Raw genomic sequence first — 219,327 nt, forward strand, 5'->3', positions numbered from 1 at the left:
GAAATATAATGTACAACGAACCGGTGTATCGCGGAATTTTGCCGACGCATATGTACTGGAATCCGAACAATAAAAGTGTACTGCTTCAAGGACAAAAGCAATTGGATTCCTCGCAGACTGCGCCAACAGATTCTCCTAGCAAGGAGTCATTGATCATTGAATTGAAATAGTGATTAGGATCGCCATATTTGTATATGTCAAAAACCTTATTTCGGTTGTTCAGCCGGAATAAGGTTTTTCTTTTTGCAACCGTTGTGACAATTTGTTTACATGTTGATCAAACTTTAGCGACATCTTTTTTCTATAGTAAATGAAGCAAGATCATTAGCCTATAAGGACAAGGAATGGACCATAGTGAATGGAAACCGGAATTTGCACCTGAATCAACCCATAAAACGTTATATGACCGGTCTGGATGGGCTAAGGGCCATCTCCGTGCTTGCTGTTATTGCTTATCATCTTCATTTCAGATGGGCAGAGGGTGGGCTGCTGGGAGTGGAGATTTTTTTCGTCCTGTCAGGATATCTAATTACGGATCAGATCCTTTTTGAATGGAGGACGCGCAGCGGTTTTTCTATTGTGCAATTCTGGATAAGACGAATGCGCAGACTACTGCCAGCAATGATCTTTATGATGACTGTAGTGGCATTGTGGTTTTTAATTACCGATTTCTCCAGACTGCAGGAATTAAGAGGAAATTTTGTATCCTCGCTTTTTTACGTAAACAACTGGTATCTCATTTTTCATCATGTTTCCTATTTTGAGAGCTTTGGCCCGCCTTCTCCAATCGGGCACCTCTGGTCGCTTTCCATTGAGGAACAGTTTTACGTAATCTGGCCGCTTGTTCTACTGATCGGTCTGTGCCTTGCACCGCGACGAGGCAGACTGATGTTATACATTCTGGGTTGCGCCGCCATATCCGCCATAGCAATGGCCGTTATATACGAACCCGGAACAGATCCAAGTAGGGTGTATTACGGGACGGACACGCGGGCGTTTGCCATTTTAATCGGAGCGGCTCTGGCGGTAATCTGGCCCAGCTGGAGACTGAGCGACAATGTATCTTCTTCGTCCCGGACCATGCTGGATATGACTGGCGTGCTGGGCATTGTAATGCTGTTTATCCTGATCGGTCAGACCAACCAACCAGTTTGATGATTCGCTGTATCGCGGCGGTTTTCTTTATTTATCACTCATTACTGCAGTTGTTATTGCTGTACTTGTTCATCCGGCCAATCGACTGGAACGATTGCTCGGCTGCCGGCCTCTAAGCTGGATCGGTAAGCGATCTTACAGTCTGTATATATGGCATTATCCGGTCATTATTTTATCAAGTCCCGCGGTAAGTACCGAAGATGCCAGCTATATGCGCATTGCTCTGCAGGTAATGGTCAGTTTCATAATGGCGGGTCTTTCCTACAGATACATCGAAGAGCCCATCCGCCGCGGGACCTTTGGGACCAGCCTAAAATCACTCCGCAGATCAGGCGCTGGCAGCCAACTAGGTCTTGTCGTAATTGTTATCGCCATCATTCTGGTCCTGACATCATGGAAGACGGATTCACCAGATCCTGTACCCGATGCGCCAGCAACTGTAAGCCGGGAATCCGTCCAGACAGAAAAGCTGCAATCCGGCTGTTCCGCTGAAAATCATTCCGCTGAAAATACAGGCCATTCCGCAGAAGGAGAGGGGGTCACGGCGATTGGAGATTCTGTCATTCTGGATGCCGCCCCGTTTCTGGAAAAACAGCTTCCCGGTATCATCATAGATGGCAAGGTGGGACGGCAAATGTCACAGGCCGAGGATGTGCTTGATGGCCTGCGGGCACAGGGCAAACTTGGCCATAAAATTATTATTGAACTCGGCACCAACGGCGTTTTTAACCAGAGTCAACTGAAGTCCTTGCTGGCTTCACTGCAGGATTCCCGGCACATTTATCTGATAACGACCAGAGTACCGAGAGGGTGGCAGAATACCGTAAATGACAATCTACGTGAAATTGCTGGTGAATTTCAAAATGTCCGGCTTATCGACTGGTATTCGGCCAGCGAAAACCGCAACGATCTGTTTTATGACGATGGTGTTCATCTGAAACCAGAAGGCGCTCAGTATTATGCCTCGTTTTTGATTGATGCTATCAAACAAGATAAAACCTACTAGCATGTTAAAGGGAAGGATGAACTAGGTATGAACAAAAAAAATGGATGGATGGTAAAAACATTAGGGGGTTTTATGGTTATCCTTATCGCTTTAGGAGCCATCGGCCTCCATATGCACGCAAAGCAAAATTCGGATGATAACGAATCACGCAGCAAGGATTCTTCTCTATACAATCTTGATGCGATGCAGCCCGCTGCACAAAAGCGTGCGGCTTCCAGCACCAGCGGAGAACAAGCTCAACCATCCGCTTCCTTAAACGGCGAGGGCGTCACGATGATTGGAGATTCGGTTACGGTCGGAATTGAGCCTTATTTAAAAGAGCAGCTTCCGAATATGACGGTTGACGGCAAGGTTGGCCGGCAGATGTCTCAAGCTATAAAAGTCATTAATGAATTGTCCGCCCAAGGCAAACTGGGAGACCAGGTCATTATCGAACTCGGCACCAACGGTCCGTTTAGCAAAGACCAACTGCGCGACGTACTGCAATCCCTTTCTGGAGCCAGACAGGTAATCTTGGTTACCACCCGGGTGCCGAAAGGCTGGCAAGACACGGCCAATGACACGATTGCACAGGTCGCTGGTGAATACAGTAACGTCAGCGTGGTGGACTGGTATTCGGCTAGTGTAGGCAAAGATGAATACTTTTATAGAGATGGCGTCCATTTAAAACCAGATGGTAGCCGATACTACACTTCACTTCTCGTAGCAGCCTTGCAAAAATCTTAAATACAGAAAGGGGCAGGGGCGTTCATCATCCAGAAAGGAAGAATGACATGACACAGAGGAAAAAGAGGATATTGACTGTAACATTGTTACTTGTGGTCGCTGCTGTAATCTTTGTCTTTTACTATTTCTTGTCCATTTACAAAGGATTAGAAGGACTTAACAAAACACCGGCAAACTCCTCGTTCATTAAAGTAAGCACCGATAATGCCGAAGCTCTGGAAGCTCCGGAGTGGGAGGGAACCGAGCCTGTCAACATTCTGCTGATGGGTGTGGATGCCCGTGGAAGTGACAAGGGCGAGGTACCCAGATCCGACAGCATGTTGGTCGTTTCATTGAATCCTGCCAATAAGCATATTCATGTATTTTCGATTCTTCGAGACACTTATACGGATATTCCCGGGTACGGCAAAAATCGAATTAATACCGCTGTTACGCATGGGCCAGATACGGCGATGAAAGCAGTCAGCGAATTGCTGGGGGTGCCTGTTCATTTTTATGTATATACGGATTTCCAGGGGTTTATTAAACTCGTGGATGCTGTAGGCGGACTCGATTTTTATGTCGAAAAGGATATGTACTATGAGAGCAAAGCCGATCAGCATGAGTATGATATTAATTTAAAGCAGGGACAGCAGCATTTCGACGGCAAAACGGCGCTTCAATATGTCCGTTTTCGTCATGATGCCATGTCCGATTATTCCAGAACAAAAAGACAGCGGCAATTGATTACGGCACTAGCCGAGAAAGTAAAAACAACGACTTCAATTATGAAGCTCCCTTCCATTCTTGAGGAAATCAGTCCGTATATCGATACCAATTTGTCAGTCTCCGATATGTGGAATTTGGCTTCGGTAGGGTATCAAAGTACATTGAAGGAAAATGAACAAATACCGCCAATGAAGCTGTTAAAAGAAACCTATGTTGGTAAAGCGGCTGTTCTGGACGTAACAAGCCGAACTGATTTGAAGCAATTTGTGCAAAGTATCATAAACTCTCACGCTTCTAATAAGATTATAGACAATCCTTCCGGTCAGAAGCAGAAAACAGATTTTGAATAGGATTGGACAATATATAAAATCATCATTTGCCGGACAATAGTCTGTAAATGCCTATGTGAATAAAGAAGAGCATAACATGGTCTTCCGGTTATAAATAGGGGGAAAAAGAATGGGTACGAAACCGATAGTAAGGTTCTGCTTGGCGTTAACCATATCCGCCGCAATGCTTTTGGAGATCACTGCTCCCCACATTGCTATGGCTGATGCTGCACAGCGTGCAAAAAGCACATTATTGAACGATAAACAGAGTCAACCAACAAAAACAATTTCAACGCAAGGTGAAAATACCCGGACACTGAAATTGGATAACAATGTAGCATCCATGACGAAGAAAAGAACAATTAAAGCTAGATTTAAACTTCCGAAGGGGACCAATATAAAGAAAATACGCTGGACATATGGTGGAAAGCCATTATCGGAATGGAAATCGTACAAGAATGGCGATTATAATGGCGCTCCCTTTATCACCGTTACTCAGGTCAAAGCAGAAAACGGAGAAGTCACTGCCAATATCAATTTCGGTCTTACTTACGGTACGGAGAATCTTGCCGAACCGAGTCTGCAGCGTCCGCTATACGCTTCCCTGATGGGGACCTATGAACTGGCTGCAGTAGTCAACGGAAAAACTGTTGCCCGTGCTCCCATGAAACTGGTCCCGTACGACAGCTTCCGTACGTATGACGAACTGAAGCCGGAGATTGATGCGATTACGGCACAGACAGCTCAAAAAAACAACAGATACATTAAAACGATGTCGATCGGCAAATCCGTGGAAGGCCGCGATATTTATATGACTGTGCTTGCCAAAGATAAAGCAACGATTGACAAATATCAGAATGTAACTCATCCTGACATGCTGAATCATCCTGCAAAGCTGGAGAACGATATTAAATCCGGTGCATTCGGAGATTATCAAGTGCCCATCTGGATCAACAATATTCATCCAAATGAAGCGCCGGGCTTTGATGCGATTATCAATTATTTTAAGACAATGGCCCTCGATAAAAATGTTACGTACAAGACCACCCCGTCCAATGGAAAATCGAGTACGGTAACTCTGAATTTGGATGATGCGCTTGATCATGTATTTTTCCTGTTCCTGTATACGGAGAATCCGGATGGAAGGGTTCATACCGAACGTTCTAATGCTGAATATTTTGACTTGAATCGGGATAATTCATATCAAACTCAGCCTGAAACACGCAGTATAACAGAGCAAATCGCCAGATGGTCGCCGATTTCTTTCCTAGATCTGCATGGGTTTGATAAGAATTTTCTGATTGAGCCTACCACACCGCCTCACAATCCGAATATTGAATACGATTTGCTTATGGATAACATGGTAGAACAGGCAAAAGTGATGGGTGAAGCAGGTATTGCAAACACGAAGTATGATTACTACCATATTCCTTATGAAGAACATCGTAAAACGGCCGAAAATCCTAAATATGTTTCCAAAGGAACTGCTTCGGGATGGGACGATGCGTCTCCAGCCTATACAGCTGTCTTCGCCATGCACCATGGTGCAATGGGACATACGCTGGAAACACCTGAATCGAATGAGGAGTCGACCAAAGCATTGTACTATAGTGTCGCTGCAGCAACCGATTATGTTATGGAAAAGAAAGAAAAGTTATTTTTGAACCAGCTGAAAATATATGAACGTGGAATTAATAATATGGATGATCATGCCGTAGATCGGTATCTAGTCAATGCAAAAAATCAAGTCATTGGCCGCCCGCGTCACGGTAATAAGAATTTTTTCCCTGAATATTACGTTTTGCCGACTGATAAAAGTCTTCAAAAAAATCCGCTGGAAGCCTACCGGATGATTGAATATTTTATCCGCAATGGAGTAAAGGTTGAACGCTCGACAAAAGCTGTAAGTGCTGCTGGCAAGACCTACCCTGCAGGTTCATTTATCATAAATATGCATCAGGCCACACACGGCATTGCAAACATGGTTTTATATGATGGTATTGACGTCTCAGATTATGCTTCCGTAGCTGGCGAGATTGTACAGGACTTTCCAGTCCTACGAGGATTTGAATGTGATGCGATTAGAGAAGCCGGAGTGTTTGCGGGCAAAACTTCTCCGGTGACTTCCGTATCGATTCCGGCAACACAAATGCCGAATCATTCTGCCTATGTTTTAATCCGAAACACCAATAACGATGTCATCAAAACGGTTAATGAATTGCTTAAATCCGGCAAAGCGGTTACGATGCTATCCAAAAGCGGAACAGGATATGAAGCGGGTGACTTTGCAGTGGCCTATGATGATCTGCACCCGCTGGCCTCGAAATACGATCTTGATGTAACGGCATTCGGCAATAACAGACCTGTTGGCAAAGTTCTTAAACCTTCTACGGTAGCCGCTGTCGGCGAACCAGCTTATGTGCTCAAAAATCTCGGTTTTAAAGTGACCGATGATCAGCAGCATGCCGATGTGCTGGTGAATACATTCGATTCCGACAAACTTGTCGAGAAAGGGAAGCCTTACATTGCTTATGGAAATATGGGGATGGTTAATGTGAAAAACTGGATTCCCCAATTTGCGTTTGCTGGACCGACATGGGAAAGATACGAAGGGGTCTTCCTGGCGAATATCAAACAGGATCATGTGATTACAGCTCCTTACGATAGTGAAGAATACTTCTACACCGTTACAGGTTCTTACATTACGAAACTACCTAAAGCAGCAAAAGTTCTTGCAACCATAAGTAATAAAGAAAACTTCTTCAAAGCGGGCTGGTGGCCAGGTCACGATGCCGCAAGAGGAAAGATCATGGCCTTCACCTATAAGGAAAACAAAAAGAATCTTACTGTTTTCTCCAATGATCTAACCAATGGCGCTCATTCACAGCAGCAATTCCGACTACTGGCCAATTCAATTTTTAATGCCGTCGCCGGAAAATACTGAGTGACTTTTAATGATATTGCAAACAACCTTATTCCAGTGATCAACTGCGAATAAGGTTGTTTTTGCGATAATACGGTTTCGCCTACTGTGACATTTTGTTTACAACTTGATCAAACTTTAGCGACATCTGCAGGATATATTGGATTATAGCGTGACATCAATCCTCTGCATAACCAGGTTGATAAAAATGTGAATTCAGTATTTTCAGGGAGGAATGCAAGTTGCTAAGCAGTATAAAGCTGATGAGCAGATTCGTCAGAGAGTATGAGGGAGAGGAAAATATTAAAAAACGGGCTTCTTCCGTAAACAGCCAGTTGAATGAAAATCAAGTAGATGAAAAGACGGTTGCTAATAAATTGGATGAAAAAGCAGTAGATACAGCAGGTTTATCCAATACATCCTACGACGGTACACAAAGCGATATTCCTTCTCGAAGCTCTGTAGAAGAGTCGAGGAGAAGGCGGGGCACCGGGCGTCTTGTAGCACTTGATGCAGCACGAGGACTGGCGGTGCTGGGAATGTACTTACAGCACTTCGGATCGAATCCAAACATTTCTGCGATTGTTTCCGGAAACACGACACTATTATTCGTATTGTGCGGGGGTATATCTTATTCCATTATGGCACAGCGCATGATGGAACGGGGAGCGGATACGGCCGCTTTCCGTGCGCGAATGCTGGCACGCGCCGTATTTGTTGATATTATCGGGTATTTGCTTATTATGCTGAACACTTCATATGGTGTCATTTTGCCTGCCTATGCAGCTATGTTTGTGTTGGCACTAATGTTATTTCGCCGTTCGACCCGCACCATTGTTACAACAGCAGCAGTTTTGCTCGTGACGGCCCCGCCGCTAATGATTCTTGGATCAAGCATTTTCTCGAAAGCTTATCTTCTTAGTGATATCGCGGGAGGTCCGATGTCTGCTCTCGCCTTGACTCCTGCATTTGTTGCCGGCATGGCCATTGGCCGCTTTGACCTCACCAGGATACGCACAGCTCTCATACTCGCAGGCAGCGGTATTGTTATGCTTATGATAGGCAAAACGCTGGCCACTTTTGTGCTTCCAGGTTGGAGCCTTCGTTTTGAACAATGGCTGATCAGCGCACAGGGAATTGCTCCTATGCAGCCGGATGAATACGCAATTTGGCCGCTTAACACGGAACCACCGATGTGGCATATGCTTTTGCAGTCGGCTCCGCACACCGCTTCGTCATTCCAGACGATTATAGGCCTGGGAATCTCGTTTCTGGTATTGGGACTAGCATGCTTCGTGGCGAAGAAATTTTCCGCTGTATTAATGCCTTTTGCGGCAGTCGGGCGCGTGGCGCTGACCATGTATGCCATTCAGTTTGTGGTGGTCTGGATTCTTGATCTGATAGGAATCGGGCATAATCTCGAAGGCGTTCCGTTCGGCGACCTGACTATCGGAGTGGCGGCACTACTGCTGGGCTGGCTGATTGCGCGGCTTCCTGTCGGCCCGCTTGAAGGACTGATGCGCCGTTTTGACCGAGTATTCAGTCCTACCCAACCAGTCTCACAAACAGTAAAGTAGATAGCCTTCTTGATACTCTATATTTATAGTCATAGAAAGTGCCGGGTTATAATTAAAACGGACTGATCAAACAGGATACCAGATAAAGAGAATACAGTCCGATTTTCGGTATTCATCGGCTCTGATCATGGTGCCTAAATAAACTGAGCTATAAGATAATCAATGAACAGAATTGAAAAAGAGAAACTAATCATGAAAATAATAGAAAATATTAATATTTAATTTCTCGGAAGGGGTGGATTCAATTGTGAACCCACCCCTTTTTCATTGAGTACAGTTATGGGTCTTTCTGTAAACAAAATCACTAATTTGTCCGATACATACATAAGGATGATTTACTGTTAAATATACCCTTGAAAATTATGATTTCACATATCAACTAATTGAGGCGTGCAGCCTATGTAAATGTGACGACTAGAAAGGAGATAGAGCGTGAATCGTGAAGAGGTCTTTCGACATTTTAAAAATGAGATCTATGAACCCCTAAAGCATCGAATGTTATTCGCATTGGAAGTTTATTTCCAAAATCATAAGCATGCCTTGGCTAAGGCATTTTGCAATTCACTGGAGCAGATATTTGAGAAAGTCAAGTTGATGCAGCAAGAAGGTGATAAACACGCCTTGGGATATATATCTTATTCCATGCTTCGTACCGAATTAGCAAACGGAAGGGCGACCTATTTAGTGGAGGCGATGGATAAAAGATGGTTTATGGATCTCCATACTTGTCGAGATACCTATAATGCAGATTGGGCATTTCGCTATTTGAACGAGTGGGAGATGGAATTAAGTAAGCAGGCTAAGAAATACGGTGGAAGAATCGGATTAGATGATATTCAGAGAATGAAATTGCACGTGGCAGTATATGTTCATCAATATATCATTGCCTTGGCGCGTTTTAGTATCACAGAAGAATGGTTCGATGATATTCAGTTTGCTCATGAAATACAGTTGGAAGATGTATTCGAACTGAGAGTCGGAGAATATTTAGATCGAAGTGAAGTCATTTATAAACGAGATGTGCGTGTCAAAGATTCCATTGTGATTAAAGACTGGCTAGAGGAAAAAAAGCCCTACGACTACATACATGAAGTTTTCCGCAAGATCGACGGGTCTCAAGGAAATTATGAGGGAATACGTCTACAATATGCCGATTTGAATGAAAGTTCCTTTAACAATAGTGTTTTTACGGGAGGAAATTTGATTGGTTCCCGTTGGAATGAAGCATATTTAATAGAAGCTGACTTCAGCAGTTGTTTGATACAAGAAGCTCGTTTTGAAAAAGCCAACTTAAGAGGAACGTCTTTTCGAGATGCAGTAGCTGTACCTGGAATATACCAGTCTGAACGATGGGAAAGACCTGGTTTTCAACCCGTAAGTTTTGCAGGAGCAGATCTTACAGGAGCCAAATTTCAGGGCGCTTACTTACAGAATGCAGATTTCACCGGGGCTATATTGCAGGGGGCCGACTTTATTGGTGCAGCTATTGAGGGGGCCTGTTTCAAAGGGGCGGTGCTGGATGGAACCCGATTTAGTTTAGGGATGCATCCAGTTGCCCGGGATCTAACTTCATTTGGATGAAACCATGTAGGACAGGCGCAATGGAAGGGACGTGGCATAGTGGAGTATTTTCTTTGTCAACATGATGATCGGATGTTGTATTCTGCTGTTCCCATATGGGACGAAGAGGCCAATGCAGAGATGGTAAATATTAATAATTGGACGGAATGGCCCTTTTCTTATGCTGCACAGTTTAAGGTCAAGGGTCACGATTACACGGTTTACCCTGATATTCTGATGGGTTCGAGGATGATGGTATCTGATTCTGTACATGAGTTGTTACAGGTCTATACGCCGAGCCTCTTCAGTCGTATGGCTTTGTTTCGGGATATGGAACGTTCTCAACAAAAGTTGTACTGGATGATTCAGCCCCCTTTAGTGAACTGTGTAGGTGAGCTAAGTACATTTCATCCCGGAGGAACATTGATGAAGTTGGTAGTAGATCGAGAGCGCACCGAGGGAAGGCCCTTATTGCAAGTTCAAGGTTTGCGTGAAACCTGTACATTAGTAAATTTGGCATTAGCAGAAAGTCTGTTGCGGAGGGGAACGAGTGGTATCTCCTTTCAGGAAGTCGATATGCAGTAACGAAATGGGAGGAGATATTTGTGGAACATCTGGATAAGAAAATTGTTTCTTTGCTACATACGGTAACATCAGAAAATGCCGAAAATAATCCATCCTCAACTGAGGATGAAGCTTTGAGTCACGCACACGAGAAAGAACCGTTTGGGCAGCCTTTACAAACATTCATGCAACTTGATGGAGAAAGTCTGATTTTTGCTCAGCGGTATTTAGTGGATGAACGCATCAGTATAACAATGCCAAAGAGCTTTCGGGATATGCCAATTGACGAGCAACTATTAAAATATCCTTCTCATCATCGCCCAGATTTTATTTTCACTAATGAGGCAGGCACGATTAACTTAACCTTCAAGCATACCGAAAGCCCGTTGCAAACAGAAGAGTTGGAGGACTTTACGGATGAGATGGCTCTGGTGGTAAAACAAACCCAGAAGTTGACCGAATGGTTTGGCCATGAAGTGTTGGAGATAGGAGAGAATCGAATAGGATACTGCGAATTCATGACGCCTGTCTGGAATAGCCGCATGTATAATTTATCCTTTTTCACAGTATTGGAAGGACGGGCGCTAATGTGCGCGTTTAACTGTACGGAAGAAGAAATGGTGACCTGGAAGCCCGTTGCCCGCAGTATGCTGCTAACGTTGAAAATCGAGTCTGATCGAAAGGAAAATAAACCCTTATGACATTAACTAACATTACATATGATCGGCTGCAAATTACGCCATTTGAATTGGTGAGTATTCAGGAATTGCGTATGACCAAGCGGTTGAATGAGCACACCCGGCTCTCTTTTACAGCTATTTTACCTGAGGAATTACAGGACAGTTATGTTCAATTGATCGAAGCCGATTCCCCGGTTTGTGTATCACAATTGGATGAGGCAGGAACACCAACACCGCTATTTAACGGAACGATACTTCATATGGAAGTCAAAGCTGTCCGAGATGTGTATTACTTGGAGGTCGAGGCTATATCACACACGTATAAACTGGATATTCGCAAAAAAGACAGGTCCTTTCAGGATAAAAATATGAAGGTAGAGGAATTGCTGCGGGCTGTAGGTAGGGATTATCCCGGTTTTGACATTATTGATTCGGCTACAGGGGGAGCAGCTTTAGGTCGTTTAGCGGTCCAATATCGTGAAACAGATTGGGAGTTCCTCAAGCGGATCGCTTCGCGTTATCATACTTCACTCACGCCTGCCTCGGTGTTTGATGTGCCGAAGTGTTATTTTGGTGTTGAGGAAACCCAGTCAGGACTTGATTTAACGAATTATCATTACACCGTCAGTAAACGAGTTGCGGATTATCGTTATTTTAACGGCAATGATACAGCACATGTAAACGAGCATGATTTTATTGATTATCTGGTTGAGGCGGAGCAAGTTTTGGAGTTAGGCAGCACCGTTACTTTTAAAGGTAAAAACTTGTACGTGTACAAGGTAGATACTCACATGCAAAAGGGTGTGCTACAGCACGTGTATACCTTAACTTCTTACAAGGGGTTGAGGCATAAGGAAGTTTTTAACGAACAGCTTATTGGTCTGTCTTTACCAGGTAAAGTCATTCAGGTAGAGCGAGATCGTATCAAATTACATTTGAATATAGATGCCGTTCAAGACCCTACGAAAGCCCACTGGTTCACGTATGTTTCTCCTTATACTGCGGAAGGACATAGCGGATGGTACGTGATGCCTGAGTTGGGAGATACCGTGCTACTCTATTTCCCTGCCCATCGGGAAGAAGAAGGCATGGCAAGTACATCTTTTCGCCAAAAGAATCAGAGTGTAGAGCAGCATGTGCTTGCTAATCCCGACATCAAATTATTTCGTACGGCCCACGGTAAGGAAATCAAATTAACTCCCGATGAAATTGTAATCACCAGTAAGGAGGGAGCTGTGTATATACAGTTAAATGAAAAAGATGGTATTCATATTGTAAGCGACAAACAGATTCATTTCTCAGCAGGAGGAAATATCTCCATTCATTCCGGCAGTAAAGTGAAAATCACGGCAGGGGATGAAATTCAAATGACGAGCAAAGGCAGCACCGTATCGCTGGGCGGAATGACAAATGTTCTGGGCAGTGAAGTGAAGACGAACTAAGAAAGGAATGAAAGGGGGAATAGAAGAATGGCAAATAAGTCTCATTCCGATAAGGAACCTATTCAAGCTGGACGGGGAAGTAAACAAGGATATGTTGTTGCTGGGGCGATCTTAAGCTGTAGCTTTGGTACGCAACCGACACGTCTCAAACGTCCGTTCAGTCACGGAGTATATGTAAAAGAGAAAGCGCAAATGAACGTTGGAGATTACTTGCCAGGAACCAATATCAGCAATTTCGGTCGTTGCTCCTGTCCAGCTAATCCAGCGGTCAAAAGCAGTGACATGGTTGATATCTACGGGGTGAAAAAAGCGAACTGTGTTCCGGTCATCACCGGACCCTGGATCGGCGGCAAAAGTGATGTGCTTGTGGAGGGAGAACCAGCCTTGCTGGATCAATGCTCGAATGCGTGCCTATACGGGGGAATGATTCGGATTACAGACGATGGCCAGACGCTGGAGTAAGGAGGTACAAGTTGAATCACACACAAACGATGTTAACGTATACGGAGTTGGAATGTACAGGTCCATATCCTCTTCAAACGATAAGCGAACTGCGTATTGAACGAAAATTAAATGACCATGCCCGGTTAAAGATCAGTGGATGGTTAGATGAAGAGCAGAGAGATCATTACATAGAACAGGATCAGGATAACGAACCGGTCATTATCCGTACCAAAACAGAGAATGGTCAGCCTGAACGCATTTTGTTCCATGGTTTACTGGTCCATGCAGAAACACGGATGGTGCGTGGCATCTATTATGTGGAGCTTGAAGCCGTTTCTCATACGATTCAGTTGGATATCACACCTGCAACGCGGTCTTATCAGGATACCTTAATGCCCTACGGAAATTTGATCAAGCAAATCATTCAGAAGTACAATCAGGCCGATGTTATTGATAACATAACAGATAGTACTATCTTGCATGAATTTACTTTACAATATCGAGAGACGGATTGGGCCTTTCTCAAACGGATGGCTTCCCGGTTTGGTACGGTGTTGATCCCAGAGATCTCATTGAATGGACCTAAATTCTGGTTTGGTATGCCTGAGGGGCAGTACGTTGAGATGAAGCATCCGGTTTACCGTACTCGACGTAGTTTTGATCCGAAAAGGACAGCGGAATTCAGCTACATGATGGAGAGTGAAACGCTTGCCAGGCCCGGAGACCTCACGAATTGGAATGGTAAGCAATGGATGGTGGCAGAAGTCACTTCTGAATTGCGGAAAGGGTTGCTATTACACGAATATGAACTGGTTCACGAACAGGGAATTCAGCAAACAGAGATTTTGTGCCCCCACCTCACAGGAGCTTCACTCGAAGGACGTGTAATTGAAGCTGAATCAGGCCGAATCCGTGTTCATCTTACAGTGGATGAAAAACAAGATCGGGATAAGGCGTGGTGGTTTCCATATGCCAGTAGTTATACCGCCGAAGGACATAGCGGTTGGTACGTCATGCCGGAACGAGGAGATACAGTATCTGTCCGCTTCCCTACAGAGCAGGAGGCGGATGGATATGCGGCAAGTTCCATACGACAAGGGCGAAGCTCGTCCCCCAAGCTCACTGATCCAGCCACCAAGTATTGGGGGACTCCTCATGGCAAGGACATCAAGCTGAGTACCAGTGAATTGAAGGTGACGGCTAAATCGGAACAGGTTCACATTTCAATGAATGGTTCGGGTATTCAGGTCGTTAGTGAACATGAATTGTCATTGTCGGCAGGTAAGACGCTCTCCTTGCATGCAGACGGGGAGCTGAATATTCAAGCTGCCGAGGCTATTTATTTCAAAGCGGGCAGCAGCAGCTTGGTGTTGGATGGAGAAACGGATATACGGTCCGCTAAAGTACAGTTGGAAGGCACGGTTAAAAGGCCAGTTTTTGTAGCTGATTTAGCACCGATTTGGGAACCACCACTAATGTCTATGAAAGCTTATGCGGAGGCGCAGGCGGCGAAAAGTGCAGCAAACAGCAGTACAGGAGGAAACTCCAATTCGAGTGTTACAAGTAAAGACGGGGGAGCTGTTAAGACAACCCCAAGCACTCCCAATTCGCCGAAGGCTAGTCTACTCGATGGCGTATTGGGATTAGCTCAGAAAGTATGCGATGTAGCTGCGTCTATTCCTGTATTGGGTGCCTTACCGAAAGCAGCAAGTCAAAAAATAGCTTCGATTCGTTCCGAAGTGGCTTCCTCTGGACCGTCATCCATAGTTAAATATGCGGCAGCAGGATTGTCCATGATTGCCAGCGTCCCTTCCCATGGTTGGGGAGTGGTGTTGGGGAAAACGGCCAAGGTTGCTGCTCAAACCTTACATGCGCACGCGGAGGAACAGAGGGCTCGTGAACGGCATGCGACGATGGAATTTCTTGGTAAGGTATGGACGAGTGCCAGAGGGTATGGAGAAGTACAATCCATACATGACTTCATCAACTATGTAAAGGGAGTCAATCAGGCTTCCGTCCAAGCCTATAGCGAAGTACCTTCTGATATACGGGAACGATGGTATCAAAGAAATGTGGATCAACAGTTTGAGGATGCGCTGAATGCCTATTATAATAATCAGGATCTCTCCACAGATATAGTCGCATTAATGGAACATCAACGGCAAACAGACAATCATTTTCGATATAGTGACAGAGCTTTGATGAGTTCCAAGTATCGGGATGATATGAAAGGGTACACGACAGAACAGAAGAAATATCTAATTGATTTTCTGAATTCAATTGACGATTATAGAAAAGAGTATGGGCCGTATAGGGAAAGTCCTTTTATGAAAGACCTGGATAAGACCGAGCGGATTGTGCTCAATGAAATCAAAAAATCTGCTCATGAAAATGTAGAGGCGACATGGGAGCGAATACGTAACTTTCCTAATCTAGATATTCGTCAAATGGTGGCCGATAACTTCCAAGGAAAACAAGACGTAGCAGATAAAATAGTTAAAGTCATAACGGATCCAGATGCTGCTTATGAAAAAGTAAAAAACAGCTCCAAACAAGAAAATGCCCATTTGTTAGTAGATGCAGCATTAACGTTTATTGTTGGAATGAAAGGAAAGAAGCATTCTAAAGATGACGGTGCTTCATCAGGAGGATCGCATAAGAAGGAGGATCATTCTTCTGAGGGTACGGGAAATAGTAAAACAGAATCTATACCACCAGAGAAATTATTAGGGATTGAACATGCAAATATACTAAATCCAAGAGATTCTTTATATCAAAAAATCCCAGTAAGAGGCGGTGTATCAGGAAAACCTCAAAGTCGCCATTTAACTAAGCATGAGAGAAATTTAGCTAATCAAATTCTTGATGATATTTCAGCGCAAGCTCGGGGTGACGAAAGCGCTAGAGTGCGTTTAGAGGCATTAAACGATCATGTTCTTGATAATAGGCGCAATGGGCAAAATTACGCAGGGTGGAATTCTGTATATATACGAGACGAATATGGAAACAATGGTGTAATGCGAATTATTTATAAGCAAACTCCCAAAGGGATTGAGTGGCACGTAGTACAATGGCACTAAGTTTTTCTATGGTAGAATTGTTTTTTTATTGCTAGTAATCTGATATAAAGTCGTGTGAAAAGTTAAATTAAGTAACATTAACAATAGAAGGGGAGAAAGTTTGGTGGATGAGAAAGTTAAATATATTAATGAGATGTTCAGATATCTAACACAAAATAATGATACAAAAGAATATCAAACGTTTTTTGCTCTACTCGAAAAAATAAAATATAATCCTAGCTTGCTTGAGTATTACGGAGAAGAATTTGTTGAATATATGATAGATCTACTCCCGCGTATAGAAGATAAGTATGATCAAGCTTCACTAATAGAAACGATCATTGAATGTTTAGACATTTACACATTTAGTGAAAACTACCTCAAGGAAATCTTTGATAAATATATGTTATGTATAGCTGAAAAAGCTGTTAATGTGAAAGGGATGTCAGCTTGTTTAATAGGGTTCATACAAGCGGGAATTACTGAAAAAGAAATAATTAAGAAGTTGGAGGAGAATTTAGAGAAAGAGCACTTAATAAGCGTACTCTCAAGAATGTACATCAATTATCTTGCTAATTCTGTAGAATCCAAATCTTACTTGATGAAGGAAGTACAAGAGGCCTATTATTTAAGCCAGCGTTCTGGAATTGTTGCTCAATTTTTATTATTAGTGCATCCACACGTTCGGAAATATGCGGGAATAAGTCAGATCACTTTCTTATATGATTCATACAGAGGTGTGTATGAGGATTGCTGGCCAAGAGGGTTACTTCCTAATATGAAAGACATGCTTATTAAGTCAAAGGTGTTGTCATCAAAGGAAATAAGTATTTTAGAAGAGTTGGATAGGTTAATTAATATGCAAGGAGAAGAATTAGATTCGATGGAAGTCAGAAAATTGTATGAAGACTTTTTCGAAGGTAAAGATCCACTTGAAGTAATCTTTACTTTGCCAATGTAGAAAATTATATGAAATAATTTTACCTAACCACTTGATGATATGTTCCTAGGGTTAAGCGGACTTAGCCTACCTTATTTAGAAGATGCTGGTTTTGTGGTAAATACCAATTTCGAATGAACCTGTCATTCAACCAATAACACACTTAACTCGTGTAATACCCGTATAAGATTTCTTCAATTCGTTTGTACGCACAATAATACTTGAAAAGTATAATCTAAATAAAGCAATGTCGTTACATTCAACAGGTTGATTTTGGTCAGATACCACCATGATTGACCTGTTTTTTTTGCTATCTTCGCTTTCTCGCATTTTTGTGGTGACGGATTGTAATATTTAAAATATTGTATGGATTTTGACCATTCTAATTAAGCTTGATACAATAGGTTAAACTAAGTGGAGATACTTCAATATAGAATGGTGTGGTCTAAACTTGCAACATGAAAACGAACTTTTGGATGTATGGTTGTCTTTGTCTCACATCCATTCCACTTTAAATGATAAGTTAGAACAAGCTCTGCTACAAAATTATGATTTATCCTTGAAGGAGTTTTACGTTTTGGGTTTTATATCGAATTCCGAGGAAAAAAAATTACGACTGCAGCAACTTCAAGAATTGGTGGGATTAAGTCAAAGTGCGACATCGAGACTCGTAGTGAGAATGGAAGCCAAAAACTGCGGGGCTTTACAAAGACATACATGCGAGGATGATCGGCGAGGTGTGTATACTCGGATTACGGAATTAGGTGAAAATAAATTCCAGCGTGCACTTCAAACCTTTAATCAGGTGTTACAATCAGAACTTCAGAAAGATGGAGTGAAGTCACAATTTCAAAATCTTACGCAAAAGCTGTTTTAGACTTTGATAGAAATGTTATGATTGGAAAGTGAACATTTACATGATTGTGCATGCATGTTTCAATCAGGCTTCCAACCATGTACGTATAGAAACGCCCTTCCGAAACTCCTCCTCATAAGGAGGAGTTTTATCGTCTGGAACCGCCGCCAGCCCCCTTTGCTTAAGAAACTGAGGCCGTATTGCGCTTTTCCTTGGCGTTGCCGCGGTCGCGACGACTTAGCAGAAATCCGACCAGAGATGCCGTGGATTGCTGGAAAATCATCCCGAGTACAACAGGCAGTGCTACCGGGGCCGGGAAATAGGTGATGGCAAGCACGGCTCCTGCGCTAATATTGCGCATGCCGCCGTTAAAGACAAGCGCCGTACGGTCTGCATTATTCCACCGCATCAGTCCTGATATCAGATAGCCGATTGCATATCCAGTGGAAGCAAGGACGACTATGGATATGCATACTCCGACAAGCTTGAGATTAAAATCGACCAGATAAGGCGCGATGACAGATCCGTTAATCATTACGACAAGAGCCATAGCCAGCTTGGAGAACGGTCCCAGCCGAGGTCCCCATACCTGTTTGATCTTCCCTTTAGTCCATTCGTTCAACACCATGCCGATTAGCGAAGGAACGACAATCATCCAGAATAGGCTCTGCATCATCGCCCAGGTATCGAGCTGCACATCCGCTCCGATCAGCAGGGACATGATGCCCGGAACGGCAAATGGGGCCAAAATCGTATCAATTAAAATGATCGCCAATGTCAGCGCCGTGTTGCCTTTATAGATGTTGACCCACACGAAGCTGGAAATGCCCGTAGGGATAGCCGCACCAAGAATAAGTCCAGTGATCGTATAAGGATCATTACTGAAAGCCAGATGCCCCAGCATCATGGCAAGAAGCGGCATAGCCAGGTGAAGAATAAACAGACAGGCGATCAGTGGACCAGGATGCTTTATCACATGGACAAAATCCTTAAACCCCATACTGATGCTGCCCGCGAAGGTCATGAATGCAAACAGCCAGGGAGAGAGTTCGGTATATTCTGACAACGGCGTACCGATTAGGACGCCAATTAGAATGCTGATTGGTGTAATTAGCGGCATAGCTGCATTTAGTCTACGATTCAACGTGAGGAGCATACAAAACTTCCTTTTTTAACCTTAAGTATAGACCTTGCACCCCCGATTCGTAAATGATCTGTGACCTTGCGGCAGCCCGATAGAAGCAAATTTGAACGCTCCTGATGAACATAGATCAACCCTTCAAATTATTTCGGTATTTCAAAGGAGAGCAGCCCATTATTTTTTTGAATAGCCTGGAAAAGTAGTAAGGGTCCCTAAAACCGAGTTGTATGCTAATTTCTTTAATAGAAGCATTCGTTAAATCCAAAAGCTGACTGGCCCTCTGTATCTTCATTCTTAAATAGTAATCGACAGGAGAGTAGCCGGTGGATTGTTTGAATATCAAGTTCAGATGCTGCTTGGATACCTGAACATGCCGACTAAGCTCCTCAAGTGAAACGGTGGATTCCAATTGTTCACTCATATAGCGTGTTGCTTTATCCACATGACTCTGGTACGTACTGTCTTCCTTGCGAAATGCAACGGATACAACAAAACTCAGCAGATAACGGACAGTTTGCGATACTTGGACTAAATGTATAATGGAGTATGACTTGTTCAGTAAAAGGTCGTAACACTGATGAAATAGCTCCAGTAGTTTGACTTCATCACTGGCGGCCATCGAAACATACGTTTTAAAAGGCTCAAATAATGCCATAAAGTCATCCACTTGGTCCCCTTTAAGATGAAACCAGTAAATCGTCCAAGGATCTCCATCGTCAGCCCCATAAGCATGCGGCATGTCCCTAGGAATGTACGCAAAGCTTCGCTCCGCCATGTCAATCGTTAGGCCATCCTTTGTTCGTATCCAACCTTTTCCGCTGGCACAGTAGATGAATATATGAGAGTCACAACCGTGCATTCTTTCACGAAAATGATGGCGGGCATGGCTGAAGCAGCCTATGTCCGTAATATATAGATTTCTTGTAAGCGGATTCATATTTAATTTATCCAGCATATAGGGTGGAAGGACATATAACTTTTCACCCTCAAATCCATCAGCTTTCTTATTCATAATCTATCCATCTCCCAGCCGTAAGCGGCTCTAATGATGAAATACGTATATAATCCATCATAAACAGTGGATTGTCAATTGTCTGTAATGTCGCTTACTTGTAAGCTCTGAATATAAGGGCGACTATGAGGGAGTGATGGAATTGAGCATTTTCGATGCTAAGGCACGCGTGTGGGAGGAAACCGTGCAGATCCCTACGTATGGAATTGGCAAACCCGACAAAAATCCAATGTTTCTGGAGAAACGTGTCTACCAGGGAAGCTCTGGTCGAGTGTACCCGCATCCAGTAATTGATAAAATTGAGGATGAGAAGAAACTTGAAAATTACCAAATGGTTTTTCTGGAAAATAAGTATTTGCGCATTGAGATCATGCCTGAGCTGGGAGGCCGCATTTATCGTGCGGTCGACAAGACCAACGGTTACGATTTTGTATATTATAACAGGGTCATCAAACCAGCGCTTGTGGGCTTATTGGGGCCGTGGATATCTGGAGGGATTGAGTTCAACTGGCCGCAGCATCACCGTCCCAACACTTATGGACCCGTTGAATACAAGTTGGAAGAACATGACGACGGAAGCGCAACGGTATGGGTGAGCGAAATTGATCGTATGTTCGGCACGAAAGTAACAGCTGGTTTTACACTACAACCGGATAAAGCATACCTTAAAGTTGAGGCCCAGCTATACAACCGGACTGCCGAGCCTCAAACGTTTCTATGGTGGGCCAATCCAGCCGTAGCGGTACATGAGCACACACAATCCGTTTTTCCTCCAGACGTATCAGCTGTGTTCGACCATGGAAAGCGAGATGTATCCCGTTTCCCGATCGCTACAGGCACTTATTATAAAATGGATTATTCTGAAGGTGTAGACATCTCCCGATACAAAAATATTCCTGTCCCCACTTCATATATGGCCTATAAATCGGATTACAATTTCATAGGTGGTTACGATCATATGAAACAAGCTGGGCTTTTGCATGTGGCCAACCATCACATCTCTCCTGGAAAAAAGCAATGGACATGGGGAAATGGCGAATTCGGCCAGGCATGGGACCGGAATCTAACAGACGAAGATGGTCCCTACATCGAGTTGATGACGGGGGTATATACCGATAACCAACCAGATTTCACTTGGCTTCAGCCGTATGAAGAAAAATCATTCTCGCAGTATTTTATGCCTTACAAACATATTGGTATGGTCAAAAACGCTTCAATTGACGTAGCCGTTAATCTGGAATTAAATTGCAGGGAAGGGACAGCACAGATTGGAGTCTATGTAACTTCCTCATTTCGTGAGGCTGTTGTGGAATTAAGTAGTCAGCGGAAAGTTTATATTAAAGAAACCTTAGATCTGACACCTAATAAGGCCTTTATACAGAAGACAGTTATTTTGGCTGAGGATGGGGATTATGAACTATGCTTAACCGTCAAAGACGCGACCGGAAGGGAGCTGATTAGCTACCAGCCGAAAAAAAAGGACGTTGAACAGATGCCGGCTGCCGCAGCCCCCCTGCCAGAACCGGAGGAATTAAGAACGAACGAAGAATTGTATTTAGCAGGACAACACTTGGAGCAATACCGTCATGCTACCTTTGAACCCGAGGCGTACTATCTTGAGGGCCTGAAAAGAGATAAAAATGACAGCCGCATAAATGTGGCATATGGTACGTTGCTTCTTCGTAGAGGGTTGTATTCAGAAAGTGAAGAGTGCTTTTGTAAAGCCATCTCGCGGGTAACCTGGCGTAACTCTAATCCCTATGACGGTGAGGCCTACTACCAGCTTGGTTTGTCGCTAAAACACCAAGAGCGGTTGGATGAGGCGTTCGCTGCATTTTATAAATCAGCATGGAGTGCGGCATGGCAAGACAGCGGATATTTCTCACTGGCACAGATTGCGACAGAACAAGGGAACTATGAAGAAGCATTGGAGCTCGTGGAGCGTTCAATCATCCGCAATGCTCACAATTACAAAGCACGCAACCTGAAGTCGGCTATTCTTCGTAAGCTCGGCAGCTACGAAGCGGCAATAGCCTTCTCCAAGGAAACGATGAAGCTCGATATCGCCGATTTTGGAGCTTACCGTGAGCAAGCATTATCATTAGAGGCTCTCGAGTTACGAGATGATGCTAAAACGGTCCTCGAAGAGCTGGAAAAATGGATGCGTGGAGATGTGCATAATTATCTAGCGGTAGCATCGGACTACGCGGCGGCGGGACTCTATGAGGATGCAGTATGTGTGCTGGAAGAAGCTCCAGAGCAGGCACAAACATACCCTATGCTGTATTACGTTCAGGCCTTCTGCTATGCTAAAATCGGCAAGCATGAGCAGGTGAACAATGCTCTCGCCCAGGCCGCAGATGCAGTACCCGACTACTGCTTTCCTAACAGTCTGTTTGAATTGGATGTGTTACAATTTGCAATTCGAACGAGACCGGGGGATGGAAAGGCGCATTATTACTTAGGTAATTTACTCTATGATAAGAAACGGCATCTGGATGCCATTTCCAGCTGGGAAACGTCTCGTTCCATTGACGATACTTACCCCGTTGTTCACCGTAATCTTGCTCTTGGATATTTTAACAAACAAGGCCAAGTAGAGAAGGCTCGCCATTCGTTAGAGCAGGCCTTTACGTGCAATACTTCAGACGCGCGTGTTCTTTATGAGCTTGACCAGCTGTATAAGAAGCTGAACATCAAGCCCAACGACAGATTGAACCTAATGGAGAGTTATCCGGGAATCATAAAGCTTCGCGATGATCTGTTTTTGGAATATGTAACCGTTCACAATACGCTGAAGCAGCATAAGGTAGCGTTGTCCTTGCTGACAGGGAGAATATTTCATCCATGGGAAGGCGGAGAGGGGAAGGTAACTGGACAGTATAGGCTTGCCAAGGTAGAGCTTGCCAAGTCCGACCTGAGGTCTGGACGGATTGAACAGGCTGTAAAAGGGCTGCGGGAGGCTTTAGTGTATCCAGAGAATCTTGGCGAAGGTAAGCTAGAGGGTTCCCAAGATAACGATATTTACTATTATTTGGGCTGTGCGTATGAGCTATTGAAATTAACAGATGAGGCAAGGCAGGCCTTTTCCACGGCCTCTCAAGGACTGGGGGAACCCATTAACGCCATGTATTATAACGATCAGCAGCCGGATATGATATTTTACCAAGGATTGGCCTGGCAGAAACTTGGCTATGCGAAGGAAGGCATGCGTCGATTCAACAAGCTCATTGATTACGCCGAAAGACACTTATTTGAACCCGTGAAAATGGATTATTTCGCGGTCTCGTTACCCGACTTTCTCATCTTTGAAGATGACCTGAATATTCGTAATCAGGTTCATTGTACTTATATGAAAGCACTTGGTTTGCTTGGATTAGGGCGACAGGACGAAGCTATCTTGTATTTTGAATCGGTGCTTAAGCTGGAAGCTAACCATCAAGGAGCATTGAACCATATGGACTGGGACTGGGAGGGGAAATCAAATGAATAATCTCGTGAGAAAGTTACCGCGCAAATTGACGATCACCATGTGGGACTTCTCCTGGTATACAATGACACAGGAAGGTGAGCCCTACAGCGATCTTGAAGCCCGTTTTAAAGAAGCAGTCGAAAGAGGGTACAATACGATCCGAATATGTGCTATGCCATTCATGTTGTTTACAGCGGATGGCAAACGCCCCGGCCCCTTGGAGTTTGCTAACCTTGGGGAAGTAGGCCAGCGTACGCGTTGGTATAACTGTCGTGGCGGCGCAGTGCTGGACGGGCATGCTCATTTACTTGAACTGTTTAAACAAGCTAAGGCTCATAACTGTTACATTATGTTATCCTCTTGGGAATATCAGCAGAGTCCCAGCTTTCTGGCTCATGCTGGGCTTAGAGATGAATTAGCTGCAATTCCCCCTAAGGAGAGATTCATGGCCATTGCAAAATCAATGGATCAGTTGATCCGTTTCGTCACAGCAGAAGGTTATAGGAACCAGATTATCTATACAGAGCTGCATAACGAAGTGGAATTTGGGCAGTTAAACGCCGTCGGAACGTCTGAAGGCATAGCCGAAACAAATGTACCAGCGCTTATTGAAGCCATGCAGCCCTACGTAGAAGAAGCAGTTGGATATCTCCGCCAATGTCATCCCGATATCATGATGACCGCCAGTTATACGTTAAATGAAGCCTACCCTAAAGCTTACGTCGCGCGCAATATGCAGGTTGCCCATTTTCATCTTTATATTAAAGGAGTGCTCAATGAGCTTATGGAAGCGGCAGGGCTTTATGATGAGTTGGCGCCGTTCCCCAATCCATTCGTACAATCCCTATTAAGAGAAGACGCTCCTCCATTTGCAGAGTGGACCCTGCCTCTGGAGGAGAATTGGCGGATGGAAGGCAATCCAGTCGGCATGAGGCTTATTTATTTGCACGACTGGGTAGATCCCGATCAATGGGATTTATTTTTGTACGATCGGTATGGAGACCATAAAATTGCCATGTTGCAGAAGGCCGATTCCCGATTGGAAGAGATTCATGAATGGACACGTCATTCCGGCATTCCAATTGTCATAGGAGAAGGTTATGTAGGCTACACGCCGCTGTATGCCCAATTTGAAGAAGGCCCGGTCGGTAAATTTATCGCTGAATATGTGTTGCGAAAAGGAATGGCACTTGGGTTCTGGGGAATGACCCTCTGCTCTAACTGTGCTCCCCATCATCCATTCTGGAATGATATCGCTTGGCAGCGCAAGTGGAATCAATTTATCCTGAATTCAGATTAACGAGTGAGGGGAGTGAAATTTATGAGAACCTATCGAGTTACGGTCAAAGACGATCAAAAGCATATTGTTAAAGGACATATCAAACTTGGCGGCACCAATCCAAAAGGAGAGGAAATCGGATTCACCAACTATTTTATGGAGAAGGACGGAGAGCCCTTTTTCGGTATTTGTGGTGAATTCCATTATGCCCGTTATGATGAACGCTATTGGGAAGACGAAATTATTAAAATAAAAATGGGCGGCGTAAACATCATTGCCACTTATATTTTTTGGAACCTACATGAAGAAGTTGAAGGTATTTTTAATTGGAGTGGGAACAAGAATCTTCGTCGTTTCATCGAGTTGTGCGGCAAACATCACGTATACTCCATCATTCGGATCGGCCCCTTCAATCATGGGGAAATTCGAAACGGCGGTATGCCGGATTGGTTATTTGGTCGACCATTTGAGATTCGTTCTAATGATGAGGGGTATCTGTTCTACACGAGAAGATTATATAACGAGATCGGTGCCCAGGTTAAAGGGCTGCTATATAAGGAAGGGGGGCCGATTATCGGTACCCAAATCGAAAACGAACATCATCATTCATCTGCCCAGTGGGCATTGACTTTAGGAATTAATGATATGTGGTTAAACAGCGGAAGTGACGGTAACTCGCATATGTTAAAACTTAAAGAAATAGCTCTGGAAGCGGGGATTGATACTCCGATCTATACGTGCACAGGATGGGGAGGAGCAACAACTCCTGTCCCTGATATGCTGCCATTATGGGGCGGGTATGCCTATTGGCCATGGATCTACTACGAAGAGGGGCGTTTGGAAGGGATGGACGAGCATCCTGCGACACCGGAATACATTTTCCGAGACAAGCATAATAACAAGATTCCAAAGAGCTACAATTTTGAGCCTCAATATGCCCCTGAAGACTATCCGTACGCTTGCTGTGAAATGGGTGGCGGCATGGTTCAGTTTTATAAATATCGGTTCGCCTTTCCCTACCGTAGTGTTCCAGCGATGACTGTCATGAAGGTTGCAGAAGGCTGTAACCTGATCGGATACTACATGTATCATGGGGGTTCCAATCCTCGAGGTCAGGTTAACCCATATACAAATGATCTAGCCACACCCAAAATATCCTATGATTTCAACGCCATGATCGGCGAATTCGGTCAAGTAAGAGAGTCATACCAAAGAACAAAGCTGCAGCATTACTTTTTTTTAACGTTCCAAAAGCAATTCTCTCTAACAAAGACTATTCTGCCAGGGGATACGTCCCAGATGGACCCTTATGATGTGGATACCTTACGATATGCAGTGCGATCCAGTGCCGGATCGGGGTACCTATTTCTAAATAATTTCCAAGACCATGTCGAAAATGACGACCTGTGCGATTTTAATGTGAGCATTGAGCTGCCCGAGGAAACGATTGTAATCCCTAGTCAAGGTGAACTAACGTTAGGACGTGATAGTTTTGCCATATTGCCATTTAACTTCAATTTAGATGGAATAATGCTTAAATATGCTACGGCACAGCTGATAACAAGGATAGAAGAAGATGGAGAAGTATATTATTTTTTCTTTGTACCAGAGGGCATGAAAGGAACGTATGCAATGGAGTCAAAAGGCATGATCAGTGCCACAATCGACAAAGGTTCGATAGAGCAATTCGATGGGAACACGATCATTAAGGTTGCTGAACAGGAGGATAGTTTCATTCACCTGGTATCTGAAAGCGGCAAAAAAGTTAAGATCTACACGATGACTGATGAGCGAAGTCTTACATTTTGGAAGGTGAACATGCAAGGCCGCGACAGAGTGATGCTGACAAATGCCAATCTACTTGTATCTGAGGGCGATCTAAGGCTGGAATCAACGGGCCAAGAAATGGTAACCCTGAGTGTATTCCCGGATTTTGACGCCTCATTCACATCTATTTCCGGTGGAGAGCTGCTTGAAATAACAGAAAGTGAATTATTCAAAACGTATCGTTTAAAGGCTCCTAAGAAAGAAATCCAGTTCAATTTGAAAAGGGTAAATAAAGATAAATTTACTATTGATTTCGAAACAGATGCGTTTCATGGAATCAAGGAAGCTCTGCTGCGTATCGATTATACTGGAGATATCGGTTATGCTTTTATCGATGGCGAACTGATCAATGATAATTTCTGTAACCATACGACCTGGGAAATAGGTTTGAAAGCATTGGAACATCGGCTCATCGAGCAAGGGTTGTACGTATATATTTCCCCCATTCGAAAGGGGAAGGTTCTCAACAGCAATACGACTATGGCGGGCTGGAAAGAGACGACAAAGGAACGTATCGTAGATATTGGTTCGGTTAGCCTTGTGCCTGTATATGAAATCAAAATCACCATATAACCCAGAAGGTTATATGGTGATTCTTTTCCAGAATAATCTACATAAAATAATCAGCCAGTGAATACATGAGTCTTTTTTATTTTCTTAATGTGTTTTTAGTAGATACCGGCTTTTTTCGATGTTTGTTTGATCCCGTTGCTTCCGTTAACTACAGTTTTTCCCCAATCCGTCAGATTGCCATTAGGTCCTGTTACAAGATCAAGGTAGGAAAGGTTGGAACTATTACCATACCAGGACCAGGCTAACCAGCCTATCCCTTTGGATTGTCCGTATCTCATGATTTCTGTCTCGTCGACATCTGCTCCTTGATGGTAACCGCCAAATTCACCAATAATCAGCGGAAGTCCTTGATTCAGAACGTTATCAATATTGGTTCGAACAGTTTGAGCATCTTTACCCGCGAACTCATACATATGGATGGAGAATACCGTATTTATCAAAGAATCAGCTGCAAATACAGATTTACCAAAGTCATTGATAGACTGAGGATATTGTCCCCATCCGGCACAATCGACGATAAGCGTATTTTTGATACCTGCGTTTCTCAACTTGGGAATCGCTTGCTTGTATCCATCAGCCCAACCACTTCCATTCCAAGAACCATACCATTCGTTCGCAATGTTTACGATAACCCGATCTTCCTTGCCGATCAGAGCATCTTTTATGCTAATCCAGTAGTTCACAGCTGCATCCAAAGACGCGTAGTCGTCTTTGCCCGTAGCGTCATGAACTTCAAGCACAGCAATCATTTTGTAACTCGTGACGAGAGAGATCATATTTTTCACGGAATTAATGTCATCCTTGGTGTACTGGTTTCCGTTAGAAAGGACAATTCGGACGGTATTAGCACCTGTCTGGGCAATTGCCGGGATAGCTGTATAAAGATCGTTTTTGTACCAACTGTGAGCATGATTGACGCCTCTCATAACAAACGGCTTGCCTGTAGAATCATACAATTTGGTACCGCTTACATAAAATCCTGAAGCAGCTTGTGCCTTGGAGAAGAATCCCCCTAAACCAATCATGATAAGCACACCGACGAGTCCAGACAATAATGCTTTTCTTAACAATACCTTCATTTTTTTACCTCCCTAAATATATTATTCAACTTCCTGCTATATAGAGATGAAGTAGGTATGTAAGTATGTATACAGCAGTAAGCTAAACACAATATAAAACGCTTTCATTTTTGGTGATAGTTATTTTTTGTTATTCTATCATTTGTGTTTTTGTTATGCAATTGATTTTTTTAGCTATTTTTTTGCTTTTGAAATGCAGATACATAGATTACTTATTTATGTGTGATTTTTCTATGATTTTATTGTGCTCGTTGCTTATATTAAGGTGTATTCCTTCGATACTTATTTGTAATTTAGTTTTTTTAAGATAAAAATAACCTAACTAGTTTTTCTTTAGTGTGCCTAGATTATCTAGATAAACCTAACGTTCTGCTTGGCTGATTATCTTGAACAAAGGTGAGATCTATCGGAAGCAATACCTAAGCTTCACCACGATATTAAATTATAGTATGATATTCTTATGAAAAATTTTACCAGAGTGAATAGGGGCAAGCTGATGAGAAAACCAATCATTGCAGTCGATATGGACGATACCATCTGTCATCTCGTCAAACGAGCCATATACCATAACAATAGTGAATTTCCCACTCATCCGCTTCGGTATGAAGAAATGTTAGATTGGAACACCGATCATCTACGTCATCCAAAGAGCACGCTTGATGTATTTTATGGACGACCGGGTTTGTTTGAGGAACTTGAACTATTTGACGAGTATGTTGTAGAAGAAATGGAAAAGCTTTGCAATGCTTTTGATGTCATTATTGTGACAGCGGCAGAACCCAAGACCGTCGTAGAGAAATGGAACTGGCTTCAAAGACATATGCCATTCATTCCGATTGAGAACTTTTTCCCATGTAAACGAAAAAACCTGATTACCTATGATCTCCTGATTGATGATGGTCCTCATAATTTAGTGCCTGCGCTAGAGGCGGGGAAAAAGGTGCTTTGCATTCCTCATCCATGGAATCTGAGAGCAAGAGAGCAATATGAGTTCCCCGTCATGACATCCTGGCAAGGGGCAAAAGAACGAATCGACTCCATTTTAGGGGTTCTGTATAGATAATAGAACCATTCGTAAAACAGCTGGCTCCTTTGGAACTGGCTGTTTTGCTAGAAAGAATAGCACTTATAATTGAAATAAAATGGTACAATTGATATACCTTATCCATGAGGAGGAAACGTGTATGACCATGACTATGGGTCAGATTGTGAATCATCTGACCAAGGGAATAAGCATACCCAACACCAGCGTAGATCTGCTGGAACCAGGATTTATAGATACTGAGGTACACGGAATTGTAACCGCTTTCTCAGCTTCGCAGTATGTGATAGAACAAGCTATTTCTCTAGGTGCAAATTTTATCATTACGCATGAAGGCATCTTTTATAGTCACCAGAGGATGCATGAATGTTTACTACATGATCCTGTTTTTTTGCAAAAATCTCGCCTCATTGCCGATGCAGGTATAGGCATTTATCGGTTTCATGACACCATACATCGTTATCAACCGGATGGAGTGATGGTTGGGCTACTTCAGGCGCTTGGCTGGCACAACTACATTGTGAAACAGCAGCCGACGGCCGCCATTTTGGCTATTCCGGCTATGGAAGTTAAGGAGATCGCTGAATATATCAAAGCCAAACTACATATTCGTTATGTACGGGTGGCTGGTGAGGTTTCCATGCCATGTGAACGAGTGGGAATCTCAGTAGGATACAGGGGAGGCGGTGATCTAGCCATTCCATTATTTCTAAATGAAAATGTAGATTTAGCCATTGCCGGTGAAGGCCCAGAATGGGAAACACCAGAATATGTGAAAGATGCTGTCTATCAAGGTCAAAGTAAAGCACTGATCATGCTGGGACATGCTGAAAGTGAAGCACCTGGGATGAAGTATCTCGCAGATGTACTTTCCGCCCAATTTCCAATGCTCCCCGTACACTTTATTGAAGATCGCCCGGTGTTTCAAATATTGTAATGAGAACACGTCTTTTGTGATGGTCATCCAGCACTGCTGTTATATCCGTTCATCCACTTTATGAAATGGAGGCAAGATGATGGGAAGCAGAGTGATTTTGCCGTTCAAAACAGACTGGAAATTTGTGGAAGGTAATTACGCAGGTGCTGAGAAAATGGACTACAACGATGAGCACTGGCGGCTCCTTCAAGTCCCTCATGATTGGAGCATTGAGAAGTCCTTTGATCCACATATGCTCTATGGTGGCAATCAAGCTTATTTGCCGAGATGGTCTGTCGGATGGTACAGAAAGCATTTTAATGTGAAGCCCTCCTCACCAAAACAGCGCGTATACATACAATTTGATGGCATTCACAGTAACAGTGAGGTTTGGATCAATGGACATTTTGTGGGCAAGCGGCCCTATGGATATGTTAGCTTTCAATATGATTTGACTCCATATATTCAGTGGGATGAGGAGAATGTGATTGCCGTCAAAGTGGACAATACGATTCTTTCACCTGACAGATGGTATTCGGGGGCCGGTATTTATCGTAATGTCTGGCTGATTTGTACGGATTATATTCATATAACCGAATGGGGGACTTACATTACCACACCTGAAATTTCGCCAGATGAAGCCAAGGTCACTGCCAGAATCCAGGTCATTAATCATCACGCGCATGCCGTAGAGTGTACTATTATGACTGAAATGCTGGACCCACAGGGACAGATCAAAGGAAAAGTGGAAAACCGAGTAACTCTTTCGAGCTGTGAAACGGGGGAAATAGAGCAAAAAACGCGAGTTTTAGACCCAGAACTATGGTCACCGGACAACCCAGTGCTCTACGAAGCCCAGACGACGATCTATTGTGACAATACAGAGATGGATCGTTATTGTACCCCTTTTGGCATAAGAGAAGTGAAGCTGGACACTCAAAAAGGTTTATTTCTGAATGGGCACAGCTTAAAGCTAAAGGGAGTGTGCATTCACCATGATTTAGGCTGTCTGGGGGCTGCTTACCATGATACAGCCATGAAAAGAAGGCTGCAAAAGCTGAAGGAAATCGGCTGTAACTCGATCCGTTTTGCTCATAACCCGATGGCGCCCGAATTATTAGATTTATGTGATCAGATGGGGTTCTTGGTGGTTGATGAGGCTTTTGACAAATGGAAATCTCTTTTCTATGAGCATTTATATGATGAGTGGTGGGAAAAAGATCTGGAAGCAATGTTGCTCAGGGACAGGAACCATCCCAGTGTTTTCATGTGGAGCGTTGGGAATGAAGTGGAGAATCAAGGTCAGCCATCCATGCTCAAAATGTTGGAGCAGCTCGTGGGTTTCTGCCATGAAAAAGACCCAACCCGACCAGTTACATGTGCGCTTGAGCCGCATAATACACCGATCAGCTTGCGTGAGGGTTCAATTGAGGCCAAAGTGGAGCATACCAAACAGCTGGCACAACGAGTGGATGTTCTAGGGTTAAACTATCAGGAGCAGTGGTATGAGCACTATAGGGCGGCCATGCCGGATACGCTTATCCTTGGAACAGAAACATTCCCATACTATCGGGGTAAGGATAACCGGGTTAAAGGTTATTTGCCTCTGAATCCCTGGTTTGATGTCGCTAATCATGATTATGTGATCGGTCAATTTGTTTGGAGTGGAATTGACTATTTGGGAGAAACGAGTTATCCCTCCAAAGGGTGGTCCTCGGGCCTGATTGATACTTGCGGATTCCGCAAACCAGTATCTTATCTCCAACAAAGTTTATGGTCTAATCAGCCTGTTGTGCACATAGCCGTATTTAACGAACATATGAAATCGGAATTTAATCCGACATGGACGATGCACTGGAAATCTCCGGCTATGGATGATCACTGGACATTTCCTGAATACGGTGGAAAATTGATACGGTTGGTTACCTTCACCAATTGTGAGAGCGTGGAATTGATCATGAGTGATGAATCATACGGTGAGAGGAAGTTAGTGGACTATCCTAATCATTTAATCGTATGGGAGCTTCCCTATACACCGGGCAAAATCCGGGCTGTGGGTCGTAATGGAAACAAGAAGGTTTGTGAGCATGAATTAACCACTGCCGGACTTCCTTATGCTCTAAAGTTGGAGGCTGATCGGGTAATTCTACCTGCTGATGGGTATGAGATATCTCATGTGGAAGTAACCGTCATAGACCAAAATGGGATCATTGTACCTAACCAGGATTTTGATGTAGCCTTTAAACTACAGGGTGATGGTCGTATCCTTGGAATAGACAATGGTGATCTCACCAGCGATGAATCCTTCAAGGGGAATGAGAGACGAACACACAGAGGAAGGTGTCTCGTTGTTGTACAATCGGGTTATGTGGCTGGTGAGTTGTTGCTTCAAGCGTCCGCAGATGGAGGGTTGCTGGGAGAAACCAGACTGAAAATAGAACAAGAACGCAAATGATAATTCAAGGCTGATTCAGTCTAGAGCTTGTATGGTTTAATTAAAAAGGTCTGGATAGGTGGTGGGTGCGCATGCCCTACCTGCTCAGGTCTTTTTTAATATGTTTACAACTGACGGTCAATAACGATCTATGACTATAATTCTCTTTTTGACAAATAGTTTGGATGCGAATAGAATGACTAATTATAATATAACTTATTAAAAGATTAATAAAAAGTGGTGATAAGGAGATAAGTAAATGCCAGTAGAACCATCCATGAATCCTCGGGTAATTCGTAATATTTTGTTCTTATTATTCGCTTTACCAGGTGTAGCTTTTGCTTCCTGGGTGTCTCGAACGCCTATTATACGGGATATTTTGCGTGTCTCGACTGCCGAAATGGGAATCATTATTTTTGGATTAGCTGCAGGTTCTTTAGTGGGACTACTCAGTGCAGGCAATATGATTTCTCGTGTAGGTGGACGGGCGGTCATTCTGGGAAGTGCGATTTTGATTGTAAGCGGTTTTGTCATTGTAGGGTTGGGAACTGCATTTTCGCTCACGAGCATCGTGTTTGCTGGTTTAGTCATCTTTGGAGGTGGTTATGGGACAGCAGAAGTAGCTCTGAATGTCGAAGGTTCTGCGGTAGAAAATCAATTGCAAAAAACGCTTTTGCCGGCTTTTCACGGTTCATTTAGTATGGGTACACTTGTAGGTGCGGTCATTGGCTCTGGAGCAGCGGCACTACACATACCTGTTGTGGTCCATTTTGGAGCGATGGCTGCCATGATTGCAGTGGTAACTTTCTATTTTTATCGTTTTCTGCCTCACGATACAGGTATAGAGAAAGAAGTTCCTACTCAAAAGGTTGGATCTAATCTCAAGGCGCAGCTTGCTGTATGGAAAGAAAGACGAATTTTATTGATCGGTATCATCGTGTTAGGTATGGCGTTTGCAGAAGGGTCTGCGAATGACTGGCTGCCGCTAACGATGGTAGATGGTTATGGCGTGGATTCTTTAACAGGTTCCTATATGTATGGACTATTTGTGGCAGCGATGACCATTGGACGTTTTACCGGAGGATTCATACTGGATAAATACGGCCGTGTCCCTGTATTGAAAGGAAGTGCTGTCCTGGCTGCTATCGGTATCATTCTAGTGATCTGGGGACAGCATTACCTCATAGCCGGAGTGGGCGTCGTATTATGGGGGCTTGGAGCCTCACTTGGTTTTCCTGTGGGCTTATCTGCTGCCGGAGATGACCCTCGTGGTGCAGCTATCCGGGTTGGAGCCGTAGCCACGATCGGTTACATTGCCTTTTTAGTAGGCCCCCCAGGATTAGGGTTTTTAGGTGAACATGTTGGACTTCTGCATGCCTTGATCGTAGTGCTTGTTGGCGTTATTGTTGCTGGTTGGATATCCGGTGCAGCCCAACCTATTGGGGTGAAAGAAAAGAAATCAGATTAAAATATAAAGGGGATTGTCGCATGACTATGAAAACGGAAAAACAAAAGATGATGGATGGGGAACTGTATGTAGCTGCTGATCCTCAATTAACGCAAGAAAGAGAGTATGCGAGAAGATGTGTACGTCTCTTTAATCAGACGGCAGAGACGGATCGTGAGTACCGTGAAAAGTTACTTAAGGAGCTTTTCGGATCAACTGGTGAAAATATAGGCATGGAACCCAACATACGCTGTGACTACGGATACAATATCCATGTTGGGGAAAATTTCTACGCCAACTTTGACTGTACCATTTTGGATGTTTGCGAAGTGCGCATTGGAGATAATTGTTTCCTGGCTCCAGGAGTTCATATTTACACAGCGACTCATCCCATAGATCCGTTTGAACGAATCGCTGGCCCGGAGTATGGAAAGCCTGTTAAGATTGGCAACAATGTATGGATTGGCGGTCGAGCAGTTATTAATCCCGGTGTTACGATAGGTAATAATGTCGTCGTGGCATCAGGAGCAGTAGTAACCAAGGATGTTCCAGACAATACGGTTGTAGCTGGAAATCCGGCACGAATAATTAAGCAAATTAAAATCTCCTAAACAGCATACAAGTAAATCATATAATATTTTGTACCGATGATCCTATTAAAAGGGCTCCTTATTTTAATAGGATCATTTGAATTTAAAGACTTGAACGCTTATAGTCTTCAAGATTGAACTACTATACAGAGTAATAAATAATCATATTCATCCGAACCAGTGTTTCTCCTAGATTATAGTAAATGTGTGGGCGGTCTGCTTTAAAGCGGATCGAATCTCCAGCTTTAACCGTGTACATTTCTTCGCTGATTTTTACCACCATCTCACCCTCAAATACCGTAATAAATTCTTCTGTACCTTCACGGTGCGGCGCTGAACTCAGTTCCCCGCCTGCTTCAATCTCTACGGTGTAAACCTCAAAATTTCTACTTCCTTCATAGGGGAAAAACGGATACAACCGATAGTGATTATTTTCTTCAAGCACTTGTACTTTGCTTTTAGGAACGACTACTGCATCTGAAGGTGGTTCATTAATCAGAGCAGTGAAAGAGATTTTCAAGCCGTTCGCAATTTTCCATACGGTTGTAATCGAGGGATTAGATTCTCCGCGCTCAATCTGACCGAGCATCGTTTTACTGATCCCCGTCAGATCAGCTAATTTATCTAAACTTAATTTTCTTTCATTTCTTAGATGTTTCAAATTTTTACTTAAAATCAGATTAATATTCTCCATAATTCTTCGCTCCTATTGTGCTTTATAAAGAACATATTGTACAATCATAAAGTACAAATGTACGTCTCAACGTACATTTCATTCAATTATAACATACGGGAGTTGATTGTTGCATGCCGTTTATTCCGTTCCTTTCTTATGCACTTGTTAGCAGCTTTACGCCAGGTCCCAACAATATTATGTCTTTAGACAGTGCCAGGCGGTTGGGTTTGAAAAAAGCATTCCCATTCTTGCTGGGAGTAACAGCAGGTTGTTTCGCCATTATGCTGTTAGCCTGCTATTTTAATCTTGCTTTGTATCATTTTTTGCCACGGGTTAAGATCTGGATGAATGTTCTCGGCAGTCTGTATATGCTTTATCTGGCGGTGAAAATTGCAAAGAGCAAATCCTCTACGGAGGATAATGATCACAATGAGGGATATTCCTTCAAATCAGGACTGTTGCTACAATTTATCAATTTAAAAATCATTTTGTATGGTATTACGGTCATTTCAACGTTTGTAATGCCTTATGATGTATCGTATATAGAGCTTATTACGATTTCATTACTCCTGACTTGTATTGGTTTTGTAGCTGTAGTGAGCTGGGCGATTTTTGGCGCAGTGTTTCAACGTTTCTTGAATAAGCATGAGCGTTCCTTCAATATCATAATGTCCTTATTGCTCCTTTATAGTGCACTATCGATATGGATGTAAATGAGTACCTTATTCATCATAGAAAAGAAAGGTTCCTGACTATAGGCAGGAGCCTTTTTTCGTGTGAATTGAGCTTATTCTACGAGTCATAACATACAATCGGACAGAATGGATGAGTCTCCTGATCATTTAGCTGCAAAACGGGTATTACCTTAATAGATAAAGCTGTTGACAACTTGTATATACATGACTTAATCTTGTATATACAAGATGTTGAAAGCGTTATATTATTTTTTACGCTACTTCATTTCGCAAGAAAGGAATGAGCATGAATGGAAGCAATGAACAAGACTTTAATTCCTCAAGATAAAGATTGGTGGCGTAAATCAGTAGTCTATCAGGTTTATCCCAAAAGTTTTAACGATACGACGGGCAAAGGAACCGGTGATATAAGAGGACTGACGCAAAAGCTGGATTATTTAAAAAAACTGGGTGTGGATATTGTCTGGTTGCAGCCTGTATATGTCTCACCACAACGTGATAACGGGTATGATGTAGCCGATTATTGCCAGATTAATCCCGATTATGGAACAATGCAGGATTTTGAAGAATTGAGCGAGGGAATCCGGGCGCGTGGGATGTACTTAATGATCGACATCGTGGTTAACCATTCTTCCACAGAACATGCCTGGTTCCAGGAGGCACGGCTTTCTAAGGATAGTGAGTATAGAGACTATTATATATGGCGTGATCCAGCACCCGATGGTGGACCTCCAAACAATTGGGTTTCCAAATTTGGTGGACCAGCTTGGCAATATGACGAGGCAACAGGCCAATATTTCCTGACACTATTTGATAAGACTCAGGCGGATCTAAACTGGGAAAATCCCAAAGTCCGTCAGGAAGTTGTCAATCTGCTGGAATTTTGGGCAGAGAAGGGAGTTAGTGGCTTCCGACTTGATGTCATTAATTTGATTTCCAAAGATCAGCAATTCTCGGACGACGATGGAAGCACGGCTCCTGGGGACGGGCGTAAGTATTATACGGACGGCCCAAGTGTGCATGAATACCTTCATGAATTACATGAGAAAGTATTCTCAGCGTATAACAGTGTCACTGTAGGGGAGATGTCCTCCACCTCACTGGATCACTGTATCCGTTATTCCAATCCAGAGAGAAAAGAATTGTCCATGACCTTTAATTTTCATCATTTGAAGGTGGATTACCCAAATGGACAAAAGTGGGAATTGATGCCATATGATTTTGAAATGTTGAAGAAGCTATTCTCGGATTGGCAAACGGGCATGCAACAGGGTGGCGGCTGGAGTGCATTGTTTTTTAATAATCATGATCAGCCAAGGGCGATCTCTCGCTTTTTGGATGATGGCGAATACCATGCGGAAAGCGCCAAGCTGCTGGCAACCACGTTACATGGTCTTCAAGGAACGCCCTATATATTTCAAGGTGAAGAGATTGGGATGGCCAACCCGCAGTGGGCAGATATTGAGGAGTTTCGGGATGTTGAATCTCTGAATATGTATCGTATCTTACAGGAACAAGGCAAAAGTGCAGAAGAAGCATTGAATATCATTCGAGAGCGGTCTCGTGATAATTCGAGAACACCGATGCAGTGGGATAACACTCGCAATGCGGGCTTCACTACAGGCACGCCTTGGATTAAGGTAGATGAACGATATCCACGGATTAATGTTCAGGCTCAGTTAGAGGACCCGAATTCTATTTACCACCATTACCGTAAGCTGATTCATCTGCGTAAAACGGTGCAGGTCCTTACCGATGGGAGTTATCAACGTTTGGACGAAGCTCATCCTCAGGTCTACGCCTATCAACGTAGCAATGAAGAGGAGACTTTGATTGTCATCTCTAATTTTAGCGAACAGGATACGCAATTCCGTATACCGGATTCATTTTATTCACGATTAAAAAATCAAGCGTTGGATGCGGCTGAGCTCTTAATTGGTAATACCCAGCACGCCCCAGAGCTAAAACAAGTGATCTCTTTAACCCCATATGCTTCATATATGTGGATTGTTCGTTAACCTTAGTGAATAGTATGGAAACATCTAGTAGCACCCCGGTCGTACATTTATTTTTAAGCCGGGGGTGCTACTTTAAAAATGAGCAAACGTCGAGGGAGTGGACTAGATGGCGATTGAAAGAGCACAGGTGGAAGACATTATAAAAGCCGTTGGTGGTAAAGACAACATAGAGGCCTCTACGCATTGCGTAACTCGTCTGCGATTTGCCCTTTATGATGATAAGCTGGTCGATAAAGATGCACTCGAACAAAATGATTTGGTCAAAGGTCAATTTTCTTCCCAAGGACAGTATCAGGTCGTGATTGGTCCAGGCCTGGTGGATAAGGTATATGACGAAATGATCTCCATTACAGGAGGTAGTCGGGCTTCTAAAGACGATGTCAAAAATGCGGCAAGCAAAAAACAAAATCCTATTCAACGTGCTATCAAGACGCTGGCAGATATATTTATCCCCATCTTGCCCGCAATCGTGACTGCAGGCTTATTGCTTGGAATAAATAATATTTTGACTGGCAAGGGAATTTTCTTCGAAGGTATGGCTCTGGTTCAAGTCTATCCTCAATGGACCGACTTTGCTGCTATCATTAACACCATTGCCAGCACCGCCTTTACATTTCTACCTGCCTTAATTGGATGGTCGGCTGTTGTCCGGTTTGGCGGCAGTCCTTTACTCGGGATCGTACTGGGTTTGATTCTGGTTCATCCGGATCTGCTAAGTGCATACGGTTATGCAGATGCTGTTACCAAAGGAACCGTCCCGGTTTGGAATTTGTTTGGGTGGGAAGTGAACAAGATTGGTTATCAAGGACAGGTTTTACCCGTTTTAGTATCCGCTTACGTGCTCGCGCACATTGAGAAATTCCTAAATAAGAAGATAGCAGATTCATTTAAACTGTTACTTGTAGCACCGATTACATTATTAATAACGGGATTTCTGGCTTTTACAGTGATCGGTCCGGTTACTTTTATGATTGGTAATGCTATTACGTCTGGTCTTGTATACGTTTTCGATTTGGCTCCTGCGTTGGGAGGCCTGATTTATGGAGGCTTGTACTCCTTGCTCGTGATTACGGGAATGCACCATACTTTCCTGGCGGTGGACGTGCAATTAATTGGTACGCAGGGTGGAACATTCCTTTGGCCGATGCTGGCGCTGTCCAATATCGCTCAGGGTGCCGGAGCACTGGCAATGATGCTGGTATTGAAGGAGCAAAAGGGAAAAGGATTGGCTCTTACCTCTTCAGTGTCTGCATTTCTGGGTGTAACCGAGCCTGCCATATTCGGGGTGAATATCCGATATAAATATCCGTTTGTATTCGCAATGATCGGTTCCGGTATTGCAGGTATACTGCTCACCGTAAATCATGTGATGGCTTCTTCCATTGGTGTGGGCGGGATTCCAGGCTTCTTGTCTATTTTCCCAAACAACTGGGGTGTATTCTTCATCGGGATGGCGATCGTGTTAATTGTGCCATTTGCTTTAACTTTAATGTATGGCAAGTTGTTAACTAAGCGCCGTCAGGCTGCACCAGCCAATGATTCCGTACAAAAAGACTCGCTTCCGCAAAATACCGCAATAGATGTGCTTGAAGTGAGGACTCCCGTACGAGGACGTGTTGTACCGTTGGAACAGGTCCCTGACCCGGCTTTTGCCGAACGGCAGATGGGGCAAGGTATTGCAGTGGAACCGAAGGATGGCAAGATTCTTGCCCCATTCAGGGGAAAAGTTATTCATATCATGATGAAAAGCAAGCATGCCTTGATTTTGGAGCATTCGACAGGTGTACAGATTCTGGTACATGTGGGGATCAATACGGTGTCACTGAAGGGTGAGGGATTCACCATGCATGTGGAGACCAATCAAACCGTGGAGCAAGGACAACTACTGATGGAATTTGACCGTGATCTAATTCAGAAATCCGGATATCCCGTCATTACACCAGTCATTGTCCCGGATGGTCAGAGTATGATTGAATCGGTTGAGGAACTGCCAGGTGAGGCAGACGATTTGCAGTATACCTTAATGAGAATTCATTTGAATTCTTCATCAGACCATAGGAATTAATTCAGATTCAATTCGCACAGTCTATTATAGTGAACAGGGAAGTGAAAGAATGCTACAATGAACGTGGTGATGAAAATTGACAAAGAATATATTTTTGCAAATTTATCAGGATTATTCGGGACAGATCCAGACAGGCGAATTGGCTCCAGGCACGAAAATGCCATCTGAAAATGAACTGGCCAGAGAGTATAACACTTCTCGTGAAACCGTACGTAAAGCACTTCACTTGCTTGCACAAAATGGGTATATCCATAAAATAAAAGCTAAAGGATCTTTTGTTCTGGATATTGGACGGATGGATTTTCCTATAGGAGGACTGGTCAGTTTCAAGGAAATGTCTGAACGAATTGGGCGTACATCACGAACCATTGTACATGAAAATCAGCTAATTCCAGTTCCAGATGACATAGCCAATCATCTTGAGATTGACAAAGACAAGTATTTGGTCTGGAAAGTTATTCGTGCGCGTGAGATTGAAGGTGAATGCGTCATACTGGATAAAGATTACTTTCGATCAGACATTGTACCTGTGCTTACCGAGGAAATTAGTCGTGGGTCCATCTACGAATATTTGGAGGGAGAGCTCCATCTTCAAATTAGTTATGCCAAAAAAGTGGTTTCTGTAGAAAATGCAGATGAAGAAGATCATAGGCTGATGGACCTTCAGAACTACACTCATGTGGTCGTAGTACGTAACTATGTTTATCTGGAGGACACCACGTTGTTCCAGTATACCGAGTCAAGGCATCGGCTAGACAAATTCCAATTTATCGACTTTGCCAGACGTTCCCACGGTGAAGACAAGAGAGCAGATTTTTTAAAATAACGATCAATAAAATAGTTAAGAAACCCCGTCTTTTAAGACGAGGGTTTCCAGAGTGTCGAGAAAGTCTAGAGGACTTTTCGACACTTCTATTTTTATATGGGGAGACGCATCTTTTAAAACAAAAATCGATTTAAAACGATCTGAGGACCCTAGTTTTTAGACCACTAAGACAGTTTTAAACCCCCTGCAAAAAAACAGGGGGTTTCTCGACAGCCTGGAAACCCCGTCTTTTAAGACGAGGGTTTCTTTTTTACCTTGGATGCAACTGCTAAGCAGCTTGTATACTGGCATTTGAGGGATTTGAATTTGCGTTTTATCCAAAAGCTGTTTATTGAATATTAAAAGGTTATATACTGTTTAGAATACAATTCCATGATCAATGCAATGGGAACGAGGTGTATGTTATTTATGTATAGAGTGGCTATTTGCGATGATGAGCACAAGCAGAGAGAACTTGTTAAAAATATGCTGATTACTTTGTCGATAAAGACCAGTATAGAATTTAAAGTTGAATTATTCGACTCCGGAGAACAGCTGGTATCTCATTATCAAAACCATGAGTCTCCATTCCATATCTTAATATTGGATGTTGAAATGAATGGCATGAACGGAATTCAAACCGCCCAAAAAATAAGGAGTTTAAATCACCTGGATGAACAGATTGTTTTTTTAACGAGCTACCCTGAATATATGGTGGAAAGTTTTGACGTAGTCACATTTCAGTATTTAATAAAACCGATTGCTCCTCATATCTTTGAGGAAAAAATGATAAAGCTGTGTCAATATTTTCAATCTCTCGATAAAAAATTCGTTATCATCAAGTCAGCTTATGAGGAAGTGCTTTTAAAATATGATGATATCATTAGTATTGAAGTGGTCAAAAGCTTAACCATAAAAAACAAACTGCATTTTGTAACCTCTACTCAAACCTATGATAGCAAAGGGATTCTTTCGGACTATGCTTCAGCATTAAAAGAACATAATTTTCTACAAATTCATCGTTCGATTATTATAAACTTAATTCATGTGAAAAAATTTGCTGGCGGTGATGTTTTGATGTCAAATGATGTGAAGTTACCTATTGGGCGTTCTAAAATAAAAGAAGTTAAAGATTTATATACCAAATTTATGATCATGAAGATGCATTAATATGATGGAATATAACTCCCTGCTTCTTAATCTTTGCGTTGTCCTTGTTATGTGCTTCCAAGTGAATTTTTACTTTAACTCGGTTTTTGATAAGTCCAATCGAAAGCCGAACAGATTCGTGTACTTCATTATTTTTGGGTTGCTGGATTCCTTATATTTAAGTGTTTATTTGACTCCTGCGGTATCTTCGATTTTAGCATTACTTGTCATATTTAGTTTAGCGCAATCGTATACAGTGGAAATAAAGACAAAGATCATTTTTTCTATTCTTTATGCTGTATTGATAACCATCGTTAATTTTATATCTCTTTATATTTTATATGCTGTAGGCTCCGTTAAAATTAGCAACTTTAGCCATTTGAGTGGACAAGATCACTTGATATTCTCTAAGGTTATGTTACTCAGCTGCATTATCATGTTTGCTGTCATTCAGATTATACGGCTATTTGCCAAACGCAGAACCTTCCCTTTGCAGCATCGTTACTATATTTTATTTCTAATCGTTCCCATCATAAGTTTATACCAGGTCAATGTTTTATCTGTTTATAGTGAAAAGAATATGTATTATTTTGGTTCTATTATTGGCTTTATTTCCTTAAATGTTTTTATCATATATATTTTTGATAATGTCATTGAAAAATTTCAATTAATGCATGAAAATGCTCAATTACAACATCAGATGGACTACCAAGATGCTAACTACGAAAAAACGGTTCACAGCTTCAAAAATATAAAAAGAATCATTCATGATACACACCAACAGTTTTTGTATATTGAAGAATGTATCAAGAGAAATGAATTGGCAGAGGCGAGTGAACATATTAAGGTTACCTTAAATAAAATCGAAGGAGCGTATCAAAGGGTTAATACCGGTAATCTGGTTATAGATGCCCTTGTCACGAATAGTCTTAATATTGGGCAAGCCAATGGCATAAAGATAGATACCCAACTTAACTTATATTCACAGAAAGTAAATATTGAACGTTATGATTTATGTGTAGTTCTAGGGAATATGCTGGATAATGCCATAGAAGCATCTAAAAAGGTCAAGATTGCCGATGACAGGTACATTCTTATTAAAATACATTCCAATGAGTCCGCGCTTTTCATTCACATCCTTAATCATGTGGAGAATGAAGTGGCTCATTTGCATAGTCAAAAATCAAACCCGGATGTTCATGGCATTGGCTTAACCAATATATCTAGAATATGTGACAAATATGGTGGGAATATGACCATTGAAACGAAAAATAAAGTATTCAATAATATGGTTTTATTGCCATTTTATAAAGACATTCCTTAGACATTATGTTGTTTAGGGATTGTTTTTTACGTTTAAGGGTGTTTTTTTATATAGAATCCTCGTTCATTGTATGATCAGGTCAGTAATAAAGCCTGGTGATGCTATAAGAGGAGGAAATATGGAATGAAGAAAATAATAGCTGTGTTCGTTTCTGCTATGCTTTTTGTAATGCCGATGACGAATACTTTTGCTCAAGGCACTGCTGAACCCATCAAGGAAAAGGCTCTCAGTCTGGCCTCGGAGCTGGTATCCAAATACGGTGCTAGCGGTGTGCAGTATGCCATTATGGACCATGGAAACATCGTATTATCGGATAGCGTGGGTGTAAAGAATAAGGCAACCAACGAGCCGATCACCAAAGATACGATGTTCGGTATAGGCTCTACAAGCAAAATGTATGTATCTGCTGCGACGATGATGCTGGTGGATGCCCATAAGGTAGATATTGATCAGCCGCTAACAACATACATTAAGGACTTTAAAATGGCTGATGAAAGATACAAACAAATTACACCGCGTATGCTGTTAAATCATTCGTCAGGTCTTTACGGTGCTCACTATAAAAATAGTATGTTATTTAATGACAATGATACAGAAAATCATGATGAGCTCTTGCTAAGGTTGCAATCAGAAACTTTAAAATCAAACCCTGGCGAATATTCCGTATATACCAATGATGGATTTCAATTGCTTGAAATATTGGTTGAGCGGGTGAGCGGTCTAAGTTACACCGATTTCCTGGCAAAGCATATTAATACCCCTTTGGGTTTGAAATCTACCAAAACACCTCTCGATCAATTTGATAGACAAAAGCTGTCCAAAACTTATTTTCCTGCGATTGAGGGGGCCTTACCGGTTGAAAATGCCAATGTCATCGGGACAGGTGGCTTATACTCCACCGCAGAAGAGGTGGCTATGTTTTCAGAAGTATTAACGGGGAACAAACCCGATATTCTATCTGCACAATCGGCGAAGTCCATGCAAAGTCATGAATATCGAAAAGGAATATGGGTACCTGAAGAGACAAACAGCTTTAATTATGGACTTGGTTGGGATGCGGTTCAGTTGGCACCGTTTAGTGATTACGGAATAACTGCGTTATCCAAGGGTGGGGATACTGTTTTGTATCACTCTACTTTGATCACCATACCAGAGCATCATATCTCTATGGCTGTGCTTTCATCTGGAGGGTCTTCCATCTTAGATAGTATTTTTGCTTCTAACATTTTATTGGAAGTTTTAAAAGATAAGGGCATCATTAAAGACATCATACCGAATAAAACATTTGAGCCTCCTGTAAAAGTGGAAATGCCATCTGATTTACTTTCTTATTCGGGATTATACGGTTCTGTGGGTACAACCATCAATGTAGAGATTAAAAACGGTGAGTTTGATTTACCTGCTTTTTTGGATGGATTCGTCCCGGCGCAAAAATATGTGTATACAGGCAATGGACAATTCAAAAGCAGTGATGGCAGTGTAGCCATAAGCTTTGACAAACAAAAAAACGGGAAAACATATATTAAGGCTAACCTATATTTAAACTTTCCGGGATTAGGTCAAATGGTTATGGTGACTTATGAATATCAAAAGCTAGATGCCAATCCTGTAAATCCCATAGTTAAAAAGGCATGGGGAAACAGAAGCGGGAAAAATTATTATGCTTTGGATGAAAAGATATCTTCCATATTTTATCTGGCCCCCTCATTTATAACGAAAAAAATATCTGTTGATCATGATGGATACGCAAGTGGTACTAAAATTGTGGATGAGAATAAAGCAGTAAATGCCGTTGAGATTCCTGTTATGAGTGGAAGAGATGCATTTGATCTGAATTTTTATACCAAGGATGGTTCAGAGTATTTAACCATAGATGGACAATCCTATATCAGTGAAGATGCTGTTAAACCTATCTTGGGAGGGAAATCAGTGTACACCATACCATCTAATGGCCAAGCCACATGGTATAAAATAGATAAAAACTCAGCCAATAAAACGATGACCGTTGATTTTCCAAAAAGCGGAGGGTTCGCTGTCTATGATGAAAACGGAGCGGTTGTACAATTTTCAACTGCTAGCAATAACAATTCGTTTGTACTGCCCAAAGGTGGCTTGATCGTTTTAGGTGGCAATGCAGGGGATGTATTTAAAATCAATTTGAATTAAGCGTGTAGCCGCTTCTGGAAATTCAGGAGCGACCGTTGCAGCGTTGGAAGGTTAAGAAGACAACCGCGAATCTTAAGTCGAATTGGCTTTTATAAGGTCAATTCGACTTTTTCATTCAGCAGATGAGCCTAAATCCGTAATAGATAATTTTATATCGAAGGTCACGGGTATTTTGCTGAATTTGTAATCCCAATCCTCCTTTACCTTTTTCCACACCTGAGGCTCCTCAATATGCAAATGATCACCAAAACCGGCAACATCGACTTTATATTCGGATTGTAATTTGTGCATAAGAGACTTAATCCTGCGAGTCACTTGTTCTTCAAACTCTTTCTCAGCCTCTTTCATGTTTCGTGTCTCAGTCGGGTCCGCTTTATCATCCCAGTTTTCAATTAAACGTCCTTTGGATTCAATTTTCACGTGAAACGAGATATCGTTGCCCTCGGTCACCTTCGTTGTTATTTTGCTTTTTACTGATTTGATTTCGTAAGTTATGGCTTCATTTCGCTTGTCGTATGTTTTGACAGCTCCGCCCTTAACATCACCTGTAATCCATCCAATACTCTCCACGTCTTGTTGCCCCAAAGTACCCATCCAGTGCCCGGTATCTCCTTTAATAATGCCAGCCCCTGAAAACTCTAATTCTCCATCGGATTCAGTAATGTTTTGCAATATATAGCTTTTTTTGGAATGCATCAATCCATCCAATTCAGACAAATTGACCCCCCTCATTATCTTGCTGGTTCTGAAATGGTTACGAACCATATACAGTATATGAATAGATGGGACTTCCTCCTTATATTTGGTAACTAAAGTATTAGCTGCTCGTCCCTTGCTTAAGAAGACCAAACAACTCGGACGAATATCATTGTCACGAAGCACAAAATCCATTAATTGCTGCATCGTCTGTTGTTTTGCCAGCTCGGTGGAAACCACCATGACCTTTAGATGGTGACCAATAACCGGACGATCCAAACGGAGAGAGAGCTGCCGGAAGATTTCAAGCAAGGAATCCCCGGTGCTAGCTACATTGACATAGTTTGGTCCTTGTCCACCGGCGCCTTGTTGATTGGGGCTTCCGGAAGACTTTCTGGGGACGATTTGTACGTTGGCGGTAATTTTATTTTTCTTGAAGTAACGGTTACCTTTCTTCTCCAGATCCTGTTCCAATGGACTGAGCTCCCCCTGATCCAGAGAAAGTCCTGTATATATGCTAAGTTCCTCTACTTCTTTGCTGCTCCAGCAGCCGACTTGAGTCACCAGAAGAATGAAGGCAAGCAGCAAAGATAGGATAGGTCGTCTACACATTTTGCTTCATTCCCTTCTTCCTGATTATGAACACGATGGAGAGAAGTACCGGAACCAGAAAAAATATAACGATTCCCATGTATCCGATCGCATCGCCCAGGCTAAACACTTCCATCATACGAACAGGGGTCATTGTGGAGATAAAGACAAGAGGGATTAAGCCAAAAATCGCATAACGATATTTAAGGCCAAACACCTGGGAAACACCTAAGGATGCATTGAAGAAAAAACTGCAGAAATTACAAAACATTTGCATCATCCAGATCACTAGCAGTGGAAACTCTAGACGTTCAAAAAGAAAACCGGGGATTTCAAAACTGCGCATCAAATTAATGGTAGGCCAAGTACTTGTCACAGTGGAATCTACCGATAGCCCGCCGATCACCATAACTACGGTCAAAAAGTACAAAACCAAAGGGATACTGATCCCCACTACCATGGCCTTAAATGCTCTTTCGGGGTGCTGCATAAAAGCGACTAATGTCATGACCACTTCACATCCACTGAAAACAAGGATAGTTGATTTCAGCCCCTTAATGACTGGTAAAACCCCTTCACTCAATACGGGACGAAGATGATCAATTTCAAAAATCCTTAAGCTAAAGAGAAAACAGAGAAGCAGAAAGAAGAGACTGATCGGAAGTACAATCTGGTACAGTCGCGCGATGGGATTAATGCCGCCAAAAACCAAATAACTTCCTACCCAGATGAATGGAATCACAATCGCCCAGATCGGAGTGCCTTCCAGCAGAAAAAACATGGTCACTTCAGCTAAAACCCGAATCTCGAAGCCGGCGATGATTAAAAAATATATAATTAATAACACACTTAAAAATCCTCCCGGGATGATGCCCACGATTTTTCTGGAGTATTGATACACGGTGTTTCCCGGGAACTGTTGACTTAATTTCACCATGATCCAGACGACTAATATGACGATACATCCACCGATTAGGACAGAAAGCCATGCATCAGGAGTCTCAACCTGTTCAGTTACACCTCTCGGCAGTGTCAAAATCCCTGCGCCCAATACAGTATTGGTCAGGAATACAGCCGCCTGCTTCGTTGTGATCTTATCATCAGAGCGTCTAAACACAATGGCTCCTCCTTCGTCTTGGCATCATGATCTGCGCTTTTTTTGCTGAGTTTTCATCATAATGGGTCTTCGTTTCATCAGAGATATAGGAGCACGAATGTACATATCCTTCCAATCGCTTAGGCGCATAGGGGAAAATGGAGTCACATACGGTACGCCAAAGCTTTTCAACTTCGTCAGATGGATACAAATTAACAGAAAGAACAATATGGTTCCTAACATGCCCAGGATGGCTGCAAAGAGCATGCCAACGAAACGTAAAAGACGCAAGGTAATGCCCGCACTGTATGTTGGTATCGAAAATGAAGAAATGGCAGTAACCGCAACCACAATCACCAGGAAGGGGCTAACGATACCGGCATTTACAGCAGCGTCGCCGATGACCAAGCCTCCCACAATGCCCATCGCAGGACCAATCGGTTTGGGCAAGCGAATGCCTGCTTCCCGTAGAATTTCGATAGAGATTTCCAAAATCATGACCTCTATGACAGATGGAAAAGGGACACCTTGGCGGGTTTCAATGATGCTAATGACCAGCTTGGTTGGAATCAAACCGGGATGAAACGATATAAAAGAGATATACAAAGCAGGCCCCATAAGCGCTATAAACGCTCCGCAAAATCGCAACAGACGTAGAAGTGTTCCTGGAATCCAGCGCTCATAATAGTCCTCGGGTGATTGAAGCAGCATACTGAAGGTCACCGGAACAATGAGTGCAAAGGGAGTTCCATCTAGCAAAATGGCTATTCTTCCTTCCAACAAAGCATTAATGACACGGTCGGGGCGCTCTGTGTTGTGAGCCTGCTGAAACGGACTTAAATAATTGTCTTCAATAAGTTGTTCCACATAACCGGATTCAGCCAAAAAATCCATGTCTATCTTTGAAATTCTGCGGTTTACTTCTTCAAGGAGGTCCGGATTCACAATATCCTTTATATACGCGACAACCAGATCTTTTTTGATTCGGCTTCCTACTTGGAATTTCTTCATTTCCAGACTTTTGTTTAACCCTTGGCGTCGAAGCATTGAAGTATTCTCACTTAATACCTCCGTAAAACCGATTCTGGGACCCCGAAGTAATGCTTCAGACGTTGGTTCATTGACGGAGCGAATGGCGCCATTAGGCGAACCCACTAGCAGTGCTTCCTTCATTCCTTCAATTAATAAGGCGGTATGGCCTAAAAGGATGAACTCATGCAGTTTCTCCATATCAGCAACTTCACTAATTTGCGTAAGCGGCATCAAGCTATCTTTTATATAAGAGTTACTTATACTTTCCGGCTGTTCCTGTTGATCCTGCTGGCCCTCAAACATCAAGACCTGCAATACCTGCTTGTTCATAAGCTCTTCATCCTGCATACCTTCTATGAAGACTAACACGGACCGTACATGAAATTTCTTTACTACAAACTCACGAAAATGCACATCACTATTTCCGCCTATAGACTCTCGAATCGACTTTAAATCGGAATCGTAATTCCCTGTAATTTTAGAGCGTGGTTCATGCTGCTGATCCGCGTGGCCTTCGTTATGTTCGTCGGAAAGCGGACGATCAGAAGAATGTTTGGATTTTGCCCCCTTACTGCCAACAAACGAATAAATCGATGTGTTTATATAATAAATCCCTAAAGGAATAATCAATGCGAGGCCTGCTTGAAAGAGTGTACTCCAGCTCGGAATATAAGAAATTATTTTAGACCACAAGATGACCACCTCCAAACGATTCAATTCTAAGATACAAGTCGTCCCTAAAGTATTCCTTATAAAGGTTGTATTTACACATGAAATGGAAAGTTGATTTCTGGCCTTACCTTTATCCCTTGAAACGGAATAGGGAAATCCCTAAATATTCTTAATTTGAACTACATTGTGATTCTAGTCACATATAGCTCTGTCTGCTGTACTAGAATAGAAGCATAAGCAATATTCATAGGAACGTAGGAGATGTCGTCGGATAGGGAGTATCGTCGAATGAATGGAGGAACCGGTATATGATAAACAGTAAACAGAAACTTGTGGTTATAGGGAACGGGATGGCTGGTATCAATACGGTCGAACAAATTTTAAAATTAACAGATAAGTATGAAATTACGGTCCTGGGAAATGAGCCGCATCCGAACTATAACAGGATCATGCTCTCTTATGTGTTGGAAGGCAGTAAAACGATTGATGATATCATACTGAACGATTTGCAATGGTATGCGGATCAAGGGATTACTTTGTATACAGGAAAAATGGTGAAAAGCATCGACGGTGAGAACAAGAAGATTCACACCGAAGACGGACTGGAAATTGATTACGATGTAGCTTTGGTAGCTACTGGCTCACAATCATTTATTCTGCCTATTCCGGGTAAGGAATTACCGGGTGTCATCGGTTTCCGAGATATCGCCGATTGCTCGGCAATGCTTGAGGCAGCGAAGACCTTTAAAAAGGCAGCTGTCATTGGTGGAGGTCTGTTAGGGCTGGAAGCAGCTAAAGGCTTGGTCAACCTGGGAATGGATGTTACGGTCGTTCATTTAATGGAGGATTTGATGGAACGCCAGCTGGACCGGGAAGCCTCTGCGATGCTGAAAGCAGAACTAGAACGCCAGGGAATCAAGTTTGCTATGCAAATGCAAACTGCGGAAGTGTATGGTCAAGATCGGGTACAAGGGCTGCGGTTTTCAGACGGAAGCGAGCTAGAAGCGGATTTGGTCGTTATGGCCGTCGGGATCAAGCCTAATATTCAGGTGGCTGTGCAAAGTGGTATGGAAACGAACCGTGGTATCATAGTCGATGATTTGATGAGAACCTCCGTACCGGATGTATACGCCGTAGGGGAATGTGTTGAACACCGCGGAATCTGTTATGGTCTGGTAGCTCCGCTGTTTGAGCAGGGAAGTGTCATTGCCAAACATTTGGCAGGCGCGGAAACTGAAGGTTATATGGGATCGGTGGTTTCTACCAAGCTCAAAATTTCAGGGGTGGATGTTTTCTCAGCTGGCGAATTCATAACTCAGCCTGAACATACGGTGATTGTTGCAAAAGATGAGTGGAAGCGCACATACAAAAAAGTGCTGCTTCGTGAAAATAAGATTGTTGGAACTGTACTGTTTGGCGATGTGAGCGAATCTGCTAGTCTTCAAAAATATGTACGTCAGCAAACATTGATGACAGATGAGATATATGGACAGATCATGGGTACTGGATGTAGCAATCACGGGGCGAAAACATTATCCGCTGAAACGATGGAGGATGATGAAATTGTCTGCGGCTGTAACGGTGTGACTAAAAAGGCGATTGTGGATGCAATTAATGATAATGGACTGACAACAGTCGATGAAATTAAGGCATGCACCGGAGCAACGCGTTCCTGTGGAGGATGTAAGCCTGTCGTTGAGCAAATTTTACAATATGTTCTTGGAGACAGCTTCAAGACGTCAGCCAAGCAAGGAATATGTGGTTGCACATCATTGAGTCGGGACGAGATTGTGGAAGCGATCAAAACCAAAGGGCTGACAACAACGCGTGAAGTTATGAATGTACTGGGTTGGCATAATGATGAAGGATGCTCCAAATGCCGCCCGGCGCTGAATTACTATTTGGGAATGATTAACCCGGATACCTATGAAAATGAGGGAGATTCCCGTTTTGTAAATGAGCGATTGCACGCAAACATTCAAAAGGATGGAACGTTTACAGTTGTTCCTAGAATGTACGGCGGTGTAACGACCCCAGAAGATTTGAAGAAGATAGCAGATGTTTCTCTTAAATACAACGTTAAGGTCGTTAAAGTAACAGGAGGACAGCGGCTGGATTTGATCGGTGTCCGTAAAGAGGATCTGCCTAAAGTATGGGAAGAACTCGATATGCCGTCGGGATATGCCTACGCGAAGTCACTTCGTACGGTTAAAACCTGTGTTGGATCGCAATTTTGCCGGTTTGGCACACAGGACTCGATGGGAATGGGAGAAGTGTTGGAACGAAAATTCGAACGACTGGATTTCCCAGCAAAATTCAAATTAGCAGTTAATGGATGTCCACGCAACTGTGCGGAATCATGTACCAAAGATATCGGAATCGTAGGTAATGATGGGGGCTGGGAGATCTTTATCGGTGGTAATGGCGGTATTAAAGCACGGTTGGCTGATTCACTCTGTAAAGTGAAAACCGATGCCGAGTTGATTGATATTGTAGGTAGCGTAATGCAACTCTACCGGGAAACAGGACAATACCTGGAGCGCACGTCGGAGTGGGTGGAACGGATCGGTCTGGAAGAGATTCAGAAGGCTGTCGTTCAGGATACAGATAATCGACAAGCTTTAGTAGAACGCATCGAATTTGCACTACAACAGGTGGAAGACCCGTGGAAAAAGATCATCAATGATGAGGATACACGCAAAAATCTATTTGAGGTTGTCACTCCGTCTATTGTGTAATTGTATCTAAAATGCCTGAGGAAGGGAGCGATCAAGCAAATGATCAAAAATGCCGAATGGCTTGTCGTCGGTCACAGTAAGGATTTTCCGATCAGAATAGGGCGTACCATCCACATAAAAGGTGCTGAAATTGCTGTTTTCCGCACTTCGGAGAATGAGCTTTATGCCGTTGAAAATGTCAGTCCTCATCCCAAAAGAGGCCCTCTTACAGAGGCGATAGTATCTGGTCATTATATTTATGATCCTTTATATGACTGGAAAATTGATCTGCAGACAGGCATCGTTCAAGAGCCTGATCACGGACAAGTTAAAACATTCGCCGTTTGTGAAGAGGGAGAAGAAGTAAAAGTATCACTCGAAACGGTTTAGTTCGTCTGATGGAATACAAATAAAAAAGGGCTTGACAGGAACAATCCTGTTGGGCCCTTTTTTCGTCTCGGATCAGGTAATGGTAACGCCTGCACTTGCATAACCTACGATAGTGTTTACGAGGGAAAGTCCCGTAGCTGTTGCAGAGAAGACAAGGAGCAGACGAGTCTGTGCGGTTACCGGTATAGCCAACCCGGTAGTAATACCGCTAGAGATCGTCCCCAAAGCAATAATGCCAGCCAGTGAAGGGGCCAATGTAACGATAGCTCCGGGAACTGCTGTGAAGGTATTATTAGGTGTTGGGGAACTAAACAACTGGGCAGTAATCGTCGCAGTTGAACCCACGAGAGTTAACGCAGCTGTTGTACTGAAGTAACCAGCAATAGATGTAATTACGCCATCCCGTGGTACGGAAAAAGCAAAATTAATCAGAGGTCCTACAAGTGTACCTGTGAGGTCAATGGTATCGCCTACGAGGCTAATCCCTGTTGCTGAGCTTCCAAAGCCGATTAAACTGGCAGTTCCTACCACTCCGCCAAGAACGGTTGTCAGGATAGCAGGTCCACCCGAAGCAAATGGAATGATGGCTCCCGAACCGGTCGCTCCAGTAACACCAGCCGTGCCCGTGGCTCCGGTAGCACCAGCCGCACCCGGCAGCCCATCAGCTCCGGTCGGTCCTGTAGATCCAGCAGGCCCGATCAATCCATCCGCGCCCGTAGCGCCCGTGGCGCCTGTCACACCCCCGGCAGGTCCCGCAGCACCCGTAGCGCCGACAGGTCCGGCAGGGCCTTCCGGTCCAGCGGCCCCGATAGGCCCGGCGGCGCCAATAGGTCCAGCCGCTCCAACTGGTCCGGCAGGCCCCGCAGGCCCGGCAGGGCCGACTGGTCCAGCCGCTCCGATAGGTCCAGCGGCGCCGATAGGTCCGGGAGGCCCTTGTGGACCTGGTCCACCTGCTGGTCCAGGCGCACCGCCGGGTCCCGCAGGTCCAGGAGGTCCTTGTGCACCTGGCTCCCCTGACAAGTATGTTTCACCTAATACGTTGCTAACCGTCGTTCCAGCGATTCTGATCGCGCTGATTAAGCTGTCTTTAAGAGCAGGATCGAGGGATTCTTGTAAAACGATGGACAATAGGGCATCCAGCAATTGTTGCAGTGCAGTACCTACACCGATCGGGGAGAAAGGTGTAGCTTCTAACGCAACAATAGCAAGCTCCAGCGCTGCCAGTAAGTCTGCCTTAACCCCGCCTCTAAGTCTTAAGCTTTTCGCCAGAGACAACAAACGTCTTAAAATCTGTTGCAAGGAAGATACATTAGCCGCAGAGGGGTTTGCGAATACGATGGGGATGATCGCGGTCAATTCATTAATCAGTCTGAGAAGATCTTCGATACTTCTATTTACTCTTGTTGGTTTACAGTCTTCGTCTTTTTTTGAAGCACCACTGAACCTGAACGGTTTTTTATGTTTCATGCTCAAATCTCCTCCTCATCATTCTTACTACTGTAGAGGTGACAGGTGGTTTATCGCCCCGCTTCGCAGATATTCATAATATATTTATTGAAGCGAAAAGGGTGAATATACAAGCAAAAATGATTGTTAAAGGCTTGTACATAAAATATACATAAAAAAATACGGCCCCCAAAAAGCATGGAGGCCGCGTTGTATGTGCGTATACTCATCTGATCTATGAAGCTTAAAAAGTCTTATTTAAGAATACGTACCAGCAGTTCAGCCATCTCACCTCTGCTGATAGCCGCTTTTGGCTTGAGTGTTCCATCTGGATAACCGCTGATCCAACCGGAGGATACTGCATTCTGGAATGCTGCGGAGGCCCATGCTGCAATCTGCTGCTCATCCTTGTAGGATTGCAGTGCAGCAGTGCTGGGAATGGATGTCTGATTCTGCATCGCGTGTGACAGGATCACCATCGCCTGTTCACGGGTAAGACTCTCATCAGGTCCGAAAGTTTGAGCGGTTAGCCCTTGAATCCATCCCTGGCGGTGAGCAAAATCCACGGCTGATCCAGCCCAGTGTCCCTGCATATCTGTAAATGAGGTAGAAGGGCTCTCATCTCCAGCAGTTCCCAATGCTCTGGTCAGTATGGCTACAAATTCTGCACGGCTTACAGCGCGATCAGGGCGTATGTTTCCGTCTTTATAGCCTTGTATCCAGCCTTTGTCTGCAAGAGATTGCAGGGACTTCGCTGCCCAATGGCCTTGTACATCCGGCCATACCTGAGCTAGCACTTGTGGATCTGACGAATTGCTTGGGTCATTTTGCACACTGGCATTATTGGTTTGAGTCTTTGCGTCTGTGGCGACGGCAAAGGTACCTAACCCGGTCGTATTCAGACTCACACCCGACAACATCCCTTTTGAATCCATTACAGCAGTCCCTTTTAAAATCTCACGCTCACCATTCTCGTGAATAACAAGAATGGAGAACTGGGGCTCTGTATTGTGTAACTCACTTAAGGATTCGTTATCCAGCGGTAGAATGATCGACGAGGTTCCAGTCACATTGGCTTTGATGTCTGTAACCGGACCCATCAGCGTCAGGCTGGATTGTTGCTCGGCCCAGTCACGGATCTGCTGTGCACGTTGTACATCTGCCTGCTGGAATGACAATGTAACGTCCTGCTGGCCTGAGGCCATGCTGGTTAAGGTGTCACTGGATATCAACAGTGTTCCATATCGGGATATTACCGATGCACCAATCTTATCCCATTTATTCAGTAAAGAATGAGAAAGGATAACACGACTCAGTTGCTTCTCCTGCTCCAAACGAATGTCTGCGTACGCTTTGCCTTCGCGAAGTGCTTGCTGTATCTGCTCATCCAGGAATGCCGGCGAAGGAACAAAGAGGGAAAACTCTTTCCCTTGTTCGGAAAATCCGATCTGTGGTACGAAAGCAGATAGATCCTCATTCTTATCTTTGTTAGATTTGCCTGTGTTCGCAATTACCTTGGCAGGGACGGTGACTTCTATGGCTTGCGTCAAAGCATGAGAACCATCGCTTACCCTCATAACATCCAGCATGATAGTTACAACGGAAGGAGTATCTGCTTGAATAATAGTTCCGTCTGTACGCACGATGTCTGGCTGGCTACTGCTGCTGATGGTCACACGGAAACCATCAGGTACAACAGGCAACCTAAGCAGTGTATCACTTGTTGTAGGAGCTGCTATGCTTGTGATGGATTCCGCAACGCGCTGCGCGGTTAACCCTTGCGGATACACTAGCCCTGACGGAGCGCTCTTCATGCCATTTACGTTCTGCAGCACATAGTAGCTGGCTCCTTCAGGAACAGGTGTAAATGTATATCTTCCCTCTCCCGAAGCAATTCCTTCCGCTATAAGCTCCTGCTGGGCATTGTACAGCTCAAGCCTTGCGTTCGGCAACGCGCCTGTAACGATCACTGAGGCTATATCCTCATTGCCTGCTGAAGCTGTAACAGCACGAGGCAGCACGTTTATACGGCGTTCTGCCGGTTCTGCCGTCCAGCCCCCATTGTCGCTATAAGCATAGTTCAATACGTATACGCCAGGTACATTTGTATCGACATTCCCGCTACCTGAAAGCTCAGGGATCAGGATATTGCCGTATACGCTGTCCAGTACGTTGGCTCCTGGATCAGTGAAGCTATCGCCGGTTTCCAGAACAATCGGATTGCTGCCGTTCAATCGTACGTAAGGTGTATTCGGTAATGCCTTCAGCACGGTGATCGTGAATGTTCTTTGTACAGAAGCTGCACCTTTAGAAATAATGGCAATTAATTGTACATTCACATCACCGTCTGTATATTTAGGCCGATTCACTTGACCGCTGTCACTGAGGATGTCCGGTTGATCCGAGGCCCAATAAATCTGGGTGTCGAATGCTCCTACACGAGGCAAGGCAATGGAATCCTTAATCCCTTGCGGGTAATCCAGATCCAGTGTATTTGCTGCCAAATTTACGGCTTCATCAGCGCTTACAGGCAGTGCGGGCACGAGCAGGCTAAAGGTTTTTCGAAGCTCAATCCCGCCTCTTGACACCACTGCTTCGAGCGTGACGGTCTGATCGCCCTGTACATAGGTTGGGAAGGTTACATGCCCAGTATGATCCAAGAACTGGGGTTGATTCGATGACCATGACACCTGAACACCATTCAGAGCATCTTTTGGCAAATATACGTCTCCCGTTACTGTCGTTATCGGCAGTTCAAGTGCTTTGTATGCTGCGTCTACGGCTTCAGTGTCGCTCATCGGCAGACGGAGTACGTGTGCAGTAAAATCCTTTGTTTTCGTTAAGCCTGCAAGTTGCAGGGTAGCCGTTAGGGTAACATCCGTATCTCCACTGTTATAGGAGGGTCTGGTGAGTGTTCCATCTGCTGCAATGACAAGAGGTTTGGACGAGGACCATTCGATCTGCGCTCCACCATAACCGGATAAAGGAAGAGAAATATTTTCTGTTAGCGCAGATAAATCGCCAAGCGAGAGGGTGTCTGCTGCTTGATTCAATGTATCTTGAGCAGTGATCTTCGCTACGGTAACCTCAAAAGTTTGGGTATCTGAGGCGCTTCCCTTCGCAATCGTTGCTGTCAGTTTTACTTTTCGGTCACCCAGATCATACTGCGGGCGTGTGACAGCCCCCTCGTTCGTAATGATGTCAGGAGTATCCGAACTCCAGCTCACCGTCGTATCATTCAACCCAGCGAGTGGCAGCGTTAGCTTTTGAGATACCGAATCAGCTGTATCTCCAGATGCGAAGCCTAATGCAAGAGCGGCTTTTGCCTGTGCAACTCTCTCTGCATCGGTAAGTATAATCACTCTAACCTCTGAAGGAGTGCTCTCCCCTTTAGCATTCACAGCCTGAACCGTATAAATTGCTTCACCTGGCGGCAATGCTGAAGTGTCTATGAATTGGGTTAGGCTACCTGTATAGAGCGTTACACTATCTCGAATGACTTTATATGAGGTTGCATAAGGAACGGCATCCCAGCTTAATTCCACAGTACTTCCATTTTTAGTACCTGTAAAATGACCCGGGGCCTGTGGAATGGGCAATCGTTCCCCATAAGCTGCGAATTCCATGATGGAAGCCCATTGATTGTTTCTTGCATTTCCTTGATCAATAGTTAATCGCAAGTATCGTGTAGTTACAGGAGCAATGCTCTTTTCAACATTAGAGCTTCCATTATTCTGAACGGTATCAACAGTCACCCAATTACTTCCATTGTTGCTCGTCTGCAATCGGAAACTGTATGGATCACGTTGATCGTTCCACCCATAATGGACACCCATACCTGTAACAACGTATCGATCTACGATATACCAGTCTCTCAGATCTACCTGGATCCATTTTTCACCATTGCTGGCTTGATACCAGCGGCTTGTCGGTTCGATTGACCCATCCACAGTCTTGGAGGGATCATAGGGCTGGGTGTAACCGCTTGAGCTTGCTGGCTTGTGCAACACCACATTTTCCCAACCGGCAGCATGGGCTTCATTCGTCCCTATGAGCAGGAACGCACCGCCGATCAATGGCATGAGTGGAACCAACACACGGTAGGGTTTTAATTTATTGCGTGTGAAGTTATTGCCTTCGAGCACGCTATCACCTCTTCTTTATTAAATAGCACACTATTGAGCGTATTCATATTATGGGCGGGACGGGTATGACCCCTCGGTAGCGATGTAGTAGTTTACATTTGGCAACGGGGAAGCTCCACGTAAGTCAGGCAATGCAAATGTGTTCATTCCATCACCGCCAAAATTAGTGCCCAGCAGGCTGAACAATGCAGCATTCTGATTAATGCTCAAGAGTTGACCCTCGCATTTTAGCCAGCCCTGGGGAGCGAACATGTAAGGATACATCGTAATTTCCCCAAGATAAGGTTCGGGCGATGCTTGAGCCTGCTGGGGACTGATCGCCGTTCCCCCTAACAAAATGACCGCTAACAAACTCAACACAGCGGCTTTCTTCCAAAAATGCTTCTTCATACCTACAACTCCTTTTTTAGATTCGAATAATGGCCCACGAATTCAACAAATTTGTGACATTAGTCATAGAATGAATAGATATTATCATGGAATTCCACTTTTGGCACTACAGTTCATCTATCAAATTCACCTTTTTATTCCTTTTGTGAGTAAAGAAATTTATTCCATTGCCCATGCATCTTTTTTCTAATCCAGGTAAATCTATATACAAATCATCTGGAAGTGAAGGAGGAAAGAGTGTGTGGCAGGTCATCGGAACTCATATGCCCAAATGGAACGTGTGGATGGAAGCCTTCTTTTTATCCATCATCCCTTTGATTATTTTTCTGACGGTACGACAAATCAGAGCGATGGATGGTCGAGAGAGCAGACGTATGGAACGATTAAAGCTTTTAGAAGAAGAAGACCGTTCGCAGCATGCAGATCATAATCCGTCTGTAAGTGAGGCTGAGAAGGAAGAGGGAACCTTTACCGAAGATTACGAAGCCAATGTAGCAAAAATCAGACAAGCCGTCACGGATATGTCGGACGTGAACGAACGATCCATTTTTCTGGAAAAATTGAACGCTGTAGGTACACTTTTTTTTGTGGATGGATTAACAGACAAGGTTGGCATGGATCAGAACATACTAAAGCCGCTGATGGATTGGGGCAGCTCCGGACAAGGCGGGGAGGATCTTCCGAGAGGAAAAGAGCTTCGGGATATGTTTATTCGTCAGGTCATGCTGGTATCGGAGACTCAGTATACGTTAGAGGTGCAGTTCTCCTTGCAAAAGGTGCTGTTCGGTTCAGTCATACTCATGATTCAGGGCATACCGGGTGCTTTTGTGCTGGGGACACCCAAAGGGAGCACACGAGGGGTGGAAGACCCCATATCGGAATCGGTGCTGCGGGGACCGCGAGTTGGTTTTACCGAGACCCTTAGCGACAATACGGCAATGCTGCGCAGGCATGGAGAAAGTACAGAACTGGCCATGTCGTCCTTCAAAGTGGGCAAAAGAGTGGAAAAGCAGCTGATGGTGGTGTATTTCAGAGACATTGCCGACCCCGAGCTTGTAGATGAGGTGAAACGGCGGGTCAAAACCATTGATATGGATGAGGTGCTGGAGTCGGGCTATGTGGAGCAGCTTATTGAGGATAATTTTCTTAGTCCCTTTCTGCAAATTCAAAATACGGAGAGACCGGATCGGGTCATGGCTGCATTGCTGGAGGGACGTGTGGCGATTCTGCTGGACGGTACACCTTTTGCCCTCCTTATGCCTGTGACGTACGGGATGATGCTCCAGTCTCCCGAAGATTACTATGAACGATGGATACCGGGGTCGCTTATTCGATTTCTTCGTTTTATGGCAACTACGATATCTCTGTTCGCCCCAGCGCTCTATATCTCCTTTATCTCGTTTCATCCCGGACTGATTCCAACCAAGCTGGTGATTTCCATTATCAGTGCGAGACAGGGGGTTCCGTTTTCGACGCTGATCGAGGCCCTGATTATGGAAATTTCCATCGAAATTTTACGCGAGGCAGGACTACGGCTGCCCAAACCCATCGGTCCAGCGATGGGCATCGTCGGCGGTCTGATCATTGGACAGGCCGCTGTTGACGCCGGGATTGTAAGTCCGATTCTCGTTATTGTAGTAGCAGTCACGGCGATTTCTTCCTTTGCCTCCCCTGTATACAGCGCAGGAATATCTATGCGTATTCTTCGTTTTGGGGCCATGTTCACGGCGTCTATCTTCGGTTTGTATGGAGTGATCATGTTTTTCCTGATGCTGAGCATTCATATGGCTAAATTACACAGCTTCGGCGTGCCATATCTTAGTTTAACGGCTCCCCGTTCATTGAAGGACTGGAAAGATTACTTTTTGCGAGCACCGTTACAATTTATGAAAAACAGACCCATTCTATTGAAGCATAAAGACCCTAAGCGACAAGGATGAGTTCAACAACACAGGAGGGAGCAAGATGGCCCGTGGGAAAAAAACGGATAAAATTACAACGTTACAGACGACGACAATTGTGCTTTGCTTTATGCTGGCTGCCGGGTTGCTTACCCTTCCCAGAGTAGCCGTTGAAACTGCAAAAACACCGGATGTATGGATGTCTGTCATTTTAGCAGGGGCTGCCACTTTCCTGTTCGGATGGATTATAGTCAAACTAAGTTCGCGCTTCCCAGAAAGCACCTTTTACCAGTATGTTCAGCGGATAACAGGCAAAGCCATCGGCAAAGTGATTGGCATGTTGTTTGTGATCTATTTTATTTGTATAGCCGCATTCGAAATCCGATCTGTGGAGGAAGTAACGTCGTTCTTTTTGCTTGAAGGAACTCCGGCGTGGGCGATTTCAGCACCTTTTATGTGGCTCTCTCTGTATCTGTGCTTGGGAGGGGTAGGTACGTTGGGTAAAATATGCCAAGTTATATTCCCGATTACGGCATCTATCTTTTTGTTAATATGCTTGCTGAGTTTGAATATTTTCGAATTGAATAATTTGCGTCCTGTTTTGTCCGAGGGTGTGATGCCAGTGATTAAAACGCTCAAGACTACAACCCTGACCTTAACGGGGACAGAGTGCCTGCTGTTTATTCTTTGTCGAATGGAAAAACCGGAGAAAGCAACCAAGGCAATCGGATTGGCAATTGGGATCTCGGTCGTTTTTTATACAGCTACGCTAATCTTATGCATTGGCGCCTTTTCGGTGGAAGGGGTTATGAGCAGAACCTGGCCCTTTTTAGATTTGGCCCGCAGCTTTGAAGTGGAGTATCTGTTATTGGAACGATTTGAATCCTTATTGTTGACCATTTGGATCATGCAAATTTTTGCTACATTCAGTATTGCTTTTTATTGCGCTTCGCTCGGAGTTTCTCAAATTTTGAATAGCTCTTATTCCAAGGTGCTGTTCATTCTGCTCCCATTCATCTATGTCCTGTCCCAAATTCCCAAAAATCTGAATGAGTTATTTTCTTTTGGAACGATCATCGGGAATGGAGCTTTCGTTTTAATTGCTCTGCTTCCACTGCCACTGCTGCTTATTTCTCGCTGGAGGAGGGTGCGGTCATGATGAGGGCCCGGTCAGGATTACTCGGAATGGCTGCTCTCTTGATATGTAGTACACTTTCAGGTTGCTGGAGCAGTTCTCCGGTGGAGGATCTAAATCTGGAGACAGGCATTGCTATGGATATAGCGGAAGAATCTTCACAAGAAGAGCAAATTAATCGGAAAGGAGGAGATTATCCCAAAAAGGAGTTAATTACAGGAACCTTTCAATTTATCATCCCAGAGGAAAGCGGCGGCTCCAATAGCTCCTCCCCACAAGCTAAAAAGTTTTTCAATATTACGGAAACGGGAGATTCCGTTTTTGAAATGATGAGAGAAATTTCATTGCGGACCAACCGACCGCCCATTGGACAACATTTGAAAACGATTATTATCAGCTCCAGTCTGCTTCGCAAGATTCCGTTGTATGAGCTGCTGGACTTTTTCTTGGGGGATAATGACATCCGGCCCAGCGTACAGCTACTGATTAGTATAGACAAGGCGGGCAATGCGCTTCAGGAGAAAATTCCTGGTCAAATTCCTGCCTATATCTTAAAGGATATTTTCGGAAATCGTAAACGGAACGCGCGATTGATAAAGCCTGTGGCTTTGGTTAAAGTGGTCGGGCCCATGAAGGGTAAAAGAAGCTTTATATTGCCCAATGTCATTACGGCGGAGAATGAAATCAAGCTCGCAGGTGCGGGAATCATCAAGGGAAAGACGCAAACATACGCTGGTTTTCTGAATGAATCAGAGGTCGAGGGTCTTATGTGGATCAAAGGCGAGCTGGATGGAGGCGTGTTGAAAAGTAGCGATCCCCAGACCGGTAAAAATATAGCCTATGAGATCAAAGCAGTGAAAAGCAGGATCAAGGCCATCGTTCAGGGGGACGACATTTCCTTCCAAGTAAAAATGACCTCAGAGGGACGCGTTTCCGAGGTTTTTAACAAGAAAGAAAATTTGCGCAGCAATGATGTGCTCGGACAAGAAGAGAGTATCTTTCAGGAGAGAGTGAATTCATTAGCTGAACAAACTGTAGCCAAAATGCAAAAGCTGCAGGCTGATGTCGGAGGTTTCGGAGAAGCCTTGAGGATTCAGCATCCTAAAGTTTGGCGTAAGGTCAAAGAGGATTGGGATACCATTTTTAGTACCATTCCCGTACGTTTTAGCACAGATATCCATATTGAAGATTACGGCTCTTCGATTACGACGGCAGACTAGTTTGTATGTATTTTAGAAAAACCTTCAATACCACGAATCTACGTGGCGTTGAAGGTTTTTTAGGCTATTCAAACAGGGATAGTGTATCTTCCAGCCACGCAATATAGCTTTCTTCCCGATTAATGGCACGGCTCAGCACCAGATAATGCCCGAATTGATTAGAACCGGGGGCTTGCAGGTTCTCGTTCAGCTGTTGGAGGGATTTTTTACTTTCGTACAGATACTCCAGCTTCTCTTTACGTTTGGTTATCTGGTCCTCGAACAATCGCTTGTTCTCTTTCTTGGGGATGGCCGCTGAGAAATATAGCATGAGCATAAACTCGTCCTTTTCCGTTTCCGGTAACTCTTTGGGGCTCAACAGCCATTCGGTCAGCTCTTGGGTTCCTTTGGGGGTAATGCAGTACAGCTTCTTTTCCAGTTTGGCTCCTGTAATGGAGGTGCGATATTCAATAAGCTCCTCTTCGGTCAGCCTTTTTAACTCAGGATAAATCTGACTGTGTTTGGCGCTCCAAAATTGTCCGATTTCCTTCTTGAATTGACTCGTAATATCGTAGCCGCTCATTTCCTCTTTATGAACCAGGCCCAAAATGGCGTATTTTAATGTGCGTTTCAACGTAGCTCTCCTTGTCAAACGTTATTTGACACTAGTATACCATAGTGCTACAATTTATATGTATTTAAAAACATGTTTAATATTACATGTTTTGAATTGAATGTTTTTGTCTTTGGTCTCCTATTCAATTCATAAAAACTTATAATTTAGGAAAGAAGGATGCAAGATGGACAAGTTTATCGGCAGCCACATGATCTACACTTATGAGAATGGTTGGGAGTACGAAATATATATTAAAAATGAAGATACGATCGATTATCGCATTCATAGTGGTATGGTAGGCGGCCGCTGGGTACGTGATCAGAAGGTCAATCTGGTGAAGCTGGTGGAAAATGTGTATAAAGTATCGTGGACCGAACCGACAGGCACTGACGTGTCTCTGAATTTTATGCCTGAGGAAAAACGTATGCATGGCATTATTTTCTTCCCTAAATGGGTTCATGAGCATCCGGAAATCACTGTGCGCTATCAAAACGATTTTATTCCGCTGATGGAGGAATCGCGTGAAAAGTATGAAACGTATCCGAAGTATGTGGTTCCTGAATTTGCAGATATTACATTCATCGAAAATGCGGGTGTGAACAACGAACAATTAATTTCCCAAGCACCTTATGCAGGAATGACAGACGATATTCGTGCAGGTAAATTGCAAGTGTAATCAGCTCTGTGCTGAAAGTGTAAAAGCCTGGCCTGTGATAAACAGTCTCAGGCTTTTTTACGTGAACGGGAAAGTGGATTGACAATGGAGTGGTGGATGATATTTAGAATGAATAGTAGACTAGGCCATACTCGATGAGATAAGAACGACTAATACGAGGGGGGAGGATGGTCGCTTTTGGGGAGAGAATGTGCAGGTTCGTATGGGCAGTCAGATCGGATAAGGCAGATAGAGCCAGCTCTGTTTTATCAGGTCCCCAGTGATCAGCGTGGTGCTGAATATATTGCTCAGCCTCGGTTAAGAACAGACCCTTGAGCGAGGTAAACACGGAAGCCCAGCGGACGAGGTCAAAAGTACCTTTAATTTCAGGCAGCTCATATTCCGCCAGACCTTGAGCGCCGTTACACGACATAGTAAGCAAGCCACAGCAATGGTGTTGATAAGGTTTTGAGTCAGGAAATTGACGATAGTCGTATTGAATCATTTCCATGGAACCAATGCGTAATTGGGTCGCTTGGGACGTTGTGGGCTGGGCAAGCGTCATGCTCATGCTAGAACGGCCTCCTTTTTGGATTCACTGTAAATAGGGATGGAAGAATCATACGTCACAGAGGATGTAATGTAAATCACGGATACAAGTGTAAAATGGGGATATGCAGCGAAAAACGAGCTTTAATGTCAATGGAAACGGATACTTACATCCATTTCTTTTGTTATCTTGGGGAACGTCTTTATATCATAAAAAAACAACCCCAGATCTCCCCAGGGTCGTCTCTACTAAAAATATAGTTCAGCATTTCGCAAAATGCTTGTTTTGCTGATCACACGGGTGTGACGTCCTGAATAGCTTCTTCTTCTTTCCAGATCACGTTCTCGCGATAGTTTGATCCCCAATCGTACATTGCTCTCAGTACCGGAATCAGGCTTTCGCCATGCTCTGTTAGTGAATATTCCACATGCGGAGGGACGACGGGATAGACTTTACGAAGAATGAGCTTATCTTCTTCCAGCTCGCGCAATTGGTTGGTCAGCATTTTTTGCGTAATGTGGGGAATTAGCTTCTTCAATTCACCAAACCGCTTGGTGCCTTCCATACCGAGATGCCACAAAATAATCAGCTTCCATTTTCCACCGATGACCGCGAGAGTCAATTCCTTATCACAATTAATCAGTTTCAAATCAATCCGGTCTTTTACAGTAGTGATATTCATCGACCTCCTGTCCGTAGTTATTCCAAGTATACTATTTATAGCTACTATACGCAAAAGGATATACATCCATTTTGGAAACTATACATATGGCTTGGGCACTTATAGACCGGACAGGGACACCTGACGATGTGTCCAAGACTGGAAGAGTCCAGAAATCTGCGGTGTTAAGAAGGAGCCACAATAGTGTTAAAGGATTCCGGCTCCAGCTCCAAGCGGTGTGTTGTTTTGCCGAGAGACAGATTCAGCACACGCGATTCCTTGAACGGATTGGCGATGACTACCACCCTTTGCCCGTCTGTATTTTGAAAAGCAACTGCATTTCCAGTCCATGAGCCACGAAGTCCGATGCGTCGGGCACCCGGTAATACAAAATGAGAAAAGTGCTTCATGACATAATACTCTGGATTCAGGATAGGTTTTCGATCCGCTGGATCAACGGTGATCATCGAATTTTGCTCCCAGCCCCATGTACTCTTGCCTTTCGGTTCCAAAACCATATTCCAGTAAATATAAGCATTCACGCCATTGGTGAAGTAGTGCTGGTACAGATTATATACATATTTGGCGTAGTCCCATGAGTTTTCTCCGTTCCCGCATTCATTTTCTGTTTGCATGTAACGAAGCTCAGGATAACTGGCAACGGTGCGTTGAATGGCATTTTTGCCTGCCCACTGGTAGCCTACGCCTTTAATATATTTGTAGGCCTGGGGGTCACTCAACACGGTATGGGCATACTCATCGAATCCGGTCGAAGTCTTCTTCATTAATTCCTCCCACGGATCGGGAGCGTTAATGGTCCCCAACCAAATTTCCGTATCCAGTCCGTGTTCCTCAAAAGCAGGACCCAAATAGTCCCGAATAAATTCACGCAGCTGCTCCCCGGTCCATACACAGGAAGGGAACTTCTGATCGGCAATGACTTCATTTTGAACATGAATCTGGTGGATCGTAATACCTGCCTCGCGGTAAGCCTGAACAAATTTGACAAAGTATAATGCATACGCTTTCAAAATATCCTTTTCCCAGCGCAGCGTGCCGTAATTGTAGGCCTTTGGTGATTTCATCCATGTCGGCGGGCTCCAGGGTGAAGCGAACAACTTCAGGTTCGGATTGAGTTGTAACGCTTCCCGAATAAAAGGAATGAGATATTGCTGATCACGCTCAATGGAAAAGTGCTTCATCTCCACGTCGCCGTCTGTTTCATTGTGGCTGTACCACTCCAGCGCGTAGTCACTCGCTCCAATAGGAAGTCGGCAAATCGCAAATTTGTGCTCGCCCTCTGGATGAAAGAGAGAATGAAGCACCCGATCTCGTTCGTCCTTTTCCAAATGATTCAGGGCCACATAACCTAATTCATTAAAACAGCCACCAAAGCCTTCGACAAGCTGATGCGTTTCTCCCGTAAGGGTTAGGTTGGCACTCTCTTGGGTATCGGTCAAATGATGAGCTTGGGAATGCCAAGCTTTAGCTTTGGAAGTGGAAAACCACTGAATGGTTTGATTACTCATGTATTACCCTCCTGTTCAGGCTTTTGTATCTCTTCTTATTATAGGGTAGGATCATAGGAGATGAGATGGTCTGAGCCACGACAAATTTGCCCTAATCCAAGGTTGAATTTGCGGATGAGAACTTCTGCTGATAAGAAGTGTCAAGAACACATAAAGTACACATATCTTTGATATGCTGGTGTCCTAGAATGACCGAAAGAGGGAAGTCGATTGAAGAAAAGAGTTCTTCTCGTGGAGGATGAAATACGTATTCGTGAAGTGATTGCGGATTATTTTAAACAGAATAATTGGGAAGTCTATGAAGCAGGCAATGGAAAAGATGCACTGATCTGGTTTGATTCGGTGCAGCCGGACCTGATTATACTCGATATTATGATGCCGGAGCTGGATGGTTGGGAGGTGTGCCGCCAGGTGCGCAGCCGCTCAGGTGTGCCAATCATTTTGTTGACAGCCAAATCCGGTGATGATGATAAAATATTAGGCTTTGAACTGGGAGCCGATGATTACGTTACCAAACCTTTCAGCCCCAAGGTGCTGATCGCCCGCGCCAACGCGCTGATGAAACGGGTGGAGGGACATGTACAGCCGGAGTCGCATATTTTGCGGTTCGGTAGTGCCATTCTCAACACGATGGCTCATCGGCTTGAGGTGGATCAGGCGGGAGTCGAGCTGACGCCCAAAGAGTATGAGCTGCTGCGGCTGCTTATACATAATAAAGGCATAGTTATTTCACGGGATGCGATACTGAACCGAGTGTGGGGCATCGACTTTGAAGGAGATACACGAGTTGTCGATACGCATATCAAAAAGCTGAGAAATAAGCTGGGGCGTGAATCACGCCATATTCGCACGGTTTTTGGTACAGGCTACAGGTTCGAGGAGGAAGAATGAACAAACGGGGAGTTACCTTTAAGTTGTTCATTATGACAGTTGTGTTTTTTCTGTGTTTTTACGGTATGGTGATTTTAAGTCAATTTCTGTTTTTTGAAAATTTTTATCAGAAACAGAAGATTGGTCGTGTAGAAAGCCGCTTGCAAAGCTTCGGTCAAAGTTATGTCCAGGAGGCTTGGGGATCGGGCAGGGTTTCGCGTGAGGCAGCACGCTTTATGCTTCAGAATAAAAACCAGTTGGCGATTGTAACGCTGGACGGCAAAGTAAAGCTGGATGATGCGTTTCATATCAATCTTAGAGAAACGGATGGTAAAATCGTTAAAATATCGCTGTCTCTATTTATGAACGAGTATGGAGACGAGCTGAGAGCTGCCCGGATTCAGCCTGGTGATCAGGTCACTGTTGAGGGTGAGGTGTTGGGAACAGACGGCATCTCTTCCGCCAATTTAATTTATCCAACCGGTATACAGAAGCTTGGTTTCAAAAATATAGGATCGACTTCGGAAGAGGCAAGCACAGATGGCCGTGTAAGGTTTTCCGGTACGGTGACAGAGATTGTACTGCCGGATCTGAAAACATGGAGTCAGCGACAAGGCTTACTGTTTAGTGCGCTGGAGGAATGGTTTCCTTTATCCCAGGATCATCTGGAGAAACTTAAGAATTTCGAAGTGTTGGAGGAAGAGTGGACGGAACCTTGGACAGGGGTACGTAATGCAGTCATAGTCCATCCTGTTCGTCAGAGCACAGGCGAGATCGACCTTCTGTTTACAGTGACATCATTGCAGGAAATCAGTGAGACGAATGAAGCTCTGCGCTGGTTTTATCTGTACCTAGGGATCGGGGGATTTGCACTCATTCTGATTTTGTCCCTGTTCTATTCCCGGATGGTGACCCGTCCGCTCATTGCTTTGAATAATACCGCCAAGCGGATGGCTAAGCTCGATTTTACAGCCCATACACCAATCCGGCAGAATGATGAACTGGGCAGCCTGTCCTACAGCATGTATACCCTGTCCCAGAACCTGGACACAGCTTTGCGCGAGCTTCAGGAGGCCAATCAGCAATTGGTGGAGGACATGGAACAGAAGCAGAGGATGGAGGCTGTGCAACAAGACTTTTTTGCGAACGCTTCTCATGAACTGAAAACCCCGCTGAGTATCATTAAAGGCTTCGCAGAAGGATTACAAGATGGGGTTAGCGCCGGGAAGCAGGATCATTATATGAAAGTCATTGTAGAGGAAGCGGACAAAATGGAGCGATTGGTCAAAGATATGCTGGACCTCGCCAAATTGGAATCGGGTACCCTCAAGCTTCGCAAGACGACCTTTATCTTGAGTGAGCTGGTGGAGGAGGTCGTGGACAAGTTATTCCATTTGTTGAAGGAGAAAAAGCTGGAAGTGGTCATTATTCCCGCCAATGAGATGCCGATCCATGCCGATGTAGGATGGCTGGAACAGGTGATTATCAACTTTGTTGTCAATGCCATACGACATGCTGAGGAAGGAAGCTCGATCACGATTCGTATCGAAGGTGCTGGGGAAATCAGTTTTTTTTCCATTGAAAATAAAGGTGAGACCATTCCTGACGATCAACTGGAGCAGATATGGGATCGCTTTTACCGGGCCGAGCTGTCCCGAAGCCGCCAGACAGGTGGGACAGGGCTCGGGTTGTCGATCGTCAAACGAATTTTAGATTTGCACGAATTCCGCTATAAGGTGGAGAATACCAAGGACGGCGTCCGTTTTGTTGTTATATTCGGAGGCTAAGCTACGGCAAAGGAGTTAAGAGTATGAAATGGAATTGGTTGCCCTCACTATGCACGATTGCAAACCTGGGGGCAGGGGTCTTATCCCTGTATTTCACGATTCATGAGCAATACATGACCGCTTTTATTCTCGTGGTAGTGGCTGCTTTATGGGATGTATTAGACGGTTTGCTGGCAAGGCTGCTGCATTGCTCCAGTGATTTTGGCAAACAGCTCGATTCGCTGGCGGATGTTGTCTCATTTGGGGTTGCCCCTGCTTTTTTGATCTTGTTATACAAGCTGGGAGATACCCATTGGATAGGACCACTTGTGGCTGTTTTGTTTGTCATATGCGGTGCGGTAAGATTGGCAAGATTTAACCTAATGGCTTTTAGCAAAGGCTTTGTAGGTATGCCGATTACGGCGGCGGGTGTGATTTTGTCCTTTATGTTTTTATGGAGTGAGCATTTGAAGCCGGGGTTGTTGCTTGCGTTAATGGTAGTGCTGTCGTTCCTGATGGTTAGCCGTATCCCCTTTCCGTCCTTCAAAAAATAATCGGTCAGGAGGTGGCTCCCCTATGGAATGGGTCATCAGCATGATTACACAATACGGATATATCGCTATTTTTGCTCTTCTTGCTCTTGGGATTATCGGCCTACCGGTTCCAGATGAAATTATTATGGTGTTTGTCGGCTATTTATCTTCTATTATGGTACTGAATTATTCGGTGTCTATATTAGTTAGCTTCATCGGTGCAATGACAGGGATGATGATCAGCTACACGCTAGGCAAAAAGCTGGGTCAGCCCTTGGTGGATAAGCACGGCAAGTGGGTTGGATTGACACCGAAGCGATTTGCAAGAGTTAAGGGGTGGTTTGCACGCTTTGGGTTGTGGACCATTTTGTTCGGTTATTTTATCCCAGGAGTCAGACATGCGACAAGCTATTTGTCCGGCATTAGTGCGATGCCTGTCCGAAAATATATGCTGGTGGCAAGCGCAGGTTCTCTGATATGGACGCTTATCTTTATCTCCATTGGTTATATTGCAGGAGCGAATATAAACTTTCATTAAGGTGACCCCAAAAGTAATGTAGCATTTTTCACGTATACCACCGATAATATAAATAAAGATACTGTACAACCAGTGAGGGGATCTGTATTGAATGTACTAATGAAGTATATTGAGAAGTTACCGAGTTTTCTGCAAATGATCTTGAATATCTCGCTGTTTCTGGTCGGGCTGATTTTAAGCTTCTTACTGCTAAAAGAAACATGGTCCATTTTTTCTTATGTTTTTTTGTACGCAGAGGGCGACAAAAATTACTATGAATTCACGGAAGAGTTGCTTGTGTTTTTCTTGTACTTTGAATTCATAGCATTAATAGTTAAGTACTTTAAAACCAATTTTCATTTTCCATTACGTTATTTTATCTATATTGGGATCACGGCTGTCATCAGGCTCATTATTGTAGATCATGATGATGCTAAAAATACATTCTGGTGGTCTATTGCTATCCTAGTCATGGTAGGTTCTCTATTGATCGCTAACAGTAAATTGTTAAAAAGAGAAAGTTGATGCTCAGGAAGATTGCAAAGTTGACAGTCAAGTGGGAGAGAGGGAATAAAGACGAATGGTAAGAAACTGGATGAATCATGCGGGCGTCAGGCGGGTAGCCGTCCTTGCGATAATCGTTTTGCTGTTGTTTATGTTAAGAAGCATGATGAATATTATGTTGTTAACACTGCTGCTTACGATCTTGATTGGCAGTATATATAACGGAGTGAATAAGCTGGTCAAGCGGTTCGTCAATGTGCCGTCAATGATCGTGTTACTACTGGTGTATGGGTTGCTAATTCTGATTATGGTGTGGGGCGTTTACCGAATGGTGCCGCTAATCGTTGTACAGGTCAAGCAGGTGTATCTCATGATTCAGCAAGCGTATATGTATCCTGATCGTAATCAATGGAACGAAACGATTATCGAATTTATGGACACGCTGAATGTTCAGCGGCTATTTGAGCCTGGCCTGAGTGCAGTGATGAAGGTCAGTCAATTGGGAACACAGCTTCTGGTGTCGATTATTTTGAGCTTGTTCTTCCTGATGGAAAAATCCTATATTACACGTTTTACAGCTACGTTTGTAGATAGCAAGCTGGGTTGGTTTTTCAAGGAAGTGGGTCATTTTGGCCGTATGTTCCTGGATACGTTCGGGAAGGTATTGGAGGCTCAACTGCTGATTTCACTTATTAACTGTATATTGACCACGATTGCGCTCTGGATTATGGGCTTCCCTAATCTGCTCGGTCTTGCACTCATCATTTTCGTACTGGGATTGGTCCCAGTGGCAGGTGTGTTTATCTCACTGGCACCGCTCGGCCTGATCGCTTTCAGTGTCGGTGGCATTCAATATGTAATCTATCTGGTTATATTGATCGTGGTGATTCATGCGATTGAGGCCTATTTCTTAAATCCGAAGCTGATGTCATCCAAAACGAATTTACCGATCTTTTTTACCTTTGTCGTACTTATTTTCTCTGAGCATCTGATTGGTATTTGGGGCTTGATTGTAGGTATTCCGTTGTTTGTTTTCTTCCTGGATCTGATTGGGATAAAACGCAAGCAAGAGAAGGATACTTGATTCAGCACTACAGATTCCACCCTAGTACAGTGACTATTGATTCATCACGAATGCCTGCGAAGCCGCAGGCATTTTTTTATTGCCCTTTTGTTCATAGGAAGAATCGCTGACGCTCATCCACTTTTTAATTCTCTTGTTAGCTATAGTACACTAAATATGCAAGATTAGATCAAGATAAAAGAAATGAGATGATCGGATGGAACAGAAAATTAAGGTATTGGCTATATCGGGTAGCCTTCGTCAAAAATCCTCCAATACAGCGCTTATGAAGGCTACTATGGGGCTGGCTTCTGAAAATATGATGTTCACAGTCTATGATGGATTGGGGGAGCTTCCGCATTTTAACCCTGACTTGGATGTAGAGGAGGGGTCAGCTTCCGTAAGAGAGCTACGGGAACAATTGAAACAAGTGGATGGAGTGCTGATCTGTACACCGGAATATGGGAATGGGGTGCCGGGTGCTTTGAAAAATGCCTTGGATTGGCTCGTATCTTCAGGTGAATTTGTAAATAAACCTACAGCGGTCATCAGCGCGTCACCGTCTCCTATGGGCGGCCATCTGGCGCATGCCTCGCTGCTGCTCACATTGCAAATGATCAATGCAGAGATTGTGGAGAATGGAAAGGTCATTATTCCGCATATCACCTTGAAGCTAAACCAGGAAGGTGAAATTACAAACGCTGAAACTAGGCAGGAGCTAGAAGCATTACTTCAAGGGCTTGAGCAAGCTTGCTTAAGCACAGGAACTCTTTAGATTTTTGAAGTTTAATAAAGGAAAAGCAGCGGCAGTCTAAGATTTCATTATCACCTTCGAAGCTGCCGCTTCCTCTTTTAATTGATTTTAAAGTTTGAATGTTAGACGGTGTCCAATAAGTACTCGTATACCTTTAATCGGGCATATACCGTTTCGAGTATGGGGTAAACAGTATTACTGGTTGAAGCCAATGCAAGCAGTGAACCATGTAGATGACTGGCTTCAATCGGAAGCTTTTTATGCATATCGCGTTGCATGGATGACATCATCTCAGGTCGTAAGGATTCCATCGTTTTCAGTGTATGAGCTTCCATCTCTGAATCAATCGGCATCCCCGCGTTGCGAGCAAGTGTGACAATCTCATGGAGCAGCTTTTCGTAAATAGCACGTGACTCTGCCGTGGCAAGTATAGTCCCAACCGAGGCATCCATCAGTGTTGTAATTGCACTCAAGCTGGCAACAAATATATATTTCTGCCAAACTTCACGCTGAATATCGTGACTTCGTGCCACTGTGAAGCCTGCATGATCAAGATGATTCAGCAGCAGTTGTGTACGCTCTGATTGCACTCCGTTCCATTCACCGAAGACGATACGGTGGAACGGACTTGTCTGAACAATAGAACCATCATGATCCAACGTAGTTTCAATATAACAAAGTCCGCCCAGCACTTTTTCAGATCCGAATTGTTTGCGCAAAAAGTCAAAATGTTCGTAACCATTAAGTAACGGAAGAATCATGGTATGATCACCGACATAAGGCTCAAGATCAAATTGCAATTGGGGAAGATGATACGCTTTAACTGAAATGATAATACAGTCGAACGGATCGGCGTCTTCACCATTTGTAATAGCACGGATTGGCGTCTGGAAATCTCCATGAACACTTCTAATAATCAGACCGTCTTTTGCCAACTGAGATTTTTTTAAAGGGCGTACGAAGAAGGTCACGTCTTCTCCTTTTTGAACAAGAAGTCCCCCGAAATAGCCTCCAATCGCCCCTGCACCTACAATCAGAAATCGCATTATAGGGTCCCTGCCTTTACTTTTGCATTCCCGTATAGTCCTTCTACTACGTTCTCATCTGCCTTAAAAACATGCTCCTCGCCTGGAAAAGAACGATTCTTCACGTCTTCGACATATTGCCCGATGCTGTTGCGAATCAAAGCACCTATATCCGAATAGGTTTTTACGAACTTCTTCTCCCGGTAAGGAGCTGAGTATTGTAGCATGTCATGATACACCAAAACCTGGCCATCACAGTATCTCCCCGCACCGATGCCAATGAGCGGAATAGATATCTCCTGGGTGATGTTCTTCGCCACTTCCTCTGTCACCAGCTCCAGCACGATGGCAAAAGCTCCCGCTTGCTCCAGGGCCCGGGCATCATTTAGAAGGCGCTCAGCGGCCTGTGAGTTTTTACCTTGAATGAAGTATCCGCCGATTTGATGCACAGACTGGGGTGTAAGTCCGATATGTCCCAGCAGGGGAACGCCGGATTGAACAATTCGCTTCACGGTGTCGCAAATTTCCATGCCCCCTTCTAGTTTCACGGCATGGGCATGTCCCTCTTGCATGAGCCTGCGCACATTAGTAAGGGCTTCTTGACTACTCCCGTGGTACGTCATAAATGGCATATCCGCGACAATAAAAGTATGTTCCGCACCGCGCACGACAGACCGTGTATGATAGACCATATCATCCATAGTGACGGGCAGTGTGGAGTTATAATTAGATAACACATTACCTACGGAATCACCGACAAGGATGATATCGATCCCGGCTTCCTCAGCCAAACGAGCAGATGGATAGTCATACGCCGTAATCATACTTATAGGTGAACCTTCTTGTTTCATTTTCTTCAATTGTAAAATATTAAGTGCTTTCGAGTTTACCATGGTTGCATTCAAATCCTTTCCTACCTTTATTTTAGATCACAAAAAAAACCTTTCAGCACATGGCTGAAAAGGTCCGAAAGGCAAAAAAAGAGTCAATTTGCGACCGTTCTTTTGTCTCGGTCCTTGCGGATCAGAGCAAAATCCAACGAGTTCACCTCCATAGGCTCACACATCTACATATTGAATTACACTAACTAGAGTACCGTTCGAATGTATCGATACAGCCTCTCACGGAAGTATACCAAAATATAGGGCTGTTGCATAACATTCTCTACTATATGAACAAAACAAGCCCCTCTAACTTCCTATTCGGAAGTGAAGGGCTGTCAGCTTGCAGATACAGTATGTAAAATATCGCTAAATCTTTAGGACGTGTATGAAGTCATGGACGGTCGATAAATTCATATAGAAAGGATTGACCCTTCCGGCAGAAACGCCTTTTTGCTTGCGCCGTATAAGGCCAAGCCAAACAATGTGTGTGTGATGGTATCCATAATGACTCTCCTTTTAGCACAGTTCCCTAATTGTAGCACGGACCCGGTGTATTCGGAGTGCACGGAGGTGATATAATAGGGCGCAAATAGGTTCATAGTTCGACAACTTGGAGCAGAGGAGAGAAGGCTGGTGTTTGAGCAAATTGTAGCATATGGTCTGAGCCAAAAAGAGGCCGTTAAGGATTATCCATTTGGTGCTGATCCCCTGGTACTAAAAGTAGGGGGCAAGATGTTTGCACTTCTAACTGAAAAGGATGACATTTGCCACGTATCCTTGAAATGTGATCCAGTCATTGCGGTAAATCTGCGTGAACAAAACAAGGCGATTAAGCCAGGCTATCATTTGAATAAAAAGCATTGGAATACGATTGAGGTTGATGCTACCTTCCCACTGGAGGATTTGTACAGCATGATCGACCATTCGTATGAGCTGGTCTTCAAGAGCTTAACCAAAGCGCAACGCGAAGCGATTACGATGAGAATACGGGCAACGGATCTGTAAAGGGCTGGTATAAGCCCTTAGGTTGTATCCAAAAATACTTACTAACATTATTATAGTTTTACTTGACAGAAATCACGAATGGATATATTCTTAATTTAAAGATAATTCATTTGAAAATAATATCAAGGAGTGGAACTTAACATGAGCGAACTGGTGAATATTATTCAAGAGAGAAGATCAGCTTCTAAATTTATTCCTGATGTTACTATAGATGCAAAAGAACTAGAAGAAATATTTCAGCTGGTGAAGTTTGCTCCATCGGCCTTTAATTTACAGCATGCGCGTTATATCGTAGTGCAGGATGCTGATACCAAACAAAGACTGCATGATGAGGCAAGTAAGCAGTATAAAATATTAACGGCTTCGGCGACCATTGTAGTGCTGGGGGATACAGAGGCTTATACCAAGGTAGCCGACCTCAACGAAGGATTCCTGAATTTGGGCGTTCTGAGCAAGCAGGAATATGATAGCACAGTAGAGTCGGTAACTCAGTTTTATCGCGAGCGGGGACCTGTCTTCCAGAGAGAAGAAGCGATCCGTAATGCCAGCCTGTCGGCTATGCAATTGATGTTGATTGCCAAGGACAAAGGCTGGGATACGTGCCCGATGATCGGTTTTGATCCGGCGAAGGTGCAGGAAGTACTAAATATTCCAGAGCAATTTGTACCGGTAATGATGATTACCTTGGGTAAAGAGGACGAATCGGGTCAGCGGGCACGGGGATATCGCAAGCCGGTTGGACAATTTGTCAGCTACAATGGATTTTGAAATTTGTAAATCATTTGTGTAAATAAATCAACATGTTAATGAAGGAGTGATAAAGATGTCATTGAAAACCGCTGGAATTCACCATATCACGTCCTTTGCAGGCGACCCGCAGGGCAACGTTGATTTTTACGCAGGCGTACTTGGTTTGCGATTGATTAAAAAGACGATCAACTTTGATGCTCCAGAAGTATACCATTTGTACTTTGGTAATGAAGAGGGCAGCCCGGGCACGATCATTACTTTTTTTCCAGCTCCGGGTACACGCAAGGGTAAGATTGGAGGCGGACAGGTCGGGATTACGACGTATGTCGTGCCGTCCGGTGCTTTGGAATACTGGGAAAACCGTCTGCACAGCTTGAAAGTATCTTTCACGAAGGCCACTCGTTTTGGCGAGTCATTCATCCAGTTCCGAGACAACGAGGGCTTACATCTGGAGTTGGTGGAACGGGAAGATGGCCCGTTGAACACGTGGACAGCCGGGGGTGTGCCTACGGATAAAGCTATCAAGGGCTTTGGCGGGGTGGTACTGTACAGTGCGGATTCCAAGCATACGCAAGGGGTGTTGGAGAACGTCCTGGGGATGACTCTCATCGGAGAAGACGCAAATGCAGGCTACATCCGCTATCAGACGACAGGTGATTTGGGCAACCTGATCGACATTCCGGTCAAAGATGTCCCGTGGGGGAATGGCGGCGCCGGTACGGTTCACCATATTGCCTGGCGCGCGCAGGATGATACGGAGCATCAGGCGTGGAACGAATGGGTTCATCAGCATGGTTTTGGGACCAGTGGTATTGTAGATCGCCAATACTTCAATGCCGTATACTTCCGCGAGCGGGGCGGTATTTTATTCGAGATCGCAACCGATCCACCCGGATTTACCGTGGATGAGGAATTGAATGAGTTGGGGCATAAGCTGATGCTGCCTGAATGGTATGAGCCTCAGCGTACCCAGATTGAGTCTAACCTGGTTCCCATTGAACCTAGAGTATTAAAACAGGATTAATCTGCTCGATTCAAACAATCATATTAGAACGAAAAAGGTCCAATGCGGGAAAATTTCTACCGTCAATTGGACCTTTTTTGCATGTGGAATTGTCATACTAACGTGAAAATAAGCGTGGAGAGTTGGCTAGATCATGAGCAGTTCACGAATCTCCAGCTCGGTCAGTGCCGAAAGGGTTTCTTGCCCCGGCTGAATGACCTGGTCGATCATGTTTTTCTTTTTTTGTTGCAGCTCATACATTTTGTCCTCTACCGTACCTTGGGCGACGAGACGAATAACCTGCACGACTTTTTTCTGGCCCATTCGGTGTGCTCGGTTGGTAGCCTGCTCCTCTACAGCGGGATTCCACCACAGGTCATACAAAATGACCGTATCTGCACCAGTGAGATTCAGGCCAGTACCTCCTGCTTTTAGGGAAATCAGGAACAGCTCGCGTTCTCCTTCGTTGAAGCGACTGCACAGCTCGACTCGTTCCAGAGCGGGAGTCTGCCCATCCAGGTAAAAGTAGGACACCCCTTCTCGAGCAAGCTCGCGTCCGATCATTTGAAGCATTGTGGTGAACTGTGAAAAAATGAGCATCCGTTTCCCGGAGCTGAGACATTCCGTAATGATCTCCAACAGCTGTTCAAATTTGGCAGAGCTACCCGTATATCCTTCGATGAACAAGCCAGGATGACAGCAGAGCTGACGAAGTCGAGTCAGACCGGCGAGAATTTTGATCCGATTTTTCTGAAATCCTTCCTCGTTGAGATGCTTCAACGTTTCATGCTGAAGCTTGGCCAGATAGGCGGTGTACAGCTTTTTTTGATCTGGCAGAAGCCGGGATACCTGCACGGATTCGATTTTCTCCGGCAGTTCCTTGAGGACATCACTCTTAAGACGGCGCAGCAGAAACGGACGAACCCGCTTGGCAATCACATTTCGAGGCAGGTTGTGAAACGCTCTTTTCCCGCCGGGAAATAGCGCGGGAAATACAACGTCAAAGATGGACCACAGCTCTTCCAACGTATTTTCTACTGGCGTTCCTGTCAGGGCAAAACGATAACGAGCTTTTACATCCTTAACAGCCTGTGCCGTCTGGGTGGCATGGTTCTTGAAAGCCTGCGCTTCGTCCAGAATGAGCGTATGAAACGATGGCTTGCTGTACACATCTGCATCGCGCCGTAGCAGCGGATAGGACGTAATGACGACGTCATAACTGGCGGCATCCCGTATGATTCGGCCGCGTTCTTCCGGGCTGCCATCTGCGATAGTGACGCGGACGTGTGGAGCAAATTTCTCCAGCTCATTCCGCCAGTTGTACACCAGTGATGCAGGGGACACGATCATGGCTGGAAGCTGCTGGCTGCGAATCTCCGGCAATACTGAGACGAGAAAGGCGATACTTTGCAGCGTTTTACCCAGCCCCATATCATCTGCCAAAATGCCCCCAAAACGGTAATGCGCCAATGTCTTAAGCCATTGAAAGCCGTAAACCTGATAATCTCTCAAGATTGGGGCAAGCATGTCTGGAACTGGAAAGTCGAGATGGTCTGGGTTGCGTATATTTTCCAGTAGCTGGCGAAAGGTTTTACCCAAAGTCAGATTTTTCCCATGATCGTGAGGATCAATTAAGTACAGTCCTTGCGTGACGGGAACACGAATTTGTGCTGCATCCAGATCACTTTTGCGGATACCTGTTTCATTCATGAACCGAATCAATTCCTTGTACTCTTCTGTTTCGAGCGGCAGCAAGGCACCATTCGGCAGACGGTGATATTTCTGTTTTTCCTCTAACGATTTGAGCAGTTTGCGAATTTCCGGTTCCGGTATGCCCTCCATATCAAATTTAAATTCAAGCCAATCTGTACGTTCATCCCACTCCGCCCGTATCCTTGGGGTAGGCAGAGTATTGTTTATTTTCGCTTTGACTGCACCTGTAGCATAGACATCGAGCAGCTTTTCCAGTTGCGGAACAGTATGGTACAAAAAATCATACTCTGCATCTTCATTTTCCATAAAATATCCGCTGTCTGTTCTGGCGAAGGAGCTATGCTCCATCAGCTCCAAAATCCGCTGCTCCTGTTCCCCATCACGTATCAGAATACGGTCGTTACCAGGAGTTCGTGGATCTGTTTCCAGCGGGTTGATGATGATATCCCCATATTGGAACTCCAGCCCTGCCAGCAGCTTGTCTCTTACCCGGTCCAGATATAGCTTTGCCTTCAATGGCTGCTGTGTGACCCGATCTGAGACGGACCGAGTCATATGAACACGTCCGAGCTTCATTAACCCGGGTACAACCTTGTCCATAAAAGATTCCATCTGCTCTGGCGCAATCTGAACTTTTCGCCTGTGGTGTACTTCTACCATCCGTTTTAGCTCGGACAAACGCCGTAAGGGATCGGCTTTCTGTTTGACAAGCTTGCCATCGGCAATGACGACACCATAGTCTTCCATGATGGTCAAGTCATCTAATCCTTGTATGCTTAGCTGGTAGCCTTCGATTTCGGCCTCATCAAATTCAAATTGCAGCGGAAGCATCAGGTCGGACTGGGGAATACCCTCGCTCATGTTTCCGTGAATTTCAAAGTAGATGCCCTGTGCTGCTGTCAGCAAGGGGAGCAGCTTTTCCCAAGCCGCAGGCGGGATGAGGAGCATTCGCTCGCCGCTCATATGACTACCGGAAGATGAATACGTACCTGAGGTTTCCCGAATCATACGCTCATGGTGGCACACCTGGGATAATTGCTGGAGAATAGCGTCATGTTCAGGTCGGAAGCGGTATACCTCAGGCTCGTATGAGAAGCTTTTCGTGAACATGTAGCTATCCCCACGGTCAATACTATCCAGAAACGGACGAATTTTCTGGACGATATATAATCGTTTGGGGCCAGCCTTCATTTCTACACCAAACATATATTTTTGGTAACCGTAGGCAAAAGGCCGGATGACGAACTGAAAATCCAAGACCGCGCGAGTATCCAGCAGGGTAGGCGTGCTGCGAAGCGGTCGCTTGCGGGCAAATAGTTTTAACATACTGTCGGTCAGCTGGAGATCCCCTTGTGTGATGTCAGAGGATCGTGCCGTTCTAGCAGTGTGATCATATGGAGTATCTGTAGATGTGTACATCCCGTCTGAATCTAGGCTTCCTGCTGTATCTGGGGCAGTACCGGGATGAAGTCTGGAGGCGTAGGAGCGCACAGACAGACTTTTTCCACGGCGTATATCATGGGCGTTAAGGAGAACAGCAGCGATATGCTTACAATATCGTCCGGTGTTCTGAAATGTGCTACAGGTGCATTCTGCTCGGATACTTCCATTAGATCGGATCATCGCCGCAACAGCATAAAAGCTGCTTCCTTTGACCGTAGCTTCGTATACCCCTTCATCATGATCTATTTGTGTAAAGGCCACTCTTTTGGCCCGGTAATAGGCATCCCCTTCGTCATAAGCGGCTTGACTGCATAGTTGTCTGATGGCTCGCCGGGTAAGTTCAAAACTCATGATTCGTAATCCTTTCCTGAGTTATTCCGTTTTCTTACATGATAACAGAACAGACAGGAGGATGGACACTTGGGTGCTTATCTGTGGGTTAGAGAAGTTTTTACAAGCTGTACATAGCAGGATACAATGGAAGTGTTAGCGAAAGAAAGGAGAAAGATACTTTGCAAAAAGAAGACAAAAAGACCGATTCCAAATCCGGCTCATCCAAATGGTACCTTGGTAGTGCAGCAGCATTGCTTCTTTTAAAAGGCAAGTCGTTGCTCGCCCTTTTAAAATTCAGTAAATTTGGCGGTGCGCTGATATCTATGGCGATAACGATTAGCACATATGCGATCATTTACCCGTGGGGATTTGCGGTTGGATTCGTGTTGCTGTTGTTTGTGCATGAGCTGGGACATGTATTGGCTGCCAAGCGCAAGGGGCTTCCCGTGTCAGCACCGTTATTTATTCCTTTTCTCGGTGCGCTGATCACAATGAAGCGGCAACCTTTGGATGCGCAGACAGAGGCTTATGTAGCCATGGGCGGCCCGTTACTGGGGACGGTTGGGGCTATGGCGGTATACGCAGGAGCCTATGCAACAGACAGTCCCCTGCTGTATGCACTCTCGTATGTCGGCTTTTTCCTGAACCTAATCAACTTGTTGCCAATTCATCCGCTCGACGGAGGACGGATTTCCACGGCAGTGACGCGTTGGCTGTGGCTGGTGGGCCTATTGGGTGGAATTGTAGTCGTAGTATATTTAAAATCCTTTTTATTTTTCTTCATATGGGCGTTCTTTGCCTACGATTTGTACAAAAAATATGTTAAACGCAATAAAGGAGAGGTCAAGATCCAATCCTTTTTGCAAAAGCCGCTGGTGAACGTACAGCATCTGTATGAGCAAGGATATCCACTGCCCGGACCGGAGCACACACGCAGATTATCCTTTAATACCTACTCGGATTTGGAGGGGCAGCAATATGTGACGGTGTATATGGAAAGTTTGGATGTGGAGCAGACACTTAAGCTGCCGCAGCAGTGTCTTGTCCAGCATGTATGGCTGAACGGTGTGGAACATATACCGACGCCGGATGCGTACCAGCTCAGATTGCTGTGTGGGATTGATTACATTCCGTTTGAAAATGATAAATATTACGAAGTGCCCGCATCATCGCGCTGGAAATTTGGCATCAGTTACTTAGCTTTGGCCGTATTCCTAATGGGGATGATGTATGTGGTGCATCAGCATATAGGGGATATTAGGCTGTGATCTGAATAATGAGTGCTTGGTCAAGATTTTAGATCATTAAGGCAACGGTACCGCTTATGAAAATAGAGACAAAAGAGCGCAACAACCGCGATATTCGGTGTCACGCTCTTTTTTTTGTTGAATAACACGGTGGAGCTTTTGCTATCCGTCCTTATATCTTAATCTTTTGTTCATCAGTAATCGGTTTTAACGTCTGGCGGTATTTAAGTGGGCTGGTGCCTGTCCAGCGCTTGAACTGTCTGCTGAAATGAGCCAGACTGGAGTATCCGAGCAGGGAAGCTACCTTGTTGAGTGGCAGATTGGGCTGCTGGATCAGCACCTTAGCCTCATGCAGCTTGGTCTCCGATAGATAGTGACGTGGAGAATAACCGTATACCTTGCGGAACACTTCCTGGGCATAGCCGGGACTGATCCCGAGGGAAGCCGCCACATCTTCAAGACGGAACGCTTGCTCGCCAGATTCATCTTCCCGATAAGGCTTAAACCTTGATTGAATGGCTTCCATGATGGCCTTGGCATATTGAACGGATGAAGGCGCAATTCTGGGCTCCAAACCGGTAGATATCATTTGCGAGAATATCCCGAATAGCTCAAATAAGGCAATTTGCATACGAAAACGGTCTGCTGTCGTATATTCTCCGCTTTCTTGCACCATGCCAATCCAGCTATGGACGACCTTTTGCAGCTTGGTATTCGTTTCAGTACCCGCTGGAAAAAAGAGCTGGTTGCTCTTAATCATTTCCTGACGGAACAATGGATCATCGACATTAAAATGAGAGCTAAAATAGTACATGCCGTTTGGGGAAACACATTGACTCACATGCTTGAAACCCGGCGGAATAATTAAAATATCACCTTCCCCAACCGAATATACGTTATTTTCCATAATCGTTTCCTGACGACCTTCTAAAATGAGTGCAATTTCAAAACCGATATGAGATTCCTCCGGCATGCACCAATCCGCTTGGACCCGGTGAATATGGGCGCCAAAAAATTTCACATTCCAGTCAATAATGGGCAGCCATTGGCAATCATGAAATAGAGCTGGATCAACATCAGGATTTAATATCATCAGATCACCTTCGATTAGGGCAAATTTTACACCGCTTAGACAATCTCATTGTATCTAACATTTAACTATAATAAAAGAGCGTTTACAAATGCTATAGTATAAGCTTTTATATATAAAAGAAAGCGCTTGCTCTACTATTTATACGGATTATGTTGGCATATCTGTTTCTATTATCGGTACTTTATTTCGTACTAGCCCGTATATGGGATGCACTTAGCGCTCCGATCTTCAGCGTGATCATTGACCGGGCCAATCTAAAGAGCGGCTTGGTTCTCTATATCTTGCACTTCGAAGCGACTGGAATCGAATTTTGCAAAATCCTAACGAACCTAATTGGAGGACGACTTGATGAAAAAGCTACTGTACGGTGTTGCTTATTATGATGAATATATGCCATATGACCGTTTGGACCAGGATATCCAAATGATGAAGGATGCGGGCATCAACGTGGTGCGGATTGCCGAATCCACTTGGAGTACGCATGAACCGCAAAACGGCGTGTTTGATTTTACTTCTGTGGATCGGGTGCTGGACGCCATGCATAAGGCGGGCATTGAAGTCATTGTGGGGACGCCCACCTATGCCGTACCCACATGGTTGGTGAAGGAGCATCCCCATGTATTGGCGACAACGCCTCAAGGTCCGGGCAAATATGGGGCTCGCCAGATTATGGACATTACGAACCCGGTGTACCTGTTCCATGCTGAGCGAATCATACGCAAGCTGATTGGACGGGTGAGTCAGCATCCGGCGGTCATTGGCTTTCAGACGGATAACGAGACCAAGCATTACAACACGAGTGGGCCCAATGTGCAATTGCAATTTGTAAAGTATCTGCGGGAGCGGTTCGAATCGCTGGAGGAGCTAAACCGCAAATTTGGTCTGGACTACTGGAGTAATCGCATCAATAGCTGGGAGGACTTTCCTTCGGTGGTCGGAACGATTAATGGAAGTTTGGGCGCAGCCTTTTCCCAATTCCAGCGCAAGCTGGTGACGGACTTTCTGGCATGGCAGGTCGCGCTGGTGAAGGAATATAAGCGGGAGGACCAATTTGTTACGCAAAACTTTGATTTTGAATGGAGAGGTCATTCCTTTGGTGTTCAGCCAGACGTGGATCACTTTGCGGCATCGCAAGCCTTTGATGTGACTGGGGTGGATATTTACCATCCATCACAGGATGACCTGACTGGCATTGAAATTTCCTTTGGTGGCGATGTGGCGCGTTCGACGAAAAATAACAACTATCTAGTGCTGGAAACGGAAGCGCAGGCCTTTACCCACTGGGTTCCCTATCCGGGGCAATTGCGTCTGCAAGCGTTCAGCCATCTGGCTTCCGGGGCCAATATGGTGGCATACTGGCACTGGCATTCCATCCATAATTCTTTCGAAACCTACTGGAAGGGTCTGCTCAGCCATGATTTTGAGCCGAATCCTGTGTATGAGGAAGCACAGACCATAGGGAAGGATTTTGCAAGATTGTCTCCGCATCTGGTCAACCTGAAAAAGAAAAATAAAACGGCGATTCTGGTCAGCAACGAAGCATTGACGTCGATTGACTGGTTTAAATTTAATATGAGTAGCCCGTTAAATTACAATGACATCGTACGTCGTTTGTATGACGAGTTGTATAAACTGAATATCGGGATGGATATCGTTCATCCAGGTACAGAATCGTTTGACGACTATGATCTCTTGATCGTCCCGGTCCTCTATTCTGCCCCAGACGCACTACTGGAGAAGCTGAACCGATATGTGGAGAAAGGTGGTCATGTGGTATACACATTCCGAAGCGGATTTACCGACGAGCATGTGCAGGTAAGAACGTCTCGGCAGCCGGGCGTGATTAGCGAAGCCTGCGGCATTCATTACAGCTTGTTCGTGGAGCCAAAGAAGGTGACGCTTAAGAATAATCCTTTTGAGGTGGCACCAGAGGACAATCAGGTAGATACGTGGATGGAGCTGATTACCCCGACGACCGCCGAAGTATTGGCCTATTACGATCACCCGCATTGGGGAAAATATGCCGCGATTACGCAAAACCGCTATGGTCAGGGAACAGCGACCTACATCGGCTGTGTCGTCAGTCCGGCGGTCATCCGTGAACTATTCAGCTCTGTAGCCAAAAAGGCAGGAGTATGGGGACTGGATCAGCAAGCGTCTTATCCGATCATTGTTAAATCCGGCACGAATGAGCTGGGACGGAAAATCCGGTACTATTTTAACTATTCCGAACAAGCAGGCTCGGTGGTATATCCACATGGAGACGGCAAGGAGTTAATCGGGGGGCGTACAGTTATCCAAGGACAAACGCTTCCATTAGAGCCTTGGGGTGTTATAATTATCGAAGAAGCGTAAATGATGAATAATGAGCTGAAACCAACTTACGAATAATATCATATAGGTATTCTCCGGGAGTATCCGGTACATGAAGCGCCCCTGCGAATTGCGGGGCGTTTTCGCATATGGCTGAGTAGAGGAGTGCATCGCTATGCCAACCCGAGCAGTCCGCTGGTTCCGGGCGCTGACGGCCCCGTATCGACGCAGCATTCAGCTTAAGCTGATCTTGACGATGATTGTTCTATCTGTGCTGCCGGTCATTGCTGTCACGGTGCTGGCTGCGGAAAAAAGTAGAGCTTCCATGGAAGCTGAAGTAGTAGAGACGAACATGTCCAATATGAAATGGACGGGGATCTATATCAGCGACCAGCTAGATCGTCTGAATCATCTGATTTACAGCATTCAGATCAGCCCTGATCTGAGCGATTATTTGAATGAGCGCGAGCCTGACAATCTTTCAAGCCAATTTAATGCCCAGCGAAAAATGCTGAATACGATGGCGAATGTGTATTATTCGGCCGGAAGTCATGTGATCGGCATCCAGCTTTATTTGAAGCAATCGCAAACCTTGTTTACCTTCAATAGTATGCAAAATGAAATTACGACAGTGAGCGGTATTCCCCCACAGTATGCCGAGATGTGGCAAGCGAATAAGGATTATTCGATTCGTCCAAGCTCTGCTGACCCAGAACGCTTTATTTTGACGCGCAGTATTCGGCGTTTTGAAGACCAGAAGCAGACGGGGGTTATTTCTTTGGATGTATTGTGGTCGCAATTCGATCAGACGCTGGGCCTGCTGGGACGAGGGGATCAGCATCAGGTGCTTATTACAGATGCAGATGGCGGGGTTATGTATCCAGCACAGGCTCGGCAGTCGCCTCCTCCTGCAAGTGTGCTGTCAGCTCTTCGTGACGTTAAGCCGGGCCTCGGGATGATTCAAACTGCTGAACATTATGTGTTCTATAATGATCTGGATGTAGTTGGACTGAAGCTGGTCAAAATCGTACCCACTTCCTCCATTAACCACAGCGCTTTTTCAACGATGCTGTATGGTATTATCGTCGGCGTGATTTCAATCCTGGTTTCCATCTGCATTGCCGTTTTCGTCGCATGGCGGACTGCACGTCCGATTGTTCATTTGGCGCGTTCCGTACAGGAGCTGGATATGATCAAAGGACCGATTGGACAGCCAAGTACACGCCCGGATGAGATAGGGCTGCTGGAAAGAAGTCTGCATGGGATGGCAGGCCGAATTCGCGAGCATATTCAGGCGGAATACAGTATAAATTTGCAAAAAAAGACGGCTGAATTGAAAGCGCTCCAAGCGCAGATTCATCCACATTTTCTGCAAAATACGCTGCAAATGATCGGAAGTATGGTGTTTTCGCAAAAGCCGGAGGACACCTATGAAGTCATTCGGTCGCTGAGTGAGATGTTCCGTTACGTGGTACGGGAACCTCAGGATTTGGCCTCTTTACGCGCAGAGCTCGACCATGTGGGACACTATATGCGCATCCAGCAACGGCGATTTCCACAAAGATTGGTGTTTCAGGTGGAGACGGAAGAACAGGCGATGGATATTCGACTGCCTAAGCTATCGCTTCAGCCATTGTTGGAAAACGCGTTTCAGCACGGTCTTGATCGAAAGGCGGGGGCATGGAGAATGGGGATTCGGGTGGAGATTATGAAAGAAGACGTGTGTATTACGGTTTGCGATAATGGAAACGGCATGGCCCCGGACAAGCTGGAAAAAGTACGGGCAAAGCTGGAAAACGCGTCGGAGGAACCGATCTGGGCGCAGGGTAGTCATATCGGATTGAGCAATGTGTCTTCACGCATACGGATGAATTTTGGAGTGCGCTACGGAGTGAGGATAGATAGTGAGCAGGGAGTCGGTACACGTGTCACTATCCGCATTCCATTTACCTCAGCAGAGGAGGGAAAAGTATGATCAGAGTATTAATTGTGGACGATGAGCCGTGGAACCGCGATATTCTAAAGACATTTGGCACATGGGAAAAACTTGGAATGTTGGTAGTGGGTGAGGCTGAAGACGGAGACGAGGCGTTCAGGCTGGTCGGGGAGTTAGCTCCCCATATTGTGATTACTGATATGCACATGCCGGGTGCGGACGGAGTGGAGCTGCTGCAAGCGCTAAATAACCATTGTCCTGATGTAAAAATCATTGTCGTGAGCGGATATGATGACTTTGCGTATGCCAAACATGCCATCCGTTACAAGGCCGTCGATTATTTGTTAAAGCCAGTCAATCCTACAGAGCTGAATACAGTGTTGCTCAAATGCAAAAACGATCTGGAGGTCAAGGCTGCTGAACAGCAGCAAGAAGCGACGGAGCTGGATTATGGTTTTTTTCACAAGCTGACCCGGTATAAGCAACTGCTGCGTCTTTATTTTAATGAGTTGAACCGTGACGGGGTGAACATAACTTGTAGGCAGGTTATGCAGGAGCTGGAGAGTTATGGAGCACCAAGTCCACATATGCTGGGCAGGCTGGTGCAGGAGCTTCTTTCCCTGCTAAAAGAGCTCACAGCGGATAACGGGCTAGATACTTCTACGGCAAAGGCAGGATTCCCACTGTCGCAGGATGCCGTATCCTCTGTAGAACATGCGCTGGAATTCGTATCGTCGTGCTATGTTCAGGAACTGGATCAGCTCATTCGGCAGCGGAAATACAAAAACAAACTGAATTTAGAAGAAGTACGACGATATATCGACAGTCACTTTGCTGGGCCGATTACACTGGAGCAGTTGGCAAAAAACTTTTTTGTGAGCAAAGAGTATATGAGTAAGGTATTTAAGCAGGAGTATGGTCAAAATGTAACGGACTACATCGTAGAGCGAAGAATGGAAAACGCGCGGGAATGGCTGGTCAATAAACAGATTTCAATCAAAGCAGTCGCGGAGATGGCAGGATATGAGGATGTGTCTTATTTCTATCGGGTATTTAAAAAGCATTTTGGCATGGCACCCGGTGAAATGAGGAAGGAAGTTTAAAAAAGTCCAATCCAATAAGCTAAGGGCGTCCAATGGCAGAAGTGATCTCTCATTCTATAATGAAAGCGTATACAAAACGAGCAGTACAAAGGAATTTGGCCTTTATGAAGTTCGCACAGAGCTGAATAGAGGTTGAAGACCGGCGGCATAGCTGCTTTGAATAACAACTGATTTGCCGATGGGTAACGGTTATTTTCAAAATAGGGGAGGTCATTTTTCATGAAAATGTGGAAATGTGTATTGAGCACGATGCTGGTTGGCACGTTATTGGCCGGGTGTGGAGCGAATTCTTCAGGCAGTGACAGCAGCGGTTCCGTTGGAGACGGCAAAACGGTGAATCTCAAAATGTTTATTGCTCAGCCCCGTTTGAAGGAGCACTACGATAAATACATTAATGCTTTCGTAGCGAAAGAGAAGAAAGATAAAAATATCGACGTTACGGTGCAACTGGAGATGCCGCCTGCTGACAACGCCGCACAAATTTTGAAGACAAGACTCGCATCCAACGATGCGCCGGACGTATTTGCATTGCACGCGGTGAATGAAATTCCTCCGTTTTATAAAGCGGGCTATTTGGAGGATTTGTCCGGTCAGCCTTTTGTTAACAAATTGATGGATAGTGTGAAGCCTTCGGTGACAACCAAAGACGGAAAGGTCGTAGCGGTTCCTTTAGAAACGATCTCATGGGGCTACTTGTACAATAAAAAGATATTTAAGGATTTGGATTTGCAGCCGCCGGGAACGTTGACCGAAATGAAGGCTGTGGTGGAGAAGCTGAAAGCGAATAATGTAAAACCGTTCCTGTTGTCCTACAAGGAATCCTGGATTCCACAGCTGTTTGTGCCTTTGACAGCAGGTGCGATGATGAACACACAGAACAAAGATTTTATCGAACGGATGAATCAGGACCAAGGCTCCTTTTCCGAAATGAAGAGCATGTTCGATATTATTGATCTGGTGAATAGCAACGGTACTGACAAGGCGCTGGAAATCGGCGGGGATGATGGATCGGCTGCGTTTGCCTCGGGTAAAGCGGCGATGTGGATTCAGGGACCGTGGTTTGCGGAAACGATTTTAAAATCGGATCCGAAGATGGATTTTGGGGTAGCAGGGCTGCCGATCAATGACGATCCCAATGCGACATTGATCAATTTGTCCACTTCGACTTCGCTGGCTGTATCCTCCACAAGCAAGAACAAGGAGGTTGCGCTCGATTTTGTTAACTATGTGCTGGATGACAAGGATTCTAGCGCGTTCTATGAAGCATTGAAATTTAACCCGATCTCCAAAGTGCATACGTTTAAAAGCTATCCTTGGATTAATGACGCTACCGAATGCGTAAAAGCAGGCAAGTCGTACCAAGATCCATCTATCCCGCAAGCGGTTAAGGACGAGGCAGGCAAATCGCTACAATCCTATTATGCTGGTCAGCTCACGCAGGATGATGTCATTAAGGCGCTGGATAAGGCATGGAAATCGTATAACAAAGTGAACAAGTAACGGTAACCTATAGATTACACCAGGAGGGAGAGACTCCATGCCTTTTAAAATCTATAAAAAATACGTCATGCTACTGGCGTTTACAGCCCCGGCGCTGATCTTTTACGCTATCTTCCTGCTCATTCCAACGATCAGCGGCATGTACTACAGCTTTACAGACTGGAACGGCTTGAATCCCAATTACAGCTTTATCGGCTTGGGGAACTTTGTGGAATCGTTGAAGGAAGACCCCGATTTTCTCAATTCCCTTTGGTTTACTCTTAAATACGTATTAGTGATGATTGTGCTGCAAAATGTACTGGCACTGGCATTGGCAGTGTTGATTGAGTCGCGTACACGTACCAAAGGATTTTTCCGGACAATATTTTTCATGCCCAATATGATCAGTACCATTATTAGCGCATTTATGTGGACCTTCGTTTTTTCTTCCGTGCTGCCACAGATCGCCGAAAAGACGGCTATCGCTTTTTTGGGCCAATCGTGGCTGGGCGATCCGAAAGTATCTTTCTTCTCTATCATTATTGTGTCGCTCTGGAATGGTGTCGGTTATATGATGATCATCTATCTGGCTGCGCTTCAAGGTGTACCACAAAGCTTGAAGGAGGCTGCTATTATTGACGGGGCGAACGCATTTCAGACATTGCGAAGTGTGACGATGCCGATGATTACTCATGCGATTACGATCTGTTTCTTCCTGACGCTGAATGGTGCCTTCAAGGTGTATGAGGTCGTATACGGACTGACTGGCGGGGGGCCAGGGCGCAGTACACAGGTGATTACGATGAACATTTATGAGGAGGCGTTCTCCAACAACTTCCGTTATGGTTATGCGAGCGCCAAATCCGTTATTTTGTTCGCAATCGTTCTCATTTTCACCCTGATTCAGCTGCGTGTCATGAAGAAGAGGGAGGTGGAGGCATGAGGCTGAAGAAAGCCAATTCCTTGCTGATTACGCTGATTTTGTGCGTGGGCGCTGTCGTGTCCTTCTTCCCAATCTACATGGCGGTAATTAACTCGCTTAAAACACAGGGTGAGATGTTTGCATCCTTTACGGCGTTGCCGACGAAGCTTCACTTTGAAAATTACAGTCAGGCTTTTCATCAGACTCATTTGCTGAACAGCGCTCTTAATTCCACGATTATTTCTTTTATCGGCATTGGTGGCATTGTGATCTGTTCGGCACTGGCAGGCTACAAGCTGTCTCGTACACAGGGGAAACTGAGCAGTGCGATTTTCTTCCTGTTTGTCGCATCGATGCTGGTGCCGTTTCACTCTATTATGATACCGCTTACACGAATGGCAAAAGATTTGTCCGTTCAAGGCAGTACGTACGGCTTGGCCTTGATCTATATCGGCTTGGGTGTGAATATGGCGATCTTTTTGTATCATGGATTCGTCAAATCCATCCCGCGTGAGCTGGAAGAATCCGCACAAATGGACGGCTGTAATGAGTTCCAAACGTTCTTTCGCATTATATTTCCTTTGCTGCTGCCGATCACAGTTACCATCGCGATTTTGGATTTTCTGTGGATTTGGAACGACTTTTTGCTTCCATTGTTGATGCTGACGGATGTGAACCATTACACTCTGATTCTCTCGACCAATATGCTGTTTGGAGAGTACAACAAGGATTGGTCGCTTATTCTGGCCGCACTCGTGCTGACATCCATCCCGGTTATCCTGATCTATGCATTCTTTCAGAAATTCATTATGGAGGGCATCGCAGAGGGAGCGGTTAAGGGATAAGATGGAAAGCCTTCCTATCAACAAGGAAGGCTTTTTCTCTGATTCAGCTTTTTTCGCGCCAACGTTTCAATAAAAAGATAGGAAGGGTTACAAACAAAATTGCAAAGGCTACAATGATCCACCACTGAGGGTCAATGATATACAACACGACTCCGATCAGCAGAACTGTTGTTATTATGAAAATTCTCACTTTCAACATTGTTCTCTTACTCACCCTAGCTTCTAATTTTGGCAACGTTATGAGGGAGATTGCAGTTAACGCAGCAAAAAATATGGAGGTAAATGAATTATAGATAATATCAGCTCCTTGATCTAATTACCCACCCAGGATTGTTCGGAATTAATGTGATAAAATAGAAACCCCCCGCTGAGGAAGGCTTTTGTTTTGGAACGACGCACATCCAACGTTACTTCGAGAAAATACTTATAATAAAAAATAAAAGCGAAATGATGATCAAAGTTAGATATATACTAGAAACCCGTTTTCCGATCGTAGCTCCAAACTCTTTAGGATTTTTATATCCAATGATTAAACTGGGAATAAAAAAAATACTGGATAGATAAATGGTGTAGTGAAACCTAGTATTATCAACACTGTTAGACCAGGCGGGCAATCCTAAAAAGGAAAGCAGCTGGTCTCCCAATATGTAATTGCCAAACTCGAAAGAAACAACCATGCCAAGAAGAGATAAAAGCAGTGAAAGTGATCCCCAACCTATTTTTTTTCTGTTTTTTCTCAACATTTCAAAGATAATTAGTAAAATTACAATTGCTTGTATGCTGTATGTCAACATGATTGAAAACATAAAGTACCTCCTTGAACATTAAAATCCAATGATAAGATGTCAATTTCGAAAATGAGTATACCATTTTTTGGAATGCTTTCATATGCTTTTCAATACAGCGATCGTAAGATCAAATGGAACGTGAAGCGTCTCTAGCCATACAATATTTCATCTGAATGTAAAAGGAGATGATTATGTTGGCTACCTTCTCGGCCGCGCTTCAAGTGAAAAAGCGGATGGCCAAGCGAGTCTTAAAAATGCCCGGTGTCCACGGCATTGGCGTAGGATACAGGGACCCTGCCCATCCCAAAAAGGGAGCCGCTGTCATTGTGTATACGGACCGTCTAGCGTCGGCCTCTACTGGACTCCTGTCGGCCACCGCCTTAGGAAAGAAAACGAACGTTCCAGTCCGAATTGTAAAAACTGGAATGATCAGAGCCAATGCCACGGACTACAAAGTGCGCATACGCCCGGTCATCGCCGGCTACAGTGTCGGGACGATTGAAGGCTCCGGTTCAACCGGACTCATCGTTGCCCCAACTGGAGCGCCGGCGACGCGTTATCTTTTTAGCAATAACCATGTCCTCAATCCCTCCAATACAGACAATCGGGAGGCTACAATACAGCCAGGCGGAGCCGATGAGGGGACGGTTACTCAGGATCGTATAGGAAGGCTGTATCGTTACGTACGCTTGAATCCCACCGGTACAAATCTGATTGATGCGGCGCTTTCGCTTCCAACCCGTAACAACCTGCTCAATCCGCGTTACGCTACGGTAGGAGCGATTCCAGGTCATGTTACCGCATATCGCATAGGAGAAAGATTGAAGAAGGTTGGGCGTACGACCGGACGGGTCAATGGCACGGTAGAGTCCGTCTATACGGACCTGCAAATCAATTATGGCGGAGAGTTGGGTTTACTGACCTTCGAAGATCAGACGGTTATTAGAGGTACGACTCCTGTATCACTACCTGGGGATTCCGGCTCTGTATGGCTCAGACAGTCAGATAATTATGCAGCTGCGGTCAACTATGCAGGCACGGCAGATGGTCGCTTATCTATAGCCTTTCCGGTGCAGTGGGCCATGCAGGTATTCAACACACGGGTAGCCCGCCCCAACGGGGCAGGCAGGGTACTGAGGGTAGATACAGGAGCTTCCCCTCGCTCCTATACTAGGCAACTCACCAGTGAGGAACTGGTTCGCTTAAGACCAAGAACGACACGCATTAGACGAAGCTAAACGTCCTACAGATGGAAAAGCTGCCGCTGATCGTCCCGATAAAGCGGTCGCTTTAAAAGCTTTCCGAAGGACTGCTTGCTTCGGAAGTATCATCTCCCCGGATTTCTCCCCTGATTATAGACTTAACTTAAGTAATCCGGGGGTGGAGCTAATATAGGAAGAATCATTCACGATACCAATTATTTATGACGATAATGATTCACGACGCAAATCATTCACGGTACAAATCATTCATAATCTAAAACGTTAACGGCATGAATGAATATATTCTAATCTGCTCCTTCAGCATATGAATGGGCTCCCACATCATGGGCTGTAATGGTGCTGCTTGCCGAGGCCAAGCCCCGAATTTCCTGAGCGGTTAGGGCTCTGTTGTAAATAATCAGTTCATCCACTGCACCGTTCAGGTAGGGATCATCAAACTGGGATTTCCCAATGTAGTTCCGGTCTGTCAGTCCAAGGCTGGAAGGCTTGAGCGTCATGTTCGTGTTACGCGTCGCCTCTACACCGTCCAGATACATCATTCCAGTATTGCCTGACAAAGTCACGGCGACATGCTTCCAAACCCCTGTTGCCAGCTCTGGTGCATTCAACTGTTGTTCCTCTCCGTTCCCCGAGACGGTGATAGCAAAACGCATACCGGTTCCCTCGGCCTTGGGTGTCAAAAACATATACCGATCCGTGCCTGCTCCAAAATCAAACAGGCGTGCCCAGCCGTTATGCGTGTTCACCCGTACCCACGCGGCAATCGTAAAGTCATTTATGCTGCTAACGATACCACCGGGCAGGCTAGCATAGGCGTCTGTACCGTTAAAGTGCAGGGCATTGCCTTTCCGTCCGGCTCCCCACGCGCCTCCACTTACACTGGCCTGCTGTCCATAACCTGACGAATCGGCTGCGGTAGATCCGGCCGTTTCGTCAAATTCATAACGGGCTACAATGTCTCCGACGGGAGACGGGTTGTCTGTACTCGACTGGATACGGATATCATAGTTGGCTGCCGTACCGATATTCAGTCTGACCGTGGTCGCAGAGCTGTTAGCAGCCGTGACTGATCCGGTTTTTGTGCCGTCTACGAGCACGTCATACGTACCTGCCGCGAGTCCGGTCAAGCTCATAACGGTAGTATGAGTCGTGCCTGGGGTCATATTTTTCAGTGTCAGGCGGATATTGTTCTTGGACTTGGACACGATGGCCGAGCTATATTGATCCCGGTTCAACTCCACACTCAGCTTCTGGGTGATCAGATGCAGACGTTGGAATACGCCGTCTTTTGGAGTAACCGTATAGCTGTTATTGCTTTCTGTAACGTCACAGCCATAACCGAACAAACCGAATATGGGATCGACAGCAACATCCGAGCTTAGAATTTTAATGGCTCCAAACAGCCCTAGATCGGCTTCCCCGGACATGCCACGCCATCCGTTAAAGAGAGGGCCGCCGTCCAGACCCAGGGCGCCGTAATTGCCCTTGCCTGCCTGATATGTCCACGATACCGCCCCGATATTGGCAGGATCAGAGCTGATCTGTCCCGAGTTAATCGCCCCGATGTTCGCCAGCTTGGCGGCATAGGATAGACGCTGATCCACTTCAGGCTTGGACGAATAACGACGTGTCCAGTCATCCATCGCATAGCCTGCCAGCGAGGCCGTGTACTGGAAGTTCCACCAATTTTCTCCGGTGATTGTGACCGGATCGGCGTAATAGTACCAGACAGGCATATGACCACGTGCAGCACGCGTTTTGGCGTTGATTTTGTTCATCATCGTCGTGTTGTTGTTCATTTTGGCGAGTGTATATACGGCTTCTTCGCCTGTATTGTCATAGTTATACTCAGAGCCATAAGGATAGGTGGTGTTTTTGAAATTGTTGTACTTGGTAGCCATTTTGGCAATCAGGTCGTTAGCCTCGGTGGTCAAGCCTTCTTCCTGAAGCGCTTTAATGATATCAGGTGTAGTTAGCTCACCCATGAGTCCCGTGTTCCAATTATAAGCAACAGGGCCTTCATACAACGCTTTAAAAATACGATAAGCACGTAGCAAATATGTGTTTTTGCTATTGCGATAGCTGATCAGGTTGGGATACAGCTTGGCAAGTTTATACATGCTAAAAAATGTATTATAAATGTGCGGATAGGCATAGCCCCGGTACGTTGGTGTCGTATTAGGCTGGGGCATCAGGAAATCAGGAACCAGATAATCGGTATGATGGCCTTCCATCAAATTCGTCCAGATGGCCACCTCCAAATAATCATCGACTGCCTTGATTTCAGATACTACGGGCTTCTGAACGTTTTTCTCCGCCAGAAACTGGCCGTGAGTTAGTCCCCAATCATCACCCCAGCCCCAGTAGCCAGCAAAGCTGTTTCGTTTGGCCTTGTATTGCATCATCCAGTCATCAAAGACCTTGTCCCTCAGGTCGCCCGGCACGTTCCATTGGGTGCTGTTGACCATGAAGGTAGAGTGACGCTGAAGTGCAGCTTCGACTGGCTCGATGGCATAGAACTGGAGAACGGTTTTTTCGCCGTTACCATAGTTTACAGTAATATTGTTATGTCCCAGTCGTCCCAGTGTAAGTTCATATATTTTATGGTTTGTAGGGGCTGTTTCCAGATAGCTGATGGTCGTTTCGGACGGATATTGCGCTGTGACAGAGGTAATGGATTTGCTGGTATGCAGATCGAATTTGGCCTTGAGATTGGTCGGGAAAATCATACCCGGAACCACGGTCACATCCACATGTCCCTCACTGTACAGCCTGTCCTTTACAGCCTGCTCGTCCGCTACTTTATAAAATTTAAAGGCATACGTTTTGCTTTCACCAGGAGCCAGCGACAGACTGGTGCTTCCGAGATAACCACGGTTGGTGCTCTTGATGACATAGGAGTGGATATAGAACACATTCAGTCCTTCGGACCAGCCGCCTTGCTCCATAGCCCAAGTGCTGCCGGGATGCTCCTCAGTTCTCCAATGGTCCTGATATTCGAGACCAGCACCCGTTGAGGCATCAGGGATTAGCAGTACATACGGTCCGATGCCGCTAGGTCGTCCAGCGGTAATAAAGGAGCTATTATGGCCTACAAAGGAGTGTGAGAGTACTCTGGTTTCATAAATTTGTTCATTATTGCCACCGGACCAGTACTCGTTAAACGGAAGCGGCAGTCCCCAATCTCCGATCTCCAGCGTTTGATTAGAGGTGTTTGTTACTTTCATTTGCCAATGCAAATAATCGTTAACCAACGAATAAGTTTCATGTAAAATGAAATTACGTATTCCTTGATTGTTTGATGAATTCTGATAGGCTACCTGGACACTGTTTCCAGAAGAGGTGATCTGGCGCGCATCAGTAGAATTACTTGTCCATGCCCGAGTCCACGCTCCGTTGCCGAGACGATAGGTGAACATGAGTTCACCCAGCCACTGATGATCTGACGTATTCTGTTTAGGTGCGTTGGAGCTATTCATGAAATAGTTGGTATTAAAAGTGTCCCCTACCAGCTGTAAGGAAGAGAGATCGCCGTAATCTCCGACAGAGATGGAGAACACTTGATTAGATAGTTGTACTGCCATGCTATCAACCTCCTAACAAAGGTTCGTGAGCGTGCTCACTACGTTAATATATGTGTGAGAAATACTTTTGCTACCCTATGTATGAGAATTGATAGAAAATAGATTCATATAAATGTCCTAGAGGGCGCTCAATGGTGGAGGTAGAGGTATTATGAAAATTAAAATGGAGTTGCCGAAGATTCCTGTCGACTTGCCCGTATTAAATGAAGAAATGTATTCCTTACGATCCAAAGGCGAATATCGTATGGGGTCTGTAGAGGATATGATTTTGGATAATGTGGAAGCGGTTAAGGTTTCATTAGAGAAGATGACTTTTAAAAATGTAACGATCATGGAATCGTCATTGCCGGAAAGTGAATGGACAGACGTCATTTTTGATAAATGCGATCTGTCTAATGTTCATTTTTCCGGTTCCTTTATCCATCGGGTAGAGTTCAGGAACTGCAAATTGCTTGGAACAGACTTTTCCAGAAGCAGGCTCCAAAACGTTCGTTTTTCGGATTGCTTAGGGGATTATTCGATGTTCCGTTTTGCTAATTTTAAGCAAGTTGGTTTTGAAGATTGTTCTTTAATAAGTGCCGATCTGTATCATTTAACACTACAAAAAACCTTTTTTAACCGTTGCAATCTGGATCAAGCGGTGCTATCCGGGTCCAAGCTCAAAGGGATTGATCTGAGCGATTGCGAATTTGATGGGTTACAGGTGGATATAGAAGATTTGAATGGCTGCATCATTTCACCGCATCAGGCTTCATCATTTGTGGGCCTTTTGGGGCTAGTGATTAAATAAGGGATTCCTCACTGATTTTTATTACGCTCCCATGCCTGGCGCAGATGTTTAATATGATGTTTGCTTATCCGTAAGGGGGCTATGTTCCGCCCATAACAAAAAAAGATCCGCCTAAGCGGATCTCCAGGCTGTCGAGAAACCCCCTGTTTTTTTGCAGGGGGTTTAAAACTGTCTTAGTGGTCTAAAAACTAGGGTCCTCAGATCGTTTTAAATCGATTTTTGTTTTAAAAGATGCGTCTCCCCATATAAAAATAGAAGTGTCGAAAAGTCCTCTGGACTTTCTCGACACTCTGAAGATCCGCCTAAGCGGATCTCTTGCATTTATTGATAGCTTATTTTTTTTTAATAACCGGCCGTACAGACTTCGTTGTCAAGACATTAAGCGCGTCACGCACTTCAGTGGCGAAAACAAGCGGCTTTTCTACTTTTTCGAAGTGGATGTACCAGAGATTGGGGTTATCGAATAGCCAGTGATTGTGCAGTGCCGTTACTTTGACACCATGTTTACGAAGTCGAGAAATAAATGGATTAATTTCTGCGGTCAAAATCACGGTTTCACCAAGACATAATCCTTTTCCGTTACGGCCAATACTCTCGAAAGAAAAAGCTTGGGGTATTGCAAGAAAGGATCTAGTCTTTTTCCCTAAAATGATCGGCTTGATGTTATTTCTGACTGCAGATGCAGTACAAACTCCGTTAATGATTTGAGGTGTTGCTTTTAATATAGCTGCAAACTGTCTACAAAGCGGACTAATTGCCATTTCTCTCACTCCAATTCTTTTGAATTACTAGCATCATATGAAAAAGTAAGGGAATGGGAAGGGTAAGTCTTCTTTATCATTAGTCTAATTTGCTATATACAAAGTACGAATGGAGCACCCTTTTAAAGCCTCAGCTTTGCTCCGTGATACTCATGTTTGATACTGTCCCATGCCTGGCGCAGACGATTAAACCCTTCAATAATTTGTTGCTCCGTTAAATGGGCAAAGATAAAGCAGGCTGATGGAGGTCCCGGTGTCAGTTGGTAATCGGCGGCATCACGCCATGTGACTCCGTAAAATTGTGCTGTCTGCATCAAATGATGATACTGGGCAGACTCATGCTTCCAGATGGAATAGGCATGTAGTCCGCAATCGTTCTGATGCCAGTGAAACAGTTCACTTAACTGCTGTATTTCACGCTGAAACACGTCGTAGCGTGATCTGTATATTCGAGTCATCCGACGCACATGGCGTACATAGTCGCCGCGCATCATAAAACGTGCTAGTGCGCGCTGTTCCAAGCGGGCAGGCGGCAGGGGATCATATAGTCGTTTGGCAGCTGTCAGCGCTTGGGCCAATTCAACGGGCAGAATCGCAAATCCGAGTCGAAGGCTGCTGAACATGCTTTTGGAAAAGGAACCGACATAGATCACACATTCCGCGCGATCCAGTGCTTTTAACGGCTCAATGGGTCGTCCTGCCCAGCGGAATTCACTGTCATAATCGTCCTCAATGATCCACGCTCCTTTGGATGCTGCCCATTGCAAAATGTGTTGACGGCGTGCTAATGGCAACACAGCACCCGTTGGAAACTGACGTCCCGGCGTAACAAACAGCAATTTGGAATCCCAATCCTGTGGGACAATTCCATGTTGATCCATTTCAGCAGCATGTATCTGTCCGCCTGAGGCAGTAACTGCACGATAGATGCCGGAATAACAGGGATTCTCCAATACAATTCGATCTTGTTCATGAATAAGCAACTGACTTAATAACGTGATCACTTCCATGGAACCACTGCATAATACGACTTGATCCGGGGTAGCCGTTATTCCGCGTGTTCTGCCAACATGATGGCAAATCGCTTCGCGCAGCCATTCATCACCGTTCACGGGTGCAGTCGTCGTATCAGCCGAGGGCCTTTGCAGATCTTTTCCAGCGGCAGTCATTGCGCTTTTCCATGCGATCTGTGAATTGCCCTCCAATACAACTTCTCCTGCCTGGAAAGAAATCAAAGGCGGTTGCGCACTGTCTCTATCTGTAGCAGAAGCAGGAGACGACTGTAAGTTTCGTTCCCTTTCGATCTGCATGATTCGTTGTCCCCATGCTGATAGAGCAGGGGCTTTTTGTTTTGCGAGAGGTGAATTTTGGTTCTGCTGGCTGATTAGAGATTTGTCGGGCAGCGTCGCTGTCTGTTGCATAACAAAGGTTCCTCTGCCTACTGCCGAGTCTACATATCCTTCTGCCAACAGCATATCGTATGCCTCTTTAACGCTCCCTCGCGAAATTCCATACATCACAGCCAGATCACGAGTGGAAGGCAGACGCATACCACTGGCAAGGGAACCATTGAGGATTCCCTCACGAAGAGCATGATACAATGCCAAATATTTTAAATGATACTTTTGAAGCGCACGCTGATAAGCAATTGTAATATCCATACTCTTCTCCTTCGATTGGACCACTCATTTTCATTCATATTGGATCTTTTTATGAATCCATTTTCAACATAATCTGAAATGTATCATTGGTCAATAGATGGAAGGAGAGTTCCCTGTGAGAAGAAAAGAATTTACGGTGGCAGAACAAGAGGAAATAGAGCAGTTTCTGAGCGAGGTCAGTTTCGGATTTTTAGGCATGAACAGCGAGGATGGTTTTCCGCGTGTGGTTCCCTTGAATTTCGCTTATGGAAACGGCGTTTTTTATATTCATGGCAGCCGTGCTGGAGAAAAGATGGAACGGATGAAAGAAGATAATCGGGTTACTTTTTCAGCCGCCAAAGAATATGCGCTCATTCCGTCTTATTTTACGGATGAACATATGGCATGTCCTGCGACATCATTTTTTAAAAGTATTACTGTGCGTGGTCATGCGGAGCATGTAGTGGATTTGGAAGAAAAAGCATCGGCCTTTTCCATTTTTATGAGTAAGCTGCAACCGGAAGGCGGGTATGACACGATTGATGCCAGCGATTCTCGGTATGCTTCACGCTTGAAAGGGGTCGCTCTGATCAAAATTGTACCAGAGGAATGGACTTCCAAGTTTAAATTTGGTCAAAATGTAAAAGATCAGGAACGTCAGCAGATTATCGACGGCTTGCAACAACGGGGGCTAGATGATGATCTGACAACGATTGAGATGATGCGCAAATATTGTCCTCATCACTGAGCGTAATAAATTCCTGCTCGCTCACCGTCAGATTGGTTAATTATACCTTGTAGGGAGATGCCCTTGATTTTCCAAAACTTTCAGTCCTTCTGTATTAGGACTTTTGAAGGACAGGTATATTTCATCCTCAAGCCCGTTGTTCTTACTGCAAAGGAACTTTATAATACGATAGATTTGTGGCGTAAGGGGGCAAGACCGTGATGAGAGCAGGAGTCAGAAGTCGGGAAAGTCGAAGGTTGTTACTGGAAGCGGGGGCTGAAGAGTTCGCTCAGACGGGGTTTTATCAGACTAAGGTAAGTTCGATCGCGGCACGTGCAGGATTGACGCAGCCGGATTTTTATATTCATTTTGAAAGCAAGGAACAAATGTATGAGGAGCTTGTGGAGAGCTTTCGTACTTTGGTGAATGATACGGTACAAAGCATGAAGATAGGCCCAGACCTAAGCGAGGCTGAAATTTTGAGACGGGGACAGGTGTTTCTGGAAGCTATTTTTCGTGTGTTGTCTAATAATCCGGCGATCACTCGTGTCGGTTTTTACCAGGCGGCAGACTCGGTGCGCATTAAGGCGGAAATGGCCGAGCATATCAAAAAGCATCTGCTGGCGGCGCAACGATGGGGCTCCTGCTGTGAGGAACTGGACCCTGAACTAACAGCAGAATGCGTGATCGGCTTGATTGAACGGCTGACGTTAACTAAATTGCTGCCTGGACGTGAAAGTCCGTCTGTGCTTGCCAAGCAGGCACGAAACCTCCTGTATCACGGCATGCTCGGGTCCGAAGAATAACAGGACAGTACAACCCCAACCTAGATTTGGGCGGTTGGTGCGGCATTTGTCCCTATCATGAATGATGGCATAAGCATAAGATGCTCTTGTAAACCATGAAGGGAGGAATCACCATGTCTGGAGTAGGCGCTGGTTATGGAGCTTTTACATCTACAGGAGCGATTCTGGTACTTTTCATTCTGCTCGTTATTATTTCCAAAGCATTCGTCATCTAATTCGTAGCTCATGAATCTGATTTCGGGCGATTTGTTGTAATCGACAGAGGGAGGAGGAACTTAAGATGGGTGAAGTAGAAAGAGGTTGCGGTGGTGGTGGCTACAACATGTTTACTTCCACTGGTGTCATTCTGGTACTCTTCATTTTGTTGGTTATCATCACACGTACCATTTTCATCTAAAGCGATATTCATGGGCTTGAGCACCGATGCTCGGGTCTATGACCGTGCAAGCCAAACTAGGAACCGTCTCTAATAGAGGCGGTTCCTTTTTTATATCAAAGTTTACGTTGACGTTAACGTTATAGAGGCGTAGTATTTATATATAATCTTTTTCATAAGGTGGGTGTCATGGTTACGTATAAAATTGATGAGGTCGCCAAGCAAAGTGGTCTGACGAAGCGAACCATTCGTTATTATGAGGAAATCGGCTTATTGCCCTCTCCGCAGCGCAGTGAAGGGAATATGCGCCTGTATTCGCAGGAGGATGTGGATTTACTAAAAAAAATAGTGAGTGCCAAGGAAGTACTTGGATTCTCCTTGCAAGAGCTTCAGCGTTACATGTCCGCAGCGGAAATGCTTAAGGGTCAGCGGGAGGAATATCGCGAGCGAACAGAGCATTTGCAACCGAACGAGCGACGGGCCATGTTGGAGGATATGGAAAGTACATTGAACGAACAGTTGGAATTAATGGAGGGAAAAATCAACAGCATCCGTATGCTCCAGACTGAGCTGGAGGAGTTGCGGGTTAGGGTGCGTGAACGCAAGGTTCTTCTGGATGAGGAACTTAATCACGACCCGTCATAACAAGAACATTTACATTCAGATGTGGAGGTAACATCATAATATGAGTTCACAACATGCATTACCTGAAGAGTTAAAAGAACGCTCAGGCTTGCTGTCTCAACCGAAAGCGGTATGGGCAGTCGCCTTTGCTTGTGTTATTTCATTTATGGGTCTGGGATTGGTCGATCCGATTCTTCCGGCCATTGCTGATCAGCTTCATGCTACGAAAAGCCAAGTGTCATTGCTGTTCACCAGCTATAATCTGGTAACAGGCGTTGCGATGCTGATTACGGGCGTTGTATCTAGTCGATTGGGTGTCAAATGGACACTACTAACCGGGATTTTGTTTATTATTGTGTTTGCCGGACTGGGCGGCACAGCCAATACAGTTGGCGGAATTGTGGGCTACCGGGCAGGCTGGGGTTTGGGGAACGCTTTGTTTATCGCAACAGCGTTGTCTGCGATTGTAGGTCTGTCCACTTCTGGAACAGCTAAAGCAATTATTTTGTATGAAGCGGCATTGGGCCTTGGGATTTCAGTGGGGCCGTTGTTGGGCGGTGAGTTAGGTTCCATTTCCTGGCGCGGTCCGTTTTTCGGTGTAGCCGGACTGATGGTAGTGGGATTTTTGTTCATTACGTTTATGCTGCCTTCGATTCCAAAGCCCAAAAAACGCGGTTCCATTGCCGATCCGTTCAAAGCGCTCAGTTATCCGGCTTTGCTCACGCTCGGTATTGTAGCGTTGTTATATAACTTTGGATTTTTTACGTTGATGGCGTATTCTCCATATGTAATGAATCTGGACGAGCATGGTTTAGGTTATGTGTTTTTTGGCTGGGGAATTATGTTGGCCTTTACCTCGGTGTTTGTAGCACCGAAGATTCAAGCACGCTTGAGCGTGGTATCTTCCATTAGTATCATGCTGACGCTGTTTGCCATTGATTTAGGTGTTATGGCGATTGGAACGATAGCTGGTTCGCCAACGACTGTCATTGTCGCCGTCATTGTAGCTGGTGTTTTTCTGGGAATTAACAATACATTGATTACAACTGCTGTTATGCAGGCTGCTCCAGTGGAGCGCTCGACAGCATCTGCGGCCTACAGCTTCATGCGGTTTTTGGGCGGGGCAATTTCGCCGTGGCTTGCAGGGAAGCTGTCAGAGTGGTACTCAGCAGAAACCCCGTTTTATTTTGGAGCATTGATGGTACTGATTGGTGTAGCTGTGCTGATCGTACGTCGTCGACATATGCAGGATATTCAAGTGGATGCACACTAAAATTGGACTTCTGAGGAGGAAAAGAGTATGAGCGAGTACAAACATATTCTAGTCGCGATTGACGGTTCGGAACACGCGATGAAGGCGTTGGAGACAGCCAAAACGTTGTCTAAGCAGCTTCAGGGGAATCCGCATCTGACTGTATTGCATGTAAACCCGGCTTTATCCATGAATGAGCCGCCGGTTGGGGTTGATGTGGATGAGCGGATCGAAGAGGAAGGTCGTCATATCTTAGAACCTGCATCCGACTATTTGAAGGACGAGGGTATTTCTTACCGTATGCTGGCGGGTCACGGTGATCCGGCCAGTGTCATTTGCGAAAGTGCAAAGCAGGAAAAGACGGATTTGATCATTATGGGGACGCGGGGCAAAGGACTTGTTTCCGAAATGATACTGGGTAGTGTGAGCCATCAGGTGATTCAGCATGCACCTTGTCCGGTGTTGACGGTAAAATAGATGGTAAAAGGAACGTTGATATCAAGAGAAGGAGGGAAAAGCATGCAGCAGCATTTATTTATTGGTGGAGAATGGAAAGCTGCTTCATCGTACACGACGTTGAAATCACCGTATTCCGGGGAAATCATTGCTGAGGTGGCAGAGGCCACGTCAGAGGATGCCAAGGCTGCTATTCAAGCGGCCTCTGATGCACGCTCAGAGATGCGGGCCATGCCAGCGCACCAGCGGTCAGCCATTTTGGAGAAGTTGGCTAACCTGCTGGAAGAGCGGCGTGAGGATGCAGCGCGCATCATTGCACGTGAAGCGTCCAAACCATGGAAGGCTGCGCTGGCGGAGGTTGATCGGACGGTGCAAACCTACAAGTTCGCAGCTGAAGAAGCCAAACGGATTCACGGGGAAACCATTCGGCTGGATGCCGCACCGGGCGGCGAGGGTCGTATGGCCTACACGCTCAAAGAACCAGTAGGGGTAGTCGGAGCTATTACACCATTTAACTTCCCGATGAATCTGGTCGCTCATAAAGTGGGTCCCGCGCTGGCAGCAGGCAATACGGTCGTATTAAAGCCTGCGGAGCAGACGCCGTTGTCGGCTTACTTGATTGCGGAGCTGCTGGAGCAGGCTGGATTGCCTGCGGGTGCTCTTAACGTGATCAGCGGCGATGGTAAAACCATTGGCGACGTACTTGTCACTGATCCACGCGTCAGCTATATCACCTTTACCGGTAGCCCGGCGGTCGGTACAGAAATTCGCTCCAAGGCCGGCTTGAAGCGGGTCACGCTGGAGCTGGGTTCCAACGCGGCTGTTATTATCGACCGTGATACGGATGTGGACGCGGTCATCGACCGCTGTGTGAGCGGAGCTTTTGCCAATCAGGGACAGGTGTGTATATCGGTTCAGCGTATTTACGTTGTTAATGAACTGTATGATACCTTTGTATCCCGATTTATAGAAGCGACTCAACGTTTAAAAATTGGAGATCCGCTAGAGCCGGACACGGATGTATCCGCGCTTATTTCAGCCAAGGATGTCGAACGTGTCCGTGAGTGGCTGGAAGAAGCGGTTCAAGCAGGTGCGAGGATCGCTCTGGGTGGCCAAGCCAAGGAGGGTATTTTGAAGCCGACGGTTTTGCTTAATGTGGACCCGACTTCCAAGGTGTCCTGTCGTGAAGTGTTTGCCCCGCTTGTGCTGATTCATTCTGTTAGCTCTATAGATGAAGCCGTACACCATGTGAATGATTCGATCTATGGCCTGCAGGCGGGAATTTACACGCGTGATATCACGACTGCGCTGGATGCAGCGGACAAGCTTGAGGTGGGCGGCGTGATGATCAATGACATTCCAAGCTTCCGTGTTGACCATATGCCGTATGGTGGTGTGAAGCAAAGCGGCACTGGACGAGAAGGCGTAAAGTATGCCATGGAAGAAATGCTGGAAACAAAGCTGGTCGTTATTAAACGGTAGTAGTTATATAAAAGCCTATCTGATGGACATAGATAATACGTTTTGCGTATGTCTGCTCATTAGATGGGCATTTTTTTCACCTTTTGCGCGATTGTCAGATGAAAATAAAGTTTTAGACCGTTGGAACTGTTCCACCGTCAATATTATATTCACTTCCTGTAATTGAAGCGGCCCGGTCGGATACCAGAAAAGCAACAAGCTCAGCGACTTCTTCTGGTAGTCCTGGACGACCAATTGGAATTCCTCCCAACGAGTCCATCAGTTGCTTTAATGCACTTTCTCGGTCACCTGTCGTTTCAGCAATCCGATCAATCAAACTTTGTGCTGCCTTCGTTTCGATAAAGCCTGGCGCAACTGTATTAATACGAATGCCTTGAGGCGAAAACTGCTTGGATAACCCTTTGCTGTAAGTAGTTAAAGCTGCTTTGGCTGCAGCATAAGCCAATGTTGCATCATATAGCGGCAAGCGACGTTGAATAGATGAAATATGAATAATAACACCGGAACCCTTTTCCACCATAGCCGGCAGCAGTCCACGGTCTAAACGGACGGCAGCAAACAGATTGGCGTTAAAAGTTTGCTGCCAATGCTCGTCTGTCAAGATAAGAGCTCCCCCGGATGGGGCTGACGAGCCTCCAACATTGTTGACAAGAATATCTACACCGCCTAGGCGCTCAAGAACACTGTGTACTACTTTATCTACACCTTCAGGCGTACTAATATCGGCTGGAATAAACAGGTCTGGATTTTCTGAATTAACTGGAGTAGTTCGAGCCGTAGTTATTACGGTAGCACCTGCAGCTGTAAGTCTCTTAGCAATAGCCTCTCCCATTCCTTTGGTACCGCCTGTGACCAAGGCCCTTTTGCCTTTAAACTCACTTAAAATGCTTTCTAATTGAAAACTCATGCGAATAATTCCTCCTAAATTTTACAATGTGGTTGAGAAATACCTCTAGGTATCTCCACTCCGAGTTCACTTGTCTTGCGAACCTTACAAACTATCGACAATGACACCCCGGTACCGCCCTCCGCGCAGTCGATGCTTTAGGGCTTTTTGATAGGCTGGACTAAAGTACCAAGCTTGTGCTTCCTCAAAAGTGGGGAATTCCAAGATGGCCAGCCCTTCAATAGCGGGTCCTTCGAGGACTTGGTATGCGCCATACATTGCTAGGGGGTTGACGGAATGTCCCGCCAAACCTGCCGGTGCCAACTCAGAATAGAGTTGGAGTTCAGTTTGATCGGTACTCTGTTCACGTATAAAAACAACATAAGCGGGCATATTCGTTGTCCCTTTCTTATTTTTTTAATTCCTTTATGGAAGTGTAATAATCAGTTCTTTAATTTTATTGTTGTTTACTAGAAATTGATGTTTAAGTAGGAGTGGATCGGGGAGATTTGATTTATCAAAGTCTCCGTCTACTTTCGCAATTACGACGATGGTATTATTACTGTCATCCATATCCACGATCTCAAAGGTGACATTCGGCCCCAATATTTCTGCTTCACACCATGATTTTATGGCTTCCATACCTTTGATTTCCCGATAATTATCCAAGATCAACGCATCTTTATCGAAAGCGGAAGTAAGTACTTCAAGCTGGGATTTGTTCGCTGATGTAAAGTAAGTTTCTACTGCCGGTGGCAGGGTTCTATGTGGATTCATTGATCCTTCAACCTCCTATGGTGAGTATGTTGTGAGCGATAACTTCAAACTCATCATAGCAGTAATAATATGACTACATGGTGTCATATTATAGAGGATCATTTAAATTTCTTTTCATCGTTTCTAAATGAGACAATATTCTTGTACGTACTTGTTCGGGGCTAACCTCTATAAGGAGGGGACCAAAGGACAGCAGATAACTGTCCAGCCAATTGCCTACAGGAAATTGTGCTGTGACGGTATAAGAGCCGTCTTCCTTCTGAGTAATTGTTTTCTCGGCAAATTCATCGTATACGCGGTAAGCTCCTTGAGCAGAAATGTGAAGAGTTACTTCAATGGTATGAAGCAAGTCGTTCATCTTTGTATCTGTAGATGCTACGACTGTTCTTGGCTCATAACTAGTTTCGGTAACTGCAATCTCTTTCATTCGGCTAATCTTAAATACACGATGACTTTCGGTATTTAAACAGTAACCTTCCACATACCAGGATTTATCTTTAAACAAGAGCTTGGCAGGTTCGACGCTACGATAACTCTGTTCCCCGGCGACGTTATAATAGCGGAACTTTATAACACGGTTTGTGATTATTGCGTTGCGTATAAGAGTGAATAGCTGTCTCTGGCTGTTTTGGCTTCCCCATGGCGAAAAATCTACTTCGATCCAGTTTCCCATGTCTTTTTTAAAAAGCCTACTCAACTTGTTTAGCACTACTTCTACCTGTGGGATGGTAGCTGTAGCCACACTCTGAAGGGCCATTAAGATATCATCTTGTTCCTGCTCGGACAGTAAAGAGGTGTTAAAGACATAACCCTCCATCAATGATATTCCGCCCCCCTTGCCTCTACTGCTGTAGATGGGAATCCCAGCTGCGCTTAAGGTATCTATGTCCCGATAAATCGTTCGTGTGGAAACCTCAAAATGCTCTGCCAATTCATCAGCAGTCACTTTTTTCTTATGGAGTAACATATAAACGATTTCAAAATGTCTGCTTAACGGCATACGCTTCACCTCTCTCGGTAGCATACACCTTATAACATGACATTATAAAGTCATATTAAGTGATTATTGACATCACACCTTAATGGACATCAACTGGGGGACTTTATTTTCTTTGAACAGCGATAATAACACTGCCTTGGGATCAGATCTTTTTACAATCTTTTATATAAAGTTGAACAAAAAGCACTTGCAAAGTAAAAAGGAATAAACTATACTGAGGCCAATCATTAGTAATTGATCAATCACTAACTGAATTAACAAGCACGGAGGTGATATTCATGAGCAGAATACCGCTCAAGTTTACTGAACGTATCTTTATCGGAACTATGGATTGAGCATATTCAGTTAATTGAAGGAGTACGAAGTTAAGTAATTGATCAATCACTTATTTTGAAGTAAATGGAGGAGAGAACATGAAGCATCTTATTATTTACGCACATCCATCCGAGGGAAGCTTTAATCATGCAATTTTGACCACAGCAGTCGAGGGGCTGAAGCAAAAAGGACATGATGTGGTTGTTCGTGATCTATATGCAATCAACTTTCAACCTGTGATTAGCAGCAGCGAGGTCATTGAAGGAATCGGAGAAGATGTTGTACGGGAACAGGAATTTTTGCAATGGGCAGAGGTAATCACCCTTATTTATCCGATTTGGTGGACTGGGATGCCAGCCATTATGAAAGGGTATATAGACCGCGTATTCTCTTACGGATTTGCTTATAAATATGTAAATGGAGTGCAGATGGGATTACTCAAGGGTAAGAAAGCCATTATCCTCAATACACAAGGAAAATCACATGCGGAATATGCCAGCAATGGTATGGATCAAGCCCTTCGCTTGACGTCTGACAAAGGCATATTTGAATATTGTGGACTTGATATCATGTATCATCTATTTTTCGAGTCGGTACCCCAATCTGATGAAAATACGCGTAAGAAGTGGCTTCGCCAGATTGCAGACATGGCCAGCAAAGCCTAATATTTATGTTCAGAGCCAGAGGATTAAGCATTAGGGGAATCGAAGTTGCCAGTGGCTAACCAAAAGGCATCGCGTGCATCTACAGGCGATGCCTTTTGGGTTGGTCCAATATTGAATGTGTTCCAATCGACACTCGCTCATGGCAAGCGGCAATTGCTACAATAAGGGGTGGATATTAGTTTTTCCGATTTTTCCGATTGGCGCTACGAGATCCACCAGAAGGCCACTGTGCCCCACCACCTTGATTATGAGGAGGCCACCACTGTGAGCCACTACCCTGATGACCACCGCCTTGATTATGAGGAGGCCAATGCGATCCGCCGCCCTGACCATGTTGAGGCCACCACTGCGACCCACCGCCCTGACTGCCACCTTGACCATGTTGAGGCCACCACTGCGACCCACCGCCTTGACCGCCGCCCTGACCATGAGGAGGCCACTGCGATCCACCGCCTTGGCTCCCGCCCTGACCACCGCTTTGTCCTGGAATAGAAGGCATACTTGGATAAGGGCCTTGTGCCTGACTGATTTGAGTAACATCAATATAAGACTGTGTCCCATTAGGATATAGCACTAACATTGATTTATTAGTGGGATCTACGCTTTTTACGAAAGCAACGATCTGTTGACCATTCACAGTAAATATTCCCCATAGATTAACAAAATTACTCACTTCAGTAGTGGTTGCAAAATGTGGTTGTAACGACCCCATCGAACGATGAGAAGAATGTTTAGACAAGGTGTGTATCTCTCCTTTAGATTGAATTTTGTGACATCATATGTGCAAACGTACTTGTTGGAATGGGCAATGTTGCTACAAGATATTTTTTTGGAAAAATTCATTGTCCCAAAAAAGTACAAAAAGGAGCATTTTTGCAACGGTCCCTATTGTTAGCCCGTTAATTAAAAAAGGCAGTCCATCCCTTTTGGACGGCTGCCTTTATTAGAAGTGTGCGGTGGTTTACTATAGAAAAATGAATAAATAAATGAAATGACCTTCTCTAATTAAAGAAGGTCATTTTTTAATTCAGGAACCATTATTAAATGTAGCACAGCCTTCTGCTTATAGGCGTTCTCGCTTGCAAGTCATGCAGTGGTTCTTTATACCTAGTGTGGAATTTTCGCATGGACGTTCATGCGTTTTGTCGGTTAGCTATGATGCTGCGTATCACGGTTCAAAAGTAGCTACACATGATGAAATCTCTGGTGTATATCTATGTAGGGTATCAAGCTGTAGTTAGAGCATTTTTTTGAGCTGGGATATACGGGCTTGGGAAACCTCAAGTATTTTGGCATATTCGTGCTGTGCTGCATTGGGGTGTTTTTGCATTAATTCTTTTAGACTTTCGATCATCTGTTGTGTCGATCGCCGCAGACGTTTGGGCTCTTTAATAGATCGTTGTGAGTTGGATAAAGCTGACTTGGCTGGTCTTAGGATAGGGCTAAAATGTATTCCCTTTTTTAAACTTTCAATACATTCCCCGCAAATAAAGCTGTCTCTAAAATAAGTTAATTGTTCTGTTGAACCACACATTTTACACGTCACCCCAGTATATTTTCGAAAGGCGAGAATACCAGTTTCCTCATCTGCAAAAATCTCAACAGGATCACCCACATTATAATCCATGGAAATTCGCATTTCTTTGGGGATAACGATACGACCTAACGCATCTAGGGGACGTGTCATACCTGTACTTTTCAAATGATAACCTCCTTTTTTATATCCTTATAATACTAAATAGTTATGATAAAAAAGAATAGGCTTAGAGAAGCAATCGCATATATTTAGTAAACTGTTGAAAAGTATACAAGTAATTTCCAAAATATGTTTTGTTATTGGGGGAAACGTGTTGAGGAGATTATAAAGAATTTCCGATATATATTCATAAAGAATATTCTAGTTGGCAATGAAATTGTTAGTAACACGGGATAAGGAGCTGTGAATTACATATGAGAATATTTCAGTTTTGGAAGAAGAATAAGAAAGCTGTAGTGGCAATCGATTTGGATACTGCTATTCGGTGTGTACGATTGGACGCAGTATAAGGCGGTGCGGATACTAACTCGATTAGCCCGTGAAGGTCTTCAGACCGACCAGATTGTGGACGATATTATCAGCCATGTCGACGATTTTCGTTATGAAGCACAAATGCCCACGTTCTATTTTCTGTCTGGACTGACGGGCAATAAGAAGGTTGCTTCGCTGCTGCAAAGGCATTTCCTTGAGAATCTGGAATACGATCCGATCGATGCCTTTGATATTTTCGAGAATTTGTTCCGTTGTTCGCCGGATGTTGCCATGAAGCATGCCGATTTTCTCAAAGCAATTGCCCGCGGTGAAGGCCTAGAAGGCCGTTCTCCCTTGCTGGATGGAGCTATAGGGACTACCGATGAGAATGGCAAGCAAGAGTACCACTGGCCCGACGATGAACCTGTTGAAGAGCATCACCAATTACGAGCGGCCATATTTTATTATCGGCTGAATCCTCAGGATGAGGAGGTTAATCGGCTGTTGGATCATTGGGAAGTGAACCATCCGGAGGAGAATGTTAGGAGTTATATTGGGAAATTGAGAGAAGAAGGACAGGGAGAGGGCTAGCTTTTCTGCTAGACGAATATAGGAATCTTAATTTTGCACTCTTTACTATGAAAACTTATACTTATCGTTAAAGCTGACTTGAAGAGATAATAAAAGAACGAGGAGGGGAATAACTATGTACTCCATTAAAGAAGTTCAAATGAAGAGCGGATTGCCCGCATCTACTCTTCGTTACTATGAAAAAGAAGGCATATTACCTGATGTGGGTCGGGATGAAGGTGGAAGAAGGGTATATACCGAAAAACAAATCGATTGGATTAGGTTCCTTATGGCTATGAAAGATACAGGGATGACTATTGAAGAAATTAAGGCATACCTTGAGCTAAATGTAAAAGGAGAAGCTACAATCCAAGAGAGAAGAGATTTTCTTGTAGCCCACAAAAAGAAAGTGGAAGCACATGTGGCACAAACGCAGCACAATTTGGAGAAAATTATTCAAAAGATAGCTTTTTATGATCATGTGGTTATGGGGAAAAGCCTCTCTTAACTAAGCAATTGCTGCAAAGGTAAAAAAGCCAAAGCCGCCTGCTTACATAGTAAACGGCTTTGGAGGTAGCGGGCTACTATATATTTCTAGTAACCTCATAGGCGTCCCAGACAGCATACATAATATTTTGTACTTGCTTGGCATCGCCGATTAAGTAGGACTCGGAAACCTCATTTTGGATGTCCTCATAAAGCGATTGCTGAGGAGTATATCCTACAGCCAGAATCGCTGAATCTGCGTTTAGAATCGTTTCTTCACCATCTTTATTTTGAAGAACGAATTCTTGATCGTTGGCATCGACAATTTTGGCGTTGGTCAGGAGATGGATATCCTTGTATGCAACAAGGTCACGCAGCATATCTTCATTTGCATGGCATAGGGGGCCGCCGACGGTTAAAATATCTTCTTGCATTTCCACCAGCGTTACTTTTTTACCTTGATCAGCAAGCCAAAGTGCAGTTTCGCATCCCACAAGCCCACCTCCGACAATTATGGTGGAAGCACCGGGATCTTTTTTCCCAAGCAAAACTTCTTCTGCGGAATACACCTTAGTAGATGTACCAATGGAGAAGGTTTTGGGAGAGGAGCCGGTAGCAAAAATAACAACATCTGCTGCATATTCATTTACGGTAGTCCGGTTAACCTCGGTATTCAATTGAACGTCAACTTTTAAATCCTTTAGCTCCCCTTCATACCAGGTCGCAAGTAAATGATCGTCTTCTTTGAAGTCTGGAATTCCACCCGGGATCAGATTACCTCCCAATCGGTTATTTTTATCGAATAAGGTAACGTGGTGTCCGCGAATAGCAGCTACACGGGCAGCTTCACATCCTGCGGGTCCTCCACCGATCACCAAGACTTTTTTAGACTGATCTGCTTTTCCGAGTGCATAGTCTTTTTCTCTGCCGCAAGCCGGATTAACGGCACATGAAATCGTTGCAAAAGATGCCAATCGACCCATGCAGCCCTCCTGGCAGGAGAGGCAAGGACGAATCTTTTCTATTTTCCCGGCCTTGATTTTGTTGGGGATGTCAGCATCAGCCAACAATGGCCGCCCCAGTGCAATCATATCGGTTTTTCCTTCACGTATAGCCTTGCTGGCCAAGTCTTGATTATCCAATCTGCCAGCAGTAATGACAGGTACCTTTAGAATGGTTTTTAAAATTTTGTTATAAGGAAGATAGAGTCCTTTTTCCTGATACATTGGTGGATGTGCCCAATACCATGAATCGTACGAACCAACATCACCATTAAAAGCATCATATCCAGCTTCCTCTAATATTTTGGCCGCTTCAATTCCTTCTTCAATATCCCGTCCCTGTTCTTGAAACTCTTCGCCTGGCAATCCGCCCTGACGCCAATCTTTAATAAAGCTTTTGATGCTGTATCGAAGGGATACCGGGAAATCCTGTCCACATTCGGCTTTGATGGCTTGGACGATCTCTATGGCAAATCTTAAGCGGTTTCTCAGATTTCCGCCGTATTGGTCTTTCCGATGGTTAAAGAAAGAAATCGCAAATTGATCCAGTAAATAGCCTTCATGAACCGCATGGATTTCAATACCGTCAAAGCCTGCCTTTTTGACAATAGCCGCAGATTCTGCAAATTTTCTGACGTAGGTGTGAATTTCATCGATAGTTAGCTCACGACAGATTACATCGGGAAGCCAGCGATGAGGGATAGGAGAGGGAGCGACAGCCGTTTTACCTACAATTGAAGGGATGCTTACCCGTCCAAAGCCTGCGGATAATTGTAGAAATATTTTTGTGCCGTATGCATGAATCCGCTGCAGCTCGTGGGGTCATGTACAACTGGTGTCTTCATGATGGCGACTCGAATTTAATTGTAAATATGCGTGAATATATGAGTCGTCTGATCACGATCTTTAAACAAAAGAATTGATTGTATCCTTGTCACAGGGACGGTTCATCACACGCTTAACGGGTAAAAGTGTAGTACCAAGGTGGGCAAGTGGGGGTGTTGACTCTCACGCCACGTGAGACACTAGACTGTCAAGCAAGGGAGGTGAAGCGGAATGGCCTATACGGTAAAGGAAGTATCTAATCTGTCGGGAATCAGCGTACGAACTTTGCATTATTATGATGAAATCGGATTGCTGAAACCGCATCATATTGGAAATAATGGATATCGCTATTACGAACATGAACAACTTTTGAGGCTTCAGCAAATCATGGTGTACAGGGAACTGGATTTGCCTTTATCTGAAATTGGAAAGGTGCTGGAGCAAACCAAGGAACAAAAAGCTGAGGTTTTGCAGGAGCATCGAGCCAAGGTTGAGGCCAAAGTCTTCCGCTTGCATACTCTCCTACAGACCATCGACGAAACGGTGGCTCATTTGAAAGGGGAGCAAGCAATGAAACCAGAGCACATGTACCAAGGATTTAATCCGGAAAAGCAGGAAATGTATGAACGTGATTTGACAGAACGTTATGGTCAAGAGGCTCAGGAAACAATTCAGGAGAGCAAGACGGCGACGAAGAACTGGAGCAAAGAGGATTATTTGGATTCGCAGGCAGAGGCTGATCAGATTCATCGACGGCTGGCAGAAGCCATGAATAAAGGATTGAGGCATAACAGTGAAGAAGTACAGGCGCTAATTCGCCGTCATCTTCAATGGGTAAGCCGATTCTATACCCCTACAGCAGAAATTTATAGCGGGCTGGGAGACTTGTATGTGGAGCATGAGGATTTCAATAAAATGTATGAAGGCTATCGCCCCGGACTGGCTGAGTATTTGCGAGACGGGATGAAGGTTCTAGCCGAACGGGAATTAAATTAACAAAGGGGTGAACAACAAGCCGATTCCGATGGCTTGCTGTTCACCCTTTTTGTGTGTAAAGCAGCTTACATGCTGCTTTGTGCTGTTCTCATGCCTTGCTGACTGTTGTTTCCGTAATGTTGCATGCCACTGCTTGCGAAATGCTGTCCAGTCGTTCCCATATGTTGCGGAAAGCTGTGATTCATGTGGCTTCCTGTATTAAAGGAGGTTGGTTGCATACTGCGGGAAGCATAATTATCGCCAAATCCAGGCTGAGTCATTTGGCTGCTCGAGCGGATGGTGTTTTCCAACTGACTACACAGTTGAATCACTTGTTGGTATTGTTGCATAGCTTTTTGGTGGTCCTGGATTGCGGTTTGGATCATTTGAGCTGCATTACGTTCACGTTGCACCAGGTTTTCAAGGCTGGATGCATTTTGTTGCTCTTGTTGCAGCAACTGCTGATACATGGCGGTTCCTTGCTGTGTTTGTTGTGCCAATTGCTGAATAATTTGTTCACATTGATGAAGTTGTTGTTGTGGAGCCATGTTGTTGAACATTGATCATCAATCTCCTTCGCCGGATAGTTTTGGGTTTCAGACCCTCCTATATTGTGGCGAAGGAAGACGATATATATGCGCTATTTTTGGTTATAGGCTGGCTACCAGAATAGCCGTAAATTCCTCTAGGAATACGCGATCTTCGTGATCAAAGCGGCCTTTTAGTGGGCTGTCAATGTCCAGCACTCCAATCAGCTCCCCATTCTTGACAAGGGGAATAACGATTTCACTATTGGAAGCAGCGTCACAGGCAATATGTCCTGGAAACGCATGAACATCATCTATAACAAGCGTTCGTTGTTCTGCTGCTGCGGTACCGCATACGCCACGTCCCAATGGAATCCGTATACATGCAGGTAAGCCCTGGAAAGGACCAAGTACAAGCTCTGTGCCATCATAAAGATAGAAGCCGCTCCAATTAATATCTGGAAGGAAATGACCAAGTAATGCTGAAGCATTTGCCAAATTGGCAATGGTATTGGATTCATCATGAATAAGTGCCCGGAGTTGTCCGAGAACCGATTCGAATTGTTCATGACGTGTGCCTTCGTAAGGTATAGCTTGAAACATGTAGAGTTCACGCTCCTAACATTAAATTTTCACATTAAGGGTTGTATATATCGCCAAAAATAGGTAATTATGCAATTGGCTTTTACCATTGGTTAATTAATTTAAGATATAACGATTGTATATATTCAGTCAAGTGGAAAATCACTCTGTAACCTTTCGGTATTCTCCGTACTCTAACCTCTGTACAGAATCATTCTAGGAAGGAGAAGGCTATACGTTTTAACGGGGCAAACAATATAGAAAGTAATTCAGCAAGGGTTGTCCTCATCTGTTTCCAGCTTATCCTCTATGGGTAAAAACAGTGTAACATGGTTGGCCTAGGCCAGGGAGGAGTTACAATTATGCATGCAGATGTTCAGAACTTGTTTATCCGTATACAGATGCTTTCTTATGCACATCAGAACGATCTCACGATAAGAGATATTCAACCTGTGTTGGAAGAGCGCGGTTACCGTGTAGGAGAACGTGAGGTCAAGCAGGAGCTTGAAAACCTGACGCAGGAAAACTTTCTGACACCGCATGATGATATGTTCAGCATTACCGGCGCAGGGATCGATGAATTACAGGAAATTCAGTCGATGCTGGGCGTACTGTACAAGGATGTTGTGAAGAAACCGACGCGCACCACAGTTTAATCTCTTATAATATAGAAGATGCCCTTCTAATTCCTAAACCTAGGAACAGGAGGGCTATTTTTATATATAAGCTTCTCAGCTTTAAATAAGGTTGTGTTTGTTGAAGGTGTATGCTTAAATGTAGCGTATATTTATTGTCATTTTAATGCTGGAAGGATGATTGAACATGTGTGCATATGCATGTAAGGGGCATATACCACCGCTGGAAAGTTCGCGTCTTCGGCTGCGAAGGATGGAAAGCGGGGATGCGGCTACGATGTTTGCTTGCTGGTCTGACCCGGAGGTTCACCGTTATATGAACCTTTCTGGTATGTCAGGGCGTGAGGACGCAGAGGATATGATTGAGCTGTTGAATGAGCTGGCGAAGACGGAGGATGCGCTGCGCTGGGGAATAGAGCTGAAGGAGAACGGGAAGTTGATTGGAAGCTGTGGTTTTAATTATTGGCAGACAGAGGGAGCTTATAAAGCTGAGATTGGTTATGAGATAGCCAAGCCTTATTGGCGACAGGGTTACATGACCGAGGCGCTACGCTTGGTGCTGTCATTCGGGTATAACACGATTCGGTTGAATCGGATCGAAGCGCTGGTGGACCCGCGCAATACAGGCTCGCAAGCTCTGCTGTCCTCGATGGCCTGGACACAGGAAGGACTGTTGCGGCAGGTACAGCATACATCTACAGGCTTTAAGGATATGCTGATGTATTCTTTACTGCATGAAGAATGGCTCAGACTGGAGGCACAACGAAATGCTGTTTCAGTATAACGGCGGTTTGTCGCCGCTGCACAGGCTAGGGCCGTTAAGTAAGTTAATATGGGTGGGATGTTTTAGCCTCCTGTCGATGGCTTGGGATTCGACGCTGCGGGAAGCAGCACTCTTGGCTGTACTGATTGCTGTGGCTGGCTTGGGCGCACGTTTGCCCTTAGCACGCCAACTTCGGGCTATGTCGTTCCTAATTGGTTTAGGTATTCCGTATTTTATATTGTCTATCCTAGCGATTCGAGAAGGACATCTCGTGGCTGCATGGGGCCCCATTGTGATTACGGCAGAGGGACTGGACATCGCGGGGGCGTTAACGCTGCGGATTTTTGTGTTGTTTTTGGCATCTTATATCTATCTCTCGACGACCGATCCCCGAGATTTTGTGCAGGCATTGAATTTGCGCTTGCGTGTTCCTTATCGGTTTGCGTTCGGTATTTCAGTGGCACTGACGTTTCTCCCCTTATTGGAGGAAGAAGGGCGAACAATTATGGCAGCACGGCGTGTTCGTGGACAGGAACCACCACGAGGGTGGAGCCATCGGTTATCATGGTGGAGCGGGTATGCGGCTGCCGTGTTGGTGAATGCTGTAAGACGGGTTCAGCAGACGGCGTTGGCTATGGAGGGCAAAGGTTTCGGCGCTTATGCAGAACGGACATATCTTCGTACACTGAACAATGGGCGTTTAGGCAACTTATGGGCTATGACTGCTGTAGTAGCTACGGCTGTTTTATGGTGGAGCTTATAAAGTGAAGCCTCTTATTTTCGGCCTTATTGTCAACCTGTAAAATATAATTAGGTTGACAATAAGGCCGCAGATGAATACATTTATACAGTAGCAGCTTGTACAAGGATCAGAGCTGTAATCTTATAGATTAGATAGGGAGAGGAGTCAAGAAATACATATGAAGGAATCTCGTATGTTTGCAAAGTTTACAACGCTGGATATCGTGCTCATGGCGATGCTGGCCACGTTGAACGGCGTCATGACCGTGTATTTGTCGCTCATTAACAAAACATTAAACAGTCTGGGAGGGCCTATCGCTACTTCCTCTATTGTCGGGCTGTACATGATATACGGCTTGTTGGCTTATTATATTATTCGTAAGCCGGGTACGGCGGTTATTGCTTATGCATTTGGCGCGGTGGTGCAATCCTTTATGGGCTCTGCCTATGGAATTGCTTCTATTATCGCGGCGGCTGTCTGCTATATGATTGCGGCTGAGTTGGTATTTGCCTTGTTGCGGTATCGACGCTGGAACGTAGTTTCGCTGATGCTAGTGGGTGGGGCTATGGTTCCGCTGTGGTTTATTGTCGCAGCCAATATGTTTGGCTATATGCATTGGGGGTGGAAGGTGCTGACGATTGCACTGGTCGTTCGTATCCTGAGCGGCATTGTCCTGTGCGGTCTGCTGACGAAAGTGCTGGGCGATGCCTTAAATCGTACGGGACTGTTAAAACGTTTTGAACTGGGACGCGCTTCACGTGCATAGCCGTGGCTATACATGTGGTTATATTTTCAACAATGGGGATCGAGGATATTTCAATTATGAATGAACATAGCGATGATAACTCTAGCAGTAAAATAGCTGTGTCCTTGAAGAATTTTGGCTATCGGTATGATGATCAGGTGGAGCCAGCTTTATATGGTCTGACACTGGACATTGCGGTGGGCGAGCATGTAGCCATTGTTGGAGCTAGTGGAAGTGGAAAGTCTACGCTATGTCAGCTACTTCATGGCGGGTTGTCCCGCTCCGGTGAAGGCGAACGGACGGGGGAGCTGACCGTGTACGGGATGGATCCCGATACCGCTGATTTGGCTACTGTCGCCACCACTGTCGGCGTCGTGCTTCAGGACCCGGATGCCCAGCTGGTGCAGGGAATCGTCGAAGACGAGATTGCTTTTGGGCCGGAGAACCTGCGCGTGCCTCCGGCAGAAATAGCGCAGCGCATTGCCGCTGCGCTGGAGGCCGTCGGCCTAGCTCCCGAGCGCGGCTCCTTCGTGCGGCGCCTCTCGGGAGGCCAGCGCCAACGCACCGCGATTGCTGCGGTACTGGCGTTGGAAGCGCCGCTGGTCGTGTTCGACGACGCAGCTGCGCAGTTGGACCCGCCGGCTGTACGCGACTTCGCCCTGCTATGTCGGCGGCTCCATGCCGAAGGACGGACGGTGGTTACCGCGTCCGGCCGCATAGACGATGGCGCGCGGGTAGCGCAGCGCGTCATCGTCTTGAAGGGCGGGACTGTGCAGCTGCAGGGTCCGCCCGAAACGTTGCTGCGCGAACATGGTGCGCAGCTGGCCGCCTTGGGGCTGCTCCCCTCTCCGGCAGGGAGGGGAGACATGCCGCGTGAGCCGGGGGTGAATCCCGGCTCAGCAGCGGACCGCGCTGGGCAGCCGTTGTTGGAGGTGAAGGGATTGACCTTCACCTATCCTGGCAGCCAGCGGGCAGCGCTAAAGGGTGTGAGCCTAGCTCTTGCGCCCGGTGAACGAGCCGTGCTGCTGGGTGAGAACGGCTCGGGTAAAACCACGCTCGGCAAGCTGCTTATGGGTCTACTCCCAGCACCGAAGGGGTGCATGCGGTGGGAGGGGCAGGATATGGCGAAGCTGCCAATTCACCAGCTGGCTGCCGGAATCGGCTATGTGTTCCAGCAGCCAGAGCATCAGTTTGCAGCTGCAACGGTGTGGGAGGAATGCTTGTACAGCGTGCGCGCCAAGCTTGGTTTACGGACCGGGGAGCCGGTTCCCGCCGCATATGTGGAACGGGCGCAGCGCTTACTGGCTTCCGCCAGGCTGGAGCACAGACTGGATGCCTCCCCGTACCTGCTAAGTGGAGGCGAAAAAAGGCTCTTGAGCGTTGCGGCACAGTTCATCTTGCCCAAAAAGCTATACATTTTGGATGAGCCTACCGCAGGAACGGATTACGAAGGAGCGAATATTCTGCTCCGTATGTGCACAGAGCAGTCTGCCGAAGGTGCGGCTTTTCTGGTCATCACCCACGATATGCAGGTAGCTGAAAGCTTTGCCAGCGATGTTCTGTGCATGGAAGAGGGCCATCTCTATAAAATGGAAAATAGTGAGATTTATCATACGATTATAGTTGACAAAAATTAACGATATGTAGACAATAATATATATACATCGTACAAACAGGCGGCCTATATAGGCCGCCTGTTTACGATTATGCGGGGCGGGTAATAATCCATTCTGGAAAGGCAAACCGCACAGATACAACACAGTTTTTATAAGGGAAGGATTTGTGATTTGCTTGGGAAACGATAAACCCATGAAGCGCGGACTCGTGCTGACAGGTGTTCTATTGGCCACTTTTCTGGCCGCAATTGAAGGAACGGTTATCGGTCCAGCGGGACCGACGATTGTTAGCGAACTGGGTAGCATGAAATTGCTCAGTTGGATTTTCACGGCATATTTGCTGACGATGGCTGTGACCACGCCCATTTTCGGCAAGCTTAGCGATTTGTTTGGCCGAAAACCCATTTTTTTAATCGGCTGTTCGTTGTTTGTACTTGGCTCGTTGCTTTGTATGATGGCTGGTAGTATGGAGCAGCTTATTATCTACCGGGCTATACAAGGGATTGGTGCAGGTGGTGTCATTCCCGTTACCTTTACCATCATCGGTGATATATACAAAATGGAGGAACGCGGCAAAGTCCAAGGCATGATCAGCTCCGTATGGGGAATTTCTTCCTTGATCGGGCCTCTCTTGGGCGGTTATGTGGTTACCTATTTTGGCTGGGAGTGGATTTTCGGCTTTAACGTCCCCTTTGGATTGCTGGCTATGTTCTTCATCGCCCGTTACTTGCGGGAACAGGTAAGCAAGCGTACCGCACGTATTGACGTGCCGGGAGCGGTTACCTTTACCATCGGGATGACGGCCCTCTTGCTCGTATTGGCACTGGGTGGGCAGTATATCGGCTGGGCTTCTCCTGAATTGCTGGCCTTGGCTGCCGTAGCCATTTTGTTCCTGATTCTGTTTTTGGTTATTGAAAAACGCGCTCAGGAGCCGATGGTGCCACTAAAGCTATTTTGGATACGGGATATTGCTTTTTCCTGTGCCGCAGCACTGTTAGTCAGCACTCTATTGATCGGACTGACTAGCTATCTTCCACTATGGATTCAAGGTGTACACGGTGGAGATGCCGCTTCATCTGGTCTCGCGCTGGCTCCAATGTCCGTAGGCTGGCTATTTGGCTCCATGATCGGAGGACGCATTTTGCTGACCCTGGGCTCGCGTCGAACCTCTTTGATTGGGCTGACCCTGATTGTATTGGGGGCTTTCGTCATGACCTTGATGGGCCAAACGGCTCCGATCTGGCTGCTGTTCCTGTCTACATTGTTGTATGGACTGGGATTCGGCTTCTCGATAACTGTGTTTACGATTATTGCCCAGTCCTCGGTCGGGTTCCAGCTGCGTGGCGCCTCTACAGCTTTGAATACATTCCTGCGCACGTTGGGGCAAACGATTGGGGTTGCAGCCTTCGGCTCATGGCTGAACTATCGCATCGCTGCCCAGACAGCCGATGGACAGCTAACTCAGCAAGGGGTTACGCAGGAGGATATTAATGGTCTGCTGGCCCCGCATGCTTCACAAAGTCTAAGTGACAAGGTTGCCGGATTACTTCGTTCTGTACTGGAAAACAGTCTGCATTCCCTGTTCGTTATCATGGTCGTTATTGCAGTTATTAGCTGGTTTGTCGTCCTCGGACTGCGGAACCGTCCGCCGGGTACGGAAGAAGAGGCAGATCAGCGCGTAAAGACACCACAAAGAGAACACGCATAAAAAATAATATAAATCTTTCATGATAAAGAGACAGTCCGGTACACCAAATAAGGGTCCGGGCTGTCTCTTTATGCAATGGTCTCTCCTCCTACTGATTCAGCAAAATAGCCACCTCGTATAGGACCGATAAATTCCCCAGTATACAAAAAGGAAATAAAACCCCCCTAGAGTTGCTATATATTCATAGGGTATAGGTAACAAAATGGTAAAAAAGTCTTAAGAAATTGTAACAAAAAATATGTTTCTGCATTGAGCTGTAGGGTACTAAGGAACCATTTTTTTGAACCCGCTTACAAATCGGGCTTTGTATGATTTATTTTAGAACGATTTTGCATGTAAATGAAGCAACCAACCTAGCAAAATGGGACACGGAAAAAAATCAAGTAGCAAATATTTCTGAATGTAATAGGAATGAAAAAAAAGGAATTTTCAGAAAATTACTAGGAAAATATGAGGATGAAATTCATAGAGGAACCTGTTTTCTTACCTCACATAATAGGGCTTTTCAGTCTATATCAATCGTTTGACATACCATATAAAATGGCCCTAACAACCAAAAAGTTGGGTTTCAAATCTAGAAGCATAATTAGATTAAGGGAGATGGAGTACTTGAAGTTTAACAAATGGTTTAGTAAAGCAGCCACTGCAACAGTAGCAACTACCTTGCTATTAGGAGGTGGCGTTCAGGCTTTTGCCGAGGAAAATGATGCATCTGATCTCAAAACAGACAATGCATTTACGCAAATTACGCGTAATGACATGCTGAATATTTTCAAACAGCAAGGCAAAGAGAAATATGAGGTTCCGTCCTTCGATGCGTCTACAATTAAGAATATTCCTTCTGCTATGGGTCGCGACAGCTCAGGCAAGCTGATTGATTTCGATGTCTGGGACTCTTGGCCGTTACAAAATGCCGATGGCACAGTAGCCAATTACAAGGGGTACAATATCGTTTTTGGACTGGCAGGCGATCCTAAAAGAGGCGAGGATACATTCATATACCTGTTCTATCAAAAAGCGGGCAATACTTCACTGAGCGGCTGGAAAAACGCTGGCAGAGTATTTAAAGACAATGATAAACTGCTTGCCAACGATCCGATTCTAAAAAATCAGTCAGAAGAATGGTCAGGTTCAGCTACCTTAACCTCTGATGGACAAGTACGTTTATTCTATACCAGCAGACAGCCGTATGATCCAAATAACAAATTATACGGCAAGCAAACCTTGAGCACGGCTCAAATTAATGTCTCTCAGCCTGATGATAAGACACTGAAAATAGATGGAGTCGAGGATTTGAAATCGATCTATGACGGTGGAGATGGGAAAATCTATCAAAATGTACAGCAAAGCGTCGGAGTGGAAATGGATAATCATACCTTTAGAGACCCTCACTATGTCGAGGATCAAGGCCACAAATATATTATATTTGAAGCCAACACAGGGACAGAAACAGGCTATCAGGGCGAAGATTCGATTCAAAACCCAGCTTATTATGGCGGCAATAAGAAATTTTTCACGGAAGAGCAACAAAACCTGCTGCAAAGTCCTAAGAAAAAGGGAGCTGAGCTGGCGAACGGCGCACTGGGTATCGTTGAATTGAATGATGATTATACGTTGAAAAATGTAATGCCTCCTTTGATTGCATCCAATCTGGTAACAGATGAAATTGAACGGGCGAATGTGTTTAAAATGAACGGTTTGTGGTATTTATTTACGAGTACAAGAGGTTCCAAGGTGACTGTAGATGCGATCGGTGACGATGATATTTACATGCTGGGTTATGTTTCTACTTCCTTGACAGGGCCTTATAAACCGCTGAATGGAACCGGTCTCGTTCTTCACCAGGATCTGGATCGTGATGATGTTACCTGGACGTATGCCCATTTTGCTATCCCGCAAGGCAAAGGCAATAACGTAGTCGTGTCGAGTTATATGACCAATCGTGGGCTTTTCCCGGATCACAAATCTACTTTCGCGCCAAGCTTCCTGCTGAATATTAAAGGCTCGAAAACGTCTGTTGTGAAAAACGGTATTTTGGAGCAAGGGCAAATCACGATTGATCCAGAAAAGGACAAAAAAGAACCCCAAAATGAGTATGGCAAGAAATAAGTAGGTATAAGCAGTATGTCCGAAGGCGGCGGCTTGGTAGCAACCCGATCTGTCGTCCATCGGGCGGTACATAACGGTGCAATGAGAGGTAAGGAGGATCGTCATAATGAGAAAAAAAGCTCCCAAGAGCATTTGGATACGATCCGTTGTAATCATCACAGGCTTAACTATATTTATAGCTATGGGTTGGAGTATGTACCAACAGGATGCAGGCAAACCCCAAAAATCTGCTGCAACTCCCAAAAATCAAGCGAATCAAAGTAAGCAAACAACACCGACCTACCGGTCAGCCTATCATTTTACCGTTCCGGATAAGTGGAAGAATGATCCTCAACGGCCTATTTATATGGATGGAAAATATCATTATTACTATTTATATAATCGTGATTATCCCAAAAAGAACGGTACAGAATGGCGACATGCCACATCAACCGATCTGGTTCATTGGAAAGATGAAGGGGTGGCGATTCCAAAATATACGAACCCGAATGGAGATCCTTGGTCCGGTTCGGTCGTGATCGATGATAATAATACCGCAGGTTTTGGAAAAGGCACGCTGGTAGCCATTGTGACACAGCCCTCCGCAGATGGCGGAAAGCAGGAACAATTTTTGTGGTACAGTAAGGACAAAGGCAAGACGTTTACTTCTTACCGCAACAAGCCTGTGATGTCCAACCCCGGTACAAAGGACTTCAGAGATCCCAAAATCATCCGAGATACTCAACGTAATCAATGGGTGATGGTCATGGCAGAGGGAACGAAGATTGGTTTTTATGAGTCTGATAATTTAAAGAATTGGCGGTATACGAGCGGCTTTCAAACGGAAAATATTGGGCTTGTGGAATGTCCTGACCTTTACCGGATGCGTGCGGATGATGGAACCTATCAATGGATTCTAGGTGTGAGCGCCAATAGCAAATCAACAGGCGGACCCAACACGTATGCCTATTGGACGGGAGATTTTAATGGAGAAGCATTTCTCCCTAATCACAGTGAACCTGAGTGGCTGGATTATGGGTTTGACTGGTATGGTGCAGTTACGTTCGAGGAAGGAAAAGACAAAGATAAATATAGTCACCGTTATGCTCTGGCCTGGATGAATAATTGGGATTATGCCAATAACACGCCTACCCTAAAGGAAGGCTTTAATGGAATGGATTCGATTGTTCGCCAAATTCGACTGAAACATACGGCAGATGCTGGATATCGTTTGGTTTCACAGCCGGTACCCAATTTGGAGCGATTCCAAACATCCAAAAAATCATTAGGAACGATTAAAGTAGAGGGTGCTCACCGGCTTCCGGTAGCAGGCGATGCCTATCAGCTAGAGGCGGATGTATCTTGGTCCACGATTAAAAATGTAGGATTGAGGCTTCGAGAGTCGACGGATGGCAAGCGTCATGTCGATGTGGGTGTCTCAGTAGACGGTCAATACTCCTACGTAAATAGAGCCAACACCGGGCAGCCGGATCAGAGTGGAAAATATGTGGAGAGCAAGGCGCCTTTTGATACTAATAAGAAAAAGGTTCACCTGAACATTCTCGTCGATAAAACCAGTATTGAAGTGTTTGTCGATGGTGGAGAAGTAGCTTATTCCTCTTTAATATTTCCACGGTTAGAGGATCAGAGAATCACTCTGTTTTCCGATGGCGGTCCAGCAATTTTTAATAATGTAGTAGTCAAACATTTTAGTCGATAGCAGGTACTTATGCTGCTCGTAAGCTTGGGCATATTTCGCTCTATCCAGGTATATAAAAAGTCCACCCATGAATATAAGGGTGGACTTTTCTCTGTAAATCTAAATTTTCGTTTTAGCACAGCTATAAGATTGTTCGTTTATTCACAAACGATTAGTTGCTAAAATTACTATTCATTCTATTTGTGATAAGGTGACAAGTTATCAGCGCTACGGCCCAATTTTTTGAGCAAGCCGATGAGTTGATCTCTTTCGGTTTCACTGATTCCGCTAAAGGCACGTTCAATCTGACGTGTATAATCAGGATAAATTTCGTCCATGACACGTTGTCCTTCGTCCGTCAATTCTGCATATATAATCCGACGATCTTGGTCGCACGGGTGACGGTGCAAATAACCGCGGCTTTCCAGCTTGTCAATAACATAAGTGACATTTCCGCTTTGCAGAAGCAGCTTTGCTCCAATTTGTTGGATTGGCTGCGCGCCCTTGTGATATAAAACTTCCATCACGGCGAAGGCCGTTGGGTTGAAGCCCACCGTTTTGATGCCAGCAACCGCATGTTCGTTTACACTTTTGAATGACTTGGCAAACACGCTATACAAATGCATGGATTGCTGTGTCACCAATGTTCGGTAATCTATCATCTTCATTCCGCCTTTATGTATGGATTTGGGCATCCTTTGACCGCTCGGCTCGGATGACCGGGCAACCATACCCTTGTTACTAGCATAAAGGGATTTACGTAGCGAAAACATGCGATTTGTCACAGTAGCTGCTTTTTTAACTATTTAATTTCAAAGCTTTAAAGTAAATTTTTGAAAAATAAAGGTTTTGAATGTAAAAATACTGTTCCGCTTGGTTATATTAAAAATAACATACCTAGCTTGATGAACCCCAATTAACCAAATAGCTACTTCAGAGGAGATGAAACACATGGATACAGGTTCTTTCCGTTTTCAATTTCGTGATCCGCAGCAAGCTGCCCAAGCCTGTGAAACATTAAAGGAAATTGGATACTCCGCCAGCACAAATGGTGACACAGGTCTCAGTGTTCATATTGAGAACCAGGATGTGCTGTCTGCATTGGAAATTTGCCAAGCCTATGAAGGAAGCATGATTGAGGTAGGGACTCTTTTCTCTAAACCGGATGAATATCCCGGTTTGCAAGGAAACATAGGTGTACAACATCCAGGTTATAGCCCGGAAGATTGGATTATCCCGGCACACACGATCAACGAAGACTGGAGCGAAGCTTATAAAAATGGCTCCTCTCAAACGTATACTAATACGATGGAGGAGCACAACGTCAGCTCTGATCAACAACCTGAAGACGAAGTGGATGGATTTTCTGGAAGCATCCATATCTGATTTTGTCCTAAAAGTCATGATTAGAATTTGAGTCTTCACTGCTCAGCTCCTATTAGGATAAAGCTCCTATAAGACCATTAATTATTGTGGCTTTGAAGGAGCTTTTTTTGTGTGAGAAAAACTCAGTTAGAGCTTTCACCAGAATTGAAATTCTGTAGGATATGCATAAATAGCAACGACAGCAGGGAATAACAATTTCAGAAAGGAGGTCTTGACCTTGCAAAAATTAGGAGTTCACGAAAAATTGGAATTACATGAGCTACTTACGTTTAAAACAACTTGCCTGACAAAAGCCCAAACCATGATTCCTTTAGTATCAGACACAAATTTAAAAAACATTTTGCAGCAGGATGTTAACGGTGGCACACAAGATATTCAACAGCTTAGAAATCTGCTCGTGTAATTTAAAGGAGGATTAACGTGAATTCTATTGTTCAGAACATGACTGGAATGGGTGGAATGACGGATCAGGTGATCGCTTCTGACCTGTTGATTTCGGCTAAAAGTGGAATTAAAAGCTATGCAATTGCCCTGACAGAGTCAACCAGTTCGGAAGTTCGCAATGTTCTTTGTGACCAATTGAGCAAAGCTGTTAATCTTCATGAACAAATTTTTAATTATATGAAGAACAATGGCTACTATAATGCTTATGATCCAGAGCAGCAAATTCAAATGGATATTCAAAATGCGGACAAGGCACTTTCTATGTCTAAATTTTGATAATTAATCATTAACGCAACAAAAGATTCTATTTAGTCCCAAATGAAGTCTCTGGTTTTATGTAGAAAAAGCATCAGCAAACCTTAAACGAGTTTGCTGGTGCTTTTTTATTATATAAATAGTCACACTTCTAATCCAGAAATCACAAATAACGAAATGAATTGCTGTCCACATGAAATATGGTGAAGAAGGCAATCATAATATCGGAGAACTAGGTCTCAATATCAGGAATAGGGTGATTTTCATTATGGGCAAGTCTTCAGCTGTTAAGCAAAAAGATCAAAAACTAAAATGGTGGCAACTTAGCTTATTAGGAGTTGCAGGTACCATTGGTACAGGATATTTCCTCGGGTCTGGCTTAGCGATCTCCATAGGTGGTCCAGCCGTGCTGATTGCATACTTTTTTGCAGCAGTGGGAACATATGTGGTGTTTGATGCCCTTTCGCGCATGACGGCAGATCATCCTGAACAGGGTTCTTTCCGTTCCTATGCCCAAAAAGCATTTGGAAGTTGGGCAGGATTCGGCAGTGGATGGGTGTATTGGTTCTCAGAATTGCTTATCAATGGGAGTCAACTAACCGCGCTATCTATATTCTCACGCTTTTGGTTTCCTCAGGTACCGATGTGGATATTTGCAGCAGGCTTCGGGATTTTAGGGCTTGTGATTGTTTTTTTTGGCAATAAGGGTTTTGATCGAGTTGAAAATGTACTAGCCATCATTAAGATGGCAGCTATTGTTATGTTTCTGGTCTTGGCCGTTGCTCTTTTGGCAGGCTGGATCGGAGGAGGAAAATATAATCCAAAGTTCCCCATCAGTTACAAAGAATTTTTTCCGACTGGGGGCATAGGATTGTGGTCATCTTTTATTTTTGCCTTTTATGCATACGGAGGTATTGAAGTGCTCGGAATTATGTCTAATCGGCTTCAAAAACCGGAGGATGCACCTAAAGCAGGCAAGGTAATGCTGATTACGCTGGTTGCCGTGTATGTGCTTTCGATTGGTCTGGCTGTGTCTATGGTGCCATTAAGTGCCTTTAACCCGAAAGAAAGTCCTTTTGTGCTTGCGCTTAGCAGCGATCATCTGGTTTTTGTGCCTCATTTATTTAATGGAGTGCTTATTATTGCAGGGTTCTCAACGATGACAGCATCTCTATATGCAGAGACATCTATGATGCTTACGCTTGCACAGGAAGGAGATGCGCCCACATTATTTTCACGGAAGTGGAAGGGCAAATATCCTCTTTATGCACTTAGTTTGATCTCCGTTGGATTAATCTCAGCCATCGTAATGTCGTTGCTACTACCGGGAAAAGTATATGAATATATCACTACTGCAGCGGGGTTAATGCTGTTGTATAACTGGTGTTTTATTTTGTTGTCTTCAGGTAAGCTACTGGAATCGAGCAAATCAAACAATATTAAACGTTGGATTGGATTGTTGTTGATAGCTATGGCCGTGGTCGGATCATTTTTTCATAAACTTAGCCGCCCGGGAGTGTATATCAGCTTACTGCTTGTCTTGTTAATTGCAATATGTGACCTCATTGTACAATGGGTTCGCCGAAAGCACGCCAAGGAATCTCGTTAACGTTGTCAGTGAGTTAAGCGTTAGCGTAAAAAAAGTAATTGAAATGCTTGTACGCCAAAATAAAAGCCAAAACCGATAAGTGATAATCCGGACATCCAAGAGATGGTTTTAAGCAATCCGGTTTTTAGGAACCTCCGGAAAATACTTGAAGCGGCTGCCATGGTCACATCCCAGAGTAACACGCCTAATACAATCGCTCCGCTATAGATCATTAGTTGTTGTACTGGATATGTATTAGCGACGTTTGCGAGTATGGATCCGTAAATGCCAAGCCAAAAAAGGATGGAGAGGGGATTAAATAATGACATTAGAAAACCGGACATAAATGAGTTACTTAATGTAGTACCATTTCCCCTTATTTCGGATTCTGAAATCACACCTGCATTTTTGATGCTATCAATACCTGTATACACAAGTACGAAAAAACCAAACAGCCATAAAAAAGCTTTGACAAACGGAGCATTAAGAAGGTGAATCATTCCCAAATAAACAAGTAGCATATAGATAATGTCTGCGGTTATTGCACCAAGCCCAATAAACCAGGCGTGCCAAAAACCATTCTTGATACCTCGATCCAGCTGTGCGGCATTAATCGGTCCAATGGGAGCGGAAAGTGACAGACCTAGAAAAATATAACTGATAAATGTATTAATGTCCTTTTTCCTCCTTGAGTATTATTGGATGTTATGTATTTGTCTATTTAAGTTTATTCGGACAAACCCATTTGTAAGACCATATTTTTTGTGCGTATATTGTAGGAGTAGCCTCGTTATTGCCAACCACCTATCAATGAATTAAATCTAAAAAAAGGAGCTCTAATTCCGTTGACACAAGGATTAGAGCTTTTATAATGCAGATCATAAGTTCATCAAATAAATGGGCTTGACACTTTTATTGAAAGCGCTTATATTTATCTCGTAAACAATACGTTATATAACGTTATATAAAAAGGAGAGGTAAAAATGAATGTACAACAGACGGTTCAAACCATTTATGAACAAGCGAGTGGGAAGATTTCCGAGGTGTATTTAGTAGCCTGCGGGGGCTCATTAGTCGATATGTATCCCTCAAAATATTTTCTGGATAGTGAAGCAAAGAAGCTGGTAGCAGGGATGTATGCGGCGAATGAGTTTGTGCACGCGCTGCCAAAACGATTAGGTAAAAACGCAGTAGTCATCGTTTGTTCCCATGGAGGAAACACGCCGGAGTCGGTTGCGGCTGCTAAATCAGCCAAAGAGAAAGGCGCTTACACCATCGGCTTAACCCACAATAGTGAAGCGACACTGCTCAATTATTCTGATTATTCATTCCTCTACGAGTGGGGAGATGAGAGCGATGTCAAAAATAACCCGATGGCTATTATTTTGGAGCTTACTGTTGAGCTGCTTCAAATCGCTGAAGGCTATGTGCATTATCAAGCTTTCCAGAACGGCTTGGGAGCAATCAATGGAATTATTAATCGGGCAAAAATACAAGTTGAACCGCGTGCCAGTGTATTCGCTGACAAATATAGCAATGAAGACCTCTTCTATATCCTGACCAGCGGAGCTTCTTATGGACATGCGTACGGATTTGCTATCTGTTCTCTGATGGAAATGCAATGGCTTCATGCGGCATCAATCCATTCGGGTGAATTTTTCCACGGACCGTTTGAAGTAACGGATAAAGAAACTCCATTTATTCTGATGATCAACGAAGGACGCACACGGGCATTGGATGAGCGGGCACAGACTTTCCTGAATCAATATGCCGAGAAAGTGGAAGTGATCGATGCGAAGGAGCTTGGAATCGGAACTATTGCCGACGAGGTCGTTGAGTTTTTTAACCCGGTTTTATTTTACAGCATTGTATGTGTTTATCGTGAAGCACTCGCAAATGTACGCAATCACCCACTGGAAACTCGTCGTTATATGGGCAAAGTAGCTTACTAAGCGCACTTACCAACAGGAGGAAACCATCATGAAAGTTTTAGGCATTGGCGATAATGTGGTAGATAAATATGTTCATCTGCGCATGATGTATCCTGGCGGCAATGCGCTTAATTTCAGTGTGTTTGCCAAAAAAGCGGGAGTAGATGCAGCCTTTATCGGAGTATTCGGAGACGATAACGAAGCACAGCATGTAGAACACATTCTCCGTGAGCTGGAAATCGACATTTCACGGTGCAGATATCATAGCGGTGAGAACGGCTGTGCACGTGTAACCCTGGAAGACGGAGACAGAATATTTCTGGGCAGCAATGAGGGAGGAGTTACACGTCTCCATCCGCTGAAGCTGAGTGAAGATGACAAGGCCTATGTTGGCGAGTTCGACCTTATTCACACCGGCTTGTACAGTCATACAGGACACTTGCTGCCTGAATTGAAGATGCTGGGAATCCCTCTTTCTTTTGACTTTTCGGATGATTTCATAGATGCACAGGTGGAGAAATATATTGCGTACGCCGATTTCGCTTTCTTCTCTTGCAGCCATATGACGGATGAAGAGACGCAGAACTATATCCGCTTCAATCGAAAAAAAGAGGGGCAAATTCTGGTAGCCACACGCGGCGGAGATAGATCTATTGCCTATGATGGTACTAAGTTCTATTTTCAAATGCCTGATTCCGTGGACGCTGTGGATACGATGGGGGCAGGAGACTCTTATATAACCGCCTTTTTACTGAGCTTTTTGAAAAATGGCAACATTCAGGACGCTATGGTAGAAGGCTCGAGGGTTGCTGCTCAGAGCTGTCTGGTAGAAGGTTCTTTCGGATACGGCGTCCGCTACTAAAAAATTATGTTCAAATATCTTCACTTGTAAGAATATGTAACATTTGATACTCTAAGTGGGAGTAATATAACGTTATATGACAAGTGAGGGCACATTATGTTGAATTCGGACCAAGCAGAGCCATTATATATACAATTACAAAAAGCGGTCAAAACGGCTATTCATAATGGAACATTTACGCAGGGAAGCCGTATACCGACCGAAACTGAGCTAAGCGAGACCTACAATGTAAGTCGAATTACCGTAAGAAAAGCCATTGCCGAATTGGTTCATGAAGGTTATCTGACCAAACGTCAAGGAAAAGGTACCTTTGTCAATGTACCCAAAATTGGGCGGAAGATTGAACATGTCATCAGCTTTACGGCTGCCTGCAAATCCAACGGCCTATCTTCACACAGTGTGGTCACAGAACGTGAAATCATAGAAGCAGATGAGGAAATTGCACATCAGTTGCAGCTGCAACAAGGAGAAAAGGTGTTATATATTCAGCGCAAAAGATACGCCGGTGATCGACCGCTAATGCTGGAGAATAATTTGTATCCTTATGACCGATTTTCTTTTCTAATGGAAGAACAGTTGGAGGGCTCGGTATACGAACTGTTGCGTCATAAATACAGCATTGATCCTAACCAACCAGGAGAGACGATATTACAAATTGCTTTGGCGGATGAATACCAGGCAAAGCTGCTGGAGACGGCCATCGGACAGGCGTTGTTCTACATGCACACGATTATTTATGATCAGCATGGAGGCCCCGTTCATGTAGGTAAACAGTACATCATTGGAGATCGTTATCAATTCTCAATATAAATCCGTTGCCTGTTATGTAAATGTATTCAGGTACGGCGCAGCTTCTGCTTCCACTCTATAAGAGAAGCAGAAGCTATATTATAACGTTATATTACGTTATATAGTGAGGCGGATGAATAATGAGGGGGTGAAATTGTGCAAGGGAAGAATGATACATTAGCGGACAAAGTTTTACTGTCAAATGCTATTTTTAATGGCTTAGAAAATGAAGCCTCGCCGGGGTTTATTGCACTGCGAGGAGAATGTATTGCAGCAGTGGGGCGTCCCGAGGAGGCACAAGCTTGGATAGGAGCGGGAACGGTTGTCTGTGATTTGGGTGATGCTTTTATCATGCCAGGAGTTCATGACAACCATGTATTTTTTACCGGATATATGTCGATGCATCGGGGCGTGGATTTGACTCATGTAGCCTCGATTGAAGAAGCAATGGAATCCATGCTACAAGCGGCAAACAATCTTCCGCCAGGGAAAGATGTAACCGCTTACGGATGGAGCGAGGAAGGTTGGGGCAAGCTGCCTGAGCAAAGCTTGTTGGACGAGCTGTTCCCTGATCGGGCGGTAATTGCCATTAACCTAAATAAAAGCTACTGCTGGATGAACCGACTGGCTCAGGAGAAATATCAATTTTTGCCGGATCAATGCAGTGCTGAGGCACGCGCTTTGCTGCTCCAAGCTATGATGAAGGATCACAGCCTTGTCAAACAAGAGTTTATGGAGTTTTGCCGCATACTAGCTGCACGAGGAGTTACCTCCATAAAAGATATTGGCTTTGACCGGCATAGCGAGCTGCTGCCGATTCTAGAAGAATTGAAAGAAACAGGGGAACTGCCACTCCGATTTCATTTCTCGCTTGAACCCGTTGTTGAATCGCTTGATATTGCCACCGGTATGAAGTATAAAGCACTTTATAATGGAGACCTTATTCGTTTCCAAGGATACAAGCTGATGCTTGACGGTGTCGTAGCAGATCATACGGGGGACATGCTGGAACCTTACGCAGATATGCCCGGAGTAACGACTTTGAGGACGGTTGACTACAAAAAGATTGAAGCCTCTGTGCTGGAAGCAGACAGCCAAGGTATCAAATGCTGCCTAACTGCAGAAGGTGATGCTGCGATTCGCCAAGCGGTATCCATGATTGAAAAATGCCGCGAACAACAAGGTAATAACCTTATCAGACATTCTATCAGTGATCTAGAGTATCCTCATCCAGATGATTTGATCAGAATGGGCAAAAACGAAATTTTTGCCGAAGTCTACGCCCAAATCCTGCTACTGAATCCAACCTATGAAGAGGCCTATATGCCTGTTGTGGTAGGCAAAGGTAATGAAAACCGATTTAATAATTATAAATCCATGCTAGAGGCTAACGTGCCAATAACCATTGGGACTGATCTGCCTTTATTTATCACGAGTGTTCCCGATTCGCTATATGCAGCCTCTCACCGATTATTCCCGGATGGCTCGCCTGCAGGAGGCTGGTATCCTGACCAAGGGATGCCGCCATCCGAAGTTTTAAAGGCATGGACCATTAATGGAGCCAAACATTGTTATATGGAAGAGGTTACAGGTACGCTGGAGGCTGGAAAATATGCTGACATCGCCGTTTTTGATCGCGACCTCCTTAACGCATCCGCTGGTGACATCAGGGACGCCCAAGTGATATTGACCATTATGGGAGGGAAGGTTACGTATAACCATTCTTGGAATGAGGGATAAACATGAACATCAAGAATATGAAATGGAAATTATCCTTGCCCCATAGCTATACTTTAATATTTTTGATTATTATTACAGTCGCCGCATTGACATGGATTGTGCCCAGCGGACAATTTGAGCGTCATGAAGTGACAGTAAACGGTGTGACCAAAACGGCAATCGTTTCGGGAACCTATCACACTGTACCCAAAACTGGTGAGAACGGTGATTTAAGACAAGGCCTCCCCCAAATCCTAAGCGCTCCTATTGAGGGGATTATCAATGCCGCCGATGTGGTCTCTTTTGTCCTTATTGTGGGCGGCTCCTTCGGGATTATACTGCAGACGGGGGCCATTGACCGTTCCCTGACAGCTCTTGCCAGACGGCTGAAGAATAAGGGGATTCTGCTTATTCCAATTGCCATGGTTATATTCAGTCTCGGAGGTTCTACCTTTGGGATGAGCGAAGAAATTATTCCGCTTTATGCGATTTTTATTCCGTTAATGTTTGCCCTAGGCTTCGATTCTATGACTGCTATTCTTATTCTATTTCTGGGAACGCAAATTGGCTATGTCGGTTCGACTGTTAATCCATTTTCAGTATTGATTGCCCAAGGGATCGCAGGGGTGGAGGGGAATCCTCAGCTTTGGCTGAGATTTATTGAATGGCTTGTATTTACTATGATTTCTATTGCCTTTACGATGTGGTATGCGCACCGGGTTAAGCGAAATCCCGAGAAATCCATTGTTTTTCAAAGTGATATTATAAATCGCGAGCAATTTATAAAAGAAAATACAGGTGAGGACGTCGTCTTCACGTATCGGGACAAATTAATTATAGGTGGATTTATTATAACGCTTGGAGCAATTGTCTGGGGAATTTTGGCCAAAGGCTGGTATATGACTGAAATCGGCGCCCTTTTCTTCGCACTCGGTCTTTTTGTCGGGATAGTTACCAGGATGAGCCAGAAGGAAATAGCTGAGAATTTTGTAAAAGGGTGTGGAGAATTCATCTACGCTGCAGTGATCATAGGTCTCGCCCGCGGAATTCTGATCATCGCCGAGCAGGGTATGATCATTGATACCGTATTGAATGCACTCGCAAGCATTCTGGAAGGATTGCCAGGTTACTTGTTCACTACCATTATGTTGGTTGCACATAATATTATTACTTTCCTGGTTCCATCTTCTTCGGGGGAAGCTGCACTAACCATGCCTGTACTTGCACCGCTTGGCGATCTTGTAGGTATCAATCGTGAAGCAGTAGTCACAGCGTACCAATTCGGTAACGGGTTAACCAATCTCATTTCACCGACAGGTGGAGTACTGTTGGCTGGATTGGCCATTGCCCGGATCAGCTTTGGACAGTGGCTGAAGGTAATCTTCAAGCTATTCCCCATTCTGTGGTTAGTTGCTGCTATTTTTGCTGCGATTTCGGCTGCAGTGGGTATCTAATAAATCAAGTGAGAGCCCCTGTCTTTTAGAGACAAGGGTTTCTTTTTGTGCATAAGTTTACGTGAAAAATGAATAATATGGATAGCATTTTCCTAAGGAGGAAATAAAATTGATGCATGCTGATAATAGATTACTCGTTGCTGCTCTAGGCGGTGTTAATGAAATCGGGAAAAACATGTATTTCATCCAATACGATCAGGATATTGTCGTTATCGATTGTGGCTCCAAGTTTCCTGATGAGAACTTGCCTGGTATTGACCTTATTGTGCCCGATGTCACCTATCTGCTGGAAAATCAGGATAAAGTCAGAGCGCTCATTGTGACTCATGGGCATGAGGATCACATCGGAGGTATCCCCTATCTGCTGAAACAGATTAATATGCCCGTTTTTGGCACAAAGCTCACCATCGAATTAATTAAGATTAAGTTAAGGGAGCACAATCTTTTACGTGATGCTGAGCTTCATCTTATAGATGCAGATTCAACCGTTCAAGCGGGAACGATTCAGGCCTCTTTTTTCACCACGGTCCACAGTATCCCGGATTGCCTGGGTGTCTTTTTTCAGACACCGGAAGGAAATGTGGTCCATACCGGGGATTTCAAATTCGATATGTCTCCCGTAAGCGGACCTTTTCCCGATCTTCATCGAATGGCTGAAATAGGAAAGAAGGGGGTAAAAGTGCTGCTCTCCGAAAGTACAAATGCGGAAAGACCGGGATTTACCCCTTCAGAACGTTTGGTTGGCGGGCATATTCTAGATGCATTTGCCAGAGCCAAGCAGCAGGTATTTATCTCCACGTTCGCTTCTAATGTGAACCGTGTTCAACAAGTCATTGACGCGGCTGTGGAAACAGGTCGCAAACTGGTTTTACTCGGACGCAGTATGGTAAATGTGGTTTCGGTGGCGAAGGAGCTGGGCTTCTTGCATATGCCTGAGGATTTGTTGATTGAGCCGGGGGAAACAGAGCGGTTCCCCGCAGAAGAAATTGCAGTTTTATGTACCGGTAGCCAGGGAGAGCCGATGGCCGCATTGTCACGTTTAGCCAATTCCCTGCATCCCAAAATCGAAATTTTGCCTGGTGATACGGTCATCATTGCTGCGGGAGCCATACCGGGGAATGAACGAAACCTTTCCCAGGTTATTGATAACTTGTATGTGTTGGGTGCCCAGGTTATTTATGGATCAGGCAGCTCCACGGGGATGCACGTATCCGGTCATGGCAGTCAGGAAGAATTAAAATTAATGATGACCCTGATGAAACCGGAGTATTTGATTCCCATACACGGTGAATTCAGGATGTTGTATCAGCATCGTCAGCTAGCGGAGTCTGTGGGGATTCCGATGGAGAATGTATTTATCGTCCATAACGGTGACACTGTTCAAATCGAAGAGGGAAGAGCATCCCTGGGGCCCAAAGTATCAGCCGGCAATAGCTTGGTAGACGGGTTGGTAACAGGGGACGTAGGTAATATTGTACTACGAGACCGTAAAAAGCTTTCTTCAGACGGAATGCTGATTATTGTGATGACGTTGAGCAAAAACGAGAAGCAAATGCTCGCAACGCCAGAGGTCATTTCAAGAGGCTTTGTATATGTTAAGGATTCGGAAGAGCTCATGAGTCAGATCCACGACACGATTATGTCCACAGTGAACGAGTTAACAGAAATCGAAATGAGTCAGTGGGGACTGATTAAGCAGATGTTAAAAGATGATGTTGGCCGGTTTATTTACAGCCAGACGAAGAGAAGACCCATGATTTTACCTATCATTATTGAGGTATAGAATAGCGGCAAATGTCAAAACAAGATAGAGCTTGTTCAATACGCGATTACTCAAAAAAAGACTTAAATCAGCAATACAACTGATTTAAGTCTTTTTGATTTCCTTCCTACTTTTCCTATAAGAATGCGGATGTAATGGCGGTTTGCAGCGTAGCGGAGGATTTGAATCTGGAGAAGCGAAGCGTTCGCCTTTGCCACGGGATTCTTACCCTTAAATGTTTTATATAATCAAGAGAATCCCGTGGCAACAGCGATCGTAAGATCAAATCCTACGCGCAGCGTCTTAATCGCTTACGGCCGCTTGGGTTCCTGCTGTATGCCCTGTCGTAAACGCCGCTGTAATATTATAACCACCTGTGTAACCGTGAATATCGAGAATCTCACCGCAGAAGAACAACCCAGGCATCAGCTTGGACTCCATCGTTTTCGGATTAATTTCCTTCAAATTCACACCGCCTCCGGTAACAAACGCTTCCTTCAGAGAGAGCGTACCGTTCACACGGATTGGAAACGCCTTAATGCGATGAGCAAGTTCTTGCCACTGCTGCTTGGGAATATGATCATAGGTCAAGTCCTCACGCAGTTCGGCTTGCTGGAGCAACAATGGAATCAAGCGTTCCGGTAAATAAGGCTTAAGCACATTTTTGATCGCTTTTTTAGCATCGACCGATGCCAATTCCAGCGTCTCACGGTAGACTTCATCGGCATGTTTGTGAGGCTGTAAATCGAGAGTCAACAACACCGTGTTTACCTTATCCTTTTTCATTCCCTTGACGACAAACTGACTGCACCGCAAAGCAGTTGGGCCAGATAGACCGAAATGTGTAAAAATCATATCTCCTTCATGGACGACAACTTTCTTTTGCTTCGCATTCCATACGGTCAGACTGATATCGCGTAAGGATAGTCCCTGAAGCTCTTTCGTCTGGATGAACGTCTCGCCTGAGGTCAACGGCACCTCTGTTGGATACAGTTCCGTAATCATATGCCCTGCTTGTTCTGCCCATGCATAGCCGTCACCTTCCGAGCCTGTATGCGGGACGGATTTGCCGCCAACGGCTACAATGACATTACGGCTATGTAGGATTTCACCGGAACGCAGCCGCACCCCAGCCGTATGACCTTCATTGTAAATAACCTCTTGAACAGGACAGCTTGTCCGAATCTCGACTCCTTGAGAGCGTACCTTGTTGATCAAAGCATCGACAACTGTTTTGGCTTTGTCCGTCACTGGAAACATACGCCCATTGTCTTCTTCCTTTAAGGCTATACCCAGCTGTTCAAAAAAGGCGATGATATCCCGATTGCCGAAAGCCGCCAGTGCACTGTGCAGAAAACGGCCATTGCCGGGAATGTGCCGAATGAGTTCGTCCAGCTCTTTGGCATTCGTGACATTGCAACGGCCTCCACCAGAGATCCCCAGCTTTCGCCCGAGCTTATTTCCTTTTTCAAGCAAAAGCACCTTGGCGCCCTCACCGCTGGCAGCGGCAGCAGCCATTAATCCGGCTGAGCCGCCTCCGATTACAATAACGTCGTAAGTCATAAACCTCTTCCTTTTCGTCGACAAATTTTCAAAAAATTCAGAATGGTGTAACCGATTTTTCATCATATCGTAATACCGTCGCTCTAGATAGCCTTAGAGCACAGTAAACACGTATATATTTCAATTTTCAAGAATTTAAAACACGTAAAAGCGTTCCTCTTATATACATCTGGTATTTAGCAGATTTTGTCGTTCTACACCGGGATTTTAACACATATATTGTAATATATTGTAGCCTGTGCTTTAATTCAACTAACGGCGTCAAGGAAAGATGATGAGGGGGAGAAGTCCTTGTTAATTGCGTTGAAGGAAAGTGTGCTCCAAGTTCTCCTTGCCGTTATATCGGCGGGTTTTTTCTCTATATTAACGGATTATGGGGATAAGAAAAAGGTTTGGGGCGGCAATCTGCTTCCTGGACCTAATCAAGGAATACTGTATCTGTGTTGCTTGCCAGCCATATTGCTATGTACACTCTTTCAATATCAGTCTCCGTATGGTCTACCTTCCAATCTCGGTATTATTCCCCTTGCTGTTGGCATCATGTACGGTAGACGTCGCACTGCCTTCGTGCTCGCCGCTTCCGCACTGATGGGTGTCCTGATTATAGCCCAGTCGACAGAAATGTCCCCGATGTATGTGGGCACGGGTTTTATTCTTTTTCCTTTTATGCTGCTGCATGGCAAGTTTTTTCAAAGAGGAACCTTGTTGGACAAAAAACTCCTAATCTCCGCATATGTTGTGGCTGATATGCTGTTTAAAGCAATATTTCCGCTACTGTGGGGCAAACAGGATATTTCGGTATACATTCCTGACTTACTTACAACGTTCTGGAATATTGGTGCAGGTGTGCTGGCAAGTTTTACGGTCGTGAGTCTAATGCATAATGCCTTTGAGAAGCTGGCGCTGCGGCGTGATGTGACTGAATTTACGAGCAAATACTTAATTGAAGTGGATAAGCTGCGTCAAGTTATGGATTTGATGCCGTTATCTCTTGTTACTCTGGACAGCGAAGAACGAGTTATACATATGAACAAAACGATGCTGGAACTCTACCAGGACTTCGATCCCTACATTACACTGCCTGAGGTAGTAGGCCGTCCATTGACCTCGTTATATGGTTTTAGCTCTTTGCCTGTGGTTAATGAACGAGTTGCAAAAGCGTTGGAAGGAGAGGCGGGTGCTGATTTTATAAATGTTACTCCCAAAGTATTCTTCTCAAGTTTCCTTCCTATTCGTGATAAACATGTAAACCAAACGACAGGCGTCATTATCGCCTTGCAAGATATTACAGAGCTAGAGACGCTGCGCAGTGAGCTAGGCAATTTCGAGAGGCTCAGTCTGGTCGGACAGATGGCAGCGGGCATTACTCATGAAATACGTAATCCGATGGCGGTTGTGCGTGGTTTTTTACAGCTTATGCGTGAGAAAAGTCCAGAATCTCTAAACCATTACTACCGCATTGTGATGGAGGAACTCGATCGGGCGAACGGAATTATTAACGATTTCCTTTCACTGGCCCAGAATCGGATTGTCGAGAAGGAGCAATGTCATCTGCATGATATTATTCGCGAACTGACGCCTTTATTGTGGGCAGATGCGAATCTGAGGGGGCAGACGATTGAGCTAAAGCTGGAGGAACATGTGACGATGCTGCATTTGAATCCTAAGGAAATGAAGCAGTTGCTGCTTAATTTATCACGTAATGCGATGGAAGCTATGGGGGGAAAGGGGGTGCTGACCATTTCGACTCATGAGGAAGGGGATTTCGTGGAACTCGAAGTAAAGGACACAGGTCCGGGAATTCCGCAAAAACAGCTTGAAAAGCTGTTCCAACCTTTTTACACCACCAAAACGAAAGGTACAGGTTTGGGGCTGGCCTTATGTCAAAGTATAGTGGAGCGTCATCACGGTACGATTGCCGTAGACTCGGTGGAGGGAATGGGCACGCAGTTTAAAGTCCGATTGCGCAGAACCGTCCCGACTTACCGGGATCATGCTGAACCTCCTGTCATAAATTCGATACAGAAATAATCGTGCAAATATATAGCCGGATTTTTGCAAATTACGTGAAAAAGATTGTATAATGAAGTTTAGATGTCCATGCCTTTACACGGCAAAGGATGAAATTAGAAACGTAGTATACATGATTTTTGGAAAAGGAGTGAAAGAATATGTCTATGTCTTTCGATCAATATATGAGAGATTCAGTTCAGCCAATGCGCGATGAACTGACGAATCTTGGGATTCAGGAACTGCGTACTTCTGAAGATGTGGAGGCCAAGCTGCCTAATGCTAAAGGGACAGTGTTGGTTGTTGTGAACTCGGTATGTGGTTGTGCCGCAGGCCAATGCCGCCCGGGTGTGGCTGAAGCGTTGAAGCATGATCTTACGCCAGATCATCTGTATTCGGTTTTTGCCGGACAGGACAAGGAAGCAACGGCAAAGGCTCGCGAATTTTTCGCACCTTACCCACCGTCATCCCCTTCTATCGCGCTGTTGAAAGACGGCGAACTGGTTCACTTCATCGAGCGTCATCAGGTGGAGGATCGTTCGGCAGATCAGATCGCTGCTGATTTGACCAGTGCATTTGATCGTTTTTGCCGGTAAGACTGCTCAAGCTATGCCCCGCATTTTTCGCCTGCGAAACTTGCCGGGGCTTTTGCATGTTGGCTTGTGAAGGAAATTCCTAAAAAAGAGGTGCTTATCTGATGAGTTTGCAGGAACAGATTATTGCTGAATTGGGAGTACAGCCTACGATTAATGTAGAGGCGGAGGTCCGTAAGCGTGTGGATTTCCTCAAGTCGTATGTAACGAAAACGGGAAGCAAAGGGCTGTTAATCGCCATCAGTGGCGGGATTGATAGTGCCGTAGCAGCCGCTTTGTGCAAGCGGGCTACAGATGAATTGACGCAGGAACAAGGGGACGAATACAAAACACTGGGTGTATTCCAGCCATACGGCCAACAGGAAGATATCGAGCATAGCTACGCGGTAGCCAAAGCGTTCGACCTGAAATATGCTGGGGAAACGAACATTAAGGAAGCCGTGGACAAGGTTGCCGTGGAAGTAGAGCATACGTTAAAGGATATCGGTCTGGAGCGTTCCATTACTCCGCAAGTGAGAGGGAATGTAAAGGCAAGAACACGTATGGTGGTTCAGTACGCACTCGCGAATGAGCTGAATCTGCTCGTCGTTGGCACAGATCACGCTTCAGAAGCCATCACAGGCTTTTATACCAAATGGGGCGATGGTGCAGTCGATATTACGCCACTCAGCACGCTTAACAAACGTCAGGTGCGCTTGCTGGCCAGCTATCTCGGAGTTCCGCAGGCCATTTTGGACAAAGCGCCTACAGCAGGATTGTGGGAAGGTCAGACGGATGAAAAAGAACTGGGGATCTCCTACGAAGCAAACAGCGACTACCTGGAAGGCAAGGAAATTGACCCGGCGGCACGCGAAAAGCTGGAAAGCTTCTTTACACGTACAGCGCATAAGCGGACAAGCATCCCAGGAGTGTAAGCATTAATCATTATGGAATTGTAAAATCCTGAAGTAAATAAATGCGGCGATCCGCCCGGCGGATCGCCGTTTGTATTGAAGGGGCAATAATTTAATTGGTGATCCACTCAATGAAGCGGCGGGTTTCGGTAATCGCTTGATCCAGTGGAAGGCTACCTCCCTGGAATGGATGAACGGTATTAAAGGTATGATTGCCGCCTTGAATTTGTACCCATTCGATGTCGGGACGAACGGATGTGAGCAGGGCAGAGCCTTCCCGTAGACGTTTGGAATCTTCGGTTCCCTGGATCAGTACAGCTGGGAGCTGGCTGTTGGCAAGTCTGTCTACAATGGCAAAACGCTGGCGATTTTGTTCCAGGTCTTCCAGAATGACAGCATCCAGCGGAAGCTGTTGTCCTGTTCTGGCGTTCTCCACATAGCTGCGCCCCTTGGCGCGCATTTCTTCTTTTTGCGGTAAAGTAAACAAATCAAGATCTGTCACGCCATTCCATGAAATGACGCCAGCAATCTCGCCGGGATGATCTAAAGCATATACAAAGCAGCTTCCCGCGCCTCGGCTATGTCCTAACAGAAACAACGGCAATTCTCTGAACTCATGACGTGCTCTCAGATTGGACAGCAATAGTTCCAAATCCTCTTGTTCGCGGCTATAGGTGTTGCGTGCGAACTTTTCTAGCTCGGTAAAATTCTCTAGATCCTCACCTATGCCATTATGTGAAAAGTTGAAGGTCACAACATGGTTATCCATACTCAATGCTTCTGCTATATAGGGGAACATGCCCCAATCCTTGAATCCTTTGTAGCCGTGAGCGATGATGAGCAGGCTTTTGGCTGTATTTTTAGCGGGAAACCAGGAAGCCCGGATCACCGCATCTGTTCCTGCTTCGGTACCTGCTTCAACAATAATGGTTTCTGACATCCTATCCTTCCTTTCTACGGGAATTTTTTTAAATGGGCATATCAGCTGAATTCAAAACATTCACCTATAGCCTTTCTTATTTTAACATATTTTGGTGCCGCTTTTACGCCTTTGTGACTCGCCAGGGTGTGTACGCACTGTTACAATAGATCCAGTAAAGTAAAAAGGACGGGGAATACCCAAATGATCTACGGAATTGGACATGATGTGCTGGAAATAAGCCGTATGGCTCATATTTTAGCAGGTAAATATGCAGATGCGTTTTTGAATCGGGTGCTGACCCCGGCAGAACGTGAGCTTGCTGTGGAACGCAAGGGTAGACTAACGGAGTTCGTAGCTGGGCGCTTTGCCGCCAAGGAAGCGATAACGAAAGCCTTCGGTTGCGGAATTGGGCAAATCATCGGGTTCGGCGATATGGATATTTTACCGGAACCTGGGGGGAAGCCAGCCGTTTATTTGTCTTCATCCGCATGGGATAGACTGAGATTGCCGTCTACAGGTGACTCGAATTACAGCATTCACTTGAGTATTACACATCAGCCTAACATTGCCTCTGCTTTTGTGATTGTCGAATATAAGGAGATGTGATGTGATGACTACAAATACATTGGAACAAAAGCGTTATTTCAGCTTTGAACTGTTGAATTGGTATACACGTAACAAACGTGATTTGCCGTGGCGCCGCCATCGGAATCCTTTTTATATCTGGATCTCGGAAATTATGCTTCAGCAGACGCGTGTCGATACGGTCATTCCGTATTTTAATCGCTTTATTGCACGTTTTCCTACAATTGAAGCGTTGGCGGAAGCACCCGAGGAGGATGTGCTTAAGCTGTGGGAAGGGCTGGGTTATTATTCGCGGGCCCGGAATTTGCAAACTGCGGCAAAACAAGTAGTTGAGCTTCACGGCGGGCAGGTGCCGGATGATACACAGGCTGTCGCTGCACTGAAAGGAGTAGGCCCGTATACGACGGGGGCGATTATGAGTATCGCCTTCAATCGACTAGAGCCTGCTGTGGACGGAAATGTGATGCGTGTGCTGTCGCGTTATTTTCTTATTGAAGAGGATATTATGAAGGGCAGCACGCGGGCGCATATGGAAAGTCTGGTACGGGAGCTGATTCCCGAAGGAAGGGCCTCTGATTTTAATCAGGCTCTGATGGAGCTGGGGGCGCTGGTCTGCACGCCGAAGTCGCCTCATTGTCTGACCTGCCCGGTCATGGAGCATTGCTCGGGCAGGTTGGCAGGTCGCGAGGAGACGCTGCCAGTCAAGACCAAGGCGAAGCCGCCTCGGCTGGAGCCACGTTCCGTAGCCCTCATCGAGGGCAGCGGAACGAATGCCGGCCGCCTGCTCGTACGGCAGCGCCCGGCCAAGGGCCTGTTGGCCCGCATGTGGGAGCTGCCGCATGAACTTGCCGGGCCGGAGGGCTACAACGGCCCGGTGCCGGATGAGCCCGCCATGGACCATTTGGCGGCTCATTTGCTAGCAGAGGGCGTGCTTGCGCGCCCGGTGCGGTTTGTACGTGAGGCGGAGCACACGTTCAGCCACATTCACTGGAACCTACGTGTGTTCCAGTGTGAAGAGGTCGCCGTCCCTGCCGGGGAGGCGGGAGGACATCCGCTGGCTGCCGAACAGCGGGCCAGCTACAGCACCGAAGCGAAGCCAGGTGCATTGATTGCGCTGGCTGAGCAGGCGGAGCACGCGCATAATGCGCTGCCAGCGGGGTACCGCTGGATCAGCGAAGCGGATATGGCCACCTTGGCGTTTCCCAAGGTGTTCCTCGATCTGATCACCGAGTATTATGCGAAGCAAAAAGAGAACTGATGTTAGTTGAATAGCTGTCAGCAAAAATTAGACTGAGCCTAGAAAATGGAAACAGCGACAACCAAGGACGAGAAAATAAAGTCCAAGACTGTCGCTGTTTCCTTTGAACTAACGTTTCCCGTTAGCGGAATGCTCGCTAACCGTAACAACGTTAGACGTACCTTTTTCGCGTATTGTTCTCTCCACCCCTAGAGTCTTCACTTTTGTCCCCGATGGGGTTAGATTTGATTTCACATAACAAGCTACCTACCCCTACCTGAATAAATAATATTCCTTAACTGGATGACCTGACTTTTAAGCTCTTTCTCTCTCTCCAAAAAGTAGAGCGAAGCTTGCAGCAACGGTAAGTTCGGTTCCGCTTTACGAGTTTCGTTCTGGATAAAATGGTAAACCTCTTTCAACTCCGAACGATGTTTTGCGCCGGATGGAAGAACATTAAGGGCCGAATCCATCTCCCGGAACAGCTCGGTAAGGAACTGCTCTCTCTCCCCTTGGCGGTCCTCGAGCCCCCAGCTTAAATACCTCTCGAACGAAGCCTGTTTCAGCAGAGGCTTCAGGTTAGAGGCCATCATATGCTTAACGAGCACATTGAGCTTATCCAAAATGAACCTTGCCGTTTCCTCAAGCGATAGAGACTTTTCTTCATAAACGATCCAAAATAAGTACTCCTTCAGAATCGCACGATAGATGGAAACCAAATCCCACAGGAACGGATAAATTTCTTCGCCATAAACCTGTATCAAGCACTCTTTATGCCATCGGATGAGCCGCCCCCTAACCTTGTGTCTAAGCGGCTGGAACTTGGGATCCTGTTGGATGGGGAGCTCCGTGAATTCGACCAGAATATGCTTGTATTCCATAAAATAACGGAATCGCAGAATGATCTGCTGCAGAAACTGCTCTTCTGGCGAGAGTTCGGGAAAGCGTTTCAGTTCATCAACTTGATCAAAATAGGCGTTATGGCATTGATCAAACACCTCGCTGAAGAGGTCTTCCTTGGAAGGGAAATATTTATAGACTGATCCTTTGGCAATACCGCAATCCTCGGCAATATCCTGTATCGTCGTCGAAAGAAACCCATGTTCCTTAAAAAGCTTCATCGCCGATTTTAAAACCTCTTCCCTTGTCACACTCATAAGAAAAATCTCCCCCTTGACTATTCATGAATGATAGTACAAAATACGAAACATGAAGTCAAATGACTATATGTTCACATAATTAAACATACGGTCAAATCGAAGAGATGAGGAGAACATACAGAATGGAACGATTATGGGAGCCACAAAAAACAGCGTTGGTTGTTATTGACTTGCAAAAGTGGATAGGAAATAAATACGCCCCTTATTCTGCTGAGCAGGTAGTGTCTAACGCCGCAGCCTTGGCAGATACTTTCCGTGAGCAAGGCTCAATGGTTGCACTGGTCCGGGTATCTAGTAAAGATTTGAAGGATATCCCGCGTCCTAAGTTGGATTCGCCTGCACCACCCCTGAATCTGCCTGAAGGATGGGATCAAATCGTCCCGGAAATGCGGGTCACCGAGACAGACCATATCATCACGAAGAAGCAATGGGGGGCTTTTTACGGAACGGAGCTCGACCTTCAGTTGCGCCGCCGGGGAATTGATACCATCGTCTTATGCGGCATCGCTACTGAGTTGGGCGTTGATACGACCGCGCGGGAAGCGTTTATGCATGGGTATCAGCTGATTTTGGCGATTGATGCGATGACTGGATTTTCCGAAACAGGGCATGATTACGTAAAAAATTTCATCTTTCCACGCATCGGGCGTACCCGGACAACACAGGAAATCCTCTCTGCCCTTTCAGGCAACTGTTTATAGTTGAAAAAATGACTTTCCCATTCCCCGTGTATTATTTGACCGAATACACGAAGAACGCCACAGCTTGAAACTCGCTTTGCGTTTGCTGGGAATCTCATCTGGCCATACTTAAAGGACGATTATGTGTTCTCAGGGTGCACATATGGGCTGACGGCATGGGATACGACCTGCTGCACCAAATATACAAAGTAACCGCTGAATGATATAGAGCGAACGGCTCGTCGCAATTGGCACGCGCTTCTTGTATAGCAACCAGCATGAGTTCCGCAGTGCCCAATGGGACGAGTACGCCTAGTGGCGCAGCGCTAATGCTAATAAATTTGCATAATTGCCAGTGGAATTGGCGGTGCTCTTTTAAACGGTCTTTTCCAATCATAAGCTGCGCTTTTATAGTCTTTCGTAAGGCCATACGATTTATCGAAAGCTTTAAACTATCCTGCCCGTTAGTTAAACAAAGGCAGCCGATCACTATGATCGGCTGCCTTCTTGTCTTTTATGAGCTATCGTTTTCCGTTAGCATAATGACTTACTGTGATACGGTTCACCGTGCTGTCTGTAACGGCAAGTTTTAAGGCCATCCTTTTAGGATGACCCTTCCATCATGACCAATTTGTGGTAGGATTTTCTTTCCACAAGCAAAAGGTCGCCTTCCTTATTCCATTTCATTTGGAGACGTTAACGGATTTTTGAGGGCAGGGAGTAGGACAACGTCGATTAGCGAAGTGTAGAAATGCTTGTCGAATGTTTTGCGCTGTACGAGTCCGCGATAAGAAGCCATTGAAGTAATAACCTGGCAAGCCATCTCAATGTCCGCGTGGGTGGAGATTTCACCGCGGCCGACGGCCCGGTGCATGAGCTCACGATTCACTACAGCCCACGGTTCGAAAATCCCTCCGTTAACCGATTCCGGATTCTGCGAAAAAAAGGAGCCCAGGCCTGCGAGTACTCGAAGTTTGCGTTCACCTTCTTCGATCGATTGCGGCTTCAATAGCGCGAGCAGATCATTGCGCAAGGTTCCCGTATCGGGCAAGAGGTCAAGCTCAAGATGATTTCGATTCATCCAGGTCAAGGCATCTCGGACTAACTCTGCCTTGGAGGACCAGCGGCGATACATTGTCGCCTTCCCGGCCTTCGCTCTAGCTGCGACCATGTCCATTGTCATTCCATCAAAACCGGCTTCGGCGAGGATGTCGATTGTCGCTTCCAGGATTTTAGCATCCCGCGTGTGATCTCGTTTACGGCCTAATGTTTTCGCTGGTTTTTCCGCTACTTTGTCAGCTAATTTGGATCCGACTGACTCTTCATTTTTAATCTTATTCATAAAATTTAACCCCTTTTTTTCGATGCTTTATAGTTCCGGAACTATACAGTTCCGTATTTGGGTGCTTTAATTTAAGTATCCCACACAGAACTGGGAATTTAAAGGAGGAGTATACCATGGACAAAAAAGTCTGGTTCATCACGGGAGCCTCTCGCGGTTTAGGACGCATATGGGCAGAGGCCGCGCTCACGCGTGGAGATGAGGTTGCGGCTACCGCCCGCAAATTGGAAGACGTTTCCGATTTGAAGGAACGTTTCGGAGATCTCGTTCTTCCCATGGCGCTCGACGTAACGGATGCTGAGCAGGTTCGCCAGGTCGTTCAGCAGGCTCATTCCCATTTCGGCAAGCTGGACGTTGTCCTCAATAATGCCGGTTACACCTTGGTCGGAATGGTCGAGGAGGCAAGCGAAGCCAATGTTCGCGCTCTGTTTGACGCGAACTACTTTGGTTATCTTGGAGTCATCCAAACCGCCTTGCCATTGCTGAGGAAGCAGGGCAGCGGGCATTTGCTCAGCGTTTCAAGCTCCCTTGGTATCGAGGCAAGGCGCTCATCGGCTTCTATTGCTCCTCCAAATGGGCGGTCGAAGGACTCCACGAAAGCCTGGTGCAAGAGGTCAAGGACTTTGGGATTAAGGTGACGCTGCTCGAACCCGGTGCCTATGCGACCGAGTTTGGCGCTTCAGGTAAGCGAGTACCGGAAATGGACGTCTATGCCGATGTACGGAAGCAGGTGTTCACGCGTCTATCAAACGAAAAACGCGGCAACCCTCAAGCGACTGCAGAAGCCGTTCTCAAGATCGTGGACGCAGCGGAACCCCCACTACGATTTGCGCTCGGCTCGGAAGTCTTGCCTATGGCACGCGGCATCTATGCTGACCGTCTAGCTACCTGGGAAGCCTGGGAGACTGTCTCGCATGCAGCGCAAGGCAACCCTATGCAATAAGCCGTTGCAATTGGACTGGAGCGGACGTCAACATCACTTAGCAGAATATATATCAGATAACCAACCGGCTTTCTATTTTAGCAAGGAACCTCTCCGACTTTTTCGAAGAGGTTCCTTGTTATAACCATAAATTTTGCCCTACTTGTGATACGGTTCACCGCGCTGTCTCTAACCGGCAAGTTTAATGGTCATCTACACGGATGGCCTTCTTAGCGTTATAAGTTACAAACTTTACAACGATTACTCAGATAACGGACGACAGCATCAATAAGAGCAAGTCGGGAGAAACGAACGCGTTCACGAAATGGTTTGTAAAATACGAATGATTTCTTTTTCGATAACGGAATCGTCAACAGTATCCAGATACTCAGGACTAATCACTTGATACTGTTTCATCTTATAAAATTCCATAACGGCCTGTTTCAAGGTGAGATCATACCATTGAATACTAAAGGTCGGTTCCATAATGCGCCGAAGCGTAGCATCGTCTTGAACTAAGGACAGCGCAACGTGCATTCTGTTAAAAATCTTCTTATCCATACCGGATTGAAAAAAAGATTGTAAATTTTTAATTCTATTTTGTTGAGCAACGGAAATATTTTCAAAAAGTCGTGGATAAAACTCCTTGAGGTCTTGCAGAAACAAATCGGATAAATAAATAATACCTATTAACGATTCCAGAAACGTTTTTTGAAATCGATCAATATATGAAACGGAATCATCATATACAACGGTGTCAGCCTGCTGCAAGTACTGAATTCCATACTCTACAACCTGTTCGATGATTTCATCTTTGGATGAAAAATGCTTGTAAAGCGTCACTTTACTAATATCCATATGTTTTGCGATATCGTCAATTTTCAGTTGGCTGAATCTGGTTCTTCTAATTACAGGTTTGATTTTATTAAGATATTGATCTGCACTCATGGGTTTTCTCACGATTGAAGCCTCCTCTACCGCTCGTCAAATCATATTATATCAAAATAGAGGTATCAATAAACAATGTTTAAAAAGATTATTAAATTAACTAATTTTATTAAATTGGTTTACTTAGTTTATTTATCCGATGTATAATCTCTCTTGTAATGAATATCGAATCAAGGAAGGGATAACGGTCTCAATAAGCGATATCCATTTCTCGAAATCACATTAAAAAAGGAGATTACACAATGAAAATCACAGTTCTTGGCTCACTCGGCAATATTAACCGCAACTACCTCCCATCCCTAATCGCAGACGGCCACGATGTTACCGTCATCACAAGCTCCAAAGATCGTATCGCCGACATCAAAGCGCTCAGTGCCAAACCAGCGGTCGGCTCAAACCTCGACGTCGAATTCCTCGCGCAGGCTTTTGCAGGTAGCGACGTCGTCTACCTCATGATTTCAGGTATCAATTATGCCTCTGGCACCGACATGTGGCAGACCGCCATTGATCTTTCTGAAAATTATAAGGCCGCTGTGCTAAAATCAGGCGTAAAAAACGTCGTCAACCTCAGCTCAGTCGGCGCCGACAACCCAAACGCCGGCATTCTCTACAGCTATCATTTTGCAGAAGAAGCGCTAAACTCGCTTGAAGACGTGAACGTTGTCCACATCCGCCCTGTCGGCTTTTACAGCAATCTTTTTGCCGACATGCAAAGCCTAAAAACCCAGCAGACCATCTTCAGCCCAATTTCAGTTGACATCCCACAAGGCTGGGTCAGCCCCGTTGATATCGCGGACGTCGCTTACGCCCTGATTTCTCACACCCCATCGGGTAAAAGTGCGAAGTTCATAGTTAGTGACTGGGCCACAGGTAACGACTGGCTCAATGCCCTTGCTGAGAATGGTATCGAGGCCAAATACCAACAAATCCCCGTTGAAGCTCTTGCTGAGAATATGAAAAAAATCGGCTTCCACGAAAACACTGTCAACGCCTTTGCCCAAATGAACCGCGCCTGCGAGAACGCCGACGAGTTCTACGCCAGCCTCCGTGCCACCGACTACCACCTCGGTAAAGTCAAGGTCGAAGACTTTGCAAAAGTTTTTGCAGATGTGTATATTAAATCTGTTTAAACAGCGAGAATACTGTTTAACCTGCGGATGAGAACGCGCCTAAGTGCGCTATTTCTTTCGATAACTTGATCTGGAGAATCTTGAGATGGCAGCCTGTTCATCCTCCTCTAATTTCAGACCTCGAATAGGGTTTACTATGACTTGTTTTGACATATAAAGAACAAAGCTCGCTGAAGTGACAGCGAGCTTTGTTCTTTATTGATGAATGCGCACAAAAAAATAACCTTCTGTGATAAGGTTCATATCGATTGACTTTAAACTAATCTGCTCGTTAGCTTAATGAAATAGCGTCAGTCTAATGTAGTGTAGTGCTTAGGAGAAAGAAAATAAGCCCATCACTTTGATTTGGAGGTTAAATCATTTCCAATTAATAAAGGGATAGGCTCTCTTTGGCATTAAATAAGGCGTGATAAAAGCCAATTTATCGAGCTATCGTTTCCCGTTAGTTCAATATCCTTTACTGCTAGGAGATCAGCAATTACTTCATTTTTTCAAAAGGAAACCGAAGTAGAAATTTATTGAAATAATATGCAGAAGATATCCTAATGTTGATAGCTTCATCGGCCGAGCTGAGATAATTGCGGAACGAAAAACCGGATGCTCGTTGTTAAAAACATTTGGCACGAGAACGACATAAAGCTAACAAAGAAATTGCGAACAGCTTTGAATAATTGTTTTTAAAATTTCGAATTATTTAATCACTGCCAGTTGATTTCGACAGAGTCTATGACCAGATATTTTCAGTCTTCTGGTACGCTTGACAGTTCCAGCATGTGGAATACGTTGCTATGCAACCCGTCTCATACGGGATGCTAAGAGCAACAAGTTTAAGATTACAATGGTTTATGTCGGTTTAGGCGAGCCAGGTACTTGACATATGTAATCCGTAGCCCTAAAATGAGCTAAGTCAGTCGATTATGGACTCGATGAGTCGATAATTGGAGCGCAAATGAATTATTCTTAACTCGACTATGCACTTCGTGTCCATGCGATCAAAGGAGCTGGTTCTTTGTATGAATGCAAGCTGAATCACGCACCTTTTTTTCGCTCCATTATAGACATAGTGGGTCTATAATATCTTATTATTAATTTAAGTATAGGAGGCAGTGACAGATCGTATCACTTTACTTTTAAGAACTTAGATTAGGGAGATGACGAACGATGAAAATATTTATGACAGGCGTTACCGGATATATTGGAAGTTCTGTGGCTAAAGTATTGCTCGATGCAGGGCATTCTATCTATGGTCTGACCCGGAGCACCAGCCAAATAAACGAGCTGAAAGAGCTTGGAGTGGAGCCTGTCGTGGGCACACTTGGAGATACGGAAATACTGGCTGATTACGCAAAACGGAGCGATGGAGTGATTCATACAGCTGACGTTGCTCACCGCAAGGCTATTGAGACGTTTATTAGCGCTTTGCGCGGTACAGGAAAGCCGTTGATTCACACATCCGGTTCAGGCAACGTTGGGGATGATGCCAAGGGCGAATTCCAGAGCGAGCAAATCTATAACGAAGAAACACCTGTAACAAGGGACTTGGAATCGATTCGAGTCAATGAGCTGGTGCGTAAAGCAGGGGTCGATCAAGGAGTGCGAGGCATTGTCATCGTACCTTCCATGGTATATGGAACGTCTCTCGGACTTCCAAGAGACAGCATTCAGCTTCCAATGATTGTACAGAAATCGAAAGAAATGAAGGCCGGAGTCTATATTAGCAAAGGTCTGAACAGATGGTCGAACGTCCATATTCGTGACTTGGCCCAATTGTATCTTCTTGCGCTAGACAAAGCGCCATCCTCCTCTTACTTTTTCGCAGAAAATGGCGAGGAATCGTTCCGTGATCTAAGCCGTTACGTGAGTGAGGCGCTTGGATATGAGGGACGCACGATGAGCTGGTCTCTGGAAGAAGCGGTTGCTGAATTTGGCCTTCTTGCTCAATATACACTTGCGACGAATTGCCGAATTCGCTCTGTGCATGCTCGAAACTTGCTTGGCTGGAAGCCTGAAGCCGAATCCGTGCAAACTTGGCTTGCCAATAGCTTTTGAAGATTGCGATGTTGATCAGGGAGGTAGAAGGAAGATGACCGGAGACTGAGGCCGAAATATATGATGTTGCGATTGTTGGCGGTGGCCCTGCTGGACTGAACGCCGCCTTGGTGCTGGCTCGTTCACGCAGACGGGTACTGGTAATCGATAAGGAGATGCCAAGAAATCATGTGACAAAAGAATCTCATGGCTTCTTGACACGTGATGGGATTACGCCATCTGAATTCCGGCGGATTGCAAGGGAACAGATATTGAAGTACCCTTCGGTCCTATTCCAATCTGGGGTGGTGTCATCTGTTACTGGGGGTGACGGTGATTTTCGCCTTCAGTTGGAGAGCTCGGAAGCGACGGTTCGCAGTCGCAAGCTCTTGTTTGCCACAGGCATGAAAGATGTATTGCCTGACATTGAGGGGATTTCCGAAGTGTATGGCACCAGCGCTTTTGTCTGTCCGTTCTGTGATGGATGGGAGTTGAGGGACCGGCAGATCAGCGTGATTGCTCCGAATGATTCAAATTTGCATTATGTGAAGATGATATCAGGCTGGACAAAGCGCTTGACCGTGCTCACCAATGCTTCCTTGCTAACGGACGAGCAACGTGCGGAAATAAACATTCACGGTATTGCCTTAGTTGAAGAGAGCATCCAACGAATTGAATCCCATCAATGATATGTGAGTCGAATTACGTTTAACAATGACCGATCTATTGAATGTGAAGGGATTTTCTTTGCTCCAACCCTGGTGCAAAGTACAAATATTCCAGAAATAATGGGGTGTGGGATGTCTGATAATGGCCCCGTTATGAAGGTGGATACGGATGCAATGGGAAGGACGAATGTCGCCGGAGTATATTCGGCAGGCGATGCATCAGGCAGTCCATTCCAATTGATATCAGCCGCATCGAGTGGTGCAACAGCAGCTGCTGCTATTCAATTGGATTTATTGGACGAAGAGTGGAATGCGGCTGGATCGATTTGAGAGTTTCAAAATGAATACGATTCTTTCTAACGCGGGTTATTTCGATATGGAATTAAACAAATTGGAGTTAGAAGCGATATCGGCTTCGAAAAGAACCATGCGCCGCAACATCAAAGAGTATTAATTGGTGGACGGCCGCAAATTATACATGTTGGCGGAAGGCCGCCTCGTTAGCAGCAGGCGACGACATCCGACGGAAATTATGGATATGACTTTTGTACTTCAGGCTATGTCGCTGAAATATCATTCTTGTTTATGTGTTTTTTTGGATGTCAGTCTAAAACCTATTTCACGAAAGCTAACTTTATTGTAATTCTAATACTGTGTAGAATAGCAGCTCGGACTAAAACTTTATTTTTGCGTACAACTGACGTTGCTTCATTAAGCTAACCTGCCCGTTAGCTTAATGAAGCAACGTCAGTCTAATACTTTATTTTTCAGTCTAGAACTTTATTTTCTTTTGACAATAGCGGCAGTATGGACATGAGGTTGATCCATGCTGCCGCTATTTTTCTGTTTTTGGAATGAATATGCCTAATTTAGTTGCGAACGAAGTGTGTTATTTTTGGGGATTTTTTCGGTATTCGGATGGAGTCACCTTGTTGACCGTTTTGAACATTTTGGAGAATAGGAGTACATCTTTATACCCTACAGACCGAGCAATATCCCCGATTTTAAGGGAAGTATTTCTTAATAGGGAGCACGATTTTTCAATCCTCAAATGCAATAAAAATTCCTGTGGTGACTTATTTAGTTGCTGTTTAAATAAACGATGCAAATACGAACGGTCAATTGAAATGTACTTGGCAATGTCGCTTACGGTAATGAAGTGTGAATAGTTTTGTTGAATGAAGAGAAGCGCTTCTTTAATATACCGCTGCTGTCTTACCTCAGGGTTGACTTCCTGATTAGGGTAATGTTCAAACATCAGATACAGAAATTCGTACAGCTTGGATGCAAGCAGTAGGTCTTTGTTGGATTTCAGTGTAGAAGAAACGACGATACTCTCCATACAGCGGGCAAGGCTGCCCTCTGCTTCAAACCGGAAAATGGGATTGTCCCTATTGATACAGGTCCGGCTTAGATATTCTTTTGCTTGCACCCCATTAAAACCAATCCAGGCATATTCCCATGGGTCGACTTCATCCGCTTCGTAGTAAATTAAAACCTTCGGCTCAATAAAGAAAGCATCGTTTTTCTCCAAATGATAGATTTTATCGTTGACTTTAAAGATCCCTTTTCCTTTTAAAATATAATGAACCATATACCCGCTTCGAATGGCTGGACCATAAGAGTGCTTGCTGGTACAGCTTTCTTTGCCACATGTGTATAAATTGAGATCCAGGTTGTTATAGGAATGATTGGAAAAGTGTGAACTCATTTGTTTTCACCCCTTAATTCATCTCTGCATATTATCACACCGTTTCATATAGAGTCTACATTATTCCATATAATTATTGAAACTATTCAATTATTATTAGGATGTAAACAATAAGTAAACAACATAATTTATACTTTTTGGAAATCGTACTATTGGCGCTATAAGGGGGTTGCTATGGCTATACACATCGATAAAGAGAAGCTTTTATTCCATTTACAAGGCAGCAATACGAGTTATGTCATGCAGGTTATACGAGATGGTTATTTAGCCCATCTGTATTGGGGAAAGAAAATTCAGAACTATCGGGGAAGCAATAAAATCATCTTTATGGATAGAGGATTTTCACCCAATCCCGATGGCTCGGATCGAGCCTTTTCACTGGATACTATCCCGCAAGAATATCCGTCATTTGGAAATAGTGATTTCAGGATTCCTGCGTATCAGCTTCAATTGGAGAATGGTTCTACAGTGACAGATTTTCGGTATAAAGAACATCGGGTTTACCAAGGCAAACCAAAATTGAAAGGGCTTCCTTCTACTTATGCAGAAGATGATGGCGAAGTAGAAACCCTGGAGGTCGTCCTTGAAGACCCATTAATTAATGTAAAGGTTGTACTATCCTATAGCTTATATCAAAAGTGGGATGTCATTACCCGTTCAGTCCGTTTCGATAATGAAGGTCGGCAGCAGCTAAAACTGCTTAGAGCATTAAGTGCTAGTGTGGATTTTCGTGATGATGAATACGAACTCATTACCTTGTACGGTGCGCATAATAATGAAAAAAATATAGCAAGGCGAAAGATTTTACCCGGAATTCAAATGGTAGACAGCTGCCGTGGAGCCAGCAGCCCTCAACAGGCACCCTTTATGGCACTTGTAAGAGAAGGGACAGATGAAGAACAGGGTGAAGTGTACGCCTTTAATCTGGTGTACAGCGGAAACTTTACAGCCCAGACTCAGGTAGATTCCTATCGGAACACAAGAGTGACGATGGGGATTAATCCTTTTGATTTTACATGGTTGCTGGAACCGGGGGAATCGTTCCAAACGCCAGAAGTGGTCATGATATACACCGAAAATGGCTTGGGCGGTATGTCGAGAATTTATCATGATTTATACAGGAACAGATTATGTCGTGGGTCTTTTCGTGATAAGGAGCGCCCGGTCCTAATTAATAACTGGGAAGCCACCTACTTTAACTTTGATGCCGACAAGATTGAGCAGTTGGCGAAGGAAGCTCAAAGTGTGGGAGTGGAGCTGTTTGTATTGGATGATGGATGGTTTGGAAAACGGGATGATGACAATACTTCATTAGGCGATTGGGTGGTGGATCGTCGCAAACTTCCAGATGGATTGCCGGATCTTGCAAACCGCATTCGAAATCTGGGTATGGAGTTTGGTTTGTGGTTTGAACCTGAAATGATATCTATGGACAGCGATTTATACAGAAAGCATCCTGATTGGTGTATCCATGTCCCTGATCGTCCGTATACGTTGGGAAGAAATCAACTGATGTTGGATTTATCGAGGAAGGAAGTGTGTGAGTACGTTATTAAGTCGGTTTCCGATATTTTATCGGACGTTCCAATTACTTATGTAAAATGGGACATGAATCGTCACATGACGGATGTGGGTTCGGCAGCCTTGCCGCCTGAGAGACAAAGGGAGACTGCGCATCGTTATATCCTGGGACTCTATAATATTATGGAAGAGCTTACATCAAAGTTTCCCCATGTCTTATTCGAGAGCTGTTCTAGTGGAGGAGGTCGTTTTGATGCCGGTATGCTCTATTACATGCCTCAGACCTGGACGAGTGACAATACGGATGCCATTTGCCGACTAAAAATTCAATGGGGGACAAGTCTTATCTACCCTCCAATTACCATGGGGGCACACGTCTCCACAGTACCCAACCATCAAGTGGGCAGAATAACTCCCTTGGAGACAAGAGGTTATGTCGCCATGGCCGGGAATTTTGGATATGAGCTAGATTTGACGACATTAACCGTTGAGGAAAAAGAAATAGTAAAAAAACAGATAGCTCTATATAAAGAAATGAGATCGCTTATTCAATTTGGAAAGTTTTACAGAATAATTAATCCGTTTGATGAAAATGAAGCCGCATGGAGCTTTGTATCAGAGGATCAAACGGAAATGGCGGCCAGCTATTTCAAGATTTTATCCCAACCTGCTGCCGCGATTAAAACATTAAAATTCAAAGGTCTGAATCCAGACTACGTTTATAGAAATGTAGAAACCGGTGAGTTGTTCGGCGGTGATGAATTAATGCATGTCGGCATAACGCTTGCCAGGGTGAAGCAGGACTTTTTAGGCATGTTCTGGAGATTTGTTAAAGAAGACATCTGACTCAGCTAGAGGAGGTTTTACTAGATGGAAGCAAAAGAAAAGCAGTATAAGAAAATTTCTCAAGAAATTTTAAAATATATCGGTGGTGAAGAGAACATTATCGGTGTGGCCCATTGTGCCACAAGATTAAGAATTGTACTTGAGGACAATGAAAAAGCGGAATTAAAGAAGATTGAAGATATTGATCTGGTTAAAGGCGTTTTCATAGCGGGGGACCAACTGCAGATCATTTTTGGAGCAGGGTTGGTCAATAATATCTATGCCGTGTTTTCCAAACTGACAGGAACGGAAGATATGTCATTAAGTGATGTCAAAACGAAGTCCGCACAAAAGCAAAATCCTTTTCAAAAAGCCATTAAATCGCTGTCAGATGTCTTCATTGAGATCATGCCGGGAATTCTTGCTGCCGCATTGTTAATGGGGATAACCGGGCTGTTAGGTCAGAAGGGGTTATTCGGTCCTAAGTCAATTGTGGAGATGTATCCAATTTTTCAAGGGATCAATCGCTTCGTTCAAATCGTTTCCACGGGTATTTTTACAATCCTGCCGCTGCTTGTTGTTTATTCCGCAACCAAGAGATACGGCGGTCGTCCTATTCTGGGGCTTGTGCTGGGTGCGATTATGCTTCATCCGGCACTGGCAGATGCTTTTGAGGTAGCTAAAGGGAGTCAAAATCCGGAATCGATCAGTCTTTTCGGCCTTCCCGTACAGTTGGTTGGATTTCAGGGCGGTATTATTATTGCTCTAATGATGGGATATGTGGTAGCCAAGTTGGATCAGTTTTTTAACAAAAAGGTTCCGGACATGATTAAACTATTTTTGGCTCCGTTGCTGACGGTCTTTGTTTCTTCCCTGCTATTGTTTACCATTATCGGCCCTCTTGGGCGAGAGTTGGCTAGTCTGGTGACTGTTTCGCTGCTTTGGATGACGCAAAACCTTGGGATATTCGGTTTTATGTTTTTTGCAGGCATTCAGCAGATCATTGTTATTACAGGCTTACATCATGTTATGGGTGCGGTAGAAGCGCAGCTGTTAACCGATACAGGCAGAAATTTTATCAACCCATTGGCATCAGTAGCTTTGATGGCTCAAGGGGGCGCCGTTTTGGGGTATATTCTTTTGAATCGCAAAGACACCAAGGTTAAAGAAATGGGTTACTCTGCATTCGGGTCTGTACTTTTTGGAATCTCCGAACCAGCGATCTTCGGGGTCACTTTAAAGTATAAGTTCCCCCTGATTGCTGGATGCCTTGGAGGAATGATTGCGGGAGCATATGTATATTTAAGCAAGCTGACAGCCATAGGATTCGGAACCACGGCTCTTCCTGGCTTTGCAATTGCAGCGTCAGAGAACCATGGTCATATGAATTATCTTATCGCTCATCTTATTGCCCTGTTATGTGGAGCATTATTTACATTGGCTTACGGTGCTATCAAGAGCAAGAGGTCAACACTCTGAACCAAGAGAGTATTAATAAGTTGAATAACTTAATCAGTTACAATCAGGCTTTATGAAAACGGTTAAAAGAAGAGAATATTCGTGGAATAGACCAGAGAGTATAGATGAAAAAGTAAAAGAGCTGTCCTCAGTCGTTAAAAACGACCGGGGACGGCTCTGAGTCACATGAATATATTTGTATGTTCGTTAAAGCTAATCGATTCCACTATCGCTTTCAATCAGCCCTTTGCCGATTACATTGGCCGAAACCGGAGGCTTGCCTAGCTCCCGAGACCATATGGACAACTGCCCAATATGGTGGATTTGGTGGGCAATGACATGCCGCATCACCTCGCCCCACGCATCAATTACAATCCTGCCGTCCGGGAGGTGATCTTCGAACCTTTTCCGTTCCAGACCATCATGCCAGGCGAGCACGAACGGCTCGACATCGAATCGAAACTTTGCATCCAGCTCACGGACTTTGTCGAGCGTATCATAGAGAGAGAAGTCCTCTTGAAAGTCGGGTTTGCCCTGAATCGTTTGAATCCAGCTCCACTCCACATCAACGATATGAAAGAGTGTCTTTAGAATGCCGCCGACTCCGCCGACGCGTTGTTTCAGTAATTCCTCCTGCGACACCTCTTCACACCAGCGGTACCATTGTTCCCGAATCATCCAGTTGTAACGAAAAAAAGTCTGCATCCATCAACCTCCAGAGCTGTATTTGAGAATCATCTCCACCAGTTTACCATGGAATGCCAAAAGGGCTGTCTCATTCGTAGAAAATCTACTTTTGAGACAGCCCTTTATTATAGGATAGAGATGTTGTTACTGGCTTATTTCTTTGCAGCCGCGTAACGTTTGTTTACTTCATCCCAGTTGATTACATTGTAGAATGCTGCAATGTAGTCTGGGCGTTTGTTTTGATATTTCAGGTAGTAAGCATGCTCCCAAACGTCCAGTCCAAGTACCGGAGTCAGACCTTCAGACAGCGGGCTATCCTGATTTGGAGTGCTAGTGATCGCCAGTTTGCCGTCTTTGCCGACAACCAACCAAGCCCAACCGCTACCAAAACGTGTTGTAGCTGCTTTAGTGAAGTCTTCTTTAAATTTGTCGTAGCCGCCCAGCTCGTTGCTGATTGCTTCAGCAATAGCACCTGTCGGTTGTCCGCCGCCGTTAGGACCGATAACTTCCCAGAACAGGCTGTGGTTGTGGTGTCCACCACCGTTGTTGCGAACCGCAGTGCGGATGCTTTCAGGAACGCTGTCCAGATTGGAGATCAGATCCTCCAGGCTTTTGCTTTGCAGTTCAGGAGCGCTCTCCAGAGCTGCGTTTAAGTTCGTTACATATGTGTTATGGTGACGATCATGGTGAATTTCTACTGTCAGTGCATCAATGTGCGGTTCCAGTGCGTCTTTTGCGTAAGGAAGTTCTGGTAATTGAAATGCCATAGTAAAATCCCTCCTGGTTATATGGTTGGGTAAGTGTTCCTATGTAATAATACCCTCGATAGTTATATTAAACCGCATTCAGCCTATTTTATCAACATTTTTGTTTGTAAAATAGCAAACTGGGCAATACGGCCTGGTAGCTAGCATGTCCAAAAACCCGATTGGAATACACAATACATAGGTAATAAGAGGTAAATTGTGAACTTTAAAATGTAAACGCTTTATATACAGCGCTTACATGAGAAAAAGGGATGTATTCCGTCAAAAAGTATGGTTTAATGGTCAAGGAAGCAGAAATTTCGGCTTTTTTGTCGTCTGCTATAATCTGTCATGTCTATGACATGACGAACTTGAGGGCATACACCCTTTTCCTGTTCTTCATTTCATATATAGCAGATCGTATGCATTTTTATCATAATGCCTTGTGATTAACACCATGATAAGAAATTTAAGGATTTATGTAAAAATGACGGTGCTGTCTCAATTTTTTTATTATGCTTACGAAAAGGGAGATATTACTTATGCACGTTCGTTCCTTTCAATTAAGTGATGTGAACTCAGTAACGGAACTCATGCAAATTGCCTTGTCAGAGGAGTGCTACAAAGAGACGGTGAGTGCGTTTGCCCGTCAGCTTTCGTGGGATTCCGGTTTGATCATCGTTGCAGAAGAAGAGGGAGAGATCGTTGGTGCTTTGATCGGCACGATGGATCAGAATGATGGTTGTTACTATCGTATCGCTATTCACCCGGATCGTCGTCGGATGGGAATCGGCAAATCGCTTGTGGAGTCCATGGAGCAGCGTTTTCAGCAACGTAAGGTTAGCCGTATTTGGGTAGCAGGGGACAAGCATAACAGTGCGGCCATGCCTTTGTACGAAGCGATGGGCTATGGAGCAAGTCAGATTTTACAGGCTTTTCAGAAGCTGAGTATTTTGGCGCCTCATTAATCGGGAATCGAAATAAAGAGAATTGAATAACATTAAGTATAATATTTACATTTAGAGCATATCTGAGTAACCGTTGCAATCGGGTACGGGATATGCTTTTCTATTTATAACAGGGTTGAGGAGGTTTAATTATGGACGCTTTGGCTCCTTCGTCAGGCCCGCTTCCCTCGCCGGAAACGTCCAAACAAGCAGGCCGCTCTGGTTACATACGCGATTGGTTAGTCACTCTGCTGATCGCCATGGTCGTCTTGCTGCTTCTGAACCTGTTCGTATTTAACTTGTCCACGGTCAGAGGACATTCGATGCAGCCGACGCTAATGGAAAGCCAGCATTTGTTCGTTAACAAACTGGTTTATAATTTTCATGATCCGGGCAGGGGGGACATTGTGATTTTAAAAGATCCCGATTCCAAGCTGTCGAGCCCAAGATTTTTAGTGAAGAGAGTCATAGGTATTCCCGGAGATGTCATCCGAGTTGAACATAATCAATTGTATGTGAACGGTGAGCTGCTAAATGAACCTTATACCAACTCTGACGTGGAGGATGGTGATTATGGTCCTTTTACGGTGGAGCCGGAACACTTTTTTGTCATGGGAGATAATCGCCATACTGCAGCAAGCAAGGATAGCCGCTATTTTGGCAGCATTAAATCTCAAGATTTACTGGGACGTGCAGAATTTATATTTTGGCCGATATCTGAGTGGAAATGGCTATAGAGCAACTATAGTCTGAAATCAAGGAAAGGAAGAGGATGATGAAAGAAGTGATGGTATATACCGACGGTGCTTGTTCGGGAAATCCGGGTCCTGGGGGCTGGGGGATTGTTTTGCTGTATGGGGAGCATCGTAAGGAGCTGTCAGGTGCCGAGAAAATGACGACAAACAACCGTATGGAGATCAAGTCTGTGATTGAAGCGCTAAAGCTACTCAAGGAGCCTTGCCATGTGAAAGTACACAGTGACTCTGCCTATGTCGTCAATTGCTTTAAACAGGGCTGGATTAAGAATTGGCTTCGTAATGGCTGGCGCAACAGTAAAAATCAGCCAGTGGAGAACAAGGAACTATGGGAAGAACTGTGGGAACTGATGGGTAAGCATGAGGTTGAATATGTGAAGGTTAAAGGGCACAGTGACAACGAACTGAATAATCGCTGTGATTTTCTGGCGACCAGTGCTGTTAAAAATTTACGGTAGCATCTGCTGCTATTTTCTGTTGAAATTTGAGATATGGGTATTTTGCAAATCCTCATATCTGTAATGATAAAAAGTGGAAGAGAGGTGAGTATCGGATGCAACGCGGATTGACTCAGGCGGCTGCCGGAACCGCTTTGACTTGGGCTGCGCTCAAGCAGGAAATTATTGAGGCAGCTCCAGGGCTGGGTATCGACTCCATCGGGTTCGCATCCGCCGACCCCTTTCTGTCTCTGAAAGCTATATTGGAAGAGCATCGTGCGAAAGGCTATGAATCCGGCTTTGAGGAGCCAGATATTGATAAGCGGATCTACCCGGAGCTGTATGGCTCACAGCCTGCATCTCTGATTGCTATTGCGGTGGCGTATCCTTCTAAAATGAAGGACCCGCCGAAGTCGGACAAGGGGAAGTACCGTGGTATTTTGGCGCGTTCAGCCTGGGGGAAAGATTATCATCTGGTACTACGCGAAGCGATGGAAAAGCTTGAGGCTTTTATAAGTGAGCGGGTGCCTGATGCCATATTGAAAAACATGGTGGATACCGGAGAACTATCGGATCGAGCCGTTGCGGAACGCGCAGGGATTGGTTTTAGCGGCAAAAATACGATGATGATTTCACCGACGCTGGGATCATGGATTTATCTAGGTGAGCTGTTGACGAACATTCCTTTCCAGCCAGATGAACCGGTAACGGATGGTTGCGGCGAGTGTACCAAATGTTTGGATGCCTGTCCTACGGGCGCGCTTGTGGGTCCTGGACAGCTGAATGCCCAGCGGTGTGTGTCCTTTTTGACGCAAACGAAGGGCTTTCTGGATGAGGAGTTTATGCGGAAGATAGGGAATCGGCTGTACGGATGTGATACCTGCCAAATGGTATGCCCCAAAAATCGGGGTCTCAACTGGGATCACCATCCCGAGCTTACACCCGATCCTGAAATTGTGAAGCCGTTGCTGCTGCCGTTATTGGATTTGAGCAACCGTGAATTTAAAGACCGATTCGGTCAAAGTGCGGCGGCTTGGCGGGGGAAGAAGCCCATTCAACGCAATGCGGTCATTGGACTGGGCAATTTCAAGGATATCAGTGCGGTGCCCAAATTAACGGAGGTTTTATTGGATGATCCGCGTCCCGAGCTGCGAGGCACGGCGGCGTGGGCTTTGAGTCGAATAGGAGGGGAAAACGCTATGACAGCGATCAAGCAAGCATCAGAGAAGGAACAACATGAGCAAGTACGCGAAATGATCGCGCAAGCGCATTCCAAACTGGAGGAACAAGAGCAGGCAGAACAGCATAAGGCGTCTGAATCATCAAAATCAGAAGTAACAGCTGGGGATTCACAGGGCCCAACCACCATTTATTATGATGAGATGGAGACACCTGTGGGCACTTTGACGCTGTGCGCTACAGATCGGGGGCTGTGCCGAATAGACTATGGCGTTTTCCATGCGAGGGAAGCACTGCTTCAGCAATGGGCCCGGACATGGATTGGGGAATATGTCTATGTGCAGGAACCTAACAAACTGCGCGAAGCCGCAGATCAACTGCGTGAATATTTTGCGGGAGAACGACGGGAATTTAGTATAGCCTATGATTTGAGAGGCACTCCTTTTCAAGAACAGGTATGGCGTGCACTGCAAAATATTCCGTACGGGCAAAGTGTGTCCTACAAAGATATTGCGGAATCGATCGGCCGAGCCAAGGCGGTACGTGCTGTTGGGGAAGCAAATAATAAAAATCCGTTACCCATCCTGTTTCCATGTCATCGGGTATCGGGTGAAAACGGAAGTTTGGTCGGTTATGCTGGAGGCTTGCCAGTCAAGATGAAGCTGCTGGATTTGGAGAAACAATAAGGACATATGTTTGCAAAAAGTGATTTGCTAGCTGTCCCATGTTTTGCTATGATAGGTTCGTGCAATTCAAGATGTTTCATATAAATATACAGAGGTGACGACTTCGTGGTGTGGAATATTGTCATTCCGATTATTACCCTGATTGCTGGTTTGGTTGGGGGATTTTTCATCGGTGCTTATTATCTTCGTAAACAGCTTGAAAAGATGCAAAACGACCCTGAAACGCTGCAAAAAATGGCCAAACAGATGGGTTACAACCTGAATGGGAAACAAATGCAAAAAGCCCAGCAGATGATGAAGAACCAACAGTTCTCCAAAAATCAGCCTGGTCCGCGTAAAAATCAGGGCCGTCGGAAATAATGAGCAACGTGAGCACGGATGCCGCATGAGGTTGCTGCATAGAGGAGGATTACTGTGGCTGGCGTAAAAGATTATATTAACCGCAAAGCTGCGGATAACCGGGATAAAATCGAGTACCATGTGGAGCAGATTTTACAACTGATCGGTGAGGACCCCAAGCGTGAAGGGTTATTGGAAACACCGGCACGCGTTGCGCGCATGTATGAGGAAATATTTGCGGGTTATGAGGTTGATCCCCGGGATGCGCTGGGTGTGACATTTGACGAGAATCACGAGGAGCTTGTGATCGTGAAGGACATCGTTTATTACAGCCAGTGTGAGCACCATATGGCTCCTTTCTTCGGAAAAGTGCATATCGGCTATGTACCCAGCGGCAAAATTGTAGGACTGAGCAAGCTTGCACGTCTGGTAGAGGCAGTGACCCGCCGATTGCAGGTACAGGAGCGTATTACATCACAGATCGCTGATATTTTAAATGAAGCAGTCTCCGCTCACGGGGTTATGGTGGTCGTGGAAGGCGAGCACCTGTGCATGTGTGCAAGAGGTGTCAAAAAGCCTGGTAGCAAAACGGTAACGTCTGCGGTACGTGGTACGTTTCGTGATGATGCAGCGCAGCGCGCAGAATTTCTGTCGCTGCTCAAGGATTGATCGAACATCGCAAGACGTTTATGTGATGAACAAAAAAAAGGGTGGTTTACGCATAGGCGTAGCCACCTTTTTTTGTTAACATCAGAAATAGAGACGACGGGATAGCCGCCTTAAAATACAATTAGCCTATGGATAACAGCTATTTTTACAGATAGGGGATAACGTATGGAGAATGTACATAGATCAACAGAAAAAACAACAGCTTTGCCTGAGTTGCAGTGGTTTGAAGCGCCACTCGCGGCCACTCAGGAGGACGTTTTGTCTCCGCTGGCTTGGGAGGAGCTGGCCTGTCGGCAAGTAGGGAAAGGAGCTGCACCCATTTTGCATCTATGGCGGCATCCGTCAGCGCTTGTGATCGGTCACCGGGACCGCAGGCTTCCCTACGCCCCACAGGCGATGGAGCGAGTGCGCAGCGCGGGAACCTCGGTATGCGTACGCCCCTCGGGTGGAGCAGCCGTCATGCTGGACAGGGGGGTGCTGAACCTGTCCTTGATCCTGCCGAATCCACAGCGGGCCATCAGCCTGCATGAGGATTTTCGGCTCATGGCAGCGCTAATTGCCGATGCGCTGGTTCCGTGGTCTGGCGAGGCGCAGACCGGAGAAATCCCCGGGTCCTTCTGTCCCGGGGATTACGATGTCAGCGTCCGAGGCCGCAAGTTTTGCGGCATTGCACAGCGGCGCCAAGCCAAGGCGTATATCATCACAGCCTTCGTGATGATTGAGGGCAGCGGTGCAGAGCGTGCACAGGCGGTGCAGCAGTTTTATACAGAGGCAGCCGGAGACACGCCGGCGGGCGTGCAGCAGCAGGATTACCCCCGGGTGAATCCAGCTACGATGGGTAGCCTGGCAGAGCTGGCTGGAGTGCCATCTGTTGAGGCGTACGTGGCATCTCTGCGCCGTGTCGTTGAGAGCCGGACAGCCGTTTTACCTGCCGATGGCTGGCTGGTACAACCGGAAGGATTGACCGAACAAATGGCAGCGCTCAGAGAGCGATACGATTTGCAGGTATAGTTTGTCTTTAGCTTAGAAGCTTAGAAGGGTTGCCATCTCAGCTTGGAGGCTTGATCGTAGCGTGCTTCCACTTCAGGCCAGTTAACGACATGCCACCAATCTTCAATGTATTTGTTGCGTTCGGCCTGATGCTTTAAGTAATATGCATGTTCCCATACATCTAACGCCAGCAGCGGAATGGACTCCCATTGAGTCAGATTCTGGTGCTTTTCGGCCTGCAAGATTTCAAGTCGTCCCGCGCGTGGACTCCATACCAGGATAGCCCAGCCGCCACCCTCGACCTTTTCGGCTGCTGAACTGAATTGCTTTTTGAATGCATCGTAGCTGCCAAAATCCTTTTTAATCTGTTCAGCCAGTGGTCCGCTTGGGGTTCCACCGCCTTGTGGACTCATGATCGTCCAAAAAAGAGTATGCAGATAATGGCCTGCGCCGTTGAATGCCAGTTCCCGTTCCCAATGCTTTACGAGGTCAAAATCACCCGTTTTTCGAGCTTCTTCCAGCTTCTTTTCCGCTTTATTCAGGTCATTCACATAGCTCAAATGATGCTTGTCATGGTGAATACGCATCGTTTTCTCATCAATATACGGCTCAAGCGCATTATAGGGGTAAGGGAGCGGCGGTAGCCGATGTCCCCCAATGGGAACCGACCGGCCAATTGTGGTTTTTTCCGTTGCCGAAGGCTGCGCCTGGCTGGACTTGACGCCTTTAGTGGTCCATGCGCCTTCTCCCCTTATGCCTGCCTGCCGTTCTCGAAACGCTTCCTCTGGGTAATTCTCACCCTCTGTAGCTACATGATACAACCTAGCAGCCCTTGCGATGGAGCCAGGTTCCTGAAAGGGGGTTGTCGAGATCAGGAAATATTGGCTTTCATGTGCCGCGTGTAATACAACTCCGGCGGATTTTGGTTGCTGACGCAATGCATGACTGTGCTCGCTTAGCAGCCCGAGCTGCCGTACATACTCCTGTGACTGACGGTTTGCGGTTTGCAGCAAATCGTCCAGTCGACGATTTAATTCTTGTGAGTCAAGCTGAGAGTTCGAGGCTGACTCTGACAATGGCATCTTTACAGATGATGATGCGTCTAATCCCCTTGACTGTTTTGAATGTTCAGTGTATTCGTGTGTATGTGCTTGTGGAGCAGCTGACATCTGTTTCCATTCCTGATGCCACGCCTGATCTGCCGGATCGAGTGCGCTCCGTTGCTCTTCAAGCAGCTCTATGGCGGTGCGCTCCGTCTGTTCGAATACAGTCCGCCAATCATCCAGCAGCCGTACATAAGTAGGCTCCAGTCCCTCGGTAGCGGATTTAATCACTTCCACATGCCAACTTTCCTGCTGCTTCCAATGCCGAATTTCCTCCAGCACACGTAAGGGCAGGAAAGACCCATAAGTACTCAGCATCGTTTTTTACCTCCCGTATCCCACTATGGCTATCCGGCCGATCTGGCAGATCTGCCCTGGATGCATACGTCCCCAGTATATTCGCTGTCTCATCAGGAATATGTCTATGAACTCCCTTAATCGGGTCACATCTGTTAGGTAAAACAATGAATACCCATGGAAAACGAAAAAGAAGCCCAGCTACGGCACGGGTTAAGTGTACATAGGCAGGCTTCTTCAAGGCGAAGAATAGAATACAGTTCTTCGAAAAATAATTTTTTACTTCGTAGTCGTTTGTTTGTGGGCATCAGCGACGATTTTCTTATCCTCCAGCTCCTGTACACTGCTTAGAAACGTCGATACCCGTCGCAAATATTCACGAGGGTGCTCTCTGAAAATAAGCTCATGTATCCCGTTTTTGACAATCCATACACTGGAAAGCGGGTTAGTCTGATTGGCAGCGAGCTTTTCCGCAATGGGATAAGGAGCCTTTTCATCCTGTGTACCATGCACAAACATGATCGGGAACGGATAGTTTTCCTTTTTAACCTCCTGATATGGAATCTGATGCAAGCTGGTACCGTTCAAAACTGGAAACAGCAACTCTAGAATTTCCAAAGACGGATGCCTTGGCAGATTAATTTGATTGTGAATGTTATGGTACAGCGTATCCGGTTCCAGCAGGAAGGTGCTGTCCAAAATCATTGCGTCCACATCCTTGGTTTGCAAGCCCGCCTGAAGAGCGGTTCCTGCCCCCATGGAGAAGCCCCATACGATAATCTCCGACGAGCCGCGTTGCTTCGCAAGCTGAATTGCTCCGAGGAGCTGTTGGGATTCTGCTTTGCCTCCGGTTGCGACTGCTTTGCTGTTTTGTGACGCAAATCCATAATCGAACATGACCACATTAAAGTTTAAACTGTGGGCATAATGCGCCAGATCATACATGGGAATCCAGCTTTCTTCGCGGTTAGCTCCATAACCATGACTGAAAATAATCGTTTTCCGCGATTGATCCGCCGGGATATACCAGCCTTGTACCATGCGGCTACCATCCTTGGCAGGGAAGCTGACTTCCTCATAAGGCATGCTTTTGGCCTGCATCGGATTAGAGTACAGTGGTGCAACGGTGGGATTCGTAAGTACCCATGCGATGTAAGCATGCAAGGCAATAAAACAAAACAACAGAAAAAAGACGACCGACAGCAGCAGAGCAATCACAACGTGCTTGAACCGCAGCAGACGGGGATTAAAGAGTGGGGTGGACGGCTCCTGAACAGCGGTCTGTAGCTGAGCGTTGCGCTGGGATGTCGAAATCATGTAAGAGCCTCCTTATATAAAATTGATCTTCGTTTCATAGAATTTAGGTATAATTCCACTTGAAAATAGTAGTGTAGATACGTATAGATACCTATTATCGTATGATGGGGATTATCCAAAGTCAACGCCTGAACCGGAAAAGTAAAAATGATGCAAAGAATTGTCGATGTTTGTTCTCGTTCTGTAATATGGTTGTCACAAAAACATCGGTTTACAGTAGCCGCGACTATTCTATATAATTTATGTAACCATGTTTCATAGTGTGAAACGAATATGGATACAAGAGGAGCGGTTCACGATGGAAGACCGTAAATTAACCGTTCGCGCTGTAGAGCGTGCACTTGATATACTGCTGTGTTTTACCGCAGATTCGGATCTTGGCCTGACGGAGATTGCCTCCAAAATTGGTCTACATAAAAGCACGGTTCATCGGCTGCTGACTACGTTGGAGGATCGGGGCTTTGTCGTTCGGAATGCCGAAACGGAAAAATATCGACTTGGCTTCCGCATTTGGGAGCTATCCACGCATTTGTCCCAAAGCGACGAGCCGGCGGTGTTGTTACAGCCTGCAATGGAAGGACTACGTGATCGTCTGGGCGAGACGGTCAGCTTGTACTTACGGGACGGCAGCATGCGTATTCGCATACAAGCCGTGCAGAGCAATCAGGCGATCCGCAGGGTTGCGCCTGTAGGTGCGCGTATGCCGCTGGCTGTAGGGGCCTCCAGCAAAGTGCTGGCAGCCTTTATGCCGCCGCAGGAGCTGGAAGCCCTGCTAAGCGGGGATGAATGGCCGCCCTCAGTAGACCCGGAGGTCTATAAAGCCCAGCTGCAGGACATTCGCGAGAAGGGCTATGCGACCAGCTATGAAGAGCGGGAGCCAGGGGCTGCTGCTGTGGCAGCGCCAATTGTGAACCGGAAGGGACAGGTCACTGCGGCTTTATCTGTATCTGGCCCGGTCAGTCGACTTGCACCCGAGACGCTACATGACTTTGCTCCGATTTTGATCGAAGCGGCGAAGGAAATGGGGCTTATGCTCCCGTAACAAGAATGGACACAGTTGAAGCAAGCAGAGTGATTTGATGGAGAACGTCTCCTTGGTAAAGGGAACCTAAAAGGGTTGCCAAAGCCATAAATTTGAAGTAGTCTGGTAAGGAAGGCGGGATGTCTGTTATATCCGCCTCATGTGAATAAAGTATCACAGTTACTGGGGGAGCCTGTAATGCCGGGCTGAGATGGAATCGTGCAAGATTCCGGACCCTTTGCACCTGATCTGGATCATACCAGCGTAGGGAAGTAATCGGCCTTGAAATGTATACGCGGCTGCTGTCTTCAGTGGCGCATTGGAATGGATTATTCCATATGCGCATTGTTTGGATAGCTGCCTCGTTAGATTAGCCGGTTCCCTAGGGAACCGGCTTTTTTGCATAGATCAACGCCACCCTGGGAATGGTTCCGGATCGGAGTGTCATTTCATCGAAACGGGAGGAATGGACAATGAAGCCGACAGAAGCAGAAGGAACAAAAAAAGTTGAGGTAGAGAAGACAAACGGGGAGCAAGCCAGTGGGGTAACGCCCTTTCCAGGAAGCCGTAAGGTATATATTCAAGGCTCGCGGCCGGACATTGCCGTGCCAGAGCGCGAAATTGCTCTTCATCCTACACATACGCCGCAGGGCACGGAGCATCATGAGCCATTGCGTGTATATGATACAAGCGGTCCCATGACCGACGAAGCCTATCAGGTCGATATCCGTCAGGGCCTGCCTCCATTACGGCGAGCTTGGGCCCTGGAACGGGGCGATGTGGAGGCTTACGAGGGACGCGCCGTCCAGCCGGAGGATAATGGACTGAAACCTGGCTCCAAACGGGAGACAGTGGAATTTCCCGGCGTGACCAATCGTCCGCTTCGTGCTTCGCAAGGGCGTACAGTGACGCAAATGCATTATGCGCGGCAAGGGATCATTACGCCCGAAATGGAATTTGCGGCGATCCGCGAAGGGGTGGAGCCTGAGTTTGTACGGCAGGAATTGGCGGCTGGACGAGCCATTTTGCCTTCGAATATCAATCACCCGGAAAGTGAGCCAATGGTCATTGGGCGTCATTTTCACGTAAAGATCAATGCGAACATTGGTAATTCTGCGGTTACCTCCTCCATCGAGGAGGAAGTGGAGAAAATGACTTGGGCTGTGCGTTGGGGCTCGGATACGGTTATGGACCTGTCCACAGGCCGTAATATCCATACAACACGTGAATGGATCATTCGGAATTCTCCTGTACCGATTGGGACTGTGCCGCTGTATCAGGCACTTGAAAAGGTGAACGGTGAAGCAGAGGCGCTGACGTGGGAGTTGTATCGCGATACGCTGATTGAGCAGGCGGAGCAGGGAGTGGACTATTTTACAATTCATGCGGGTGTATTGCTGCGGTATATTCCGATGACGGCGAATAGAATGACGGGAATTGTGTCCCGGGGCGGATCAATCATGGCAGCCTGGTGCCTTGCGCACCATCAGGAGAATTTTTTGTATACACATTTTGAAGAAATCTGCGAAATTATGAAAGCTTATGATGTGGCCTTCTCTCTCGGGGATGGTCTACGTCCGGGTAGTATCTATGATGCGAATGATGAAGCACAGTTTGCAGAGCTGGAAACGTTGGGCGAGCTAACGCAAATCGCATGGAAGCATGATGTTCAGGTCATGATTGAAGGGCCGGGACATGTCCCTATGCATAAAATCAAAGAGAATGTGGATTTACAAATGGAGATTTGTAAGGAAGCTCCTTTTTATACCTTGGGACCGCTCACGACGGATATTGCCCCCGGATATGATCATATTACCTCAGCAATTGGGGCAGCGATGATCGGTTGGTTCGGGACGTCCATGCTGTGCTATGTTACGCCTAAGGAGCATTTGGGTCTGCCCAATAAGGATGATGTCCGCGAGGGTGTCATTACCTACAAAATTGCGGCACATGCTGCCGATCTGGCGAAGGGGCATCCACGGGCGCAGCAGCGGGATGATGCTTTGTCCAAGGCACGCTTCGAGTTCCGCTGGCGGGATCAGTTCAATCTGTCGCTTGATCCCGAGCGGGCCTTGTCCTACCATGATGAAACGCTACCGGCAGAGGGCGCCAAGGAAGCACATTTTTGCTCGATGTGCGGCCCTAAATTTTGTAGTATGCGTATCACTCAGGACATTCGCGCCTATGCAGCGGATAAGGGGCTGAACACTCAAGAAGCAGTAGCTGCCGGGATGCGTGAGAAGGCAGAGCAGTATCGGGATGGAGGTCAGTAAAACGAACGTGGGAGTTTAGGGACAAATGAATTAAAAAAGCCGTGGTTCTCTACAGTCGATGTAGGAAACTACGGCTTTTTAGCTTATGTAAAGCGGATCATGCAACCGGATAAACGGCGCCTTATTTTTTACCCATTTTTTCATTTAAAATGTCCTGAAAGCTGAGCTTCTTCTCCGAGCTATCTTCTTTCTTCTGCATACTCACCGCGTTGGCACGTTGGTATTGGTGGTGAAAGGGCATCAGGGTGTGGACGGTTAAGTTCATTGTATTCATGTAGGTCATTCCTCCAATTCCATATTGTCAAATCCAGATTGAGTTGCTTAGGACGTCTGTATAGGACTATTTGTATGTACTTGATGTCGTGATGCTATGTAGGTTGCTTGGTAATGTTTCAATCATTATAACCACATTTTTTCAAAGTAAAACGCTTTTGACATAAAACAGGAAGATGGTCATGTGTGTCCAAAATTTGGTTTAGGAGGATGGTCATTTTAGGGGAAAATGTGCCTAGGTATAAAACAAGGGCTAGAGGCCCGTTTTCTTAGTTTAGTAGTCGGGATTGTGTTTTTTTGTCGAATAACCTTGTAAAAGGAGGATTTTGCGGAATCCTCAAGTCAGGATTGAGGCAGTCTGGTGGCGAATTAAAGTGTCAAAGTTGTATTGACTTTATGTTTGGTAGTAGATACCATGAACTGGTTGTCAGCGTATTTTGACAACAAGAGTCAGCCAATCCATCTGGCGATTCATCCTTTGAAATGTTATAGAAAGGATTAGAGCATATATGAAAAAAAGTATTGCAGATATCGCATTTATTATTCTGGGTGCGTTTTTTTTCGCGCTAGCTGTTAATCTGTTTGTGATCCCGAATGAGTTTGGCGAGGGGGGCGTTACAGGGGTCACGATCATCCTGTACTACCTGTTTCAGTGGTCTCCCTCGATCGTTAATCTGGTGATTAATGGCTTGCTGTTGATTGTCGGATATAAATTTTTGGACAAGAGAACGACCCTGTACACTATAATTGCTGTCGCTTTTAACTCGCTGTTTTTACATTTAACGGTCAACTGGCGGATTGATTCGCATGAACCGACGATTAATGCTGTATTTGCCGGAGTTTTGGTGGGGGTCGGCATTGGCTTAATCGTACGGGTAGGTGGCACTACGGCGGGAACGGTCATTTTAGCCCGGATTGCCAACAAGTATCTGGATTGGAATATCAGCTATGGCTTGCTGTTTTTTGATTTGATTGTCGCATTCTCTTCCTATTTTATTATTGGCCCGGAAAAATTGATGCTAACTATCGTTATTTTGTACGTTGGTACGAAGGTGATGGACTTCATGATCGAAGGACTGAACCCGAAAAAAGCAGTCATGATCATTTCGGAGCACCAAGATAAAATTGCCGAGAGGGTCATTACGAAAATGGATCGTGGAGTTACCGTCCTGTCAGGCCACGGCTATTACACTAAAAATCCAAAAGAAGTGCTGTATATCGTCATTAGTAAACAAGAGGTATCGGCGCTTAAAAAGATAGTGAAAGCCATCGACACAGCAGCATTTATCACCATTCATGACGTGCGGGACGTGTTCGGAGAGGGTTTTCTGGATATTTCGAAGTAACTCGTATGCGCTAAGGTAAGGTTATAGGAGAGTAGGGTAGGAAGTCGGTCCTGAGGGATCGGCTTTTTTTGTTTTTGTAATGTTTATTTTAATAATCGAAATAGAGTAGATAGATAATAACTTTTTTTCGAAACAGAAGAAAAGCTATTTTTTGTAAAAAATATTGTGAATGTGACTTTGATCTCTTATTTTTTTGAAAAATATGCATTATGATCTGACAATAATATATATTTTATTCAAAATATATCAATTTTTATATTAAAGTGTTATAAATCCAAGTAAGGAATTTTATAGCATCTACTTCTAAAATCAACTGAAAATCAGTTCGAAGTGAGGTTGTTTTGAGTGGAGAATAACTATGATTTAAAAAAAGAATTTAAAAAGCCGTGGCTTCAGATTTCTATTTTATTTATTATATTGCATTTCATAAATTCATTTATTTTATTGCCTTCAATGAACCCTCTAAAGCTCCCTTTAGCTTTTTTTATTGTGTCATCAGGAGCGATGATTATCTCTTTTCTTATTGTTGTCTTGTACCCAAAATTCTCGAAACATAGAGAACAATTTTCTGAAAATAATTTGGTTCCATATCGTAAAATATGTTCCAGTGTGTTTGTTGTTCTAAATTTTATTTTTCTTTTTTTAATGTTACTGTATTCAAATGCTATTTACTTCAGACCCTTAAATATAGTTTTACTGGTTTCGGCAATATCGCACTTAACAGTAGGTGTCACATTCACTAAATTAACACCTAACCGTTTAATTGGTTTGAAGTTCCCATGGCTGCTTTCGAATGAAAGCGCTTGGAAGAAAACGCATCGCATTTCTGCTTCTATTTGGATAGCCTTTGGCTTAATCGGGATCGCTATAGGATTAGGACAAGAAGTTAATGTGTATATGGTGCTCGCATCTTGTTTACCGACGATGATTAGTTTTATTACTTCTCTCTTTCTAAGTCATAGGTATAAAAATATAGACTGCTGATATCTGTATAATGCAGATCGATTTAGCATATTAGGGGGATTTCCATGAGAAGTAAATTAAATTTTTCTAATGTATTGTCTTTTCTTATATCTGTTTTGCCTTTCGTCATCTACTTTTTCATGTATCCGAGAATGCCTAGGAATGTAGCAATCCACTACAATTTCAATGATGTGGCTGACCGTTTTGTTGACAAATCCTCCCCTGAGGTATGGTTGTTGTGTGGAATTAGCTTCATATCTTTTATGATTATGCTTATGCTCCAACCCTATTTCAGTCGTCAGTTCAAGAGCGAAGAAGGCTCTGCAATCATGGAAAGCTTGCCTGGTCTCTTCACACTCCTTATAACCCTAGTGTTCTCAATTATTGGCATATGTTTTCTTTTGAAGGCTTAAAGCATGTAAAAAATCCCCTCTCAATTCGCAGTTTTCGCTGCATTTGGAGGGGATTTCGTTATTTATACGCTCTCTACTCTTGAATCATCTGACGCAATACGGTTTGCAGAATACCGCCGTTGTGGTAGTAGTCGATATCGACGGTGCTGTCTAGACGGGCAATTACCGGGAATTCGAACTTTGTGCCATCCTCGCGTTTAGCCACCACTGTAAGCTCTTGACCAGGCTTCACGTCATTGTCGATGCCAAGAATGTCAAACGTTTCACGACCGTTCAGACCCAGGCTGGACCAGCCATAGCCTTCCTGGAATTGCAGAGGTAGCACGCCCATGCCCACCAGGTTACTGCGGTGAATCCGCTCGAAGCTTTCCGCAATGACAGCCTTAACGCCCAGCAAAAGCGTACCTTTGGCCGCCCAGTCACGGGAGCTACCTGTGCCGTATTCCTTACCAGCAATGACGATCAGGCTCTGATCGGCTGCCTGATATTTCATGGATGCATCATAGATGGACATTTCCTCATCCGTTGGCAAGTATTTGGTCACGCCGCCCTCGGTGCCTGGAGCCACATTGTTGCGGATACGGATGTTGGCGAATGTACCGCGCATCATGACCTCGTGGTTACCGCGACGGGAGCCGTAGGAGTTGAAGTCCTTGCGTTCCACGCCATGCTCCTTCAAATACAGCCCTGCCGGGCTGGAAGGGGCAATGTTGCCTGCTGGTGAGATATGGTCCGTCGTGACCGAATCATTCAACAGGGCAAGCACACGGGCATTACGGATTTCCTTGATATCTTGTACGCCATCCTGAAGTTTTTCAAAGAATGGTGGATTTTGAATATAAGTTGATTTTTCATCCCATTCATACAGTTCGCCTTCAGGAACCGGAATGGAATTCCATTTTTCGTTGGCAGTAAATACATTTTCATATTTGCGACGGAACATATCCGGGCTGAGAGACAGGCTGATCGCTTCCTTGATTTCCTCAGAAGTAGGCCAGATGTCTTTGAGGTAGACCGGCTGATTGTCCTGATCGTAACCGAGAGGATCGTTCACCAAATCAATGTTCACTGTGCCTGCCAGCGCATAAGCGACAACCAGTGGCGGTGAGCCGAGATAGTTGGCTTTGACCTGCGCATGCACACGGCCTTCAAAGTTCCGGTTGCCGGAAATAACTGCGCCAACCGTCAAATCATTGTCTGTGATGGCTTGACTCACTTCGTCAGGAAGTGGCCCGGAGTTACCGATACAGGTCGCACAGCCGTAGCCTGCTACATGGAAGCCGAGGGCTTCGAGCGGTCCGATTAATCCGGCTTTTTGCAGGTATTCCGTCACGACGAGGGAGCCTGGAGTCAAGCTTGTTTTAACATAGCCCGGCTTTTTGAGCCCGCGCTGCACTGCTTTTTTGGCCAGCAAGCCCGCACCGAGCATAACGCTTGGATTGGAGGTATTCGTGCAGCTTGTGATCGCCGCAATAACGACTGCTCCTGTACCCAACTCGCTGGTGGAGCCGTCTGGATGGGTCAGCGGAATTTTCTGTGCGATTTTTTCATCGCTCAGTCCATAGCCGCCCTTGTCCACCGGGGTACGAATAATGCCTTCAAACGTTTCTTTCATGCGGCTAAGCTCAACACGGTCCTGTGGACGTTTGGGTCCGGCGAGACTCGGTACAACTGAAGCCAGATCCAGCTCAATGGTATCGCTGAACACAGGGTCCGGTGTATCGGATGTGCGGAACATGCCTTGGGCTTTGTAATATTCCTCTACGAGGCTTACTTGCTCATCGGAACGTCCAGTGCTGCGCAGGTAGGCCAGCGTTTCCGCATCGACTGGGAAGAAGCCAATCGTTGCGCCGTATTCCGGTGCCATGTTGGCAACTGTCGCACGGTCAGCCAAGCTGATGTTAGCCAGACCAGGCCCGTAAAATTCCACGAATTTGCCGACTACGCCTTTTTTACGCAGCATTTGCGTTACAGTGAGCGCCAGATCGGTGGCCGTAGAGCCTTCTGACAGGCTGCCTGTCAGTTTGAAGCCAATCACATCGGGAGTGACAAAATACAGCGGCTGCCCCAGCATACCCGCCTCTGCTTCAATCCCGCCGACACCCCAGCCTACAACACCCAGCCCGTTAATCATCGTGGTATGGGAGTCTGTTCCTACGAGGGAATCTGGAAAGACGACCGTTTCACCGTCAATGGTTTTGGTAGCGGCAACGGAGGCGAGATACTCCAGATTGACCTGATGGACGATACCGGTGGATGGCGGAACGGCCCGGAAGTTGTTGAACGCCGTTTGCGCCCAACGCAGAAAACGGTACCGCTCCTCGTTGCGTTCAAACTCTACATTAATATTGTAATCCAGCGCATCACGGGTACCAAAAGCATCGACCATGACCGAGTGATCGATAACGAGATCGACGGGAACGAGCGGATTGATTTGCTTCGGGTCCCCGCCTGCTTTTTTCACCGTATCACGCATAGCAGCTAAATCGACAACCACCGGGACACCGGTAAAATCCTGTAGCACGATGCGTGCAGGAATGAACGGAATCTCCTTGTTGGTATCCCGATCCTCAGCCCAGCCTGTCAGCTGTTGCACATGTTCTTCTGTAATGGCGCGTCCGTCAAATTGGCGAACCGCAGCTTCCAGCAACACTTTAATGGAGAAAGGCAGCTTGGCAATACCGCTCTTTCCTTGTTCCTCCAGTGCCTTAAGACTATAGTAGCGATAAGGCTTACCGTTAACTTCGAGACTACGGGCAATGGAGAATTGATCTTTTCCTGACATAAGTATTACCTCCTTGAAGTGGATGCTTGGGGGAAAATAGGGATGTCGTTTTTTCGACGTCTTGCACAGTTGGTTTAAATTGGTTGCGTTCTCAATTACATCTTCAGTGGTTCATTACGTGTTAGAGGTTGTGATCAATGTAATTTGTTTCATTAGATGAAACATGATTTCAAAATGATTGCTTTTGGATTAAGTATACCGTTTTCAGGCAGTTCCGTAAAGTTTTTTTGGCCTAAAAGATGCGTTGCAGATTGGAAAATAAAACGTTCCGCTCCCTCGCGTTTCGATGTTCATACCAAGCTTTAGAGATTCATACTTATAGATAGAGAGCATTTCAGACCAGAGAGGCAAGAAAGGAAGTTATACATCATTCCGGTTATCCCCGGAAAAGGATAGCGGGACGAATATGGAGGGATTGGGATGGGGGAGCGGGAATGGAAACAGGCCCTTTTTTCTTACGTGAATCAATACAATCGCAGTGAAGTGAATGGTGTACCGCAGCCGGATGAGTATCTGGAGGTGGGTCAGCGGATGGAACGAGCAGCACGTGCGGCCAGATTGGAGCAGTGGTACAACGAACGGGATGCTGTTCCCCTACGCAGCGAGACACGCGCCAAACCGCTACGAATGGTGCAGGATACCCCGGATGAGGCTGTGGTAGATGTACAACTGCATGTCCGACTCTTTTATGAGAAGGGTGGGATGACTCACCGGGAGGATCGAATTGAACGGGAGCGTCTGACGTTCATACGCGAGGGTGAAGCCTGGCAGGTAGCGAGAATTGAGCGCGATCCGGCAGAAAGGAAACCTGCGGGGGGAGAGGTTCCTTTTGAACAGGCTTCGTTTAATCAAGGAGGAAATCTGCCGCTACTGAATCGCGGTGTGCTGGGCTTCGGCTCATCAGCACGTCCCAGCCGATATCGCCGCGAAGAAGCAGCGGCCTATGCAGATCAGTGGTGGGATAGCTTCAATCCGGAGTTTGAAGGTTTTGATGTGGATTGCACTAATTATATCTCGCAATGTCTCTTTGCAGGGGGAGCACCGATCCACTATACTGGTAAAAGAGAATCGGGCTGGTGGTATAAAGGACGGGTCGCCGGAAATGAGCTGTGGAGCTACAGTTGGGCAGTTTCCAACAGTCTGGAGCGGTATTTGGGCTCCAGCTCATGGGGGTTGACCGCTGAGCAGGTGAGTCGCCCAGAGCAACTCATGCTGGGGGACGTCATTTTCTACGATTGGGATGGTGACGGAACCTTCCAGCACAGCACGGTGGTCACGGCCTTTGATGCGGGCGGCATGCCGCTAGTCAATGCACATACGGTAAGCTCCAGACATCGTTATTGGGACTATAAAAATTCGTATGCGTGGACCGACAACACGGTATATCGCTTTTATCACATCGCCGACTATTTTTAACTGAGATGATGGATAACAGGTACAGTGATACAAATCAGTCACAATGACGAAAGCAGGAAAGCGGAGGATAGGCATGGCAAATCAAAAATTGACCGTAGGGCTGGTGTACGGTGGCAAATCGGGCGAACATGAGGTTTCGCTGCAAACGGCGTATGCGGTAATGAACGCTTTTAACTATGAGAAATACGAGATTATTCCTTTTTATATTACGAAGGCTGGCGATTGGCGTAGAGGGGCGCTATTAAGCGCTCCTCTGGCTTCTGTAGAGCAATTGAAGCTGGAACGCGCAGAGGGCGGCACCAAGGCGGCATTAGATACATTGTTCGGCAAGCTGTACGGAGAGCAGACGCTGGATGTGCTGTTTCCGTTGCTACACGGTACCTTTGGCGAGGACGGAACGATTCAGGGTCTGTTCGAAATGGCGGATATGCCCTATGTCGGTGCAGGAGTGCTGGCTTCGGCAGCAGGTATGGATAAAGGCGTCATGAAGAAGCTGTTTGAGCATGCAGGATTGCCGCAAGTGAAATACTGTTATTTTAATAGTACACAGTGGGCCCAAACCAGTCATGATCTGGTACGTAACATGGAAACCGAGCTAGGTTATCCTTGCTTTGTCAAACCAGCCAATCTGGGATCAAGTGTCGGTATTTCCAAAGCCAGCAACCGAGAAGAGCTGGAAAAGGCTGTAGATCTGGCTTTGCAATTTGACCTAAAGGTGATTGTCGAGGAGTACGTCGATGCCCGTGAGATTGAGGTCAGCGTACTTGGCAATGATGAGCCGATTGCCTCGGTACCGGGTGAAATTGTATCGTCGAGTGATTATTACGATTACGCTGCCAAATATACGGATGGCCAATCGGAAATGCTTATTCCGGCACCGTTGGATGAGGAAGTGGCAGATCGTATTCGTGAAGCCGCATTGCAAGCATTCCGCGCTCTGGAAGGCTGCGGGATTTCCCGTGCCGATTTCTTCGTCAGACGCTCGGACGGACATATCCTTATTAATGAAGTGAATACAATGCCTGGTTTTACACCGTTCAGTATGTATCCATTACTGTGGAGAGAAACCGGCGTATCCTATGCAAGTCTGCTAGACCGCATGATTGCCCTTGCACTGGAGCGTTATGAGCGCAGGTCGGCACTGCACTACGAGAACTCATAAACGAAACAAAGGGGAGCTGATCACTCTCCTTTTTGTTCATATATATGGCATATCTTTGAGCACTACACTAAACCCTTAATGATGAAAGGTGGCGGCTACACATGGGATTTCAAACTGAATTTAACTCCGTGTGCAAATTCAAGAGCGAGCAAGAACTTTACGAACTCCTGGAATACGGACGTGGCAAAATGGTTAAATCCGGGCTGCGCGTGTTTCCGACAGGCCAGAAGGTCATCGCTTACGGCGTGGACAACGTGGCAGTAGCCATTGTGCAGATTGTGGGCTGTATCGCCGAAATTAATTTCCAGGGCGATGAAGTGACCGAAGTTGAGATGATCCTCATTCGTAAGCTGAATGAAGAGGAATCAAGAATTCAGACCGCATTGGCGGATGAAATGTTTTTTGGAGCACAGCAGCAATCCTAGCTGTTTTCTTCTTGCAATTTGTGCGATAACACCGAATCAGCAGGTGCTTTTCCGGGTATGATCAGTAGAAAAGGGTTTTAGGTCACAGAACGAAAGCGGCCTTACCATCTACTGCGACTGCTGAAAGGAAGACACCCTATGATCGTAAGGTTCGGTTATGTAGCCATGTCGGTTACCATTCAAAATGCATCCCCCTCTAAAACCATGACATTGAGCAGCTTTAACAAGATTGGAGACCGAGAAGCTGCAATCCGCAAGCTAGAACGGATAGCAGCCGAAAATCTCCATAATACTTTGAGGCTGCTGCGCCATAATCGCGCGAGTGATATCCAGGTCTATCGTTTCTCATCCAAGCTGATTCCGCTAGCGACCCATCAGGATCTGCGGGATTGGGACCCTTTTCAGGCGCTTGCTGCTGACTTTGCAGAGGTTGGGAACTATGTCAAGGCGAATAGGATGAGGGTATCGTTTCACCCCGATCATTTTACAGTGTTAAGCACCCCCCGTCCTGAGGTGTTGCAGAGCTCCATTAATGATCTGAAGTACCACAAAGCGATGCTGGAGGCCATGGGACTCGGTGCCGAAGCCAAGAACAACATTCATATTGGTGGTGCTTACGGAGATAAGGTGACCTCAGGCCAGCGTTTTGTAGAGCAGGTTAGTGCGCTGGATCTTTCGTTAAGAAAACGGTTAACGCTGGAAAATGATGATAAAACGTTCAATGCGGTGGAAACGCTGGAGGCTTGCAAATTGACGGGGTTACCGATGGTTCTCGATATTCATCATCAATGGGTGAATAATGAGGGGGAAAAGCCGTGGGAGCTATGGCCGGATATTTTGGATACCTGGAAAGGGGAACTGGCCCAAGCCGGATCTTCTGTGGATCATCCATTGCCGCCCAAAATCCATGCGTCCAGCCCCAAAAGTGAAAAAGATCCTCGGGGCCATGCGGACGGTGTTCTAGTGGAGCCGTTGCTTACCTTTTTGCGCAATATTGCCGGATATACGGATCGGATTGATGTCATGCTTGAAGCCAAACTTAAGGATGAAGCGTTATTCGGATTGATGAATGAACTGCGCCTTCAGGAAGATAATGGGGTTAAGGTGCTGGATGGGGCTTCCATAGAAATTATGCCTTAGAAAGTAGCATTTCGCGGATAAAGCTCCCATTTAGAGAAACTTTATGCAGTTTATTGTGTATACTAGAATGTGTAAACTAGCAAACTTGTACTGAAACAGAGATGGTTAAGAGACTGTGTTGTAGAGCAGCTTCGTAAACCACGTAACAATGATATAGAAAGTAGAGTGGACACGTTGAACGAACATGAAAACGAAAAGGTTCCCTATATCGTATCAGGAAAAAGCTATACTGCCGTGGCTATTAATGCGGCATCCAAAGCCGGGGAATGGATTAAGAGCAGACTGGGAACTGTTGAACATTTGAATACCAAACAGTCTCCTACGGATCTAGTGACCGAGGTAGATAAAGGTGCAGAGCAGATGATTCGCAGACTAATTCTGACCCATTTTCCCGATCATGCTGTTTTGGGTGAAGAGGGTGTGGAGCCGGGAGCCGAAGCTTCGGCCCGCGCATTAGAGGCTGCCCGTGAAGAGGAATATCTATGGATTATTGATCCGGTAGATGGGACTACCAACTTTGTGCACAGTCTGCCGTATTACAGTGTGTCTATTGCCTTGGCCCATCGTGGCGAGGTGATTGTCGGGGTCATTTATGACCCGTCCCGTGATGAAATGTTTGTAGCGGAAAAAGGAAAAGGCGCATATGTACATGGCAATCGCATGCAAGCATCGAGAGAAGAAACACTGGGAGATAGTCTGGTGTGCATCGGCTTCCCGCCAGACCGTACGTATGCACAACCGCTAAATATGAAAATTACGCAGGTTCTTACACCTCAGGTACGCGGCATTCGGGCGCTGGGCTCGGCAGCATTGCATCTGGCTTATGTAGCGTCGGGACGGCTATCTGCTTATTGCGAAATTGGTTTGAATGCGTGGGATGTAGCAGCGGGCGCTTTGCTGGTGCAGGAATCAGGCGGCACCATTACCGATACATTGGGCAGACCTTATGACCTGAGTGTACGGCATATTGCAGCTACGAATACAGCTATTCATTCTCAACTTATTCAAGTGCTGAAAGAAGCAGACGCAACCGGGTTATAATTCTACGTAGAGACCACCACCCTGAAGGAGGAAGTCGCGATGAGCCAATCCGAAGAATTGGAACGCCAGCTCAGTGAATTGCTGACGGAAGGCGAGATTCGTGAGAATGAGGCCCAAAAGCGGGAACGGCTCAGCCCTAAATATGAGGTGCGGGTTCAGACTCATATCGATCCCATTGTTGAGGAGACGCGTAAATACCGGAGTATGGCACGTGAACTTGATGACCGATACGACGAATATATGAGCAAGGCGGACAAATCGAAACCATCCGATCAACGCTAAGCAAATACAAATACCTCTTGCCGAATGACCAAGGCATGGGGTATTTTGTATGTTATAAAGGAGGCGACATTCACTGATTACCTACTTTAAAAGCGCTTACAAAAATGCTGGAATCCATCATAAAATGGTACTACTGATTACGGTACTTATGCTGGTTAATTTTGCAGTAGTTGCAGTCATACTTAAGTACGTATTTCATATTTATGATAATCAAATGTACAAAAAAACATCCGAAGTACTCAATATTTCTTCAATCGGCATAGAAAATGAGCTGAAGGATGTGGAAAAAGTTACTTTCAAGGTAACAACGGACGAGCAGCTTCAACGTTATTTGCTGCAATTGGAAAAGGAAACGTCACCTTATGCCAAAATGGTGCTGCGTAAAAAAATAACGAATAGGCTCGTCGCCTTTGCTGGCTCTGAAACCTATGTCTATTCTATGATGGTCATCGACAAAGAGGGACAGGTCATGAGTGCGGGCAACCGCGAAGGTATTCCCCAAGAACTTCGATCCACCCTGTCGGAGCTGGCAGACGAACATGACGGTTCCAATGCATGGTATGCGGCAGGCCATTCCTCCTTGCTGGCAGCTCGGCAGTTCAAATCCTTTACCGATTCCAATTTTACACTGAATGGGCTCGGAACGCTTGCGATTCGTGTGCGAATTGACCGGATTGTAGCGGATCGTGTGCAGACCTCCGGCCGTGACGGACAACTGATGATTACAGATGGAAGGCGGATGATTTATCCCGAAACACCACTTTTGAGTGAGAGTGATATTCAGGCCGAGCTTGGCCGAAAGCAGCCTTATGGGATTGCGACCTACTCAGGAGGAACCTTTTTCGCTGCTCAAATCAAATCCTCTTATACGGGTTGGACGTATTTGCATATGACCCCCTTCGATGATATGTTTCGCAGCATTACGATCATTAAAGAAGTTGTAAGCGCTATTTTTGTCATTATGCTTCTTATCGCATTGGCACTGGGGGCTAGGTTGTCAGGGAGCATTACCAAACCGATCGTTCAATTAATCCAGAACATGCGTAAAATAGAAAAAGGCGATCTCGACCGTTTGGAGGAAGAAGCACTTGGCGCGGTCCCCCTTTCTACACAGGATGAGGTAGGCTTGCTACATCGGACATATAAGAAAATGATTCGCCGCATTCGTGAGCTCATTAATGAGAATGTTGCCAAGCAGCTATTGCTGCGAGAAACAGAGCTAAAGGCACTACAGGCACAGATTAATCCACATTTTTTATACAATACATTAGAGTCTGTGAACTGGCTTGCCAAGGCCAATAAGCAGGATCGGATTTCAGAGATGGTGGAAGCACTTGCTTTTCTATTGCGTAGTGCGGTCAGTTTTGAAGAGCAGCTGATTCCGCTTCAAAAAGAACTAGATATTGTAAGGAGCTACGTAACGATCCAAAAAACACGTTTTGATGAACGTCTCGTTTTCCATCTGGATGTCCCGGAAGAACTGATGGATGCACAAATTCCGAAGCTAACGCTTCAGCCCTTGGTGGAGAATGCCATTCATTATGCGCTGGAGCCGCGAATTGAACCCTGTCGGATTGCTATTATTGCGAGAGAAAGCGAGGGGGCTCTATTTCTGCGAGTTGAAGATGACGGACTGGGAATGACGCCGGATTTCTTGGAAAAGCTGCGGAGCGGGCAGGTCACGACCCGTGGGCAGGGCATTGGACTTACGAATATTCAAGAACGGATTAACCTGACATTTGGTACACCTTGGGGGATAGAGCTGCATAGCGAGTCAGGAACAGGAACGTCGATTCATGTCTGTATTCCATATGTGAAAGGGGATCAGGGTCGTGTACAAGGTGCTACTGGTTGATGATGAGCGTATGATTTTGGAAGGCATATCGCAGGTGGTTGATTGGGGTAAAGCGGGAACGAGATTGGTGGGTACGGCACGTAACGGGATTGAGGCTTATGATCAGATTCAGGCCAGCCCGCCTGACTTTGTGATTAGCGACATCTCTATGCCTGGTCTAGACGGTATCGGACTGGTTGCCAAAACGACGGAGCACTTTCCAGACGTTCGTTTCATTCTGTTGTCTGGTTACAAAGATTTCGACTATGCCTGTCGGGCCATGCAATACGGGGTGAAGCACTACTTGTTGAAGCCATGCAATGAGCGGCAAATTCATGAGGCTCTGACCGAGTTGGGGCAGGAGCGGGAGGAGCAGGAAGAACGCAAGCAGTTTGTAAACCGGATGAAGCTAGATTTTCAGCGTATGCTGCCTCATGTGAAGGAACACTTTTTGAAGGAGTTTATTTCCTATAAAACTTACGGTAGCCGCGATATCGCATTTTATGAGCGGTTATTCGGACTTGAATTGCAAGATAAGCAGGTTCGAATGCTACTGCTGCGGGTGGAGGAATCCCATGAGCCGGAGCATTTGTTTGCATTGCAAAATATAGCGGCAGATTTGATGGATGATGTCTTGCTCAGTACGACCATGCAGGGGCAATTGCTCATCGTGCTGGAAAGTGAGGATGACACGTCACGGTTTATGAAACAGATTGAAGCGGTACGTGCGACATTTCATCGCTTTTACAAGCTGGAGGTAACGGTCGCAGTTAGTGAGTCGGATAGTATGCAGCATTCACGGGGGATGTATCGGGAGACACTGCATTGTATGAATCACCGGTTTTACACCGGGGAAGGCAGTCTGATTACGAAGGAGGATTTAGCGGCTGAGGATACCCGGGAGATGGCAGATTTGGAGCTGGACGAGGAGAAGTTCGGTCTGCTGATCAAGGCTGGAAATACGGTGGAGGTTGCACAGGAAGTGGATCGGTTGTTCGGTATTCTGTCCCGTATGAAGCTGGAAATTTCCGTGACCCGCTCCTATGTGCTTCAGCTCTATGCCGCTATGATCCGTATATGCCCCGAAGAAGAGCGTGCGGCGTTTACGAGCCGAATGGTGGTGCTGGCAGAGCAAAAAACGCTGGCATGTCTCAAATCTTTTGTACAGGAAGCTGCCGAACGAATGACCGCAATCTATTATAAAAGTAATGTGTATCGCCAATCTTCCACCGTTGATAAAATGATCACTATTATTGAGCAAAACTACAGAAAATCGGATCTGTCGCTGAACGGAGTGGCAGGTCAAATGCTGTATATGAATTCCGACTACTTAGGGAAGATATTCAAAAAGGTGACGGGCGAAAACTTCTCACACTACGTCAATCGTTATCGGATCGAACGTGCGGCTGAGCATATTCGGGAGACAGGAGACGTGAAGGTGTTTGAGCTGGCGGAATGGTTCGGCTTCGGTGGGAACGCACAATATTTTAGCCAGGTGTTCAAAAAATGGGCAGGTATGACGCCTTCCGAGTACATTAAATCACATGAACGGGGATGAGCGTATGGAGTCCCACTGTTTTTTAAACCCAGGAAACCTGATTTGTGTATTCCAATGTTTCTCGGCTTTTGGGAAAATAACAACAGGAGCTAATGTAAACGCTATCAAAATTGCGAAAGTGCGTTGTCACTCGTAATTTGGCTCCTTTCTAGAACAGCGAAAAGGGGAGAGATAGGTGGGCAAAAAGGGATGGTTTCTGATCATAGCTATGCTGCTCGTTTTGACGACGGCATGTAGCGGAGCGGACGGCGGCGGCAATTCGGGCACAAGTGCAGACGGGAAAGTAAAGTTACGTATCGCTTGGTGGGGATCGGATACGCGTCATGAATACACGCAAAAGGTCGTTGATTTGTATAAGCAGAAAAATCCGAATGTAACGATTGATGTGGAATATGCCTCTTTCGATGACTATTGGAAAAAACTCGCTCCTCAGGCTGCGGCTAATCAGTTGCCGGATATCGTGCAAATGGACATTTCGTACATTAGCCAATATGCAAAAAATGGCCAGCTGGAGGATCTCGCTCCTTACTTGAATCAAAAAATTCAGGTTGCTGATGTGACCGAAAATGTACTCAAAACTGGCGTAATTGCTGGAAAGCAATATGGTATCCCAACCGGTGTTAATGTTCTGGGTTTCCAGTATGATCCGGCGTTGCTCAAAAAAGCGGGTATAGACAAAATTCCTGACAACTGGACATGGGATCAATACAAAGAAATGGCTTTAAAGGCTGGTTCCAATAAAGTATACTTTGACAGCTCGATGGCTGCCGATATTTTCTTCCACTACTATTTGCGTACTCAAGGAAAAACTCTCTACAATGCGGAAGGAACAGGATTGGGGTATGACGATGATAAGCTGTTTGTTGACTTCTTCAGCGGATTGGCTGATCTGATTAAGAAGGGAGCGACCCCGCCTCCTGAAATCATGAACCAGACCAAGGGGATTCTTGAGGAATCCGATATCGTAAAAGGAACAGGCATCGGTATTTGGCAGTGGTCCAATCAGTATGTGGGCTTACAGCAGGTCGTTAACCGCCCAATGGCACTGGCTCCGATGTTTGGGCCGAATATGGAAAAAGGCGTATATATGCAGCCTACGATGTACTGGACGGTTGCTTCCCGTTCACAGGTGAAGGATGAAGCCGCTAAGTTTATTGATTTCTGGATGAACGATGTAGAAGCGAATAAATTGATTAAAGGCGAACGGGGCGTACCGATTTCCGCCAAAATCAAGGAAGCTGTTGCACCAGAGTTGAGCGAGCCTACGAAGCAGGTGTTTGAATTTGTAGCTTCCATGGAGCCGAAGGCTTCTCCAATGAGCCCGCCGCCGCCAGTCGGATCGCCGGAAGTGATTGCGACTCTGACCGATTATATTGAGCAGGTCAATTTCGGACAGATGACGGCTGAAGACGCAGCGGCTAAATTCCGGGCTGATGCGAATACCATCCTTGCGAATAACAAGCAATAATAAGCGCAATAAGGACTTTTGATATCTGACAACGTTTTAGCATAAGAATCGATAGAAACGAAGGAACATCTCGTTAAGTTAACCGTGCGTACTCCAAAGCATGATTGCGCACGGTTGATTCGACGAACCAACTGCATAAGCACCCTTTGCAGACATCACAATATTATTCGCATAACAACAAATTGTTGACATCATAAAGTTTTACTAATTCTTTAAATGCAACAGAAGGGAGGCTTGATGAGCTTGCGAAATCATCAGAGCTTGAAAGCCAATATGACCGGATATGCGTTTATCAGCCCTTTTATTGTGGGCTTTCTGGCGTTTACGTTAATTCCAATGTTTATTTCGCTGTATCTGTCCTTTACCACCTACAACCTGTTCACCCCGCCCAAATGGATTGGTCTGGGTAACTTCGAAAAGATGTTCACAGGCGACCCGAAATACTGGAATTCGATCAGGGTCACGTTTACGTATGTATTGGTCGGTGTACCGTTGCGACTGATTTTCGCGCTGTTTGTGGCTATGATTTTGAATACCAAATCGCGCATGGTCGGCACCTATCGGACGATGTACTATCTGCCATCCATTATCGGAGGTAGCGTTGCGGTATCGATTATGTGGCGGAACATTTTCAGTAATAACGGCATAGTGAACAGCCTGCTTTCGACTCTAGGGGCGACTCCGGTGAAATGGTTTGGTGATCCGGATGCTTCGCTTACGATGCTGATCACCCTGTCCGTATGGCAATTTGGCTCCTCCATGCTGATTTTTCTGGCAGGTTTGAAGAACATTCCTGTTGAATTGTACGAGGCGTCCAGTGTAGATGGCGCTAAGCCAGTACGAAAATTTTTCAGTATTACGCTGCCGTTGCTTAGCCCCATTATTCTATTTAATCTGATTATGCAGACGATCAGCGCCTTTATGACCTTCGTCCCGGCTTATGTTATTTCTAAGGGCGAAGGAGGCCCGATGGATGGAACGATGCTGCATTCACTGTATCTGTTCCGGCAGGCGTTTATGTTCAGCAACATGGGATATGCGGCAGCCATGGCTTGGGTCATGCTCATTATGATTGGGATACTGACAGCGATTTTATTTTTAACCTCCAGATACTGGGTATTTTATGAAACGGAAAAGGGGCGCTGATACCGATGGCATGGAAAACGTTCAAATGGCCAATTTATCACATACTGGTTGCTGCACTGGCGCTCCTGATGCTGTATCCCGTTTTTTGGATGCTGTTCAGCTCGTTTAAAGAAAGTCGGACGATATTCGTCACGGCATCCTCGCTTTTTCCTACAGAATGGATCTGGCAAAACTATGTAACAGGCTGGAAAGGGACGACTGGCTACAACTTTGGCACGTACATTCTGAACTCGCTCACGATCGTGGTGATTTCAACGATTGGAGCTGTGCTTTCCTCCTCATTGATCGCATTTGGCTTCGCACGCTTGAAATTCAAAGGGCGTAACTTGTGGTTTGCTTTGATGATGGTGACGCTTATGCTACCAGGGGATGTGGTACTGGTACCGCAATATATTATTTTCACCAAGCTCGGTTGGATCAATACGATCTTACCGTTAGTGGTACCCTCCTTCTTCGGGATGCCGTTCTTCATCTTTCTGATGGTGCAGTTTATACGGACGATTCCAGCAGAGCTGGATGAGGCGGCGACGATTGACGGATGCGGCAAGTTCCGGCTGTATTTCAGAATTATTTTACCCTTACTTAAATCGTCGTTGGCTACAGCGGCAATCTTCTCTTTTTACTGGAAGTGGGAGGATTTGCTTGGTCCGGTACTGTATCTGAATTCGCCAGAGAAATATACCGTATCTATTGCACTCAAGATGTTCCTCGACAGCGAGTCGGCTTCCAACTGGGGAGGAATGTTCGCGATGTCTATCCTAAGCCTGCTTCCAGTTATCGCTGTATTCTTCGCATTCCAGAAGCAAATTGTAGAAGGAATGAGTACGAGTGGTTTGAAGGGGTAAGATCCAAAATCCATAGTGTGAGGATATGAAGCTTACGAGTGGAAATGGAAGGCATCCGGGTTTGTACGATTGAATGGACAGGATTTGAGGGCGATGGCTGAGAGGTGAGTAAATTGTGGAAGTTTGATTTTGGTCCGGGGGAGCCTGCGGATGGCTACAAGGGAGTGTCTCCGGATTGCTTATATACAACTGAACAGGGCTATGGCTTCGAGGCTACGGAGCATGTGTACGGTCGGAAAAGGCAGAGTGCAGCCAAGGATGCACGCACGCGGCTGCGAAGCAGCTTTTGTATTCCACTAAACGCTGCATTTGTTGTAGATGTGCCAGACGGGCTGTATCTTGTCACTATACTGGTCGGCGATTCGCAGGCGGAAACGCTCACGCGACTCAAGGCTGGTGAAGGCAAGCACATGCTTCCCCCAGTGCACACGCTACCAGGCCAGTTCACCGAAGCACTGTTTGCGGTGCCTGTCCGAGGTGGCAAACTGCGCCTCACCGTATCAGGCACCGCGCCACGGCTCAATGCGCTGGAGATTGCACCAGCGCCACAGACCCTCCGGCTATTCCTAGCCGGAGATTCCACGGTTACGGATCAGGACGCATCCGGCTATCCGTATACAGGCTGGGGTCAGGCTTTGCCCGCCTTGTTCAAGCATGATGTCTGCGTGGATAATCATGCCGTATCGGGGCGAAGCTCCAAAAGCTTCATGGACGAAGGACGGCTGGGTGTCATTTTGGGCGAAATAAAGGCAGGAGATTTCCTGTTCATCCAGTTCGGTCATAATGATCAGAAGCCTGATCCGGAGCGGGCTACAGAGCCTTTTACAACCTACAAGGAGCATCTTCGCCTCTACATCGACGGCGCAAGAAGCCATGGGGCAACCCCGGTACTGGTCACGCCCGTACATCGTCGCTATTTTAACGAGGATGGTACGCTATCTGACACACATGGTGACTATGTAACAGCGGTTCGTGAGCTGGCGGAAGAAGCGAATGTACCGCTGATTGATTTGTCTGCCCGCACGCAGGAGTTATATGAGCAGATGGGTCCCGAAGAGAGTAAAGAGCTTTTTATGTGGTTGCTGCCTGGTGAATACATGAACTTTTCCGGCGGCTTAGAGGATAACACGCATTTTCATGAGAATGGCGCGGTTCGTATTGCAGACATGGTGGTGGATGCTGTGAAGGAACTGGATTTGCAACCGCTGCGCATGTATTTACGTTGAAGGACGACCTTTTCATGTACGGGCGTCAAGGAGGTAACTCACGTGAAACTTACCAAAGGGGGAGACGTGGAAATGCCTGCATTGATTTTTGATGAAGAACAAGTTAAGCAGGTGATCGACCGGGTAGTAGAACGCACCTTTCAAATGCACTACAGCTGGGATTGGCCGGGCGGAGTCGCCTTTTACGGAGTATGCGAAGCGTATGAAGCGACAGGGAACGAAAAGTATCTGACCAAGCTGAAAGAATGGGTTGACGAAAATATCGAGGATGGGCTTCCATCTCTCTCGGTGAACGGCGTTTCTGTCGGGCACTGTTTGTTGACGCTTTATCAGGCCACAAGTGAGCAAAAATACCTTGATATTGCCATCGAGATGGCAGAATTTTTGGCCCAAAAAGCGGAGCGGTTTGCCGACGGCATTTTCCAGCATACGGTGAACTCTCTTCATGATGTATTTCCGCAGCAAGCATGGGTGGATACGATGTTTATGGCCGGTTATTATTTGCTGCGCATCGGTCATCTGTTAGGCAACAAGGAGTATTGGGAGGATGGGGTTCGTCAATATCACGGGCATGAAGAATTTTTGCAGGACCCGGATACGAATCTGTATTATCACGGATGGGATCATGCGAATCAAAGCCGGATGTCAGGAATATATTGGGCGCGCGGCAATTCATGGGCAGCCCTCACGATGGCAAAAGCGCTGAAATTTGTGGAGGTGCAGCATCCATCTTATATGATCATCGACGGCTCGCTGCGTGACCAGCTCAATGCGCTGGTGCGGCTACAATCCCCGGAAGGGCTGTGGCATACGGTGCTGAACGATGATACCTCTTATCTGGAAACCTCGGGCTCGGCAGGAATTGCGACCGCCTTGCTTATGCAAGGAAGATTGTTTAACAAATACACCCAAAAGGCGATCGAAGGTATTCTTTCCCGCATTAAGGACGACGGCACAGTAACGGGTGTATCCGCGGGAACTGCTGTGATGAACGATATTGACGGCTATCGAAACGTTCCATACAAACGCATTCAGGGATGGGGTCAGGGATTGGCGCTTGCTTTTCTGGCTCAACTGTTGCGCACCAAGGAGAATCCGTACGGCTAGAAGAAGGGGCATAAGCGCCAAAAAGTATGATGGATAAAGGAGGCCAATAGTATGGGAAATGCTGAACTTTCTCATAAAAAGGTGGCTAATCAGCCGCGAGGCAGCCTATTCTGGGTCATCCCCGATGGGTATATTCCACCGGAAAGCCGGGGAGAGCTGCTCAGTCATGAGAGCATATGCGTGCTGAATTGTGGGAGCCGTGTGGCAAATCTGAGTATAGACATCTATTTTGAAGACCGCGAGCCATTGGAGGGATTGATCGAGGTGGTGGAAGGAAGACGAACCCGTCATATCCGAACAGCCTCGTTGGAGAAATCCGACGAACGGATTCCGGTAGGTATTCCTTACGCAATTACGGTCACTAGCGATGTGCCTATAATCGTACAATATAGCAGATTGGACACGACACAGCCGGAATTGGCGTTAATGAGTGTCATGGCGTACCCTATCTAATGCGACGAAGACTAAGAAATGAAAAAAGAAATCTCTCGGCTGGAATTGCGCAGCCTGGAGATTTCTTTTTTTGCAGGCAAATGAGTGTCTATTTTTAGCCCGTTTTTTGTGATTTTGCCGAAGTTGTTTTGATTGGCGTGAAGTTTTTTCGTCCTCCGAAATTGGTACCCAACACGCCGATAATGATCATCACAGCCCCAATAATGTGATAGTAGGCGAGCTGCTCCTTCAAAATGTAAGTACCGGCAATCATGGAAATGAGGGTGGATAAATTGCCGATCACACTCATTTTGGAGGCTTCGATCCACTTCAAGGCAAAGCTCGATAACAGCGAGGTGACGAGGGTAGACAGAATGCCCAGATAAATCAGTGCCATCCAATAACCAGGCTTCACCAGTGGAGCGGTATAGGCGCTCATGGAGCCGTCTATGGCATGATATCCCAGTGCCACCACGTTAAAAACGATACATCCCAAAATAGAGGTAACGTAGGTCAATTCCATTGGGTTGTACTTTTGTGTTAATGGTCGTGCCAGCACATTATAGCCAGATAGGCATATCGCAGAAAGCACGAGTAGAAGAATACCGCCATAGCTATTGGATGCTAGCGGTGCTCCGCTTTTCATCACAAATATAAAAACCACGCCAAAGACAGAGAGCAGTAAGGAAATCTTCTGGACTACCGTTGTACGCTCTTTAATAAAATAGGAAGCTAACAGCAGCGTAAAGATGGGAACGGTTGCTTGGATAATTCCACCTTCCGATGAAGAAGTGCTCATCAGCCCGAAGGCTTGCAGTGGAAAATACACTAATGGCGAGAGCAGCGCCAGTGGTAAAATGCGCAGAATGTCACGCATCTTGATGTTGATCTTGATCCAACCGAGCAACACGGGAATGGTCAAAGCGATAAATGACAGCGCAAAGCGGTGGGCAATCACATCCAGCGGGCTTGCCTCTGTGACTGTCAATTTTACAAATAAAAATGAAAATCCAAGTATAGCTGCATAGCTGAGAGCTGCCAGATAGGCGGCTCCATTTCTGGAACGACTGTTCATAATAAACCTCCGTAATCATGACCTTAACCTGTGGTTCTCTCAATATACCCGGAGGGCATAACCTGATACAATCCATAATACCTGCAACTGTACGGGTACAGTTGTGAAATGAAAAAAAGCCGGAACGAAGCCCCAGAGGTCGGATACCCATCCCTAAGACTACTTCCAGCTCTTATCCTATTCATATTCTATCACTTACTGCTTAGTTTACTTACCTTGTGACATCGCCCGGAACGAATCGTCCGCCGCTTCCAGCGTAGTATCCACGTCTTCATCCGTATGCGCTGTTGTGAGAAACCAGGCTTCGTACTTGGATGGTGCCAGATGAATACCGCGATCCAGCATGTGACGGAAGAAGGATGCGAATGCTTCGCTATCCGTATCCTGCGCCTGTGCGTAATTCGTGATCGGATGATCACAGAAATGCGTCGAGAACGCTCCACGAATACGGTTGATCGTCAATGGTACGCCGTAGCGTTCAGCAGAGGACTGAATACCGTCCGTCAGTCTCACGGCCAGACGTTCCATCTCTTCGTACACGCCTTCCCCTTGAAGGACTTCAAGGCAGGCGATGCCTGACGAGATGGACGCTGGGTTGCCGGCCATCGTACCCGCCTGATAAGCCGGGCCGAGTGGGGCAACCTGCTCCATGATCTGCTTGCTGCCGCCGTAGGCACCGATCGGCAGACCACCGCCCATGATTTTGCCCAGCGCGGTCAAATCCGGCTGAATTGCATCATGGTTGTCCAAACCTGCATACGTTTGGGTGGAACCAAAGTGGAATCGGAATGCGGTGATAACCTCGTCATAAATGACAAGTGAGCCGTTCGCACGCGCCATGGAGCACAGCCCTTCCAAATAACCGGGCTGCGGCATGACCATGCCGAAATTACCGACAATGGGCTCGACCATGACTGCCGCCACATCGTCGCTCCAGCGCTCCAAAGCTTGGCTCAACGCGTCGAGATCATTGAATGGTACGGTAATAACCTCGCTCGCAATGTTGGTCGTAATACCTGCACTGTCTGGTATGCCCAGTGTGGAAGGACCGGAGCCTGCGGCTACAAGTACCAGATCCGAGTGACCATGGTAGCAGCCGGCAAATTTGATGATCTTGTTCCGCCCAGTATAGGCCCGTGCAACACGAATCGTCGTCATAACCGCTTCTGTACCAGAATTCACAAACCGGACCTTGTCCATGGAAGGAATTGCTTCCTTCAGCATCTTGGCCAGTTTAATTTCCAAGGCTGTTGAGGTTCCGTACAATACGCCGTTCGCAGCCGCTTCGCTGATGGCCTTGGTAATATGGGGATGGGCGTGTCCGGTAATAATAGGGCCATATGCCGCCAAATAGTCGATATACCGATTATCATCCTCATCCCAGAAATGAGCACCTTTAGCGCGTTTCATGAATACTGGAGCGCCGCCGCCCACAGCTTTAAAGGAGCGTGAAGGGCTGTTAACGCCCCCGACAATATGCTCCAGGGCTTCTTTATATAGTGCTTCGGAGTTTTCCCGTTTCATCATCAAAAACTTCCTTTCCGTTCATTAAAATAGGGTATACACATGCCAAAGGGCAGCGTTCACGGCTGCCCCTGCATACATCATTATAGCTCTTTTTGACCTGTCTTTGTTGTTGATTGTGTGGAGGCATCCTCATTACTGGTTTTACTGCCCCCTGTAAAAGAAGCTTTATCCGTCTTGGTAGACGATGCATTGTCTGGCTGTTTCGTTTCGTTCTGATCCTTATTTTGTTCCTGTGTTTGTGTGGGTGGATTATTAAATATATCCTGCACATACGTTTTCAGTTCTTCCGGATCGCGGACAGTAAGAACTGCCGCGCCGCCCACATTCTCTTCTCCGAGCATCTTCATCGGTGGAACCTGCTCGCTGCCTGCAAAGTTGCTTTGGTACCCCACATTTGCCAGCTTCCACATATCGTTAACACTGAGATTCGTGTCAATGAACGGGTTAACCTGCTCTAAAATATTCGGCAAGTTAGCGATGGAAGTCGTGGTCTGCATTTTCTGGGCTATTGCCTCCAAAAATGCGCGTTGCCGTCCTGATCGGGAGAAGTCGGACATTGCATCGTGGCGGAACCTCACATATTGAAGCGCCGTGTTGCCATCTAGATGCTGCATGCCCTTTTTCAAATCAATATCGTACTGATGTTTATCCGCATTACTTGTATAATGCATATCCTTTTCCACTTCAAAATCAATCCCGCCTACGGCATCCACCAGTTTGATAAAGCCCTGGAAATCCGTGTACACATAATATTGCACCGGGATGCCTAGCAGATCGCCAGCCGTCTTCATGGCCGTGTTGGGTCCGTGAGTAATGGCGGTATTAATTCGATTTTTTCCGTAGCCGGGAATATCCACGTACGTATCACGCAAAATAGAGAACAGGTGGATTTTTTTCTTAACGGGGTCCAGTGATACAACCATCATGCTGTCTGATCGGGGGACTTCCCCTTTCTGGATACCGCGTCCATCGACACCCATCAGCAAAATGTTGACCATATCGGTACCTTCCCACTTGGGCGGTTCTGGCGTACGAACCTGATCGACCTGCTTTACATTTTTGAAGGGGGAGTTAGCACCCTCTTTATGCAGATTATCCAGCTGATTATAAATGGATGTAAAATAGTACACGGCAAAGCCGACAATCGCGACGATTACCACGGCTAGAACCGACCATATCGTCCTTTTGGTTCTGCTTGTCATGGATGCTCTCCCTTTCGCTTTTCAGTTCATTACATTATAATTTCTTTTTGGAGCACAATCAATTTAACTATGGATTTTACAAATCCTGATTGAGAGGTATAACATGCTGGCAATTGATGTGCAGGATCTGCGCAAAACATTTAAGGTTCAAAAAAATCGCGAGGGCTTAAAAGGCGCCTTCCTTGATTTATTCGCCCGCGAATACAACGAGGTAGCCGCGGTCAAAGATATCTCCTTCCGTATTCCGCAAGGAGAAATATGCGGTTATATCGGTGAGAATGGCGCCGGAAAGTCCACCACGATTAAGATGCTGACAGGCATTCTCGTGCCGACATCGGGACAACTCAAGGTGGGCGGTTATGTCCCCTATGAGGAACGTGAGAAATTTGTAGGCAACATTGGTGTTGTTTTCGGTCAGCGCAGCCAACTTTGGTGGGACATCGGTGTGATCGAGTCTTTTCAACTACTGCGGAAAGTATATCAGGTTCCGGCTACGGACTTCAAACGCAGGCTGGATGAGCTGGTGGAGAGACTGCAATTGCAGGATCTGCTAAGCCGTCCGGTACGCAAGCTTAGTCTCGGGCAAAGGATGCGCTGTGAGTTGGTAGCAGCCTTGCTGCACAATCCGTCCATTGTTTTTCTGGACGAGCCTACCATTGGGCTCGATATTATGGTGAAGTCCGAAATTCGCGAGTTTCTGAAGGACATGAACCGGGATTACGGTACGACTATTTTGCTGACGACCCATGATTTGCAGGATATTGAAGCGCTGTGCTCGCGCGTCATTATGCTGGATGATGGGAATATCATTTATGATGGTGGTCTTGAGGATCTGAAGGCGCGTTGGGGTACAGGTCGAGAAGTACGGTTCCAGTTCGGCACATCGACCCAATTGGAGCAATTACAGGCATGGACTGCTGATATGCCATTGGCTTGGACGGTGGATAATGATTTGGCTGCCAAGGTATGGATTCCTCTTCATATTAATGTATCGGATGTGCTCGCTTGCGTAGTCGGTCGCACGGACATTACGGATATCAAAATCATTGAAACCAACACGGATGATATCGTCCGCAGTATCTATCAGTCTGGCTCGGCTGAACGCCAGGGCAATCCGGTAGTGGAGGCCAAAGTTCATGCTTAGCGTATACACCGATTTTATTCGTATCCGATTTCTCACGATGCTGGCTTATCGTGTGAACTATTATTCAGGAATCCTTATTTATTGCATGAATATTGGCGTGTATTATTTCACATACAAAGCGATATATGGCGATGCGGGTAGCATTGGAGGCTTTACCGCTGCTCAGATGACGACGTATGTAGCAGTATCGTGGATGGCGAGAGCCTTTTATTTTAACAATTTGGATCGTGAGATCTCGACGGATATACGTGATGGAAGCATTGCAATTCAGATGATCCGACCTTATAACTATGTACTTGTAAAATTTATGCAAGGACTCGGCGAGGGAATGTTCCGTTTTCTGTTGTTTATGATTCCAGGCATGGCGATTGCGATGCTGCTATTTCCGGTGAAGCTTCCCACGGATCCGGTAGCCTGGGTTGGTTTTCTGGTCATGCTGTTTTTTAGCTTTATGATCAACACTCAGATTAATATTATTACGGGATTAACGGCCTTTTTTATCGAAAATAATGAGGGCATGATGCGTATGAAGCGCGTAGTTGTAGATCTGTTTTCTGGGTTGATTTTGCCAATCAGTTTGTTTCCAGGCTGGCTGGCGACGATCGCCCAATGGATGCCGTTTCAGGCGATTACCTATTTGCCGGGTTCTGTATTTACGGGACGTGTAAAAGGCGTTGGCATCTGGAATGTACTGGGTATCCAAATCATTTGGCTGGTCGTTCTGCTCGTGCCGATGATCATCATTTGGCGACTGGCGCGCAGACGTCTGTTCGTACAGGGAGGGTAAGCCGATGATGTACTATTTGGGTCTCATTAGCGAATATTTAAAAAATTACATGAAGTCACGGCTCACCTATCGGGCCGACTTTTGGGTAGAAGTGATTTCAGATCTGCTGTTTCAGGCCACGAATCTTATTTTTATCCTGGTTATTTTTATGCACACAGATAGTTTGGGTGGCTGGAGTGAAAATGAAGTCGTGTTCGTTTATGGATTTTTTATGGTTCCTTACGGACTATTCAGCTGTTTCGTCAACCTTTGGAACTTTAGCGAGCGTTATATTGTAAAAGGTGAACTCGACCGGGTAATGACCCGTCCTGCGTATAATCTGTTCCAGATTTTCCTTGAAAATGTGGACCCGCCCGCACTGGTCGGCTCAGTGATCGGTCTGATTATTATGGGGATCAGCGGGGCACAGATGGACTTGGCTATGGAGTGGTGGTTCATACCGGCGCTGATCATTTTGAGCCTAAGTGCCGTGGCGATCTATACGGGGATATACACCATATTGACTTCCCTTTCGTTTTTTTCGGATGCGCCGACAGGAATTATTCCGCTCATGTACAATATTCAGGGTTACGGACGTTATCCAGTAACGATCTATAACCGTGCTATTCAGGTTGTGCTGACTTGGATACTACCGTTTGCTTTTGTTGGCGTATATCCAGCCTCCCTGTTCCTTCACCGAGAGGACATGCGCCACATGGCGCTCTTAACTCCAGTGATGGGGATTGTCTTTCTGACCTTGGGCTTACTGGCATGGAACTGGGGAATTCGCCGCTACAGAGGGGCAGGCTCATAGGTTAGGTTATATAAGAATCCCCACAAGATAGGAGATGATGAGATGTCCGCGGCATTTACCGTTATTGGGCAAGCGGCACCGGATTTTGAATTGCCTGGCAGTGAGGGAAAGCATGTTAAGCTGTCAGATTATCGAGGCAGTAGGGTGTTGATATATTTCTATCCCAAGGATTTGACCTCTAGCTGCTCGACACAGGCTTGTGATTTTCGGGATAAACATACGGAGTTTGAAGGTTTGAATACGGTGATTCTGGGGATAAGCCCTGATCCACTAAAGCAGCATGACAAGTTTATTGCCAAGTACGGACTCCCTTTTCAGTTGTTATCTGATGAAGAGCATCAGGTCGCTGAGACGTATGGTGTATGGCAGCAAAAACAGATGTACGGCAAGCAGTACATGGGCATTGTTCGGTCTACGTTCCTTATTGATGAAAATGGTATCTTAGTTCACGAATGGCGTGGTTTAAGAGTAAAAGGGCACATTGATGCTGCGCTGGCATACATTATGGATATGGCGTAAGTGAAGAAAAAAACCTTTTGGAATCGGATTATGCTTTCTTTAAGCATCGGTTTCAAAAGGTTTTTCTAATTTTTAGATACATTCTGTCGATGCTTCCACTTTTGCTTGCAGAGATAAACACCCCATAAAACAAGCGGAATGATCAAGCCGTTTGTATAATGCCAGGTAGACATGGGATAAACAAGAGTTCTTACATAATAAAACACATTTGGGGTTATCAAAATGGTCATACCAAACACAAGCGCTCCTGCGGGGATGACAAAGGGACGGATGTTAGAAATTCGGAATAGCTGGGTTGTTCCGAAAGTAAACGCGTAAAAGAAAAGAACACCTTTGAAATAGGCAGCAAGTGCCCAGGTTAAAGTTACTAACGATTCAACTCGTGTAATATAATTGAGCTCGTTAATCTTTGTTGTGAGCGCAGAAGAAATGTATGGACTGTAATTGGTCACAAAGGGACCAACGACAAGGAGAGAGAGAAGCAGAAACACGCTAATCAGGAATCCGCCTATAAAAGAGGCGAGCAACATGTCCTTTTTAAAATGAGCTTTTTTGTTTACATAAGGAAAAACCATGAGCATAATAGACATTTCGGCAAAAGGCATAGCCACGCCTGGAACCATTCCTTTAGCAACAGGAGCTAACCCGTTTTCCAAAACAGGCCGTAAATTAGAAAGCTGAATTTGTGGCAGGAGTGCAAGGATCAGACCAGAGAAGATTAATATATATGCTGGTAATAGCATTTCGCTAACACGACCGAAAGCTTCAATTCCCATTAGCGCAGTAAGTACCATTAGGGATATTCCCATAGCGAGCAGGACACGCAGAGGGGTTTGTACAAATAACTGAGTAGTCAGGTAATCGCCTACCTCTCTAGCAATAAGAGCGGTGTTCATTAAAAAATAAAACAAATACCAGCAGGAGACAATGGTTCCGAATATAGGCCCGAAAATTTTACGGATCGCTTCAATAAGTGTAAGGCCCGGGTAGAGATCATGAACACGAATGAGCACATAAATAACAATTAAACCTAACGGTATGGACAGTATAGAGCTGATCCAGGCATCCTGATGAGCAATATGTGTAATCATAGTCGGATAAATTAAGAGCATATCCCCGATTAAACACATAAACATAAGGACAGTCACTTGCCGAACACTGATCCGTTCTTTTTTTGACATTTGTGGCTGCCTCCCTTCTAAAAGCCAAATACATGTGAAATAAAAGCGTTAACAGGGTTATAGATGGTCTCTATCAGAATCAGCGGACTTGGCGTAACCTCTAATTTGGCAGCAAGAATACTAAGCCATGTGCCTAATCCGAGCATAATGATGTACACGAACATGTCCTTAAAGCGATGCTTTCGGTACAAGCCTGGAAAATCTTTGGCAGCAATGGCGAGAGCGATACAGATAATGATAGTGGTAATCAGCATGTCGATGCTCCTTCCTTTGAGGGTGAGGCTCAACCAGATCCCAGGCTATGATTGCCTTTCGATCTTAACTTGTATACGACAAGCAGCAGTAAAGGCAGGATAACGGAATCCGTCAAATCCCAATAAATCCAAGCGTGGACGATCGTGTCCAGATAATAAGTAATGTTGGGTGCCGAGACGATAATCAGACCAAATAGGATCATAAAGCTAGGGCCCAGAAAGGTCCGTACATTGTCTAATCGCAGTAGCTGAGTCATTCCTAAGGTAAAGGCATAGAAGTGTAAAATGGTTTTAACAAAGGTAGTGATAATCCAGGCTATGCTCATCATGGATTCAACTCTCTGCAAGAAATTTCCTATGTTGATTTTTTTAGATAGCGTATAAGAGGTATACACACTATGTTCGGTTACAAAAGGGCCCAGAACCATGAGAGAAACCAAGAGTAGTACGCTTAACAGAACGCTGGCAGCAAGTCCGGATAGTAAAACGGATTTTCTTAGACCCGGTTTTTTGCTCACATAGGGAAAAATCATGAGTAAAAAAGCTAATTCTCCGAATGGATAGGATAGTGCAAATAGGCTTCCTTCCATAATCTTGGGAATACCTTGCTCGATCATAGGCTTAAGCTGCTGACTTTCACATTGGGGAAGCAAGCACAGGATTAAAAAAAAAGTGAAAGCCAAGCATAATGGAAATAAGATTTGAGCCGTACGCGCAATAGGCTCCAATCCCATATACATCCCCCACATAAGCGCAAGAATTAAGAGTAAATTGATAACAGGCAGAGGCGTCATCACATAAGTCTGGCTGTTCATAAAATCCCCGACCTCTCTTAAATAAATCGCGGAATTCATTAATAAATGGAACAAATACCATAACGAGATGAGGGAGCCTAGCCATGGCCCCAAAATTCGCTGGCAGAGTTGAATAAAGGTGAGATCAGGATATAGCTGATGTACCCGCAGAAGTAGCAGTAATACAGCCAATCCTGCTGGGATACTTAGGAATGAGCTGATCCAGGCATCCTGCTTGGATATGCTTGTAATGAGGGAGGGATACACCAATACGCAGTCTCCGATAATACTCAAAAATACGAGTACGGCTATATTTCTGATGCCGATACGCCCTTTCTCCTCCACCCAGCTCACTCCTTCATTTGTTTTTGGAATGATTCAAACAAGGAACCAATTTTTTTAATCTTCGTTTGTGCCTTATATTCAATCTGTAAGTCCATAAATGGATTTTCTTTTTGTTCTTTTAGTCTTTTCCAAAGCTCAGGTTTGGACTGGTGGATCAGCTGACCAAAGCCGAAAATGTCTGTCTTAAACTCATGCCGAACAGTCTCTACGGAATGCTTCATAATTTCTACAATTTTTTCATTGCTTGCGGCTTCAATTTCTTTAATATCAGCCATACTGTCTAGCTTCATATGCTGGCAGTTGACTTCTCGTACTGTGCTGTTGTTGGTAACTGATACTGTGATAACAGGTTCTCCATCACGAATGATTACTTTTTTTTGAGTGTCGCTACTCAAGGTTAATAGGGCAATGTTACCCCCACCCTGACAATCGGTGTGTCCCGTTGTAGACTCCACTTTATCTCTGATGTAACTGAGCCCTTTACTGTCTTGGTCATTGATCCATCCCAGCAATCGGTCTTTTTTGAATACACCATTACCCGAAAACCGCAATATGGTTCCAGGCGATATGCTTTTGGTGGCATCCATACCTTTTTCATTGGACGACTCTATATCTCCCACAGCTTCTAAAGCGGGTAGAGTGGACTGGATGTCGGGATTAACCAGATTGCTAAGAAGTTGATCCATGGTTACTTTGGTGGCAGGAGCCCAGGTTTTGGTTAAGGTATCTAACGAAGCAAATAATTTATTTGCCGGCAACTTTTCCAATGGAGTGGGGATCTTTAACATCGTAGAAGCCTTGTTATTCTTGGCTATCGCAATATAAAAGTCACTTCTTGTAAAAGGCTCTCGCATCATGGCTTCAATCGCATCAGCAATTCCTTTTCTCGCATACTCCTCACCTAAAATCAGCATACGAATATGAGATAAATAAATGGAGCGCGGACTTGTATTCGTCATTTTTTGAATGGCCTCTTGAATCGTGGGCGCAGTGGCCTGATAAGTAACGACTGGAGAGCCTGCACTTGGTGAAGATTTGGAAGCTACAGCAGAAGGAATGACCACCTGAGCGGTTACCTGATACTGGTCTCCTTCCATATCCACCCCGATCCCAATAGCTATGCCCAGCTCATTTAATTCTTGGCGATCCCAGCAACCACCTAACAGTAATGCAATCAGGCCCCAGACAAAGAACAAATGTATGGTCTGCTTCATGGTTGATCCCTTCTGGTTTTTGATTTATTGCCGATCCGTCTTTTTTTCGTTTTTTGGCGGATCGTATTTTGGATAGAGATGGATTGAGGACGTTTCTTCATATGAGGCCAGGGTAAGCGAAACAGCGTATCTTTCATATCGCTTTCCACATAGGGGCCAAACGGACTCATGTAAGATACTCCAAACGATCTCAGACTGGTCAAGTGCAGCAAAACCACGATTAACCCCATCAATATTCCAAGAAGCCCAAAGGCTGCGGCTAGCATCATTAAGGCGAAGCGTATAATACGAACCGCTATCGACAGGCCGTTTTCTGGAATAACATAGCTGGAGATGGCTGTAATGGACACGATAATGACCATAGCCGCCGAGACAACCCCCGCATCCACGGCTGCTTGCCCAATGACCAGTGTGCCAACAATAGATACAGCCTGTCCGACTGTCCTCGGAATTCGGACTCCTGCTTCACGCAAAATTTCATAAGTAATTTCCATGAGCATCGCCTCGACAAAGGCTGGAAACGGTACGCCTTCCCTTTGTGCAGCGAGACTGACCAATAAGTTTGTAGGAATCATCTCTTGATGAAAGGTAGTTACCGCGATATAAACTGCCGGTGCAAGCAAAGCGATAAAAAAGGAAAAGAAACGCAGCAAACGCAGCAACGTGCTGATATCAGCACGTTGGTAATAATCCTCTGCCGACTGGAAAAATTGCACGAATAGCGCAGGAATCAACAGAACAAAGGGTGTCCCGTCCACCAAGATAGCAATCCGCCCCTCCAACAGGCTGGCAGCGACCGAATCCGGGCGCTCGCTGTTATAAATGGTGGGAAACGGAGTGAAGGATTCATCCTGAATTTCCTCTTCGATGTAACCCCCTTCCAAAATTCCGTCAATATCAATTCGGTCCAAACGTTCTCTCAGTTCCTGAATAACCCCTTCGTCAGCGATTCCTTTGATATACATCACGGACACATTGGTATGGGTGACTTGTCCGATCTGTCTTGTTTCCATCCACAGGCGCGGATCGCGGATTCGCCTACGAATTAGAGCGGTATTGGTACGTAAATTTTCGGTAAAAGCCTCCATTGGACCCCGTACGACACTTTGGGATTGGGGTTCGCTGACACTGCGATCCTCCCAACCGACCGCATCAATCCATATGCCCTTTGCGTATCCGTCCAGCAAAATGATAATACCGCCAGATAGCATCTGGTTGAATAAGGCGTCCATTTCGTCCACACTACCTGAGTTACCTGCAATTAAAACTTGATCCTTCAAATAGTTGAATGGTTCTACGCCCTCCGGTACATGATGTTCATTTACTCGCATCAATGAACGGAGAACGGAATCATGGAGCAATTGAGTGTTAATCAGACCATCGATATAAAACAAAGCTGCTGGCCATTTTTGCATCCATAATAGCTCTTTAATGATTACATCTCCGCTGTTTCCAAAGGAGCCTTCGATATGATTCACATTATCCTTCAAGTTAGAGGACACATGAGTAAGTGGACAACTTTTATTCTGATTTGGCATACGTAAAATCCTCCGATATTGGAGTTTGTTGGCTTAGTATGCTCTGAATATATGAATTTATGCCTTGACGATTATAGAGCGATTTTTATAAATTAGATATATAACTAATTAGATTTATATATAATGAATGAACCCTAAGTATCGGAGTTGATTAAAATGGTAGATAGGCAATACAGGAAGTTATTTGCCGCAGGTATCATTAACGGAATGGGAGACCGATTCTGTCAGATCGCTTTGTTGGCTTTAATTTATCGGCTTACCGGTTCGGGATTCAGTGTGGGTATCATGCTGGGATTGCGGGTGATTCCTTTTTTAGTCCTGTCACCTGTGGCGGGCGTGCTTATTACCCGCATATCCCGGCGTATGCTTATGATGACCACGGATCTTTTCAGAGGCTTAGCAGCCCTTGCCTTATTAAGTGTTCATAGTCCTGAGGACATTTGGATCATTTATGGAGTCAGTACCCTGCTAGCCTGCGGAGAAGCTTTGTATGCTCCTGCTCGTAAATCATCCATTCCGCTGCTTGTTCATCCCTCCGAATTATTGAAGGTGAACAGTCTTGAGCAGGTGATGAGCGGGCTGGTGCTGGTCGTTGGTGCTGCTGCCGGAGGCATCATATCTGCTCTCTTTGGACCACAAGCTGCATTTATATTGAACGCAGCAAGTTTTTTTGCCGCAGGTTTGATCGTTCGCAATATTGCATTTCCACCTGTCATGAAGGAGAAAATAAGCAGGGAGGATTCCTATCCAAACCGGAGCAGATCGCGAATGTTGGACTGTATTCGTGCATCCGTTCCTCTCCAAGTTGTTGTTGCATTTGAGTTGCTGGTTCCCATGCTCAATGGCATTGATAATGTTCTGATTAGTGTATATGCAGTGCAGGAATTCAGGCTGGGCGATGCCGGAATCGGATTGTTTTACGCCGCTTTGGGCGCGGGTCTGGTTGCCAGCTATGCAATAGGACATTTATTCAGTGGTTCTTTGTTGAAGGGAGGACTGGTATGCCTTTTGTTGGAGGGGATTTTACTTATGGGTTTAAGCGGTATTTATCACGCATGGGCGGCGGTTGCTATTTACTTCTTAATTTCGTTGGCTGGCGGGGTAGGGGCCATTTGTCTGGATACATTATTAATGCGGGAGACCCCATTGTATTTACAGGGTCCATTGTTGGGCATGCTGACGGCGTGGAGCCAAGGTACCATCGGACTGTCTATGTTTGGAGCAGGGGTGGCGATTGAAATGATGGAGCCGCGTATGTTGGGTTTGGTTGGAGGTGCGGGATTTGTGGTGATATCTATCGTGATTTCGATGTATTATGCAAGGATTCGTAGCCGTAAGGCAGCAGGAGTTTGACTACTTCAAGTCATCCTTGTTGCTGGTTTTCACCGATTTTTCAGATTTGCGTAGCGAGCTAAACAGGAAGCTTCTCCACCGGTAAATCATATACAGCAGGATTATGAACCCGACGACTCCCGCAATTCGCAGCGCATACAGCTCTACCAAATGGAAAATGGCATCCCATTGGGGACCAAATAGCTTGCCGATGCTTAGAAAGAGGATGACCCAGAATAAAGCGCCGCTGTAAGCATACAAGACAAATTTACGGAAAGAAAGAGCAATAATCCCGGCAAAATAACCGGTAAAATGCCTGACACCGGGGATAAAATATCCAAGGAAGATAAGCCAGTATCCATATCGTTGGAACCATTTTTGTGTTTTCTGAAGCTTGTCCGGCGATAACAAAACCCATTTACCGTATTTCTGAATAAAGGGGAGTCCAGCCCATCTTCCAATAAAGTAGGTAATAGTCATACCGAGGGTTGTGCCCAGAAAAGCTAGTAGCACCAGTTTACCGAAATCCAAGGTACCGGCATAGGAGAGATATCCCGCATAAGCCATTGTGGTTTCCCCGGGAAATGGTAAAGCAATAAACTCAAGCAGCAAGCCAAAAAAAAGGACGCCGTAGCCGTATTCTTCGAACAATTGCGCGATCCACTTCAGCACATCCATCGTTTACACTCCTACGAACAGATTGAGTATTTTAGAATCAATTCATTTTAACAATCTTTTCATGCCCACTCAACTCCGGTTGATTTCTTGACGTCTTGTTTTATCGTTGCGTATAATGAAACGAACAATTGAGGGAGGCACGGTAATGAATAAGCCTAATGAAATCGTTGTAGTTCTTGATTTTGGAGGACAATACAACCAGTTAATCGCAAGAAGAATTCGGGATCTCGGCGTATATAGCGAGCTCCTTCCATACAATACGCCTGCGGAGAAGCTGAGAGAGCTGGCGCCAAAAGGGATTGTTTTCTCAGGCGGACCTTCCAGCGTATATACAGACAATGCTCCTCAGGTGGATCGGGCAATTTATGATCTTGGTATCCCTATCTTTGGTATTTGTTATGGCATGCAACTGATGGCTCACCAACTGGATGGTAAGGTAGAACGTGCGGGCAAACGTGAGTATGGCAAAGCAGACGTGCAATTCAATCAGGATGCCCGCTTGGCTAAAGGATTGGATTCTCGTCAAACCGTATGGATGAGCCATGGGGATCATGTTACAGATCTGCCAACCGGCTTTACACTGGATGCAGGAACAGAGAGTGCGCCGATTGCCGCGATGAGTAACCTGGAGCGGAATCTGTATGCGGTGCAATTCCATCCAGAGGTACGTCATTCCGTTCAAGGTAACGAGATGATCAGCAACTTCCTTTATGAAGTGTGCGGTTGTGAAGGCAACTGGACCATGGAGTCGTTCATTGAAGATCAGATTCGTGAGATTCGTCAACAGGTAGGCGACAAGAAAGTATTGTGTGCCTTAAGCGGTGGCGTGGATTCTTCCGTTGTAGCGATGCTCATTCACAAAGCGATCGGTGACCAACTGACGTGTATGTTCATTGACCATGGATTGCTGCGCAAAGGTGAAGCCGAAAGTGTAATGGAAACGTTCGTTGGTAAATTTGATATGAAAGTTGTCAAAATTGACGCACGTGAGCGCTTCTTGTCCAAACTGGCAGGAGTCGATGATCCAGAACAAAAACGTAAAATCATCGGTAACGAGTTTATCTATGTGTTCGAGGAAGAATCTTCTCAATTTGACGATTTTACTTTCCTGGCACAAGGTACGCTGTATACGGATATTGTAGAGAGCGGAACAGCAACGGCACAGACCATTAAATCCCATCATAATGTGGGTGGTTTGCCAGAGAACATGAAGTTCAAGCTGATCGAGCCGTTGAATGCCCTGTTCAAGGACGAAGTGCGTAAAGTCGGCGAAGAATGTGGACTGCCAGCTGAGATTGTATGGCGTCAACCATTCCCAGGTCCGGGTCTTGCCATTCGTGTGCTGGGTGAAGTGACAGAGGACAAGCTAACGATTGTTCGTGAGTCGGATTACATTTTGCGCGAGGAGATTGCTAAAGCCGGTCTGGACCGGGAAATTTGGCAATACTTCACCGCTTTGCCGAATATGAAGAGTGTTGGGGTTATGGGCGATGCTCGTACGTATTCTTACACTGTAGGTATTCGTGCAGTAACCTCCATCGACGGTATGACCGCCGACTGGGCACGTATCCCTTGGGATGTGCTGGAGAAAATTTCGGTACGTATCGTAAACGAAGTGGATAACGTGAATCGCATCGTGTACGATATCACCTCCAAACCACCAGCAACGATTGAGTGGGAATAAACGCGGGAACTCCCGCCCTGTAATCACAAACCTTTTGAGATTCACCAATACAACATCAGGACTCCTCCGCATCGGCCGAAATATAGCTGTGCGGCAGGAGTCTTTTTTACGGTTCAAGGTCGAACATCTGCTCCCACTCCAAAATGAGAGCGGGGAAGAGAGTATTTTTATGGGTCAAAATCAAGGAACCCCAGTTATTTTCAACGGATATGAGGTTGAAAAAGAGGAGATATTATTCAATAATAATGTCTTCTTTTTTATATGACTTTATCAGCTTCAAGCTTTTTTTATGTTATCCTCCAATGGTGTCATGTTTTGATACTAATATATTTTATAATATACCTAGAATAAAGTGTTACATATCCCGTTTCATTAAACGCTGTTCTAAGGAGAATAAAGAGATGAAAAAATTATTTTTGTCGTCCTCATTTAAGGATGTTGCACCATGGTTAGTCCATTTCGCCGGTGAAAACTTGGAAGGAAAAAAAGTCACCTTCATCCCAACCGCAAGTATTCCAGAGAAAGTTAAGTTTTATGTGGAATCAGGAAAAAAAGCATTAGAGAGTTTAGGATTAGTCGTGGATGAAATCGAAATAAGCACAGCAACCTGGGATGAAATAGCGAGTAAAATTAGAGGGAATGACTATATTTATATTACCGGAGGCAACACATTTTATTTACTTCAAGAGTTAAAAAGAACCGGGGCTGACAAAATCATTGCTGAAGAAGTTAATGCAGGGAAATTGTATATAGGCGAATCTGCCGGTTCGTTGATTTTATCACCGAATATCGAATATGTTCAACTTATGGACGATGTTCAGGAGGCCCCTGCATTAGATTCCTTTGCTGCACTAGGGGTCATTGAATTCTATCCAGTCCCCCATCATACGAACATTCCGTTTAAAAAAGCGGTGGAGAACATTATTGAGGAATATGGCAGCCAATTAAATTTATATCCAATCAGCAACGCGGAAGTTATTTTGGTTGAAGGTGACAGGATAAAAGTGGAGAACACATGACTTCATTAAAAAGGTAGCACAATATAAAGAACCTTTAACTCCACATCTATCGTGGTGTTGAAGGTTCTTTTTTTATAATCCTACCTTACCATACGATTCTTTTTCCCAGTTGCAGCCGATTCCTCAATGCGGTCCAGTAGCTGGTGCAGCTTTAAGGCATGGTTGAAATCGGGAGCGAGACGGGTGTGTGTCAAAATATCCTCGGCAAAAACATAATGAGCCTTGGCTACATTCAGGGTTACCCCTTGTTTTGGGAAATCCAGGCTTGTATTAGGCTCTCTAGTTATACTTATTTGTTCAAAAGAGCCATTAGGGCCATGACTCTGCGTACTGCTTGGATCGTACACAAGTTTTTCGAGCGTTAGATTCCCAAATTGAACATGCCCAAGCGAAAGATTCTGTGTCAAACGCAAAATGCCCTTTTTCCCCTGAATCTCTATCTCAAACTTAGAATTTACTCCACCTTGAATGTGAACGGATACCGGTACTCCTTTTTCCAACAGCCCGTGAATCAAAATCTGATCGGCTGTATCCTTGGAAATGACTTCACCCGTTTCCTGAATAGTGGCTTCGTTATAGCGGGTTGATGTGATGGCCGATAGCTCGCGGAATTCGCCAACGATGTATTGCAGCGCGTCTAGGGAATGCCCGCCATTAATCGTGAGCAGATTAGCCCCATTGGCTCTATTCAGCAAATAAGCAGTGTCCTGATTTACTTGTCCTCCTTTGCCGGGAGTAGCTACTTGCATATGACAGGATATAATTTCACCAATCTCTCCGCCCTCTACGAGTTTTTTCATTGTTTGCACTTCAAGATCCTGTCGTGCCTGCAAGCCGACGGTATGATGAATGCCTGCCAATCCCGCCGCCTTGGCCATTTTAGCAGCTTCCGCAGTGTTTGCCCCCAAGGGCCATTCACAAAAAATATGCTTTCTCTCTTGAACTGCCGCCATCACCGCCTCGTAATGATGGGGAACTTTTATGCTCACCACGACCATATCCACATCCTCGGAAGCTGCGAGCTTTTTGGAATCATCAAAAGCCAGAGCCGCGCCTACTTCTTCTGCGCTTTGTCGCGCACTCTCCATACGAGAGGTACCGACGGCAGTGATATCCAGGTTTAAGTGCTTGAGCAAAGCCGGAATATGCGTTTGACTGGCCCATTTATTATTCATCGAACCTCCTACGATACCTACACGAATCTTCTTTTTGATCATGTTGCCATACCTCCTGATTTTTAAAATGAGGGTGGAAAATAGCATCCAAGGCCAATATAATACATTTAACTCATAAATAATAATGCTTGTTTATGATATAGATATCATTTTATTTGATGGGAGGTGAAGAGATGGATATTGAAAATATGCAGGCATTTGTTTCGGTGGCAGAGCTGAGAAGCCTGACAGAAGCAGCTCAAAAGTTGAATCACCTGCAATCGAATATGACGGCCAAAATAAAGAAGCTGGAGGCTCATTACGGCACAGCGTTATTTTACCGAAAGCCCCGTGGTATGGAGCTGACACCTTCAGGAGAAATCCTATATGCTCAGTTCAAGCAAATGCTGTCGCTATGGCAAGACACGGAGATGAAAATGAGACCGCAGGAGGAAAAGCTGCGCATTGGTACGATGCAGTCCATTGTTGCGGGGGAAACAACAAGGGCGCTTACGAAGGTATACGAGCTGTACCCGCAGGCCTCGGTTACATTAAAAACCGGAACCACCACGGAAATGGAGCGATTGATCCTAGACGGCGAGCTCGATATTGCTTTTGTCACAGGGTATCCCACCAACCCGTATATTCATTATCAAAAAATATGCCGTGAAGAGTTAGTGCTGGTGGGAAAAGGCATACATGAAGGTTCAGACCTCAAACAGGTGCTGCAAGGAGCCTCTATTATCATATTGTCGGATGGCTGCCTGTACCTAACGCATTTAAAGAAGATGTATCAGGACATGCAATTGACCCATGGCGAGGTTGTGGAGGTCGGTGTGTTTGATACCATGGTGGAATTTTCCTTGATGGGAATGGGAATCACCCTTATGTCTAAAAGGCTTGCGCGGCAATTCAAAGTAACATCCTATTTGCCCACTCCCCCAACTTTCGGCTACATGGATACATATTTAATATCTCGTCCAAATCACGAAATGACAGCGATTGAACATAAATTTATCGAAATCAACAATACGATCTAATAGAGTAGGGGGAATTGATTTACAGAATCACGGCATATCCGGCAGCAGTGTAGCCAGTAGCGGTTTTGAACCGATGTGCGAGCGCCCATCGACAGAAACGCGTACGTTTTATGGTGCGCTCAAGCATATTGCCGAAGGATTAATTAACCGTTACCCGGACAAGCTGATCGTCTTTTTGCCCCCCCCCTCACGGATCAAGTGATACGGTTCCTGAGCATCTGCCTAATGCCATCACAGGTCAAGTCTATAGCGCGTATGCACAGGCTGCTCAGGCTATTCGTTTAGCTTGAGCATTTTTTTGTGATTGTAGGATTTGTATATACTTGTCTCAGACTTGTTTATTTTTAGTGAGGGTGTATAATACTTGATATATCAATTGATGGGTCAAGCATTAGAAGGAGGGTTTGTCATCGAACATTGCTCTGAAAGAAGCCAGTTGTTTTATCGCATGCATCTTTTGTGTAAAGAAATGAATAACGCTTTTGAAGCACAATTAAAAACCAGTTTTACCAAGGTCGAAATTTTGTATCATATTGATCATCGTCAGGAACTAAGTCAGCTGGAGCTCCAACATCTGCTCGTTCTGGATGGTGCAGCAGTGACCCGACATCTGAGAAGGCTGGAAGAGGAAGGTCTGATTTTACGTAGTAAAAAAGAGCAGGATAAGCGTGTGACCTATATACGTTTGACCGAATTAGGGGTTCAAGAGCTGCAAGTTTTGTCAGAGCAAAGACAAGCCTTTCAGGAAAAGCTGCTATGTAAGTTTACAGATGAGGAAATTGTGGTTTTGACAGATGTGCTACAACGTATGTCTAGCAATGTAAAAAATATGTAAATGTGCGAGGAGGAAATGAATATGAAAGCCATCGTTATAGATCAGTATGGAAGCAAGGATGAATTGAAAGAAAGAGAAGTGCCTACTCCTACACCACAGGCTCACCAGGTTGTAGTCAAAGTGGCGGCTACCTCCATCAATCCAATTGACTGGAAGCTACGTGAAGGTTACTTAAAACAAATGATGGATTGGGAGTTCCCGATTATTTTAGGTCCGGTACTATTTCGGAAGTAGGCAGCGAGGTCACCGATTGGAAAGTGGGAGATGAAGTGTTTGCACGTCCGGACACCACCCGATTCGGTACTTATGCCGAGTATACCTTGGTGGATGATCATCTGCTGGCACGTAAACCCGCCTCAATTTCTTGGGAGGAAGCCGCTTCTGTACCTTTGGCGGGGTTGACTGCTTGGCAGGCGCTCTTTACACATGGTCAACTGACCAAAGGGGAAAAAGTATTAATCCACGCAGGTGCAGGTGGCGTAGGTATGTTTGCTATCCAGTTTGCCAAACAAGCCGGAGCCTATGTCATTACTACAGCCAGTGAGCGTAATCATGAATTGCTTGCTTCATTGGGAGCCGACCAAATCATTGACTATCGTACAACTCGTTTTGAGGAAGTTTTATCTGATGTGGACGTGGTGTTCGATACGATGGGCGGGGATGTTCAGAAGAACAGCTTTAAGGTAGTGAAAAAGTATACCGGACGGATCATATCCATTGTCAGCAATTTTGACGAAGAGTTGGTGAAGGAGTACAACGTAACAGCCCAAAATATATGGCTGGAGCCCAATGGACAGCAACTACAGGAAATTGCCGATCTGTTGGAGCAAAAGAAAGTAAGATCGGTAGTAGGAGCTACGTTTCCTTTTTCACAAAAAGGTTTGTATGACGCACACGCTTTAAGCGAAACCCACCACGCTGTTGGTAAAATTGCAATAACCTTCCCATAAGGACGCATACACATATACAGCACGAAAGGAATTGCACGATGAAGATTTTAGAAGATTATTTTCACTACTATGATCTATCGTTTATCTGGAAAATATACCGGACTCAGCGAATGCCTTTGATAAGTACAAAATATCTGATTCCTCTAAATGATAACCCGTCAGCTGCATAATAGCTTGCGGGTTTTCTGTTTTCCGAACAATACATATGTGTTCAATTTGTAACATTCGCTTTTTCTGTTGACAAGCAGTAGGTGAGAGCCTAAAATAACGAATGTAATAATATAGCGCATATGAATGCGAATATTACTTCAAACGAACGACAACAATACGAGTATGCTTTGCGTAGGAGGAATTACGACTCATGGAGCGTTTCTTTAAATTAAAGGAACATGGCACGAACGTCCGCACAGAGATTATTGCGGGGATTACTACTTTTATGACCATGGCTTATATTCTGGTGGTCAACAATACCTTTTTAGGTCCGACTGGAGCAGGTATGCCCAGTGAAGCTGTCTTTTTTGCGACGGCGGTAGGTGCAGGTTTGGTTACCATACTGATGGGGCTATTCGTTAATGTGCCGATCGGCATGGCGCCGGGTATGGGCTTAAATGCTTATTTTATGACTGTAGTCCTGAGTTCCAATGGCATGATTACTTGGCAAGCGGCACTTGGCGCTGTATTTATATCCGGTATCGTCTTTCTGATTTTAACCGTGACACGAGTAAGACAGATGCTGCTTGTTGCAGTTCCGGAAAATTTAAAGACAGCCATTACAGTGGGTATCGGTTTGTTTATTACGATTGTCGGCTTCAAGCTTTGTAATCTGGTTATGGTGAGCATCGTTCCAGGGACAGATGTTGGTCAACCGGTTCCGGGTCATGCTTTTAATTTGATTCTGGGAAGTCTGGTACATCAAAAGGATGCACTGCTGGCGCTAATCGGATTGCTTATTATCGCAGCACTGATGGTCGTTCGGGTCAAAGGTGCATTGCTGATTGGGATCGTAGCTACTACATTAATCGGTATTCCGATGGGAGTAACAAATCTGAGTAGCTTGACAACAGGCAACTGGATTCCTGATTTCAGTAATTTGGCTGTAGGTCAGTTAGACTTGAAAGCAGCTTTGCATATCGGTCTGTTTGATATCATTTTCATTTTCACATTTGTAGAGTTGTTTGATACGTTCGGTACCTTGGTAGGTACGGCTACACGCGCGGGTATAATGAAAGATAAGAAAAAAGGCGAGAAAATTATCGGTAAAGCAATGCTGGTGGATGCAGTTGGGGTAAGTACTGGTGCAGTATTGGGTACAAGTACGATTACAGCATTCGTAGAAAGCTCCGCAGGGGTAGAAGAAGGCGGACGTACCGGACTGACTGCTGTAACGACAGGTGTTCTGTTCTTGTTGGCCCTGTTTATTGCACCGTTGGCTCTGGTTGTGCCTTCTGCCGCTACTGCTCCAGCTCTGATTATCGTTGGGGTCCTAATGATGAGTCAGGTTCGCAATATCGACTGGGATAACTTCCTGTTGGCGTTTCCTGCATTTTTGACCATCGTGCTGATGCCTTTCACAGGTGGAATCGCGAATGGTATCTCTGCTGGTATTCTGTCTTACGTTGTGCTGGCTGTGTTTAGTAACCTATTTACCAGCAATAAAGTTAAAATTCACTGGCTCATGTGGGTGCTTGCTATTATTGTAGTGATCCGCTTTGCCTTTATGGGCTCCGAATAATCAGTACGATATAGAACACAGAACCTCTTTCCTGTTGCTTAAGGGAAGAGGTTCTTTTTTTGTAGTTAGATGCAGATAGATACAAAGGAGCTATTATATAGAAGGAAAACGAATAATAATAAAGCATTGTGACATCTTATCTAATAAATGCTTGCAAAAGGGATATGTATATGGTATATTCTAATTCCGGCCAAGAAATACAATATTGTGAGCGAGTGTTACAAAAAAAGATTTCAAAAAATGCTTGCAAAGTTGGTTCGGATATGATATGATATAAGAGTTGATGAGGCGACGAGCTGAATCAATAAGATAAGAATATTTGATCTTTGAAAACTGAACAACGAGTGAGTAAAACGATTTTGTTCGCAAAATCAAACAAGAGATATTATTATCTCGTCAGTTTCAACATGAGCTTATCGCTCTTTCTATAAACCAGCTTCGGTTGGTCTTTAATGGAGAGTTTGATCCTGGCTCAGGACGAACGCTGGCGGCGTGCCTAATACATGCAAGTCG

General features: G+C 45.4%; 190 protein-coding genes, 1 rRNA gene, 2 pseudogenes and 1 riboswitch (1 of these 194 running past the window's edge). Of the genes and pseudogenes, 137 read left to right on the forward strand and 56 right to left on the reverse strand.

The features are described from left to right. From G9G54_RS16615 to G9G54_RS16680, 15 genes are all read left to right on the forward strand, one after another. Positions 1-170 carry the end of a hypothetical protein gene (locus G9G54_RS16615; protein ID WP_165178900.1) on the forward strand. Its footprint begins 976 nt before the window's first position, so 170 of the gene's 1,146 nt are visible here — the last part of the coding sequence; its start codon lies beyond the left edge, outside the window; its stop codon occupies positions 168-170. A 184-nt stretch (positions 171-354) separates the two neighbouring features. After that, the gene (locus G9G54_RS26245; protein ID WP_446723021.1) at positions 355-1,155 is read left to right on the forward strand and encodes an acyltransferase family protein; all 801 of its coding nucleotides are present in this window, start codon (positions 355-357) and stop codon (positions 1,153-1,155) included. Between the two features lie 211 nt (positions 1,156-1,366). Continuing rightward, a complete protein-coding gene (locus G9G54_RS26250) occupies positions 1,367-2,161 on the forward strand; it encodes an SGNH/GDSL hydrolase family protein (protein WP_446723022.1) in 795 nt (264 codons plus the stop codon). A 27-nt stretch (positions 2,162-2,188) separates the two neighbouring features. Beyond that, entirely contained in the window at positions 2,189-2,887 is a 699-nt protein-coding gene (locus G9G54_RS16625; RefSeq protein ID WP_028541104.1) for an SGNH/GDSL hydrolase family protein, read from the forward strand. 47 nt (positions 2,888-2,934) lie between these two features. Continuing rightward, entirely contained in the window at positions 2,935-3,945 is a 1,011-nt protein-coding gene (locus G9G54_RS16630) for an LCP family protein (protein ID WP_165178901.1), read from the forward strand. A gap of 109 nt (positions 3,946-4,054) precedes the next feature. Next, a complete protein-coding gene (locus G9G54_RS16635; protein ID WP_165178902.1) occupies positions 4,055-6,868 on the forward strand; it encodes a M14 family metallopeptidase in 2,814 nt (937 codons plus the stop codon). A 221-nt stretch (positions 6,869-7,089) separates the two neighbouring features. After that, a complete protein-coding gene (locus tag G9G54_RS16640) occupies positions 7,090-8,424 on the forward strand; it encodes a DUF418 domain-containing protein (RefSeq protein WP_238808155.1) in 1,335 nt (444 codons plus the stop codon). A gap of 432 nt (positions 8,425-8,856) precedes the next feature. Beyond that, a complete protein-coding gene (locus G9G54_RS16645; protein WP_165178903.1) occupies positions 8,857-10,005 on the forward strand; it encodes a pentapeptide repeat-containing protein in 1,149 nt (382 codons plus the stop codon). A 72-nt stretch (positions 10,006-10,077) separates the two neighbouring features. Then, entirely contained in the window at positions 10,078-10,569 is a 492-nt protein-coding gene (locus G9G54_RS16650) for a hypothetical protein (protein WP_238808157.1), read from the forward strand. A gap of 20 nt (positions 10,570-10,589) precedes the next feature. Continuing rightward, complete coding sequence (locus tag G9G54_RS16655) at positions 10,590-11,249, forward strand: hypothetical protein (protein ID WP_165178904.1); 660 nt, start codon at positions 10,590-10,592, stop codon at positions 11,247-11,249. Next, positions 11,246-12,670, forward strand: a complete 1,425-nt coding sequence (locus G9G54_RS16660; protein WP_165178905.1) for a phage baseplate assembly protein V — start codon at positions 11,246-11,248, stop codon at positions 12,668-12,670. The genes G9G54_RS16655 and G9G54_RS16660 overlap by 4 nt, the downstream gene beginning before the upstream one ends. A 27-nt stretch (positions 12,671-12,697) precedes the next feature. Then, entirely contained in the window at positions 12,698-13,132 is a 435-nt protein-coding gene (locus G9G54_RS16665; protein ID WP_039270432.1) for a DUF4280 domain-containing protein, read from the forward strand. Positions 13,133-13,143: 11 nt separating this feature from the next. Continuing rightward, positions 13,144-16,194, forward strand: coding sequence for a phage baseplate assembly protein V (locus tag G9G54_RS16670; RefSeq protein WP_165178906.1), 3,051 nt, complete (start codon positions 13,144-13,146; stop codon positions 16,192-16,194). Positions 16,195-16,297: 103 nt separating this feature from the next. Then, entirely contained in the window at positions 16,298-17,134 is an 837-nt protein-coding gene (locus G9G54_RS16675) for a hypothetical protein (RefSeq protein WP_029514302.1), read from the forward strand. 430 nt (positions 17,135-17,564) lie between these two features. Then, positions 17,565-17,990, forward strand: a complete 426-nt coding sequence (locus G9G54_RS16680) for a MarR family winged helix-turn-helix transcriptional regulator (protein WP_025719952.1) — start codon at positions 17,565-17,567, stop codon at positions 17,988-17,990. 160 nt (positions 17,991-18,150) lie between these two features. Here the strand turns inward: G9G54_RS16680 and G9G54_RS16685 are convergent, their stop codons facing one another. Next, on the reverse strand, positions 18,151-19,125 hold the full coding sequence (locus G9G54_RS16685; protein WP_165178907.1) for a bile acid:sodium symporter family protein: 975 nt from the start codon (positions 19,123-19,125) through the stop codon (positions 18,151-18,153). Between the two features lie 115 nt (positions 19,126-19,240). Then, positions 19,241-20,122 carry an AraC family transcriptional regulator gene (locus G9G54_RS16690; protein WP_165178908.1) on the reverse strand — a complete coding sequence of 294 codons (882 nt, stop codon included), beginning with the start codon at positions 20,120-20,122 and terminating at the stop codon, positions 19,241-19,243. 136 nt (positions 20,123-20,258) lie between these two features. Between G9G54_RS16690 and G9G54_RS16695 the strand changes: the two genes are divergently transcribed. The 3 genes from G9G54_RS16695 to G9G54_RS16705 are packed head-to-tail and all read left to right on the forward strand — an operon-like array spanning position 20,259 to position 27,273. Next, the gene (locus G9G54_RS16695) at positions 20,259-23,615 is read left to right on the forward strand and encodes a DUF5107 domain-containing protein (protein WP_165178909.1); all 3,357 of its coding nucleotides are present in this window, start codon (positions 20,259-20,261) and stop codon (positions 23,613-23,615) included. After that, complete coding sequence (locus G9G54_RS16700) at positions 23,608-24,894, forward strand: cellulase-like family protein (protein WP_165178910.1); 1,287 nt, start codon at positions 23,608-23,610, stop codon at positions 24,892-24,894. Before G9G54_RS16695 ends, G9G54_RS16700 begins: the two co-directional genes overlap by 8 nt. Before the next feature lie 21 nt (positions 24,895-24,915). Beyond that, a complete protein-coding gene (locus tag G9G54_RS16705) occupies positions 24,916-27,273 on the forward strand; it encodes a beta-galactosidase (RefSeq protein ID WP_165178911.1) in 2,358 nt (785 codons plus the stop codon). 95 nt (positions 27,274-27,368) lie between these two features. On the opposite strand, the gene G9G54_RS16710 is transcribed toward G9G54_RS16705, so the two are convergent. Beyond that, the gene (locus G9G54_RS16710) at positions 27,369-28,352 is read right to left on the reverse strand and encodes a glycoside hydrolase family 5 protein (RefSeq protein WP_165178912.1); all 984 of its coding nucleotides are present in this window, start codon (positions 28,350-28,352) and stop codon (positions 27,369-27,371) included. 496 nt (positions 28,353-28,848) lie between these two features. Here G9G54_RS16710 and G9G54_RS16715 point away from each other — a divergent pair, with 496 nt between their 5' ends. The 5 genes from G9G54_RS16715 to G9G54_RS16735 all read left to right on the forward strand — a co-directional run bounded on the left by G9G54_RS16715 (position 28,849) and on the right by G9G54_RS16735 (position 34,802). Beyond that, positions 28,849-29,415, forward strand: coding sequence for a 5' nucleotidase, NT5C type (locus G9G54_RS16715; RefSeq protein WP_165178913.1), 567 nt, complete (start codon positions 28,849-28,851; stop codon positions 29,413-29,415). A 121-nt stretch (positions 29,416-29,536) separates the two neighbouring features. After that, on the forward strand, positions 29,537-30,331 hold the full coding sequence (locus G9G54_RS16720; RefSeq protein ID WP_165178914.1) for a Nif3-like dinuclear metal center hexameric protein: 795 nt from the start codon (positions 29,537-29,539) through the stop codon (positions 30,329-30,331). Positions 30,332-30,410: 79 nt separating this feature from the next. Further along, positions 30,411-32,765 (forward strand): glycoside hydrolase family 2 TIM barrel-domain containing protein, encoded by a 2,355-nt coding sequence (locus tag G9G54_RS16725; RefSeq protein ID WP_165179032.1) that lies wholly within the window; start codon positions 30,411-30,413, stop codon positions 32,763-32,765. 238 nt (positions 32,766-33,003) lie between these two features. Continuing rightward, complete coding sequence (locus G9G54_RS16730) at positions 33,004-34,212, forward strand: MFS transporter (RefSeq protein WP_238808159.1); 1,209 nt, start codon at positions 33,004-33,006, stop codon at positions 34,210-34,212. A 20-nt stretch (positions 34,213-34,232) separates the two neighbouring features. After that, positions 34,233-34,802, forward strand: coding sequence for a sugar O-acetyltransferase (locus G9G54_RS16735; RefSeq protein ID WP_165178915.1), 570 nt, complete (start codon positions 34,233-34,235; stop codon positions 34,800-34,802). Between the two features lie 121 nt (positions 34,803-34,923). Here G9G54_RS16735 and G9G54_RS16740 read toward each other — a convergent pair whose 3' ends face one another. After that, positions 34,924-35,478 carry a helix-turn-helix domain-containing protein gene (locus G9G54_RS16740; RefSeq protein ID WP_165179034.1) on the reverse strand — a complete coding sequence of 185 codons (555 nt, stop codon included), beginning with the start codon at positions 35,476-35,478 and terminating at the stop codon, positions 34,924-34,926. A 110-nt stretch (positions 35,479-35,588) separates the two neighbouring features. On the opposite strand from G9G54_RS16740, the gene G9G54_RS16745 reads away from it, so the two are divergent. The 7 genes from G9G54_RS16745 (at position 35,589) to G9G54_RS16775 (ending at position 45,679) form a co-directional block, all read left to right on the forward strand. Next, on the forward strand, positions 35,589-36,170 hold the full coding sequence (locus G9G54_RS16745; protein ID WP_023986882.1) for a LysE family transporter: 582 nt from the start codon (positions 35,589-35,591) through the stop codon (positions 36,168-36,170). A 272-nt stretch (positions 36,171-36,442) separates the two neighbouring features. Continuing rightward, positions 36,443-38,170, forward strand: coding sequence for an alpha,alpha-phosphotrehalase (gene treC, locus G9G54_RS16750; RefSeq protein WP_165178916.1), 1,728 nt, complete (start codon positions 36,443-36,445; stop codon positions 38,168-38,170). Between the two features lie 106 nt (positions 38,171-38,276). Further along, complete coding sequence (gene treP, locus G9G54_RS16755; protein WP_165178917.1) at positions 38,277-40,235, forward strand: PTS system trehalose-specific EIIBC component; 1,959 nt, start codon at positions 38,277-38,279, stop codon at positions 40,233-40,235. Between the two features lie 76 nt (positions 40,236-40,311). Next, a complete protein-coding gene (treR, locus tag G9G54_RS16760; protein ID WP_165178918.1) occupies positions 40,312-41,061 on the forward strand; it encodes a trehalose operon repressor in 750 nt (249 codons plus the stop codon). Positions 41,062-41,469: 408 nt separating this feature from the next. Further along, positions 41,470-42,210 (forward strand): LytR/AlgR family response regulator transcription factor, encoded by a 741-nt coding sequence (locus tag G9G54_RS16765; protein ID WP_069291031.1) that lies wholly within the window; start codon positions 41,470-41,472, stop codon positions 42,208-42,210. A gap of 1 nt (position 42,211) precedes the next feature. After that, positions 42,212-43,513, forward strand: coding sequence for an ATP-binding protein (locus tag G9G54_RS16770; RefSeq protein ID WP_165178919.1), 1,302 nt, complete (start codon positions 42,212-42,214; stop codon positions 43,511-43,513). A 123-nt stretch (positions 43,514-43,636) separates the two neighbouring features. Continuing rightward, the gene (locus G9G54_RS16775) at positions 43,637-45,679 is read left to right on the forward strand and encodes a serine hydrolase domain-containing protein (protein ID WP_165178920.1); all 2,043 of its coding nucleotides are present in this window, start codon (positions 43,637-43,639) and stop codon (positions 45,677-45,679) included. A gap of 111 nt (positions 45,680-45,790) precedes the next feature. On the opposite strand, the gene G9G54_RS16780 is transcribed toward G9G54_RS16775, so the two are convergent. The 3 genes from G9G54_RS16780 to G9G54_RS16790 are packed head-to-tail and all read right to left on the reverse strand — an operon-like array spanning position 45,791 to position 49,787. Beyond that, positions 45,791-46,987, reverse strand: a complete 1,197-nt coding sequence (locus G9G54_RS16780; RefSeq protein WP_165178921.1) for a Ger(x)C family spore germination protein — start codon at positions 46,985-46,987, stop codon at positions 45,791-45,793. Continuing rightward, complete coding sequence (locus tag G9G54_RS16785) at positions 46,980-48,083, reverse strand: GerAB/ArcD/ProY family transporter (RefSeq protein ID WP_165178922.1); 1,104 nt, start codon at positions 48,081-48,083, stop codon at positions 46,980-46,982. Before G9G54_RS16785 ends, G9G54_RS16780 begins: the two co-directional genes overlap by 8 nt. Positions 48,084-48,107: 24 nt before the next feature. Further along, positions 48,108-49,787 carry a spore germination protein gene (locus tag G9G54_RS16790; RefSeq protein ID WP_165178923.1) on the reverse strand — a complete coding sequence of 560 codons (1,680 nt, stop codon included), beginning with the start codon at positions 49,785-49,787 and terminating at the stop codon, positions 48,108-48,110. Positions 49,788-50,074: 287 nt separating this feature from the next. Here G9G54_RS16790 and nirB point away from each other — a divergent pair, with 287 nt between their 5' ends. Then, positions 50,075-52,504 carry a nitrite reductase large subunit NirB gene (gene nirB, locus G9G54_RS16795; protein WP_165178924.1) on the forward strand — a complete coding sequence of 810 codons (2,430 nt, stop codon included), beginning with the start codon at positions 50,075-50,077 and terminating at the stop codon, positions 52,502-52,504. 39 nt (positions 52,505-52,543) lie between these two features. Then, positions 52,544-52,873 (forward strand): nitrite reductase small subunit NirD, encoded by a 330-nt coding sequence (gene nirD / locus G9G54_RS16800; protein WP_061831122.1) that lies wholly within the window; start codon positions 52,544-52,546, stop codon positions 52,871-52,873. A gap of 72 nt (positions 52,874-52,945) precedes the next feature. On the opposite strand, the gene G9G54_RS16805 is transcribed toward nirD, so the two are convergent. From G9G54_RS16805 to G9G54_RS16815, 3 genes are all read right to left on the reverse strand, one after another. Then, complete coding sequence (locus tag G9G54_RS16805) at positions 52,946-54,340, reverse strand: exosporium glycoprotein BclB-related protein (RefSeq protein ID WP_165178925.1); 1,395 nt, start codon at positions 54,338-54,340, stop codon at positions 52,946-52,948. Between the two features lie 233 nt (positions 54,341-54,573). Beyond that, entirely contained in the window at positions 54,574-58,464 is a 3,891-nt protein-coding gene (locus G9G54_RS16810; protein ID WP_165178926.1) for an immunoglobulin-like domain-containing protein, read from the reverse strand. Between the two features lie 48 nt (positions 58,465-58,512). Then, on the reverse strand, positions 58,513-58,854 hold the full coding sequence (locus tag G9G54_RS16815) for a phage tail protein (protein WP_165178927.1): 342 nt from the start codon (positions 58,852-58,854) through the stop codon (positions 58,513-58,515). Between the two features lie 239 nt (positions 58,855-59,093). Here G9G54_RS16815 and G9G54_RS16820 point away from each other — a divergent pair, with 239 nt between their 5' ends. The 3 genes from G9G54_RS16820 to G9G54_RS16830 are packed head-to-tail and all read left to right on the forward strand — an operon-like array spanning position 59,094 to position 63,110. After that, positions 59,094-60,794, forward strand: a complete 1,701-nt coding sequence (locus G9G54_RS16820; protein WP_165178928.1) for a spore germination protein — start codon at positions 59,094-59,096, stop codon at positions 60,792-60,794. Positions 60,795-60,819: 25 nt separating this feature from the next. Beyond that, a complete protein-coding gene (locus G9G54_RS16825; RefSeq protein ID WP_165178929.1) occupies positions 60,820-61,914 on the forward strand; it encodes a GerAB/ArcD/ProY family transporter in 1,095 nt (364 codons plus the stop codon). Next, positions 61,911-63,110 carry a Ger(x)C family spore germination protein gene (locus tag G9G54_RS16830; RefSeq protein ID WP_165178930.1) on the forward strand — a complete coding sequence of 400 codons (1,200 nt, stop codon included), beginning with the start codon at positions 61,911-61,913 and terminating at the stop codon, positions 63,108-63,110. The genes G9G54_RS16825 and G9G54_RS16830 overlap by 4 nt, the downstream gene beginning before the upstream one ends. Positions 63,111-63,174: 64 nt before the next feature. On the opposite strand, the gene G9G54_RS16835 is transcribed toward G9G54_RS16830, so the two are convergent. Continuing rightward, positions 63,175-63,723, reverse strand: a complete 549-nt coding sequence (locus tag G9G54_RS16835) for a PadR family transcriptional regulator (RefSeq protein WP_165178931.1) — start codon at positions 63,721-63,723, stop codon at positions 63,175-63,177. A gap of 166 nt (positions 63,724-63,889) precedes the next feature. Here G9G54_RS16835 and G9G54_RS16840 point away from each other — a divergent pair, with 166 nt between their 5' ends. Next, positions 63,890-64,381 carry a phenolic acid decarboxylase gene (locus G9G54_RS16840; protein WP_013308656.1) on the forward strand — a complete coding sequence of 164 codons (492 nt, stop codon included), beginning with the start codon at positions 63,890-63,892 and terminating at the stop codon, positions 64,379-64,381. A 103-nt stretch (positions 64,382-64,484) separates the two neighbouring features. On the opposite strand, the gene G9G54_RS16845 is transcribed toward G9G54_RS16840, so the two are convergent. The 3 genes from G9G54_RS16845 to G9G54_RS16855 all read right to left on the reverse strand — a co-directional run bounded on the left by G9G54_RS16845 (position 64,485) and on the right by G9G54_RS16855 (position 67,100). Then, positions 64,485-64,931 (reverse strand): hypothetical protein, encoded by a 447-nt coding sequence (locus G9G54_RS16845; RefSeq protein ID WP_165178932.1) that lies wholly within the window; start codon positions 64,929-64,931, stop codon positions 64,485-64,487. 271 nt (positions 64,932-65,202) lie between these two features. Beyond that, the gene (locus tag G9G54_RS16850) at positions 65,203-65,592 is read right to left on the reverse strand and encodes a winged helix-turn-helix transcriptional regulator (protein WP_023986908.1); all 390 of its coding nucleotides are present in this window, start codon (positions 65,590-65,592) and stop codon (positions 65,203-65,205) included. Positions 65,593-65,756: 164 nt separating this feature from the next. Beyond that, on the reverse strand, positions 65,757-67,100 hold the full coding sequence (locus tag G9G54_RS16855) for a glycoside hydrolase family 30 protein (protein WP_165178933.1): 1,344 nt from the start codon (positions 67,098-67,100) through the stop codon (positions 65,757-65,759). Positions 67,101-67,310: 210 nt separating this feature from the next. Between G9G54_RS16855 and G9G54_RS16860 the strand changes: the two genes are divergently transcribed. The 7 genes from G9G54_RS16860 (at position 67,311) to G9G54_RS16890 (ending at position 73,128) form a co-directional block, all read left to right on the forward strand. After that, positions 67,311-67,991 (forward strand): response regulator transcription factor, encoded by a 681-nt coding sequence (locus tag G9G54_RS16860; protein WP_165178934.1) that lies wholly within the window; start codon positions 67,311-67,313, stop codon positions 67,989-67,991. Further along, entirely contained in the window at positions 67,988-69,757 is a 1,770-nt protein-coding gene (locus G9G54_RS16865; RefSeq protein WP_165178935.1) for a sensor histidine kinase, read from the forward strand. Before G9G54_RS16860 ends, G9G54_RS16865 begins: the two co-directional genes overlap by 4 nt. 23 nt (positions 69,758-69,780) lie before the next feature. Further along, positions 69,781-70,290: a CDP-diacylglycerol--serine O-phosphatidyltransferase gene (pssA, locus tag G9G54_RS16870; RefSeq protein WP_025677988.1), complete on the forward strand. Its 510-nt coding sequence runs from the start codon at positions 69,781-69,783 to the stop codon at positions 70,288-70,290. 22 nt (positions 70,291-70,312) lie between these two features. Further along, positions 70,313-70,807 carry a DedA family protein gene (locus G9G54_RS16875; RefSeq protein WP_013308662.1) on the forward strand — a complete coding sequence of 165 codons (495 nt, stop codon included), beginning with the start codon at positions 70,313-70,315 and terminating at the stop codon, positions 70,805-70,807. An 87-nt stretch (positions 70,808-70,894) separates the two neighbouring features. Then, positions 70,895-71,311 carry a phosphate-starvation-inducible protein PsiE gene (psiE, locus tag G9G54_RS16880; protein WP_165178936.1) on the forward strand — a complete coding sequence of 139 codons (417 nt, stop codon included), beginning with the start codon at positions 70,895-70,897 and terminating at the stop codon, positions 71,309-71,311. Between the two features lie 55 nt (positions 71,312-71,366). Further along, positions 71,367-72,374 carry an AI-2E family transporter gene (locus G9G54_RS16885; RefSeq protein ID WP_023986914.1) on the forward strand — a complete coding sequence of 336 codons (1,008 nt, stop codon included), beginning with the start codon at positions 71,367-71,369 and terminating at the stop codon, positions 72,372-72,374. 196 nt (positions 72,375-72,570) lie between these two features. Beyond that, positions 72,571-73,128 carry an NADPH-dependent FMN reductase gene (locus G9G54_RS16890; protein ID WP_165178937.1) on the forward strand — a complete coding sequence of 186 codons (558 nt, stop codon included), beginning with the start codon at positions 72,571-72,573 and terminating at the stop codon, positions 73,126-73,128. 101 nt (positions 73,129-73,229) lie between these two features. On the opposite strand, the gene G9G54_RS16895 is transcribed toward G9G54_RS16890, so the two are convergent. After that, positions 73,230-74,153, reverse strand: coding sequence for a ketopantoate reductase family protein (locus G9G54_RS16895; protein WP_165178938.1), 924 nt, complete (start codon positions 74,151-74,153; stop codon positions 73,230-73,232). Further along, positions 74,153-75,025: a 3-methyl-2-oxobutanoate hydroxymethyltransferase gene (gene panB, locus G9G54_RS16900; protein WP_165179035.1), complete on the reverse strand. Its 873-nt coding sequence runs from the start codon at positions 75,023-75,025 to the stop codon at positions 74,153-74,155. Before panB ends, G9G54_RS16895 begins: the two co-directional genes overlap by 1 nt. Before the next feature lie 624 nt (positions 75,026-75,649). Here panB and G9G54_RS16905 point away from each other — a divergent pair. The 3 genes from G9G54_RS16905 to G9G54_RS16915 all read left to right on the forward strand — a co-directional run bounded on the left by G9G54_RS16905 (position 75,650) and on the right by G9G54_RS16915 (position 77,795). Next, on the forward strand, positions 75,650-76,021 hold the full coding sequence (locus tag G9G54_RS16905; protein WP_165178939.1) for an MmcQ/YjbR family DNA-binding protein: 372 nt from the start codon (positions 75,650-75,652) through the stop codon (positions 76,019-76,021). A 141-nt stretch (positions 76,022-76,162) separates the two neighbouring features. After that, on the forward strand, positions 76,163-76,789 hold the full coding sequence (locus tag G9G54_RS16910; protein ID WP_039270528.1) for a nitroreductase family protein: 627 nt from the start codon (positions 76,163-76,165) through the stop codon (positions 76,787-76,789). A 55-nt stretch (positions 76,790-76,844) separates the two neighbouring features. Further along, positions 76,845-77,795, forward strand: coding sequence for a ring-cleaving dioxygenase (locus G9G54_RS16915; protein WP_165178940.1), 951 nt, complete (start codon positions 76,845-76,847; stop codon positions 77,793-77,795). Positions 77,796-77,921: 126 nt separating this feature from the next. Here the strand turns inward: G9G54_RS16915 and G9G54_RS16920 are convergent, their stop codons facing one another. Further along, the gene (locus G9G54_RS16920) at positions 77,922-81,281 is read right to left on the reverse strand and encodes a DEAD/DEAH box helicase (protein WP_165178941.1); all 3,360 of its coding nucleotides are present in this window, start codon (positions 81,279-81,281) and stop codon (positions 77,922-77,924) included. Between the two features lie 161 nt (positions 81,282-81,442). On the opposite strand from G9G54_RS16920, the gene G9G54_RS16925 reads away from it, so the two are divergent. Then, the gene (locus G9G54_RS16925) at positions 81,443-82,531 is read left to right on the forward strand and encodes a site-2 protease family protein (RefSeq protein ID WP_165178942.1); all 1,089 of its coding nucleotides are present in this window, start codon (positions 81,443-81,445) and stop codon (positions 82,529-82,531) included. Positions 82,532-82,682: 151 nt separating this feature from the next. On the opposite strand, the gene G9G54_RS16930 is transcribed toward G9G54_RS16925, so the two are convergent. Beyond that, a complete protein-coding gene (locus G9G54_RS16930; protein ID WP_165178943.1) occupies positions 82,683-83,603 on the reverse strand; it encodes an AraC family transcriptional regulator in 921 nt (306 codons plus the stop codon). A 348-nt stretch (positions 83,604-83,951) separates the two neighbouring features. Between G9G54_RS16930 and G9G54_RS16935 the strand changes: the two genes are divergently transcribed. From G9G54_RS16935 to G9G54_RS16960, 6 genes are all read left to right on the forward strand, one after another. Beyond that, a complete protein-coding gene (locus G9G54_RS16935; protein WP_165178944.1) occupies positions 83,952-85,958 on the forward strand; it encodes a beta-galactosidase in 2,007 nt (668 codons plus the stop codon). 133 nt (positions 85,959-86,091) lie between these two features. Continuing rightward, complete coding sequence (locus G9G54_RS16940; protein ID WP_165178945.1) at positions 86,092-87,891, forward strand: sensor histidine kinase; 1,800 nt, start codon at positions 86,092-86,094, stop codon at positions 87,889-87,891. Next, a complete protein-coding gene (locus G9G54_RS16945; RefSeq protein ID WP_165178946.1) occupies positions 87,888-88,955 on the forward strand; it encodes a response regulator transcription factor in 1,068 nt (355 codons plus the stop codon). Before G9G54_RS16940 ends, G9G54_RS16945 begins: the two co-directional genes overlap by 4 nt. A 219-nt stretch (positions 88,956-89,174) precedes the next feature. After that, entirely contained in the window at positions 89,175-90,455 is a 1,281-nt protein-coding gene (locus G9G54_RS16950) for an ABC transporter substrate-binding protein (protein WP_165178947.1), read from the forward strand. 37 nt (positions 90,456-90,492) lie between these two features. After that, a complete protein-coding gene (locus G9G54_RS16955; RefSeq protein ID WP_023986930.1) occupies positions 90,493-91,377 on the forward strand; it encodes a carbohydrate ABC transporter permease in 885 nt (294 codons plus the stop codon). Continuing rightward, positions 91,374-92,201 carry a carbohydrate ABC transporter permease gene (locus G9G54_RS16960; protein WP_165178948.1) on the forward strand — a complete coding sequence of 276 codons (828 nt, stop codon included), beginning with the start codon at positions 91,374-91,376 and terminating at the stop codon, positions 92,199-92,201. The genes G9G54_RS16955 and G9G54_RS16960 overlap by 4 nt, the downstream gene beginning before the upstream one ends. A 407-nt stretch (positions 92,202-92,608) precedes the next feature. Here the strand turns inward: G9G54_RS16960 and G9G54_RS16965 are convergent, their stop codons facing one another. Then, a complete protein-coding gene (locus G9G54_RS16965; protein ID WP_165178949.1) occupies positions 92,609-93,007 on the reverse strand; it encodes a hypothetical protein in 399 nt (132 codons plus the stop codon). A gap of 173 nt (positions 93,008-93,180) precedes the next feature. Here G9G54_RS16965 and G9G54_RS16970 point away from each other — a divergent pair, with 173 nt between their 5' ends. Continuing rightward, on the forward strand, positions 93,181-94,227 hold the full coding sequence (locus tag G9G54_RS16970; RefSeq protein ID WP_165178950.1) for a hypothetical protein: 1,047 nt from the start codon (positions 93,181-93,183) through the stop codon (positions 94,225-94,227). Between the two features lie 269 nt (positions 94,228-94,496). Here the strand turns inward: G9G54_RS16970 and G9G54_RS16975 are convergent, their stop codons facing one another. After that, positions 94,497-97,796 carry a DUF5695 domain-containing protein gene (locus G9G54_RS16975; protein WP_165178951.1) on the reverse strand — a complete coding sequence of 1,100 codons (3,300 nt, stop codon included), beginning with the start codon at positions 97,794-97,796 and terminating at the stop codon, positions 94,497-94,499. A 151-nt stretch (positions 97,797-97,947) separates the two neighbouring features. Between G9G54_RS16975 and G9G54_RS16980 the strand changes: the two genes are divergently transcribed. Beyond that, positions 97,948-98,586, forward strand: coding sequence for a pentapeptide repeat-containing protein (locus G9G54_RS16980; RefSeq protein WP_103046944.1), 639 nt, complete (start codon positions 97,948-97,950; stop codon positions 98,584-98,586). Between the two features lie 332 nt (positions 98,587-98,918). On the opposite strand, the gene G9G54_RS16985 is transcribed toward G9G54_RS16980, so the two are convergent. Together G9G54_RS16985 and pdxR are read right to left on the reverse strand one after the other, a co-directional pair. Continuing rightward, complete coding sequence (locus G9G54_RS16985; RefSeq protein WP_165178952.1) at positions 98,919-99,347, reverse strand: DUF1259 domain-containing protein; 429 nt, start codon at positions 99,345-99,347, stop codon at positions 98,919-98,921. Between the two features lie 122 nt (positions 99,348-99,469). Continuing rightward, a complete protein-coding gene (gene pdxR / locus G9G54_RS16990) occupies positions 99,470-101,008 on the reverse strand; it encodes a MocR-like pyridoxine biosynthesis transcription factor PdxR (RefSeq protein ID WP_165178953.1) in 1,539 nt (512 codons plus the stop codon). 115 nt (positions 101,009-101,123) lie between these two features. Between pdxR and G9G54_RS16995 the strand changes: the two genes are divergently transcribed. The 7 genes from G9G54_RS16995 (at position 101,124) to G9G54_RS17020 (ending at position 106,710) form a co-directional block, all read left to right on the forward strand. Further along, positions 101,124-101,735: a pyridoxamine 5'-phosphate oxidase family protein gene (locus G9G54_RS16995; protein WP_165178954.1), complete on the forward strand. Its 612-nt coding sequence runs from the start codon at positions 101,124-101,126 to the stop codon at positions 101,733-101,735. A 200-nt stretch (positions 101,736-101,935) separates the two neighbouring features. Then, positions 101,936-102,520: a TetR/AcrR family transcriptional regulator gene (locus G9G54_RS17000; protein WP_165179036.1), complete on the forward strand. Its 585-nt coding sequence runs from the start codon at positions 101,936-101,938 to the stop codon at positions 102,518-102,520. A 113-nt stretch (positions 102,521-102,633) separates the two neighbouring features. Further along, positions 102,634-102,735, forward strand: a complete 102-nt coding sequence (locus G9G54_RS25750; RefSeq protein ID WP_014599460.1) for a hypothetical protein — start codon at positions 102,634-102,636, stop codon at positions 102,733-102,735. A gap of 350 nt (positions 102,736-103,085) precedes the next feature. Continuing rightward, positions 103,086-103,541, forward strand: a complete 456-nt coding sequence (locus G9G54_RS17005; protein ID WP_165178955.1) for a MerR family transcriptional regulator — start codon at positions 103,086-103,088, stop codon at positions 103,539-103,541. A 40-nt stretch (positions 103,542-103,581) separates the two neighbouring features. Then, on the forward strand, positions 103,582-104,793 hold the full coding sequence (locus tag G9G54_RS17010) for an MFS transporter (protein ID WP_165178956.1): 1,212 nt from the start codon (positions 103,582-103,584) through the stop codon (positions 104,791-104,793). A gap of 27 nt (positions 104,794-104,820) precedes the next feature. Next, positions 104,821-105,249 carry a universal stress protein gene (locus G9G54_RS17015; RefSeq protein WP_061831288.1) on the forward strand — a complete coding sequence of 143 codons (429 nt, stop codon included), beginning with the start codon at positions 104,821-104,823 and terminating at the stop codon, positions 105,247-105,249. A 42-nt stretch (positions 105,250-105,291) separates the two neighbouring features. After that, on the forward strand, positions 105,292-106,710 hold the full coding sequence (locus tag G9G54_RS17020; RefSeq protein WP_165178957.1) for an aldehyde dehydrogenase family protein: 1,419 nt from the start codon (positions 105,292-105,294) through the stop codon (positions 106,708-106,710). Between the two features lie 112 nt (positions 106,711-106,822). Here the strand turns inward: G9G54_RS17020 and G9G54_RS17025 are convergent, their stop codons facing one another. The 4 genes from G9G54_RS17025 to G9G54_RS17040 all read right to left on the reverse strand — a co-directional run bounded on the left by G9G54_RS17025 (position 106,823) and on the right by G9G54_RS17040 (position 109,373). Continuing rightward, complete coding sequence (locus tag G9G54_RS17025) at positions 106,823-107,617, reverse strand: SDR family oxidoreductase (protein ID WP_165178958.1); 795 nt, start codon at positions 107,615-107,617, stop codon at positions 106,823-106,825. An 84-nt stretch (positions 107,618-107,701) separates the two neighbouring features. After that, positions 107,702-107,989, reverse strand: a complete 288-nt coding sequence (locus G9G54_RS17030; protein WP_165178959.1) for a DUF1330 domain-containing protein — start codon at positions 107,987-107,989, stop codon at positions 107,702-107,704. Positions 107,990-108,022: 33 nt separating this feature from the next. Continuing rightward, entirely contained in the window at positions 108,023-108,373 is a 351-nt protein-coding gene (locus G9G54_RS17035; protein WP_165178960.1) for a nuclear transport factor 2 family protein, read from the reverse strand. A gap of 88 nt (positions 108,374-108,461) precedes the next feature. Beyond that, positions 108,462-109,373, reverse strand: a complete 912-nt coding sequence (locus G9G54_RS17040) for a helix-turn-helix transcriptional regulator (protein WP_165178961.1) — start codon at positions 109,371-109,373, stop codon at positions 108,462-108,464. Positions 109,374-109,786: 413 nt separating this feature from the next. On the opposite strand from G9G54_RS17040, the gene G9G54_RS17045 reads away from it, so the two are divergent. After that, entirely contained in the window at positions 109,787-110,353 is a 567-nt protein-coding gene (locus tag G9G54_RS17045) for an NAD(P)H-dependent oxidoreductase (protein WP_165178962.1), read from the forward strand. 175 nt (positions 110,354-110,528) lie between these two features. Here G9G54_RS17045 and G9G54_RS17050 read toward each other — a convergent pair whose 3' ends face one another. Both G9G54_RS17050 and G9G54_RS17055 read right to left on the reverse strand, forming a co-directional pair. Further along, the gene (locus tag G9G54_RS17050; protein WP_165178963.1) at positions 110,529-111,092 is read right to left on the reverse strand and encodes a hypothetical protein; all 564 of its coding nucleotides are present in this window, start codon (positions 111,090-111,092) and stop codon (positions 110,529-110,531) included. 498 nt (positions 111,093-111,590) lie between these two features. Beyond that, the gene (locus G9G54_RS17055) at positions 111,591-112,055 is read right to left on the reverse strand and encodes an AbrB/MazE/SpoVT family DNA-binding domain-containing protein (protein WP_013308700.1); all 465 of its coding nucleotides are present in this window, start codon (positions 112,053-112,055) and stop codon (positions 111,591-111,593) included. 321 nt (positions 112,056-112,376) lie between these two features. Here G9G54_RS17055 and G9G54_RS17060 point away from each other — a divergent pair, with 321 nt between their 5' ends. Further along, complete coding sequence (locus G9G54_RS17060) at positions 112,377-112,952, forward strand: hypothetical protein (RefSeq protein WP_238808166.1); 576 nt, start codon at positions 112,377-112,379, stop codon at positions 112,950-112,952. Between the two features lie 115 nt (positions 112,953-113,067). Next, positions 113,068-113,439 carry a MerR family transcriptional regulator gene (locus G9G54_RS17065; RefSeq protein WP_165178964.1) on the forward strand — a complete coding sequence of 124 codons (372 nt, stop codon included), beginning with the start codon at positions 113,068-113,070 and terminating at the stop codon, positions 113,437-113,439. Positions 113,440-113,515: 76 nt separating this feature from the next. Here the strand turns inward: G9G54_RS17065 and G9G54_RS17070 are convergent, their stop codons facing one another. Further along, on the reverse strand, positions 113,516-115,231 hold the full coding sequence (locus G9G54_RS17070; protein ID WP_165179037.1) for an oxidoreductase: 1,716 nt from the start codon (positions 115,229-115,231) through the stop codon (positions 113,516-113,518). A 243-nt stretch (positions 115,232-115,474) separates the two neighbouring features. Here G9G54_RS17070 and G9G54_RS17075 point away from each other — a divergent pair, with 243 nt between their 5' ends. Next, positions 115,475-116,239, forward strand: coding sequence for a MerR family transcriptional regulator (locus G9G54_RS17075; protein ID WP_165178965.1), 765 nt, complete (start codon positions 115,475-115,477; stop codon positions 116,237-116,239). A gap of 65 nt (positions 116,240-116,304) precedes the next feature. Here G9G54_RS17075 and G9G54_RS17080 read toward each other — a convergent pair whose 3' ends face one another. Together G9G54_RS17080 and G9G54_RS17085 are read right to left on the reverse strand one after the other, a co-directional pair. Next, a complete protein-coding gene (locus G9G54_RS17080) occupies positions 116,305-116,778 on the reverse strand; it encodes a hypothetical protein (RefSeq protein ID WP_165178966.1) in 474 nt (157 codons plus the stop codon). A gap of 90 nt (positions 116,779-116,868) precedes the next feature. Beyond that, positions 116,869-117,348, reverse strand: a complete 480-nt coding sequence (locus G9G54_RS17085; RefSeq protein WP_025719270.1) for a GAF domain-containing protein — start codon at positions 117,346-117,348, stop codon at positions 116,869-116,871. A 341-nt stretch (positions 117,349-117,689) separates the two neighbouring features. On the opposite strand from G9G54_RS17085, the gene G9G54_RS17090 reads away from it, so the two are divergent. The 8 genes from G9G54_RS17090 to G9G54_RS17125 all read left to right on the forward strand — a co-directional run bounded on the left by G9G54_RS17090 (position 117,690) and on the right by G9G54_RS17125 (position 127,344). Then, complete coding sequence (locus G9G54_RS17090; protein ID WP_165178967.1) at positions 117,690-117,983, forward strand: hypothetical protein; 294 nt, start codon at positions 117,690-117,692, stop codon at positions 117,981-117,983. Between the two features lie 166 nt (positions 117,984-118,149). After that, positions 118,150-118,746: a GNAT family N-acetyltransferase gene (locus tag G9G54_RS17095; RefSeq protein ID WP_165178968.1), complete on the forward strand. Its 597-nt coding sequence runs from the start codon at positions 118,150-118,152 to the stop codon at positions 118,744-118,746. Then, on the forward strand, positions 118,730-119,488 hold the full coding sequence (locus G9G54_RS17100) for an energy-coupling factor transporter transmembrane component T family protein (RefSeq protein WP_165178969.1): 759 nt from the start codon (positions 118,730-118,732) through the stop codon (positions 119,486-119,488). The genes G9G54_RS17095 and G9G54_RS17100 overlap by 17 nt, the downstream gene beginning before the upstream one ends. A 157-nt stretch (positions 119,489-119,645) precedes the next feature. Continuing rightward, complete coding sequence (locus tag G9G54_RS17105; RefSeq protein ID WP_165178970.1) at positions 119,646-120,233, forward strand: ECF transporter S component; 588 nt, start codon at positions 119,646-119,648, stop codon at positions 120,231-120,233. A 56-nt stretch (positions 120,234-120,289) separates the two neighbouring features. Next, complete coding sequence (locus G9G54_RS17110) at positions 120,290-121,849, forward strand: ABC transporter ATP-binding protein (RefSeq protein ID WP_165178971.1); 1,560 nt, start codon at positions 120,290-120,292, stop codon at positions 121,847-121,849. Positions 121,850-122,021: 172 nt separating this feature from the next. Then, on the forward strand, positions 122,022-123,536 hold the full coding sequence (locus tag G9G54_RS17115) for an MDR family MFS transporter (RefSeq protein ID WP_165179038.1): 1,515 nt from the start codon (positions 122,022-122,024) through the stop codon (positions 123,534-123,536). A 609-nt stretch (positions 123,537-124,145) separates the two neighbouring features. Further along, positions 124,146-125,645, forward strand: coding sequence for a glycoside hydrolase family 68 protein (locus tag G9G54_RS17120; RefSeq protein ID WP_165178972.1), 1,500 nt, complete (start codon positions 124,146-124,148; stop codon positions 125,643-125,645). Positions 125,646-125,751: 106 nt separating this feature from the next. Next, on the forward strand, positions 125,752-127,344 hold the full coding sequence (locus tag G9G54_RS17125; protein ID WP_165178973.1) for a glycoside hydrolase family 32 protein: 1,593 nt from the start codon (positions 125,752-125,754) through the stop codon (positions 127,342-127,344). A gap of 176 nt (positions 127,345-127,520) precedes the next feature. Here G9G54_RS17125 and G9G54_RS17130 read toward each other — a convergent pair whose 3' ends face one another. Next, positions 127,521-127,985 (reverse strand): MarR family winged helix-turn-helix transcriptional regulator, encoded by a 465-nt coding sequence (locus tag G9G54_RS17130; RefSeq protein ID WP_013369372.1) that lies wholly within the window; start codon positions 127,983-127,985, stop codon positions 127,521-127,523. Between the two features lie 289 nt (positions 127,986-128,274). Here G9G54_RS17130 and G9G54_RS17135 point away from each other — a divergent pair, with 289 nt between their 5' ends. The 4 genes from G9G54_RS17135 to G9G54_RS17150 all read left to right on the forward strand — a co-directional run bounded on the left by G9G54_RS17135 (position 128,275) and on the right by G9G54_RS17150 (position 131,017). Further along, on the forward strand, positions 128,275-128,709 hold the full coding sequence (locus G9G54_RS17135) for a hypothetical protein (protein ID WP_103046978.1): 435 nt from the start codon (positions 128,275-128,277) through the stop codon (positions 128,707-128,709). A gap of 217 nt (positions 128,710-128,926) precedes the next feature. Continuing rightward, entirely contained in the window at positions 128,927-129,112 is a 186-nt protein-coding gene (locus G9G54_RS17140; RefSeq protein WP_029515813.1) for a hypothetical protein, read from the forward strand. 17 nt (positions 129,113-129,129) lie between these two features. Continuing rightward, positions 129,130-129,429 carry a spore coat protein gene (locus tag G9G54_RS17145; protein ID WP_061831981.1) on the forward strand — a complete coding sequence of 100 codons (300 nt, stop codon included), beginning with the start codon at positions 129,130-129,132 and terminating at the stop codon, positions 129,427-129,429. Positions 129,430-129,676: 247 nt separating this feature from the next. Further along, positions 129,677-131,017, forward strand: coding sequence for an amino acid permease (locus G9G54_RS17150; protein WP_165178974.1), 1,341 nt, complete (start codon positions 129,677-129,679; stop codon positions 131,015-131,017). Positions 131,018-131,037: 20 nt separating this feature from the next. On the opposite strand, the gene G9G54_RS17155 is transcribed toward G9G54_RS17150, so the two are convergent. Beyond that, a complete protein-coding gene (locus G9G54_RS17155; RefSeq protein WP_165179039.1) occupies positions 131,038-131,670 on the reverse strand; it encodes a LysE family transporter in 633 nt (210 codons plus the stop codon). 309 nt (positions 131,671-131,979) lie between these two features. Here G9G54_RS17155 and G9G54_RS17160 point away from each other — a divergent pair, with 309 nt between their 5' ends. The 6 genes from G9G54_RS17160 to G9G54_RS17185 all read left to right on the forward strand — a co-directional run bounded on the left by G9G54_RS17160 (position 131,980) and on the right by G9G54_RS17185 (position 139,534). Then, the gene (locus tag G9G54_RS17160) at positions 131,980-132,948 is read left to right on the forward strand and encodes an SIS domain-containing protein (RefSeq protein ID WP_165178975.1); all 969 of its coding nucleotides are present in this window, start codon (positions 131,980-131,982) and stop codon (positions 132,946-132,948) included. 28 nt (positions 132,949-132,976) lie between these two features. Further along, on the forward strand, positions 132,977-133,789 hold the full coding sequence (locus G9G54_RS17165) for a PfkB family carbohydrate kinase (protein WP_165178976.1): 813 nt from the start codon (positions 132,977-132,979) through the stop codon (positions 133,787-133,789). A gap of 96 nt (positions 133,790-133,885) precedes the next feature. Further along, complete coding sequence (locus G9G54_RS17170; protein WP_165178977.1) at positions 133,886-134,599, forward strand: GntR family transcriptional regulator; 714 nt, start codon at positions 133,886-133,888, stop codon at positions 134,597-134,599. Positions 134,600-134,734: 135 nt separating this feature from the next. Beyond that, entirely contained in the window at positions 134,735-136,318 is a 1,584-nt protein-coding gene (locus G9G54_RS17175) for an amidohydrolase (RefSeq protein WP_165178978.1), read from the forward strand. A gap of 2 nt (positions 136,319-136,320) precedes the next feature. Continuing rightward, complete coding sequence (locus G9G54_RS17180) at positions 136,321-137,751, forward strand: YfcC family protein (protein WP_165178979.1); 1,431 nt, start codon at positions 136,321-136,323, stop codon at positions 137,749-137,751. Positions 137,752-137,863: 112 nt separating this feature from the next. Next, positions 137,864-139,534, forward strand: a complete 1,671-nt coding sequence (locus tag G9G54_RS17185; protein ID WP_069291088.1) for a ribonuclease J — start codon at positions 137,864-137,866, stop codon at positions 139,532-139,534. Positions 139,535-139,816: 282 nt separating this feature from the next. Here G9G54_RS17185 and G9G54_RS17190 read toward each other — a convergent pair whose 3' ends face one another. After that, a complete protein-coding gene (locus G9G54_RS17190) occupies positions 139,817-141,076 on the reverse strand; it encodes an NAD(P)/FAD-dependent oxidoreductase (RefSeq protein WP_185156308.1) in 1,260 nt (419 codons plus the stop codon). A 291-nt stretch (positions 141,077-141,367) separates the two neighbouring features. Here G9G54_RS17190 and G9G54_RS17195 point away from each other — a divergent pair, with 291 nt between their 5' ends. From G9G54_RS17195 to nadE, 3 genes are all read left to right on the forward strand, one after another. Further along, the gene (locus G9G54_RS17195; RefSeq protein WP_165178981.1) at positions 141,368-143,107 is read left to right on the forward strand and encodes a two-component system sensor histidine kinase NtrB; all 1,740 of its coding nucleotides are present in this window, start codon (positions 141,368-141,370) and stop codon (positions 143,105-143,107) included. 140 nt (positions 143,108-143,247) lie between these two features. After that, positions 143,248-143,682 carry a BrxA/BrxB family bacilliredoxin gene (locus G9G54_RS17200; RefSeq protein ID WP_023986978.1) on the forward strand — a complete coding sequence of 145 codons (435 nt, stop codon included), beginning with the start codon at positions 143,248-143,250 and terminating at the stop codon, positions 143,680-143,682. A 101-nt stretch (positions 143,683-143,783) separates the two neighbouring features. Next, positions 143,784-144,593, forward strand: coding sequence for an ammonia-dependent NAD(+) synthetase (gene nadE / locus G9G54_RS17205; protein ID WP_025722646.1), 810 nt, complete (start codon positions 143,784-143,786; stop codon positions 144,591-144,593). A 91-nt stretch (positions 144,594-144,684) separates the two neighbouring features. Here the strand turns inward: nadE and G9G54_RS17210 are convergent, their stop codons facing one another. Continuing rightward, positions 144,685-145,512 (reverse strand): alpha/beta hydrolase family protein, encoded by an 828-nt coding sequence (locus G9G54_RS17210; protein ID WP_134902226.1) that lies wholly within the window; start codon positions 145,510-145,512, stop codon positions 144,685-144,687. Between the two features lie 183 nt (positions 145,513-145,695). Here G9G54_RS17210 and acpS point away from each other — a divergent pair, with 183 nt between their 5' ends. Together acpS and mutY are read left to right on the forward strand one after the other, a co-directional pair. Beyond that, a complete protein-coding gene (gene acpS, locus G9G54_RS17215; RefSeq protein ID WP_069291092.1) occupies positions 145,696-146,100 on the forward strand; it encodes a holo-ACP synthase in 405 nt (134 codons plus the stop codon). A gap of 4 nt (positions 146,101-146,104) precedes the next feature. Beyond that, positions 146,105-147,337, forward strand: a complete 1,233-nt coding sequence (mutY, locus tag G9G54_RS17220; RefSeq protein ID WP_165178982.1) for an A/G-specific adenine glycosylase — start codon at positions 146,105-146,107, stop codon at positions 147,335-147,337. Between the two features lie 242 nt (positions 147,338-147,579). Here mutY and G9G54_RS17225 read toward each other — a convergent pair whose 3' ends face one another. Continuing rightward, entirely contained in the window at positions 147,580-148,473 is an 894-nt protein-coding gene (locus tag G9G54_RS17225; RefSeq protein ID WP_165178983.1) for a TetR/AcrR family transcriptional regulator, read from the reverse strand. Positions 148,474-148,598: 125 nt separating this feature from the next. Between G9G54_RS17225 and G9G54_RS17230 the strand changes: the two genes are divergently transcribed. Next, positions 148,599-149,177: a hydrolase gene (locus G9G54_RS17230; RefSeq protein ID WP_165178984.1), complete on the forward strand. Its 579-nt coding sequence runs from the start codon at positions 148,599-148,601 to the stop codon at positions 149,175-149,177. A gap of 94 nt (positions 149,178-149,271) precedes the next feature. Here G9G54_RS17230 and G9G54_RS25755 read toward each other — a convergent pair whose 3' ends face one another. Next, entirely contained in the window at positions 149,272-149,553 is a 282-nt protein-coding gene (locus G9G54_RS25755) for a hypothetical protein (RefSeq protein ID WP_238808168.1), read from the reverse strand. Positions 149,554-149,829: 276 nt separating this feature from the next. Further along, a complete protein-coding gene (locus G9G54_RS17235) occupies positions 149,830-150,498 on the reverse strand; it encodes a TetR/AcrR family transcriptional regulator (protein ID WP_165178985.1) in 669 nt (222 codons plus the stop codon). Between the two features lie 116 nt (positions 150,499-150,614). Here G9G54_RS17235 and G9G54_RS25760 point away from each other — a divergent pair, with 116 nt between their 5' ends. Both G9G54_RS25760 and G9G54_RS25765 read left to right on the forward strand, forming a co-directional pair. After that, positions 150,615-151,136 carry an SDR family NAD(P)-dependent oxidoreductase gene (locus tag G9G54_RS25760; protein ID WP_274597347.1) on the forward strand — a complete coding sequence of 174 codons (522 nt, stop codon included), beginning with the start codon at positions 150,615-150,617 and terminating at the stop codon, positions 151,134-151,136. Beyond that, entirely contained in the window at positions 151,103-151,441 is a 339-nt protein-coding gene (locus G9G54_RS25765; RefSeq protein ID WP_274597348.1) for a hypothetical protein, read from the forward strand. The genes G9G54_RS25760 and G9G54_RS25765 overlap by 34 nt, the downstream gene beginning before the upstream one ends. Positions 151,442-151,738: 297 nt before the next feature. Here the strand turns inward: G9G54_RS25765 and G9G54_RS17245 are convergent, their stop codons facing one another. After that, a complete protein-coding gene (locus G9G54_RS17245; protein WP_165178986.1) occupies positions 151,739-152,380 on the reverse strand; it encodes a TetR/AcrR family transcriptional regulator in 642 nt (213 codons plus the stop codon). 230 nt (positions 152,381-152,610) lie between these two features. On the opposite strand from G9G54_RS17245, the gene G9G54_RS17250 reads away from it, so the two are divergent. From G9G54_RS17250 to G9G54_RS25770, 5 genes and pseudogenes are all read left to right on the forward strand, one after another. Beyond that, positions 152,611-153,498 (forward strand): NAD(P)H-binding protein, encoded by an 888-nt coding sequence (locus G9G54_RS17250; protein WP_165178987.1) that lies wholly within the window; start codon positions 152,611-152,613, stop codon positions 153,496-153,498. 1,161 nt (positions 153,499-154,659) lie between these two features. After that, positions 154,660-155,547: an NAD-dependent epimerase/dehydratase family protein gene (locus G9G54_RS17260; RefSeq protein ID WP_165178988.1), complete on the forward strand. Its 888-nt coding sequence runs from the start codon at positions 154,660-154,662 to the stop codon at positions 155,545-155,547. A gap of 71 nt (positions 155,548-155,618) precedes the next feature. Then, the gene (locus tag G9G54_RS26145; protein ID WP_342355989.1) at positions 155,619-156,215 is read left to right on the forward strand and encodes an NAD(P)/FAD-dependent oxidoreductase; all 597 of its coding nucleotides are present in this window, start codon (positions 155,619-155,621) and stop codon (positions 156,213-156,215) included. 3 nt (positions 156,216-156,218) lie between these two features. Next, the gene (locus G9G54_RS26150; RefSeq protein ID WP_342355988.1) at positions 156,219-156,524 is read left to right on the forward strand and encodes a hypothetical protein; all 306 of its coding nucleotides are present in this window, start codon (positions 156,219-156,221) and stop codon (positions 156,522-156,524) included. Between the two features lie 13 nt (positions 156,525-156,537). After that, a pseudogene (locus tag G9G54_RS25770) lies at positions 156,538-156,768 on the forward strand (adenosylhomocysteinase); the annotation flags it as partial. Positions 156,769-157,083: 315 nt separating this feature from the next. Here the strand turns inward: G9G54_RS25770 and G9G54_RS17275 are convergent. Continuing rightward, positions 157,084-157,905, reverse strand: a complete 822-nt coding sequence (locus G9G54_RS17275; protein ID WP_165178989.1) for an AraC family transcriptional regulator — start codon at positions 157,903-157,905, stop codon at positions 157,084-157,086. A gap of 174 nt (positions 157,906-158,079) precedes the next feature. Between G9G54_RS17275 and G9G54_RS17280 the strand changes: the two genes are divergently transcribed. Together G9G54_RS17280 and G9G54_RS17285 are read left to right on the forward strand one after the other, a co-directional pair. Next, positions 158,080-160,272 carry an alpha-galactosidase gene (locus tag G9G54_RS17280; RefSeq protein WP_165178990.1) on the forward strand — a complete coding sequence of 731 codons (2,193 nt, stop codon included), beginning with the start codon at positions 158,080-158,082 and terminating at the stop codon, positions 160,270-160,272. A 24-nt stretch (positions 160,273-160,296) separates the two neighbouring features. Next, on the forward strand, positions 160,297-161,730 hold the full coding sequence (locus tag G9G54_RS17285) for a PTS transporter subunit EIIC (protein ID WP_165178991.1): 1,434 nt from the start codon (positions 160,297-160,299) through the stop codon (positions 161,728-161,730). Positions 161,731-161,922: 192 nt separating this feature from the next. Here the strand turns inward: G9G54_RS17285 and G9G54_RS17290 are convergent, their stop codons facing one another. Together G9G54_RS17290 and G9G54_RS17295 are read right to left on the reverse strand one after the other, a co-directional pair. Next, positions 161,923-162,414, reverse strand: coding sequence for a DinB family protein (locus tag G9G54_RS17290; RefSeq protein ID WP_165178992.1), 492 nt, complete (start codon positions 162,412-162,414; stop codon positions 161,923-161,925). 134 nt (positions 162,415-162,548) lie between these two features. Further along, positions 162,549-163,163: a superoxide dismutase gene (locus G9G54_RS17295; protein WP_023986992.1), complete on the reverse strand. Its 615-nt coding sequence runs from the start codon at positions 163,161-163,163 to the stop codon at positions 162,549-162,551. A 521-nt stretch (positions 163,164-163,684) separates the two neighbouring features. Between G9G54_RS17295 and G9G54_RS17300 the strand changes: the two genes are divergently transcribed. The 7 genes from G9G54_RS17300 to G9G54_RS17330 all read left to right on the forward strand — a co-directional run bounded on the left by G9G54_RS17300 (position 163,685) and on the right by G9G54_RS17330 (position 169,165). After that, a complete protein-coding gene (locus G9G54_RS17300; RefSeq protein ID WP_069291098.1) occupies positions 163,685-164,110 on the forward strand; it encodes a GNAT family N-acetyltransferase in 426 nt (141 codons plus the stop codon). 131 nt (positions 164,111-164,241) lie between these two features. Then, positions 164,242-164,826: a signal peptidase I gene (gene lepB / locus G9G54_RS17305; RefSeq protein ID WP_165178993.1), complete on the forward strand. Its 585-nt coding sequence runs from the start codon at positions 164,242-164,244 to the stop codon at positions 164,824-164,826. Positions 164,827-164,864: 38 nt separating this feature from the next. Beyond that, positions 164,865-165,302 carry a ribonuclease HI gene (gene rnhA / locus G9G54_RS17310; protein ID WP_023986996.1) on the forward strand — a complete coding sequence of 146 codons (438 nt, stop codon included), beginning with the start codon at positions 164,865-164,867 and terminating at the stop codon, positions 165,300-165,302. A gap of 95 nt (positions 165,303-165,397) precedes the next feature. Then, entirely contained in the window at positions 165,398-167,146 is a 1,749-nt protein-coding gene (gene queG / locus G9G54_RS17315) for a tRNA epoxyqueuosine(34) reductase QueG (RefSeq protein WP_165178994.1), read from the forward strand. A 105-nt stretch (positions 167,147-167,251) separates the two neighbouring features. Next, complete coding sequence (locus G9G54_RS17320) at positions 167,252-167,506, forward strand: YneF family protein (RefSeq protein ID WP_013308742.1); 255 nt, start codon at positions 167,252-167,254, stop codon at positions 167,504-167,506. Between the two features lie 54 nt (positions 167,507-167,560). Continuing rightward, complete coding sequence (gene folE, locus G9G54_RS17325) at positions 167,561-168,154, forward strand: GTP cyclohydrolase I FolE (protein WP_013308743.1); 594 nt, start codon at positions 167,561-167,563, stop codon at positions 168,152-168,154. Between the two features lie 165 nt (positions 168,155-168,319). Beyond that, positions 168,320-169,165: a lipoate--protein ligase family protein gene (locus tag G9G54_RS17330; RefSeq protein ID WP_165178995.1), complete on the forward strand. Its 846-nt coding sequence runs from the start codon at positions 168,320-168,322 to the stop codon at positions 169,163-169,165. A 20-nt stretch (positions 169,166-169,185) separates the two neighbouring features. On the opposite strand, the gene G9G54_RS17335 is transcribed toward G9G54_RS17330, so the two are convergent. Together G9G54_RS17335 and G9G54_RS17340 are read right to left on the reverse strand one after the other, a co-directional pair. After that, a complete protein-coding gene (locus G9G54_RS17335) occupies positions 169,186-170,565 on the reverse strand; it encodes a Fe-Mn family superoxide dismutase (RefSeq protein ID WP_165178996.1) in 1,380 nt (459 codons plus the stop codon). A gap of 258 nt (positions 170,566-170,823) precedes the next feature. Continuing rightward, a complete protein-coding gene (locus G9G54_RS17340) occupies positions 170,824-171,861 on the reverse strand; it encodes an alpha/beta hydrolase (protein ID WP_165178997.1) in 1,038 nt (345 codons plus the stop codon). 298 nt (positions 171,862-172,159) lie between these two features. Between G9G54_RS17340 and G9G54_RS17345 the strand changes: the two genes are divergently transcribed. Both G9G54_RS17345 and thiC read left to right on the forward strand, forming a co-directional pair. Further along, the gene (locus tag G9G54_RS17345) at positions 172,160-172,903 is read left to right on the forward strand and encodes an IclR family transcriptional regulator (RefSeq protein WP_071639527.1); all 744 of its coding nucleotides are present in this window, start codon (positions 172,160-172,162) and stop codon (positions 172,901-172,903) included. 154 nt (positions 172,904-173,057) lie between these two features. Next, a riboswitch (TPP riboswitch) is annotated at positions 173,058-173,170 on the forward strand. 185 nt (positions 173,171-173,355) lie between these two features. Further along, positions 173,356-175,155 carry a phosphomethylpyrimidine synthase ThiC gene (gene thiC / locus G9G54_RS17350; RefSeq protein ID WP_165178998.1) on the forward strand — a complete coding sequence of 600 codons (1,800 nt, stop codon included), beginning with the start codon at positions 173,356-173,358 and terminating at the stop codon, positions 175,153-175,155. Between the two features lie 121 nt (positions 175,156-175,276). Here thiC and G9G54_RS17355 read toward each other — a convergent pair whose 3' ends face one another. Continuing rightward, complete coding sequence (locus G9G54_RS17355) at positions 175,277-175,429, reverse strand: hypothetical protein (RefSeq protein WP_010348453.1); 153 nt, start codon at positions 175,427-175,429, stop codon at positions 175,277-175,279. Between the two features lie 508 nt (positions 175,430-175,937). Here G9G54_RS17355 and G9G54_RS17360 point away from each other — a divergent pair. The 3 genes from G9G54_RS17360 to G9G54_RS17370 all read left to right on the forward strand — a co-directional run bounded on the left by G9G54_RS17360 (position 175,938) and on the right by G9G54_RS17370 (position 178,150). Further along, positions 175,938-176,774: a YitT family protein gene (locus G9G54_RS17360; protein ID WP_165178999.1), complete on the forward strand. Its 837-nt coding sequence runs from the start codon at positions 175,938-175,940 to the stop codon at positions 176,772-176,774. Between the two features lie 345 nt (positions 176,775-177,119). Next, positions 177,120-177,758 carry an SdpI family protein gene (locus G9G54_RS17365; RefSeq protein ID WP_165179000.1) on the forward strand — a complete coding sequence of 213 codons (639 nt, stop codon included), beginning with the start codon at positions 177,120-177,122 and terminating at the stop codon, positions 177,756-177,758. 44 nt (positions 177,759-177,802) lie between these two features. Next, on the forward strand, positions 177,803-178,150 hold the full coding sequence (locus G9G54_RS17370) for a DUF1648 domain-containing protein (RefSeq protein WP_165179001.1): 348 nt from the start codon (positions 177,803-177,805) through the stop codon (positions 178,148-178,150). A gap of 73 nt (positions 178,151-178,223) precedes the next feature. Here G9G54_RS17370 and acnA read toward each other — a convergent pair whose 3' ends face one another. Further along, positions 178,224-180,935 (reverse strand): aconitate hydratase AcnA, encoded by a 2,712-nt coding sequence (acnA, locus tag G9G54_RS17375; RefSeq protein WP_165179002.1) that lies wholly within the window; start codon positions 180,933-180,935, stop codon positions 178,224-178,226. A gap of 420 nt (positions 180,936-181,355) precedes the next feature. Here acnA and G9G54_RS17380 point away from each other — a divergent pair, with 420 nt between their 5' ends. The 14 genes from G9G54_RS17380 to G9G54_RS17445 all read left to right on the forward strand — a co-directional run bounded on the left by G9G54_RS17380 (position 181,356) and on the right by G9G54_RS17445 (position 196,038). Further along, positions 181,356-182,351, forward strand: a complete 996-nt coding sequence (locus tag G9G54_RS17380) for an amidase domain-containing protein (protein ID WP_165179003.1) — start codon at positions 181,356-181,358, stop codon at positions 182,349-182,351. A gap of 73 nt (positions 182,352-182,424) precedes the next feature. Further along, positions 182,425-183,513: a D-alanine--D-alanine ligase gene (locus tag G9G54_RS17385; RefSeq protein WP_039270664.1), complete on the forward strand. Its 1,089-nt coding sequence runs from the start codon at positions 182,425-182,427 to the stop codon at positions 183,511-183,513. A gap of 101 nt (positions 183,514-183,614) precedes the next feature. Further along, complete coding sequence (locus G9G54_RS17390) at positions 183,615-183,938, forward strand: hypothetical protein (protein ID WP_165179004.1); 324 nt, start codon at positions 183,615-183,617, stop codon at positions 183,936-183,938. A 138-nt stretch (positions 183,939-184,076) separates the two neighbouring features. Next, entirely contained in the window at positions 184,077-185,078 is a 1,002-nt protein-coding gene (gene uvsE / locus G9G54_RS17395; protein ID WP_165179005.1) for a UV DNA damage repair endonuclease UvsE, read from the forward strand. Positions 185,079-185,252: 174 nt separating this feature from the next. Beyond that, positions 185,253-186,119, forward strand: a complete 867-nt coding sequence (locus tag G9G54_RS17400; RefSeq protein ID WP_025722147.1) for an inositol monophosphatase family protein — start codon at positions 185,253-185,255, stop codon at positions 186,117-186,119. A 39-nt stretch (positions 186,120-186,158) separates the two neighbouring features. Next, the gene (locus tag G9G54_RS17405) at positions 186,159-186,401 is read left to right on the forward strand and encodes a hypothetical protein (protein ID WP_165179006.1); all 243 of its coding nucleotides are present in this window, start codon (positions 186,159-186,161) and stop codon (positions 186,399-186,401) included. Between the two features lie 124 nt (positions 186,402-186,525). Continuing rightward, positions 186,526-188,256 carry a sensor histidine kinase gene (locus G9G54_RS17410; RefSeq protein ID WP_238808172.1) on the forward strand — a complete coding sequence of 577 codons (1,731 nt, stop codon included), beginning with the start codon at positions 186,526-186,528 and terminating at the stop codon, positions 188,254-188,256. Further along, positions 188,234-189,793 (forward strand): response regulator transcription factor, encoded by a 1,560-nt coding sequence (locus G9G54_RS17415; protein ID WP_023987013.1) that lies wholly within the window; start codon positions 188,234-188,236, stop codon positions 189,791-189,793. Before G9G54_RS17410 ends, G9G54_RS17415 begins: the two co-directional genes overlap by 23 nt. Positions 189,794-189,968: 175 nt before the next feature. Then, positions 189,969-191,261 (forward strand): ABC transporter substrate-binding protein, encoded by a 1,293-nt coding sequence (locus G9G54_RS17420; RefSeq protein ID WP_025722144.1) that lies wholly within the window; start codon positions 189,969-189,971, stop codon positions 191,259-191,261. Positions 191,262-191,498: 237 nt separating this feature from the next. After that, positions 191,499-192,407, forward strand: coding sequence for a carbohydrate ABC transporter permease (locus tag G9G54_RS17425; protein WP_165179007.1), 909 nt, complete (start codon positions 191,499-191,501; stop codon positions 192,405-192,407). A 5-nt stretch (positions 192,408-192,412) separates the two neighbouring features. Continuing rightward, complete coding sequence (locus G9G54_RS17430; protein WP_013369435.1) at positions 192,413-193,252, forward strand: carbohydrate ABC transporter permease; 840 nt, start codon at positions 192,413-192,415, stop codon at positions 193,250-193,252. 113 nt (positions 193,253-193,365) lie between these two features. Next, positions 193,366-194,478: a rhamnogalacturonan acetylesterase gene (locus G9G54_RS17435; RefSeq protein ID WP_165179041.1), complete on the forward strand. Its 1,113-nt coding sequence runs from the start codon at positions 193,366-193,368 to the stop codon at positions 194,476-194,478. A 72-nt stretch (positions 194,479-194,550) separates the two neighbouring features. Next, positions 194,551-195,585, forward strand: coding sequence for a glycoside hydrolase family 88/105 protein (locus G9G54_RS17440; protein ID WP_165179042.1), 1,035 nt, complete (start codon positions 194,551-194,553; stop codon positions 195,583-195,585). A 51-nt stretch (positions 195,586-195,636) separates the two neighbouring features. Next, positions 195,637-196,038, forward strand: coding sequence for a sensory rhodopsin transducer (locus G9G54_RS17445; RefSeq protein ID WP_165179008.1), 402 nt, complete (start codon positions 195,637-195,639; stop codon positions 196,036-196,038). A gap of 94 nt (positions 196,039-196,132) precedes the next feature. Here the strand turns inward: G9G54_RS17445 and G9G54_RS17450 are convergent, their stop codons facing one another. From G9G54_RS17450 to G9G54_RS17460, 3 genes are all read right to left on the reverse strand, one after another. After that, a complete protein-coding gene (locus G9G54_RS17450; protein ID WP_165179009.1) occupies positions 196,133-197,092 on the reverse strand; it encodes a DMT family transporter in 960 nt (319 codons plus the stop codon). A gap of 207 nt (positions 197,093-197,299) precedes the next feature. Continuing rightward, complete coding sequence (locus G9G54_RS17455; RefSeq protein WP_274597349.1) at positions 197,300-198,616, reverse strand: glutamate-1-semialdehyde 2,1-aminomutase; 1,317 nt, start codon at positions 198,614-198,616, stop codon at positions 197,300-197,302. An 83-nt stretch (positions 198,617-198,699) separates the two neighbouring features. Then, positions 198,700-199,821: an LCP family protein gene (locus G9G54_RS17460; protein ID WP_165179011.1), complete on the reverse strand. Its 1,122-nt coding sequence runs from the start codon at positions 199,819-199,821 to the stop codon at positions 198,700-198,702. Between the two features lie 103 nt (positions 199,822-199,924). Here G9G54_RS17460 and G9G54_RS17465 point away from each other — a divergent pair, with 103 nt between their 5' ends. From G9G54_RS17465 to bcp, 4 genes are read left to right on the forward strand one after another with little or no spacing between them, the layout of a single operon-like run. Then, positions 199,925-200,965, forward strand: a complete 1,041-nt coding sequence (locus G9G54_RS17465) for an ABC transporter ATP-binding protein (RefSeq protein ID WP_165179012.1) — start codon at positions 199,925-199,927, stop codon at positions 200,963-200,965. Further along, the gene (locus tag G9G54_RS17470) at positions 200,958-201,752 is read left to right on the forward strand and encodes an ABC transporter permease (RefSeq protein WP_053324641.1); all 795 of its coding nucleotides are present in this window, start codon (positions 200,958-200,960) and stop codon (positions 201,750-201,752) included. Before G9G54_RS17465 ends, G9G54_RS17470 begins: the two co-directional genes overlap by 8 nt. A gap of 4 nt (positions 201,753-201,756) precedes the next feature. Beyond that, the gene (locus G9G54_RS17475) at positions 201,757-202,545 is read left to right on the forward strand and encodes an ABC transporter permease (protein ID WP_025718032.1); all 789 of its coding nucleotides are present in this window, start codon (positions 201,757-201,759) and stop codon (positions 202,543-202,545) included. Positions 202,546-202,587: 42 nt separating this feature from the next. Continuing rightward, positions 202,588-203,064 carry a thioredoxin-dependent thiol peroxidase gene (gene bcp / locus G9G54_RS17480; protein ID WP_165179013.1) on the forward strand — a complete coding sequence of 159 codons (477 nt, stop codon included), beginning with the start codon at positions 202,588-202,590 and terminating at the stop codon, positions 203,062-203,064. 65 nt (positions 203,065-203,129) lie between these two features. On the opposite strand, the gene G9G54_RS17485 is transcribed toward bcp, so the two are convergent. Genes G9G54_RS17485 through G9G54_RS17505 form a run of 5 tightly spaced genes read right to left on the reverse strand, consistent with a single transcriptional unit; the run spans position 203,130 to position 208,390 of the window. Further along, positions 203,130-204,245, reverse strand: coding sequence for a GerAB/ArcD/ProY family transporter (locus tag G9G54_RS17485; RefSeq protein WP_165179014.1), 1,116 nt, complete (start codon positions 204,243-204,245; stop codon positions 203,130-203,132). 17 nt (positions 204,246-204,262) lie between these two features. After that, positions 204,263-204,499, reverse strand: a complete 237-nt coding sequence (locus G9G54_RS17490; RefSeq protein ID WP_165179015.1) for a hypothetical protein — start codon at positions 204,497-204,499, stop codon at positions 204,263-204,265. A 29-nt stretch (positions 204,500-204,528) separates the two neighbouring features. Next, entirely contained in the window at positions 204,529-205,638 is a 1,110-nt protein-coding gene (locus G9G54_RS17495) for a GerAB/ArcD/ProY family transporter (RefSeq protein ID WP_165179016.1), read from the reverse strand. 5 nt (positions 205,639-205,643) lie between these two features. Continuing rightward, complete coding sequence (locus tag G9G54_RS17500) at positions 205,644-206,852, reverse strand: Ger(x)C family spore germination protein (protein ID WP_165179017.1); 1,209 nt, start codon at positions 206,850-206,852, stop codon at positions 205,644-205,646. Beyond that, positions 206,849-208,390: a spore germination protein gene (locus G9G54_RS17505; RefSeq protein ID WP_165179018.1), complete on the reverse strand. Its 1,542-nt coding sequence runs from the start codon at positions 208,388-208,390 to the stop codon at positions 206,849-206,851. The genes G9G54_RS17500 and G9G54_RS17505 overlap by 4 nt, the downstream gene beginning before the upstream one ends. Positions 208,391-208,546: 156 nt before the next feature. Here G9G54_RS17505 and G9G54_RS17510 point away from each other — a divergent pair, with 156 nt between their 5' ends. Further along, the gene (locus G9G54_RS17510) at positions 208,547-209,743 is read left to right on the forward strand and encodes an MFS transporter (protein ID WP_165179019.1); all 1,197 of its coding nucleotides are present in this window, start codon (positions 208,547-208,549) and stop codon (positions 209,741-209,743) included. Here the strand turns inward: G9G54_RS17510 and G9G54_RS17515 are convergent, their stop codons facing one another. Beyond that, on the reverse strand, positions 209,744-210,400 hold the full coding sequence (locus G9G54_RS17515; RefSeq protein ID WP_165179020.1) for a DedA family protein: 657 nt from the start codon (positions 210,398-210,400) through the stop codon (positions 209,744-209,746). A gap of 145 nt (positions 210,401-210,545) precedes the next feature. On the opposite strand from G9G54_RS17515, the gene guaA reads away from it, so the two are divergent. After that, positions 210,546-212,084 (forward strand): glutamine-hydrolyzing GMP synthase, encoded by a 1,539-nt coding sequence (gene guaA, locus G9G54_RS17520; protein ID WP_013308777.1) that lies wholly within the window; start codon positions 210,546-210,548, stop codon positions 212,082-212,084. Positions 212,085-212,485: 401 nt separating this feature from the next. Next, positions 212,486-213,103 carry a peptidase E gene (locus G9G54_RS17525; protein ID WP_061831557.1) on the forward strand — a complete coding sequence of 206 codons (618 nt, stop codon included), beginning with the start codon at positions 212,486-212,488 and terminating at the stop codon, positions 213,101-213,103. Between the two features lie 80 nt (positions 213,104-213,183). On the opposite strand, the gene G9G54_RS17530 is transcribed toward G9G54_RS17525, so the two are convergent. Beyond that, positions 213,184-214,320, reverse strand: a complete 1,137-nt coding sequence (locus tag G9G54_RS17530; RefSeq protein WP_165179021.1) for a Gfo/Idh/MocA family protein — start codon at positions 214,318-214,320, stop codon at positions 213,184-213,186. A 131-nt stretch (positions 214,321-214,451) separates the two neighbouring features. Here G9G54_RS17530 and G9G54_RS17535 point away from each other — a divergent pair, with 131 nt between their 5' ends. From G9G54_RS17535 to G9G54_RS17555, 5 genes and pseudogenes are all read left to right on the forward strand, one after another. Beyond that, complete coding sequence (locus tag G9G54_RS17535; protein WP_165179022.1) at positions 214,452-215,297, forward strand: LysR family transcriptional regulator; 846 nt, start codon at positions 214,452-214,454, stop codon at positions 215,295-215,297. Between the two features lie 364 nt (positions 215,298-215,661). Further along, positions 215,662-216,132: a MarR family winged helix-turn-helix transcriptional regulator gene (locus G9G54_RS17540; protein WP_160788983.1), complete on the forward strand. Its 471-nt coding sequence runs from the start codon at positions 215,662-215,664 to the stop codon at positions 216,130-216,132. Between the two features lie 21 nt (positions 216,133-216,153). Then, positions 216,154-217,082: pseudogene (locus G9G54_RS17545) on the forward strand (NADP-dependent oxidoreductase). 361 nt (positions 217,083-217,443) lie between these two features. After that, positions 217,444-218,814 (forward strand): NCS2 family permease, encoded by a 1,371-nt coding sequence (locus G9G54_RS17550; RefSeq protein WP_023987039.1) that lies wholly within the window; start codon positions 217,444-217,446, stop codon positions 218,812-218,814. Between the two features lie 449 nt (positions 218,815-219,263). After that, positions 219,264-219,327: ribosomal RNA gene (locus G9G54_RS17555) — 16S ribosomal RNA — on the forward strand; the annotation flags it as partial.

The organism is Paenibacillus sp. EKM212P (genome assembly GCF_011066115.1).
GTDB classification, from domain to species: Bacteria; Bacillota; Bacilli; order Paenibacillales; family Paenibacillaceae; genus Paenibacillus; species Paenibacillus polymyxa_B.

What these genes read in the sequence shown, in the direction of transcription:
- G9G54_RS16910 (WP_039270528.1), top strand. Translation starts at nt 76,163, where the DNA reads ATGAGCGAACTGGTGAATATTATTCAAGAGAGAAGATCAGCTTCTAAA.
- G9G54_RS16915 (WP_165178940.1), top strand. Translation starts at nt 76,845, where the DNA reads ATGTCATTGAAAACCGCTGGAATTCACCATATCACGTCCTTTGCAGGC.
- queG (WP_165178994.1), top strand. Translation starts at nt 165,398, where the DNA reads ATGCAACGCGGATTGACTCAGGCGGCTGCCGGAACCGCTTTGACTTGG.
- G9G54_RS17040 (WP_165178961.1), bottom strand. Translation starts at nt 109,373, where the DNA reads ATGCCGTTAAGCAGACATTTTGAAATCGTTTATATGTTACTCCATAAG.
- G9G54_RS17465 (WP_165179012.1), top strand. Translation starts at nt 199,925, where the DNA reads ATGCTGGCAATTGATGTGCAGGATCTGCGCAAAACATTTAAGGTTCAA.
- G9G54_RS17550 (WP_023987039.1), top strand. Translation starts at nt 217,444, where the DNA reads ATGGAGCGTTTCTTTAAATTAAAGGAACATGGCACGAACGTCCGCACA.
- G9G54_RS17095 (WP_165178968.1), top strand. Translation starts at nt 118,150, where the DNA reads ATGTGTGCATATGCATGTAAGGGGCATATACCACCGCTGGAAAGTTCG.
- G9G54_RS25750 (WP_014599460.1), top strand. Translation starts at nt 102,634, where the DNA reads ATGTCTGGAGTAGGCGCTGGTTATGGAGCTTTTACATCTACAGGAGCG.
- G9G54_RS17380 (WP_165179003.1), top strand. Translation starts at nt 181,356, where the DNA reads ATGGGGGAGCGGGAATGGAAACAGGCCCTTTTTTCTTACGTGAATCAA.
- G9G54_RS17440 (WP_165179042.1), top strand. Translation starts at nt 194,551, where the DNA reads ATGCCTGCATTGATTTTTGATGAAGAACAAGTTAAGCAGGTGATCGAC.
- G9G54_RS16965 (WP_165178949.1), bottom strand. Translation starts at nt 93,007, where the DNA reads ATGTTTTCAATCATGTTGACATACAGCATACAAGCAATTGTAATTTTA.
- G9G54_RS17370 (WP_165179001.1), top strand. Translation starts at nt 177,803, where the DNA reads ATGAGAAGTAAATTAAATTTTTCTAATGTATTGTCTTTTCTTATATCT.
- G9G54_RS17105 (WP_165178970.1), top strand. Translation starts at nt 119,646, where the DNA reads ATGAAGGAATCTCGTATGTTTGCAAAGTTTACAACGCTGGATATCGTG.
- acpS (WP_069291092.1), top strand. Translation starts at nt 145,696, where the DNA reads ATGATCTACGGAATTGGACATGATGTGCTGGAAATAAGCCGTATGGCT.
- G9G54_RS16715 (WP_165178913.1), top strand. Translation starts at nt 28,849, where the DNA reads ATGAGAAAACCAATCATTGCAGTCGATATGGACGATACCATCTGTCAT.
- G9G54_RS16635 (WP_165178902.1), top strand. Translation starts at nt 4,055, where the DNA reads ATGGGTACGAAACCGATAGTAAGGTTCTGCTTGGCGTTAACCATATCC.
- G9G54_RS16745 (WP_023986882.1), top strand. Translation starts at nt 35,589, where the DNA reads ATGCCGTTTATTCCGTTCCTTTCTTATGCACTTGTTAGCAGCTTTACG.
- G9G54_RS16710 (WP_165178912.1), bottom strand. Translation starts at nt 28,352, where the DNA reads ATGAAGGTATTGTTAAGAAAAGCATTATTGTCTGGACTCGTCGGTGTG.
- G9G54_RS17065 (WP_165178964.1), top strand. Translation starts at nt 113,068, where the DNA reads ATGTACTCCATTAAAGAAGTTCAAATGAAGAGCGGATTGCCCGCATCT.
- G9G54_RS16970 (WP_165178950.1), top strand. Translation starts at nt 93,181, where the DNA reads ATGTTGGCTACCTTCTCGGCCGCGCTTCAAGTGAAAAAGCGGATGGCC.
- G9G54_RS16840 (WP_013308656.1), top strand. Translation starts at nt 63,890, where the DNA reads ATGGACAAGTTTATCGGCAGCCACATGATCTACACTTATGAGAATGGT.
- G9G54_RS25760 (WP_274597347.1), top strand. Translation starts at nt 150,615, where the DNA reads ATGGACAAAAAAGTCTGGTTCATCACGGGAGCCTCTCGCGGTTTAGGA.
- G9G54_RS16855 (WP_165178933.1), bottom strand. Translation starts at nt 67,100, where the DNA reads ATGAGTAATCAAACCATTCAGTGGTTTTCCACTTCCAAAGCTAAAGCT.
- G9G54_RS17150 (WP_165178974.1), top strand. Translation starts at nt 129,677, where the DNA reads ATGGGCAAGTCTTCAGCTGTTAAGCAAAAAGATCAAAAACTAAAATGG.
- G9G54_RS17470 (WP_053324641.1), top strand. Translation starts at nt 200,958, where the DNA reads ATGCTTAGCGTATACACCGATTTTATTCGTATCCGATTTCTCACGATG.
- G9G54_RS17430 (WP_013369435.1), top strand. Translation starts at nt 192,413, where the DNA reads ATGGCATGGAAAACGTTCAAATGGCCAATTTATCACATACTGGTTGCT.
- G9G54_RS17075 (WP_165178965.1), top strand. Translation starts at nt 115,475, where the DNA reads ATGGCCTATACGGTAAAGGAAGTATCTAATCTGTCGGGAATCAGCGTA.
- G9G54_RS17530 (WP_165179021.1), bottom strand. Translation starts at nt 214,320, where the DNA reads ATGATCAAAAAGAAGATTCGTGTAGGTATCGTAGGAGGTTCGATGAAT.
- G9G54_RS16805 (WP_165178925.1), bottom strand. Translation starts at nt 54,340, where the DNA reads ATGAAACATAAAAAACCGTTCAGGTTCAGTGGTGCTTCAAAAAAAGAC.
- G9G54_RS17200 (WP_023986978.1), top strand. Translation starts at nt 143,248, where the DNA reads ATGTCTATGTCTTTCGATCAATATATGAGAGATTCAGTTCAGCCAATG.
- G9G54_RS17300 (WP_069291098.1), top strand. Translation starts at nt 163,685, where the DNA reads ATGCACGTTCGTTCCTTTCAATTAAGTGATGTGAACTCAGTAACGGAA.
- G9G54_RS17235 (WP_165178985.1), bottom strand. Translation starts at nt 150,498, where the DNA reads ATGAATAAGATTAAAAATGAAGAGTCAGTCGGATCCAAATTAGCTGAC.
- G9G54_RS17020 (WP_165178957.1), top strand. Translation starts at nt 105,292, where the DNA reads ATGCAGCAGCATTTATTTATTGGTGGAGAATGGAAAGCTGCTTCATCG.
- G9G54_RS16985 (WP_165178952.1), bottom strand. Translation starts at nt 99,347, where the DNA reads ATGGCAATTAGTCCGCTTTGTAGACAGTTTGCAGCTATATTAAAAGCA.
- G9G54_RS16700 (WP_165178910.1), top strand. Translation starts at nt 23,608, where the DNA reads ATGAATAATCTCGTGAGAAAGTTACCGCGCAAATTGACGATCACCATG.
- G9G54_RS16895 (WP_165178938.1), bottom strand. Translation starts at nt 74,153, where the DNA reads ATGCGATTTCTGATTGTAGGTGCAGGGGCGATTGGAGGCTATTTCGGG.
- G9G54_RS16705 (WP_165178911.1), top strand. Translation starts at nt 24,916, where the DNA reads ATGAGAACCTATCGAGTTACGGTCAAAGACGATCAAAAGCATATTGTT.
- G9G54_RS17405 (WP_165179006.1), top strand. Translation starts at nt 186,159, where the DNA reads ATGAGCCAATCCGAAGAATTGGAACGCCAGCTCAGTGAATTGCTGACG.
- G9G54_RS17535 (WP_165179022.1), top strand. Translation starts at nt 214,452, where the DNA reads ATGGATATTGAAAATATGCAGGCATTTGTTTCGGTGGCAGAGCTGAGA.
- G9G54_RS17360 (WP_165178999.1), top strand. Translation starts at nt 175,938, where the DNA reads ATGAAAAAAAGTATTGCAGATATCGCATTTATTATTCTGGGTGCGTTT.
- G9G54_RS17410 (WP_238808172.1), top strand. Translation starts at nt 186,526, where the DNA reads ATGGTACTACTGATTACGGTACTTATGCTGGTTAATTTTGCAGTAGTT.
- G9G54_RS16935 (WP_165178944.1), top strand. Translation starts at nt 83,952, where the DNA reads ATGAAAAAGCTACTGTACGGTGTTGCTTATTATGATGAATATATGCCA.
- G9G54_RS17280 (WP_165178990.1), top strand. Translation starts at nt 158,080, where the DNA reads ATGGCTATACACATCGATAAAGAGAAGCTTTTATTCCATTTACAAGGC.
- G9G54_RS17035 (WP_165178960.1), bottom strand. Translation starts at nt 108,373, where the DNA reads ATGAATCCACATAGAACCCTGCCACCGGCAGTAGAAACTTACTTTACA.
- G9G54_RS16650 (WP_238808157.1), top strand. Translation starts at nt 10,078, where the DNA reads ATGTTGTATTCTGCTGTTCCCATATGGGACGAAGAGGCCAATGCAGAG.
- G9G54_RS17455 (WP_274597349.1), bottom strand. Translation starts at nt 198,616, where the DNA reads ATGAAACGGGAAAACTCCGAAGCACTATATAAAGAAGCCCTGGAGCAT.
- G9G54_RS25755 (WP_238808168.1), bottom strand. Translation starts at nt 149,553, where the DNA reads ATGATTGGAAAAGACCGTTTAAAAGAGCACCGCCAATTCCACTGGCAA.
- G9G54_RS16825 (WP_165178929.1), top strand. Translation starts at nt 60,820, where the DNA reads ATGGCCCGTGGGAAAAAAACGGATAAAATTACAACGTTACAGACGACG.
- G9G54_RS17460 (WP_165179011.1), bottom strand. Translation starts at nt 199,821, where the DNA reads ATGACAAGCAGAACCAAAAGGACGATATGGTCGGTTCTAGCCGTGGTA.
- G9G54_RS16735 (WP_165178915.1), top strand. Translation starts at nt 34,233, where the DNA reads ATGACTATGAAAACGGAAAAACAAAAGATGATGGATGGGGAACTGTAT.
- G9G54_RS16950 (WP_165178947.1), top strand. Translation starts at nt 89,175, where the DNA reads ATGAAAATGTGGAAATGTGTATTGAGCACGATGCTGGTTGGCACGTTA.
- G9G54_RS16685 (WP_165178907.1), bottom strand. Translation starts at nt 19,125, where the DNA reads ATGCTCCTCACGTTGAATCGTAGACTAAATGCAGCTATGCCGCTAATT.
- acnA (WP_165179002.1), bottom strand. Translation starts at nt 180,935, where the DNA reads ATGTCAGGAAAAGATCAATTCTCCATTGCCCGTAGTCTCGAAGTTAAC.
- G9G54_RS17115 (WP_165179038.1), top strand. Translation starts at nt 122,022, where the DNA reads ATGAAGCGCGGACTCGTGCTGACAGGTGTTCTATTGGCCACTTTTCTG.
- G9G54_RS17135 (WP_103046978.1), top strand. Translation starts at nt 128,275, where the DNA reads ATGGATACAGGTTCTTTCCGTTTTCAATTTCGTGATCCGCAGCAAGCT.
- G9G54_RS17525 (WP_061831557.1), top strand. Translation starts at nt 212,486, where the DNA reads ATGAAAAAATTATTTTTGTCGTCCTCATTTAAGGATGTTGCACCATGG.
- G9G54_RS17110 (WP_165178971.1), top strand. Translation starts at nt 120,290, where the DNA reads ATGAATGAACATAGCGATGATAACTCTAGCAGTAAAATAGCTGTGTCC.
- G9G54_RS17030 (WP_165178959.1), bottom strand. Translation starts at nt 107,989, where the DNA reads ATGCCCGCTTATGTTGTTTTTATACGTGAACAGAGTACCGATCAAACT.
- G9G54_RS17100 (WP_165178969.1), top strand. Translation starts at nt 118,730, where the DNA reads ATGCTGTTTCAGTATAACGGCGGTTTGTCGCCGCTGCACAGGCTAGGG.
- G9G54_RS17510 (WP_165179019.1), top strand. Translation starts at nt 208,547, where the DNA reads ATGGTAGATAGGCAATACAGGAAGTTATTTGCCGCAGGTATCATTAAC.
- G9G54_RS16695 (WP_165178909.1), top strand. Translation starts at nt 20,259, where the DNA reads ATGGAATTGAGCATTTTCGATGCTAAGGCACGCGTGTGGGAGGAAACC.
- G9G54_RS16930 (WP_165178943.1), bottom strand. Translation starts at nt 83,603, where the DNA reads ATGATATTAAATCCTGATGTTGATCCAGCTCTATTTCATGATTGCCAA.
- G9G54_RS17345 (WP_071639527.1), top strand. Translation starts at nt 172,160, where the DNA reads ATGGAAGACCGTAAATTAACCGTTCGCGCTGTAGAGCGTGCACTTGAT.
- G9G54_RS17025 (WP_165178958.1), bottom strand. Translation starts at nt 107,617, where the DNA reads ATGAGTTTTCAATTAGAAAGCATTTTAAGTGAGTTTAAAGGCAAAAGG.
- G9G54_RS16960 (WP_165178948.1), top strand. Translation starts at nt 91,374, where the DNA reads ATGAGGCTGAAGAAAGCCAATTCCTTGCTGATTACGCTGATTTTGTGC.
- mutY (WP_165178982.1), top strand. Translation starts at nt 146,105, where the DNA reads ATGACTACAAATACATTGGAACAAAAGCGTTATTTCAGCTTTGAACTG.
- G9G54_RS16630 (WP_165178901.1), top strand. Translation starts at nt 2,935, where the DNA reads ATGACACAGAGGAAAAAGAGGATATTGACTGTAACATTGTTACTTGTG.
- thiC (WP_165178998.1), top strand. Translation starts at nt 173,356, where the DNA reads ATGAAGCCGACAGAAGCAGAAGGAACAAAAAAAGTTGAGGTAGAGAAG.
- G9G54_RS17330 (WP_165178995.1), top strand. Translation starts at nt 168,320, where the DNA reads ATGGAGAATGTACATAGATCAACAGAAAAAACAACAGCTTTGCCTGAG.
- G9G54_RS17045 (WP_165178962.1), top strand. Translation starts at nt 109,787, where the DNA reads ATGAAGCATCTTATTATTTACGCACATCCATCCGAGGGAAGCTTTAAT.
- G9G54_RS16920 (WP_165178941.1), bottom strand. Translation starts at nt 81,281, where the DNA reads ATGAGTTTTGAACTTACCCGGCGAGCCATCAGACAACTATGCAGTCAA.
- G9G54_RS17015 (WP_061831288.1), top strand. Translation starts at nt 104,821, where the DNA reads ATGAGCGAGTACAAACATATTCTAGTCGCGATTGACGGTTCGGAACAC.
- G9G54_RS16690 (WP_165178908.1), bottom strand. Translation starts at nt 20,122, where the DNA reads ATGAATAAGAAAGCTGATGGATTTGAGGGTGAAAAGTTATATGTCCTT.
- G9G54_RS17260 (WP_165178988.1), top strand. Translation starts at nt 154,660, where the DNA reads ATGAAAATATTTATGACAGGCGTTACCGGATATATTGGAAGTTCTGTG.
- G9G54_RS17190 (WP_185156308.1), bottom strand. Translation starts at nt 141,076, where the DNA reads ATGACTTACGACGTTATTGTAATCGGAGGCGGCTCAGCCGGATTAATG.
- G9G54_RS16980 (WP_103046944.1), top strand. Translation starts at nt 97,948, where the DNA reads ATGAAAATTAAAATGGAGTTGCCGAAGATTCCTGTCGACTTGCCCGTA.
- uvsE (WP_165179005.1), top strand. Translation starts at nt 184,077, where the DNA reads ATGATCGTAAGGTTCGGTTATGTAGCCATGTCGGTTACCATTCAAAAT.
- G9G54_RS17160 (WP_165178975.1), top strand. Translation starts at nt 131,980, where the DNA reads ATGAATGTACAACAGACGGTTCAAACCATTTATGAACAAGCGAGTGGG.
- pssA (WP_025677988.1), top strand. Translation starts at nt 69,781, where the DNA reads ATGAAATGGAATTGGTTGCCCTCACTATGCACGATTGCAAACCTGGGG.
- G9G54_RS17225 (WP_165178983.1), bottom strand. Translation starts at nt 148,473, where the DNA reads ATGAGTGTGACAAGGGAAGAGGTTTTAAAATCGGCGATGAAGCTTTTT.
- rnhA (WP_023986996.1), top strand. Translation starts at nt 164,865, where the DNA reads ATGAAAGAAGTGATGGTATATACCGACGGTGCTTGTTCGGGAAATCCG.
- G9G54_RS17085 (WP_025719270.1), bottom strand. Translation starts at nt 117,348, where the DNA reads ATGTTTCAAGCTATACCTTACGAAGGCACACGTCATGAACAATTCGAA.
- G9G54_RS17335 (WP_165178996.1), bottom strand. Translation starts at nt 170,565, where the DNA reads ATGCTGAGTACTTATGGGTCTTTCCTGCCCTTACGTGTGCTGGAGGAA.
- G9G54_RS17165 (WP_165178976.1), top strand. Translation starts at nt 132,977, where the DNA reads ATGAAAGTTTTAGGCATTGGCGATAATGTGGTAGATAAATATGTTCAT.
- G9G54_RS17425 (WP_165179007.1), top strand. Translation starts at nt 191,499, where the DNA reads ATGAGCTTGCGAAATCATCAGAGCTTGAAAGCCAATATGACCGGATAT.
- G9G54_RS17340 (WP_165178997.1), bottom strand. Translation starts at nt 171,861, where the DNA reads ATGATTTCGACATCCCAGCGCAACGCTCAGCTACAGACCGCTGTTCAG.
- guaA (WP_013308777.1), top strand. Translation starts at nt 210,546, where the DNA reads ATGAATAAGCCTAATGAAATCGTTGTAGTTCTTGATTTTGGAGGACAA.
- bcp (WP_165179013.1), top strand. Translation starts at nt 202,588, where the DNA reads ATGTCCGCGGCATTTACCGTTATTGGGCAAGCGGCACCGGATTTTGAA.
- G9G54_RS17170 (WP_165178977.1), top strand. Translation starts at nt 133,886, where the DNA reads ATGTTGAATTCGGACCAAGCAGAGCCATTATATATACAATTACAAAAA.
- G9G54_RS16865 (WP_165178935.1), top strand. Translation starts at nt 67,988, where the DNA reads ATGAACAAACGGGGAGTTACCTTTAAGTTGTTCATTATGACAGTTGTG.
- G9G54_RS17475 (WP_025718032.1), top strand. Translation starts at nt 201,757, where the DNA reads ATGATGTACTATTTGGGTCTCATTAGCGAATATTTAAAAAATTACATG.
- G9G54_RS16975 (WP_165178951.1), bottom strand. Translation starts at nt 97,796, where the DNA reads ATGGCAGTACAACTATCTAATCAAGTGTTCTCCATCTCTGTCGGAGAT.
- G9G54_RS17355 (WP_010348453.1), bottom strand. Translation starts at nt 175,429, where the DNA reads ATGAATACAATGAACTTAACCGTCCACACCCTGATGCCCTTTCACCAC.
- G9G54_RS16815 (WP_165178927.1), bottom strand. Translation starts at nt 58,854, where the DNA reads ATGAAGAAGCATTTTTGGAAGAAAGCCGCTGTGTTGAGTTTGTTAGCG.
- G9G54_RS17285 (WP_165178991.1), top strand. Translation starts at nt 160,297, where the DNA reads ATGGAAGCAAAAGAAAAGCAGTATAAGAAAATTTCTCAAGAAATTTTA.
- pdxR (WP_165178953.1), bottom strand. Translation starts at nt 101,008, where the DNA reads ATGGATATTACAATTGCTTATCAGCGTGCGCTTCAAAAGTATCATTTA.
- G9G54_RS16850 (WP_023986908.1), bottom strand. Translation starts at nt 65,592, where the DNA reads ATGAATATCACTACTGTAAAAGACCGGATTGATTTGAAACTGATTAAT.
- G9G54_RS17485 (WP_165179014.1), bottom strand. Translation starts at nt 204,245, where the DNA reads ATGTCAAAAAAAGAACGGATCAGTGTTCGGCAAGTGACTGTCCTTATG.
- G9G54_RS17295 (WP_023986992.1), bottom strand. Translation starts at nt 163,163, where the DNA reads ATGGCATTTCAATTACCAGAACTTCCTTACGCAAAAGACGCACTGGAA.
- G9G54_RS17000 (WP_165179036.1), top strand. Translation starts at nt 101,936, where the DNA reads ATGAGAGCAGGAGTCAGAAGTCGGGAAAGTCGAAGGTTGTTACTGGAA.
- G9G54_RS16890 (WP_165178937.1), top strand. Translation starts at nt 72,571, where the DNA reads ATGGAACAGAAAATTAAGGTATTGGCTATATCGGGTAGCCTTCGTCAA.
- G9G54_RS16955 (WP_023986930.1), top strand. Translation starts at nt 90,493, where the DNA reads ATGCCTTTTAAAATCTATAAAAAATACGTCATGCTACTGGCGTTTACA.
- G9G54_RS16765 (WP_069291031.1), top strand. Translation starts at nt 41,470, where the DNA reads ATGTATAGAGTGGCTATTTGCGATGATGAGCACAAGCAGAGAGAACTT.
- G9G54_RS16730 (WP_238808159.1), top strand. Translation starts at nt 33,004, where the DNA reads ATGCCAGTAGAACCATCCATGAATCCTCGGGTAATTCGTAATATTTTG.
- G9G54_RS17385 (WP_039270664.1), top strand. Translation starts at nt 182,425, where the DNA reads ATGGCAAATCAAAAATTGACCGTAGGGCTGGTGTACGGTGGCAAATCG.
- G9G54_RS16625 (WP_028541104.1), top strand. Translation starts at nt 2,189, where the DNA reads ATGAACAAAAAAAATGGATGGATGGTAAAAACATTAGGGGGTTTTATG.
- G9G54_RS16665 (WP_039270432.1), top strand. Translation starts at nt 12,698, where the DNA reads ATGGCAAATAAGTCTCATTCCGATAAGGAACCTATTCAAGCTGGACGG.
- G9G54_RS17180 (WP_165178979.1), top strand. Translation starts at nt 136,321, where the DNA reads ATGAACATCAAGAATATGAAATGGAAATTATCCTTGCCCCATAGCTAT.
- G9G54_RS16720 (WP_165178914.1), top strand. Translation starts at nt 29,537, where the DNA reads ATGACCATGACTATGGGTCAGATTGTGAATCATCTGACCAAGGGAATA.
- G9G54_RS17080 (WP_165178966.1), bottom strand. Translation starts at nt 116,778, where the DNA reads ATGTTCAACAACATGGCTCCACAACAACAACTTCATCAATGTGAACAA.
- G9G54_RS16830 (WP_165178930.1), top strand. Translation starts at nt 61,911, where the DNA reads ATGATGAGGGCCCGGTCAGGATTACTCGGAATGGCTGCTCTCTTGATA.
- G9G54_RS16940 (WP_165178945.1), top strand. Translation starts at nt 86,092, where the DNA reads ATGCCAACCCGAGCAGTCCGCTGGTTCCGGGCGCTGACGGCCCCGTAT.
- nirD (WP_061831122.1), top strand. Translation starts at nt 52,544, where the DNA reads ATGATCAAAAATGCCGAATGGCTTGTCGTCGGTCACAGTAAGGATTTT.
- G9G54_RS17275 (WP_165178989.1), bottom strand. Translation starts at nt 157,905, where the DNA reads ATGAGTTCACACTTTTCCAATCATTCCTATAACAACCTGGATCTCAAT.
- G9G54_RS17230 (WP_165178984.1), top strand. Translation starts at nt 148,599, where the DNA reads ATGGAACGATTATGGGAGCCACAAAAAACAGCGTTGGTTGTTATTGAC.
- G9G54_RS17505 (WP_165179018.1), bottom strand. Translation starts at nt 208,390, where the DNA reads ATGCCAAATCAGAATAAAAGTTGTCCACTTACTCATGTGTCCTCTAAC.
- G9G54_RS17250 (WP_165178987.1), top strand. Translation starts at nt 152,611, where the DNA reads ATGAAAATCACAGTTCTTGGCTCACTCGGCAATATTAACCGCAACTAC.
- panB (WP_165179035.1), bottom strand. Translation starts at nt 75,025, where the DNA reads ATGGTAAACTCGAAAGCACTTAATATTTTACAATTGAAGAAAATGAAA.
- G9G54_RS26250 (WP_446723022.1), top strand. Translation starts at nt 1,367, where the DNA reads ATGCGCATTGCTCTGCAGGTAATGGTCAGTTTCATAATGGCGGGTCTT.
- G9G54_RS17010 (WP_165178956.1), top strand. Translation starts at nt 103,582, where the DNA reads ATGAGTTCACAACATGCATTACCTGAAGAGTTAAAAGAACGCTCAGGC.
- G9G54_RS17290 (WP_165178992.1), bottom strand. Translation starts at nt 162,414, where the DNA reads ATGCAGACTTTTTTTCGTTACAACTGGATGATTCGGGAACAATGGTAC.
- G9G54_RS16725 (WP_165179032.1), top strand. Translation starts at nt 30,411, where the DNA reads ATGGGAAGCAGAGTGATTTTGCCGTTCAAAACAGACTGGAAATTTGTG.
- lepB (WP_165178993.1), top strand. Translation starts at nt 164,242, where the DNA reads ATGGACGCTTTGGCTCCTTCGTCAGGCCCGCTTCCCTCGCCGGAAACG.
- G9G54_RS17210 (WP_134902226.1), bottom strand. Translation starts at nt 145,512, where the DNA reads ATGTCAGAAACCATTATTGTTGAAGCAGGTACCGAAGCAGGAACAGAT.
- G9G54_RS17185 (WP_069291088.1), top strand. Translation starts at nt 137,864, where the DNA reads ATGCATGCTGATAATAGATTACTCGTTGCTGCTCTAGGCGGTGTTAAT.
- G9G54_RS17490 (WP_165179015.1), bottom strand. Translation starts at nt 204,499, where the DNA reads ATGCTGATTACCACTATCATTATCTGTATCGCTCTCGCCATTGCTGCC.
- G9G54_RS16780 (WP_165178921.1), bottom strand. Translation starts at nt 46,987, where the DNA reads ATGTGTAGACGACCTATCCTATCTTTGCTGCTTGCCTTCATTCTTCTG.
- G9G54_RS17445 (WP_165179008.1), top strand. Translation starts at nt 195,637, where the DNA reads ATGGGAAATGCTGAACTTTCTCATAAAAAGGTGGCTAATCAGCCGCGA.
- G9G54_RS17125 (WP_165178973.1), top strand. Translation starts at nt 125,752, where the DNA reads ATGAGAAAAAAAGCTCCCAAGAGCATTTGGATACGATCCGTTGTAATC.
- G9G54_RS17090 (WP_165178967.1), top strand. Translation starts at nt 117,690, where the DNA reads ATGCATGCAGATGTTCAGAACTTGTTTATCCGTATACAGATGCTTTCT.
- G9G54_RS17390 (WP_165179004.1), top strand. Translation starts at nt 183,615, where the DNA reads ATGGGATTTCAAACTGAATTTAACTCCGTGTGCAAATTCAAGAGCGAG.
- G9G54_RS16885 (WP_023986914.1), top strand. Translation starts at nt 71,367, where the DNA reads ATGGTAAGAAACTGGATGAATCATGCGGGCGTCAGGCGGGTAGCCGTC.
- treC (WP_165178916.1), top strand. Translation starts at nt 36,443, where the DNA reads ATGGAAGCAATGAACAAGACTTTAATTCCTCAAGATAAAGATTGGTGG.
- G9G54_RS16945 (WP_165178946.1), top strand. Translation starts at nt 87,888, where the DNA reads ATGATCAGAGTATTAATTGTGGACGATGAGCCGTGGAACCGCGATATT.
- G9G54_RS16875 (WP_013308662.1), top strand. Translation starts at nt 70,313, where the DNA reads ATGGAATGGGTCATCAGCATGATTACACAATACGGATATATCGCTATT.
- G9G54_RS16845 (WP_165178932.1), bottom strand. Translation starts at nt 64,931, where the DNA reads ATGAGCATGACGCTTGCCCAGCCCACAACGTCCCAAGCGACCCAATTA.
- treP (WP_165178917.1), top strand. Translation starts at nt 38,277, where the DNA reads ATGGCGATTGAAAGAGCACAGGTGGAAGACATTATAAAAGCCGTTGGT.
- G9G54_RS17500 (WP_165179017.1), bottom strand. Translation starts at nt 206,852, where the DNA reads ATGAAGCAGACCATACATTTGTTCTTTGTCTGGGGCCTGATTGCATTA.
- nirB (WP_165178924.1), top strand. Translation starts at nt 50,075, where the DNA reads ATGATAAACAGTAAACAGAAACTTGTGGTTATAGGGAACGGGATGGCT.
- G9G54_RS17130 (WP_013369372.1), bottom strand. Translation starts at nt 127,985, where the DNA reads ATGATAGATTACCGAACATTGGTGACACAGCAATCCATGCATTTGTAT.
- G9G54_RS16775 (WP_165178920.1), top strand. Translation starts at nt 43,637, where the DNA reads ATGAAGAAAATAATAGCTGTGTTCGTTTCTGCTATGCTTTTTGTAATG.
- G9G54_RS16770 (WP_165178919.1), top strand. Translation starts at nt 42,212, where the DNA reads ATGATGGAATATAACTCCCTGCTTCTTAATCTTTGCGTTGTCCTTGTT.
- G9G54_RS16660 (WP_165178905.1), top strand. Translation starts at nt 11,246, where the DNA reads ATGACATTAACTAACATTACATATGATCGGCTGCAAATTACGCCATTT.
- G9G54_RS17515 (WP_165179020.1), bottom strand. Translation starts at nt 210,400, where the DNA reads ATGGATGTGCTGAAGTGGATCGCGCAATTGTTCGAAGAATACGGCTAC.
- G9G54_RS17450 (WP_165179009.1), bottom strand. Translation starts at nt 197,092, where the DNA reads ATGAACAGTCGTTCCAGAAATGGAGCCGCCTATCTGGCAGCTCTCAGC.
- G9G54_RS17005 (WP_165178955.1), top strand. Translation starts at nt 103,086, where the DNA reads ATGGTTACGTATAAAATTGATGAGGTCGCCAAGCAAAGTGGTCTGACG.
- nadE (WP_025722646.1), top strand. Translation starts at nt 143,784, where the DNA reads ATGAGTTTGCAGGAACAGATTATTGCTGAATTGGGAGTACAGCCTACG.